The sequence below is a fragment of the Rhizobium sp. 32-5/1 genome, from assembly GCF_029537235.1.
GTDB lineage: Bacteria > Pseudomonadota > Alphaproteobacteria > Rhizobiales > Rhizobiaceae > Pararhizobium.
In genome coordinates, this window is record NZ_CP120638.1 from 3,477,662 (window position 1) to 3,708,347 (window position 230,686).

The following is a 230,686-nucleotide window of genomic DNA, read 5'->3' on the forward strand; positions in this document are numbered from 1 at the left end:
GCGCAGCCCTTGCGGCTGTCGCGGGCACCATGTACCTGATGTATTACGGTGTTATCGTCTTTACCGATGGCTTCACGCCAGGCGTCAAGGCGTTCACGGCGGCCGTTCTCGGCGGTATCGGTTCGCTTCCGGGTGCTGTTCTCGGCGGATTGATGATCGGTCTGATCGAGAGCTTGTATTCGGCCTATTTCACGATCGACTACAAGGATGTCGCGACATTCTCGATCCTCGCCATCGTGCTGATCTTCAAGCCGTCCGGTATCCTTGGACGTCCGGAAGTCGAGAAGGTATAAACCCATGGCAAACACGACTTCCACACCCGCAGGCGCCGATGACAATCTGATGGCGCGGGCCCTGCGCGAGGCTTTTTATGCCGCGCTTGTCGCGCTCGGCCTGTTCGTCCTGTTCGTCGGCCTGAAGACCGACCAGAATATCCTGAACGAACTCATTCTCGTTCAGCGCTGGGGACTGCTCGCGATTTTCGTCGCCATCGCCGCCGTCGGCCGCTTCCTGGCGGTTGCCTATATCAGGCCGTTTTTCGCTCGCCAGAAGGTGACGAATGCCATAACCGGCCTTCTTCCCGACAGTGTTGCCACGCGGTTCTTTCGGACGCCGATGGTCATCGCGGCGGCTGTCGTGGCCATTGTGCTGATGTTTGCCGGCGAAACAATCGCGGCGGCTGTGCCGGTGTCGCTTGCTCCCTGGGTCACGATGATCCGGGCGATGTCGATCATTTATGTTCTGGCGTTTGGTTTCTTCTATTTCCGTGCCTACATCGCCGCGCATTTCAACATGCTCGCGATCATTGCCCTGATCATCTATCCGCCTGTCATGGTGTATTTCTTCGGCTTCCAGGGGTCGCTGAAATGGGTCGATAACTTTGGGATCCAGATCCTCATCTATGTCATGCTCGCCTGGGGCCTGAATATCGTCGTCGGTCTCGCCGGTCTTCTCGATCTCGGCTACGTCGCCTTCTATGCCGTTGGGGCCTATTCCTACGCGCTTCTGTCGTCCTATCTGGGTCTATCGTTCTGGGTTCTTCTGCCGCTGGCGGGCATTCTGGCCGCCCTATGGGGCATCGTTCTCGGTTTCCCGGTCCTTCGCCTGAAGGGTGATTATCTGGCGATCGTGACGCTCGCTTTCGGCGAAATCATCCGTCTCGTTCTGATCAACTGGACGGAAGTGACCAAGGGTACCTTCGGGATCTCGGGCATTGCCAAGGCCTCGGTTTTCGGCATCTGGTCATTCGATGTCAGCGCACCGAACAACTTCGCCAAGGTCTTCGAATTGCCGATGTCGTCGGCTTATTACAAGATCTTCCTCTTCTATCTGGCGCTCGCGCTCTGCATGCTGACGGCTTATGTCACTGTGCGTCTGCGTCGCATGCCGATCGGCCGTGCTTGGGAAGCGCTGCGCGAGGATGAAATCGCCTGCCGGTCGCTTGGGATCAATACGGTCACAACCAAGCTGACGGCCTTTGCAACGGGCGCTATGTTCGGCGGTTTCGCCGGCTCGTTCTTCGCGGTCCGCCAGGGCTTCGTATCGCCGGAAAGCTTCGTCTTCCTTGAATCCGCAATCATCCTTGCCATTGTTGTTCTCGGCGGCATGGGTTCGCTGGTCGGTATCGCCATTGCGGCGACTGTCATGATCGGCGGCACCGAACTGCTGCGCGAAATGACGATCCTGAAGCAGGTCTTCGGGCCTGACTTCACGCCGGAACTTTACCGCATGCTGATTTTCGGTCTGGCAATGATCGTGGTCATGGTCTGGAAGCCCCGCGGCTTTGTCGGATCACGCGAACCCACGGCATTCCTGCGCGAAAGCAAGAGTGTATCCGGTAGTTTCACCAAGGAAGGTCACGGTTGATGACGACCGGAGTGAATATGATGACAAAAGATCCCATTCTCAAAGTCGAACACCTGTCGATGCGCTTCGGCGGCCTGATGGCCATCAACGATCTCTCGTTCGAAGCCTATCGTGGTGACATCACGGCGCTCATCGGCCCGAACGGTGCCGGCAAGACGACCGTTTTCAACTGCATCACCGGCTTCTACAAGCCGACGATGGGCTTGATCACCATGCGCCAGAAGGCCGGCAAGGAATTCCTTCTGGAGCGCATGTCGGATTTCGAAGTAACGCGCGACGCCAAGGTCGCCCGCACCTTTCAGAATATCCGGTTGTTCTCGGGCCTCACGGTTCTGGAGAACCTGCTGGTTGCGCAACACAACAAGCTGATGCTGGCCTCGGGTTACACGATCCTCGGTTTGCTTGGCTTCCCCGCCTACAAGCGGGCATCGCTGGAATCGATCGAACAGGCCAAATATTGGCTGGATAAGGCGAACCTTACCGATCGCGCCGACGATCCGGCCGGTGATCTGCCCTACGGTGCGCAACGACGCCTGGAAATCGCCCGTGCGATGTGCACGGGTCCGGAATTCCTCTGCCTCGATGAGCCGGCGGCCGGTCTCAACCCGCGCGAATCGCTGACACTCAACGAGTTGCTGCGCAGCATCCGCAACGACACCGCGACCTCCATCCTGCTGATCGAGCATGATATGTCCGTGGTCATGGAAATTTCCGACCACGTCGTCGTGCTGGAATACGGACAGAAGATTTCGGATGGCAATCCGGAGCATGTAAAGAACGATCCGAAGGTTATCGCCGCCTATCTCGGGGTCGAAGACGATGAGGTAGAGGAAGTGATCGAAGAGATCGAAGTCATCGCGGAAACCGCGCCGGGGGCACGCACTGATGAGCGAGACCCTTCTTCATGTCCAGAACGTCGAGACGTATTACGGCAATATTCGTGCGCTGGCCGGCGTCGAAGTCGATGTCAAGAGTGGCGAGATCGTCTGCATGATCGGCGCCAACGGCGCCGGCAAATCGACGCTGATGATGACGATTTGCGGCAGCCCGCAGGCGCGTACCGGTTCGGTCATCTTCGATGGTCAAGACATCACGCGGATGCCGACGCACGAGATCGCCCGATTGCGCATTGCCCAGTCCCCGGAAGGTCGCCGCATTTTTCCGCGGATGACCGTCTACGAAAACCTTCAGATGGGCGCTAGCCTCGACAATCTGAAGTATTTCAACGAGGACGTCGAAAAGATCTTCACCCTTTTCCCCCGCCTGAAGGAACGTCAGGCGCAGCGCGGCGGAACGCTTTCGGGCGGGGAGCAGCAGATGCTGTCCATCGGCCGTGCATTGATGGCACGTCCGAAGCTCCTGCTGCTCGACGAGCCGTCGCTCGGTCTTGCGCCGCTGATCGTCAAGCAGATCTTCGAGGCGATCAAGGTCCTGAACAAGGAACAGGGCTTGACGGTCTTCCTTGTCGAGCAGAACGCCTTTGCGGCCCTCAAGCTGTCCGATCGTGGCTATGTCATGGTCAATGGCAAGGTGACGATGAGCGGAACCGGCAAGGAACTTCTGGCCAACCCGGAAGTGCGGGCGGCCTATCTCGAAGGCGGCCATCATTGATCGCGAGATTGTTCGCTGCGGCCTTGGGGGCGCTGCGGGCAACGGAACGAAATCGATATTCGGCGTGCCTGACGTTCTGCGGGCCGCTTTGAGGGAGAGACGGGATGCAAGGCATTCTTTTTGAAGAACCGACGATCTTGGAGTTCGCCTTCGTCACCGTGGTGATGGGTGGCTGGACCGCATGGCGCACGGGAAAGAGCGCTGCGGAAGGCTGGAGCGGCTACGGCACGCTGGTGATTTACACGCTGCTGCTCGGTGTCGCCATTCGCTTCATCCACCATGCGCTTTTCAACGGCAGCATGCTGACTTTGCAGTTCTATACCGTGGACACGGTGATCCTTTTGCTGTTTGCTACGGCCGGTTATCGCTATTACCGTACGAAGCAGATGACCAATAATTACTACTGGCTTTACGAGAAGGCCTCGCCCTTCTCCTGGAAGGCCAAACAATAGAGGAATCCCGCATCGGCGTTGCAAAACGTCGCTGACGGATAAAAACACCGGCGCGATTATGGTGGGTATCGCGACCGGTTTTAAAACGACACCCGCCCAATTTTTGGGAGTAACAAGATGAAAAAGTCACTTTTGTCAGCTGTTGCGCTGACTGCAATGGTCGCTTTCAGCGGCACTGCATGGGCTGATCTGCTGGTTGGTGTTGCTGGTCCGTTGACAGGTCCGAACGCAGCTTTCGGCGCGCAGCTCCAGAAGGGTGCTGAGCAGGCCGCGGCTGACATCAATGCTGCCGGTGGCATCAATGGCGAGCAGATCAAGATTGTGCTCGGCGACGACGTGTCCGACCCGAAGCAGGGTGTTTCCGTTGCCAACAAGTTCGTTGCTGACGGCGTGAAGTTCGTTATCGGTCACTTCAACTCGGGCGTTTCGATCCCGGCTTCGGAAGTTTACGCTGAAAACGGAATCATGCAGATCACCCCTGCATCGACCAACCCGACCTTCACTGAGCGGGGCCTCTGGAACACGTTCCGTACCTGCGGCCGTGACGACCAGCAGGGCGCCGTTGCAGGTGCCTACATTGCTGCAAACTTCAAGGACGCCAAGGTTGCCGTCGTTCACGACAAGACACCTTACGGCCAGGGCCTCGCTGACCTGACCAAGGCTGCCATGAACGAAGCCGGTGTTACCGAGGCTGTTTACGAAGGCATCACCGCAGGTGACAAGGACTTCTCGGCCCTGATCGCCAAGATGAAGGAAGCCGGCGTTTCCGTCGTTTATTACGGCGGTCTGCACACCGAATTCGGTCTGATCGAGCGCCAGGCTGCCGACCAGGGCCTGAAGGCAACCTTCATGTCCGGCGACGGCATCGTTTCGAACGAACTCGCTTCGATCGCAGGCGACGCAGTTGACGGCACGCTGATGACGTTCGCTCCGGATCCACGCAAAAACCCGTCTGCTACGGAACTCGTTGAAAAGTTCCGCGCTGCCGGCTTCGAGCCTGAAGCTTACACGCTCTACTCCTATGCTGCCCTGCAGATCATCGCAGAAGCTGCAAAGACAGCTGGCGGTAACGACCCGCAGGCTGTTGCCGAGAACGTCAAGGGCAAGGGTCCGTTCAAGACCGTCATCGGCGAACTCAGCTATGACGACAAGGGCGACATCACCCGTCCGGACTACGTCATGTACACCTGGAAGAAGGGTGACGACGGCAAGTACACCTACTTCCAGAACGAGTAGTCTTGAAGGTTTCGGTTTGATCCGAAAACTTATGATCTCAGGATCGCGAAAGCCCGGGCATGTCCCGGGCTTTTTGCGTGGGGGCGACCGGTGCCTCGTGGCGTTCGCCGCGCGTCCAGGCTTTGTCCATAAGATCAGCGCAGCATTGCATCCCGCACTTTCGCGAGATCGCGCTTCAGCGTTTGCAACGCTTCCTCCGTCAGGCCGGTTGCCTCCAGGATTGCCGACGGCACGGATTTGGCTTTTGCTTCGAGACTGCGGCCGCTCTGCGTGAGTTGAATCCGCACCTGCCGTTCGTCTTTGACGTCTCTCACGCGGCGCAGATGCCGCATGGTTTCCAGGCGTTTCAGAAGGGGGTCAGCGTGCTGGACTCCAGAAAAGCTTCTCGCCAAGGCTGCCGACGGTCTGGTCATCCTTTTGCCAGAGGGCCACCATCGCCAGGTATTGCGGATAGGTGAGTTCAAGAGCATCCAGCAGCGGCTTGTAGATGCGGTTAAAGGCATGGTTTGCGGAATAGATCGTAAAGCACAGGAAATCATCAAGTCGCATCGGATTGTTAGCGTCTGCTTCAGTTTTGCTCATAACGATAGTCCTCCATCATTTCCTCTAAAATAATCGTGCACGATTTAATCGCAAGGGCTTGACGTCGAAAATCTTCGCATATATGTATATTGCACGATCTAATCGTAAGCGATTAAAAGCCGAGCTGGTTTTTTGGGTATTTAAGTCGCTTGCGATCTAATCGCTAAATATATAAAACCGACTGCGCCATTCGAAGAGGGGTTGCAGGTTTTGGAAAAGGAGACTGAAATGGCTCACCGCGCGTCGACATCCAACATCACCCTGTCTCGCCGCAATATGCTGCTCACCGGTATCGGCGTTGCGGCTGCAGTCGGACTGCCCACCACTGCTGCAGCGACTTCAGCACAGGCATCTTCAACCTCGACATCTGTAACAGAAGGAAAAAGGTTATGGCAAGCAAGATCGTTACCAAGGACGGCGTTGAAATCTATTACAAGGACTGGGGTACCGGCCAGCCGGTCGTCCTTAGCCATGGCTGGCCGCTGAGCTCCGACAGCTGGGAAGCGCAGGCTTTCCATTTGGCATCGAACGGCTTCCGCGTCGTCACCCATGACCGGCGCGGCCATGGCCGCTCCAGCCAGCCCTGGGACGGCAATGACATGGATCATTATGCCGACGATCTCGCCGCCGTCATCGAGGCGCTCGATCTGAAGAATGTCATCCTGATGGGCTTTTCCACGGGTGGCGGCGAAGTCGCCCGCTACATCGGTCGCCACGGCACGTCGCGCATCGCCAAGGCCGGCCTGATCTCTGCCGTTCCGCCGCTGATGCTGAAGACTGAAGCCAATCCGGGTGGCCTGCCGATCGAAGTCTTCGATGGTATCCGCGCCGGCAGCCTTGCTGATCGCTCCAAGCTCTATCGCGATATCGCCAGCGGTCCGTTCTTCGGCTTCAACCGTCCCGGCGCCAAGGTATCCCAGGGTATGATCGATAGCTTCTGGCTGCAGGGCATGATGTCGGGCCACAAGAATGCCTACGACTCGATCAAGGCCTTCTCCGAGACCGACTTCACCGAAGATCTGAAGAAGTTCGACGTCCCGACCCTGATCGTGCATGGCGACGACGACCAGATCGTGCCGATTGCTGCTGCCGCACACGCCTCCAAGAAGCTGGTGCCGCATGCCGAACTGAAGGTCTATCCGGGCGCACCGCACGGTCTGGCCGATACGCACAAGGATCAGCTGAACGCCGATATCCTTGCTTTCGCAAAGGCTTGATAGAACGAAACCGGGCTGCGCTTTATCACGCAGCCCGGTTTTCTATTCCTGGTGCAGGACATTCGCCGCCTTGACGGCGGCGGAAGCGCGGTTTTCCACGCCGAGCTTCACGTATATCTGCTCCAGATGCTTGTTCACCGTGCGGGCACTTAGGCCCAAAATCTCCCCGATATCGCGGTTCGATTTGCCCTTCCCGATCCACAGCAGCACCTGGGCTTCGCGCACCGTCAGCGAAAAACTCTGCCGCAGGATCTCGTCGTCGCTCGTCTGGCTGACGCCGGTGAGCCTGAACAGGAACTCATCGCCGCCGATGGCTCCCAGAAAAGCAAGCTGCAGCACCGGCTGGCCGTTCTGTTGGATCATCAGGGCGGCATTTTTCGAGGCACCTGGCCTGTCGCGTTCCGCCATCCATTGCTGGATATGCCCGGCCAGCGTGTCGAGGCCATCGTCGCGACCGGTTGCGGCGTTGACGAGCCGCGTCGCCTGCGGCGTCGACCATTGGATCGTGCCGTTGCCACGCACTGCCAGCAGATGCCGGCCGGCAGCGTCGAGCGCCACCCGTGCACTCTGCGCCGAGCGCGCATTGGCAAGATGCACCCGGATCCGGGCCCGCAGTTCGTCAATGTTGATCGGTTTCGACAGATAATCGACACCGCCCGATTCCAGCGCGTGAATGATGTGTTCGGTCTCGGTCAGGCCGGTCATGAAGATTACCGGGACCTGCGCCACGCCGGGATTGGTCTTCAGCGTCCGGCAGGTGTCGAAACCATCCATGCCGGGCATGACCGCATCCATGAGGATGACGTCGGGCGTGATCCGATCGACGACATTGATTGCTGCCTTGCCGGAGGTTGCGATCAGCACGGAAAATCCGGACTGCTCCAGTGCATCCGTGAGGAAGCCCAGCGTTTCCGGACTGTCATCGACGATCAGCACGATATCGCGCGGGTGGGCAGTCTCATTCACCGGCTGGCCTCCCTTGTTTGTTGATGTTCTGCAGGAAGTCCGCATAGCCGGCCAGGTCGAAAGCCTGCACATAGGTCTTCACCGCTTCGGTAAAGGGCTGGTTTTCTTCCGATTTGGCAAGATCTGCAAGCTTTGCCTCGATGCCGCGCACATAGCCGATTTCGCCGAGCCGGATCAACTCCTCGACATGCGCGACGCCGGGTGTGCGGATCTCGCCGGACGGCTTTTCCGGCGGCGTGGGTAGGGCGTCGCTGTAAATCCATTCCAGCTCCAGATGCACGGCGAGCTTGTCCTGCAACTGTCTGATGTCGAAGGGTTTCGTCAGCGTGTCGTTGTGGCCCGTGCGCGTGTCTGTCGTCGTCCCATCCCCGATATTGGCTGAGAGCATGATGATCGGCGCGACCTGCTCCTGTTCGCGCAGGCGCGTCACCAGCTGCCAGCCATTCATGCCTGGCATGGAAATATCGATGAGGAAGAGATCCGGCCGCACACCTTCGATTAGCGTCAGGCATTCCGTGCCGCCGGCCGCCGTCAACACGACGAAATCGAGCGGCATCAGCACTTCGCGCATCAGCTCGCGGTGATCCTCGTTGTCATCGACGACGACGATCGTGCGCCGCGGGCCACTATGGCCGGCGATCTTACGCACCGAGGGCAGGGGAATGCTCGGCCTGTCGATGGCCGACAGCATCAGCCGCACCCTGAAGGTCGAGCCCTGGTCACGGATGCTGGTCACCGAGATTTCGCCGCCGAGCGTTTCGGTCAAAAGCCGCGTGATCGTCAGTCCGAGCCCCAGCCCCGGCATCGGCCGGATATGCTCGGCCTCCCCCGCTGGAAGGGTTCGAAAATCCGCGGCAGGTCCGTTTCCGATATGCCGCGGCCGGTGTCCGATATGGTGAAGGTAGCAACCTGGCTGCGATAGGCAACATCGAAGCGGATGGTGCCCGTATCGGTGAACTTGATGGCGTTGGAGAGAAGGTTGACGAGGATCTGCCGCAGCCGCTTTTCGTCGGTTCGCACATATTGCGGCAGGCTTGGTGCGCGGACATGGTCAAAGATCAGCCCTTTGGCTTGCGCCTGCGGTCTGAACATATCGGCTATCTGGTCGAGGAAATCCTGGATGTTGATCTCGTTCGAATAGACCTGCAGCCGGCCGGCCTCGATCTTGGAAATATCGAGCAGGCCGTCGATCAGCCCGGATAGATGGTCGGCGCTGCGTTTGATCACCTTGATCGCCGACTGGCGCGGGGCCGGAATGGTCTCATCGCGCTCCAAAATCTGGGCATAGCCGAGCACGGCATTGAGCGGGGTGCGCAGTTCGTGGCTCAAGCCCACGACATAGCGGCTTTTCGCCCGGTTGGCGGCTTCCGCCGTTTCCTTGGCGTATTGCAAGGCGGCGTCGGTCTTCTTGTGAGCCGCGATTTCCTTGAGCAGCAGGGTGTTCTGCCGCGAGGATTCTTCCTCCGCCACCAGCCGGCTGTCATGGGCGAGAACATAGAACCAGCAGACGACGCCGGTGACCACCGAAAACACGAAGAACACGACGACAGCGGTGCGGTTGATCACCTCCGCGGTTTCAGGGGATGCGGTGCCGGTCTGGTGCGCGATCATGGCAAGGATGACGCCGATGCCGGTGACTGCCAGCACCACGGCGATGCCGTAGCGGCCGAGCCGGGTCGCGAGTTTTTCCGTGACGATCTGCGGAAGCACGGTCTTTGCGACCACGGCCGCCTGAGCATTGAAGCGCGCATGCGGCTTGCACATGTCGTGGCAGCGGCTGTCGAGCGAACAGCACAGCGAGCAGATCGGCGCGGAATAGGCCGGGCACCAGGCCATGTCCTCCGGCTCGAAGGGATGTTCGCAGATCGAGCAGGTGACGGTCGAGAGTTTTCGCCAGCTCTGCCGCGGCTTGCGGGCGAGGTAGTATTTGCCCTTGGTGCCCCAGGCGATGGTCGGCGAGGCGATAAAGGCCGTTACCAGTGCGATATAGGGTGCGAGCGAAGCCGCCATGGCGCCGAAAGCGCCGAAATGCGCGAAGAGGGCGACGGCGGCTGAAATCGTCATGGCCCCGATGCCGACCGGATTGATATCGTAAAGATGCGCCCGCTTGAACTCGATGCCGGGTGGGGCAAGCCCCAGCGGCTTGTTGATGAATAGGTCGGCCGAGATCGTGCACAGCCAGGACATTGCGATGATCGAGAAAATGCCGAGCGTCTCTTCGAGTAGCTTGTAGATACCGAGTTCCATTAACAAGAGCGCGATCGCCACGTTGAACATCAGCCAGACGACGCGGCCGGGGTGGCTGTGTGTCAGGCGGGAGAAGAAGTTCGACCAGGCGAGCGAGCCCGCATAGGCGTTCATGACGTTGATCTTGAGCTGCGAAACGACGACGAAGGCGACCATCAGAAGCAGCGTCGCCTCCGGCCAGGGGATCATGTAGCCGAAGGCCGTGAGGTACATATGGGCCGGATCGGCGGCGTCCTCGACCGGAACCCCGGCGCTCAGGCACAGCACCACCAGGAAGGATCCGGCGAGCAGCTTCGGCGCACCGACGATCACCCAGCCGGCACCGGCGAGAAACACCGCAAACCGGTGCCTGAGCTTGCTCTGGCCCTCGGGTGGCAGGAAGCGCAGAAAGTCCACCTGTTCGCCGATCTGCGCCATCAGCGCAAGAATGACGGCCGAGGCGGCGCCGAACTCGGCAAGCGAGAAGGAAGCGAGCTGGCCAGGTGCCGCTGCCTTGTTGGCGCCTTCGAAGGCGAGCCAGAGGTCGAACTTGCTCCAGTCGGCCAGCGCGATGAAGATGAAGGGCAGGATGTTCAGGATGATCCAGAAGGGCTGGGTCATGATCTGGAACCGGCTGATCAGCCGCACGCCATGCGTCACCAGCGGGATCACCATCACGGCGCTGATAATGTAGCCGATCCACAGCGGTATGCCGAGCGCCAGCTCGAGTGCTGCCGACATGATCGAGGCTTCGATGGCAAACAGCATGAAGGTGAACGAGGCATAGATCAGCGAGGTGATGGTCGAACCGATATAGCCGAAACTTGCACCGCGGGTCAGGAGGTCGATGTCGACGCCGTGGCGAATGGCATAGCGGCTGATCGGAATGCCGACGCCGAGCATGACGGCGCTGGCAACGAGGATGGCGATAATGGCATTGGTCGTGCCGTAGGAGAGCGTGATCGCCCCGCCGATCGCCTCCAGCGCCAGGAAGGAAATCGCCCCGATTGCGGTCTGCGAGATGCGCTGCGAGGAGAATTGCCGGGCACTCTTGGCCGTAAACCGCAGCGCATAGTCTTCCAGCGTCTGGTTGGCGACCCAGCGATTATACTCGCGCCGGACCGGAATGATGCGCTGGCGTGCTGTCATCGGCTGCGTGCGTTTCCCGTTTGAACGACTGTCGGATGGCCCTTTGAAGGCTGCTGCTCGGTCCTAGCATAGAAACGCATGGGCATTAAGTATACCGCATTGCACACTTGCCCACCCTCCCTACGTCAATTGACGTATACAGCTTTCAGGAGCCCCGACGGATAGTTCCTTTACGAACGGTAAATGTCTCCCAGGAGCCGTCGTCAAAGAACGAGAGGGGTTCACAATGAAATTCAAATCCCATGTCATGGGCGCGTTTCTGGCCGGTGCGATGGCCACGACCGCATTTTCGAGCGTCTATGCTGCCGACGACACGATCAAGGTCGGCATCCTGCATTCGCTTTCCGGCACGATGGCCATCTCCGAGACCACGCTCAAGGATGCCATGCTGATGCTCATCGAGGATCAGAACAAGAAGGGCGGTCTGCTCGGCAAGAAGCTCGAAGCCGTCGTCGTCGATCCGGCCTCCGACTGGCCGCTGTTTGCTGAAAAGGCCCGCGAGCTGATTTCCGTCAACAAGGTTTCCGCCGTGTTCGGTTGCTGGACCTCGTCGTCGCGCAAATCCGTCTTGCCTGTTTTCGAAGAGCTCAACTCGCTGCTCTTCTACCCGGTACAGTACGAGGGTGAAGAATCCTCGCGCAACATCTTCTACACCGGTGCTGCGCCGAACCAGCAGGCCATTCCGGCCGTCGACTACCTGATGGAAACGGAAGGCGTCGAGCGCTTCGTTCTCGAAGGCACCGACTATGTCTATCCGCGCACGACCAACAAGATCCTTGAGGCCTACCTGATCGCAAAGGGCATCCCGAAAGAGGATATCCTGATCAACTACACGCCGTTCGGTTTCTCCGACTGGCAGACGGAAGTTGCCAAGATCAAGGAATTCGGCTCCGCCGGCAAGAAGACGGCCGTCGTCTCGACGATCAACGGCGATGCCAACGTGCCGTTCTACAAAGAACTCGGTAACAAGGGCATCAAGGCGACCGACATTCCGGTCATCGCCTTCTCGGTCGGCGAAGAAGAGCTTGCCGGTCTCGATACCAAGCCGCTCGTCGGTCACCTCGCTGCCTGGAACTATTTCCAGTCGGTCGATGCGCCTGCCAATGCCGAGTTCATCGAGCAGTGGCATGCCTACACGAAGAACGACAAGCGCGTGACCAACGACCCGATGGAAGCCGCCTATATCGGCTTCAAGGCCTGGGTATCGGCTGTCGAAGCTGCCGGCACGACCGACACGGATGCCGTGCTCGACACGATCATCGGCACCACCGTTCCGAACCTTTCGGGCGGCTACGCCACCGTCATGCCGAACCACCACATCACCAAGCCGGTGCTGATCGGTGAAATCCAGGAAGACGGCCAGTTCGAAATCGTCCAGCAGACGCCTGCCGTCGTCGGTGACGAATGGTCCGACTATCTGCCCGACTCCAAGGATCTGATCTCCGACTGGCGCAAGCCAATGTCTTGCGGCAACTTCAACGTTGCCACCGGCAAGTGCGGCGGCAAGGGTTCCTGAAATAGGGGTTCCTGATTTCATCAAGGTCAGCATATTCGGGTGACGGTTTCGACCGTCACTCCCAAATGATCCAGTTACCTTATGATTTTACGCAAATATCCTCCGTCCCGGTCTCCCACCTGGGCGGAGGGACTTATCGCCCTCCACCTTTCGCTCATGAAGGCGCCCATAGGTGGCACGTTTCCTGCATTGCGAACGGCGGGACCTGTTCCGGGCAATCGGTCGCTTCGTTCTTGTTCGACCTGATCCTCAGCCGGCACGGATATGCGGAAATGTTAGGCAACAGCTTTGATGCAGCGGATCCGCAAGGGGCGCCGCGTTAAGGCCAACGGAACAAGAAGAGCCATGTATCGCGCCATCCAGACTTTCCTTGTCGCCCTTTGTCTGCTCGTGAGTTGCCTGGCAACCGGGCTGCGTGCCCAGGAAGACATCCGGCCGCTCGTTGACGCACTCGGCGTCGGCAACTTCCCGCAAAAGGTCGAGGCCGTCAACGCGCTCGCAGCATCGGGTAACCCCAAGGTTGCCGAAATCCTCCAGAACCTCAGTGACGGCAAGCTTTTTGCGCCCAAGTCCGGCGGACCTGTCTTCCTTGAGGGAGAGGCCAGCGGCAGCTATCTTGATGTCCTGACCGGTGCCGCCATCGGCGATGCGCCCGGCAATCTTGCAAAAATTCGACTGAACAACAGTCTTCGCGGCGCAATCAGCGCGGCCATGAGCCAGTTGACGTTGCTCAGCCCCGATCGCTCCGCCCGTCTCGCGGCTGCCAACGACCTGTTGAAAGATGCCAACCCCGAAAACCTCGACCTGCTCAACTCGGCGCTGGCCGAGGAGAAGGACGCCGAGGTCAAGAGCACGATGGAAGCGGTGCGCGCTGTCATCTTGCTCAAGACCGATGCCAGCTTTGAGGACAAGAAGGCCGCGATCGACACGATCGCTGCCCGCGGCAATCGCGATGCGCTGACCATCCTGACGGCTGCCGCGGCAACCGCGCCCGATGAACTGAGGCCCGGCATCGAGGAGAGCATCCGGTCAATCAACCGCAGCCTTGCGCTGTGGGACGTGGCGCAGAACATCTGGTACGGCCTGTCGCTCGGCTCGGTTCTGCTTTTGGCCGCCATCGGCCTGGCCATCACCTTCGGCGTCATGGGCGTCATCAACATGGCCCATGGCGAAATGGTCATGCTCGGGGCCTACACGACCTATGTCGTGCAGCAGACGGTGCAAGCCGTGGCACCGGGCCTGGTCGATTATTCGCTGGCCTTCGCCGTCCCGATGGCTTTCCTGTTTACCGGCCTTGTCGGCGTTGGCATTGAGCGCGGCATCATCCGCTGGCTCTATGGCCGGCCGCTCGAAACCCTTCTGGCAACCTGGGGGCTCTCGCTCATCCTGCAGCAGACGATCCGCACGATCTTCGGGCCGACCAACCGGCAGGTGGATAATCCCTCCTGGATGTCCGGCACTTTCGAAGTCGGCGGTCTGGCCAGCACCTGGAACCGCCTGTGGATCATCGTCTTTGCTATCAGCGTCTTCATAGCGCTTCTCCTCTTGCTCAAGCGCTCCAAGTTCGGCCTGCAGATGCGCGCCGTCACGCAGAACCGTCGCATGGCATCCTCCATGGGTATCCGTACGCCCTGGGTCGATGCGCTGACCTTTGGTCTCGGCTCGGGCATTGCCGGCATGGCCGGCGTGGCGCTCAGCCAAATCGACAACGTCTCGCCGAACCTTGGCCAGAACTACATCATCGACAGCTTCATGGTCGTGGTCTTCGGCGGTGTTGGCAATCTCTGGGGAACACTGGTCGGCGCGCTCACGCTCGGCATCGCCAACAAGTTTCTCGAGCCCTATGCCGGCGCTGTACTCGGCAAGATCGTGATCCTCATCTGCATCATCCTGTTCATTCAGCGGCGGCCGCGCGGCCTGTTCGCGCTCAAGGGAAGGGCGATCGAATAATGATTTCGCAAATGCTCCTGCGTCGCCACGAAAAGAAGACCCTGATCGTCGCCCTGATCATCGTGCTTGCCGCGGTTCTGGTGCCGCTGTCCAACCTGTTGCTGGCCGAAACCAATCCGCTGCACATCCCCGGCTATCTCGTGCCGCTTCTCGGCAAGTATCTCTGCTATGCGCTGCTGGCGCTGGCGCTCGATCTCGTCTGGGGCTATTGCGGCATTCTCTCGCTCGGCCACGGCGCCTTCTTCGCGCTCGGCGGTTATGCCATGGGCATGTATCTGATGCGTCAGATCGGCAACCGCGGCGTTTATGCCAATCCGGAATTGCCTGACTTCATGGTCTTCCTCAACTGGCAGGAGCTGCCCTGGTACTGGTACGGTTTCAATCATTTCGCTTTCGCGGCCCTGATGGTGCTGGTCGTGCCGGGCCTGCTGGCTTTCGTCTTCGGCTGGTTTGCCTTTCGCTCGCGCGTCACCGGCGTCTATCTCTCGATCATCACCCAGGCTATGACCTACGCCCTGCTGCTCGCTTTCTTCCGCAACGAAATGGGTTTTGGCGGCAATAACGGCCTCACCGACTTCAAGGACATTCTCGGGCAGAACATCCAGGCATCAGGAACGCGCGCCGCGCTCTTTGCCGCAACGGCGATTGCGCTCGCGCTCGCACTGCTCTTGAGTTCGGCCATCGTCCGGTCGAAATATGGCAAAGTTCTCGTCGGGGTGCGAGATGCGGAAAGTCGGACGCGCTTTCTCGGCTACCGCGTCGAGAACATGAAGCTCTTCATTTTCACGATCTCGGCCATGATGGCAGGCGTAGCCGGCGCGCTCTATGTGCCGCAGGTCGGCATCATCAACCCCGGTGAATTTGCGCCCGGCAACTCGATCGAAGTGGTCATCTGGACGGCTGTCGGCGGACGGGGCACGCTGATCGGCCCGATCATCGGCGCGTTCCTTGTCAACTTCGGAAAGAGCATCTTTACCGCCGCCTTCCCGGAATTCTGGCTGTTTGCGCTCGGCGCCCTGTTCGTCGCCACAACGCTGTTCCTGCCGAAGGGCATCGTCGGCACCGTCCAGCAGTATTTTGCGCGGCGCAAGGAATACAAGACGGCCGGCGAAACCGAAAAGACCTATCAGGAAGACAAGGCGGCGGCCCTGACCGCTGCAACAGCAAGCCCACAGGCGGCGGAGTAGAGCCATGGCCGAAAAAATGTCGACAAGCATGCTCTATCTCGATGGCGTGTCCGTTTCCTTCGACGGCTTCAAGGCGCTGAATTCACTCTCTTTCGTGGTGGAGCCCGGTGAACTCAGGGCGATCATCGGCCCGAACGGTGCCGGCAAGACGACAATGATGGATATCATCACCGGCAAGACCCGGCCGGATAGTGGCCAGGTCTTCTTCAACGGCGAGATCGACTTGACCAAGAAGGACGAAGCCGACATCGCGCAGCTCGGCATCGGCCGCAAATTCCAGAAGCCGACCGTGTTCGAGAGCCATACCGTCTGGGACAATATCGAGCTGGCGCTGAATCGCAAACGCGGCGTGTTTTCCACGCTGTTCTACCGGATGACCCCCGGCGACAAGGCTCGCATTGAGGAAATCCTCGAAACCGTGCGCATGACGGCCCGCAAGGACGATCTCGCTGCCAATCTATCCCATGGCCAGAAGCAGTGGTTGGAGATTGGCATGCTGCTCGCGCAGGAGCCGAAGCTGCTGCTGGTTGACGAACCTGTTGCTGGAATGACGGACGCGGAGACCAGCGAAACCGCGGTGCTGCTGAAAGAGATCGCCAAAACCCGCTCCGTCGTCGTCGTCGAGCACGACATGGGTTTCATCCGCGATCTCGGCGTCAAGGTCACGTGTCTTGCCGAAGGTTCGGTGCTCGCCGAAGGCTCGATCGATTTCGTCAGCAATGATCCGAAGGTGATCGAGAATTATCTGGGGCGTTGAATAAACGTAAAGGTTGAATCTCTGTCGGAAAGCGTCTTTAACACCGGCAGTCGCTTTCATCTTTTAGGGTTCAGTCGAATGCATATTGTTGGTTTTGTGGTGTTTGTTTTGGCTGGGGCAGCCGTTTGGTATTGGCGCTTGAAGATGGTTCGGGAAGCAGGAAGCGAAATTATCGACTCTGTCGAGCGGATGCGTGGCGCCTACAAGCGCCGCCAGTTTCGCAAGAAGGCCGAAGTTGCGCCACTTGCCTCGATAGCAGACCCGGCGATTGCAGCCGTCGCATTCTTCCTCAGTCTCGCGAATGAGAAGCCGGTTTGGAAAGACGCTGCACGCGATGTCGTCCGCAAGCGGATGAACGGCATTATCAAGCCAAGCGACATGGACGAGGTGCTGGTGTTTGCGGACTGGGCGGTAAAGAGTGTGGTTAATCCGGAAGACCCGATCCGCCGTTTCCGCGACCTGTGGAGCAAGGTGCTGACCGGGGAAGAGCGCCAGGAGTTGATTGCCGTTGCCGAGGAAGTCTCAATGGTCGGTGGCGAGGCAACGCAGGAACAGAAACATGTTTTGCAGGTACTGAAGCGGACGCTTTTAAACTGATGCTGAAAAGGGTGATGGAATGCTGACTGTCGACAACATCAATCTCCATTACGGCGCTGCGCAAGCGCTTCGCGGCGTCTCCATCACGGCTCCGATGGGCAAGATCACCTGCGTGCTTGGCCGCAACGGCGTCGGCAAGACCAGCCTGATGCGGGCGGTAACTGGCCAACATGCTGTGAGCGGCGGAACAGTGACCTTCAACGGCAAGCTGTTGAACGGCATGGCACCCTATAATCGGGCCAAGCAGGGCATCGGCTTCGTGCCGCAGGGTCGCGAGGTCTTTCCGCTTCTCACCGTGAAGGAAAATCTGGAGTCCGGATATGCGCCGGTTGCGCGCAAGGACCGGTTCATTCCTGATGATATTTTCAGCCTGTTTCCGGTGCTCAACACAATGTTGAAGCGCCGCGGCGGCGACCTTTCGGGCGGGCAGCAGCAGCAACTGGCCATCGGCCGGGCACTGGTCACACGTCCAAAAATCCTCGTGCTGGACGAGCCCACCGAGGGCATCCAGCCGTCGATCATCAAGGATATCGGGCGCGCGATCCAGTATCTGCGCGACTCGACCGGTATGGCAATTCTGCTTGTGGAACAATATCTTGACTTCTGCCGCGAGCTTGCAGACCATGTCTACATTATGGATCGTGGCGAGATCGTGCATGAAGGCCCGGCCGAAACGCTGGATACGCCGGAAGCGCGCCGCCACCTCACAGTCTGACGGCGGTTTTGATGGACAATGCGGCATTGATTGCCCCGCAAAGGGCCTGGGGCAGGGGGCGGCTGGTCGCAAAGCCCTTTGCCGGCCGCACGCGCATCGCCGAACTCTATCAGGAAGGCTGCGCCAAGATCCGTCTGCCCGAAAGCTTCGACGGGGCGATGGAGGCTGTGCTGATCAACAGTTCCGGCGGTCTCACCGGCGGCGACCGGATGGACTGGAGGTTTGCTGCGGGCGAGGGCACACGCCTGACGCTGACCACGCAGGCTTGCGAGAAAATCTACAAGGCGAGCGCCGATACAGCTAGGGTGGAGACCCGGATCGCGGTCGGGCCTGATGCCAGTGTGCACTGGTTGCCGCAGGAGACGATCCTGTTCGAGCGGGCATCGCTCACCCGCCGGCTGGAGGTCGATATTGCCGAAGGCGGACAGTTTCTGGCAGTCGAAGCTGTGTTGCTCGGTCGCAAGGCGATGGGGGAGGCGATGGAGAACGGCCTGTTCCAGGATTGCTGGCGCATTCGCAAGTCGGGCGTGCTTATCCATGCGGAAAACATGCGGCTTTCGGGTCATATCGGCGCGTTGACACAGGGCGCTGCGGTGCTTGGCGGCAAGGTCGCTTTTGCAACGATTTTCTATACCGGCCCGGATTGCGAAGCGCTGGTGTCCGGACTGCGCGGACTTCTCGGTGACGGCTCCGGCGGCGTCAGCCATTATCAGGTTGCGGGTGAAGACAAACTCGTCGCGCGGCTTGCGGCGGCGGACGGTTTCGCCTTGAGAAAAATCCTCATCCCAATCATTTCGCACTTGCGTAAAGGCGCGCCAGTGCCGAAAGTCTGGACACTGTAATCTGACACGCAATATCGGTGGCGACGCATGAACCTCACTCCCCGCGAAAAAGACAAACTGCTGATTTCGATGGCCGCCATCGTGGCTCGCCGGCGTCTAGAACGCGGCGTCAAGCTCAATCACCCGGAGGCGATTGCGCTGATCACCGATTTTGTGGTTGAGGGCGCTCGTGACGGCCGTTCCGTCGCAGACCTGATGGAGGCCGGTGCCCATGTCATCACGCGGGACCAGGTGATGGAGGGCATCCCCCAGATGATCCACGACATCCAGATCGAGGCGACCTTTCCGGACGGTACCAAGCTGGTGACCGTTCACGAACCCATTCGCTGAGGATCTTGCATGCTGGCGCTCAGACCCAATTGCGAGTGCTGCGACAAGGATCTTCCGCCCGAGAGCCGGGACGCGATGATCTGCAGCTTCGAATGCACGTTCTGTGCGGATTGCGCGACCGACACGTTGGCCGGCATCTGCCCGAATTGCAGCGGCGAGCTGGTCCGCCGTCCCGTTCGTCCGGCGGGCAAGCTGTTGAACAATCCGCCCTCGGCGGTGCGCGTGCTGAAAGCCGCGGGCTGCGCGCCGCTGTAATAATTTAAAAGGAGACCAATGACATATGTCCTCAAACTCTCAGAAAATTAACAACGACGATCTCTCTCTCGCGGTAATTGGCCTCCTCACTGCAGCCATCGTATCTATATTTATGGCTGAGGGGAACTTTACACTTTTTGTGGCGCCGCTGGGCTTGGTGTTGTTTCTGATTGCACAATCATTCGCACCCCGCCTGTCTTTTGACCGTTATGGCTTCGTGGCCTTCATTCTAATACAGGGTGCATCAATTTTATGTGTGCTGGGGTACTTTGTCAGACTGTTAAATTTCTATTTATTTGGCATTGGCTACGAAGTTTTTCTGGGCGTTAATTCTCTCGAACTAATGAACCTAAGTGTTTGGTTGGTTAGTTCCATTGTGTACGGCCTATATCGCTTTAGCAGACTGGGAGATTTTAGATGATCCCCGGCGAAATCATTGCAGCAGACGGCGAGATCGAGCTGAACGCCGGTCTGGAAAGCATCAGCCTCGATGTTTCCAATACGGGCGACCGGCCGGTGCAGGTGGGGAGCCACTATCATTTTGCCGAAACCAATCCCGCTCTGTCGTTCGAGCGTGCGGCTGCCCGCGGCCGGCGGCTGGATATTCCGGCGGGCACGGCGGTTCGTTTCGAGCCCGGCCAGACGCGAACGGTGCATCTCATTCCCTTTGCCGGCAAGCGGGAAGTCTACGGTTTTCGCCAAGAGGTTATGGGCGCGCTATGAGGACGACATCTCTCCTTGCGCCTTTCGGTCTTGCCTGCGCGACCCTTCTTGTGGGGGCCACCGCTTCCTTTGCGCAGGACGATCCGAAGGTCGATTGCGACAATCAGGTAACGCAGTTCGATATGAATCACTGCGCGAATGTCGACTACGAGGTCGCCGACGCGGCGCTGAATGCGACGTATAAAACGGTGCTGGCGCACATGGCCGAAATCGACAAGGATTTGGCGGAGTCGATGCCCAATCTTGTCGGTGCGGTGGAGGCGCTGAAGGCGGCACAGCGGGCCTGGATCGGTTATCGCGATGGCCAATGCGAGCTTGCCGGTTTCTCGGCCCGCGGCGGCTCGATGGAGCCGATGCTTGTCTCCTCCTGCCTGGCGGATCTGACGACGAAGCGGACGGTGGAGCTGAAAGAATTGCTGGAAGCCTATTGATGGCCGAGGGTTTGGATTGAGCGCGGGACGGAGCATCATGATCGTCGGCAACGGCGATGTTACGGAGGGGCTTGCAGCGACGATCGACGCCGCTGATCTCGTCGTGCGCTTCAACGATTGCCGCTCCTATGGTGCAGGTGGCACGAAGACCGATGTCATCGCCGTCTGCAATACAGGCCGGCCGGCGCTGTCCATGCTTGGCGGCGGCAAGTGGAAGACAAGTGCTGCCGTGCGGGAAGTGCGTGAAATCTGGTGCGCGCGCTCTCCGCAAAAATTCGAGTGCCTGCGCACCGATTTGGCGGCGACGCATCCGGAGTTCGATGATCTTTGTGATGACTACAGCGCCGGTTTCCGGGCTTTTGCGGAGGCAACGGCACGGGAATTTGTCCAGTTCGACGGCGCTGTGCATTCGATGCTGGATGATCGATTGAAGCAATTGGATGCGGAACCATACATCGTGCCGAGCAGCGGCCTTCTGGTGATTGCGACCGTTTTGGAGAAATGGGCTCACGCTGCGGGCTCCATAACTATTGTTGGTTTTGGTCACCAGGGATGGTTTTGGCACCCCTTTGCGTCTGAACGATTGATTGTCGATCGTTGGGTCGCGGAGGGTCGATTGACGCGCCTGACTTGATTTGACTTAGATCTACTATGTCCCCATTGTAGGGGTAGACTAAAAAAGTAGGGAATATTCTATGGGTAGGTTTGATGCAAAAGCTTCCCTGAAAGGGCAGGTCACCATCCCTGCAGAAGTTCGACAGGTCATCGGTCTGGAGGCTGGCGGCTTCATTCAATTTGTCGTGTCCGACAAGGGCAGTGTTTCGGTGGTCGCCAAAAAGTCAGGGCTCAATCACCTGAAGGGACTTTTCAGAAAGCCGGAGGCTCCAATCGATATCGATGCGGCTATCGATGAAACCGTAGCGCGACGGGTCGATCCGGCGCGTCTGGAGTTGGATCCGTGATCGGTCTCGATACAAACGTGCTGGTTCGTTATTTCCTGGAGGACGATCCCTTGTGGTCTCCGATCGTAACGCGTTTTGTCGATGAGGAACTGACGGTTGCCCGGCCCGGCTATATCAACCCGATCACGCTTGTCGAGCTTGTCTGGACGCTGCGTCGCCTGCCCGATTTCGATCGTGCGAAGCTCGCATACCTCATCGAAAATCTGCTTTTGTCCGATACCGTTGTCGTTGGCGAAGCCAAGGCTGTGGCAACCGCGCTAGAAGCCTTCAAAACCGGTGGCGCCGGTTTTGCCGACTATTTGATTGCGGCGCTCAACGAGGCTGCTGGTGCATCGCCGACGATGACGATCGACCGGAAAGCCGGAAAAACGCACCCTTTCATGCCACTCTCCCAAGGAGCCTGAACCCATGTCCTACAAGATGTCCCGCGCGGCTTATGCCTCCATGTTCGGTCCGACCACCGGCGACAAGGTTCGGCTGGCCGATACCGAATTGTTCATCGAGGTGGAAAAGGATTTCACCACCTATGGCGACGAGGTAAAATTCGGCGGCGGCAAGGTCATCCGCGACGGTATGGGCCAGAGCCAGGCGACACGCGCCGAGGGCGCGGTCGATACGGTTATCACCAATGCGCTGATCGTCGATCACTGGGGCATCGTCAAGGCCGACGTCGGCCTGAAGAATGGCCGAATTGCAGGGATCGGCAAGGCGGGCAATCCGGATACACAGCCGGGTGTCACGATCATCGTCGGCCCTTCGACGGAGGTGATCGCCGGCGAAGGAAAGATCCTGACGGCCGGCGGCATGGATGCGCATATTCATTTCATCTGCCCGCAGCAGATCGATGAAGCGCTGATGTCGGGCATCACGACCATGCTGGGCGGCGGCAGTGGCCCGGCGCACGGAACGCTCGCCACGACCTGCACCGGTGCCTGGCATATCGAGCGGATGATCGAGAGTTTCGACGGATTTCCGATGAACCTTGCGCTGGCCGGCAAGGGCAATGCCTCGCTGCCCGCGCCGCTGGTGGAAATGGTTCTCGCCGGTGCGTCCAGCCTGAAACTGCATGAGGACTGGGGTACGACGCCGGCGGCCATCGATTGCTGCCTGTCGGTTGCCGACGAATACGACGTGCAGGTGATGATCCACACCGATACGCTGAACGAGAGCGGCTTTGTCGAGGATACGATCAGCGCCATCAAGGGCCGCACCATCCACGCCTTCCATACGGAAGGGGCAGGCGGCGGTCACGCGCCTGATATCATCAAGATCTGCGGCAATCCAAACGTCATCCCTTCTTCGACCAACCCGACGCGGCCCTACACGGTCAATACGCTGGCCGAACATCTCGACATGCTGATGGTCTGCCATCACCTGTCGCCGTCTATTCCGGAAGACATTGCCTTTGCCGAAAGCCGAATCCGCAAGGAAACCATCGCAGCCGAAGACATCCTGCACGATATCGGTGCCTTCTCGATCATCTCGTCCGACAGCCAGGCCATGGGCCGCGTCGGCGAAGTCGCAATCCGCACCTGGCAGACGGCCGACAAGATGAAGCGCCAGCGGGGACGCCTTTCATCAGAGACCGGCGAAAACGACAATTTCCGCGTTCGCCGCTATATCGCCAAATATACGATCAATCCTGCCATCGCCCAGGGGCTCTCCCATGAGATCGGCTCCATCGAGGTCGGCAAGCGCGCCGATCTGGTCATCTGGAACCCAGCTTTCTTTGGCGTGAAGCCCGATATGGTTATTCTTGGCGGCATGATCGCTGCCGCGCCGATGGGCGACCCGAATGCGTCGATCCCGACGCCGCAGCCTGTTCATTATCGGCCGATGTTCGGTGCCTTCGGCAAGGCACGCACCAATTCTTCGGTCACTTTCGTCAGCCAAGCCTCGCTCGATGCCGGCATCAAGGCACGCCTCGGTGTGGGCAAGGAATTGCTCGCCGTGAAGAACACCCGCGGCGGCATCGGCAAACATTCGATGATCCACAACAGCCTGACGCCGCATATCGAGGTCGATCCGGAGACCTACGAAGTGCGCGCCGACGGCGAGCTTCTCACCTGCCAGCCGGCGACGGTCCTGCCGATGGCGCAGCGATATTTTATGTTCTAGTCTGTGTTTTCCAGGAAAGGCGTTCCATGGTTTATGTCGTCGCCTATGTTAAAGCCCAGCGGGGTCGCGCAGCCGATGTGATGGCTGTTGCGCAGCCTCTGATCGAAGCTGCGCGTCGCACGAAGGACTGCGTCTCCTTCGACCTCTACCAAAAGCCTGATGTGGCCGACACGCTGGTCTTTGTCGAAACCTGGAAAACCCAAGCGTCGTTCGATGCGCATTTGTGCGACCGGCATACCAAAGCCTTCCAGCGTGCGACAGTCGATCTGGTGATCGATAGGCGCACCGAGGTCGTTCATCTGGATAAAGTCGAGGTACTCTGAATGCCCTATCGTTCCACGGAAATCCTGTCGCCGGGCCCGGCAGACCCCGGACTGGTGGGCAAGGTGCCGTTGCACACTATTGCGCTTGCTCACGATCAGCGGCACCTTCGGCGCAAGCTTCTGCATCTGCCTGACGACGATGTGGTGATGCTCGACCTCAAGGAAGCTGTGATGCTGTCGCATGGCGATCTTTTGGTTCTCGACACCGGACAGCATGTGCGGATCGCGGCAATCGACGAGGCGCTCTATGATATCCGCCCGCGCGACCGGCAACACCTCATCGAACTGGCCTGGCATCTGGGCAATCGACATCTGCCCGCGGAACTGCGCCAAGACCGGATTCTGATCGCACGCGACCCGGTCATCAAGGCGATGCTTGAGGGCCTGGGCGCGACGGTAAACGAGGTCACGGAGCCTTTCCATCCGATGCGCGGCGCCTATCACGGCACGGGCGGGCATAGCCACGGGCACGGCCACCATCACGCGCATGGTTGAGCACGATCAGACGCAGGCGCTTGTCCGGCTGATGACATGGTTGTCGCCAGCCTTTCCGATCGGTGCATTTTCCTATTCCGGCGGGCTGGAGCAGGCGATACACGACCGGTTGATCATCGATGCCGAGGCGCTCAGAGCATGGTTGGAGACGGCAATGACCAATGGTACGGGCTGGAACGATGCCGTGCTGCTGGCCGAAAGCTATCATGCCGTCGGCGACACTTTCCGCCTGCTGTCGGTGCGGGATCTTGGCATTGCGCTGGCCGGATCGCGGGAGCGGCATATGGAAACGACGCTGCAGGGTGAGGCGTTTCTATCGGCAGCAGGCCATTGGCCGCATTCGAGCCTGGACGCCCTGTCCGGCATGGCACCCTATCCCGTCGCGGTCGGGGCGGTGGGCGGGGTTCACGGGACTGGTCTTCAGCCTGTTATCGCTGCCTATCTGCATGCGCAGGCCTCGAATGCCGTTTCAGTGGCCATTCGCTGTGGCCTGACGGGCCAGCGCGACGGTGTCGGTATTCTGGCAGCGCTGGAGCCGGTCATCGGGGTGGTTTCTGCGAGAGCGGCATCCAGCACGCTCGACGATCTCGGCTCTGCGACCCTGATGGCGGATATTTCCGCGCTAAAGCACGAAACACTGCATTCGAGGCTGTTTCGGTCGTGAACGCGACAGCCGGATCTGAGAAGGACGAAACAATGAAATCTGCAAACGGCCCCTTGCGCGTCGGCATCGGCGGTCCGGTCGGTTCGGGCAAGACGGCACTCACCGACAAGCTCTGCAAGGCGATGCGTGACCGCTATTCGGTCGCGGTGGTGACGAACGATATCTACACGAAGGAAGACGCCGAGGCGCTGGTGCGGATGCAGGCGCTGCCATCCGACCGTATCGTCGGGGTCGAGACCGGCGGTTGCCCGCACACGGCCATCCGCGAGGATGCCTCGATCAATCTGCAGGCGATTGCCGATCTCAACCGGCGCATTCCCGATCTCGACGTCGTCTTCATCGAATCCGGCGGCGACAATCTGGCGGCGACCTTTTCGCCTGACCTCGCCGATATCACCATCTACGTGATCTCTGTTTGCCAGGGTGAGGAAATTCCGCGCAAGGGCGGTCCGGGCATCACCCGCTCCGACATTCTCGTCATCAACAAGATGGACCTGGCGCCCTATGTCGGCGCCGATCTCGACGTGATGGAGCGGGATGCAACCCGCATGCGCGCTGGCGGCGCCTTTGTGTTTTCCGACATGAAGCGGGGCGAGGGCGTCGACCAGATCGTGGAGTTTCTGACGGTCCACGGCGGTCTCTGAAACAGACGCTTTTCAGAATAGAAAAAGCCGCGTGCAGAGTTTGCACGCGGCTTCTTTCTTTGTGGTGATTGTCGTTATTCCGCAGCCAGCGCCGGATGGTTGATGACGTTGGATCCGCCACCCTTGCCGGAGCGTCCCTCCAGGCGATCGAGGCGGGCCTGGAGTTCGTGGATCGTTTGCGTCTGGTCGTTGACGACTTCCGTCAGTTCCTCGTTTTCGAGAACACGCATCTCCTCATCCTTGCGGCCGACCAAACGGCCGAAGATCCAGCCGAGCAGGTGCGACAGGTCGTCCATGATCAGGAAGAAGGCCGGCACGACGACAAGCGAGATCACCGTCGAGACGATGATGCCGCCGATCACGGCAATCGCCATCGGCGCGCGGAAGGAGCCGCCTTCGCCGACGCCGAGTGCCGACGGCAGCATGCCGGCCGACATGGCGATCGAGGTCATGATGATCGGGCGTGCCCGCTTGCGGCCGGCCTCGACCATGGCCTGCGTGCGTTCCATGCCCTGATTGATCATCTCGATGGCGAAATCGACCAGCAGGATGGCGTTCTTCGTCACGATGCCCATCAGCATCAGAATGCCGATGAGAACAGGCATGGACATGGCGTTCTGTGTCACGATCAGGCCGATCGCCACGCCGCCGATGGCGAGCGGCAGCGAGAACAGGATGGTGAAGGGCTGGATCACGTCCTTGAAGAGCAGGATCAGCACGACCAGAACCAGCATCAGGCCGAGCAGCATGGCATTGACGAAGCCCTGCTCCATTTCCGCCTGCACTTCCGCGTCGCCACTTTCGATGAACTGCACGCTCGGTGGCAGCGTCGTTTCCTTGGCGATTTCCTTGAAGCGGTCGGAGGCCGAGTTGAGCGCTACGCCGATCGGCAGATCGGCACCCATGGTCACGACCCGGTTGCGGTCGTACCGCTTGATCGAACTTGGGCCTTCCGAATAGTTGATATCCGCGACCGTCGCGAGCGGCACCAGAGCGCCGGCAGCGGTCTGGACCTTCAGGTTACGAATGGCGGCGAGATCGGTGCGGAAGTCCGTGTCGATCTGGACGCGGATCGGGATCTGCCGGTTGTCGAGCGACATCTTCGTCAGGGCCGCGTCAATATCGCCGATCGTGGCAACGCGAACGACATCGGCGATCTGTGACGTGGTGATGCCGAGACGGGACATCTGGTCCGCACGCGGCCGGATCTGCAGTTCCGGACGGGGCAGGGCGCCGTCCGGGCTGACATTGGCGAGCAGCGGTTCGCTACGCAGCTTGCCTTCAAGCAGGGCAACGGCGGAATTCAGGTCTTCGTCATTGTTGGAAAGCAGGTTGAAGGAGAGGTCGCGCTCGCCGCGGTCGTTGAGCTTAAGGATGCGGACATCAGGGATGGAACGAACGGCGGCATAGACCTGCTTTTCGATCTGCGCCTGCGGGATGATGCGGCCGGCTGGCGGCAGCTTCGGCATATATTGGCCGATCAGCGGCGCGCGCCCGAGCACGTCATTCACCAGCTTGTTCAAGAGCGAGTGATCGAGCTTGTGCAGCATGACGGTAATGGTCGCGCGGCGCAGTTCGAGGTCGCCCTTGGGCGATGCGCCGCCGAGCACGAAGATGCCTTCGATGCCATCTAGGCCCTTGATCTTGTCGTAGATCTCAGCCGTCGTGCGGTCTGTGTCCTCCAGCATCGCATCCGGTGGCAGTTCGACGGAGAGCACGATGCGCGAGGCGTCTTCCGGCGGCAGGAAACTGCCGGGAACTGTCATCAGCAGCATGACCGAACCAAACACGAAGGCGATGGCCGCAAGCAGCGTCGCATAGCGCATATACCAGCGGCGCGTCGTCACCGTGACGAGCCAGGTATAGCCGCGCATGATCGTGCCGTCCTTGTCGTCATGATGGCCATCGCCATCATTGGAGCGCATCAGATAGGCTGCCATGACCGGTGTAATCAGTCGTGCGACTGCCAGTGAGAAGAACACCGAGACGGCAACCGTCAGGCCGAACTGGATGAAATACTGGCCGGGAATGCCGGGCATGAACGAGACCGGCACGAAGACGGCGATGATCGTGAACGTCGTGGCGATAACGGCGAGACCAATCTCGTCGGCGGCCTCGATGGCGGCGCGATACGGCGTCTTGCCCATCTTGATATGCCGGGCGATGTTCTCGATCTCGACAATCGCATCGTCCACCAGAATACCGGTGGCGAGCGTCAGCGCAAGGAAGCTGACGAGATTGAGCGAGAAGCCGAGCATGTCCATGACCCAGAAGGTCGGGACGGCCGAAAGCGGCAAGGCAAGCGCCGAGATCAGCGTTGCACGCCAGTTGCGCAGGAAGAGCAGCACGACCGCAACAGCCAGAAGTGCGCCTTCCAGCAGCGTATGGATGGCCGCTTCATAATTGCCATAGGTGAAATAGACGCTGTCGTTGATCAGCTTGATCGAGACGCCAGCGTTCTTCGCCCGGACCTCGTCAAGAGCGGCGGCAACGGTTTCCGCGACGGAAACCTCGCTTGCGCCCTTGGCGCGGAAGACGGCGAAGGTGACGACAGGGTCGCCATCGAAGCGCGAGAAGGATTTGGGCTCCTCATAGGTGTCGGTCACGGTGCCGAGTTCGGACAGGCGCACGAAGCGGCCGTTCGGCATGGCGATCATCGTGCCGGCCAGTCTTTCGACCGAGCGGGCATCGCCGAGCGTGCGGATGGCCTGTTCGCTGCCGCCCACTTGGCCTCGGCCCGAGCCAAGGTCGGTGTTCATCCGGCGAAGCTGATTGTTCACGTCGGATGCGGTGATCCCGTAGGAGTTCAGCCGGTCTTCGTTAAGTTCGACGCGCACTTCGCGGTCGGCGCCGCCGTAGCGGTCAATGCGTCCGATGCCGCTCTTGCCCTGCAGTGCCCGCTTGATCGTGTCGTCCACAAACCAGGAAATTTCTTCCAGCGTCATGCCCGGAGAAGACACGGCAAAGGTCTGGATTGCCTGACCCTCGACATCCACCTTGGCGACGATCGGTTCTTCGATGGAGGCCGGCAGATCGCCCCGGATGCGGTCGATCGCGTCCTTGGTGTCCTGGACCGCCTGGTTGGTCGGAACGTCCATCATGAACTGCACGGCCGTCGTCGACATGCCGTCGCTGATAGTCGAGGTGATGTGATCGACGCCGGAAATCCCGGCGACCGCGTCCTCGATCTCCTTGGTAACCTGCGTCTCGAGTTCGGCCGGAGCCGCGCCGCTTTGCCCGACGCTGATCGAGACGATCGGAACGTCGATGTTCGGAAAGCGGGTAATCGGCAGCGTATTGAAAGCCTGATATCCAAGGAACATCAGGACGACGAAGGCGAGGATCGGCGCGATCGGATTGCGAATGGCCCAGGCTGAAAAGTTCATCGAGCGCGTTCCCGTTAATTCGTTGCGGCTTGGTTGGCGTCTGGGGTCGGCTTGACCGGATTGATCTTGTCGCCGTCGCGCACATAGGCGCCCGCCTTGGCGACAACCTCGTCTCCGGGTGTCAGCCCGGCGGTGATTTCGATGAACTTGCCGTCCTGAATGCCGGTTTCGACCTTCACGATGCGGACGACGCCGTTTTCCACCTTGCGTACCGTGATTTCATCGCGCGAGGTCATGACAGCTGTCAGCGGCAGAACGATGGCCTGCTTCTCCTCGACGATCAGATCGGCATTGGCATACATGCCGACGCGGGCTTTTTCAGGCTCGGCGAGGCTGACGTAGACCGTTCCGAGACGGGTCTGGTCGTCCACCTTGGGCGAAATCAGGCGGATCGTGCCGTCGAGCACGTTCTTGCCATCGGCCAGCATCACGCGAGCCTTCTGGCCGACCGCGATCTTCAGGAGGTCGGATTCGGAGACGTCGGCCTTCATCTCGACCGCGCCGTCGCGGATGATGGTGAACAGCGGTTCGCCGGCGCCACTGGCAATGGCCCCGACCTTGGCGGTCTTGGCCGCAATCACACCGCTGACCGGCGCCTTCACTTCTGTCCGGGCAAGCCGCAGATCGACGTCGGAGATCTGCGATTCAACCACCTTGATCTCCGCCCTTGCGACCGCGATGAACTGCTCTGCCGAATTGACCCGTGCGCGCGCGGCCGTGGCCGTGGCTTCGTTCTGGTCAGCCTGCGCAGTCGAGACCGTGCCGGAATCGGCGAGCTTGCGTGACCGCGTGGCTGTGCGGACGGCCTCGTCCGCGGTCGCCTGGGCTTCGGCGAGTTGTGCTTCGTATTGCGCCAGCGAGGCATTTGCCTTTGCAAGGTTTGCAGCACTTTCGCTCTTGGTCAGCAGGAGGTTGTCGTTGTTGAGTACGACGAGCGTGCTGCCTTCCTCCACACGGTCGCCGATATCGGCATTGAGCGTGCGGATCGAAAGGCCATCAACGAGCGGGGATACGTATGTTTCTTCGACCGCCTGGATGGTTCCTGTGGCGACAACGCGGTCAACGATCGGCTGGTTCTTCGCTTGCGTCACGACAATCGCGGGCAAAGCCACTTCCTGGGTTGCGGCGGCAGGCTCCTGTGCCCGCACGGGCGCCGCCATTGCGATCACCATGACAGATGCGGACATGCCGGCGGCGAATACTGCTTTGAAAGCCATCACACTTGTTCCCTGAAATTCGTATTCTGCCGTCCGTGTGTCACAGCCTAGCGACAGCGAGTGTGGCTCTTGAAGCCATTTTCCCGCGCATGCCGGCTGTTACAGGGACCAATTCTTCTCCGGCGCACCATCCTCTGCGCCGAAGCTGATGTAGCCGCGCGGCCATCCGGTTACAAGGCGCCGCGCGAAAGAATGGTGCCTCACTATTTCTATCAGTTGGTCTTCGCAATGCAACGTACTTTTTGTGCCGTTACGTTGCGCCCGATCATCAGGATTTGCGGGTGTGGCGCAAATGCAAGAAACGCGCGGCCAGGACCGCGCGTTTCTCAAAAACGCCAAGGATGGAAACAGATGTTATTTCAGCGCTTCTGCGGTGATGTCGAGCGTGAAGGCACCTTCCGGCTCCTTGGTGATAACAGGGTCGGAACCGCCCTTCATCAGCGAGGCGACCGTGCGCTTGTAGTCGGCTTCGTCAAGCGCGCCGTTGGAGCCGGCGGTGAGCTTGGCCACTTCGCCCATCATGCGCTTCTGGTGCTCTTCGGTCTGGGCGCCGGTGGAATCGTTTTCAAGAACGATGCCGGCGGCTTCATCCGGATTGGCTTCGGCATATTTCCAGCCCTTCATCGAGGCACGCACGAACTTGACCATCTTTTCCTTGAAGGCAGGGTCCTTGAGCTTGTCTTCGAGCACGTAGAGGCCGTCTTCCAGCGTGGCGACGCCCTGATCCTCGTATTTGAAGGTCACGAGGTCTTCCGCCTTGATGCCGGCATCGATGACCTGCCAGTATTCGTTGTATGTCATGGTCGAGATGCAGGCGGCCTGCTTCTGGATCAGCGGATCGACGTTGAAGCCCTGCTTGAGAACGGTGACTCCTCCGGACCGCCATCGGTCTTGAGACCGAGCTGGCTCATCCAGGAGAGGAACGGATATTCATTGCCGAAGAACCAGACGCCGAGTGTCTTACCCTTGAAGTCGGCCGGTGTGGCAACGCCGGATTCCTTCAGGCAGGTCAGCATCATGCCCGAAGACTTGAAGGGCTGGGCGATATTGACGAGCGGCACACCCTTTTCGCGGGTGGCAAGGGCTGACGGCATCCAGTCGACGACCACATCGGCGCCACCGCCTGCAATCACCTGCGGCGGTGCGATGTCCGGGCCGCCCGGCTTGATCTCGACATCGAGGCCTTCGGCTTCATAGAAGCCCTTGTCTTTGGCGACATAATAGCCTGCGAACTGCGCCTGGGTGACCCACTTCAGCTGTAGGACCACCTTGTCGGCGGCTTCCGCCTGAAAGGCGGACAGCGAAAAGGCGCTGGCCAGAAGCATGGAGGCAAGTTTCGTTTTCATCTCAGTTCCCTCTTTTTGTTATGCCCTTCCTTTGCGGTCGGGCGGCCTTCTTCATCGTGCCCGTCCTTGAGCGGACGAGCCCTTCTCCTCATACCGTGCGCGAATTCCTCACGGACGGGTGCCAGAACGTGACGGCCCGCTCGATGAGCGCGACCACCCCGTAAAAGACAGAGCCAGCCACCGCCGCAACGGCGATTTCGGCCCAAACCATGTCGACGTTCATGCGCCCCACTTCCGTGGAGATGCGGAAGCCCATGCCGACGATGGGCGTCCCGAAGAATTCAGCGACAATCGCCCCGATCAGCGCCAATGTCGAATTGATTTTCAGCGCATTGAAGATGAACGGCCAGGCGGCCGGCAGGCGCAGCTTGACGAGCGTCTGGAACCAGGTGGCCGCATAGGTGTGCATCAGGTCGCGTTCCATGTGGCTGGCGGCCGCAAGGCCGGAAACGGTGTTCACCAGCATCGGGAAAAAGGTCATGATGACGACGACCGCGACCTTCGACTGCCAGTCGAAGCCGAACCACATGACCATGATCGGGGCGACGCCGATGACGGGTAGGGCGGAGACGAAATTGCCAAGCGGCAGCAACCCTTTCTGCAGGAAGGGCGAGCGGTCGATGGCAAGTGCCACGAGGAAACCGAGGCCGCAGCCGAGCGTGTAGCCGATGATGACCGCCTTGAGAAAAGTCTGCTGGAAATCCGCCCAGAGAATCGGCACGGAATTGATCAGCCGCACCCAGATCATCGATGGCGGCGGCAGAAGCACTGAAGGGATAGCGAAGCCGCGGACAATGCCTTCCCAGAGCACGAGGATCGACACGCCGAACAGGAGCGGCACGATGATCCGCGCTGTACGGTTGAGCGCGTCGCTTCTAAACGTCTGGCGTACCAGCCATTCGTTGAAGGCCCAGGCTGCCAGCCAGAAGACGATGGCCGCCGCCAAGGCGCCCATATTTGTTGTCTGGTTCATGGCTTGACCCCCATGCGCTTGAGAACGGCGGTATGGGCAAAGCCGACGATGAGCACCAAAGTCGCGGCAAGTGCGGCGGCCATGAACAATGCCGACCAGATCTGCACCGTCTGGCCGTAATAGGAGCCGGCAAGCAGCCGGGCACCGAGACCGGCAACGGCCCCTGTCGGCAGTTCGCCAACGATGGCGCCGACCAGCGAAATCGCCACCGCAACCTTCAGCGAGGTGAACAGGTAGGGCATCGAGGCCGGCCAGCGCAGTTTCCAGAAGGTCTGGGATTTACTGGCATGGTAGGTGTGCATCAGATCAAGCTGGATCTGCTCGGGGCTGCGCAGGCCCTTGACCATGCCGACAACCACAGGGAAGAACGAGAGATAGGTGGAGATCAGCGCCTTGGGCAGAAGCCCCGCAATGCCGATCGCGTTCAGGACCACGATGATCATCGGCGCGATGGCCAGAATCGGGATCGTCTGGCTGGCGATGACCCAGGGCATGAAGGAACGGTCCATCGCCTTGTTGTGGACGATGCCGATTGCCAGAACGATGCCGAGAGCGCCACCCATGACGAAACCCAGCAGCGTCGCCGACAGCGTGATCCAGGCATGGTAGACGAGGCTGCGCTTGGAGGTGATCGCCTTGTTGACGGTCGTATCCCAGATTTCCGCAACCACCTGATGCGGCGCCGGCAGTACCGGCCGCGCCTGAAACATGGTCTTCGGCACGATTTCGGAAAAGGTGATCGTCGTTCCGGCCCGGCCCGCGGTATCGCGCTCGAAGGGGGCGTTTAGGAAGACGACGGCGATATACCAGATGACAAGGAGGGCGATGAGGATGCTGCCCACCGGCAGCACGCGATCGTGAATGAAACTCGGTTTTTCCATCGTCACGCCTTTCCACTGATCGGCAGCATCATCAGCCCCATCGACACGATGCCGAGACCGACGCCGGCCATCTGCACGAGGCTGAGCCTTTCGCCGAAGAAACCGAAGGCGATGAGGTTGACCAGCACCAATTGCACGACCGCCGAAAGCGATATGGCAAGCCCGAGCCCCCGGTGCGCATCAGCTTCAGCATGACCAGGTTGCCGACCATGTAAAGCCCAAGCGACAGCATGAGCACCAGCACATTGTTATTGCCGACATAGGCCCGCGAAGCGGTGGCGCCGCCAAGGAAGATCATGGTCGCGAGGAACAGCCAGAAGGCGTATGGGGCGGTCATGGGTCGATCCCCGTTGTGTGGTAGCACCCCCTCTGTCACTCCGCGACATCTCCCCCACAAGGGGAGATTAGCCGCGAGCGCCGTGCGTCCCTTACATGTGGCACGGGAGGCTGGTTGTGATCTCCCCCTTGTGGGGGAGATGTCCCGGCGGGACAGAGGGGGTGCGGCCCCAAGCTCAAGCCTTTCCTTCATGACCCTACTCATCATAACTATGTCCCGCTCTCAAACCCTCGCGCACCCGATGCGCGATCTCAAGGAATTCCGGGGTTTCGCGAATGCCTAGCGGGCGGTCGCGGGGCAGGGTGGATTCGATGACGTCGGTGACGCGGCCGGGGCGGGGGCTCATGACGACGATGCGGGTGGAGAGATAGACGGCTTCGGGGATGGAGTGGGTGACGAAGCAGATCGTCTTGTTGGTCCGGTCCCAGAGTTTCAAAAGCTGCTCGTTGAGATGGTCGCGGACGATCTCGTCAAGCGCGCCAAAGGGTTCGTCCATCAACAGCAGGTCGGCATCGAAGGCGAGCGCGCGGGCGATCGAGGCGCGCTGCTGCATGCCGCCCGACAGCTGCCAGGGAATTTCTTGCCGAAGCCGGAGAGATTGACCAGATCGAGCGTGCGCTCAACACGCTCTTTCTGCTCGGCGGCGCTGTAGCCCATGATTTCCAGGGGAAGGGCGATGTTCTTTTCGATCGTTCGCCAGGGGTAGAGCGCTGCCGCCTGGAAGACATAACCATAGGCGCGTTTCCTGCGCGCTTCCTCGGGCGTCATGCCATTGACGGTGATCGTGCCGGAGGTTGGTTTTTCGAGGTCGGCGATGACACGCAGGAAGGTCGTCTTGCCGCAGCCGGAGGGGCCGATGAAGGAGACGAAGTCGCCTTTGTTCACCGAGAGATCGACGCCGGTCAGCGCATGCACCGGGCCGTCATTGGTGTTGAAGGTCAGGCCCAGTCGTCTGGCGGAGACAACGGATGCGGAAGTATTGCTCATTTCGTGCTGCCTGCTCCGTGATGATCGACCGTTGGTCGCATGGGATATTCTGTACTGGTCTCGCATATGCGATTTTTTGAAGATACGCTAACCTCGTCCAAAGTGCGGGAATCGACGGAGGGAATATATGTCGCAATCATCACAACCGACCTGCCGGATCGTTCGCCCCGGCGGCACCTATGACGGCAAGCAGGGGTTCAGCTATTTCGAAGGCATCGCTGCCGAAACAGTCGGATCGTCTGGCATCTGCATGCACCTTCTGACGATCCCGCCGGGCGGACGGGCCAAGGCGCACAAGCATGCGAGCCACGAAACCGCGATCTACATGCTCTCCGGCGAGGCCCATACCTGGTACGGCGAGCGGCTGGAAAACCACGTCATCGTTCGCGCCGGCGAAATGTTCTACATCCCGGCCGGCGTGCCGCATCTGCCGGCCAACCTTTCCGACCAGCCGGCCTCCGCCGTGATCGCCCGCACCGATCCGAACGAACAGGAAAGCGTCATTCTGCTGCCGGAACTGGAGGCGCTGGTGCCGGCCTGAGCCGGCGGCGGGACAGTGCAAGGCGGTGGTCATTTGCATCTCTTCAAGGGTCCCCAGCGCATTCCGTCCTCGAACACAATCATATAGTCGTTTCCGGTCCGCTCAATCTGGAGGCTCGTCTCCATCTCGCCGCCTTCCCTTCTTCCGCACAGGTGACCTGAGCGGCAAAGGAATCGCCCTTCTTTGTCACCGGCGCATTGAAGCTGCAATAGGATGCAGCCGACGTGACGGCTTCGTCCGTCAGTAGGAAGAAATCCTCGGACCCCATCGCTTCATTGCTGTTGGCAAAGGCGCAGCCATCCTTGTTGCCATAGGCGCCATCGAGGAATTTTTCCTGCGCGTGAACAAGCCCAGCGCTTGTCAGGCTCGCTGCGAGAAACAGAGGGAGACGCGCAACGAGCCGCATGCTCAGACCCCGCTCGCCGGAATGCCGCTGCGCTGGACCTTGCGCGGTGCGGTGATTTCTTTCCAGGTCGAGAGCGCCTTGTTGACGGCGGTAAAGGGTTCGCGCTTGACGAACTCACCGTGGCCTTCGCGGGTCTTGACGGTTCCTTCCTCGATGGCGACGACGCCGCGCGTCAGCGTGTAGCGGGGCAGGCCGGTGACGGTCTTGCCCTCGAAGACGTTGTAGTCGATCGCCGACTGCTGAGCGGAGGCCGAGATCGTTTTCGAGCGCTTCGGATCCCAGACCACGATGTCCGCATCGGCGCCGACGAGGATCGCACCCTTTTTCGGATACATGTTGAGGATCTTGGCGATATTGGTCGAGGTCACGGCCACGAACTCGTTCATGGTGATGCGGCCGGTGGCGACGCCGTGCGTCCAAAGCATCGGCATGCGGTCTTCAAGCCCGCCTGTGCCATTCGGGATCTTGGTGAAGTCATTGACGCCGAAACGCTTCTGGGCGGTCGTGAAGGCGCAATGGTCGGTGGCGACCACCTGCAGCGAGCCTGCTGCAAGGCCGGCCCAGAGACTGTCCTGATGCTGCTTGTTGCGGAAGGGCGGCGACATGACGCGGCGGGCGGCGTGGTCCCAGTCGGGGTTGGCATATTCACTTTCGTCCAGCGTCAGGTGCTGGATCAGCGGCTCCCCATAAACGCGCATACCGTTCTGGCGCGCGCGGCGGATGGCTTCGTGGGCCTGCTCGCAGGAGGTATGCACGACGTAGAGCGGTGCGCCTGCCATATCGGCGATGATGATGGCGCGGTTTGTCGCTTCGCCCTCGACGGCGGCGGGACGGGAATAGGCGTGGGCTTCCGGGCCGTTGTTGCCTTCCGCCAAGAGCTTGGCCTGCATCTGCGCGACGATATCGCCGTTTTCGGCATGCACCATGGGCAGCGCGCCAAGCTCGGCGCAGCGCTGGAAGGAATGGAACATCTCGTCGTCATCCACCATCAGGGCGCCCTTGTAGGCCATGAAGTGTTTGAACGAGTTGATTCCTTCTGCTCGACGATGGTCTGCATCTCGTTGAAGATCTGCTCGCCCCACCAGGTGATCGCCATATGGAAGGAGAAATCGCAGGTCGCGCGCGACGTCTTGTTGTCCCACATGGTCAGCGCTTCGAGCAGCGACTGGCCGGGGGCGGGCAGGGCAAAATCCACCACCATGGTCGTGCCGCCGGAGAGCGCCGCCCGCGTGCCGCTCTCGAAATCGTCGGAGGAATAGGTGCCCATGAACGGCATTTCGAGATGGGTGTGCGGATCGATCCCGCCCGGCATGACATAACAGCCGGTCGCATCCAGCACCTCGTCGCCCGACAGGTCCGGCCCGATCTCGACAATCCTGCCACCATTGATCTTGACGTCGGCCTTGTAGGTGAGATCGGCTGTGACGATGGTTCCGTTTTTGATGATGGTGGTCATGAGCGTATTTCCTTTTGGTATTCGCAAAGGAGCCGGCGGGCGAAAAGCGGGTCGCATCGCAACGAGCTGAAATCTCGCCGGACAGGACTGCGAGTATTGTGTCGAGAACTGTGCGCCGCTCGCGCAGGATTTCATCGTTCCAGACCCGCAGGACTGAATAACCCTTTTCGTTCAGCCAATGTGTTCGAACAATATCGGAAAGCGAGCCGGAATGCTGTGCGCCGTCGAGTTCGATTACAAGGCTTCTTTCGCGACAGACGAAGTCGGCAACATAAGGTCCAAGCGGCACTTGTCTTGTGAATTTGTATCCATTCAGCAGGCGATTGCGCAGTTCATTCCAGAGCTTGTATTCGGCCTCTGTCTCGTCCTGCCGAAGATTACGCGCTTTCGCTGTTGCGCCATTTCGGCGCTTGGTAATATCGTTGTTTTTCTGCGCGTTCACCGGAGGCCCCCTCATCCGACCCTTCGGGCCACCTTCTCCCCGTGGGGGAGAAGAGGGTGTGTGTGCTGCCCCCGTGCGTAACGGATAGCGTTGGAAGTGCAGGGATAAAGACGGGTTTAGAAAGAACGGCAAACTCCCTCTTCTCCCCAACGGGAGAAGGTGGCCCGAAGGGCCGGATGAGGGGGCGAAGCCACCAAAGCTTGCTCTTCCTGACTTGCCTCCATGGCCCTACTCCACAATCTCCGCCGTCTCCACCACCGCATGCAGCAGCACGTCGCAGCCGGCGGCGGCCCATTCCTTGGAAATGTCCTCGGCCTCATTATGCGAGAGGCCGCCGACGCAGGGGCACATGACCATGGTCGAGGGCGCGACTTTCGCCGTCCAGCAGGCATCGTGACCGGCGCCGGAAATCAGGTTCAAGTGGCTGTAGCCGAGGCGTTCGGCGGCGTTGCGCACGGCGGTGACGAGCGTCGGGTCGAAGGTGACAGGCTCGAAATGGCCGATCGGCTCGATCGAACAGCCGACGCCGAGCGCGTTCGTGATTTTTGGCGCCTCCGCCTCGATCGTCGCGCGCATGCGGTCGAGCTTGGCCTTGTCCGGCGAGCGGATGTCGACGGTGAAGACAACTTTGCCGGGCAGCACGTTGCGTGAGTTCGGGGAAAAGAACACCTGACCGACGCCGCCGACGGCGCCGGGCTGGTTTTCCATGGCAACGCCCTGGACCATTTCCACGATGCGGGCCATGGCAAGCCCGGCATTGACGCGCAGGTTCATCGGTGTCGAGCCGGTATGGGCTTCGCGGCCGGTCAGGGTGAATTCCAGCCACCACAGGCCCTGACAGTGGGTGACAACGCCGATCTGCTTTTCCTCGGCCTCAAGGATCGGGCCCTGCTCGATGTGATATTCGAAATAGGCGTGCATCTTGCGGGTACCGACTTCCTCGTCGCCGCGCCAGCCGATGCGCTGCAACTCGTCGCCGAAACGCTTGCCGTCCGGATCCTTGCGGTCATAGGCGAAGTCCTGGGTATGCACGCCGGCAAAGACGCCCGACGCGAGCATGGCAGGCGCAAAGCGCGCGCCTTCCTCGTTGGTCCAGTTGGTGACGACAACAGGATGTTTCGTCCGGATGCCGAGATCGTTCATTGAGCGAACGAGTTCGAGGCCGGCGAGCACGCCGAGAACGCCGTCATATTTACCGCCGGTCGGCTGCGTATCGAGATGCGAGCCGACATAGACGGGCAGGGCATCCGGGTCGGTGCCGGGGCGCGTGAAGAACATGTTGCCCATGGTATCGACGCCCATGGTCATGCCGGCGCGCTCGCACCAGGATTGGAAAAGCCGGCGGCCCTCACCATCCTCGTCCGTCAGCGTCTGGCGATTGTTGCCGCCGGCAATGCCGGGGCCGATCTTGGCCATGTCCATCAGCGTCGCCCAGAGACGGTCCGCATTGATGCGCATGTTCTCGCCCGGTGCAGCCATGGCGTTCTCCCTCATCCAGTGTCGTATCGGCGCCGCTTGTCGCGCCTCATGTTCCCGTCGGTCAAATCGGGGCATCTGGTTTTTTCGATTGCCCTGCGATCAGCCGTTGCGTTTGTGATGTAACTGACTGATAATTTGACCGGTTGGTAAAACATTACAACTTCCGTTGCCGCACTCAAGACGAAAAAACAAAAAATCGGAGGCGGTGCCCAAAATTTTAGCGCTGGCTGATTTTGAGCAGGATGGAGGTTGCGGCAGCGCAAAGCCAGAAGAGTGCAGGGGAGAAAATGGTCCTACCGAGAGCAGCCAAGACCCAGAGGCGAACCCGTATCCAGGAGGAGAAGGAAGAGCAGATTCTGGAGGCTGCGCTTGAGGTTTTTGCCACGCATGGTTTCCGTGGCAGCACGATTGACCAGATCGCCGAAGTCGCCGGCATGTCGAAGCCCAATCTGCTCTATTATTTCCGCACCAAGGAAGCCATGCACCGGGCGCTGATCGACCGCGTGCTTGATAGTTGGCTGGATCCGCTGCGCGAATTCGATGCGGAGGGCAATCCGGTGGCCGAGATCCGCAGCTATATCCGCCGCAAGCTGGAAATGGCCCGCGACTTCCCGCGCGAAAGCCGGCTGTTTGCCAACGAGGTCCTGCAGAGCGCGCCGCATATTCTGGATGAACTCAGGGGGCCTCTGAAAACATTGGTCGATGAAAAGGTCGAGGTCATCCGCGCCTGGGCAAAGGCCGGCAAGATCGCCAAATGCGATCCCTACCACCTGATCTTCGCCATCTGGTCCACGACCCAGCACTATGCCGATTTCGATGCGCAGGTCCGTGCCGTTCTCGGGGAAGAGCATTCGGGCGAAGGGCGATTCGAGGATGCGGCGCGCTTCCTCGAGCAGCTCTTCATCAACGGCCTTGCGGTTCATGGGCCGGCATCGTCCTGAGCGCTTCGCTTCTTTAAACGGCCTGGGAGTCCACCTGTGGAAGCGATGCCGCAATATCCGCCGTTTTCTGGATGATCAGGGTTTCCAACGTCCCGGTTCGTCCGCGAATGGAGATGTGGTGGCGATCATGGGTGGCGAGCGTCAGGCCGGCATAACGCACCACATCGGCTGAGACGGCGAGTTCCGCATCATATTCCTTGGCAAAACCTTCCAGCCGGCTCGCCGCATTGATCGTGTCGCCGACGGCCGTCAGCGCCGATGCCTTGCCGTAGCCGATATGGCCGATGATCGCGGGGCCGGCGTGCATGCCCATGGCAATGCGCAACGGCTTTTCGAGCTCGCTGGTAAAGCTGCGGTTCAGGACCTCGACACCCTTGCCGATGCGAACGGTCGCAGCCAGTGCCTGCGCGCTTGCCTCTTCCACCGTGGTATTGAGGCCGAAAAGGGCGAGCACGCCGTCGCCGATGAATTTGTCGATGACCCCGCCGGAGCTTTCGACGGCTTCGCCGATCGTTTCGAAATAGCGGTTCAGCAGAAAGACCGTGTCGAAAGGCAGTTGTTTCTGGGCCAACTGGGTGAAGTCGCGCAAATCGCAAAACAGGACCGTGATCCGCCGCTCGCGGCCGGCAGCCTCGTCGCGGGACGGGCCGGATTTCAAGCCCATACTGTCGGCGCCCAGAACCGGTGCAATGGTCAGGTCCTTCACCGGCCGCAGCTGGCAGGCGAGGCGCACATTGGCGGGCGCGCGAATTCGCTTGAGGGTAATAGCCTCTGCTTCCGTGGCCTCGGGCTGACCGCTGAGACCTTCGGTGATCCGGACCCGGCAGGTGGAACAACGGCCGCGGCCGCCGCAAATCGAGAGATGCGGAATGCCGGCGGAGCGGCTGGCTTCCAGCACGCTGAAGCCCGCATTGACCGGCACGGTGCGACCGTCCGGATAGGTGATACGGACGCGGCCGCGCGACGGCAATACGCGAATGGCCAGGACAGCGCCGATGGCCAGCAGCAGCCCGATGTAAATTGCCTGCCTTAACTGGGCGAGGATTTGCGGATCGGTGCGGCCTTCCTCGAACCAGCGCAGGCTTTGAACGGCCGGATCGAGGGCGCGGGCGGAGACGGCAAAGCCGATCAGTGCAATCACGGGCACGAGAATTGCCGCGGAATAGAGCGCCAGCGCGTAACGCTCGAACCAGACCTTGCCCCGCAGCCAGAACCAGATGCCGAGGCAGCCATGGGACCACGCAGCAATGAGCGCAAATGACTGCTTGTAGGTGTCAAAGTTGTTGGACCAGAGAATCCGCAGAATCCGCGGATAGTCCATCGAGAAGCCGGACAACGTGTATTCGAGCCGCGTGCCCACGACATGCGCGACCAGAAGAAAAGGCAGGCTGAGGCCAAACGTGATCTTCAGGCCTTCGCGCAGCGGCATGCGCAATGTCTGCCGACGATAAAGACTGTCCAGCGCCATGGCAAAATGGGTGAAAAGCGCGCCATAGAGCAGGATGGTGCCGGGCCAGCTGCGCCAAACCAGGTGAAGCGGATGGCGCACAGCTTCCATGGCCTCGATCGAGACAAGTCCGGCAAAAAGATTGCCGAAATGGCCAAGGATGAATGTCGCCAGCACGAGGCCTGAGACTAGGTGCAGCTTCTTGCGCAATGTTGCGAGATCGCGTTTCAAATATGGGTGCCCGGTCCCTGTGCGGTTGCTGTCTGCCGCCGCCGTTTTTGGTTTTTCTTATATTGGCTGTTTCGGCAGCCGGGAGCAACGCCGGATTTGAGAACGCAGCGTTTCCTTGGCTGTGAAAAATGTCGGCTTGGAACGATTTGGCCGGCTCCACGCGGAAGCCGGCCAAAAGATATTTCCGTATCGAAGGCCCGCTTATTCCGCAGCCTGGCGCGCCATCGGATTGTTCGGATGGGTCGTCCAGTTGGCGTAGTTAGCATCGACCGGCTTGCCGGTGCGCTCATCCAGTGTGCCGGCGGCAAGCGGCACCATGGTGATGCAGTCCTGCACGGGACAGACATTAACGCAGAGATTGCAGCCGACGCATTCGTCTTCCATCACCTCGAAGTGCCTGATGCCGTCGACGAACTGGGTGATCGCCTGGTGCGAGGTGTCCTCGCAGGCGATGTGGCAGCGGCCACATTTGATGCAGGCATCCTGGTCGATATGGGCTTTGGCAACGTAGTTGAGGTTGAGATACTGCCAGTCGGAGATGTTGGGCACGGCGCGGCCGGTGATGTCGTTGAGATTGCGGTGGCCCTTGGCGTCCATCCAGTCGGAAAGACCCGTTATCATCTCCTGCACGATCTTGAAGCCGTAGGTCATCGCCGCGGTGCAGACCTGAACGTTACCGGCACCGAGCACGAGGAATTCAGCCGCATCGCGCCAGGTGGTGACGCCGCCGATGCCTGATATCGGCAGGCCGTAGGTTTCCGGATCGCGGGCGATCTCGGCCACCATGTTGAGCGCGATCGGCTTGACCGCCGGGCCGCAATAGCCGCCATGGCTGCCCTTGCCGTCGATCGACGGTTCCGGCGAGAAAGTGTCGAGGTTGACCGAGGTGATCGAGTTGATCGTATTGATCAGCGAGACCGCATCGGTTCCGCCTTCTTGGCTGCGCGTGCCGGGTTGCGGATATCGGTGATATTCGGCGTCAGCTTGGTGATAACAGGCATGCGGGTGTACTGCTTGCACCAGCGCACCACCATTTCGATATATTCCGGCACCTGGCCGACCGCAGCGCCCATGCCGCGCTCCGACATGCCGTGCGGACAGCCGAAGTTGAGCTCGATACCGTCGGCACCGGTTTCCTCGACCAGAGGCAGGATGGATTTCCAGGCCTGCTCCTCGCAGGGCACCATGATCGAGGCAATCAGGGCGCGGTCCGGCCAGTTCATCTTCACCTGCTTCATTTCGCGCAGGTTGGTGTAGAGATCCCGGTCGGTGATCAGTTCGATGTTGTTGAGACCCAGAAGCCTGCGGTCGGCACCCCAGATCGCGCCGTAGCGCGGGCCGTTGACGTTGACGACCGGCGGTCCTTCCTCGCCGAGCGTCTTCCAGACAACGCCGCCCCAGCCGGCCTTGAAGGCGCGCTCTACATTGTAGGCCTTGTCTGTCGGCGGTGCAGAGGCGAGCCAGAACGGGTTCGGGGACTTGATGCCGACGAAATTGTTGCGGAGATCAGCCATTGTTCATTCTCCTCTTCAAGCGACCGCAGCGGCGGGCTGCACGTCGGCGGCAAGCGCCCGGTTGATCGACATGGCCGCATCGCGACCCATGGCAACGGCGGAGACCGTCAGGTCCTCGCCGCCCTTGACGCAATCGCCCCCGGCCCAGACGCCATCCAGCGTCGTGCGGCCTTCGGCATCCGTGGAGATGCGGCTGCCGTCGAGCAGCAGCGAACCGAGACCATCGGCCTCAAAGGTCTGGCCGATCGCCTTGAAAATCTGGTCGGCGGCAATGATGCCGGTCTCCCCGGTGCCGACGAGGCGACCTTCACTGAGCGTCGTATATTCGAGCTCGATGCCCGCCACCTTGCCGTCACGGCTGACGATACGCTTGGGCTGCAGCCAGTGCTTGATCGAAACGCCCTTGGAGGCGGCCAGATCCTGTTCGAATTCCGAGGCGTTCATATGCTCCTTGCCGCGACGGTAGCAGATCGTCACTTCCTCGGCGCCGAGCAGCTTGGCCTGTACGGCGGCATCGATCGCTGTCATGCCGCCGCCGAGAACGACGACGCGGCGGCCGACGGCGATGTCGGCCTTGTCTTCGGCCTGCCGCAAGTCGGCGATGAAATCGACGGCATCGACGACGCCCTCTGCCGTTTCGCCCTCGGCGCGCAGGGCGTTGACGCCGGTGAGGCCCATGCCGAGAAAGACGGCATCATGGCGGGATTTTAAATCGGCCAGCGAGAAGTCCCGACCGAGCATCTGGCCGTTGCGGATGTCGATGCCGCCGATGGCCAGCACATAATCGACCTCCTTCTGGGCGAAATCATCGACCGCCTTGTAGGTGGCGATGCCGTATTCATTAAGACCACCGGCCTTTTCGCGAGCATCGTAGACGACGACGTCATGGCCGTTGACGGCAAGGCGGTGGGCGCAGGCGAGGCCAGCGGGACCGGCGCCAACGACGGCGATCGATTTACCGGTTGCCTCTGCGCGGGCATAAAACTGCTTGTTTTCTTCCATCGCGATGTCGGTCGCATAGCGCTGCAACTGGCCGATGGCGACAGGCTTGCCTTCGGCGGTGTTGCGCACGCAGGCCTGCTCGCAGAGCGTTTCGGTGGGACAGACGCGGGCGCACATGCCGCCCAGAATGTTCTGGTCGAAAATCGTGTTGGCAGAGCCGATCGGATTGCCTGTCGATATTTGCCGGATGAACAGCGGAATATCGATCGAGGTGGGACAGGCCGTCATGCACGGCGCGTCGTGGCAGAAATAGCAGCGGTCCGATGCGACGAGCGCTTCATGATCGTCCAGCGGTGCATGGAGGTCGGAAAAATTCGCCTCATACTGCGCAGGCGACAGGCGGCCCTTGTGGATCCCAGAGTTCATAGTTCCCATTTTTGTCTCCCAAATGTCGAGCTTTGGCTGACGAAACGGTAACTCAGCTTTATTTTTTATCAAATGGTAAAATTTCGAAATTCGATTCCGCTTAAACGACAGCGTTTTCAGTTTGTTACGGTTGTATTTCGAGCATTGAGCCTCGTCGGCGTTTGACAGGCAGGCTGTAAAAATGCCAGCAATTCAATTGGAATTGGTTTTGTGGGAAAAGGGGCGATGGCGAGACGGGCGGAGGCGAACAATCGGTTGGACGATGCGGCGCGCGCCGGATGGCTCTATTATGTCGCCGGCCGGACGCAGGACGAGATCGCATCGGCCATGGGCATTTCGCGCCAGTCTGCACAGCGCCTGGTTTCGCTCGCCGTTGCCGAAAAGCTGATCAAGGTGCGGCTGGACCATCCGATTGCCGCCTGCTTGGAACTCGCCGAGCGCCTGAAGGACAAGTTCGAGCTTCGCCATGTCGACGTGGTTCCCACTGATCCGGCCTCGACATCCACAACTGTGGGTATCGCCGAGGCCGGTGCGGTCGAGATCGAGCGCTGGCTGAAATCTGCCGATCCGATCGTGCTTGCCGTCGGAACCGGGCGAACGCTGAAGGCGGCGATCGACCAGTTGCCGCCGATGGAATGTCCGCAGCACAGAATCGTCTCGCTGACAGGTAATATCGGTCCGGACGGGTCGGCGGCCTACTACAACGTCATCTTCTCGATGGCCGATGCGGTCAAGGCGCGGCATTTCCCGATGCCTCTTCCGGTCCTGGTTTCGTCTGCGGCGCAGCGTGACCTGCTGCACCGGCAGGATCTCGTGCAGTTTGCGTTGCAACTCGGACGTGAAGCCAATGTCGCTTTCGTCGGCATCGGCGAGCTCGGTTCGGATGCACCCCTGTGCGTGGATGGATTTCTGGCACGTGAGGAAATGGACCGCCTGACTGCGACCGGTGCCTGCGGCGAGATCTGCGGCTGGATGTTCGATCAGGAAGGCCAGTTGCTGGCAGACCTGATCAACGACCGGGTGGCCAGCGTGCCCTTGCCGTCGCGCGAGACGGCGACCGTCGTCGGTCTTGCCAAGGGACGGAAAAAATATGCCGCGATCCGGGCGGCGCTGACGGGTGGCATGATCAACGGAATCATCACCGATGAAGGCACTGCAGAGTACCTGCTGAGCGCCTGAGACCTTTCAAGATATCGTCTGGATGCTGATGGAGCGCGTGCCGGCACGGCAGCCTGCGCTATCGCTCAAAAATTATTTCTCTCTTAAAACAATTGTTTAGTCCATCCTTTCTGCAATGCAGCAAGGAATGCCAATTGACTCCGTCGAGGCTTTAGTGGGTAATTGCCCACGAGCGAAGCAAATGCTCATTACTCTTCTGGGAGGAAGATTATGAAATTGAAAACATTCCTGCTGGGCACCTGCTCGGCACTTCTTCTGTGTGGCTTTGCCAATGCGGAAACCCTGACCATCGCCACCGTCAACAATGGCGACATGGTGCGCATGCAAGGCCTGACGGAAGACTTCACCACCAAAAACCCGGATATCCAGCTCGAGTGGGTAACCCTCGAGGAAAACGTCCTTCGTGAACGTGTCACGACTGATATCGCCACCAAGGGCGGCCAGTATGACGTCATGACGATCGGTACCTATGAAGTTCCGATCTGGGCAAAGCAGAACTGGCTTCTGCCTCTGGACAATCTCGGTGCCGATTATGACGCTGCCGATATCATTCCTGCGATTGCCGGCGGCCTGTCCGTCGACGGCAAGCTCTTCGCCGCACCGTTCTACGGCGAAAGCTCCTTCATCATGTACCGCAAGGACCTGATGGAAAAGGCAGGGCTGACCATGCCCGACGCGCCGACCTGGGAGTTCGTGGCAGACGCCGCGCGCAAGATGACCGACCGTACTGCTGAGATCAACGGTGTCTGCCTTCGCGGCAAGGCCGGCTGGGGTGAGAACATGGCGTTCCTGACGGCCATGTCCAACTCGTTCGGCGCACGCTGGTTCGACGAACAGTGGAAGCCGCAGTTCGACCAGGCTGAATGGAAGAACACGCTGCAGTTCTACGTTGACCTGATGAAGGACGCCGGCCCTGTCGGCGCCTCTTCCAACGGCTTCAACGAAAACCTGGCGCTCTTCCAGCAGGGCAAGTGCGGCATGTGGATCGATGCCACGGTTGCCGCGTCCTTCGTCTCCAATCCGACGGACTCGATGGTTGCCGACAAGGTTGGCTACGCTCTCGCCCCTGATACGGGCCTTGGCAAGCGTGGCAACTGGCTGTGGGCATGGTCGCTCGCGGTTCCGGCCGGTACGCAGAAGGCGGAAGCAGCCCAGAAGTTCGTATCCTGGGCAACAAGCAAGGCCTATCTCGAACTCGTCGCATCCAAGGAAGGCTGGGCAAACGTTCCTCCAGGCACACGTTCCTCGCTCTACGCCAATGCCGAATACCAGAAGGCGGCACCTTTCGCCAAGATGACGCTCGACTCGATCAACTCGGCCGACCCGACCAAGCCGACAGTCAAGCCGGTCCCCTATGTCGGTGTCCAGTTCGTTGCCATTCCTGAGTTCCAGGGTCTCGGCACGACGGTTGGACAGCTCTTCTCGGCGGCTCTTGCCGGCCAGATGACTGTCGACGAGGCGCTGAAGCAGGCACAGGACGTGACGACCGCGACCATGACCGAAGGCGGCTACATCAAGTAGTTTTGCCGCGGCACCAAAGGAACGAGGTCTGGCTCCCAAGGACCAGCCTCGCTCCGGGCCGTCCGTCCAAACGAACGGGCGGCCCTATTTCTCTTGGATATTCGATATGCGTATGCTGGCGGCCCGGATGCCGTCCTAGCGCCGTGCGCCAAGGATGATGCGCAACGGCAAGACGAGACCGAACGGTCCATCATCAACGACTGGGGGAACCATGGCTACGCGACAGACACAAACGCTTGCCCGGCTGATGCTGGCGCCATCCGTGCTGATGCTGTTCATCTGGATGATCGTGCCGCTCGCCTTCACCCTCTGGTTTTCATTCCAGCAATACAATCCGCTCAATCCGCTGCGCGATGGCTTTGTCGGTTTTGCGAACTACGCGCTGTTTTATTCCAATCCGGCCTTCCTGCAGTCCATCATCAACACATTGCTGATCGTTGGAAGCGTCCTCTTGATCACGGTGATCGGCGGCATCCTGCTCGCTCTCCTGCTTGATCAACCGATTTTCGGGCAGGGGTTCGTTCGCATTCTGGTGATATCGCCGTTCTTCGTCATGCCGCCGGTGGCCGCATTGGTCTGGAAGAACATGATCATGCACCCGAGCTACGGCGTCTTTGCCGATATCGCCCGGTTTCTGGGTGTGCAGCCGGTCGACTGGTTTGCACAATATCCGCTGTTTTCCGTCATCATCATCGTCGCTTGGCAATGGCTGCCGTTCGCGACGCTTATCCTGCTCACGGCACTTCAGTCGCTGGACGGAGAACAGAAGGAGGCTGCCGAGATGGACGGCGCCGGTTTCCTGTCGCGCTTCTGGTATCTGACGCTGCCGCACATGTCGCGGGCCATCACCGTCGTCATCCTGATCCAGACGATTTTCCTGCTCGCCGTCTACGCCGAAATCCTCGTTACGACCAATGGCGGCCCGGGCTATGCGTCCACCAACCTGCCGTTCCTGGTCTATCAGAAGGCGTCGCTCGAATTCAAAATCGGCCAGGCATCTGCGGGAGGCATTATCGCCGTCATTCTTGCCAATATCGTCGCCTTCTTCGCCATGCGCGCCGTCGGCAAGAACCTGGACCGCTGAGCGGCCGAACAAGAGGATACGTCAATGGCACGCGCTATCAGCACGAAACGCAAGGCAGTCTTCACGGTCGCAGCCTGGATCGTCGCACTCATCATCTTCTTCCCGATCCTGTATACGATCATCACGTCGTTCAAGTCGGAAACCGAGGCGATCGCCGGCTTCAACATGATCCCGTCAGGCACGATGGAAAGTTACGGTGCCGTCCAGGATCAGTACAATTACTTCAAGCCGTTCATGAACTCCGTTGTCTTGTCTGTCGGCTCGACGATCCTGGCCTTGCTCATCGCCATTCCGGCCGCCTGGTCCATGGCATTCTCTCCGACAAAGCGGACGAAGGACATCCTGATGTGGATGCTTTCGACCAAGATGATGCCGGCGGTGGCGGTGCTGTTTCCGATGTACCTGATCTTCCGCAATCTCGGCCTGCTCGACTCGCGGATCGGCCTCACGGTGATGCTGACGATGATCAACCTGCCCATCGTGGTCTGGATGCTCTACACCTATTTCCGCGAAATACCGTCGGAAATACTGGAAGCCGCCCGGATGGACGGTGCCTCGCTGTGGAACGAGATCATCTACGTTCTGACGCCGATGGCGGTTCCCGGCATCGCCTCCACCATGCTGCTCAACATCATTCTCGCCTGGAACGAAGCCTTCTGGACGATCCGCCTGACAGCCACGGATGCAGCGCCTTTGACGGCCTTCATCAGCTCGTTTTCCAGTCCGCAAGGCCTGTTTTGGGCAAAACTGTCGGCCGCATCGACCTTGGCGATCGCGCCAATCCTGATCATGGGCTGGTTCAGCCAGAAGCAACTCGTGCGCGGCCTGACCTTCGGCGCCGTCAAGTAAGCAAACAAGAAAAGATACCGGGAGGCACGCATGGGTAACATCACGCTCAAGAAGGTCAACAAATCGTTCGGCGAGACGCAGGTCATCCCGGGCATCGACCTCGACATCAAGGAAGGCGAGTTCGTCGTTTTCGTCGGGCCGTCCGGTTGCGGCAAGTCGACCCTGCTGCGCCTGATCGCCGGCCTGGAGGATACGACATCGGGCACGATCGAGATCGACGGACGTGACGTGACGGGAGAAGCGCCGGCAAAGCGTGGTCTCGCCATGGTGTTCCAGTCCTATGCGCTCTATCCACACATGACCGTGCGCAACAATATCGCCTTTCCGCTGAAGATGGCCAAGCTCGATCCGGCACTGATCGACAAGAAGGTCACGGAAGCGGCGCGCGTCCTCAATCTGACCAGTTACCTGGAACGCCGTCCGGGCCAGCTTTCCGGCGGTCAGCGTCAGCGTGTGGCCATTGGCCGTGCGATCGTACGCGAACCGTCGGCTTTTCTTTTCGACGAGCCATTGTCGAACCTCGATGCCTCGCTGCGCGGCACGATGCGGCTCGAAATCAGCGAGCTGCATCACCAGCTGAAGACAACGATGATCTATGTCACCCATGACCAGGTCGAAGCCATGACCATGGCCGACAAGATCGTCGTGCTCAATGCCGGTAATATCGAGCAGGTCGGATCGCCGCTGGAACTCTATAACAAGCCCGACAATCTCTTCGTTGCCGGCTTCATCGGGTCGCCACGCATGAACTTTGCCAGCGGCGAGATCGCAGCGCCGTTCAATGCCCCGACGATCGGCTTTCGCCCTGAGCACACAAAGCTGTCGAAGGAGAGCGGGAGCTGGGCCGGTGTCGTCGGCGTTGCCGAACACCTCGGTTCCGACACGTTCCTGCACGTCCATGTCGATGGCATCGGCATGGTGACGGTGCGCACCGGCGGCGATGTCCCCGTCAACCACGGCGACAAGGTGTTTTTGACGCCTGATGCTGAGCGCGTGCATCGCTTCGATGCCAAGGGGCTTGCTATCAGATGAACCGTCTCGAAGGAAAAAGTGCCCTGATTACCGGATCTGCCCGCGGCATTGGGCGGGCTTTCGCCGAAGCCTATGTGCGGGAGGGCGTGACAGTTGCCATTGCCGACATCAATCTGGAGCGGGCGGAGAAAACCGCATCGGAAATCGGCCCATCCGCCTATGCCGTGAAAATGGATGTGACAAGCCAGGACTCGATCGATGCCGCGATGGCCAGCGTCGTTGCAAAGGCCGGCGGATTGGATATCCTGATCAACAATGCAGCGTTGTTCGATCTGGCTCCGATCGTCGAGATCACCCGGAAGAGCTATGACACGCTGTTCTCGATCAACGTCTCGGGAACGCTGTTTACGATGCAGGCCGCGGCCAAGCAGATGATCGCCCAGGGCGCGGCGGCAAGATCATCAACATGGCGAGCCAGGCGGGTCGCCGCGGCGAGGCGCTTGTCGGCGTCTATTGCGCCACCAAGGCGGCTGTCATCAGCCTTACCCAGTCGGCGGGCCTCAACCTGATCCAGCATGGCATCAACGTCAACGCGATTGCGCCCGGTGTCGTCGATGGCGAGCATTGGGATGGCGTCGATGCGATGTTTGCCAAGTACGAAAACCGCCCGCTCGGCGAGAAGAAGCGGCTTGTCGGTTCGGAAGTTCCGTTCGGCCGTATGGGCACCGCGGAGGATCTGGTCGGCATGGCCATCTTCCTCGCTTCCAGCGAGAGCAATTATATCGTCTCCCAGACCTACAATGTCGACGGCGGCAACTGGATGAGCTGAGCCCGAGGCTCGCTTGAAAAGGACAATGCGATGACCACCAAACTTTCACTCGCAACGCTGGACCAGGTTCAGGCGACCGCTGCCGTCCCGTCTTACGAGCGCGCAAGCCTCACTGCCGGCATCGTGCATTTCGGTGTTGGAAATTTTCATCGCGCCCATCAGGCCGTTTACCTCGACGATCTCTTCAACAGCGGCCGCGACCATGACTGGGCCATCATCGGGGCAGGGGTTCTCCCCTCCGATGAGGCGATGCGTGCCAAGCTTGCCGAGCAGGATTTCCTGACAACCGTGGTCGAGCAGGACAACAACAGGAGTGCTGCCCGCGTCACCGGCCCGATGATCGATTATCTGCGTCCGGGCAATGCCGCCGCAACGATTGCGCAGCTCGCCGATCCGGCGATCCGCATCGTTTCACTGACGATTACCGAGGGCGGCTATTTCATCGACCCGGCGTCCGGGACGTTCAATCCCGCCCATCCGGCGATCGTTGCCGACAGCCAGAGCCCGGATGAGCCGAAAACCGTCTTCGGCCTGATCATTGCCGGGCTCAAGGCCCGCAAGGCAAAGGGCCTTGGCCCCTTCACCGTGATGTCCTGCGACAATATTCCGGGCAATGGCGAAGTCACGCATGCCGCCGTTCGGGGACTGGCGCGCCTGTCCGACCCTGAATTGGCAGACTGGATCGATGCCCATGTCGCCTTTCCGAACGGGATGGTCGATCGCATTACGCCGGCCACCGGGCCGCGAGAAATCGGGATCGTCGCCTCCGACTATGCCATCGAGGACAACTGGCCGGTGTTCTGCGAGGAATTCAAGCAGTGGGTTCTGGAAGACCATTTTCCGGCCGGACGCCCGACACTCGAAAGCGTCGGCGTGCAGTTCGTGCCTGATGTCGCGCCCTATGAGCATATGAAAATCCGCATCCTGAATGGCGGTCATGCGGCCATCGCCTATCCGGCCGCACTCATGGACATCCATTTCGTGCATGAGGCGATGGAGGAGCCGCTGATCCAGGCGTTCCTTCAAAAACTCGAATTTGACGAGATCATCCCGGTTATTCCGCCGGTGCCGAACACCAATCTCAATGACTACTACAAGCTTGTCGAAACCCGGCTCTTCAATCCCAAGATCGGTGACACGATCCCTCGTCTCGCCCAGGACGGCTCCAACCGCCAGCCAAAGTTCATTCTGCCCTCGACCGCCGATCGTCTGGCCCGTGGCGAAGATGTTGTCGGGCTTTCGCTGGTCTCGGCCCTCTGGTGCCGCTATTTCGCAGGAACCTCCGACAGCGGCAAGGCGATCGCCTTCAATGATGCCAGCGCCGATCGTCTTCAGGCCGCGGCCTTGAAGGCCAAGCATGATCCACAGGCCTTCCTTGCACTTTCGGATATCTTCGGCGAAGTTGCCAAATCGGAGTTGTTCCAGCGTCGCTTTGCCCATGCCTTGAAGACGCTTTGGGAAAAGGGCACGCGTGAAACCCTGCAGCTCTATCTTGACGGCAAACTTGGAGATTGATGCCATGCACCCCAGCCGCCCGCGGAATCCTGCCGTTCTCAGCAGCGGTTTCCGTTCGCCGGCACGGGCTTGACCGGCATGCAGGTACCTGCTCCCCAGTTGATGATCTTCGATTGCGATGGGGTTTTGGTCGATAGCGAACCCTTGTCCGTCGAGGTGCTGGTGCGGGTTTTGCACAATGCCGGCGTCGAAATGGACGCCGAAGAGGCCTATGCCCGGTTTCTTGGCAAGAGCCTCAAGACCATGTCCGACATTCTCCATGAGGATTATGGGCTGGCGGTCGATGACCGGTTCCTGGAAGAGATGCGGCTTGATCTCTACCGGCGGTTTCGCTCGGAACTCCAGGCGGTCGATGGGATCGCAGAGGCGCTTGACGGGCTCGATATCCCGCGCTGTGTCGCCTCGTCCAGCCAGATGGAGCGCATCCGGCTCTCGCTGACGATCACGGGCCTGATCGATCGGCTGGAGCCGCATCTGTTCAGCGCGTCGATGGTTTCCAGAGGCAAGCCGGCGCCGGATCTGTTCCTCCATGCTGCCGCGCAGATGGGGGTTCCGGCTGAAAACTGCATCGTCGTCGAGGACAGCCCGGCCGGTATTGAGGCGGCCAAGGCCGCCGGCATGCGCGTCTTTGCCTTTGCCGGCGCGTCGCATGCGCGCTCCGAGCGCCACAAGGCGGCTTTGTTGCAGCTTGAGCCGGATGTGCTGTTTGACGATATGCGGGAATTGATACACTTTATCAGGCAAGTACAAAAGGGCGGGGTCCGACAAGACCAAAGGGACGGGAACATTCTTTAATGCGCGATTTGGTCGTGGCGGTCGACATCGGGACAGGCAGCGCGCGGGCCGGTATTTTCAACGGGCAGGGCATGCTTCTGGCAAGGGCGGATTATCCGATCGCCATGAACCGGCCGGAAGAAAATCACGCTGAACATGATTCCGAAAATATCTGGTCGGCCGCCTGCATCGCCGTGAAGACGGCGCGCGCCAAGGCAGGCGTCGAGGCATCCTCCATTGCCGCCATCGGTTTCGATGCGACCTGCTCGCTCGTCCTTCGTGATGCGGACGGGGCGCCACTTTCAGTGAACCGCAACGGCGATCCGCGCTGGGACACGATCGTCTGGCTCGATCATCGTGCGCTCGACCAGGCCGATTTCTGCACGGCGACAAAACACCCGGTGCTCGATCACTCCGGCCGTGTCATGTCGCCGGAGATGGAAATGCCCAAGCTCATGTGGTTGAAGCAGAACATGCCAGAGCAGTGGGCCAAGGCTGGATACTTCTTCGATCTTGCCGACTTTATGTCGTGGCGGGCCACAGGCAATGCCGCGCGCTCGCGCTGCACCTTGACCGCGAAGTGGAACTACCTCTCGCACAAAACGCAGGCGTGGCAACGCGATTTTTGGAAGCAATCGGTCTTTCCGATCTTCTGGAGCGCGGCAATCTTCCGGATGAAACACTGGCCGTCGGTTCGTCGACGGGGCGGCTCACGCCGGAAGCGGCTCTTGAGCTCGGCCTTGACGATGGGTGCGAGGTGGCAACCGGCGTGATCGACGCCTATGCCGGTGCGATCGGGGCTTTGGGGGCCTTTGCCGGGCAGCCGGAGAAACTGGAGCGTCAACTGGCGCTGATTGCCGGGACGTCGAGCTGCATCGTGGCCTTCTCCAAGCAGATGAAGCCGGGCTTCGGCATGTGGGGTCCGTATTTCGAGGCGGTTCTGGGCGATAGCTGGTTGATCGAGGGCGGGCAGTCGGCAACCGGCGCTCTGCTCGATCATATCGTTCGCAATCATAGCGCCGGCAGCGAGCCGGACGCCGAGGTCCATGGCGCGATCGTCAAACGCATTCAGGAGTTGCGGTTGGTACAGGGTGCGGATTTCGCCCGGCGGCTGCATGTGTTGCCCGATTTTCACGGCAATCGTTCGCCGCTTGCCGATCCGCATGCGCTCGGTGTGGTCAGCGGATTGACGCTCGATGCGTCCTTCGACGATCTCTGCCGGCTATATTGGCGGACCTGCGTTTCGATCGCCCTCGGCATCCGGCATATTCTGGAAATGATGAAGAAGGCGGGTTACGACCTCGACACGCTTCACGTCACCGGGGGCCATGTCCGCAACCCGTTGCTGATGGAACTCTACAGTGATGCCACCGGCTGCCGGGTCGTGGTGCCGGAAACGAACGACGCGGTCCTGCTTGGCACCGCTATGATTTCCGCTGTTGCCGGAGGGCTCTATCCGAATCTCGGCGCCGCTGGCCAGGCGATGTATCCGGGTGGTCACGAGCGTCAGCCGAACCCGGAAAAGCGGGCGGGATACGACCGGGATTACCGGAAGTTCCTCATGCTTCACCGTCATCGTGCGGAGCTTGAAGCGGCGGTTTAGCGGATTGCAGCTGACAGGTTTTAGCCGGCGTAAAATTGTTTCAAAAAATATCGCACCTGCCGGAACTTATTTTCCGAGCGTCCGTTTATGTGATGTCCGGACAATGGTTTGCATCGCCCCCAATGCGAACCGGTAAAAATTCCGGTTTCCGACTCACACGCCCCCTCGGTGAGTTGTTGATATCAGCCAGTGCCTTCCCCCGGCACTGGCTGTTTTCATTTCGGCCTTCAGGAAAAGACAGCGCCGGTAGATTCACCCTTAAGGCGCGTCCACTCTATTCTTCGATGCGGGTGATAATCTCGTATTCGCGGACCGGTACGGTCAGATGGTATTCAATCCGATCGCCTGTTGTCGTGTACCTCGCCTTGCCGCCAATGGCGATCGGAACCACCCGTTCGAGTACTGTGCGCGCGAAAGTATGTTCATCTGCTTTCGACGTCGTGATGCTCGCTGGCAAATGCTCGATCCACGCCAGCTCAATGGCTTTCTGTTCGTTGAAGATCGTCTCGAAACAATTCACCGTTAGAGAATTGACGCCGGCCGATATGGCGCCATGGGATGCGGAATTGACAATCAGTTCGTGCAGGGCGAGGCCGATATGCAGTGTTGCATTTGGCGACAGGTGCGCATTAATCCCGGTAACGGCAATGGGGTTTGCTGTGTTTGGCCAATAGGAATTGAACTGGCGTTCGGCGAGTTCGAACAAGTATGCGCCGCGCCAGCTTGAATCCGTGACAAGATCCTGTGAGTAAGAAAGCGATTGGATGCGACCGCGGAAGGTCGTGAGGAAGCCATCAAGGGACAACGCCTGCCGGGCTGTTTGGGTTGCGATACCCTGAATAATAGCCAGCAGGTTCTTCGAGCGATGGCTGAGTTCGCGAAGGAGCGTCTTGAGAATGCGCTCGCGGTGCAGAGTATCCGAAATGTCGGTGATGACAGTCAGCAAACCGCCACCATCCGCAGGCAAAACAGGCTCGATCTCGATACGATAGGTGACGAGGCCGCTACTGGACTGGATCTCGACTTCCGTGGTGACCGATTGCTGATCCTGCAGTACCGCGCGTTTGAGTTCAGTCAAGCGCACGTCATTATCGCCGCCGAAAAGATCTCCGTTCTCTGGAAACAGGGTTCCGGCCTGGTGCAGACGAACCGGGAGATTGGCGAATAACATGACCTTCAGATCAGTGGATTGATGGATGAAGCCGACACCTGTCTTCTTCAGCGCCATTTCCATCAAAACCGCCGCTCGGTGGGAGCTGCTCTTGATCTGCTCCGGTTTTCCTGCCGTGGTCACGCGATACTTTCCCGTCAAAGGTTTGGATTGTTCTCGTGGGGCGCTGATGCCATGAGCAACAATCGGCTGCTCTCACTTCATGGTGAACGGGGCCAGACGTTGTCGGTTTCATATTGGTCGCTACCGGGGTGTCGCTGCGATCACAGCGACACCTGCATTTTCACCTGGAGGTCAGGCTGCAGCCTTGGTCGTTTCGTTAAAGAACAATGCCTGGCTTATCAAAGCCTTCACCATGTCGGGATTGAAGGGTTTAGTTACCAGAAATGTTGGCTCCGGACGCTCCCCGGTCAAGAGGCGTTCAGGGAAGGCGGTGATGAATATCACGGGTATCGCGGAGGTCTTGAGAATATCGTTGACGGCGTCGATACCCGAGCTTCCGTCGGCCAGCTGGATGTCGGCGAGAACCATTCTCGGGCGTGTGGATTTGAATAGCGCTACCGCTTCCGCACGGGTTCTGGCAATTCCCGTCACGCGATGGCCCAGGCTTTCGACCATCTGCTCTATATCGATCGCGATCAACGGCTCGTCTTCGATGATCATGATGTCGGTTGCGACCTGACGCGAAATTTCCTCGGATGCCCGTTCAAGTAACTGCAGCATTGCGGGTTCATCCAGATCCAGAACCTCTCCAGCCTCAGAAGGACGGAAACCTTCAACGGAAACCAGCAGGAAGGCTTGTCGCGCCAGCGGCGAAACCGACGCGAGATTGATCGAGGCGCGCTTTTCCCAAGCAAAAGGCGATACAGGTTCGGGGATAAGCACTGAGGACGAGCCAAACAACTTGGTATAGAGCTGAAACAGTGCAACCCTGTCATTGCTCGCTTCAGGAAAGATTGAAACGTCTGCGATCAATGCCTCGAGCACGGCGGCAACATAGGCATCACCAGACGTCTGAGAACCCGTCAAAGCACGGGAATACCGGCGCAGATAAGGCAGAAACGGCGCGATCCGGTTGGACAGTGACATAAATGAACTCCCTCAAGCAGGCCAATAGGTATGACCCTCACCCGGCGGAAACGCGCGAAAAAAAAGGTTCCTTGCTTGGAACAAATTTTTCACCTGTGCATTATCTGGAAATGAATGACCAAAGGTAGCGAATATCTATGAACCACAAAACAGGGGCAAAGCGTGGGCCGGTTAAGTCGGTGGGCGCTGACGATCCAAACGGACAGATTGCAACAAAATTGAGAGCACTTTACCTTTCTGTCCAAGAAGAGGCAATTCCTGATCGATTCTTGGATCTTCTCGAGCAGCTTGACGCGGTCGAGAAGCAGGCGTCGGCTGCGGGTGCGACCGAATGAGTAGTGCAGAGAAGTCTGAGGAACCGAGCTTCAAGCGTGAAATGCTGGCGGCTTTGCCAAGTCTAAGAGCTTTTGCCATGTCGTTGATCGGTCGGCATGATCGGGCAGACGACCTCGTCCAGGACACCATCATGAAGGCCTGGGCGAAGCAGGACCATTTCGAGATGGGCACCAATATGAAGGCTTGGTTGTTCACCATCCTGCGCAACGAACTTTATAGCCAGATGCGCAAGCGTGGCCGGGAGGTTCAGGACAGCGATGGTTATTTCACGGAGTCGCTGGCGCAGCATCCGGCGCAATACGGATCGCTCGACCTTCAAGATTTCAAGCGAGCACTCGACCAGTTGCCGCCTGATCAACGCGAAGCGATAATCTTAGTGGGGGCGTCCGGTTTCTCTTATGACGAAGCTGCGGAGATTTGCGGTTGTGCACTGGGCACGATAAAAAGCCGAGTCAATCGCGCACGCCAGCGTCTTCAGGATATCCTGCAGGTAACCGGAGAGAATGAATACGGGCCGGATGCGACATCTGCGCCACTGACATCCAGAGCCTTTGCCTCCTGACGCCGGGAGAGGAAGGCTTTGGCGTTGCGCGGGCCGTACTCATTCGTAGAGGCTCCGATGTGTCTGGCAGCGCGTTCAGTTGGTCCATTGAGCGCGCCGACATGCGAAATCTGGCGGAACGTCCGGATTTGGTACAATACAGACCGTTAGCCGTCGCGAACATGCGGGCTTACGGGGTTGGGGATTGATGAACGAGTCACTATTGGAATTGCCGGCAAGCGTGACGGAAAGTCTTGTTTCGCGCGAGCGTCTCGAGGTGCTACAGTCCGTGGCACCGGATATGCGCGTGCTCGATGCGGAATTCGATACCATCACACAGATCGCCGCCGATTTGTTCCGGGCTCCCGTCGCACTTGTCAGCCTGCTTGACCCACATACGCAGTGGTTCAAGGCCCGTGTCGGGACTGAGGAAACGCATGCATCGTCGCTGGAATCGTTTTGCGCGCATACAATTGCTGACTCCCACGGCGCTCTTGTTGTTTCCGATGCTTCGGCCGATCCGCGATTTGCAAATCAGCCACGCGTTTCTGGTGCGCCTTTCCTCCGCTTCTATGCCGGCGTGCCTGTCTTCATTGAGGATCAGCCGATCGGCACCGTATGTGTATTCGACATTGTCGCCCGACCGCAGACCGATCCGAAACTGGTCGAGCAGCTGCATCGGCTATCTGCGCTAGCCTCATCGCTTTTCAAGCTCAAGGATGAGGCGCGCAAACGTGCGCTGAAGGAGGTCGCCTTGTCCCGGGATAGCCGCCGTCACGCCATGGCCCTTGATGCGGCTAATGTAGGCAGCTGGTTGTGGGATATTCGCACCGGCAATGTTTCCGGAAATGGTGCTATGCTGCGCTTGTTCGATCTGCCGACGACCGGAGCCCAGTTGCGGGCCCGCGACATTTTTCTCTTATTCATCCTGAGGATCGCACCAAGACGCTTGAAAAACTCCGTACTGCCATGGCGGCGGATGAGGAGTATGACGGCCTCTTTCGCGTTAAGTCGACAGATCGATGGATATTGGGGCGTGGCCGCGTCCACGAGAGGATTCGAGCGGCAGGCCGACGGTGTTCCTCGGCATCAACCTTGACGTGACCGATGAACAATCGTCCATGCAGAGGACGCGCCTGCTCTTGCGGGAGCTGAACCATAGGGTCAAGAACACGCTTGCAATGTTGCAGTCCCTAGCCAGGCAGACATTACGTCAGACCAGTGATCCTCAACAATTCATGAAGGCATTTGCCGGACGGCTTCAGGCAATCTCTGAGGCCCACGGTCTGTTGTCGGATCACGAATGGGGCGAAATTCGCCTTTCGGCGCTGTTTTCCAAACAGATCTCCCTTATGTTCGCGACTACGCCGCACAGGTGGAAATCCATAAGGACGAGATTTCGCTTGGACCGGACCAGGCCGTCGGCCTTGGGCTTGTTCTCCATGAATTGGCAACGAACGCTGCCAAGTACGGTGCGCTCAGCACGCCGCGCGGAAAGATCATATTGACGGCGAGAAGCATGAGGGAAGAGACGGGACCGGTTCTGCACCTGACATGGACGGAAGTAAACGGTCCGCCCGTGCAGCCACCGGAGCGGCGGGGCTTCGGCTCCATCCTGATCGAGCGCAGTCTCGACAAGGTTCTCGGCAGTTCAGTCAAGGTGGAATATTTGCCGGCAGGCCTTACAGCAATCGTCCGTTTGCCGCTGTAGAGCAAGGATTGTTCAATCGTCGTGGCGGGATTTTCGTGTAAATCCGAGAAGCGCGCCGATACCGACTGCCAGGCCTGCCGCAAGCAGCGGCTGCTTGCGGAATAGCGTCATTGACGCTGCAACCGCTATATTGGCCTGCGCTATCGAGCGGCGCCGACGTTCTGCGGCAAGGCGTGCATCACGTGCACTTAGCGCAAGCATGACGCCCATGATGATCAGGCCGATAAAGAGCGAAACAACTGCAAGGATCATTGTCGCCTGGAGCGGCGTGTAAATCGTGCTGAGATAGAGCGCTCCGGCAACCAGCGCAAAAACATAGGCGGTCGCGAAAAATATGGCTGCGAAAGCCGAAAGGGCGGCATTGCGTTTATATCGCGAGACGGTGTGCCCGATATCGCTGACAAGCAGAGCAGAAACCAATGCACCCAACGAACCCATCCATTTTTCTCCTGAACGCTTGTGCCAAAGATATCCGCATTCTGACGGTCCCTCGACACTTGATCAAATGCGGACCAAAAACGAAGCGGCGGCACCCGCGTTGACGGCGCCGGCCTTCAAGCCATGTTAACGACGCAACAGCGAAGCAATAACAACACCGACAAGGGCTGCAGCGCCCAGCGTTGCCAGCGGATGTTCCTTGACAGTGTGGCGCACCTGCTTTTCGGTGCTTGCATAGCGTGCACGCAGGTCCGACAGCATCTGTTCGCCGTTGCTCAGAAGGTCGTGCAGGCCGGCTTCAGCCTGATCGCGCACATCGTGAGCACGGGAGCGAACATCGGACGAAGCTTCGGCGCTACGCTTCGACATAAGTTTGGTCAGCGCTGCAATATCGTGACGGATTTCGCTGATCTGATCTTCAACCGGGGCGTTGAGAAAACCGCTGTGCTTCTTGCGCGAGCTTGAAAAAGACCTGTTACCATGATGGACACTCCTACATTTCAGGGCCGGTGTTTTCCCAGCTCTTTCCGTTTCATGCCGGCATGCAATGTCGTTGCCATCCCAGCGGTTCACAGTCAAAACGCACGAGGCGGGATTTGGTTCCCTCAATTAGGTCTGCGTTATTAATGCACCGCAGTATGCGGCAGGACGAAAGGGATCGATCCGTGCGGGACGATATTGACCCGCATGCAGCATCCGAACACCGACTCCATGATGTCGTCGGTCATGACCTCTCGCGGCGTGCCTGACGCGCGGATCTGACCCGCCTTCAGCATGATCATTCGATCGGCGAACATCGCCGTCAGATTGAGATCGTGCATGATGGCGATGACCCCGCCGCCACGTTTGCAGAAGTCCCGTGCAAGTCGCATGATGGTCAGTTGATGGCGGATGTCGAGGCTGGAGACCGGCTCGTCGAGCAGCAGGAAAGAGGGTTCCCCGTTTTTGATGGGCTCCCAGATCTGGCAAAGCACGCGGGCCATTTGCACGCGCTGCTGCTCGCCACCCGACAGTTCCTGGTAGAAACGGCCTGCAAAGCCCGCGAGATCGACGGCGTCCAGCGCCTCCTGGGTGATGCGATCCGTCTGGGCGGTGCCCACGCCGCCGCTGATCGACAGGCCCATGCGGACGATTTCGCGCACGGTGAAGGGAAACGAAATGATGGTCGATTGCGGCAGGACGGCGCGCTTAAGGGCGAGCTCCCATGGTTTCAGCGCGGCGATGTCGTGACCGTTGATCCGAACTGTCCCGGAGTAGGTGGTCTCGCCGGCGAGCGCCTTTAGCGTCGTCGTCTTGCCGGAACCGTTCGGCCCGACGATGGCGGTCAGTTCGCCGGCCCGCGCTTCGAGCGAAACGCTATGCAGGACCGGTTTGTCCGACAGCCGGACCGAGAGATTGGATGCGCTGATCATGATGGTCGTCTCAAAGGCCCATCTGAGTGCGGCCGCGCAGAAGGATCCAGAGGAAGAAGGGGGCACCGGCAAAGGCAGTGATGATGCCGATCGGCAGTTCGGCCGGCGGCACGATTGTGCGGGCGATCATGTCGGCAAAGATCAGCAGCGTGCCACCCAGCAATGCCGAGGCCGGCAGGAGATAACGATGGTCCGGGCCGATGAGAAGGCGCAGGACGTGCGGCACGACGATGCCGACAAAGCCGATGCCGCCGCTGACGGCGACCGATGCGCCGGTTGCGGCTGCGACGCTGACGATGGCGATGTTCTTTAGCCTCTGGACGGGAATGCCCATATGGAAAGCGGCTGCTTCGCCCAGCGTCAGGGCATTCAGCCCGCGGGCGAGAAAGGGTACGACGGCGAGCGAGAAGAGAATGATCGGGCCGGCGGCCATGACCTTCGTCCAGTTGGCGCCGGCCAGCGAGCCGAGCCCCCAGAAGGTCAGGTCACGCAATTGCTTGTCGTCGGCGATGAAGATCAGCACGCCGGTGACGGCGCCGGCAAGCGCGCCGAGCGCGATGCCGGCAAGCAGCATGGTTGCGACCGACGTCTGTCCGCTACGCGTGGCGATCCGGTAAAGAAGCAATGTTGTTCCGAGCCCACCGAGAAAGGCTGCGACCGGCAGCGTGTAGAAACCAAACACGGCAAACAGCGGCCCGAAGACCGAAGAGCCGAGAACGATCATCAGGACAGCACCCAGGCTTGCGCCCGAGGAGACGCCGACCAGGCCGGGGTCCGCCAGCGGATTGCGGAACAGGCCCTGCATGACGACGCCCGAGACGGCCAGCGATGCGCCGACCAGAAGGCCAAGCACGGCGCGGGGCAGGCGGATATCGAGAATGATGATCCTGTCGCGAACGCTCAGCACCTGCTCCATATCGTCAAGGCCGAGGATGCCCCGCATGACATTCGACAGGGACGCATCGGCAGCGCCGGTCACGATCGAAGCGCAGAACATGGTGGCCGTGATCACGATCAACGCTGCGATCAACAGGCGGGCCAGCCGCGAGCGGTCGCCGGACAACCAGTCCGATCTCAGGCGATCGAAGAAGCTGGTGGTGCCACCCCGGCTATCATCATGTCACTGCGAGACATCGGGTTTTCCATAGACAGCGGAATTCAGTTCGCGAATGGCGCTTGCCGTGCGGGGTCGAAGCCGAGCAGGTGCAGGCCATCCATGCGGATGATCGTCTTGCTCTTGGCAGCCGGTGTCAGGCTGAGTGCCGGATGCGCAAACAGATCGGCGTCGCTTGCCGCGTGCTCTCCGCCCCGGGTCATCATCAGCACGACATCGGGTTTTGCCTCGATGATCGCTTCGTCGGTCAGGGCCTTGTAGCCCTTGAAATCGTCCGTGGCGTTGACCGCGCCCGAAAGCGCGATGACGGCATCCGCAGACGTGCCGGAACCGGACGCCATGATCTTTCCGCTCTGCGTGCTGAGAATGAACAGCACGCGCTTGCGCTCGCCAGCCGGGCGCTTGGTCGAATCCGCAACGGCAGCGTCGAGGTCGGCCTTGACCTTCGCAGCCAGGGCTTCGGCTTTGTCGTTCACACCGAGAAAAGCTCCGACCGTCTTGATCTTCGCAACAATTCCGGCTCCGTCATAGGTGTCGGGCACCGTTTCGAAAGGAATGCTGGCATTGTCGAGCAAGGTCAGGGCTTCGGGCGGGCCGCTGCCTGCAATGGCGATGATCGCGCTCGGATTGGTGGCCAGAACACCCTCGGCCGAAAGCTGGCGCATATAGCCGACATCCGGAACCTGCAGGGCAGCCTGTGGGTAGACGCTGGTCGAATCACGCCCGACCAGCCGTTTTTCCTCGCCAAGAGCATAGATGATTTCCGTGATGGCGCCCCCGACCGAGACCAGCCGCGACGTATCCGGCTGCTGCATTTCCTGGGCGACGGCGGCGCGCACGAAGGATGCCCCGCCCGGTGCCGCAACCGGCAGCACGAAGGGTGCAGACAGGGCGAGAATGGCGACCGTCAGCTCCCAGGGCCGCAGCCTGCGGAAATCATATCCGTTCTTCATATCCGATGCTCCTTAGGCGGCGACGGTGGTATCGAGGCGTTGTAGGCCTTCCATGATGGCGCGCCATTCCGGGCGCTCGGCGAAACCTTCCTTGCGCTTGCCGAAGAACTGGATGACCATGTCGCCCTTGGCATCCAGTGCTTCCAGCGAGGTGACGTGTCCATCGGCGGTCGGCTTGCGGACGGCCCAGATTTCCGCGAGATGATCGGTGCGCAGGTGGAGATGGAAGGTCGGATCCATCACATTCAGCCAGGGGCCCATCGTCTTGATGGTTGCGACCGGGCCGGAATGAATCTGAATGATGCCGTGGTTTCCGACAAAGCACATGATCGGCAGTTCGATTTCCGCCGACTGGCTCATCATCGTTTCGATGGCGGATGCGTCTAGCTTCCAGGCAAAATCCTCGCCGATGCTGTTCAGCGCCTGACGGCGGTCGAGCTTCAGCCGGCGCAGAATGCCGTGGAACTGATGCGTGTCGGTCATTTTCGACCACTGGTCGCGCAGTTCGGTGCTATCGACGGCATTTTCCGTCTCGCTTGCCGCCGCGGCCTTGGAAACGGGGACGAAGACCTGGCTTTGATCTTCGACCTTGAGGTCCGCGACGATCGCCTCATAGGCGTCGAGGTTCGATGCGGCGCGCATATGCACCTTGTGAACGGCCGTTCCCTGTGCGTCGAAGAACTGCAGGCTGCGGCGAACATCGTCGCCATCGGTCTTCGTCACGGCAAATCCGTGGGCCCAGGCGCCGGGGAAGATGCGCAGGTCGATCTCGCTGCCGAGCACGATGGAGGCCTGCTTTCCGGCCGTCGCCTTCTCGAAGATGCCGATCTTTTCATGCACGGCGCTTTCGTTGCGGGTCAGTGCCATAACTTCGCCAAGCTCCGGGGCGCGGGCAAGAAACCGATTGGCGTCGCCATCGATACGTACGACGGACAGGCCGCATTCGGCAGCAACCAGGGCCGCTTCGGAAATCCCGACTTGGGCGGCGATGTCGCGCTCGCGGAGCTTGGGGTTGGCTGCCCGGTAGGCGCGGATTTCGGATGGGGAAGGGAGCGTTGTCTCGGTCATGGATGGCCTATTTGTTTAGTATGAGTTTGCCCTGACGGGTGATTTTCATGCGGTAGATTGAACCGTCATGGGCGATCAGAATTTCGGTTGCTCCGCAGAAGAGGTCGCGACTTTCGACCACGCGCTGGGCCTGGCCCTGCATAGTCGATCGCGGAATTGTTGCTGCGGTGTCGGTGTCGGTTGGCATAACAGGCTTCGGGTCCTGATCATGGTGACAGGCGGACTGAAAATTCATCCGCCGGCCATCGTATCGCTGTGATTAGTATCTTGACTTCATTACTCACCTTTTATTAAGGACGCAATACCGGATTTTTTAGTCTAATGTTTAGCGGTGGATGTCCGCGTTGAGCGACCGAATGGATTCGTTCAGATGCCTATGAGAGGTAAAAGCATGAAGAGACTTCAGGGATTTGCAGCGGCTGTCGCGGTTGCGTCCGCCGGCCTGTCGAGCGCGGCGTTTGCGCAGGATGCCGCCGCGACCGCGGCTGGAACGCTGAGCATCGAGTTGAACGATGTCGTTGCCAGCGAAAAAGGCTGCAAGCTGACGTTCGTTGCCGACAACGGTCTGCCGCAATCGCTGACCAAGGTCTCGTTCGAATTCGTGCTGTTCGATCAAAAGGGGCTTGTCGAGCGCATGGCGGTACTCGATTTTCGCGATTTGCCGTCGGGCAAGACCAAAGTCCGGCAGTTTGATCTGCCAGGAACGAAGTGCGGCGCGGTCAAGAGCCTGCTGATCAACGATACGCCGGTCTGCAGCGGCGAGGGTCTCGCGGAAGACGCTTGCATGAAGGCCCTGAAGACAGGTTCGAAATCGCCCGTCGAACTCAAGGGCTAACGGTCTTCTGCAGCCTACAGGACTGATGCTGATGATGAGATCCACGCTGAAATGGACTGCCGCGATCGCCTTTTCGCTGCTCGCGCATGCCGGTGCTGCGACGCTTTTCGAGGCACCGCCGGAAACGGAACAGGCCGAGGTCGCCGGCGGCGAAGCGATGGAAGTAACGCTTCTCGGAAACGCCTTCGAGGACACGCTTCAGGCGGGTGATCCGAGCGAGCCGCTCGAGCCGATGGAGGAACAGCCGGAAGAGGTCGAGCCGATCCTGCCTGATGCGGCCGAGGCGGTGCCCGAGGAAATCACGCCGATTCAGTCCGAGATTGCGGCTGAGACACCGACCGATGTGCCCCCGGTCGAGGCTGATATCATTCTGCCGGCCGAGGAAATGCCTCCTGTCGCAGTGGCGGAAGCCGAAGTTACGGCAACCGTCCCGCCTGTCGAAACCGTAGTTCCCGAGGAAAAACCCGAACAGAAGCCCGAGCCGCAAAAGGTCGAAAAGCCAAAGAAAAAGCCCGAGCCGAAGAAAGAAAAGCCCGTCAAGAAGAAGGTCGTCCGCAAAAAGCGGGTGATGCTGGCGCCAACGTCGCTTCGCAAAACAAGGGCCAGGCCGATGGCGCAGAAAATGCGAAAGTCAGCACGTCTCAAGGCAAGAAGGGGCGCAGTCTCGGCAATCGGGAAATGCCGCCACGTCAAACTATCAGGGCAAGGTGCGGGCCAAGTTGCAGCGGGCGTTGAAATATCCGCGCGCGGCGGATCGCAACGACGTCCGCGACGTGCCCTGGGTCCGCTTCACTGTTTCGGCAACCGGCGCCGTCAGCGGCGTGAGCGTCGCCAAAAGCTCTGGCTCGTCCCTTCTCGATCAGGCTGTGATTGAGGCGGTACACCGTGCATCGCCGTTTCCGCCGATCCCGGACTCGGCGGGAAAGAGCAGTTTGAAATTCCTGATCCCTCTGCAGTTCTCGAAGTCGCGTTGACTACCAAAGGGAACATGACCCAAGCGGCACATTGGCTTGTTAGTCAGAGTGGAAATAAAATATGATAAAAAAACTCATGTTTATACTTTACTCGAATTATCAAGTTTTATAGGGTCGCCTCATCGAAGAATCGAAGTGGGTCAAGATGCGGTGAAAATCGCTGAGAAGGCACGCAAAGGGTGGAGACGACAGCATGCACGACAAGAAGCGTCAGCAGCGGACGAAGGCCCGCTACGACCAGCAAACTGCCGTCGTCGAAAAAACCGCGGATGTCGAAAAACCGACGCTTGAGGGGCGCAGCTTCCTCTATGTCGGCGGACGGGATTGTCAGGTCGCGCATCTGCGGCAGATCGCCAGCTCTTACGGGGCTGAACTCATCCATCACGATGGCGGTCTGCGCGAGGCGGTTTCGCGCATCGACAATGTCCTGCCATCGGTCGATTGCGTGTTCTGCCCCATCGACTGCATCAGCCATGATGCGTGTCTGCGGGTAAAGACCGGCTGCAAGAAGTGGGGCAAGGCCTTCGTGCCGCTGCGCAATGGCAGCAAGTCCAGCCTCGAACGCGCCTTTCAGGAACTGAGCAGCCGCGGCAATTAATACCAAGCATTTCAGATGTTCGGCCGCGCGGCATGTGCCAGCGCGCCGATGATGGAGAAAAGACATGAGCGACGAGCGTCCGGATCAATACATGATGATCGGGCTTCACAAGATGGCCTCCCAGTTTGGCGATGGCCTCGTTCCTGAGCTTTACGAGCTTCTGATGCGCCGAAGCCGTCTCACGGAGGAAAGCCTAAACGTCGTGGCGTTCCCGGCTTCGCAGGCGCGTCCGCCGGTCTACGGGACATTTGCGCTTGCGCCGCTCGTTCAGGACAATATCGTTTCCTTTCCGGACGCGCGTGAGAAACGCGCTGCCCTCACGCATAAAAGGTAAGCTCCGCAATGTTTTACGCCATGAACCGTTTCCGGATTGCGATCGGCCATGAAGAGGCGTTCGAAGCTGTCTGGAAGAATCGCGATTCCAGCCTTTCAGACATGCCCGGCTTCATCGAATTCAAGCTGCTGCGCGGTGAAACGGCTGCCGACGAAGGTTATACCCTGTTCGTCTCCAGTTCGATCTGGCGCGACCGCGACGCCTTTTCGGCATGGACGAAATCCGAAAATTTCCGCGCTGCCTACAAGAACGCCGGCGACAACAGGGCGATGTACCTTGGCCCGCCGAAATTCGAGGGGTTCTCGGTCGTTGAAGGCGCCTGAATCTGTTCAGGCCTCGCGTCTGGGCAGAAACGCGCCAAGTGCAATCGCCAGCCATCCGGCCATCATCAGAACGCCGCCGGTCGGGGCGGACATCGGGAACAGGCCGTGCCCGAGAAAGTGTCGCGTTGTCAGGTCGGCTGAAAACAGCGCCGTGCCGATGGCCAGCAGAATGGCAGCGAGCCCTGCGGTGCGAAACCGGGGCCAGGCGGCATAGAGCGCGATCAGGGCAGGGGCGTGGGCAAGGCACATGGCCGATGCGCCGCCCAGCAGGCGCGGATCTGCACCATGCGAGGCTGCAGCTGCGCTGACGACACCCGCAAGCCCCATCAGACCGGCCACAAACAGGATCGGCGATCGCAACGATGTGTTCGGCATGGTCTATTCTTCCCTGTTCTGCATGTGATGGGCGAGCCGGGTGATGGGTTCCAAAATGATCTCCCTCAATTTCGGGTGTGCCACCGTTTCCTCCAGAGCCTGGCGGAAGCAAAGCAGCCATTCGTCGCGCTCCACAGCGCCGATCGATGCACCAAAGTGGCGGCGGCGCAGCATGGGATGCCCGCGCTTGTCGGTATAAAGCGGCGGTCCACCCAGCCAGCCGGTCAGGTATTCGTAGAATTTCTCGCGACTGCCCGAGAGGTCGGCAGGGTGCAGCGCCCGGCAGCGGGCAGCTTCGGGCAACGTATCCATCAATTCGTAAAAGCGGGTCGTCAAGGCCGTGACTGTCGGGTCACCGCCAATGGCGTCGTAAAGCGTTGTCGATTCAGCGTCTGCCATTGGTTCCACCTTGCTCGGGTCGAGTTTTAAGGTGCCGGGAGCAGCTTCACAACGGCTTTCCGCACGTCCTTACGGCTTGCGACGTTTCATCGCGTTGAAGAGTATACATCAAAATTTTATTGACAAACCGTCCAGACGGTATCTTTATGCCATATGTCGATCGCACATCACAGAAAGAAACGACCGGAACAGGTCCGCCAGCAATTGCTGCATGTCGCGGCGCAACTGGCCTATGACCAAGGGCTTGGCAATGTAACCTTGGAGGCCGTGTCCCACGCGGCCGGCGTCAGCAAGGGCGGCCTGCTGCATCATTTCCCCAACAAGATGGCGCTGCTCGACGGTCTGTTCGATGACATGACGGCGAAATTCGATGCCGCGATTGCTGAGGCGATGCGCAATGATCCGGTGTCACAGGGGCGGTTCACCCGCGCCTACGTCTCGACCGTCTTTGCCTTCGATAGCGCCAATGCGTCTATCGCAGACATGAAGACCGAAGAAGCCGAGACCGGTGACGCCCAAGCCTGGCGTGTGTTGACGATCGCGCTTCTGGCCGAACCGGCCTTGCGGGAGCGCTGGCGCCGATGGGTGGCGGATCGTGCCGACGACTATATCGGCACGGATTCCTCGGCCGACTGCCATCTTGCCCGCTTTGCCGCCGATGGCATCTGGCTGGCTGATCTGCTGCACAGCCACGACCTTTCGGCGGATATACGCCGCGCCATGCTGACGCGCCTGAAAGCCCTTTCGCTGCAATAACCTTTCCCCGGAGCTTTTCCATGAACCCCACCATGATCTATGCCATGCTTGTCGTCGCCATCATCTTCGAAGTGCTTGGCACCTCGGCGATGCAGGCCGCCCAGCATTTTACCCGTCTCGTGCCGACGGTGGTCATGGTGGTCTGTTATGCCATCGCCTTCTATTTTCTGTCCTACACGCTGAAGGTCATTCCTGTCGGTATCGCCTATGCCATCTGGAGCGGTCTCGGCATCGTGCTGATTTCGCTGGTCGGCGCCTTCGTCTTCGGCCAGAAGCTCGATCTGCCAGCCATTCTCGGTCTCGGGCTGATTATTTCAGGCGTTCTGGTGCTCAATCTCTTCTCGAAATCGACCTTTCACTGATCCTCAGCTTCAGCCTCGCCCCCATGAGTTTTTCCTTGCAAAAGTCATATTCCGACTTTATCGCTTGAAATTGAAAGCGGTTTCAATTTTAGCGTCTGCTTGTATCCACCAAGGCTCGGTTTTGGTTGATAAGAACCCGGCGCGCGGCGAAAAAGGAAGTTGATCATGACCATACGGACCGTCGTCTGGGGCGAAAATATCCATGAGCAGACCAATGACGTCGTTCGGAGCATTTATCCTGATGGCATGCACACCACGATCGCTGCGAGCCTAAACACAGATGTCGGTATCGAGGCGACCACGGCGACGCTGCAGGAGCCGGAGCATGGCCTGAGCGTTGCGCGCCTTGCCGATACCGACGTGCTGCTCTGGTGGGGCCACAAGGATCACGGTGCGGTTTCAGACGAGATTGTCGAGCGCGTCGCCAAGCGTGTCTGGGAGGGCATGGGCCTGATCGTCCTGCATTCCGGCCATTTCTCCAAGCCTTTCAAGCGGCTGATGGGCACGCCCTGCGCGCTGAAATGGCGCGAGGCCGGCGAGCGCGAGCGGCTCTGGGTCATCAACCCGCGGCACCCGATCGCCGAAGGACTGGATGAGAATTTCGTGCTGGAAAACGAGGAAATGTATGGCGAGCAGTTTTCCGTGCCCGAACCGCTCGAAACGGTCTTCATCTCCTGGTTTGCCGGTGGCGAGGTGTTTCGCTCGGGGCTGACCTGGCGTCGTGGCGCGGGCAACATCTTCTATTTCCGTCCGGGGCACGAGACCTATCCGACCTATCACGACGGCAACGTCCAGAAGGTCCTGCGCAACGCCGTGAGGTGGGCCCACAACCCGCAGGGGACGTACAGTGCCATCCACGACGCGCCGAACGTGCCGGTGGAAAAGGCGCTGGAGCCAATCGTTGAGCGCGGTCCGAAGCTGCACCAGGCCGGCGAAGCCGGGTACAAATGAGGTCTAGCATGCGTCTTCTCATTCTCGGAACCGGCGGCATGGCCAATACCCATGCCATGAACTTTTCGACTATCAGCGGTGTCGAGCTGGTGGCGGCGGTCGATGTCGATATTGCGACGGTGCGGGCCTTTGCATTGCGTCACGATATCGCCAATACCTTTACCTCGCTTGCCGACGCAATTGCCTGGGGCGAGTTCGATGCCGTGGCCAATGTTACCCCTGATCGTGTTCACTATCCGACGACGCTCGCTTTGCTTGCCGCCGGCAAACATGTGCTCTGTGAAAAGCCGCTGGCGGAAAACTACGCCAAGGCCGCCGAAATGGCCGATGCCGCGGAAAAGTCCGGGCTTGTCGCCATGGTCAACCTCACCTACCGCAATGTCGCGGAGATCCAGAAGGCCCGGCAGATGGTGCTGGCCGGTGAGATCGGCGCGGTGCGCCATGTCGAGGCGTCCTATCTGCAGAGCTGGCTCGTCTCCAAGGCCTGGGGCGACTGGGCAACGGAATCGCAATGGCTCTGGCGTCTGTCGACCAAGCACGGATCGAACGGCGTGCTCGGCGATGTCGGCATCCATATCCTCGATTTTGCCGGTTATGGCGCGGCGACGGATGTCGATCATATCTTCGCCCGCCTGAAGACCTTCGACAAGGCCCCTGGGAACCGCATTGGCGACTATGATCTCGATGCCAATGACAGCTTCACCATGACGGCGGAATTTGCCAATGGCGCCATGGGCGTGATCCATGCCAGCCGTTGGGCGACGGGGCATCTCAACGAATTGCGCCTGCGCATGCACGGCGAGAAGGGCGCGATCGAGGTCATTCACACGCCTGAGGGATCGACGCTTCGCGCCTGCCTCGGCGAAAATGTCGAGACCGGCACCTGGATCGATGTTGACGCCGGAACGGTGACCACCAATTACGAGCGTTTCGCCGATGCCGTGCATGCAAAGAAAAGTGTCGAGCCCGGTTTCCGCCATGCCGCCAACCTTCAGAAGGTGCTCGACCTTGCCCTGTTCACGGAAAAGGAACGGCGCGAGCTAAAGGTCTGACGGACCGACCCCGTCGAATTGCGGATGACCAGTTCCACCGGCCAGACCTCGCGCAGGTCGACGGCCGGTGTCCCCTGCAAAGGTCCAGCACCATTTCACCGATGCGGGCGCCAGCAGCCCGGATCGAAGATCGGGTCGTCGAAAGCGTCGGCACGAGGTTTTCCGGGCTGATATAGGGAAAGACGTCGTCATGGGCGATCAGCGAGATATCCTCGCCCACCTTTATTCCGGCGACACGGATCGCGCGCATCGCACCAAGGGCCGACATCATCGAGCCCGCTAGAACGGCGGTCGGGCGCTTTTCCAGCTTGAGGAAGCCCTGCATCAGCCGAAACCCCATCTCGTCGGTAAAGTCGCCATTGCCGGAAAGTTCCGGATCAAGGGCTATGCCCCGTTCCTGAAGTGCCGCTCGGTAGCCGTCCTGCCGATGTTCGGCAAAGACCTGGCCGCGATGGCCGTTGAGAAAGGCGATGCGGCGGTGGCCGAGATCGAGCAGATGGCTGGTCGCCTGGCGGATCGCGTCGAAATTGTCGATATCGAGCCAGCCGAAATCGCCCTTGGCTTCCGTGCGGCCGTGTACGATGAAGGGCAGGCGTAGCGTCGTCAGCAAAGCAATGCGCGGATCATCGACAAACGGCGAATGCAGAATCACCGCGTCGACGCGTTTGCTGGCTGCCAGCCTGCGATAGGCATTCAGCTCGGCTTCCCGCGAGTCCACCGTCGAAACGAGAATGTCCACTTCGTCCTGCTGCAATCGACTGCCCAGCCCACCCATGAATTCGCTCGTATGGGGTCCGAACTGGCCGCCGCCACGAAAGACAATGCCGATCGCACCGACGCGGCCGGTTGCGAGACCAAGCGCGCTGGTGTTCGGCCGATAGCCATATTCGAGCGCTGCTTTCAGCACCCGCTCGCGCGTCGCCTGCTTGACCTCGGGATAGCCGCTTAAGGCACGGCTTACCGTTGTCTGCGACAAGGCGAGCTTGCTGGCGAATTCCTTGAGGTTCATGCGCGTCCGTCCTTCCGCATTCCTTTTAGGACGCTTTTGCTAGCGATCAAAGGGGAGGGGCGGAATGCCGTCTCGGATGCGGGCGGAAAAGCCCGGCGCGCTATCGGCAGCCTGCGCCCGTGCGCCGATCCTGCCGGCTGCACGCAGTTCTTCCAGGGTGAAGCCGGGCGTCAGTCCCTTCACCGTTTCGATGTATTCCGGCAGGTAGCCGGAAAAGATCAAGCGGTAATCGAGGGGCAGGTCTGCCACGATGCGGCTGACCATCTCGTAGACGATCGTCGTGCAATTGGCGGTGATCGTGTTGTAGAAGCGCGGCGTCTCGCTCAGGCTGTTGGCCTCATTGACATAGGCCATGAACAGCGATCGCATGGCTGGCTTGGGCATGGCGATCCGGTAGAGATAGACGTCTTCCTTGCGCACATTGGTGCGCAGGCGGACGATGTCGCGTTCGTCGGCGGCGATGACGCTCGTCTCGAACTCCTTGAAGAAGCCGCCGATTTCGGAAAAACGCTCATGTTTCTCCTTGCGGATTTCCACCGAAAACGTCACGAAACCGCCGTCCGCGAAACCGAACGAGACGAGCGTGTGGGCAATCGCCGGACCCGACCAATAGGACAGGAGAAGATCGACGGATGCCAGTTTGTCCAGGTCGTAGGTCCGGGTTTCCCAGTTCGCGGTATAGTCGTTCTCCGTGCGCCAATCGAAGTTGCGGACATTGGCGAGCGTGACCTCGTGGCCGTTGACGACGCCAACGGTGGTCTGCGCCACATCGTCAGTCCAGTCGCGATCGTTGCGGGCTGGAATGGAATCCCACCAAAAGAGAAGTCCCGCGATCGCTACCGGATAGATCAGCGCCGCCAGCCTCGACCTGCGCTTCAGATAGACGACGAGGCAGGCCAGTGAAAAAATCACCCAGACGACAGCTGTCGCAATGCGCAGGGCAGGCGATACCGGGGCCTGATAGGACAGCGCCAGCCCGCCCCAAGCGGCAAAGCCCATGATAACCAGCACCGTAATCACGCGCAGGATCGTGCCCAGAACATGCCGGCGTGCCGGAGGCGTTTCGCCCGCTGTATCGAGGCTCATTGCCCCACCGTCGCGCTGACCGTGCCACCGAGACTGCGGCCAAACCGATCGACCTGTCCGCGATAGTTTTCACGGGTTTTCGGATCGAAGATCAGGATGGGCGTGCTGACCGCGATGCTGGCAGCGCTGCCGACCGTCTGTGCGGTGCCAAGCGCTACGGCGCCGACGCGCTCACCAAGGCCGATGTCGGAATCCGTCACCGTCTGGCCTTCAATCAAGCGGTTGCCGATCAGTCGCACCACTTCGGGGCTTTCGGCGAATTTGCCATGGTTCAGCTTGTCGCCACCCTTCAATTCCGTGAGGTCAAAGATAGTGATGTCGCCGGCCTTTTCCAGCGCGCTGCGATAGGGTTCCTGGGAGGGATCGATCTGTCCAAGCCGCTCGACATTGCCGGAAATGCGCCGGGAAATGGTCAGCGCACGATCATCGCGCGAAACGAAGATGGTGAATTTCGGCTTATCCTTGCCCATCGCTGCCCACTGCATGCGGAAAACATCGACGTCGAGGTCGGGAGAGGCAAGAATCACATTCTTGATCTTCGGGGCAACGCGCCCGTCACGGATCGCCATTTGCCTGAGCGCTTCGACCGTCAGCCATGAGCCCATCGAATGGGCCATGACGGTGACTTCGCCAATCGCCGGATCCCTCGACGCCCGTCGCAGCAAGTCTTCCAGCGCGTCGCGCGAATAGTTCGTGCTTTCCTTGTCGTAATTATAGTCGAAGATCGAGGCACGCGAAGGCCAGGTGAACATGACCGGCGCCACATCCGTCTTGGAATCGTGGACGATCTGAGCAAACCGGTAGACGGCGTCTTCATATCGATTGTTGAAGCCATGCACGAAAATCAGGATTCGGCGGCTTTTTGGCAGATGCGCCTTCAGCCACGGTTCTGCCTCGGCCGGAGATGCCAGCGGCTTGACGCTGACCGTTGAAAATTCCTTGGAGGGGTCGGCTGGCAGTTTCTTCGGCCATTGGACCTGGCCGATCTCCCGGGTGTCATCCGGAGGGATCGAGACGGTGATCTCGGCGACTGACAATTGCTCGGCGCGCTCGCCTCCGTAGAGCACGCCCGGCTCATTGGAGGGCGCTCGTGTCGTGGCGACCAGAAGATCGACCTCGCTGGCGCCGGGGCTGGTCCCGGACGGGATCAGAACGCCCACCGGTTTACCTGCGCAGCCGGCCAGAACCGCCAGCACGAGGAGTGTGGCTAACTTTCCGGCACGAACCGCGCGTGGAAAGACCTCTGGCAGAGTACGGTCATCGTTCATTTGCGTCCTCGCGACTGGTCGCGTGGCGTCCCGTCACATTCGGGCGGCCGGCTTTTCTTGCTCGCACCCATGCCAGATTTTGACGCGATGCAACACAGGAATTGGCTCGCAAGGCATCGTTGTTGCGGAATTCGGCCGCACCTGTTGCATATTTTCGCGGAAAGACTGGCATGCAGTGGGCTTGATTTAACGTTTCTTGATATATCAGTTTATGTGGAAATCGCGATCTGCCTCATTGTCAGGCAGTGGTTAATTCAATAGCATTTGTCCCATGGTCTCCAGCGCAGCGTTCCTGCCTGCTGACTAGTTATCGGATTTTAAAGGGAAATTTTTCATGCAGGCGGTTTTCGATGGCCATAACGATGTCCTGCTGCGCCTCTGGAGCCATGCAAAGGCAGGCGCCGATCCGGTCAAGGAATTTGTCGAGGGCACGTCGGAGGGCCATATCGATGGACCGCGCTCGCTGAAAGGCGGGCTCGTCGGCGGTCTCTGTGCCATTTACATCCCGTCCGGTGATCTGGTGCTCAAGCAGCCCGATGAGAATGGCCATTATGCCACGCCGATGTCGGCGCCGCTGGAGCGCCAGCCTTCGCTCGACATCGCTCTCGAATTTGCGGCAATCGCCTTGCGGCTGGAGCGTGCCGGTGCCTGGAATCTTTGCCGCAGCACGGCTGAAATTCGCCAGTCGATTGCCGAAGGCGTGTTCGCGGCTGTTCTGCACATGGAAGGATGCGAGGCAATCGGTGCCGATCTCAGTGCGCTGGAGACCTTCTATGCCGCCGGGCTGCGCTCACTCGGGCCTGTCTGGAGCCGTCACAATATCTTTGGTCATGGCGTGCCGTTTGCCTATCCCATGGATCCCGATACCGGGCCGGGTCTGACCGGGGCGGGTTTCGATCTCGTCAAGGAATGCAATCGCCTCGGCATATTGATCGACCTTGCCCACATCACCGAAAAAGGTTTCTGGGATGTCGCAAAGACCTCCGACCAGCCGCTGATATCAAGCCATTCCAACGCCCATGCCCTGACGCCGGTCGCACGAAACCTGACGGATCGCCAGATGGATGCCATCCGCGACAGCAAGGGGCTGGCCGGTCTCAATTATGCAACGACAATGCTGCGTCCGGATGGTCAGGAAAATGCGCAGACGCCTCTCAGCGATATGGTCCGCCATGTCGACTACATGGTCGAGCGCATGGGAATCGATTGCGTCGCGCTCGGTTCCGACTTCGACGGCGCAACCATCCCGGAAGAGATCAGCGATGCGGCCGGCAACCAGAGCCTGATTGCAGCGCTTCGGGCCGCCGGATATGGTGATGCGGAATTGACAAAAATATGCCGGGAAAACTGGCTGCGGGTTTTGGCTCAAGCCTGGCATGAAGCCGACTGAGCCAGAAGACAGAAGCCCACAACGGGCGAAAAACAAGGGAACAGACCGATGATGCACGCCATGAACAAGCACTTCCGAATGTTGACCGCTACAGCCGCGATGTCGCTGGTCCTGATGGCGGGCACGCCCGCCTTCGCCGAAACGCCGGCCGACACGCTGGTCGAGGGTTTTGCCTTCGACGACATCATCACCATGGATCCGGGCGAGGCCTTCGAGCTTTCGACCGCCGAAATCACCGCCAACACCTACAGCTATCTCGTTCGCCTCGATCTCAACGACACCTCGAAAATCGTTGGTGACCTTGCAGAGAGCTGGACCGTTTCCGAGGATGGCCTGACCTATACGTTCAAGCTGAAGCCCGGCCTCAAATTCGCCTCCGGCAACCCGATCACGGCCGAAGACGTCGCCTATTCCTTCGAGCGCGTCGTCAAGCTCGACAAGAGCCCGGCCTTCATTCTTACCCAGTTCGGCCTGACCGGCGACAATATTGCCGAAAAAGCCAAGGCCGCTGACGAAAACACCTTCGTCTTCACCGTCGACAAGGCTTATTCGCCAAGCTTCGTCCTGAACTGCCTGACGGCCACGGTCGGTTCAGTCGTCGACAAGAAGCTGGTGCTCGAACATGTGGCGGCGGTTACACCATCGGACGAATACAAATATGACAACGACTTCGGCAATGCCTGGCTGAAGACCGGATATGCCGGATCGGGCGCCTTCAAGCTGCGCGAATGGCGCGCCAATGAAGCGATCGTGCTCGAACGTAACGACAATTATTTCGGCGAAAAGGCGCCGCTCGCCCGCGTCATCTATCGTCACATGAAGGAAAGCTCCGGGCAGCGTCTGGCTCTGGAAAATGGCGATATCGATGTTGCCCGCAATCTCGAGCCCGGCGATCTGGAGGCGGTCTCGAAGAATGCGGATCTCGCCAGCACCAGCGCGCCGAAGGGCACGGTCTATTATTTCAGCCTGAACCAGAAGAACCCGAACCTCGCCAAGCCTGAGGTCGCGGAGGCCTTCAAGTATCTCGTGGATTATGACGCGATCGGCTCCACGCTCATCAAGGGCATCGGCGAAATTCACCAGACCTTCCTACCGAAGGGGTTCTCGGCGAACTCGACGAAAACCCCTACAAGCTGGATGTGGCCAAGGCCAAGGAACTGCTGGCCAAGGCCGGCCTTGCCGATGGTTTCACCGTGACCATGGACGTGCGCAATACGCAGCCGGTGACCGGCATTGCCGAATCCGTGCAGCAGACGCTGGCGCAGGCCAACATCAAGATGGAAATCATCCCCGGTGACGGCAAGCAGACGATCACCAAGTATCGTGCCCGCACGCATGACATCTATATCGGCCAGTGGGGCCAGGATTATTTCGACCCGAACTCCAATGCCGAGACCTTCACCGTCAATCTGGATAATTCCGACGCGGGTACCAAGACGCTTGCCTGGCGCAATTCCTGGGAGGTGCCGAAGGAATGGACGGAACAGAGCAAGGCTGCCCTGCTCGAGAAGGACGCCACCAAGCGCGCGGACATGTACAAGGACCTGCAAAAGAAGGTGCTTGAGAAAAGCCCGTTCGTCATCATCTTCCAGCAGACGGAGGTTGCCGGCCTGAGTGCCAAGCTCAAGGGCTTCAAGCTTGGCCCGAGCTTCGACACCAACTACGTCTTCACGGTCTCCAAGTAGGCGGAGACCGCCGGTGACCATTCCGGAAACCACAATGCCACTGGCCGGGCGCTCGCGCGCCCGCGCCAAGGGGCGGGCGGTGAGCGTCCTCAAATTTCTCGTGGTGATCGTCACCACCTATCTCGGCCTTCTGGCCGTTACCTTCTTCATCGGGCGCGTCATCCCGATCGACCCGGTTCTGGCGATCCTCGGCGACCGCGCGCCATCGCATGTGGTCGAGCGGACGCGTGAAATGCTCGGTTTCAACGAGCCGCTCTATGTCCAGTTTTTCGTCTATCTGCGCGACGCGCTGACGGGCAATTTCGGCACGTCGGTGCTGACCACCAATCCCGTTATGGACGACATTCTCCGGGTCTTCCCGGCCACCATGGAACTGGCGACCGTGGGCACGCTGATCGGCAGCCTTATCGGCGTGCCGCTCGGTGTTCTGGCCGCCGTGCGCCGCGGCTCGATTGCCGACCAGATCGTCCGCGTCATTGGTCTGATTGGCTACTCGGTGCCGATCTTCTGGCTCGGCCTTCTGGCGCTGGTGCTGTTTTACGCAAAGCTGCGCTGGGTCGCCTATCCCGGCCGGCTCGACATCGTCTACGAATATACCTTCACGCCGGTCACCGGCTTTTTCCTGATCGATTCGCTTTGGCAGGGGCAGTGGGACGTGTTCAAGGACGCGTTCCGTCACATCATCCTGCCCGCCGGCCTGCTTGGCTATTTTTCGCTGGCCTATATCAGCCGCATGACCCGCAGCTTCATGCTCAACGAGTTGCAGCAGGAATATATCGTCGCGGCGCGTGCAAAGGGCCTGTCGGAAACCCGGATTATCTGGGGGCATGCGCTGCGTAATGCGGCGGTGCCACTGGTCACAGTGATTGCGCTTTCCTATGCCGGCCTGCTCGAAGGTTCCGTTCTGACAGAGACGGTCTTCTCGTGGCCGGGGCTCGGGCTCTACATCACCAATTCCCTGCAGAACGCCGATATGAATGCGGTGCTGGGCGGAACCATCGTCATCGGTTCTGTCTTCATCGCTATCAACCTGCTCTCCGATCTTCTCTATCGTACCCTCGATCCACGGACCCGCGCCCGATGAGCCAGATCACCCAGACACCGGCCCTGTCCCGACGCGAATGGCTGATGACGGATCGACCGCAATCGCGCATGCAGGCGCGGCTTGGGCGTGCCTATATGACCTGGCGTCGTTTCTCGTCCAATCGCCTCGCCGTGGTCGGGCTCGGCATCATCCTGCTGCTCATTCTGATCGCGATCTTTGCCGATCTCTTGGCGCCGCATTCGCCGGTGATCGGCAATCTGGCCGGGGCACGCCTGTTGCCACCCGGTAGCGAAGGCTATCTGCTCGGCACCGACGATCAGGGCCGCGATATTCTCTCGCGTCTGCTGCACGGCTCACGACTGACGCTGCTCGTCATCGTGCTGGTGGCGATCATCGCCGCACCGGTCGGTCTTCTCGTCGGCGCTGTCTCCGGTTATGCCGGCGGCTGGGTCGATGCCGTGCTGATGCGTGTCACCGATATTTTTCTCGCCTTTCCCAAGCTCGTGCTGGCGCTCGCCTTTGTCGCCGCCATGGGGCCGGGCATCGAAAACGCCATTCTCGCCATCGCCATCACCTCCTGGCCGCCCTATGCGCGCATCGCGCGCGCCGAAACGCTGGCGGTGCGCAATTCCGACTATATCGCCGCCGTGCGGTTGATGGGGGCCTCGCCATTCCGCATTGTGCTGCGCCATGTCATGCCGATGTGCGTTTCATCGCTGATCGTCCGCGTCACACTCGACATGGCCGGCATCATCCTGACGGCGGCCGGTCTCGGCTTCCTCGGCCTTGGCGCCCAGCCGCCACTGCCGGAATGGGGGCGATGATTGCTGCCGGCCGGCGCTTCATTCTTGACCAGTGGTGGGTGGCGACCATGCCGGGCCTTGCCATCCTCGTTGTCAGCCTCGGTTTCAACCTGCTCGGCGACGGCCTGCGCGATGCGCTCGATCCGCGGGAGAGCGGCCAATGACGGCGATGCTCACCGTGGACGATCTGCGGGTCAGCTTTCCGACACGCACCGGCGTCATTGAGGCCGTGCGCGGTGTATCCTTCACGCTCGGCCGCGAGCGCCTCGGCATTGTCGGAGAAAGCGGATCGGGCAAGTCGCAGACGGGCAGGGCGATCATGGGGCTGACGCCGGCGCATGCCCAGATCAGCGCCCGGTCGCTCAATTTCGATGGCATCGAGCTTCTGACCGCCACGCCGAAGCTTCGTCGCAGTCTGCGCGGCAGCCGCATTGCCATGGTGCTGCAGGACCCGAAATATTCGCTCAACCCGGTGATGAGCATCGGCCGCCAGATCGTCGAGACGCTGCGCACCCACGAAAAGGTCAGCAAGGGGCAAGCCCGCGACCGGGCGATCGCCATGCTGGAGGCGGTGCAGATTCGTGATGCGGGTCGTGTCTTCGATCTTTATCCGCACGAGGTTTCGGGCGGCATGGGCCAGCGGGCGATGATCGCCATGATGCTGATCGCCGGCCCGGAACTGCTCATCGCCGACGAGCCGACATCGGCGCTCGATGTGACGGTCCAGCTCGAAGTGCTCGGTATTCTCGACCGACTGGTTGCGGATCGCGGCATGGGCCTGATCTTCATCTCGCATGATCTGCGGCTGGTCTCGTCCTTCTGCGACCGGGTCATCGTCATGTATGCCGGGCGCATCGTCGAGGAAATCGCGGCCAGCGATCTCGCCAATGCCAAGCACCCCTATACGCAAGGCCTGCTGAACTGCATGCCCTCAATCGGCACCAGCCGGCATCCCCTGCCGGTTCTCGACCGCCAACCGGAGTGGGCGCTATGACGGCGTCTGTTTCGGTTGAAAATCTGGTGGTCGATTATGACGGGTTTCTCGCGCTCGACACAGTGTCGATCGAAATCGCGCCCGGTGAATCCTTCGGTCTCGTCGGCGAATCCGGTTCCGGCAAATCGACCTTGCTCCGGGCGATTGCCGGTCTGGCGCCGGTCAGTACCGGCACGATTATCGTTAATGGGCAGAGACTTTCCGCCCGCTATCGCGACAAGGCGTTCTTCCGTCAGGTACAGATGGTTTTCCAGGACCCCTACGGCTCGCTGCATCCGCGCCAGACGGTCGATCGGCTTCTGCTTGAGCCGCTGGCCATCCACGGCATCGACAATGCCGAACCTCGCATCCTGCGGGCGCTCGATGAGGTCGGCCTCGGCTCCAGCTTCCGTTTCCGCTATTCGCACCAGCTTTCAGGCGGCCAGCGCCAGCGCATCGCGATTGCACGTGCACTGATCATCGAGCCCTCCATCCTGCTGCTCGACGAGCCGACCTCGGCGCTTGACGCCTCGGTGCAGGCCGAAGTGCTGAACCTGCTCGAACAGGTGCGGCGCGACCGCAATCTCACCTTCCTTATGGTCAGCCACGATCTCGGCGTCGTCACCCATATGTGCGAGCGCCTGGCCGTCATGAAATCGGGCAGGGTGGTCGAGCGCCTGTCATCCGGTGACCTCGCCGGCGGCAAGGTCTCGGAGAATTACACCAAGGACCTGATGGTCGCCAGCAAAGGGTTCGTGCGGGCCGGTTGAGTCATCTCCACCGCCAACAATCTCAGTCGCATTTCTCGTATGTGCCCGGCATTTCCTGGCCGATAGGGCAGATGATGCCGCCCCATTGGTAGCCGATCTTGTCCTTGCCGAAGCGGATCTTGAACCAGGGGTAGCCGTTCATGTCGACGCCTGTCGATTCCTCGACCGTGATCGGATCGCCTTCCGCGAGGCTGGCGAGCTTCCTGTGCTCCATGCCGGGACCATCGCGCACGACGCCACCCCAGGATTTTGCCGGGAAATTTTTCGCGACGCTGGCGGTTTCCGCGATGGCGGGCGTCTCGTTGCGAACCGTGGTGTCGGGCTTTGCGCCCGGAGCGGATTGCGCCTGGATCGTTGCATTCGCACCGCCCGGTGTGACGACATCAGCGGGTACCGGGAAGACGCAGCCGATGGCTTCCCCTTCACCCTGTTGGATCAGGATGCTGCCGCCATCGGCTAAGACCTCGATCGTCGTGTTGCCGAACGCATAGCGGTTGGTGTTCGGAAGCTGCCCCAGTGTGATCGTCTTGCCCCCGATCAGCCCGGCGCTGATCGTCTCCGCGTCGATGGTGTCGACAGTGACGAAACTCTCCTCGCCACAATAATATCTCTTGGTCTCAGCCATCGCATCCTGCGATACGCCGATGGCGGCAAAGGCCGCTATGATCGGCGCAAAAACAAGCGTTCTCATAAGTCCCCCGAATTTCCGCCCTGCCGGATCCGGCTGCCGTCCGCCTTGCGGTATCCAGCCCTGTCAAAGAGGCGTTCCCGCTCCGAAGATGGCACGAAACAATGGTCTCCGCCAGCGGCGTGGAAGATGCAAATTTGGTGGAGAAAAAGATGATTTGGTGCACCCGACTGGATTCTGAACCAGTGACCTCTGCCTTCGGAGGGCAGCACTCTATCCAGCTGAGCTACGGGTGCATTCTTTGATGGCAGGGCCATCGAAGCAGGCTGTGACCGGTTCATAGCTCAGGACAGGCGCCGCTTCAATGGCGAATGCGTCTCCAATGCAAGGAATTTCCCGGAATGCCGAGGATGTTGCGCGGCTGCGATCCGAGGGGAGGCGACGCACGTAAATGCTCCAGGCGACGACATCTCGGAAACGCGTCGTTCCGGATAAAAGGAATTCGAATGTCAGCGAGTGAGACAGGCAGGACGGCGCTGGTCATCGGCGCCAGTGGTGGCATCGGCTCGGCAGTGGTGGCAGCGCTCAAGGCCGGTGGCCGCTATGCCTCGGTCGTGACGCTGTCGCGGTCACAGACCGGGCTTGATGTCACCGACGAAACGACCATCCGGCAGGCCTCAGAGGAGGTGCGGGACATCTACGGGCCTGTCGATCTCGTGTTCGATGCGACGGGCGGGCTGGAGATCGGCGGGCAGGGGCCGGAGAAAACCATCCGTGCGATTGATCCTGCTGCCATGGCCAGACAGTTCGCGCTCAACGCCATCGGCCCGGCATTGCTTCTGAAACATTTCTCGCCCCTGCTGGCCAAGGATCGACTAGCGGTCTTCGCCACACTGTCGGCCCGCGTCGGTTCGATCGGCGACAACAGGCTGGGCGGGTGGATTTCCTATCGTGCGGCGAAGGCTGCGCTCAACCAGATCGTCCGGACCTCGGCGATCGAGATCGGGCGCAGCCATCCGCAGGCGGTCGTGGTGGCGCTGCATCCGGGGACCGTCGATACGAAACTGAGCGCGAAATTCAGCCGCAACCACGAGGTTTTCTGGCCATCGCAGGCGGCGGAGCAGCTTTTGGCTGTCGTGGATGGCCTGGACGCCTCACAAACCGGCAGTTTCCTTGCCTATGATGGCAGCGTGATCGAATGGTAAAGGTGCGCAACCTGATTTTCATCCTTGGCGATCAGCTTTCGCCTGGAATAAGCAGCCTGAAAGACGCGTCTCCGGAACACGACGCCATCCTGATGTGCGAGGTGGCGGAAGAGACCCGCTATGTCCGGCATCACAAGAAGAAGATTGCCTTCATCCTCTCGGCCATGCGCCATTTTGCCGAAGAACTGCGAAAGGCGGGTTTTGAGGTGGATTATATCAGACTGGATGATCCGGAGAACACCGGATCCTTTACCCGTGAATTGCAGCGTGCCGTCGCGCGGCATACCCCCGAGCGCGTCATCGTCACGGAGGCGGGGGAGTGGCGTGTCGCGGCGATGATGAAGGACTGGGACCGCCTGCTCGGTATCCCGGTGAACATTCTGCCGGACGATCGCTTTTTGTGTTCGCATGAGGAATTTGCGGCCTGGGCTTCTGGTCGCCGGCAGATGCGGATGGAATATTTTTATCGCGACATGCGCCGCAAAACCGGCCTTTTGATGCGCGGTGATGCGCCGGAGGGCGGACGCTGGAATTTCGATGCGGAAAATCGCAAGCCGGCTGCTCCGGACCTGTTTGCCGAAAAGCCGGAAGGCTTCTTGCCGGATGAGACAACCGAAGCGGTGATCGGGCTTGTCGCCGAGCGCTTCGACGATCATTTCGGCTCGCTCAAAGGATTTCGCTTTGCCGTGATCCGCAAGGATGCGGAGGTGGCGCTCGATCGATTCATCGACAGCCACCTGCCACTGTTCGGCGACTATCAGGACGCGATGATCTCAACGGACCCGTTTCTCCATCACTCGCTTCTGTCCGCCTACATCAATGTCGGGCTTCTCGATCCGCTCGACGTCTGCCGCCGTGCCGAGCGTGCCTATCATGAAGGATCGGCGCCGCTAAACTGCGTCGAAGGGTTCATCCGCCAGATCATCGGCTGGCGCGAATATGTCCGCGGCGTCTACTGGCTGAAAATGCCTGACTATGCGGAGGCCAATTTCTTCGGGGCCGATAGACCTTTGCCGGATTTTTACTGGACGGCGCAAACGGACATGAATTGCCTTCAGACCGTGATTTCAGAGACACGGGACAATGCCTATGCGCACCATATCCAGCGGCTGATGATAACAGGCAATTTCGCGATGCTGGCCGGCGTGCGGCCGGCCGATATCCATCGCTGGTATCTTGAGGTCTATGTCGATGCCTTCGAATGGGTGGAATTGCCGAATGTCATCGGCATGAGCCAGTTCGCCGATGGCGGGTTTCTCGGGTCCAAGCCCTATGCGGCTGGGGAAACTACATCAACCGCATGTCCGATTATTGCGGCAGCTGTCGTTACGACGTCAAAAAGAAGACAGGCGAGGGGGCCTGTCCGTTCAATGCGCTTTATTGGGATTTTCTGGATCGCAACGCGGCGCTGCTGCGCGGCAACCAGCGTCTTGGACCGGTCTATTCGGCATGGGACCGGATGAGCGGCGAACAGCAGAAGGCCTACCGCACCAGTGCTGGCGAATTTCTTGCTGGTCTTGACGCTTTGCCGCGGACTTACACGACATAGTTTTACGAGAAGCTTTGCGAAAACCTCTCCCCGCGAACGGGGAGAGGTAATTGGAGAAGCCTGGAGATCAAGCCGTCTGCATGGCGCCGGGGCCGGCGATGGCGCCGGGCGGGACCTTGCCGAGGATGATCATGCCGAGAACTTCGTCCTTGGTCACGTCTTCGGTGCGGGCATGGCCGACGACCTGGCCGTTCTTCATGACAGAGACGCGGTCCGCGAGGTCGAAGACGTCGTGGATGTCGTGGCTGATCAGGAAGATGCCGATGCCTTCGCGCTTCAACTGCTTGATCAACTCGCCGACCTGCGCCGTTTCCTGTGGACCAAGCGCTGCCGTCGGCTCGTCCATGATCAGGATGCGCGCGTCAAACAGGATGGCACGGGCGATGGCGACCGACTGGCGCTGACCACCGGACAAGGCCTTCACTGGCTCCTTGAAACGGCGGAAGTTGGGGTTGAGACGGCCCATGACTTCGCGCGCCTTGGCCTCCATAGCGACATCGTCCAGCGTGCCCCAGGGGTGCGCAGTTCGCGGCCGAGATAGAGGTTGGCTGCCGCATCGACATTGTCGGCAACGGCGAGCGTCTGGTAGATCGTCTCAATGCCGTAGGCCTTGGCGTCGCGCGGGTTGCTGATCTGGACCGGTTCGCCGTTGATCAGGATCTCGCCGCTGTCGCGCTTGTAGGCGCCCGAGAGAACCTTGATCAGCGTCGATTTGCCGGCGCCGTTGTGGCCGAGAAGGGCCACAACCTCGCCGGGGTAAAGATCGACCGAGGCATTGTCGACGGCGTGGATACCGCCGAAGGAGATTGAGATGTTTCTCATCTCCACGAGCGGAGTGCGGTGTTGTGTCATTGTTCGTACTCCTCTACTTGGCCCGGCCGCGATAAACGGTGTCAAGCCATACGGCCGTGACGAGCACGATGCCGATAACGATGCTTTGCAGCGGCGTATCGACGCGCAACAAGACCATGCCAGATTGCAGGGATTGCATCACGATGGCGCCGAGGACCGCGCCAGCGATCGTGCCCATGCCCCCGGCCAGCGAGGTGCCGCCGATGACGGCCGCAGCGATCGTGTAGAGTTCGTCGAGCGTGCCCTGTGCATTGGTCGCTGCGTTCAGGCGTGCTGTCGAGATTGCCGCGGCAATGGCGCAGAGAACGCCCATCAAGGCAAAGATGCGGACCGTAACCCAACGGGTCTTGATACCAGCGAGCTCGGCAGCCTCCGGATTGCCACCGATGGCGAAGACGTAACGACCAAAGCGGGTGCGCGTCGTAAGAAAGCTCATGGCAATGGCGATGCCGACTGCCATCAGAACCGGAACGGCAATGCCGAGTGGGATCTGCAGGCCGCCCTCGGGCCACGGAATGTTGTTCAGTTCTGCGTATTTCTTCGCGAGATTGATCGGCATGTAATAGCTGTTCAGCACCCAGACCGTGCCGAGAACGCTGATGCAGCCGATGACGGAGAGGAAATACTCGGCCCACTTCGGACGCAACGGGAAGCCGAAACGTTTGCGCTGCTTGCGCGAATTGACGATCGATAGCACGATGAAGACGCAGGCGATGACACCGACGATCCAACTGGCCATGGCACCGATCGAACCGTCAGCGCCGCCGCCCATGATACGGAATTTCGTGTCCATCGGCGCAACCGTGGCACCGCTGATAACCAGGAAGGCCGCAGCGCGCCAGATCAGCAATCCGCCGAGCGTGACGATGAAGGATGGAACGCTGAGAAAGGCGATGATCATGCCCTGGAAGGCACCGATCGCGGCACCAAGCAGAATGCCGATTGTCAGCGCGATGATCCAGGTCGTCGGATTGTCAAAGCCGATCAGCGGCGGCAGGATCCTTGCCTGCGTGATCGCCATGATCATGCCGACAAAACCGAGAATGGATCCGACGGACAGGTCGATATTGCGGGTGACGATGACCAGGACCATGCCTGTGGCCATGACTGAAACCGAGGACGCCTGAACGGTCAGGTTCCAGAGGTTGCGCGGCGTGAGAAACAGGCCGCCGGTGGAAATTTCGAAACCGATCCAGATCAGCAGCAGCGCGCCGACCATGCCGAGAAGCCGGGTGTCTATCTCGGTTGCCTGCAAAAGCGCTGCAGGGCAGTGCCCTGGGTTTTGAGCGTGCTGCTGGCAGGTGCGGCAATGGTGTTGTTTGCCATATCCTGGGTACTCCCCTTTTATTCTTGTCTCAAGGTTCCGCGCATCCAAGAAGCGCCGCAACGGTGTCGGTGCGGCGCTTCTTTTGGACGTTACAGGCCCATGGTCAGGTACGGATCAATCGCAGACTGCGACGGTTCCAGCCTTGACGCCCTGGCAGGCTTCTTCCTTGGAGATCCAGCCGGCATCGAGAACAACCTTCAGGTTGTCCTTGGTGATCGGCTGCGGTGCGATGAAGAAGGAGTTCATCTCGACGGCCTTCGGGCCGCCGGCAAATTTGACGTTGCCTTCGATCGCATCCATTGCAGCGCCGCCGGCGAGAGCGACGGCGATTTCGCCGGCCTTCTTGCCGAGTTCGCGTGAATCCTTCCAGACCGAAACGGTCTGCGTGCCGAGAGCGACGCGGTTCAGAGCGGCCTTGTCGCCGTCCTGGCCGGAGACCGGCACGCCGCCTGCAAGGCCCTGGGCTTCGAGGGCTGCAACCACACCGCCGGCCATGCCGTCGTTGGAAGACACGACAGCGTCAACCTTGTTGTCGTTGGCGGTCAGGAACTGTTCCATGTTCTTCTGCGCAACTTCAGGCTTCCAGCCGTCCGTATAGGCTTCGCCGACGTTCTTGATCTTGCCGGCGTCCATGGCTTCCTTCAGCACTTCCATCTGTCCGGAGAACAGGAAGTCGGCATTCGGATCGGTCGAAGCGCCCTTGATGAAGACGTAGTTGCCTTCCGGCTTTACCTTCATGACTTCGGCAGCCTGCATGCGGCCGACTTCCTTGTTGTCGAAGGTGATGTAGTAGGCGGCCGGATTTTCGATCAGGCGGTCGTAGCCAACGATCGGGATACCTTCAGCAGCAGCCTTTTCGATTGCCGGGCCGATAGCTTCCGAATCCTGTGCCAGAACGATGATCGCGTTTGCACCCTGGGCGATCAGCGATTCGATGTCTGTCAGCTGCTTTGCAGCTGAAGCCTGTGCGTCAGCCGAAACATATTTGTCGCCGGAGGCTTCGAGCGCAGCCTTGATGGCGGCTTCGTCTGTCTTCCAGCGCTCTTCCTGGAAGTTCGACCAGGAAACGCCGATTGTGAGATCCTTTGCCATCGCGACGGAGTGCAAGGAAACGATGATGGCAGCGCCTGCCATCAGCTTGAAAACTGATTTCATGTAGTCCTCCCAAAAGACTGCTGACCGCCCGCGCGAACCTCCCGCACGACCCATCGGTCAGCCGAAAAACACTATCGAGACGACCGCCATTTTCAATGGCGAGTTTTTTCTCGACAGTCGAGAAAATAGATGTCAGAGTTTTAGAAGGCTGTCAACAAGGCTCGTTGCCTGTTGTTTCGCCGATAAACAGATGCTTTGGGAGGGGCATGTGTTTGACACAAAAGGGTTCAACGGAAATGCGCAATGCTGACGAAGTCCAGCACTGAACTGGTGCGTCAGCAGAACATTGCACTGGTGCTTTCGGCGCTCCGGCGCTCCGGCCCGCTCTCCCACACCGAGATTTCTTCCCAGACCGGTCTTGCCTCGGCGACCGTCTCGGCGATCACGGCGGAACTCGAGCGTGCGCAGGTCATCGAAAAATCCGAGCAGCCGGCGCATAGCGGCCGCGGGCGGCCACGCGTGTTCTTCTCGCAGCGGCGCAATTGCGGCTATCTGATCGTGGTGCGCATTTCGTCCGATGTCGTGCAATATTCGATGATCGATTATGGTGGCACGCTGATCGACCGATTGGAGGAACCGCGCAACCACGGGCTTGCCGGAACAGCGCATTTCGTGCGCAGCCTGCTCGATACGCTGGACCGCCTTGTCTCTCGATCCCGGTTGGAGAAAACCCAGGTTCTTGCCATCTCTATCAGCAGCAAGGGGCTTGTCGACAACGAAAGTCCGCGCCTGCTCTGGTCTCCCGTCTTCGGCAGCGAGCAGATCGATTTTGCCGGTCTGTTGCAGCCCGAATGGTCTGCCAAGGTGACGCTGAACAACGAGACCCTTCTGGTTGCCCAGGCTTTGGGGTTGAAAGCGGACAAGGCCAGTGCCGGAACGTTCCGCGCTTTGGCGGCCCTTTCGCTGGGCCACAGCATCGGCGTGGGCGTCGCGCGCAAGGATCGTTTTGGCGAACTCGAAGTGACTGCGCCGAACTTTGGCCATATGCTGCATTCGCCCACGGCCGGCCTTTGCCGATGTGGCGCCTATGGCTGCATAGAGGCGTCGGCGGGCTTTTACGGCATCCTGCGCACGGCTTTCGAAGTGCCGCCGGATACGATCCCCGCGAAGTTCGTGCCGCTTGCCGAAATGGACAAGATCGCGGTGAGCGCGCGGCAGGGCAATCGCATGGCGGCTTATGCTTTCCGCCAGGCGGGCATCGCGCTTGGCAACGGCCTGTCGCGTATGCTGAGCCTCTATGACCGTATGCCGATTCATATTACCGGGCCGGGCACGCGTTATTTCGAACTGCTGCAGAAGGGTATCGAGGAGGGGCTCGCGCAATCGCATCAGGTGCGTCAGCAGGGTCAACCGGACATCTCGATCATCTTCGACGAGCAGCGCCTGGTTTTTGATGGCCACCTCGATCGCGCGTTGACGGATATCGACCATGACATCGCCGCATCACGGGTTGTCGCCGGCGGCAATGTCGCATTGCGGCAGGAAGCCTGAAATAGAGAATGCCGGATCGTTGACCCGGCATTCTGGCTGTCGCGTTCTTCGAAGGGTTTTTTAGCCGACGGCAACCAGCTTCTTTTCCTTGACCGACTGCAGCGCTGCATCGGCGAGCGCCAGTGCGGCAAGGCCATCTGCCCCGGAAGGTGTGATCGCCGTGCCTTTTTCGATGGCCGAGATGAAGCCTGCGATCTCGTTGGCATAGGCCTTGGTGTAGCGGGTCATGAAGAAATCGTGCAGCGGCGGGCGGGTGTAGCCATCGCCATTAGCAATCTCGATCGAGACTGGGCGCTGGTTTTCGGCCGAGACGACACCCTTCGAACCATGCACCTCGATGCGCTGGTCGTAGCCATAGGTGGCGCGGCGGGAGTTCGAGATGATCGCCTGCTTGCCGGACTTCGTCTGGAGGATCACCGAGACGCTGTCATAATCGCCGGCCTTGCCGATCTCCGGATCGACCAGAACTGCGGCGGTGGCCAAGACGGAGACGACTTCTTCACCGAGCAGGAAGCGGGCCATGTCGAAATCGTGAATAGTCATGTCGCGGAAGATGCCGCCTGAGCGCTTGATGTAATCGACCGGCGGGGCGCCGGGGTCGCGCGATGTGATGGTCACCATTTCGACGTCGCCGATCTTGCCATCGTCGATCGCCTTGCGCACGGCCATGAAATGCGGGTCGAAACGGCGGTTGAAGCCCACCATCAGCTTGCCCTTGGTGTCGGCAACGACCTTCATGCAGGCGCGGACGCGATCGACGTCGAGGTCGATAGGCTTTTCGCAGAAGATTGCTTTGCCGGCACGGGCAAAACGTTCGATCAGGTCGGCATGGGTATCGGTCGGCGTGCAGATGACGACGGCATCGATATCCTTGGATGTCTCGATCTGTTCAATGGTGCGGACCTCGCAGCCATAAGCCTTGGCGATGGCGCTTGCAGCTTCAGGGAAGGCATCGGCGACCGCGACGAGCACGGCGTCCGCACTGCCGCTCACGGCCTTGGCATGGACCTTGCCGATACGGCCGGCGCCGAGAAGACCAAATCTGACTGTCATCTTTCATCTCTTTCAATGGGCAGCCTTGAGCTGCATAGGACGGGATGATGCCGCTCACCCCGCAAAGGCGCCGCGGACACTGGCCGCGCTGACAAAAATCTGATGTGAGTACGTGGTCCGTGGCCGAAGCCAGTTCTCTCCCATGCTCTTTCCGTGCCGACACAGCGGTGCGTCGCCTCATCGGAATGAAAGAGAAATATTTGTTATTTTCGGAATATTTATTCCATCTGTCGATTGTTCGTCAAGCGCCGAAAGTCTTATGCGCTTGCGGCCATCGCCTTTTTGACCATAAAGATGTGCAGAACACGGCGAGAGCCAAAGCGGTGTGTCATCGCTGACTTTCATACCAGGGATACTATCATGATCAAGCTTATCGATCCGGACCACCCATTCTACCGGCCCCTCTGGATTCGGCTCCTGATCATTGCGCTTTGTGCTTTCTGGACCGCGGTGGAGTTTCGCAACAGCGAGAACACCTGGGGCATGATCTTTCTCGCGGTCACCACCTATACCGCCTGCACGCTTTTGATCTTCTTCAAGCCGAAGCTACCCATCACCGAGGAGGCTAACGTCGAAGCGGCCTCGACAATTCCGACGGAAGAGATTGAAACAAAGGCGGACAGTCGGGGCTAACCTGGTCTCTGCATGATGCTGATGCGTCGCAGCGCTTCGTCGATCAGCATGTTGGCGATCTTCATCCGGGTCGTGGCCGGCAGCCGGAACTCTGAATGATGGCGGTCTGGATGATTCTGTCCCGCAAAGGCACGGCGCTTGAGGGTAAGGGTCGCGGCCGTTTCGTGATCTGTCAGCCCGAGATCTTCGGCAATTTCCTGCGGCCGCGTGCGGTGCAGATGATCTGGCATGACCGGCGCAGCCACGGGCTGGGCCGATGCCATCATCTCGTCGCCAGCCGTGTCGAAATAGGCTTGGTGCACCAGTGCATGGCCGGTTGCGGCCGCTTGTTCCCGGCCTGCGACGAAGCCCGGGCCAAGTCCCCGGACGCCATAGGGGGACGGCTGTTCAACCTCGGTCTCCGCCTCGGCATCTTCCTCCGCTTTCAATCGCTCCAGCACGGACTGGAAAACCGACATTCCGAACATGTTTTGCTCCGATGAGACCAGAATGGTCTAAGCATGGCAGCATTATGCGGGGCTGATCAGGCGGTGCTCTGCTTCAGGATCAAGTCGTAGAGCAGCTTGGCGCTCGGCGGTAGCGCCCGGCCCTTGGCGGTGATCAGGCTGTAAGGGCGTATGCGGATGTCGAATGTGGTCGGGAGCACCCTGATCTGCCCCGCCGAACTGTCATCGCCGGCAATCAGGGTGGCGACATCCCGGGCGACGGGGGCAACCGCGTTGGTGTTGCGGACGATCGAGATTGTCAGAATGATCGACGAGGTGTTGATGATCGTCGAGGGCAGGGGGACGCCGGCCGACAGGAAACTGTCCTCCACGGCGCGGCGCAGCAATGTTCCCTGCGGTTGGAAGACCCAGTCATAACCCGGCAGGTCTGCCGGCACGATGGCATCCTTTTCCAGAAGCGGATGTCCGGCGCGCACGATCAGGCAGACATCCTCGGCGCCGATTTCCACAAGATTGAACAGACGCGGATTGATGTCGTCGGGGATGCGCCCGATCACGAAGTCATGCCGTGCCGCCTGCAATTCGCGCACGAGCACATTGCTGTTTTCGATCTGGATGTTGATTTCGATGCCGGGATAGGCGGTCGATACCTGCCGGATGGCCGGGACCGCCAGATTGAGCGCCGGTCCGGTGACCGAGCCGAGCGACACCGAGCCGCCGCTTCCGGTCTTCAATTCGTTGATTTCGCGGGCTGTTTCGCGAAGTTCAAGGAAAATCGTGCGCGCGCGCCGTGCCAGCGCCTTGCCGAACTGCGTCAGTTCGACGCCGCGGGCGATCCTGGAACAGAGCGGCGCTTTCAAAATGTTTTCGATCTCGCCGAGCATGCGCGAAGCCGCAGGCTGCGATATGCTCAGCGCATCGGCCGCGGCACTGATCTGCCCATGCTCCTCTATGGCGAGAATCAGCCTGAGGTGGCTGATCTTCAGGCCAAGGCGGAAAATCCCGACTTCTGAAAAATCCATGGGGGTAACAATCGGCGCAATACCGCCGTCATCGCCAATTTCAGCCACCATCCGACCTTCACTCTTGCTCTCACTTGCGAAAAATCACACTGTTTTGAGTTACTATAACGAAAATGATATGGAGATACACTGATATTGTATTTGACAGTTATGATGATTGATTCCAGTTTGCCGCTATGTGCGCCAGCGTGCTTTGGAGCGTGTAAGGCCTGGGAGGGCTTTCTTTCACCCCTTAAACCTCCGCCGGAGACCTTGGTCTCTCGGCCACGCGAAGCGCTGCACATATCAAGGCCTGTTTTGAAATCTGGCCTCGATCAACACAATGGGAGAGATCGCATGAAATTAATTACTTCGCTACTTGCCGCCGCTGCAATCAGCGTGGCTGCATTCGTTGCGCCGGTCCTGGCACAGGACAAGGGCGTTGTCGGCATCTCGATGCCGACCAAGACCTCGACCCGTTGGATTTCCGACGGCGAGACCATGGAAAAGCTGTTCACGGAAGCCGGCTACACCCCGGACCTGCAGTTTGCTGACGACGATATCCCGAACCAGCTGGCCCAGATCGAGAACATGGTCACCAAGGGTGCCAAGGTTCTGGTCATCGGCGCCATCGACGGCACGACGCTGTCCGACATCCTGCAGAAGGCTGCCGATGCGGGCGTCAAGGTTATCGCCTATGACCGCCTCATCCGCGATTCGGGCAACGTCAACTACTACGCCACGTTCGACAACTTCCAGGTTGGCGTTCTCCAGGCAACCTCGCTCGTCGAAGGCCTGAAGCTCGACACCGGCGTCAAGAACGTTGAACTCTTCGGCGGTTCGCCTGACGATAACAACGCCTTCTTCTTCTATGATGGCGCAATGTCGGTTCTCCAGCCGCTGATCGACAGTGGCAAGATTGTCGTCAAGTCCGGCCAGATGGGCATGGAACAGGTCGGCACGCTGCGTTGGGACGGTGCCGTTGCACAGGCCCGTATGGAAAACCTTCTCTCCTCGACCTACACCGATGCCAAGGTTGACGGCGTTCTGTCGCCTTACGATGGTCTGTCCATCGGCATCATCTCGGCCCTCAAGGGCGTTGGCTACGGCTCGGGCGACCTGCCGATGCCAATCGTCACCGGCCAGGACGCCGAACTTCCTTCCGTCAAGTCGATCCTCGCTGGCGAACAGTATTCGTCGGTGTTCAAGGACACCCGCGAACTGGCGAAGGTCACCGTCTCGATGGTTGACGCCATCATGGGCGGCAAGGAGCCGGAAATCAACGACACCAAGACCTACGACAACGGTGTCAAGGTTATCCCGTCCTACCTCCTGAAGCCGGTTTCGGTTGACAAGACCAACGTCAAGGACGTTCTCGTCGGCGCCGGTTACTACACCGAAGACCAGATCAACAACTGATCATCGTCTTTATCGGGAGGCTCGCGATCCGTTGCGGGCCTCTTTTACAGCGCTACGCATGCGAAAATCTGCGCAAAAGTCGCTGTCGAACCTTGAGATGTTGCATAATTCCTTGAAACGAAGCCGTTTTGAGGAATTATGCAACGACTTGATGAGGGACTTGTACTGTCGGTCGGTCTGACCTCATCTTTCACAGACTGGCGCTGGAATGCTTGAACATGGATAATATCATTCTTGAAATGCGCGGGATCACCAAGACGTTTCCTGGCGTCAAGGCGCTCGACAACGTCAACCTGAAGGTCCGCGAAGGTGAAATTCACGCGCTGGTCGGTGAAAACGGGGCGGGCAAATCGACCCTGATGAAGGTGCTGAGCGGCGTCTATCCCGCCGGCAGCTATGACGGCGAGATCCACTACGACAACAAGCTGCGCAGTTTCTCGACAATTTCCGACAGTGAACATATTGGCATTATCATCATTCACCAGGAACTGGCGCTTGTTCCGCTGCTCTCGATTGCCGAAAATATCTTCCTGGGAAACGAGATCGCCACCAAGGGCGTCATCGACTGGAAGCAGACATTCAACCGCACCAAGGAACTTCTGAAGAAGGTCGGGCTTAACGAGCCGCCGAGCGCGCGCATCACCGATATCGGCATCGGCAAGCAGCAGCTGGTGGAAATCGCCAAGGCGCTTTCGAAGAAGGTGCGCTTGCTCATTCTCGACGAGCCGACCGCCTCTCTTAACGAGACGGATTCCGATGCGCTTTTGAAGCTCTTGATGGAGTTCCGCAAGCAGGGCATGACCTCGATCATCATTTCGCACAAGCTGAATGAGATCAAGAAGGTCGCCGACAAGATCACGATCATCCGCGACGGCGGCACGGTCGAGACGCTTGACTGTCACAACGAAGACATCAGCGAAGACCGGATCATCAAGGGCATGGTCGGCCGCGACATGGAAGACCGCTACCCGGCGCGTGAGCCGAAGATCGGCGAGACGCTGCTGGAAGTGAAGAACTGGAACGTTTTCCACCAGCATCACCGCGACCGGAAGTTCCTGCATGATGTCAATTTCACGGTTCGGGCCGGCGAAGTCGTCGGGATTGCCGGGCTGATGGGCGCCGGCCGCACCGAAACTGCGATGAGCGTGTTCGGTAGGTCCTGGGGCCACAAGATCACCGGTGATGTGCTGATGCATGGCAAGCCTGTCGATGTCAGCACCATTCCGCGTGCCATTGAAGCCGGTCTCGCTTACGTTACCGAAGACCGTAAGCACCTCGGGCTCGTGCTCAACAACAACATCATGCACAACACGACACTGTCCAATCTCGACGGTGTCGCCAACAGCGGCGTCATCGACGAACGTAAGGAGCGCGAAGTCGCCACCGGCTACCGGACGAAGCTGCGTATCCGCTCGCATTCGATCTATCAGGAGGCTGTCAATCTTTCCGGCGGCAACCAGCAAAAGGTTGTTCTGTCGAAATGGCTGTTCACCAATCCTGAAGTGCTGATCCTCGACGAGCCGACCCGCGGTATCGACGTCGGCGCGAAGTACGAAATCTACACCATCATCAACCAGCTTGCAGCAGAAGGCAAAGGCATCCTGATGATCTCATCGGAGATGCCGGAGCTTCTCGGAACCTGTGATCGCATCTACGTCATGAACGAAGGTCGCATCGTCGCGGAGCTTCCGAAGGGCGAAGCAAGCCAGGAATCCATCATGCGCGCCATCATGCGCTCCGGGGAGAAACACTAATGGCCGCCGAAAAAAGCGCTCAGAATACACCATCCATCGGCACCTATCTGCGGAACAACATTCGCGAATACGGCCTTCTCGTCGCGCTCGTCGTCATCATGCTGTTCTTCCAAGTCGTGACAGGCGGCGTTCTGTTCAAGCCGGTCAACATCACCAACCTGATCCTGCAGAACTCGTTCATCGTCATCATGGCGCTGGGCATGCTGCTGATCATCGTTGCCGGCCATATCGATCTGTCCGTCGGCTCGATCGTCGCCTTCACCGGTGGCCTTTCGGCAATCATGCTCGTAAAATGGGGCATTCATTATTCGATCGTCGTTCCCGTCTGTCTGATCCTCGGCGGTCTGGTGGGTGCTGCTCAAGGGTATTGGGTTGCCTATCAGAAAATCCCGTCCTTCATCGTCACGCTGGCCGGCATGCTGGTTTTCCGCGGGCTGACCTATCTGATCCTGCAGAACCGCCCGATCGGGCCGTTTCCGAAGGATTTCCAGTCGCTTTCGACCGGTTTCGTCCCTGATTTCCTGTATTTTCTCAACCCGGTGCCCGGCGTCGTTGCGAATTTCTTTGCGCTTGTCGTCGTTGTCGCGCTTGTCGGACTGGCGATCTATTACGGATTGCGCGATCGTCGTGAAAACGAGAAGCACGGCACCGAGAACGAACCCTTTGCGTTCTTTGCCGGCCAGATGGTTATCATTGCCTGCGTGTCGATCTTCCTCGGCTTCATGCTCTCGACGTATAAGGGCTTTCCAAACGTCCTGATCGTCATGGGCCTGCTGATCGCGCTTTATACCTTCATCACGACGCGCTCGACTGTCGGTCGTCGCATCTATGCGATGGGCGGCAATGAGAAGGCCGCAAAGCTTTCCGGCATCAATACCGAGCGGCTGACTTTCTACACCTTCATCAACATGGGCGTTCTGGCGGCGCTTGCCGGTATGATCATTGCGGCGCGCCTCAACTCGGCAACCCCGAAGGCCGGTGTCGGCTTCGAGCTGGACGTGATCGCGGCCTGCTTCATCGGCGGCGCCTCGGCATCCGGCGGTGTCGGCAAGATCACCGGTGCCGTCATCGGCGCATTGATCATGGGCGTGATGAACAACGGCATGTCGATCATGGGCCTCGGCATCGATTACCAGCAGCTCGTCAAGGGTCTGGTGCTTCTCGCTGCCGTGTTCTTCGACGTCTACAACAAGAACAAGGGCTGATCGCCAAGATCGGCCGCGCTGTAGAAAACATGGAAACGGACGGCCCCGTCGTCGAAAGGGAGGGTGCAGCCCTCCCAACGGAAGCGCTTTGCCTGAATCAAACATTTTGGTGCGGCAGCGGGCATCCGGCTCAAGGAAAAGGACAAGATTGTGCTGATATCGCAGATCCGGAATGAAGATGGTTCGATCACGGTTGCCGTTCGCGAAACCGGTGGCACTGCGCATGCCGTCAAGGGAGCAGCCAGCGTTCACGCACTAGCGCTCGAGGCCGCGAACTCCGGCCGCAGCCTGAAAGCCGTGGTCGAAGCGCATGGCTTGGGCGATGCCGTCGATCTTGAGAAGATTTATGCCGAGGGCCGTTTTCTACCGCCGATTACCCATGCCGATCCGGCCCATCTGCAACTGACAGGCACTGGCCTGACGCATCTCGGCTCCGCTTCGACCCGCGACGCCATGCACGCCGCCGTATCAAAGGTGGAAGAAGGTGCCACCGACACGATGAAGATGTTCAAGATGGGCCTTGAAGGCGGTAAGCCGAAGCCTGGCGAAACCGGTGTGCAGCCGGAATGGTTCTACAAGGGCAACGGCACGCAATCGGCCGCACCCGGCGGCGAACTGGTTTCGCCGTCCTTTGCGCTCGACGGTGGGGAAGAGCCGGAAATGGCTGGCATCTACGTGATTGCCGACAGCGGCCAGCCTTTCCGCATCGGTTTCGCCGTCTCCAACGAGTTTTCCGATCACGTCACCGAACGGATCAACTATCTCTATCTCGCCCATTCCAAGCTGCGGCCGGCAAGCTTCGGTCCGGAAATCCGCGTCGGTGAGCCGCCGGCCGATATTCGCGGCACTTCACGGATCATCCGCAAGGGCGAAGTCCTTTGGGAAAAGCCGTTCCTGTCCGGCGAAGCCAATATGTCCCATACATTCGCCAATCTGGAACATCACCACTTTAAATATGGAATTTTCCGTGCACCGGGCGATGTGCATGTCCATATGTTCGGAACGGCGACGCTGTCGTTTGGCGACGGCATCAAGACCGAACCCGGCGATGTCTTCGAGATCGAAGCTGCAGAATTCGGCCTTCCGTTGCGCAATACGCTGGCTGTGGCCGGACAAGACGAGATCACGATCGCACAGCTCTAAGCTGTCGCTTTAAACCTGAAGGCGTGCGCCAGTCCCAAGACGGCGTGCGCGAACACCAAGGAGGCTTTGAAGCCTATGACACTCCATCAGAACCTGATCGCCGGCGAATGGGTCGGCACGGACGGCGTTGAAAACATCAATCCGTCGAACACCAACGAAGTGGTCGGCGTCTACGCCCGCGCCAGCGCCGACGATGCCAAGAACGCAATCGCTGCCGCCAAGGCGGCTTTTCCGGCCTGGTCGCGCTCGGGCATCCTTGAGCGCCATGCCATCCTGAAGAAGACGGCCGACGAAATTCTCGCCCGCAAGGAGGAGCTTGGAAAACTGCTCGCCCGCGAAGAGGGCAAGACGCTGCCGGAAGCCATCGGCGAAACCATTCGTGCCGCCCAGATTTTCGACTTTTTCGCCGGAGAAGTCCTGCGTCTGGCGGGTGAAGTCCTGCCGTCCGTTCGTCCGAATATCGGTGTTGAGATCACCCGCGAGCCGATCGGCGTCGTCGGCATCATCACGCCGTGGAATTTCCCGATCGCCATCCCGGCCTGGAAGATCGCGCCGGCGCTTGCCTATGGCAACACTGTTGTCTTCAAGCCGGCGGAGCTGGTTCCGGGCTGCTCCTGGGCGATTGCCGACATTCTCCACCGCGCCGGTCTGCCGAAGGGTGTGCTCAACCTTGTGATGGGCAAAGGCTCGGTCGTTGGCCAGGCCATGCTCGACAGCCCCGATCTCGCCGCCATCACCTTTACCGGCTCGACCGGAACCGGCAAGCGCGTCGCTGCCTCGTCCATCGAGCATAACCGCAAGTTCCAGCTGGAAATGGGCGGCAAGAACCCGATGGTCGTGCTCGATGATGCCGACCTCACGGTTGCTGTCGAGGCAGCTGCCAATTCCGGCTTCTTCTCGACGGGACAGCGCTGCACGGCCTCCTCGCGCCTGATCGTCACCGAAGGTATCCACGACAAGTTCGTGGCTGCGCTGACCGAAAAGCTGAAGGGTTTCGTCGTCGACGACGCGCTGAAGGCAGGCACGCATATCGGACCGGTCGTCGATGCCGGCCAGTTGAAGCAGGATACGGACTATATCGCCATCGGCCAGTCGGAAGGCGCAAGGCTCGCCTTCGGTGGCGAGACGATTTCGCGTGACAACCCCGGCTTCTACCTGCAGCCAACGCTGTTTACCGAAGCAACCAACCAGATGCGCATTTCTCGCGAGGAAATCTTCGGTCCCGTCGCCTCGGTTATCCGGGTGAAGGACTATGAGGAAGCGCTCTCGGTTGCCAACGACACGCCGTTCGGCCTGTCGGCGGGCATCGCCACGACGAGCCTCAAGTATGCGACGCATTTCAAGCGCAATTCCGAAGCCGGCATGGTCATGGTCAACCTGCCGACCGCGGGCGTCGATTTCCACGTGCCGTTTGGCGGCCGCAAGGCATCGTCCTTCGGCCCGCGCGAACAGGGCAAATATGCGAGCGAATTCTTCACCGTCGTCAAGACGGCCTACACGCTGGCATGACGACTCTTCCGGCGGATCGGAGCATAGCGCCGATCCGTCCGGAACCTTTAGAGGACGATGATGATGTTTAAGAAAGCGGAATGGCCGCGCAAGCTCAGGTCGCAGGAATGGTACGGCGGCACCAGCCGTGACGTCATTTATCACCGCGGCTGGATGAAGAACCAGGGATATCCGCACGACCTGTTCGACGGACGCCCGGTTATCGGCATTCTCAACACCTGGTCGGATATGACGCCGTGCAACGGCCATCTGCGCGAACTCGCCGAAAAGGTGAAGGCCGGCATCTGGGAGGCTGGCGGCTTCCCGATGGAAGTGCCAGTCTTCTCGGCATCCGAGAACACTTTCCGCCCGACCGCGATGATGTACCGCAACCTTGCGGCACTCGCGGTCGAGGAAGCTATCCGCGGCCAACCGATGGACGGCTGCGTGCTTCTGGTCGGCTGCGATAAGACCACGCCGTCGCTGATCATGGGGGCGGCCTCAGTCGATCTGCCGTCGATCGTCGTTACCGGCGGACCGATGCTCAACGGCTATTTCCGGGGTGAACGCGTCGGTTCCGGCACGCATCTGTGGAAGTTCTCCGAAATGGTGAAGGCCGGCGAGATGACGCAAGCCGAGTTCCTTGAAGCAGAAGCTTCGATGAGCCGTTCTTCGGGCACCTGCAACACCATGGGCACAGCCTCCACCATGGCCTCCATGGCAGAAGCGCTCGGCATGGCGCTGTCGGGCAATGCGGCCATCCCCGGCGTCGACAGCCGCCGCAAGGTGATGGCGCAGCTTACGGGTCGTCGGATCGTCCAGATGGTCAAGGACGACCTGAAGCCTTCGGACATCATGACCAAGCAGGCTTTCGAAAACGCCATCCGCACCAATGCGGCGATCGGCGGATCGACCAATGCGGTCATCCACCTGCTCGCCATGGCCGGCCGTGTCGGCATCGACCTTACGCTGGATGACTGGGATCGTTGCGGCCGCGACGTACCGACCATCGTCAACCTCATGCCATCCGGCAAGTATCTGATGGAAGAATTTTTCTATGCCGGCGGCCTGCCAGTGGTGCTGAAGCGCCTCGGCGAGGCAGGAATTCTGCATAAGGATGCGCTGACCGTTTCCGGCGAGACCATGTGGGATGAGGTCAAGGACGTCGTCAACTGGAACGAAGACGTCATCCTGCCGGCAGAAAAGGCACTGACGCAGTCCGGCGGCATCGTCGTGCTGCGCGGCAATCTCGCACCCAAGGGTGCGGTGTTGAAGCCATCGGCCGCCTCGCCGCATCTCCTGACGCACCGGGGCAGGGCCGTGGTGTTCGAGGATATCGACGACTACAAGGCCAAGATCAACGACGACAATCTCGACATCGACGAGACCTGCGTCATGGTGATGAAAAACTGCGGTCCGAAGGGTTATCCCGGCATGGCCGAGGTCGGCAACATGGGGCTGCCGCCCAAGGTGCTCAAGAAAGGCATCACCGACATGGTGCGTATCTCCGACGCCCGCATGTCAGGAACGGCCTATGGTACCGTGGTGCTGCACACCTCGCCGGAAGCCGCCGTCGGTGGTCCGCTTGCCGTCATCAGGAATGGCGACATGATCGAGCTCGACGTCCCGAACCGTCGCCTTCATGTCGATATTTCGGATGAGGAAATGGCTGAGCGTCTCGCCGCATGGCAGCCGCACCATGACCTGCCGACATCCGGTTACGCCTGGCTGCACCAGCAGCATGTCCAGGGTGCCGACACCGGCGCCGATCTCGACTTCCTGAAGGGATGTCGCGGGAGCGCAGTTGGCAAGGACAGCCACTGATTTGATCAATCACAGAAAAAATGGCCGGTTTTCCGGCCATTTTTTATTGCGGCATAATCAGGGTTACGCCCAATTGGTTCGCCGCTGTCGCCAGCGCTTTGTCTTTTGTCGCGAGTTTCGCACCCTTGCGTGCCGCAAGCTCCAGATATGCTGCATCATAGCTCGTCAACTGGTGTGCCCTCGCAAGCGAGAGAGTATCGTTCCACGCTCTACCTGCAGTTTGGGGGTCGGTCTCGATTGGCATCTGTGCAATCAGGTCTAACCTTTGGGCAATTTCAGAGGCTGAAATGCGCCCGCGTCGTTCCGACGGCAGGAGGACGTTGGCAAGTTCCAGATGGAATAACGACGGAACCACGCCACCTTCGGCGATAACCCGATGTGCCACTGCATCCGTTTCATCCGACGCTTCATCCTCGAAACACCAGGCAAGGGCGATCGACGCATCGATCACGATTGTCATTTGCGCCCTTCGTCCCGCAAATCTTTCCACGACAAGCCGTCAAGCGTATTCGAGCGCCGCAGCTCTTTCAGCTTCCGGAACGCGCTTACTGGTGCCAACGTTTGGGTGGCTTCAGCGCTTACCAGACGGGCGACGGCCTTCCCATGTTTGGTAATGGTGATTTCCTCACCATTGGCCACACGGTCCAGAAGCGACGAAAAATGCGTTTTCGCTTCAAATGCGCCAATACTCGACATAAAAACCTCCAATTCTGGTTTAAATTTTAAACCAGAATTGGAGGTTGGTAAAGATCGACAGAATGTTTCGTTGCTTACTGACTTTGGCTCTGGCTCTGTTCCTGCTGCTCCACGGTTACCGCCACCTTGAGTGTTTCGCTAGAGGCGCCGTGGATGAGGCCTGAAATCGGCGCTGCATCGCGATAGTCGAGGCCGCAGGCGATGCGGACGTAGCGATCATCCGGGCAGACCTTGTTGGCTGCGTCGAAACCCACCCAGCCCAACCCAGTGAGGTGCACTTCCGCCCAGGCGTGGCTTGCCGTCTGCTCAACCTGGTCTTCCATCATCAGGTAACCGGATACGTAGCGGGCGGGAAGGCCGAGCGTCCGAGCGGCGGCGATCATGATATGGGCATGGTCCTGGCAGACGCCACTCTTCTGCAGGAGCGCCTGCTCCGCCGTCGTCTCCGTGCCGGTCTCGCCCTGCCTGTACGCTACATTTTCGGCGATGGTATCCATCAGGGCGTGCATCTTCGCAAGGTCGGTCTCGCCGGTCATCGATTTCGCGAGGTTGCGGATGGGCTTTGCCATCTTCGTCAGGGGCGTCTCGCGCAGATAAAGCCAGAGCGGCGCGTAGGCCTGATGCACGCCGAAGACGCCGGCCTTGTCCTCGGTTTCGACTTCACCATTGGCAACAATGCGGATCGAGGTCTGGTCGCCGTTGACGCTGACCAGATTGGTCCGGTTGCCGAAATGATCGTCATAGCCGACCTCCATGCGCGCACCCTCGACGGAGGTTTCCCAGCTCAGGACAGTCTGCCCAGGCTGCGTCAGCGGTGTCAGGCGCAAGCGCTGCAGCGAATATTGCACCGGGTCTGCATAGGTGTATTCGGTCAGTGTGGTTGATCTTCAGGCGCATTTTTCTCTCCTCCAGCTCACTCTAGTAGAACCGGTAGCCGTCGGAGATTTCCTGTCCCAGACGATTATTGTGGCTGATGAAGTTCTCGATATATTCGTGCAGCCCCTGATCCATGACGTCCTTGATCGAATGACTGCGCAGCGACGCGAGCGTCGCTTCCGCCGTCGCATGGGCGCCATGGCTTTCGCCGTATTCCCGCGCCAGATAGCCGAGATTGCTCGCGATCTTTTCGTAGCAATAGGCAAGCGATCTTGGCATGCGGCCGTTGAGGATCAGAAAGTCGGCAATGTTCGACGCCTTGTATTCCGCCTCGTAGACCCAGCCATAGGAGCGATGCGCCGAAACCGAGCGCAGGATCGATTCCCACTGGACGTTGTCGATCGAAGAGCCGACCTGGCTGACGGCTGGCAAAAGCACGTAGTATTTCACGTCTAGAATGCGGGCGGTGTTGTCGGCGCGTTCGATGAAGGTGCCGATGCGGGAGAAATTGAAGATCTCGTTGCGCAGCATGGTGCCATGAAACGCGCCACGGATGAGGCCCGTCTTGCGCTTGATCGCGTCGATCACCTCCGGCAGGTCAGCCGGCTTGACGCGGCGGGCCAGAAGCGCCTTTAGATCGAGGTAACATTCGTTCGTCGCTTCCCACGTCTCGCGGGTCAATGCGGTTCGCACCATGCGGGCATTGCTGCGACCGGCATCGATGCACGACATGACGCTCGACGGATTGCTCCGTTCGCGCAACAGGAAATCGATGGCATCGGCACTGGTCAGCTTGTCATGCGTATCGTCGTAGATATCGCGGACGCCCGAGCTTTGCAGCACGCCGTCCCAATCGTCTTCCGTGGCTTCCGAGCGGGTCAGCGACATGCGCAGGCCGGCGTCGATCAGCCGGGCGCTGTTTTCCGCGCGCTCAATATAGCGGAACATCCAGTACAAACCGTTTGCGGTTCTTCCAAGCATAATGCGTCAGTCCTCCAGAACCCAGGTATCCTTGGTGCCGCCGCCCTGGCTGGAATTCACCACCAGCGATCCGGCTTTCAATGCCACGCGGGTAAGCCCGCCCGGTATGATCTGCACCTTGTCGGAAACGAGAACATAGGGGCGAAGATCCACATGGCGTGGCGCAATGCCCTTGTTGACGAGGATCGGCACCGTCGAAAGCGATAGTGTCGGCTGCGCAATATAGTTGTTGGGGCGTGACTTCAGTTTCTCGGCAAAAAGCGTGCGTTCTTTCTTCGAGGCGGTCGGCCCGACAAGCATGCCGTAGCCGCCGGAGCCGTGGACCTCCTTGACGACAAGGTCTGCGAGGTTTTCCAGCACGTATTTCAGGCTGTCCGGCTCGGCACAGCGCCAGGTCGGCACGTTTTCGAGCAGCGGCTTGCGGCCGGTATAGAATTCGACAATCTCCGGCATGTAGGAATAGATCGCCTTGTCGTCGCAGATGCCGGTGCCGGGCGCATTGGCGATGGTAATGTTTCCGGCGCGATAGACATCCATGATGCCGGGAACGCCGAGCGCCGATTCAGGCTTGAACGTCAAAGGATCAAGATAGTCGTCGTCGACGCGGCGGTAGAGCACGTCGATCGCCTCATAGCCGCGGGTCGTGCGCATCTTCACCTTGCCGTCAATGACGCGCAGGTCGGAGCCTTCGACCAGTTCCACGCCCATCATGTCGGCGAGGAACGAATGTTCATAATAGGCGGAATTATAAATGCCGGGGGTGAGCACCGCAACGCGCGGCTTGCCCTCGCAGCCGGGAGGGGCAAGCGAGGCGAGGCTCTGGCGCAAAAGGTAAGGGTAGTTTTCGACCGGCCGAACACGGTTTTGATGGAAGAGCTCCGGGAACATCTGCATCATCGTTTCGCGGTTTTCCAGCATGTAGCTGACACCGGACGGCGTGCGTGCATTGTCTTCCAGCACATAGAACTGATCCTCGCCGGTGCGCACGATGTCCGTGCCGACGATGTGGGTATAGACGCCGCCCGGCGGCCGGAAGCCGATCATCTGCGGCAGGAAGGCCTCGTTGCGCTCGATCAGTTCGCGCGGGATTCGTCCCGCCTTGATGATTTCCTGCTTGTGGTAGATGTCGTCGAGAAAGGCGTTGAGCGCGATGACGCGCTGCTCGATGCCCTGTGCGAGTTTGCGCCATTCACGGCCGGAAATAATACGCGGGATCAGGTCGAAGGGGATAAGCTTTTCGGCGCTGTCGGCATGTCCATAGACCGCGAAGGTGATGCCGGTCTTGCGGAAGATATTCTCGGCGTCTTTCGATTTGACAATCAGGCGGGCCTTGTCCTGGGCTGCATACCAATCATTGTAAGTCGCATAAGGCTGGCGCGGGCTGTTGTCCGCATTCATCATTTCGTCAAATGCCAACGGTGTGATCCCCTTTTTTGTCATTTGAGTACAACAGCAAGTGCAATGCAAGAAGCATGCTCATTTCAGGGCAAAAGAAATTTTCAGGTGGAAAATGCCGAATTTTTGAACGCGGTGACATCGGGTAGGGATTGTTGCAAGCGCTTTGGCTCATCGACCATGTTTTCTCTTTCAACAGCGGGTGTTCGAGAAAAAGCTGGATGCCGTCCGTTTGTTCATCTGCCTGCTATTTCATCGCAAGGGCTCTGGTGTGCCAAGGTCGCATTTTGGTGAACCTCAGTATCAGGAATTTTGTTTTGACCATCAGCACGCGTGTCTCTATCGCAGGCGCTTTGTGCGGCAGGGATAGAATATGAGCCTCGATCGTCTGGCCCCGGCCATTTTTGTCCTGCTGTGGTCCACGGGCTGGGTCGTCGCCAAATATGCGGGCCTATTTGCCGAGCCGCTGACATTTCTCGTGCTGCGCTATCTCTGCGCCATCTCCCTGTTCATCGTCTTCTGCCTCGCAACGGGTGTGGAATGGCCGAAAACCAGGCGGGAATCTGCACATGCGGTCATCTCCGGCATGTTCCTGCACGGGTTCTATCTGGCTTCCGTCTGGTGGGGAATCGGGCAGGGAGTGCCGGCGGCGCTGTCCGGTATCATTGCCGGGCTGCAGCCGCTGATGACGGCGGCGGTTGCGCCTGCGCTGATCGGCGAGCGACTGACGGGCCAGCAGCGGCTTGGTCTTTCGCTCGGCTTCGTCGGCATCGCCATCGCCGTTCTGCCCAAGGTCTTGATAATCGATACCGGTTCGACGCCGATTCCGTGGCTGCCGGTGGCGCTCAATGTCCTCGGCATGGCCGCCGTGACCTATGGAACCATTCATCAGAAGCGGTACCTTCAAAATGTCGACATCCGCTCGATTGCGACGCTGCAATATGTCGGAGCACTGATCGTCACCATCCCGTTGGCGCTCATGCTTGAGGATCTGCATGTGACCTGGAGCCTCGAACTGTTTGCGGCGCTCGCCTGGTCGGTGCTCGGACTGTCGATGGGTGCCATCGCCTTGCTGCTCTATTTGATCTCGTCGCGGTCAGGTGTCGCGGGCGGCATCTCTGATCTATCTCGTGCCGCCCCTCGCCGCCGTCCAGGCGGCGCTCCTGTTCGGGGAGGCGCTGACGCTGCCGATGATTATTGGGACAGTTATCGTTGTCATCGGCGTCTATCTGACGAATCGCAAGACAGCGCCGGTTGCGATGTAATCCCTCTTTAGGGTGAGGGAGCGATCGGGGCACGGGTGACCCCGATCGCTGTCTGGAAATGGTTCAGCCAGTCGCGCCGACCGCTTTTTCCGGACCGCCATGGGCGGGGCCTTCTTCCTCGACGGCTCGCGGTGTCGGCGCAGTGATGACGCCATGATCGGGATCGTGAACGTCCTGTCCCTTGGATCCGTCGGCTGCTGTTGGCAGTTCGCGTTCACGGCTTTGGCGCTGCGTCTGCCGTAGGCTCGTCGCCTCGTTGATCAGGCTCGTCAGTTCGTCTCCGGAGAAATCGGAAAGGTCAAATGTCTGGGCCATGATTGTCTCCCTGGCTGGCTGCATCATGGGCTAAACGCGCAACTTCGAGATTCGCCTCATAGGCGCCGGCAAATTTTCATCCAGGCCGCGTGGATGAATATCACACGACCACACCCGCGTTTTCCGAAAGAGGCAGACGAACAAAAAAGCGGCGGGAATTGATCCCGCCGCCGTTCGATTTTCAAATTATCGCTTACGCGAAAGGCTTACGCCTCGTCGCGACGCTGACCGCCGGCGGCGCGCTTGCGCAGGCCGTTGGCGCCGGCCGGGTTGGCTTCGCGGGGCTGGCTGTTGCTGTTGCCGCCACCGTGATTGCGGTTGCGCCATTCGCCCTGCTTCTGGCCGGGGCGTCCGTTGCGGTTGCCGCCGGGGCGCTTGGCAAGAGCCTTTTCGTGGGCTGCCTGTGCCGCCGGGCCCTGGCCCTTGCGATGCTGCTTGGCCTGCATATCTGCATCGCTCAGCAGTTCGTCGCCGGCAAAGCCGCCGGCTGCTGCCGGACGGGCACGCGGCGCATGATCGGCGCGCGGTTCGTTGCGCTGACCGCCATTATTGCTACCACCGGGACGCTGGCCGCCACGCGAGCCCTTCGGGCGGGCGCGGTCGGCCGGCACTTCGCCGCTGGCCGTGGTGATCTCGATCTTCATCAGACGCTCGATATCACGCAGCAGGCGGATTTCGTCCGGCGAGCAGAAGGCGATGGCGATGCCGTCACGACCGGCGCGCGCGGTGCGGCCGATGCGGTGGATATAGGCTTCGGCGACTTCCGGCAGGTCGTAATTGTAGACGTGGGTGACGCCCGGGATGTCGATGCCGCGGGCAGCAACGTCTGTCGCGACCAGTACGCGGGTTTCGCCGTCACGGAAGGCTTTCAAGGCGCGCTCGCGCTGGCCCTGGCTCTTGTTGCCATGGATCGAGGCGACCGAGAAACCAACATGCTCGAGGTGCTTCATCAGTTTTTCGGCACCATGCTTGGTGCGCGAGAAACCATGGCGCGGCCATCGGGATTTTCGGTGAGCGTCTTCTTGAGGATTTCGGTCTTCTGGCTGGCACCCTGAACGAAGTGCACATACTGCTCGACCTTGTCGGCAGCCTTGCCCGGAGGCGTAACCTGCACGGTGACCGGGTTGCTCAGATATTCGCTGGCAAGCTCGGCGATCGCCTTTGGCATGGTGGCCGAAAACAGCAGCGTCTGGCGGTTCTTGGGAACCATCTTGGAAATCTTGCGCAGGTCGTGGATGAAGCCGAGGTCGAGCATCTGGTCGGCTTCGTCAAGCACGAGGAAGCGGGCCTGCGTCAGGGTCACGGCCTTGCGGGCAATGAGATCGAGCAGGCGGCCGGGCGTTGCGACGAGGATATCGACGCCGCGGGACAACTGTTCGGACTGCTTGTTAATCGATGCGCCGCCGACGACGAGGCCGATCTTCAGCGGGGTCTTCTTGACGAAGTCCTTCAGGTTGGATGCGATCTGATTCACCAGTTCGCGGGTCGGTGCCAGCACCAGCGCGTTGATGTTGCGCGGGTCGGGACGCTTGCCGCTGGCCAGCATCTTTTCGATCATCGGCAGGCCGAAAGCGGCGGTCTTGCCGGTGCCGGTCTGGGCGAGACCGATGAGGTCATTGCCGGCCATCACGAGCGGGATTGCCTGCGCCTGGATTGGCGTCGGCACTTCGAAGCCCTGCGCTGCAAGGGTCGAAAGAATGTGCTCGGAGAGGCCAAGGTCTTTGAAAGTGGTCAATTGTATTGCCTTTTCGGGGCGCCAAACGCATTCGCCGGAACAGCACCATGCGGTTCCAGTGTCGATTGGCGTCAAGAACCCCGCGTGATTTGGGAACTTGTGGGTTGACAAAGCGGTCTGCGCTGATTTTGCCGGGTTCGGCAAAACATTTTCTGGTGCGCTTATCCTTCGTTAGGGATCTATGAGATCCCGCAGGCCGCTCACGCGGCGGCCGGAAGGTGACGCTGCGCCTCAGATCGTTGTTTTTGCCGCAAAAGTCAAGTGATAGTTTTTGCAGATGCGAAGGGCTGCCCTGCGCTCAGGACATGACAAGCTCGAAATCGCCGCCGGCCAGCACGGCGCCATTCACGAGGATTTCGATGCGGTGGGCGCCCGGATAATATTGCCGGGTGGTAATGGCGCGCATCGCGTGGCGGCGGGCCATCGTGACGGACTCCCCAGCGCCCAGCTCCAGGCTCGTCCACTTGAAGACCTTTGGCGCAAGCGATCCGTTCGCCTTGCGATGATGCACGGCATAGTCGATCATCAGCCGCTGTGGACTTGCGCCCTCATTGGACAGCGTAAGCGTGAAGCCAAGGTGTTCTCCGAAGATCACAGACGGCGTCTCGATCAAGATGCTGGCGCTGATTCCCGCTGCAGGCGCGAAGCCGAAATTCGCAAGCGCATCTCCATGGCCCTTCTTCAGGAGCGTGCGTGAGGCATGCCGCAGCAATTGCCGCCTTTGCGGGGAGGCATCTATCATCGCGTCGCGCACGAAGGTGGCGACGAGATCGGGGTGATCCTTGGCAATATCGTTCAGGCTGTTGGCAACGGAGCGGCGCACATAGTCTTCCGGGTCGTCGATCAGCGCCGTCAGGATTGGCAGTATGGGTTGCGGATCGCGCACCAGCGCTGGCAGGCGCATGGCCCAGGGCAGGCGGGGGCGGGTGCCTTCCGAGGCAAGCCGGCGGACGTGATGATTGGCGTCGTTGACCCAGTCGAGGATGGTTGCAAGCGACCGGCCCTGATCCTTGTGGATGAAAGCCCGGATGCCGAATTCGGCGGTGAAATGCGGCGTCAGCGCCTTTAGCAAACCCAGTGACAGGTCGAGGTGATCAAGACCCTTTTCCGCGATGAACTGGTTGACCGGCAGCAGCTCCCATCCCGTGAGGCCGGGCCTTTCTGCGCTGGGCAGGCTGGCTTTCAGGATGGCCGCGGCCTGCGCAAAACCCCTCGGCAAGGTCTCGACCAATGCGGCGCGGATCTGCTGCGCCCGCTGCATGAGTTCGAGGCTGGCCATGTCCTGCACAGCGATAACGACAAACCGAGCCCTGTCAAAGCCCGAATAAGCCGCGGCAATAATGTCCCCCATGCGCTCGACGAGGCCCGGGTGAAGCAGGTTTTTCAGCGGTTCGGCCATGATGTCCTCGCTAGTCGTTCGCCGGATCATAGGGCAATGAACGCGCGGGTGCAGGCGTCTGCCCGGTCTTTCCCCGATGAAGTTTTGCCTTTCCCCGATGAAGTTTTGCACGCGCCGCGAATTTTCGAGGAACCAACCGACTCGCGCTGACGTTGGGATGAGTTGCCCAAGCGGCGGGCTATAGGGGCTTGCCGCGAATGTGCATCACACAGCATGATCCAGGAGTAGACAATGACCACCACATGGATTCTCGCCGCCGACGGTAATCAGGCCCGCCTTTTGAAGGGCGTCAATTTCCTGAAGGACGACAACCAGAACCTTGAACAGGAGGTTTTCCAACTGGATACCAAACGTGCCCAGGACATCATGGCCGACAAACCTGGCCGCAGCCATTCATCGACGGGACATGGCCGTTCCGCCATGGAATACAGCAGCGACCCGGTGCGCGAGGAGCAGCAGAAGTTCACCTCCGATGTGGCCGACAAGATCGACGACTATGCACAGCAGGGGGCCTTCGACCGGCTGGTGCTTTGCGCTGCACCCCAGACGCTGGGTGACTTGCGCTCCATGCTGTCGGCGAGAGTGCGGGAAAAGACCACCGTCGAGATAAACAAGGATTACAGCAACTTGCCGACCGACAAGCTGATCGCCTCGGTCAAGTCGGCTATGTCCAACTGATCTGGCTCGTCTGGTCAGAAGTCCGTCGCAACGCCGCCTTCGCGCTTGCGGCGGGCAACGAAGTCGTCCAGTTCCTCCTCGATCGCCCGATCAAGCGGAGGCTTTTCGTATTCGTTGAGCTTTTCCTTGAAGACGCGGTTGGCGTGGTCGTAGGTTGTCGGCCGTCCGGCTTCTGTCCAGGTCTCGAAATTGCGCCAGTCGGAGAGGATCGGCGAATAGAAGGCTGTCTCATAGCGCGCCAGCGTATGGGCTGTGCCGAAGTAATGGCCGCCGGGCCCGACATCGCGAACCGCATCAAGGCCAAGCGCGTCCTCGCTGACATCAAGCGGCGTCAGAAATTCGGCAACCATCTGCAGCATATCGACGTCGAGGATGAATTTTTCGAAGGAGGCCGTCAGCCCGCCCTCGCTCCATCCGGCCGAGTGCATGATGAAATTACCGCCGCCCTGCGTCAGCGCCCAGAGCGAGAAGCCGGATTCGTATGCTGCCTGCGCATCAAGTGTGTTCGACGCGTTGGTGTTCGAGGTACGGTAGGGGATGTTATAGCGGCGGGCGAGCTGGCCGCCGGCGATCACCGCCTTCATGTATTCCGGTGTCCCAAAAGCTGGTGCACCGGTCTTCATGTCGACATTGGAGGTAAAGCCGCCATACATGACCGGTGCACCCTTGCGCACCATCTGCGTGAAGGCGATGCCGGCCAAAGCTTCCGCATTCTGCTGCACGACGGCGCCGGCGATGGTCACCGGCGCCATGGCACCGGCCAGTGTGAACGGCGTGACGACCACGACCTGATTGCGCGAGGACATTTCGATTATGCCCTGAAGCATCGGCCCGTCGAGCCGCAGCGGCGAGGACGTGTTGATAATGGTGAACAGGAAGGTTCCCGCTCCATCTGCTCGGCAGAAATTCCGCGGCCGATACGGGCAATTTCGAGCGCGTCGATATTGCGCTGCTGGCCAAGCGAATAGCAGTGAAAGGCCTTGTCGGTCAGCTTCACCATGTCGGACAGGCAATCGAGATGGCGCACCGAGGCGTGGATGTCGATCGGTTCGACCGGATAGCCGCCTGTCGTGTGGATGATGTCATAGGACTGCGCCAGCTTGACTAGCTTGCGAAAATCGTCCTGATTGCCGGCGCGGCGTCCGCCCTCACGATCCGAGACGAAGGGGGCCGAGGCGATCTGCGCGAAGACGAGATTGTTGCCGCCGATCTCAACGTTGCGGATCGGGTTGCGGGCATGCAGGGTAAAGGCCGGAGGAACCGATGCCATCATCTCCATGATCAGGCCGCGGTCGAAGCGGACGCGGTCGGTCCCGGCCGTCACGTCGGCGCCGGCCGCCTTCATGCGTTGCCGGGCCTCCGGCAGGATCACGTCCATGCCGATTTCCTCAAGGATCGTCAGCGACGCATCATGGATCGCTTCGAGCGCATCTTCGCTGAGCACCGTCGATTTTGCCATGGTGTTGACGAGGTTGAGATATTTCGAATTTCCGGTGGACCGGCGCGCGGTCCGGTCACCGCCACGACCACCAGTGCGCCGGCGGCGCTCGACGGGGGCATCTGTCTGATCGGCCATCTGATCGGCTTGAGGAAGGGCGGAAAATTCGTTGTCGCTCATGATATTTCCATCGCGTTTGGACACGATGGTGATGTTGCAGATTTGGGTGTCGCCATGCGCCACCATTTGCGACAGCAAACTTCCCTGAAAGGAAACCGGATCGAAATCGTGCCCGTTTGCAGGCGCCGGCAATCATTCCAGATGCTCTAGATCGGCTGTTTTATGCCGCAGAGCATTTCGCGTTTTGCGCCAAACCCCTTGCGCCGTTCGACGGCAAAACCGGCTGCCTGAAGATTTCTGCGCACGAATCCGGCCGCCGCATAGGTGGCGAAGGAACCGCCGGGATTGGTTCTGTCGAAGACGCTGCGCATCAGGTCCAGCGACCACATGTCGGGATTGCGCAATGGCGCGAAGCCGTCGAGATACCAGGCATCGAAAATGGGCGCGAAGGATGTGAGTTGCGTTTCGGCCGTTCCAATCACCACCGTCAGCCGCACATCGCTGCTGAATTCAATGGTGACGTTGCCGGCTGGCTCCATCGACCACGCCGCACACAGCGCGTTACGTTCGTCGTTGATTTCGGGCCAGCGCGATAGCGCGCGGTCAATCTCGTTTGCCTTCATGGGAAAACGCTCGAAGGAGATGAAATGGAGGTGCTGGCCATCTCGGGGCACCTGCTTCCATTGCCGCCATGTCTCGCAGAAATTCAGCCCGGTGCCGAAGCCGAGTTCGCCGATGTTAAAATCCGTCGCGTTTTGCCAGCGGGCGATTACATCATTACCGCCCAGGAACACATGGTCGCATTCCAGCCGGCCATCCTCGCGGCAATAAAAATGATCGCCAAATTCGGCCGAATAGGGCATATCGCCCTCATGCCATTCCAGCGTGTGACGCTCTGGTTTCTGGCACTCTGGCGAAGCTGAGTTTTCGGTGTCGATCATGACCCGTCGGATAATCCTCATAGCGGAGAAGGTCAATCGATGACGGATCTGTTGATCGTCGGCGGCGGCATCATGGGCCTCTGGGCGGCCGTTATGGCGGAGCGCGCAGGCATCGAGACCACCCTTGTCGAGCGCAGCACGATCGGTGCCGGGGCAAGCGGCGGCATTCTCGGTGCGCTGATGCCGCATATGCCGGATCGCTGGAATGAGAAAAAGCAGTTCCAGTTCGATGCCCTCGTGTCGCTGGAGGCGGAGATCGCAGCATTGGAGGCAGAAACCGGTCTGTCGGCGGGCTATCGCCGCTTGGGCCGTATCATTCCTTTGGCCAAGCCGCATCTGCGCACCATTGCACTGCGGCATGAGCAGGAGGCGCTTGAAAACTGGGTGTCCGCTGATCGCGGTTTTCATTGGCATGTTCGTGATACATCCGCCCAGTCGGGCTGGCCGGACAGCAAAGTTACGGAAAGCGGCATTGTCTTCGATACGCTGGCGGCCCGCGTGTCGCCACGATTGCTGTTGACGATGCTGGCAACTGTTCTACGCCGATCCCGGCACGTGCAGGGGAAAGAGGGAATGGAAGTCGTCCGTCTTGACCCGCTCTCTGGCCAAGCCGAGCTCTCCGGTGGGGAAACGATTGCCTTCGAACACTGCATTCTCGCTGCCGGCGTGCAATCCTTTCCGCTGATCGACGCGCTGCGTCCATCGGCCCCTCATTCGAGCGGCGTCGCCATCAAGGGGCAGGCCGCGCTGCTCAAAGCCGATATCGATCCGTCATGGCCGGTGATCTTTTCCGATGGCCTCTATATCGTTCCGCATGAGAACGGCTGCGTTGCCGTCGGCAGCACCAGCGAATACAGTTTTAATGATCCCCTTGCCTGTGACGCGCAACTCGACGACCTCGTCGCGCGCGCCATCGGTTTTGTGCCGGCACTTGCGGAAGCCGAAATTGTCGAGCGCTGGGCAGGCCTGCGCCCGAAAGCGGTTGGGCGCGAGCCGATGGTTGGCCGCCACCCGGATTTTCCGCGTCTGCTGACGCTCACCGGCGGTTTCAAGGTCAGCTTTGGCTTGGCGCATCGCCTTGCTGCTGCGGTCATCGGAGAGATTTCAGGAAACAGTCAGATTGCCCTGCCGGACTCGTTTCGCTGCGCCAGCCATATTGCTTTGATGCAAGGCAAGCAGGGCACATGAAAAGGCCCTGCGACCGGATGGTGCAGGGCCCTCTTTACGCCACTGTCTATTACATCCAGTAAGGCGGAACGCCGTAGTAGTCATAGACGCGGCGACCGTTTTCCTTGTTCCAGTCATAGTCGCCATTGCCATTGTATTTCGGCGCGTTCTCGACCTGTTCGCGGGTGATGTCCGTCTGATAGCCACCGAGGTTTTCGTCATAGCTGAGCTTTGCCCAGGGAAGCGGATAGTGATCCTCGCCGATGCCGAGGAAACCGCCGAAGCCCAGCACGGCATAGGCGACACGGCCGCTACGCTTTTCCAGGATGACGCGCTCGATCGACCCGATGTGCTTGCCATCGACACCATAGACCTTTGTGCCTTCGACCTTGTCGCTGGCGATCAGATCATGGGTTTCCTTGATGCTAGCGTCCTGCAGATTCGGATTGTGATAGGTCATCGTTTTCTCCCTTATATTCAATGGATACGAGAATTAAACGGGACATTGGCCTGATGGTTCCATGCTTTTTGACCCGCATTTGCCTGCACGCGCCGGCAGTTACCCGTTTGGATTCGTCAATCTGTCACGCAAATCACCTAGGGACTTGGCGGTCAGAGCGACCGGAGCAGGCCCATGCGTTACGCCATCTATTTCACGCCCCCATCCACGATCCGCTGTCGATCGCGGCGGCGAGTTGGTTTGGCCGCAATGTCTATTCCGGCGAGACCGTGGAGCGTCCTTCCGACATCGGCTTGAGTTCGCAGGAGCTGGCGTTCTGCACCGCCGTACCCCGTCGCTACGGGTTTCACGCGACCCTCAAGGCGCCGTTCCATCTGCATCCCGACATGACGGAAGCTGCCTTGCTCAAGGCTCTGATGCAGTTTGCGGGAAGTGTTACGCCGTTTGATATGCCGCGCATGGAAATTGCACGGCTTGGTGATTTTTACGGCCTGGCGCCGGTTTGTCCGAGTGATGCGATGCAGTTGCTGGCGGCAAGCGTGGTTCAGGCCTTCGATGAATTCCGTGCGCCGCTGAGCGAAGCCGAAATCGAGCGTCGGAACCCGGATGGTCTCACGGCTCCACAATTCGCCAATCTTTACCGCTGGGGTTATCCCTATGTCATGGACGAGTTTCGCTTCCATATGATGCTGACCGGCCCGCGTTCGGAACGGAATGCGACCGGGCTCGAAGGCGCATTGCGTCATGTCTTCGAGCCGGTGCTTGGCACACCGATGAAAATCGCGAGCCTTGCGCTTTTCGTGGAACCCGAGCCGGGAGCGCCGTTGCGCGTGCATTCGCAACACCCGCTTGGCAAGATCTCCGCCCATCGGGCGCCCTTGTCCAAGGCACGCACCGGATTGTCCGTCGCGGAGACCGGCCTTGTGTTCCGCGAATCTGCGGAGGTCCGTGCAGCGCGGAGCCTGGAGCGCGGCTGGTAGCTCGACCTCCAAAGCCCTTGCCGTCCAACGCAACGTCTGGAGAAGACTTGTAAATCCTCTCGGGAAACTGCTCGCGCGGGGGTGCGGATAAAAAGTTGGACAGCTTTATAAGTTAAGGCCGAGGCTCTTGCGATATTCGACCGGGCTGAGTGATCCCAGCGATATCTTGATCCGCTTCTCATTGTACCAGCGGATATAGGCGTCTACCTCGGCAACGAACTGTTTGATTGTGATGGCCTTCCAATCTCGTGGATAAAATAGTTCCGTTTTCAATCGGCCGAAGAAGCCTTCGCATGCGGCGTTATCTTGTGAGCATCCCTTTCGGGACATTGAGCGAACCAGTTTCGCTTCGCTGATCCGCGTTAGCCAGCCTGGCCAGCGATAATGGGCTCCGCGATCGGAATGGACGATTGGCCGTTCCTCGCCGTCGGTCACGGTCTCAATAGCTGCATCCAGCATAGTATTGACCAGCCGCGCGTCTGGTTGCGTTCCAATCGACCAACTGATGACCATTCCGTCGAAGCAATCGATGATGGGCGAGAGATACACCTTCCCGGCTGGGATCTGGAACTCGGTGATGTCTGTCAGCCATTTCTCGTTCGGCGCTTTCGCATGGAAGTCGCGATTGATCAGGTTCTCGGGTGCCGGACTTATTTCTCCCAAGTACGATCCGAAACGCCGTCGGCGCGGTCTGGCCACGACCAAGTGCTCCTGCTTCATCAAGCGCTGGACAACCTTTTCCGAGATGATCACGCTCTTCCTGGCCAGTGACGCCTGTAGTCTGCGGTAGCCGTAACAACGACGGTTCGCTTCAAAGATTTCTGCAAGGCTGTGCCGGACGGCGGCATACTTGTCTGCCAGACACATGCGCGTGCGATGATAAAAGTAGGAGCTTCGCGCAATTTGCAGCTGGGCGAGCAGTTCTGGCAAGCGATAGGTATCTTTAAGGGCGTCAACCAGCTGTGTTTTTTCCCGATTACTCAGGATCTGCAGATCGACGCCCAGTTCTTTTTTAGGAGTTCATTGGCCTTCTTCAGGAGGTCATGCTCGAGTTGCAACTGGCGAACATCACGTTGGAGGGCTTCAAGCTGGCGCTCGAGTTCCTCGCGTTCCGGCGCCTGCGGGGTGGTTTTGCGGCGTTTCATGGAGGAAGGAGCCTCATGACCGAGTAGCTGGTCTTTCCAGTTGTACAACGTCGGCCTGCAGACGCCCAGCCGGTCAGCCACCTGTTGGGCGCTTTCATCTCCACTACATAGTCCGATGACACCAGCTTGCTTCACCGCTGCGGGATAGGCAGGGCGCCACGATCGACCCACCATCGATGTTCGCGTCTCCGGAAAGGCCTCACGTACCCATGCGGTCAGAGTTCCTCGACCAGGATAGCCGAGCGCCCTCATCGTCGCAGAGATGCAACGATCATGGGTGCGGTAATGCTCAAGTGCCGCCTGCTTCTGACTCTTGGAATACTTTGGCGCTCGAGCTACCGGCTGAATACGCAGGTCGAGATGCTGTACGTACTCGCGGTACCAACCCCTCAGCGCATTCTTTGTGGGATAACCCAACTGCCGAATGGTCCCGTTAAGTCGCTTGCCAAGCCTGATATAAAGCTCAACGGCTCGAAGTCTGTCTGCGTAGGAATACATGAACTACCTCCTGGTGGTCCAAGTTTTCGTCCGCACCCCCGCGCTCCACTTTTCATCTCGACTTTCCGCCCTCGGATGTTACCGTTCCGGCATAATTCGAAGGATGATTTGATGGCAGAGAGTTCCTATCCGCGTGATCTCGTCGGTTATGGACGCAATATTCCGCAGGTGCGCTGGCCGGGTGATGCGCGGATCGCTGTTCAATTTGTGCTGAATTACGAAGAGGGCGGCGAAAGCTCGATCCTTGATGGCGACAAGGCATCCGAATCGCTTTTGTCGGAAATCGTCGGCGCCCAGCCCTGGCCCGGACAGCGCAATCTCAACATGGAATCGATCTATGAATACGGTTCCCGCGCCGGTTTCTGGCGCCTGTGGCGTTTGCTCACCAGCCGCAAGATCGATGTCACCGTCTATGGCGTGACACTTGCCATGGCGCGCAATCCAGAAGCGGTCGCCGCCATGAAGGAAGCCGGCTGGGAGATCGCCAGTCACGGCTATCGTTGGCTGGAATACAAGGATTTTACCGAGGACGAGGAGCGCAAGCATATCCTCGAAGCGGTGCGCCTGCACAAGGAACTGACCGGCGCCCATCCGCTCGGAATGTACCAGGGCAAGCCATCAGGCAATACGCTGAAGCTCGTTATGGAGGAGGGCGGCTTTGTCTATTCCTCGGACAGCTATGCCGACGATCTGCCCTATTGGGTGCCGGGCCTCACGCCGGACAAGCCGCATCTGATCATTCCCTATACGCTCGATGCCAATGACATGCGCTTTGCCACCCCGCAGGGCTTCAATTCCGGCGATCAGTTCTTCACCTATCTGAAGGACACGTTCGACGTGCTCTATGCCGAGGGAAAAGAAGGTTTTCCGAAGATGATGAATGTCGGGCTGCATTGCCGCCTGGTCGGCCGACCCGGCCGTGCGGCAGCGCTTGCCCGTTTCATCGATTATGTTCTGGAGCACGAAAAGGTCTGGGTGCCCAAACGCATCGACATCGCGCGTCACTGGCATGAGCATCACAAGCCGGAGGGCGGCCTTTGACGATCGATCGCGATGATTTCGTCGCCCGCTTCGGCGGTGTCTTCGAGCATTCGCCCTTCGTGGCGGAGCGGGCCTTTGATGCGGTGCCGTATATGCCACTGACGGCGAAGGACGTACATTCCGTGATGTGCGCGGCCTTTCGCACCGCAAGTGGCGACGAGCGCCTCAGCGTGTTGCGCGCCCATCCGGATCTGGCCGGAAAGCTCGCCATTGCCGGCGGGTTGACGGAAGATTCTGAAAGCAGAGCAGGCCTCCGCCGGTCTCGATCGCCTGAGCCCGGACGAGCATGCGCGCTTTACGGCGCTGAACACCGCCTATGTCGAAAAATTCGGCTTTCCCTTCATCATCGCCGTCAAGGGGCTGACGAAGGACGATATCCTTGCTGCCTTCGAAGAAAGGATCGACAACAGCGTCGATCAGGAGTTCGAAACAGCCTGCGCGCAGGTCGAAAAAATTGCCCGCCTGCGCCTGCAATCCATGCTCCCAGGAGAAGACAATGTCTGACACACCGTCCGCCGACCTGCCCGATTTCACCATCGGTGCGGTCAATCTCGCCTCTGCACGCCTCGGCGCCAAAGGCCTTTATGCGACGGATGATTTCTTCGCGCCGCTCGACCGCATGCTGCAGGACGAAGCCGCGAAATTTCTGGCCGACGTCTATGACGATAACGGCAAGTGGATGGATGGCTGGGAAAGCCGCCGCAAGCGCGTGCCCGGCCATGATTACGGCGTCGTCAGGCTTGCGATGCCCGGCGTCATCCATGGTTTCGATGTCGATACCAGCCATTTCACAGGCAATTATCCGCCCCATTGCAGCATCGAGGCAGCCTTTGTGGATAGTGGCGATCCCGACGAGACGACGGTCTGGACAGAAATCGTGTCGAAGTCCCCGCTCGGTCCGGGTATTGGCGCTGCCGCACATCATTTCTTCAAGACATCGGGTACGGCGGCGGAAAAAGTCTGGACGCATCTCAAGCTGCACATTTATCCGGACGGCGGAATCGCACGGTTGCGTGTCTATGGCACGGCGCATTTCGACTGGAACAAGGTCGGTGCCTCGCAGGAGGTTGATCTCGCCTATATCTACAATGGCGCGAAATCGCTCGCCTGGTCCAATGCGCATTACGGCGTGCCGGACCAGATGCTTGGGCCCGGCCGCGGCATCAACATGGGCGATGGCTGGGAAACGGCGCGGCGCCGTGGTCCGGGGCATGACTGGGCAATCATTCGGCTCGGCCATCCGGGCGTGATCAATCGCGTCGTCGTCGATACGGCGCATTTCAAGGGTAATTTTCCCGATACATGCGAACTGCTGGGCGCCAATCTGCCGGGACACGCCGATACGTTCAGCGATGCCGAGATCGCTGACTCAGAGACGTGGAAGCCGATCCTGCCGCGCCAGAAGCTGCAGATGGACCATATCCAGGAGTACGCTGGCGATGTCCTGCAGGCGGTGGGGCCGGTAACGCATGTGCGCTATGCCATGTATCCCGATGGCGGCACCAGCCGTCTGCGGCTGTTCGGCACCAAGGCTTAAACGATGCGCGTGCTGCCGATCCGCTCGCTGACTGCAGACGCATTCCGCCCGTTCGGAGACGTGATCGAAGCGGATCCGGCCCGCATGCGGCTGATCAATGGCGGCACGACGGAGCGTTTTCATGCGCTGGCAAAGGTCGATGTCGCGGGCGAGGGGCGGCGGCAATCCTTAACATTTTCCGCGGCCAGCCACGGTCCTTCCCCTATACCATCGACATGATGGAGCGCCATCCGCTCGGCAGCCAGAGTTTTACGCCGCTGTCGGCGCGGCCCTGGCTTGTCGTGGTGGCGCCGGATGCGGGCGGCCGGCCCGGCCGGCCGATGGCGTTTCTGGCCCGATCCCGGCAGGGCGTCAACTATCACCGCAATGTCTGGCATCATCCGCTGATGGCGCTCGATGGCGTCAGTGATTTCCTGATTGCGGACCGGGAAGGGCCGGGCAACAATCTGGAAGAATTCTTCTACGACGAGGCCTTCCTCATCGAGGAGCCGATAAGGGACACGGATCTATGAGCGGACGCCTGACCACGCATGTTCTCGACACGGCACTCGGCAAGCCGGCGCAGGGGCTGGCGATCAACTTGTTTCGGATCGAGGGGAAGCCCGAACGCTGATCCGCTCCGTCGTCACCAATGCCGACGGCCGCGTCGATGGTCCGATGCTTGATGGAGAGGCCTTCGCCGTGGGAACCTACGAGCTTCTGTTCCATGCCGGCGACTATCTGCGCGCAACGGGTTCCGACCTGCCGGAACCCGCCTTTCTGGACCTTATCCCGCTGCGTTTCGGCATCGCCGATGCGGGCAGCCACTATCATGTGCCGCTGCTGCTCTCGCCGTTCAGTTATTCGACCTATCGCGGGAGTTGAGGTCATCCTTGACAGGAGAGTATAGTTGTACGATATTTCGTACAAGTCGAATGCTGGAGACAGTCAGATGCGAACGGTAATGTTTTCAAAGGCACGTGAAGAACTTGCGAGCATTCTCGATGAAGTCTCGAATGACTGTGTCACCGTGGAAATCGTGAGGCGCAACAAGCCATCGGTAATCCTAATCGATAAAAGCGATTATGAGGGAATGATGGAAACGATGTATCTCATGTCAACCCCGGCCAATGCCAAGCGGCTGCTGAATGCCATCGAGAATGTCGATGCAGGAATTTATGAACAACATGATCTGATCGAGCCTGAGCTTTTGCCGAAAACGAAAAGGATTGGTTGATGTCTCCGGACAGCCGCATTTCCTTGATGTGGGAGCCGGCGAGTTGGAAAGAATACATCTACTGGCAGGAAACCGATCCGAAGATGGTGGTGCGGATCAACGATCTGATAAAAGACGCGCTCCGCCACCCTTTCGAGGGTATCGGAAAACCAGAGCCTCTTCGTAATCAGCTAAGACGCCACTGGTCCCGTCGAATTACAAAAGAGCATCGCCTCGTTTACCGGGTTGAGGGTGAGGGGAAAAGCAGATGCTCATTATCATTCAGTGCAGATCGCATTATTGACCATCAATCCGCGAGCACATCCCGGTTGATGTCGCGGATATCGCGCTTGCCGCAAAGCGCCATGGTGATATCGAGTTCCTTCCGGATGATTTCCAGCGCCAGCGTCACACCTGCTTCGCCCATGGCGCCGAGGCCGTAGAGGAACGGGCGGCCGATATAGGTGCCTTTGGCGCCGAGGGCGACAGCCTTGAGGACGTCCTGGCCGGAGCGGATGCCGCCATCCACGTGGATTTCGATTTTATCGCCAACGGCATCGACGATCCGCGGCAGCATGCTGATCGATGAACGCGCGCCGTCCAACTGGCGACCGCCATGATTGGAAACGATGATGGCATCGGCGCCGGTGCGGGCTGCCATCTGCGCATCCTCGACGTCGAGAATGCCCTTAAGGATCAATGGCCCGCCCCACATCTCCTTGATCTCGGCGACATTTTCCCAGGACAGCTGGGGGTCGAACTGCTCGGCCGTCCAGGAGGAGAGCGAGGAAAGATCGGAAACGTTCTTTGCGTGGCCCACGATATTGCCAAAGCTGCGGCGCTGCGTCTTCAGCATCTGCATGCACCAAAGCGGTCGTGTGGCCATCTGCCAGATGTGTTTTGGCGTGAATTTCGGTGGGGCAGAGAGGCCGTTGCGCAGGTCCTTGTGGCGCTGGCCTAGAACCTGCAGATCGAGCGTCAGGACGAGCGCCGAGCACTTGGCCGCCTTGGCGCGGTCGATAAGGTTCTTGACGAATTCCCGGTCGCGCATGACGTAGAGCTGAAACCAGAATGGTTTCGAGGTGACAGAGGCGACGTCCTCGATCGAGCATATGCTCATCGTCGACAGCGTGAACGGAACGCCGAATTTTTCCGCTGCCTTTGCCGCCAGCATCTCGCCATCGGCATGCTGCATGCCGGTGAAGCCGGTCGGTGCCAATGCAACAGGCATGGAGACCGGCTGGCCGATCATCGTGGTCGCCAGCGAGCGGTTGGTCATATCCACCATCACGCGCTGACGCAGCTTGATATCGTGAAAATCGGCCTCGTTGGCCCGGTAGGTGCTCTCCGTCCAGGCGCCGCTATCGGCGTAATCGAAGAACATCTTTGGCACGCGGCGTTTTGCGAGGGCTTTGAGTTCGTGGATATCGAGAGGCTTGGACATGGCGCAGCTTTCGTAGGGGTCTGCTACGCCAATATCATGGTTTCCGCGCGCTTGTTAAGATCGCAAAGACCCAAGAGGTAAAATAAATTTACCTCTTGGGTTGGGTTGTCACTTCAACCGTCTAAGTCCTCCAGCCGACGCCGGAGGGTAACGACATCAGTTGATCGGATTGAGGGTGACGGATGTCCCGGTCGCTGCAACGTTCAAGCCGAGCTGGCCCGTAACGCTCACGGTCTGCAACTGGATCGAGCCGGATGTGCCGCCCACCAGGATATTGGTTCCGATGCCGGCGCCGACAGTTGCTTCTGCGGTCGCGCCCTGATAGACGCCGCCGAGCGAGCCGCGGTGATAGCCGGCAGTTGGCGCAAACACGGCCCAGACAAGCCGGCCGCGTGTTGTGAAGCCGAGGTCGACGCCCATCTTGCGGATAGCGCCGGTGTATTGATCGGTTCGCTCCTGTCCGACGGTGGATTTGAAGACGCAATCGATCTCCTTGGCCGAGCCGAGGACATAGCCGACGCCGCCGCCAATGTTGCAGTCGAGATAGCCGATTTTCACGCCGTTGCTGACATCGGCTTCTTCATAGGGCACCGGGTCCTGGTTGGCGGAGAGGTCTGCTGCATGCGCTGCGGTAACGCCAGCGAACATCGGCAGGGCGGCGACAAGCGCCAGAGCGGGAATGGGGTTCATTTTGAATTCTCCATGTCTTCGATTTATTTTTCTTCGAATCGTTACGGCGCAGAGCCGTTGCTGACCCGGTTTTGATTCCGGCATGCGTTTAACGCGCCTGAACCTAGAAAGGTTCATTCGGACATTTCGGAGGCGGCATTGTGGAGGCCTAAGGATGGTTGCTGCCTTGACTGCATTTCGACAGTTAAAGTGCACCGAGCGTGGACTTCGCCGCAACGCCGGCAACATAGGTCTCGGCGATCGACCGGTCGTCGCCCATGGTCTGCAGCAGGAAAAGTTCATCGGCAAGGGAGGTGACAACCTCGGCCTTCAGCGCCATCGCCGGCGTCGCTGCCATGTCGAGCACGACGAAATCGGCGTCCGTGCCGGGCTCCAATGTGCCGATTTTCTGCGACAACGAGAGCGCCTGCGCATTGCCGAGCGTCATCATGTGGTAGCTCTCGAACGGGTTCAGCCGCTCGCCCTGCAACTGGAGTATCTTGTAGGCCTCGTCGAGCGTGCGCAGCATGGAATAGCTGGATCCGCCGCCGATATCGGTGGCGATAGACACGCGTACCGGTTTCTCTCTCACGGTCAGTTTACGTAGTGGGAAGAGCCCTGAGCCGAGGAACAGGTTGGAGGTCGGGCAGAAGACTGCAACGGAGCCGGTTTCACTCATCGCGTCCGCCTCTCGGTCTGACAGGTGAATGCAATGGCCGAACAGGCTCCTGGGGCCGAGAATGCCATAACGGGCATAGACGTCGGTGTAATCCTTCGCTTCCGGATAGAGCGAGCAGGTAAAATCGATCTCGTCGCGGTTTTCCGAGAGGTGCGTCTGGACGTGCAGATCGGGGAACTCGCGGATCAGTGCCTGCGCGACGCTCATCTGTTCCGGCGTCGAGGTGATCGCAAATCTCGGCGTGATCGCAACATGGTTGCGGCCTCTGCCATGCCATTGTTCGATCACTGCGCGGGTCTCGTCATAGCCCATCTCAGGCGTGTCGAGCAGCCCCTGCGGCGCGTTGCGGTCCATCATCACCTTGCCGGCGACCATGCGCATGTTGCGCGCAATTGCTTCGGAGAAGAAGGCGTCGGCAGAGGTCTTGTGCACGGAGCAATAAGCAACTGCCGTCGTTGTGCCGTGGCGGATCATCTCGTCAAAGAAATGTGTCGCGATACGCTTGGCATGCGCAGTCTCGACGAAACGGCACTCCTCCGGAAACGTGTAGGTGTTCAACCACTCCAGCAGATTGGCGGCATAGGAGCCGATGACCTGCATCTGCGGGAAATGCAGGTGCGTGTCGATAAAGCCCGGTAGAATCAAATGCGGTCGGTGGTCGATCTCGGTGACACCTTCCGGCGCCTGCGCCTTGACGGCCTCATAGGAACCGCTGGCGATGATCAGCCCGTCGGCGACGAGCAGGGCGCCATCGTCCTCGTAGACATAAGCCGAGTGATCATCCAGGCTCTCGGGCTTGCGGGTAAAGCTCAGCGTCCTTCCGCGGATCAGGGTTGCCGTCATCGGGTCGCGCTTTCCTGTGCGGCACTTTCGAACCAGGCGGCGAGAAGCTGGCGCTCCTCCACCGTCATTTCGGTGATGTTGCCCGGCGGCATGGCATGGCTGCGGCCGGCCTGGATGTAGATTTCGCGGGCATGGGCGGCTATCTCGGCGTCGTTTTCCAGCACCACGCCCTTCGGCGCGCGCACGATGCCTTCATAGACCGGTTCCGCCGCATGGCACATGGAACAGCGTGTCGAGATCGTATCGCGCACGGCGGGAAATGCGCGTTGGCGGCAAAGCGCTCGAAGGCCGGCGCGACCTGCGCCGTTTCACCACCGGTCAGCACCTTGGGCACCGTGGAGAGCCACATGATGATGATAAAGAGGATCAGCGTGACGATCCAAGTCCAGGTCGGCCGGCCCTTCCGCGCATGCGTGGTGTTGAACCAGTGGCGGATGGTGACGCCCATCAGGAAGACCAGCGCTGCGATCACCCAGTTGAACGCCGTGGCAAACGCCAGCGGGTAGTGGTTCGACAGCATGAAGAAGATGACGGGCAGGGTCAGATAGTTGTTGTGCAGCGAGCGCTGCTTGGCGATCGCGCCATATTTCGGATCAGGCGTGCGGCCGGCGATCAGGTCCGCGACCACGATCCGCTGGTTCGGCATGATGATGAAAAAGACATTGGCCGACATGATTGTCGCGGTGAAAGCGCCGAGATGCAGGAAGGCGGCACGGCCGGAAAACACCTGCGTATAGCCCCAGGCCATGGCCACCAGCGCGACATAGAGAATGCCCATCAGCGTCCAGGTGTTCTTGCCGAGCGGAGACTTGCACAGGAGATCGTAGAATATCCAGCCGATGGCGAGCGAGGCCAGCGAAATAAGAATTGCCGTGGTCGAGGAGATATCCAGCACATGCCGGTCGATCAGGAAGAGATCGGCGCCGCCATAATAGACGATGCAGAGCATGGCAAAGCCCGACAGCCAGGTGGCGTAGCTTTCCCATTTGAACCATGTGAGGTGCTCCGGCATCGTCGCCGGCGCGACCAGATATTTCTGGATGTGGTAGAAGCCGCCGCCATGCACCTGCCATTCCTCGCCATAGGCGCCAACCGGAAGATGATCGCGCTTCACAAGGCCAAGGTCGAGCGCGATGAAATAGAACGACGAACCGATCCATGCGATTGCGGTGATCACATGCAGCCAGCGGACGGCAAAAGACAGCCACTCCCAGGCTATGGCGTATTCATACATTCAAGTCCCCTTTTCTTCCCCCGCAGCGCCACCTTGCGAAAATTTCGAGCGAGAGGGAAGGGCGAAAAACAACTGTCCATCGGATGATTGTGTCGGCACGCCCTTCGGACCGAGGGCTCGGGAGACGCGCGCCGTCACTCGTAGAACGGTGCGAGTTCTTCCAGCAGCCAGTTGCGAAAATCGCGGATTTTCGGAATGTTGCGCCGGCCTTCAGGGTAAACCAGCCAATAGTCGCGGCCATCATTGCAGGTCAGCGAAAATGGTTGAAAGAGCCTGCCGCTTTCGATCTCGTCCGGGAAGTGCTTCGGGTTGACGATGGCGACCCCCTGGCCGGCGATCGCCATGCCTGCATCGAAGGATTGTGTTCCAAGCTCGTTGGCTGGGAAACGGCCAAGACCGGGGTCTTCGATGCCGGCCTCTGTGAACCATTGTTTCCACCATGTATCCGCGGCGCTGATGATCGGCAGTTTCAGAAGGTCGGCCGGCTCATGGATGCCGCCGATCGAGGCGGCGAGTTTCGGGCTCAGCATCGGCGTGAAATCCATCCGCATGATGCGATGCGCTTTCAAACCCGGCCAGTCGCCTTGGCCCCACCGGATGGCGACGTCTGCCCGGGTGCTGACGAAATCGATGATCACGGGCGATGTCGAAAGGCGCACCGCGATATTGGGATGCTTGAGCTGGAAACGCCCGAGGGTGCGGGTCAGCCATTGCTGGGCAAACGTAGCGGTCGAATCGATATGCAGCAATTGGCCGGCGTCTGAGCGCAGCGCGGCAAGCGCCTCTTCGAGAATGGAGAACCCCTGCGCGATCTTGGGCGCCAGCCTTTCACCAGCCTCGGTGAGGGCGATTTGACGGGGCCTCCGGAAAAACAGCGGCTCACCGACATGATCCTCGAGCAGCTTGATCTGGTAGCTGACGGCGGTCTGCGTCATGCCGAGTTCGTCGCCGGCCTTGGTGAAACTCAACAGCCGGGCCGCCGCCTCGAAGACACGCAGGGCATTCAACGGCATCTGTTTCGACATCTTCATGGATAAGGTCTCTTGATGCATCGCGATCATCGTTCGATTGGAATTCCAGCACTTTTCCCGGCATCCTGCAATCCTGATCATCAAGCCGACAAGGTGCAATCATGGACTGCCACACCGTTGACCGTCGTCGTTCCCCGACCATTTTCCGTTTTGGGCAACACCTGCGCGACCTGTTTCAAACCTTGTTGCCGCGGACCGCGCGGGGTTCGGCAAAACTCGATCTCGACGTAATGTCAGACTTCATGAAGAGGGACCTGGGCTTTCTCGATGGCCGCGATCCGCGTCAGGATTCTGACTTTACCCGGTAGGCAGCGATCGCCATCAGGATTTCGGCGGCGGTCATGGCGGCAATCACCGCAGGGCGTTTGTCCTCGACAGCCTTGCCGCCGATCGGCAGGACAAGGCGGTCGATGAGGGCGTCGCCAAATCCCTCGCGCCGCGCCCAACTGGCAAAGGTGGCGCGCTTGGTCTTCGAGCCGATCATGCCGACATAGGCGAGATCGTCGCGCTGGAGCGCCTGGCGGGCAATCAGGAAATCGAGCGCATGGTCATGCGTCAGAATGACGACGGCCGAGCCCGGAGAGATATCCTTGATGATCGATTCCGGCATGGCAACCAGCCGGTGGCTGGCCCCGGCCGACATCTGGTCGAGTTCGCTCTTTCGCGTTTCGACCGCATAGGTCTTCACCGGCAGCAGCAAAAGCGCGTCGCCAAGCGCCCGCCCCACATGGCCGGCGCCGAACAGCCAGACTTCGGGCATAGCGGCCACTCGCGTCCGCAATTGTTCTTGCAGGCGGTCACGCTCGCCGTCATCGCCAATCCGGAAACCGATCACAACCCGGCCGCCACAACACTGGCCGATGTCAGGCCCGAGCGGAATGTCCATTTCGAAACGGTCGGTGACCCCGGCCAGAAGCGCGCGGGCATTGTCGATCGCCAGATGTTCCATCTGGCCGCCGCCGATCGTGCCGTGGGTGTCGGTCGGCGAGACCAGCATGAAGGCGCCGGCCTCGCGGGGCGTCGAGCCCATCGCCTCGACGATTTCGACGATCACCAGCCGGTATTCGCGTTCCAGAAAGGCTTCGAGACTGTCGATGGCAAAATTCATGCGGTTATGCTTTTCCTGCCCGCAGGCGCTCGACGGCCATCAGCACGCGCTCCGGCGTTGCCGGCGCATCGAGCCGCGGGCATTCGCGATAATCCGCGACGCTGGCGACGGCCATGGACAAGGCCTCCAGAACCGAGATCGGCAGCATGAAGGGCGGCTCGCCGACAGCCTTGGAACGGCCCACCGTCTGTTCCGCATTCTCCGCCCATTCGGCCAGCTTGACGTTGAAGATCTTTGGCCGGTCGGAGGCGAGCGGGATCTTGTAGGTGGAGGGCGCATGGGTGCGCAGCCGGCCCTTGGCGTCCCACCACAATTCCTCCGTCGTCAGCCAGCCCATGCCCTGGACGAAGCCGCCCTCGATCTGGCCGATATCGATGGCCGGGTTGAGCGACTTGCCGACATCATGCAGCACGTCCACCCGATCAACCATATATTCGCCGGTCAGCGTGTCGATTGACACCTCCGAAACCGACGCACCATAGGCGTAGTAATAAAACGGCGTGCCACGGCCGGTGTTGCGATCCCAGTGGATTTTCGGCGTCTTGTAGAAGCCTGCGGCCGAGAGTTGCACGCGGGCGAAATAGGCCAGCTTGACGAACTCCGCGAACGGCACCAGTTCCTCGCCGATCTTCACATGGTTGGCGACGAAGGTGACGTTTTCGGGTGTCGTCTGCCAGCGCTCGACGGCAAAGGCGACGAGGCGCTCCTTGATCTGGCGGGCCGCATCATAGGTGGCCATGCCGTTAAGGTCGGTGCCGGAGGAGGCGGCCGTGGCAGACGTGTTCGGCACCTTGCCGGTGGTCGTCGCTGTGATCTTCACCCTGTTGATATCGACCTGGAAACTGTCGGCCAGAACCTGGGCAACCTTGGTGTAAAGCCCCTGGCCCATCTCGGTGCCGCCATGGTTCAGGTGGATCGAGCCGTCCTGATAGATGTGAACAAGGGCGCCCGCCTGGTTGAAGGCGGTCATGGTGAAGGAGATGCCGAACTTGACCGGGGTCAGCGCGATGCCCTTGCGGATCACACGACTGTTTTTGTTGAACGCGATGATCGCCGCGCGGCGGGCCTGATAGTCGGAACTCGTCTCGAGGTCTGCAACTATACGGTGGATGATGTTGTCTTCGACTGTCTGGTGATAGGGCGTCACGTCACGGCCGGAGCCGGTTTCGCCGTAGAAGTTCAGCTTGCGGATTTCGAGCGGATCCTTGCCCAGCGTATAGGCGATCTCCTCGATGATGCGCTCGCCGCCCAGCATGCCCTGCGGCCCGCCAAAGCCGCGATAGGCTGTGTTGGAGACGGTGTTGGTCTTGAGCGGCTGCGAGGTCAGCTTCACATGCGGGTAGAAATAGGAGCTGTCGGCATGGAACAGCGCGCGGTCGGTGACTGGGCCGGAGAGGTCCGAGGAATAGCCGCAGCGCGCCGCGTAATTGGCTTTCACCGCATTTATGCGGCCATCATCATCGAAGCCGACATCGTAATCGACCAGAAAATCATGACGCTTGCCGGTAGCGGTCATGTCCTCGTCGCGGTCGGGGCGGAACTTGACGGCGCGGTTGAGCTTCTTGGCGGCAACGGCTGCCAAAACGGCAAACTGGTTGCCCTGCGTCTCCTTGCCGCCAAAGCCGCCGCCCATGCGGCGCACGTTGACGGTCACCGCATTGGACGGCACCCCGAGCACATGGCCGACCATGTGCTGGATTTCGCTCGGATGCTGCGTCGACGACCAGACGGTGATCTCGTCGTCTTCGCCCGGAATGGCAAAGGCAATATGGCTTTCGAGATAGAAATGCTCCTGCCCGCCAATCCGCATCTTTCCCTGCAGCCGGCGCGGGGCAAGTTCAAGCTCGGTATCCGCATCGCCGCGCTGCAGCGCGAGCGGCTTGGTGACGAGCGTGCCGCCATGGTCAAGTGCGTCGGTGATGTCGGTCAGATGCGGCAGGTCGCGATAGGTAATCTTTGCCAGCCGTGCCGCACGGCGCGCAATGTCGCGCGTCTCGGCAATCACGGCAAAGGCCGGCTGCCCGTGAAACTGCACGAGGCCATCAGCCAGCACCGGCTCGTCATCGAGATGGCTGGGGCTGATATCGTTGGAATGCGGCATGTCCTTTGCCGTCAAAACGCAAACGACGCCCGGTGCCGCCGCGACGGCCGAGAGGTCCATGGTCACGATTTCCGCATGCGCCCGATCCGTCATGCCGAGCGCGCCGTGTAAGGTGCCCGCCGGCTCCGGCATATCGTCGATATAATCTGCCGAGCCCGCGACATGCTTGTGAGCGCTGTCGTGGCGCAGTGTGGCGTGCATGGGGCCGGCAATGGTTTTGCGTTCCTCGAAAGTGGTGTTGTCCATCACGCTGTCACCTCGAACCGCCGCAATTGTACAGCCGCGCCGCTGGTTTCCATGAAGAAGCGCGTCAGCAGGTTCTTGGCCGCAAGCTGGCGGTAGGCGGCGGTGGCGCGCCAGTCGGTCAGCGGCTGGTAGTCTGCATCGAACGCGGCTTTTGCCAAGGCGATCGTCGCCTCGCTCAATCCTTGCCCACCAGCGCGGATTCGACATTTGCGGCGCGTTTCGGCGTACCGGCCATGCCGCCAAAGGCGATGCGGGCAGACGTCACGCGGTTGTCTCCATCCAGCGCGATCCTGAAGGCGCCGCACAGCGCGGAAATATCCTCGTCGCGGCGTTTCGAGATCTTGTAGACGGCAAACCGTTCCGTCTGCGGCATGCGGGGAATGAAGAGGCTTTCGACGAATTCGCCCGGCTTGCGGTCCTGTTTCCCGTATTCGATGTAGAAATCCTCAAGCAGCAATGTGCGGACACTGCCCTTAGATCGCAGCGTCACGGTGGCGCCGAGTGCGATCAGCGGAGGCGGCGTGTCGCCGATTGGCGAGCCATTGGCGATATTGCCGCCGATCGTTCCCATGTTGCGGACCTGTTCGCCGCCGATCCGATCGATCAGAGCGCCGAAGGCGGGATAGGTGGCGGCAATTTTTGAAAAAGCCATGGAGTAGCTGACACCGGCGCCAATCGTCAGGCCGTCCGGTGTCTCGGCTATCGCCTGCAGTTCATCGAGGCCATTGATGAAGACGACCGGGTTGATGCGGCGGAACTGCTTTGTGACCCAGAGCCCAACATCCGTCGAGCCGGCAACGATGGTGGCAGCCGGATGTTCGGCAAGAATATCCCCCAGATCAGACACGGTTCCGGGCACGATCAACTGATCGTCGCCGGACGTGATGCGGATGGTTTGCGTTGTCTTCAGGCTCGCCAAGCGTGCGGTGATGGAGGCGCGCATTTTGACGATCGGGTCGAAGACGGCGCTCGGCCGCGCCTTCGCCACCGCTTCGGCCGCCCTCACAATCGGCTCGTAGCCCGTGCACCGACAGAGATTGCCCTGCAGCGCCTTTTCGATATCGGCGCGCGATGGTGCATCTTTGGCAAGCCACAGCCCATAGAGCGACATGACGAAGCCCGGTGTGCAGAAGCCGCATTGCGAGCCGTGAAAATCCACCATCGCCTGCTGGACGGGATGCAATATTCCGTCTTTTGCGGCCAGATGCTCGACAGTCACGACATGCGTGGCATGCAGTGACCCGGTGAACCGGATGCAGGCATTGACGCTCTCATAGACCAGTTCACGGCCGACAAGCCGCCCGACGAGTACGGTGCAGGCGCCGCAGTCGCCCTCGGCGCAGCCTTCCTTGGTTCCGGTCAGCCGGCGTTCGAGGCGCAGATAGTCCAAGAGGGTTGCGGTCGACGCGAGATCGGACAGCGCGGTTTCCGTTTCGTTCAGAATGAAGCGAATGCTGCCGGCGTCTTGTGTCATGCAATCTCTTCTTAATTGGGCTCGTCTTATGATGCGGTGCATTCAAACTACGCGCAAAAGCGCTCGGCTGACAATTGTGTTTTTGTTTGCGGCGTCGCAGAGTTCGCGTAGCCGGCGCCCAGTGGTGCTTGCGTTTTGTTTTCGTTTGACATTCGTTTTGTCGTCGTATTGAAGTTTTCGAAATGACTGCGTCGTCTTTGGGAGAAGCGGCTGCGGAATTCAAAAAGCCGTATTAAAGGGGAGGGTGCATGGCGCAGTATGTTCTCGCGATCGATCAGGGCACGACATCGAGCCGGGCGATCATCTTCGACGAAACCCAGAGGGTCGTCGGCTCCGGGCAGAAGGAGTTCAAACAGCATTTCCCGAAATCCGGCTGGGTCGAGCATGATCCCGAGGAAATCTGGGATACGGTTGTCTGGACGATCCGCGAGGCAATCCGCAAGGCCGGCATCGCAGCATCCGACATCGCCGCGATCGGCATCACCAACCAGCGCGAGACGGTCGTGGTCTGGGAGCGCGAGAGCGGCAAGCCGATCCACAATGCCATCGTCTGGCAGGATCGTCGCACGGCCTCCTACTGCGAAAAGCTGAAGCGCCAGGGGCTGGAAAAAGCTTCACCAAGAAGACCGGCTTGCTGCTCGACCCGTATTTTTCGGGCACGAAACTGTCCTGGATGCTGGCCAATGTGAAGGGTGCGCGCGCCCGCGGCGCCAAGGGCGAACTCTGCTTCGGCACGATCGACACGTTTCTGATCTGGCGGCTCACCGGCGGCAAAAGCTTCGTCACCGACGCCACCAACGCCTCGCGCACGCTCATGTACAACATCGTCGTCAACGACTGGGACCGCGAACTTCTCGACATTTTGCGCGTGCCAGAGGCGATGCTGCCGGAAGTCAAGGATTGCGCCGCCGATTTCGGCGTCACCGACAAGGACCTGTTTGGCGCGGAAATCCCGATCCTCGGTGTTGCCGGCGACCAGCAGGCGGCGACCATTGGCCAGGCCTGCTTTTCGCCGGGCATGCTGAAATCCACCTATGGCACCGGCTGCTTTGCGCTGCTTAACACCGGCAAGGACATCGTCCGCTCAAAAACCGGCTTTTGACGACCATCGCCTATCGGCTGGACGGCGAGACGACCTATGCGCTGGAAGGCTCGATTTTCATCGCAGGGGCCGCCGTGCAATGGCTGCGTGACGGGCTGAAGGTGATCAAGTCCGCCGCCGATACGGGTGCGCTTGCCGAAAGCGCCGATCCTGCGCAGGAGGTTTATCTGGTTCCCGCCTTCACCGGCCTCGGCGCGCCGCATTGGGATCCCGATGCGCGCGGCGCGATCTATGGCATGACCCGCAACACCGGGCCCGCCGAATTCGCGCGCGCTGCGCTGGAAGCCGTCTGCTACCAGACCCGCGACCTGCTGGATGCCATGCACAAGGACTGGAAGAGCGACGACCGCGAAACGGTTCTGCGCGTCGATGGCGGTATGGTGGCGTCCGACTGGACGATGCAGCGGCTGTCCGACCTGCTCGACGCGCCCGTCGACCGCCCGACCATTCTGGAGACCACGGCGCTTGGCGTCGCCTGGCTTGCCGGCAGCCGCGCGGGTGTGTGGCCCGATCAAAGGGTTTTGCCGCTTCCTGGGCCCGCGACCGCCGCTTCGAGCCGTCGATGGACGAGAAGACGCGGGCGGGAAAGCTGAAGGGTTGGCGCAATGCGGTGAGGCGGACGCTGAGCGAGGGGTGAAGGTTTGCTTGTGCGTGGTATGAAGCTGTCATACTATCAAGCAGAATTTGGAGATCGCCATGTCTGCCGCCGAGAAGCGCACGATCAGCCTGCCAGTCGAACAATCGCGCTATATTGATCACCTTGTGGAAACAGGCGGTTATGGCTCGGCGAGCGAGGTTGTCCGGGCGGGGTTGCGCGCTTTACAGGAAAGAGATGAAGCGGTCGAACGCTGGTTGCGAGAGGATGTTCTTCCGGCGGCATTGGCTATCGCTGCCGATCCGCAGCGGGCCATCCCGATTGACGAGGTATTTAGCGGCATCCGGGCACTTCATGCCGAATGGCTGAAAGCAAACCAGCGTGGCTCATAGGGTTGTCTTCACGCCGGAAGCGCGTGATGATCTGAAAAGGCTGTATTTGTATATCGCCGAGCAATCGGGTGACGACAGGGCTCTCACCTACATCACGCGCATTGAAATATTCTGCCGCGGCTTTGCCGATTTCCCGGAACGGGGAACGCGGCGTGATGATCTTTTCCCTGGGCTTCGTGGGGTTGGGTTTGAACGGCGCGTTGCTGTCGCGTTTCATGTTCTGACGGATACGGTTATCTTCGACCGCATTCTCTATGGTGGCCAAAACCTTGATGTATTCGAATAGGCGATCCGAGCGGCTGAAACTCAGGTCAAACACCGGCTCGTTGAAACAGACTGTTTCCCGCAAGGTTATGGTCAAACCCATGCCAAATTCATAGATATGGTGCGACTTACAAAACGGATGGGCACTCCATGGAACTCGGTCTTTATACATTCGGCGACGTGCATCCGCAGGCACCCCGCGGGCGCGGGACTGAAGGCGCTGAGCGGGTTCGGCATTTGATCGAGGAGATCGAACTCGCCGATCAGGTCGGTCTCGATGTCTTCGGGTTGGGCGAACATCATAGGCCGGACTATGTCGCTTCGGCACCGTCGGTCATCCTTGCCGCTGCCGCCGCGCGGACCAAGAACATCAGGCTCTCCAGCGCCGTCACAGTGCTCAGTTCCGAGGACCCGGTGCGGGTGTTCCAGCAGTTTGCGACGCTTGACCTGATTTCGGGCGGGCGCGCAGAGATCATGGCCGGCCGCGGATCGTTCATCGAATCCTTTCCTCTTTTTGGCTACGACCTCGAGGACTACGACCAGCTTTTTACCGAAAAACTCGACCTGTTGCTTGCGATCCGTGACAGTGAAATCGTCACCTGGGCAGGCGAGAAACGGCGGCCAATCAGCGGTCGTGGGGTCTATCCGCGGCCTTTGCAGGACGAATTGCCGATCTGGATCGCCGTCGGCGGCACGCCGCAATCCGTCGCCCGTGCCGGTGCCATGGGGCTGCCCTTCGCGCTGGCGATCATAGGCGGCGAGCCTGCGCGGTTCGCGCCGCTGTTCGATCTATACCGCGAGGCGGCCCGGCGGGCGGGGCAGGATGCAAAAAGCTCAAGACAAGCATCAACGTCCATGGTTTTATCGCCGATACGGCACAGGCTGCGGCCGACCAGTTTTACGGACCGCAGGCGGAGGTGATGAACCGCATCGGCCGCGAGCGCGGCTGGGGTCCGACCAGCCGAGCCCATTTCGACCAGGCCTGCAGCGCCAATGGCAACCTCTTCCTGGGCGATCCGGATACCGTGGCTGAAAAAATCATTCGGCATCAACGGCTGTTCAAGAACGATCGCTTCCTGTTGCAGATGGCGATCGGCCTGATGTCGCACGACCAGATCATGCGCGGCATCGAGCTTTATGGCACCAAGGTTGCGCCCCTGGTGCGCAAGGCGTTGGCGGAAGATGCGGCAAAACAGGTCGAATCTGCCTGATTTCCCAAAAATCCGTCTGGATTGCCGGTGCCCGACGCCTTAAATAGGCGTCGAAAGCGAGAGATCATGACCCTGGACAACGACAACGATCTGGAGCGGCTGAAGGATATCGGCCGCATCTGCGCCAATGCGCTGAAAGTGATGGGCGAGGCGCTCGAACCGGGCATGACGACCGCGGAACTCGATGCGATCGGCCGCAAGGTTCTGGAAGATGCCGGCGCCCGCTCCGCGCCGGAGTTGGCTTACAAGTTTCCTGGTGCCACCTGCATCAGCGTCAATGAAGAGATCGCCCACGGCATTCCGGGCAGCCGCGTCATCCTTGCCGGCGACCTCGTCAATATCGATGTCTCCGCTGAAAAGAACGGTCTGTTCGCCGATACCGGCGCATCCTTCGCCGTGCCGCCGGTCAAGCCCGTCATCGACCGCCTTTGTCGCGATGGAAAGCGGGCGATGTGGGTTGGGCTGAAGCAGGTACGCGCCGACCAGCCTTTGTCGGCGATCGGCAATGCCATCGGCACGTTTGCCCGCAAGAACCGCTATACGCTGGTGACCAACCTTGCCAGCCACGGCGTTGGTCTGTCGCTGCATGAGGAACCGACCGAGATCGCCACCTGGCCGGACAGGCACGAAAAGCGCCGGATGACGGACGGTCTGGTGTTCACCGTCGAGCCATTTTTGTCGCTCGGCGCAGAGTTCGCGCAGGATGGCGACGACGATCCCTGGACGCTCTACAGCCAGCCGCGGGCACCCACGGTTCAGTATGAGCATACGGTGGTGGCCACCCGTTCCGGGCCGCTGGTGGTGACCCTGCCGGATTGACGATCGTCTATTCCTTCCGCTGATTGAAACGATCAATTTTTGTCATTTGAAGCCCGGATGCTGCGCTGCGATAAGCGGCGATGATGAACGCCAAGGGCAGACCTGATGCAGACCTCTTGCCGACGGCGCTGGCCGGCGGCATCGGCATGGCGGTCGCCATGGGCTTCGGCCGTTTCTCCTATACCCCGATCCTGCCCGGAATGATGGCGGACCTCGGTCTATCCCCGTCTGATGCGGGGATTATCGCCTCGGCCAATTTCATCGGTTATCTCGCCGGTGCCGTGCTTGCCGGCTATGGCTGGGCGGCGGGCAGGGAGCGAAGGTTGGGTCTTTCGGCGCTGGCGGCAACAGCGCTTTTGCTGCTTGCCATGGGGCTTTTTCCTCGGTTGCGCTGTTTTCGCTCATCCGATTTTTCGCTGGCCTTGCCAGTGCCTTCGCGATGATCTTCCTCTCGGGCATCGTGCTCGGGCGTGGCCTTCGCGCCGGCAATCCGCATGTCCAGTCGGCCCATTTCGGCGGTGTCGGCATCGGCATTGCGGTGTCTTCGCTGATGGTCTGGCTTCTCGCCCACATGCACCTCGATTTTGCTTCACCCTGGCGGATCGACTGGTTCGGTGGGGCGCTCATCGCATTTGCCGGCCTTTGCGCTGTTGCCATGCTTCTGCCGAAAGCGGATGCGTCGGTCTCCCGGAGTGCACCCGAAAAACCGCTCGTTTGGACGCGGCCGCTGATCGCCATGACGCTCACCTATGGCATGTTCGGTTTCGGCTATGTGATCACCGCCACCTTCCTGGTGGCCATGGCAAGGCAGGGGGCGGCCGATCAGACGATCGAGTTCCTGGCCTGGCTTCTGACCGGCCTCAGCGCAGCTGTTTCGGTGGTTCTGTGGCGGCTCGCGGTCCCGCGATTTGGCGCCGTCGGTGTCTATCTCATCGGTCTTCTCGTGGAAGCGGCGGGCCTGATCGCCACTGTCTGTCTCCCTTGCCCTATGCGCCGCTGGTCGGCGGCGTTCTTCTCGGACTGACCTTCATCATGATCACCGCCTATGGCCTGCAAATCGGTCGGGCGCTCGCGCCGGAAAGTCCGCGCAAGGCACTTGCCTTCATGACGGCCGCCTTTGGTGTCGGGCAGATTGTCGGACCTGTGGTCGCCGGCTGGATTGCCGAGCGCAGCGGCAGCTTTACCGTGCCAACGCTTCTGGCTGCCGTTGTGCTGCTGGTTTGTGCGCTGATAACGGGTATCGAGATGAAACGCATTCTGGCAGCGCTCGACGGGCCCGGTCGCGGCTGAATTAAATCACGGTAACTTTAGCAGTCCGCGATTGTTGCAGCGCATGTTTTGCCCTAGTTTCGGCGCATCCGGCGGGTCGTATGCCCGCCACGCCAACCAGCGAGAGTGCCCGTCTTGTTTCAATCCTTTTTCCGACGCCTCGGCTCTTTTTCCCATCAATCATCATCTGGGCCGCCATCGTCATCGCCTCCTGGTATATGGGGGCAGCGACCTCGGCGCTCTGATCGGATTACCGCCGCTCCCGGCGGGGCAGGAGCCGGTCATCGGCGTTTCGGTTTTCGTGTCGACGCCGTTCCTGTGGTTCTACATCTACTACGCCGTCGCTATGGCGATCTTTTCTGCATTCTGGTTCCGGTTCAGCCCGCATCCTTGGCAGAACTGGTCGGTTCTGGGTTCCGGCCTGATCATCTTCAATACGTATTTCTCGGTTCAGGTCAGCGTTGCGATCAATGCATGGTATGGCCCTTTCTACGATATGATCCAGCGCGCTCTGGCAAGGACGGAGCCAATCCCGACGGCGCCCGACCTTTACTGGGGCATGACCGGTTTCGCTGGAATTGCCTTCCTCGCCATCACAATCGGCGTGCTCAACCTGTTCTTCGTTAGCCACTACATCTTCCGTTGGCGCACCGCGATGAACGCCTACTACATGGCCAACTGGCCAAAACTGCGAAAGATCGAAGGCGCCTCTCAGCGTGTGCAGGAAGACACAATGCGGTTTTCGACAACGGTCGAAAGCCTCGGCGTCAGTCTCGTCAGCTCGATCATGACGCTGATTGCGTTCCTGCCCGTCCTGTTCAAGTTTTCAACGCAGGTAACCGAGTTGCCGTTTATCGGGGAAGTGCCGCACGCGTTGGTCTGGGCGGCCATCCTGTGGTCGCTGTTCGGGACGTTTTTTCTGGCGCTTGTCGGGATTAAGCTTCCGGGCCTCGAGTTCCGCAATCAGCGCGTCGAAGCAGCGTATCGCAAGGAACTCGTTTATGGAGAAGACAATGCGGACCGCGCCGATCCGATAACCGTGGCCCAACTCTTCGCCAACGTCCGGCGCAATTATTTCCGCCTCTATTTTCACTACATGTATTTCAACGTTGCCCGGATATTTTATCTTCAAGCGGACAACCTCTACGGGACTTTTGTGCTGGTGCCGTCGATTGTTGCGGGCAAGCTGACACTGGGCGTGATGGGTCAGATTCAGAACGTTTTTGGACAGGTGCGGGATTCGTTCCAGTATCTCGTTAATTCCTGGACGACGATCGTCGAGCTGATTTCGATCTACAAGCGCCTGCGCGCTTTCGAGGCGGCGATCGACGACGAGCCTTTGCCTGACATCGACCAGCGCTATCTGGAACGCGAGGATATGGGAGGCGAGATCGAGGCTGCAAAGCCGTGATCTCCGGATGCCGTCAAAACCCTCAGAAGGCGGAGCCATCCGCCTTCTTCTGCGCCTCGATCATCGGTAGCGCCTGCGCATAGCTGATGCAGGCAACGTCCGGTTTCGAGCAGGTTTCGCTCAGGAACCGGTCGAGCGCCCGCCAATAGGCGCCGCCGTTCATCTCGACGAAATGAAAGCCGAGCTGCAGCGGAATGCGGGCGCCCTCATATTCGGCTTGGAACGCATTGCGATAGGCTGACAGTGCGCGCTCCTCGAAGGCGGTGCTGTTCTTGCGGTTTTCGACGCCCATCGAATGGCGGATGAAGAGATTGTAGTCCATGCCGATGACGCGGCGCTGCTGGGGTCCCTCAGGGATCAGCGGCAGGCCGAAGCGGGGCAGGCCATCCGTCGAGGTTGGCCAGGCCGGACCTTTGGTCACGAGGCTTGCGTCATAGACAAACCCTGCCTTCTCCAGGGCAGGCACCAGGCCGTCGTTGGTGGAGAGATAGGGCGCGCGAAATCCCTTGATGTCCGACGTGACGAAATCGGTCCAGCCCTCCGGCTGTTCGTTTTCGATGCCGCCGGCTTTCCAGGCCTCCCGCAGGGCTGCGTTGAACGCAGCAAATTCGCTGGACCATTCCTTGATGCTCCAGCCCTTGCCGTCGAAATGGCCGCAGGCATGGCTGCCGATGTCGTGGCCTGAGAGATGCGCCTGCCAGATGTGGTGGACGCGCTGTGCAATCTCCTCGCGGCTCTGAGCAAAGCCGACATTGGAGCGGCCGGCCTTGTGTCCCGCTGCCTGATAGGATTTTCCGCCCTCTGCCTTGGTCATCAGGAAGGTGCAGGAGAGGAAATAGGTGAAATGTGCGCCTGTGCGTTTTCCCATGTCGAGGCTCTTCTGCCACAACCGGTTATCATGCGCGCCATCGAAAGAAACGATGACAAGCTGTTTGCGCGTTGGCGGTTCCTTGCCTTCGTTGGCCTCAGCAGCGGAAGACATGAGAACGGCCAGCGTGACGGCGGGGGCGGCTATAAATCGGAACATGACGGCGACCTGGGAAACGACTGCGGCAATTTGCGGGCCGCAAGACCTGACCCACGAATGCGGCAATCCTTTGATCGCACTGGAAATGCCCCTCGCTAACCGCTATGCGATGGAGAACAACAACAAAGGCGGCGGTGCAAACCATGGCAATTCTCATTCTCGGTATCGTGATCTTTCTCGGTATCCACCTCGTCAAGAGTTTTGCGCCGGATGTGCGTGCCGCGGTGATAGCGCGCGGCGGCAAGGGACTGTGGATGGCGATCCATGGCGGCTCGGCCCTGATCGGTCTCTGTCTGATCGCCTATGGCTTCGATGCGTCCCGCGCCACAAGCGGCCTTCTCTACAATCCTCCGAAGTTCCTCACTCACACTGCGCTCACGCTTTTGCTGATCGCCACCATCTGTCTGGTCGCGGCCTATCTGCCGGCGGGCAAGATCCGTACAGCAACGAAACATCCGGCCGTTCTCGCCATCAAGATCTGGGCGCTGTCGCATCTGCTGTGCAATGGCGAGACCAATTCGGTTCTTTTGTTCGGGACCTTCCTTGCCTGGGGTGTCATCCTGCGCATCTCGATGAAGCGGCGCTTCCGTGCGGGCGAAATCACCTATCCGCCTTTCGTTTCCTATCGCTACGACCTGATTGCGATCGTGCTCGGGTTGGTCATTTACGGCCTGATCGTCTGGAAGCTTCATGAACTCGTGATCGGTGTTGCGCCTGTCGTCATGGGGTAATTTGCGCGCCCCCTTACAACTGCGTCAAAATACGGTAGAAGGCGCGTTCTTTCACATTCATATCTGCAAGGAAGGCCGGGCATCCGGAACTGAGGAATGGCAAACCAGGACGACAGCTTTATCCGCGAAGTCAACGAAGAGCTCCGCTCGGAACAGGTCAAGGCCGTCTGGACCCGGTTCGGCAGTGTCATCATTGCCATTGCCATTCTCATCGTCGTCGGCACGATCGGCAAGGTCGGCTACGAATACTGGCACGAGACCTCCGCGTCCGAATCCGGCGATGAGTTTCTGGCCGCGCTGAACCTTGCGAAAGAGAACAAGACCGACGAGGCGCTGGCTGCGCTGACCAACCTGGAAAAGGATGGCTACGGCGCCTATCCGGTTCTGGCACGGATGCGCGCCGCCACCCTGCAGGTGCAGAAGGGTGATACCGCTGCCGCAATCCAGGCCTTCTCCGACATTGGCAAGGATACCAAGATCGAAAAGCCGATGCGCGATGCCGCACGCATGCGCGCTGCCTATCTCCTCGTCGATACCGGCACCTACGAGCAGGTTTCGGCCGAAGTCGAGCAGATGGCCGTGCCAGCCGATGCGATGCGCCATTCGGCGCGCGAGGTACTCGGGCTTGCAGCCTACAAGGCCGGCGACATGCCGAAAGCCAAGACCTGGTTCCAGCAGATCGCCGACGATGCCGAGAGCCCGCGCAATCTGGCAAACCGCGCCCAGATGCTGCTGGACCTGATTGCTGCAAGCGGAAAGGCGCCTGAACAGGCGTCCTAAAGCATCTCGCACTGGGAGCAGGTGGGATCACCGGAACCGGACAAGATGCTATAACAAGAAAATTGGAACGACGCGTGTTCAGCCGAATGCGCGTCGTTCTCGAATGAAGACAGGATATCGAAATGAACTTCACCGTCGCCATCGTTGGGCGTCCCAATGTCGGCAAGTCCACGCTTTTCAACCGTCTGGTTGGCAAAAAGCTGGCGCTTGTCGACGATACGCCGGGCGTTACCCGTGACCGACGGCCGGGCGATGCCAAGCTCGTCGATCTGCGCTTCACCATCATCGATACCGCCGGTCTCGAGCAATCCGGGCCAGAAACCCTTCAGGGCCGGATGTGGCTACAGACGGAAGCGGCCATCGACGAGGCCGACCTGACGCTCTTCGTGGTCGATGCCAAATACGGGCTGACGCCGGCCGACGAGACGCTTGGCGAAATGCTGCGCCGTCGGGGCAAACCTGTGGTGCTGGTCGCCAACAAGTCCGAAGCCAAGGGCTCCGATGGCGGCTATTACGACGCCTTCACGCTGGGGCTCGGCGAGCCGGTGGCGATTTCGGCCGAACATGGCCAGGGCATGATCGACCTTCGCGATGCGATCGTCGAGGCGATCGGCGAGGATCGCGCCTTTCCGCCGGAAATTGATGAACCCGCCACCAATGTCGATATTCGCAACGGCGACGGCGAGGGCGATGACGTCGATGACGATTACGAGCCGGAATATGACGACACCAAGCCGTTGCGCGTGGCGATCATCGGCCGTCCGAACGCCGGCAAGTCGACGCTGATCAACCGTTTTCTCGGTGAAGATCGGCTGTTGACCGGCCCGGAGGCAGGCATTACCCGCGACAGTATCTCGGTCCAATGGGACTGGCGCGGCCGCACCATCAAGATGTTCGACACGGCCGGCATGCGCAAGAAGGCGCGCGTGCAGGAAAAGCTGGAAAAGCTCTCCGTTGCCGACAGCCTGCGCTCGATCCGCTTTGCCGAAACCGTTGTCATCGTCTTCGACGCGACCATTCCGTTCGAGAAGCAGGACCTGCAACTGGTCGATCTGATCATGCGCGAAGGCCGCGCTGCGGTGCTTGCCTTCAACAAATGGGATCTGGTCGAGAATACGCAGGCGTTTCTGGCTGATCTGCGCGAAAAGACCGAACGGCTTCTGCCACAGGCGCGCGGCATCCGTGCCGTGCCGATCTCCGGTCAGACCGGTTACGGGCTCGACCGCCTGATGCAGGCGATCATCGATACCGACAAGGTCTGGAACCGCCGTATCTCGACCGCCAAGCTGAACAAGTGGCTGGAGACCCAGCAGATCCAGCATCCGCCACCGGCGGTATCGGGGCGTCGCCTGAAGCTGAAATACATGACGCAGGTCAAGGCCCGCCCGCCGGGCTTCATGATTTCCTGCACGCGGCCGGAATCGGTGCCGGAGTCCTACATGCGCTACCTGACAAACGGGTTGCGCAACGATTTCGACCTGCCGGGTGTGCCGATCCGCATCCATATGAAGGCCTCGGACAATCCGTTCGAAAACCGCAAGAAGCGCAAGATTTATTGAGATTGACGGGAGCGGTAATGCGCTCCCGCTTTCATTTGCGCTGACGGTCTTCACTTCACTACGGCTTCCAGGCGCGTAACATCCGTCTGCGCCTCCGCATCGCCAAGGGTTACGGCGCGCTTATAGAGCGCAAGCGCTGCCTCGGTATCCGCCGGTACGCCTTCGCCGTTCTCATACATATAGCCAAGATTGACCATGGCATCGAGATTGCCGCGATCGACGGCGAGACGATAGTACTTCAGGGCTTCCACAGTGTTCTCCGGAACGAGCTTTCCCTCGTCATGGATGACGGCGATTTCGTAGGCGGCGGCGGCGTCGCCCTGGTCGGAGGATTTCTGGAACCACTCCAGCGCCTTCGTCACATCCACCGGCGTGCCGATAGCGTTCCGATAAGCAATGCCGAGGTTGTATTCACCGATCACGTGGCCCATTCGGGCTGCCTTTTCGTACCAGGCGAAGGCCTCGTCCGGCTTCTTGTCTTCCAGCACCACGCCCAGATTGACCATCGCCGCAGTGTAACCCGTCTTTGCCGCCTGCTCGAACAGGACAGCAGCTTCCGCCTCCTTGCCATCCTGCATGAGCACCCGGCCGAGCTGGAATGCCAGGCGTACATCGCCGGGGGCCTTGGCCTGGGCATCACGGCAGGCGGGCAGCGCCTTGGCGACATCTATTTGTCCCAGCGGGACACCGGCAAGGCCCGCCGGACGGTTCAGGTCGTAGTTGCTTGCGGCGAGCGTGTCGCAAAGACCACTGTTGTCTTCGGCCTTCGCTGCGGATGAAAGGGCGAGGGCGCCCGTTGCAATGCTTGCAAAAAGGACTGTCTTTACGGCAGAATTCAAGAAAGTCATGACGGGCTCCGATGGTCGCGTGCGAGCGGATTTGCTTCTGGCTTCCGTTGTGCCAGAGACAGTATGCCGAAGGAGTTCCGGAAGGAACAGGACTGAGTGGAGAGAGCTCGCGCGACGTCCGGATGTTATGTGGGCAGCAGCTTTTCGCGCTCAACGAGCGCGCCGTGATGGCCGATGACGCCGGCGGCAATGCCGGCTGCAAAGGCCGCGGCCTCTGCAGGATTTTTATGCTCGACATAGTGTGCGAGGAAGGCGCCATTGAAGCTGTCACCGGCGCTGGTGGTATCGACGACCTTTTCGACCACAGTTGCAGGAATGAAGCTCGGGGGCATGCCTTTGAAAGCGAGCGTGATCCCGTTCGGCCCATCCTTGACAACGATGTTGTCGACGCCGAGTGCGCCATAGCGGGCAATCGTCGTCTCGATACCGGCATCACCGAAATGCGTGGACTCGTCATCGAAGCTTGGCATCACCATGCTAGAGGCGCGGGCGCCCGAGGTGATGGTTTCCAGCATGCGCGAATTGTCGTCCCAGAGCCGCGGGCGGATGTTCGGATCGAAGACCACCGTCTTGCCCGAAGCCTTGGCGCGGCGCAGTTCCGACAGCAGGGTCTCGACAGCGTCCGGGGCAAGGATCGCCAGCGTGATGCCCGAGAAGACGATGACGTCAGAGGCTTCGATGGCGGCGCGCAGGCGATCCGGATCATCGGCCAGCGTCTTTGCGGCAGAGACCGAGCGCCAATAGGAAAAGCTGCGTTCGCCATCCTTCAGGTGGATCATGTAGAGACCGGGGCACGGCCCTCGATACGGCGGATATGGCTTGTTCCGACACCGGTGCTTTCAATGAAGGCGAGCATCTCGTCGGACACGGTATCGGTCCCGACGGCGGTGAAATAATTGACGGACCAGTCAGAAGGCAGGAACAGGCGCGCATAATAGGCGGTGTTGAAGCTGTCGCCGGCATAGCCCTTGCGCAACAGGTCACCCTCGGCCTGCATGAGTTCCACCATGCACTCGCCGATCGAAAGCATCCTGCCTGCCATGCGTTTTCCCCCTGCTAACGTCCCGTGAATGCCGAGATACGGTGGAGCAGGGCGTAAGGCAAGTGGATGACTGGGGTTTCGCGAACGGCGTGGGCGTCCGCCTTGCGTTTTCCCGGAATGTGTAGGCGGTACTGGTTTTCCAGCCGGTCCAGCTGCGCGCCAAGTCGCTCCTCGAAGGAAGGATCGAGCAGGGCCGGCGCGATGGCGATGACCAGCAGGGTCGCATGACTTTGCGGACATAGGGCAGCTTCAACCAAGCGCGGAGCGCCGTCAATTGCCGCAAACGACACGCCACGGCGTTTACTCAATGCTTCTCCACGGTTACATCTGTTCGCACTGTCCCTTCACGTCCGGAGCCTCCCATGAAAAATTCCTCGACGACGAACCCCGACTGGTGGCGTGGTGCGGTCATCTATCAGGTCTATCCGCGGTCGTTTCAGGATACCAAGGGCGATGGTCTGGGAGACCTTAAAGGGGTAACGCAGCGGCTGCCTTATATCGCTGCGCTCGGCGTCGATGCGATCTGGCTTTCGCCCTTTTTCACCTCGCCCATGGCTGACATGGGCTATGACGTTTCGGACTATTGCGACGTCGATCCGATGTTCGGAACGCTCGCCGATTTTGACGAGATGCTGAAGAAGGCGCATAAGCTCGGCCTCAAGATCATCATCGACCAGGTGATTTCCCACACCTCCGACCAGCATCCGTGGTTTAGAGAAAGCCGCGCGGACCGCACCAATCCCAAGGCCGACTGGTATGTCTGGGCGGATCCCAAGCCTGATGGTACGGCGCCCAACAACTGGATGTCGATTTTCGGTGGTCCGGCCTGGGAATGGGACGGCGTGCGCAAGCAATATTACATGCACAATTTCCTCGGCTCGCAGCCGGACCTCAACTTCCACAATCCGGATGTGCAGGATGCGCTGCTCGAGACCGTGCGCTTCTGGCTGGAGCGCGGCGTCGATGGTTTCCGGCTCGACACGGTAAACTTCTATTTCCACGACAAGGAACTGCGGGACAATCCGCCGCTGGTCTACGATCCAGATGCGATCGGCCTCGATGCGCCCGACGTCAACCCATATGGCATGCAGAACCACCTCTACGACAAGACCCAGCCGGAAAATATCGGTTTCCTCCAGCGCTTCCGCGCGCTGCTCGACGAATATGGCGACCGTGCCACCGTGGGCGAGGTGGGTGATGGCGCGCGTTCACTGAAGACGGTGGCGGCCTACACCAGCGGCGGCGACAAGCTGCACATGTGCTACACGTTCGACCTTCTCGGCCCGGACTTTACCGCCACCCATATCCGCCGCTGCGTCACAGCGTTCCACAATGCCGTGACGGATGGTTGGGTGTGCTGGGCGTTCTCCAACCACGATGTCATAAGGCATATCACGCGCTTCACCCAGATCGAAGACGAGCGCGAACGCGTTGCAAAGCTGGCGATATCCGTGCTTGCGACGTTGCGCGGATCGATCTGCCTGTATCAGGGCGAGGAACTGGCGCTACCGGAGGCGGACCTCGCTTTTGAAGATTTGCGCGACCCCTACGGCATCCGTTTCTGGCCCGCCTTCAAGGGCCGCGACGGGTGCCGCACACCGATGGTCTGGGAAAAGAAGGCGCCCAATGCGGGCTTCTCGACCGTAAAACCCTGGCTGCCGGTGCCGGATGTGCACAGGGGCTGGCGGCCGACATGCAGGAAAAGCTGCCGGATTCGGTGCTGGCCCACTATCGCGAGACACTCTCCTTTCGCAAGGCGCACGGGCCCTTGTTCGACGGAGCCATGACCTTCCTCGACACAAACGAGGACATTCTGGCCTTCACCCGCGAAAAGGCCGGCGAAAAGCTGCTCTTCGTCTTCAACCTGCATCGCGGCCCCCAGACCGTGCGCCTGCCCAAGGCCATGAAGATCGCGGAGACCGTCCCCATGCCGGGTTTTGCACCTGAGATGGAAGGCGGCGAGATCATGCTCGACGCGCTGGATGTGTTCTGCGGGCGGGTGGCTTGAAATCTCGCCAAGGCGATTATATCATTTTATGATATAATCCACATGAGGAGATTGGCGTGGCCTCCAGCTATACATTGGGTGCCCACTACGAGGGCTTTGTCCGTGAGCTACTGGCAAGCGGCAGGTATTCCAGCGCAAGCGAAATAATGCGTGATGGTCTGCGCGCCTTGGAGGAGCGCGAACAGGTCCGTGCGCTGAAACTAAAGGAATTGAAAGCCGCGATCGATGACGGTTTCGCGAGTGGTGAGGCCGAAGTCCTCGATATGGAAGCGATTAAATCGGAAGCACGCTCGTCGCTGACAAAACCTGCACATGGCGCTTGATATTCGTCATCGACCACGAGCAAAAGTCGATCTGGTCGATATCTGGCGGTATATCGCCGGAGATGATGACGCCGCAGCCGACCGCCTGCTGGATCGCGTTTATGCCACTCTGCGAATGCTTGCGGATCATCCAGAAGCCGGCCGTGCGAGGCCGGAACTTCATGAAAGCCTCCGAAGTTTTCCGGTCGGAAACTACATCATCTATTATGAGTGCACCCCAAACGCGCTGACCGTCATCCGCGTTTTGAGCGCGTTTCGGGACATATCCGACGAGATGGTGCGATAGGATATCGGCGGCCTGGAATTCACCCGATCAGCGCGAACTTATCAACGTCCACCAGTCCCATGTCTGATATCTTCAGGTGCGGGATGACCGGCAGCGGCAGGAAGGCGAGTTGCAGGAAGGGTTCCTGCAGCGTTGCGCCAAGGGCGAAGGCAGCTTGGCGCAGGTGGTGCAGCGTGTCGCGTACGCTCTCGTAAGGCTCAAGGCTCATGAGGCCGGCGACGGGGAGCGAGATTTCGCCGGTGACCTTGCCGTCCTCGACGACGACGAAACCGCCCTTGATCTGACCGAGGCGGTTGGCCGCGAGCGCCATGTCGTCCTCGTTGACGCCGACGACGCAGATATTGTGGCTGTCATGGCCGACGGTCGAGGCGATGGCGCCCTTCTTCAGACCAAAGCCCTGCACAAAGCCGTTGGCATGATTGCCGTTGATGCCGTGGCGCTCGATGACGGCGACCTTGATGATATCTCGTCCGAGATCGACGCCGGTCTGGTTGCCCTTGGCGGGAAGATGGAAGCGGCGGTGTTCGGTGATGATCTTGCCCGGCAGCACGCCGATGACGGAGGTTTCGTTTTCGGCATAGGGAACACCGAAATCGGCGGCATTGACATGGCCCGCCTTGACGCTGTCGAGGCCAACGGGGGCCACCGGTTTGCGGGTTGCAAACAGCGCGTCATCCACCCTTCGTCCGCCGGAAAACACCATCTGCGCCTTACAGCTTTCGAGGCTGTCGACAACGACGAGATCGGCGCGCCAGCCGGGGGCAACGAGGCCGCGGTCGCGCAGGCCGAAGGCGCGGGCAGCCGAGATCGAGGCCGCGCGGTAGACCGCCAGCGGCTCCACGCCGTTGGCGATCGCTTCGCGGATCATGTAATCGAGATGACCCTCTTCGGCGATATCGAGCGGATTGCGGTCGTCGGTGCAGAGCGCAAGGAACGGCGAGAGACGCTCGGTGAGAATCGGCATCAGCGCGTGTAGGTCCTTGGAGACCGAGCCTTCGCGCACGAGGATGTGCATGCCCTTGCGGATCTTTTCCAGCGCCTCGTCTGCCGTCGTGCATTCATGGTCGGTGCGGATGCCGGTTGAAAGATAGCCGTTGAGATCGAGCCCGCGCAGGAGCGGCGCGTGGCCATCTATATGGCCGTCCTGAAAGGCTTCCAGTTTGGCAAGGCAAATCGGATCCTTGTGGATCACGCCGGGAAAATTCATGAACTCCGCAAGGCCGATGACCTTTTCATGGTTGCGGAACGGCAGCAGCTTTTCGATCGGCAGCGAGGCGCCGGACGTCTCCAGATGCGTCGCCGGCACGCAGGACGACAATTGAACCCGGATGTCCATGATCGTTTCGCGGGCGCTGTCGAGGAAGAACTGGATGCCCTCGGTGCCGAGCACATTGGCGATTTCGTGCGGATCGCAGATTACGGTGGTGACGCCATAGGGCAGAACGCAGCGATCGAATTCATGCGGGGTGACAAGCGAGGATTCGATGTGCAGATGCGTATCGATGAAGCCCGGCACGACGATTTGGCCGGAAATATCGATCTCAGTGCGGCCCTCATAGGCGGCGCACGTTCCGACGATACGGTCGCCGCAGATGGCGATGTCGCTTTCCACGAGGTCGCCCGTCACGAGGTCAAAGAAGCGTCCCCCTTGAGAACGATGTCGGCCGGTTCGCGGCCGGTGCCCTGGTCGATGAGGTCGGGGAGAGTTGGACGCATGTCGGCTCCTATTCCAATTCGGAGCACCATAGCGGTGAGTGGGGTCTGAATGGAAGGCGCAAGTCCTTCAAACAGCCGGTCAATCTTGTGGATCAGATATACAGCGCCGCCATTTTGCGCCAGGCGGAGCCGCGGTGGGCGCGACCGTTCCAGCGGTGCAACTGATGGCGGACTCCGCGTTCTGCCAATAGACGGGTGAGGTAGATATTGTTGTCGAGGAACGGATCCGCGTCGCCGATCGTGAGCACGATATCGATTTCGCGCAACCGGTCCAGCCGCCAGTCGCTGTTCAGATTGGGCAGGAAATGGAGCGGCGTGTGGAAATAGATTTCCTCGTCGTAATAGCCCTGGAACAAGTCGCCGAAGCATTCCACCTGCATCGTCAGGTCGTAGCGGCCGGAAAAGGCAACGAGCTTGCGAAACAGGTGGGGATGGCGGAAGACGAGGCTGGCTGCCTGAAAGGCGCCGAGGCTGCAGCCCTGGACGATGGTGCAGCCATGCGGGTTTTTCTGCGCCATCAGCGGCAGAACCTCGTGCAGGATATAGTCTTCAAGCGCTGCGTGGCGACGGATGCGGGCGGCGGGATGGCGGTGGCCATCGTAAAAGCTTTCGTTGGCCAGACCCTCAATGCAGTAGAGTTGAAGGTGGCCGGCTTCGATCTTGTCGGTCAGGCTCGCGACCACGCCGAGTTGTTCATATTCCCAGAAGCGACCATCCCGAGTCGGAAACATCAGCACCTTCGAGCCGGCGTGGCCGAACACGAGAAGCTCCATGTCGCGATGGAGACGCGGACTGTACCAGCGGTGGTATTCCCGGTTCATGGTGCCCTGAAGAATTGCCCGACTTTCGCCATGTGCGCCTGATGCTGCGCTTCCTCACCAGCATACTCGACATGCCCGGCATCAAGGATGAAGATTTCATTAAATTTTGACTGCGGCAAAGCGTTGGCAATAGAAAACTGGCAGGGAGGTGCGACAGCCGGGTCGAACAGGGCAACAGCCGTTAGCATGGGCGTCCGGATTCGCGATGCCGCCGTCGCAGCATCAAAGAATTGCAGCGTCTCCAGCACGTCCGGATGCCGCTTCTGATAGGCCTGCACGGCTGCCGCGCTGCCGATGGTCGGAAGCGTCAGCCAGAGCGGTCTGTTGCCGAATGTCGGCACAACCAGATGGCCGCGGTCGATGCGGGCGTCGAAAGGCAGGGCGAGTGCACCGATACCGCCGCCAAAGCTGATGCCGCTATAGCCGATCTGGCCTTTAACCTGCGGAAAGCAGGTTTCCAGAGCGGAGACTGCCACCCAAAGGTCCTCGACACAGCCGCCGATGACATAGTCCTGTGGCTTGTCGATCTTGTTGAGCACATGCCAGCCCGCATCCGGCGATATCGAAGGGTGAGCACTACGCGACAGGCCGCGAAAACAGGGAAACAGTACGGCCGTTTCTTCGACGGGAATGTCAAAATCCGGCGCATCGCGTCCGCCATAGCCGTGACCGACGACGAGCCCGCGCCGAATGGTCCCCTCCCGCGGCAAAAGCAGCCAGCCGCCGATCGTGAAGCCACCGGTCGAGGTATAGGTGATATCGTGCACCCGCCATTTCGGGTGACCGAGCGCGCTTTCGCTGATCGCGGGTTTTGGATCGATTGTCTGCGCATGGGCATAACGGGCGGTCCAGAAGTCATCGAAACCGCATGGTGCCTCCGGTGGGGTGATCGCCAAAAGAGCGTCGAGGCCCATGCCATAGGTCGGATCGAAGTCGAAGGGATGATCGGTCGGTATGCTCACGGAATGCTCGTTTCATCACGAAAAAAGCCGTGAAACTGTCGAGTCTCACGGCCGGTTTTTGTCGTTTCAGATCGGCCAGATCAGGCGTTTGCCATCAGCACCTTCCGTATCCCGTCCACCAACTCATCGATCTGCGCCTCCGTGATGATCAGTGGTGGCGAAAGCGCGATGATGTCGCCGGTGGTGCGGATCAGGAAGCCGCTTTCATAGGCCTTGAGGAAGGCGGAGAAGGCCCGTTTAGTCGGTTCTCCGGCGATCGGTGCAAGCTCGATGGCGCCGATCAGGCCGATGTTTCTGATGTCGATGACATGCGGGCAATCGGCGAGCGAATGCAGCGCCTTTTCCCAATAGGGCGCCAGCGTGGCGGCGCGGGTGAGCAGGCCTTCGTCGCGATAGGTGTCGAGCGTGGCGATGGCTGCGGCCGAGGCGATCGGATTGCCGGAATAGGTGTAGCCGTGGAAGAATTCGATCATGTGTTCCGGACCGCTCATGAAGGCATCGTGGATCGCCGAGGTGACGAAGACGGCGCCCATCGGGATGACGCCGTTGGTCAGGCCCTTGGCGGTGACGATGATGTCAGGCATGACGTCGAAATATTGCGCGGCGAACGGCGTGCCGAGGCGGCCGTAGCCGGTGATGACTTCATCGAAAATCAACAGGATGCCGTGCTTCGTGCAGATGTCGCGCAGTTTCTGGAGGTAACCCTTTGGCGGGATCAGCACGCCGGTGGAGCCGGCGACCGGCTCGACGATGACGGCAGCAATGGTCGATGCGTCATGCAGGGTGACGATGCGCTCCAGCTCGGTGGCGATGTCACCGCCATGCTCCGGCTCGCCCTTGGTGAAGGCATTCTTGTCGGGCTGGTGGGTGTGCGGCATATGATCGACGCCCGTCAAAAGCGTGCCGAACATCTTGCGGTTGGAAACGATACCGCCGACCGAGATGCCGCCGAAATTGACGCCGTGATAGCCACGCTCGCGGCCGATCAGCCGGGTGCGCGAGCCGTCGCCCTTCACGCGGTGATAGGCAAGCGCCACCTTCAGCGCCGTATCGACCGATTCAGAACCGGAATTCGTATAGAGAACGTGGTTCATGCCCTCGGGCGCGATATCGACCAGCCTGTTGGCAAGCTCGAAGGCCTTGGGATGGCCGAGCTGGAAGGCAGGCGCATAGTCGAGTTCGCCCGCCTGCTCGGCAATAGCCTCGGTGATCAGCGGGCGGCAGTGGCCGGCATTCACGCACCAGAGGCCCGCCGTGCCGTCGAGCACGGTGCGCCCGTCATGGGTGGTGTAGTGCATGTCCTTCGCCTTGACGAACAGGCGCGGCTCTTTTTGAACTGGCGGTTGGCCGTAAACGGCATCCAGAAGGCGCGAAGGTCGTTTGGGGTGGCATTCAGGCGGTTCGACATCGAAACTGTTCTCCATGGCTCTTTTGTGATGCCCGGCGGCCAAGTCCAGGGGAATGGGGAATCTTTACCTGATGGTCAAACTAACAGGGGACCATGCAGCGTCAAGTGTTTGCGTGACCGTGGAAAAACCAGTCCCATCGGCGAGAGCGTCGGTTGATTTGCGGCAATTGATTTGTCGTCTTTCCCTAAGTTTAACCTGTTTGCCGCAGAGTGCCGGGAGATTTTCCCGCAACCGGGCAAGGACATGATGACCTCGCGCAAATTTCTGGCGGCTCTTGCGCTGCCTGCCTTGTTTTCCCCGCTCGCTTCGGCTCAGGCGGCCGAGATGATTGCCGACGGTGCCTTCGACAAGGGAAGCGATACCGTCTGGGCCAGCGGTGGCGTCAACCTGTCCCGCGAAGACGGCCAGCTGTGCGCCTCGATCCCCGCCGGCGGCCAAGCATGGGACCGCCTGATCGGCGTCAACGATCTGAGTTTCATTGCAGATACGCCCTATTTGTTTTCTGTCCGGCTTGAGAGCAGCGAACCCCGGAAAATCCCGGTGCTTGTGCAGCGCAACGAAGAGCCGTGGACGGCGCAAGCTAGTTTCAATGTTGCGTCCGATGCGACCCTGCAGGCGTTCTCGTCAGTATTCCGGGCCAAGGAAGGCAACTCCGCACAAGTCATCTTCCAGCTAGGCGGTGCACAGGCACCATGGCGCATGTGCCTCGATGTCTTGTCGGTGCGGGAGGCTTCAGCAGAAGAGATGGCGCAAGCCGAATCAAAACCGCAGATGCTTGTGCCTGACGATGCAAGTCCGCGGGTGAATCAGGCGGGCTATTTTGCTGATGGCCCGAAGCGTGCGACGGTTTTGAGCGAAGGGCAGGAGCCTCTGCCGTTCCAACTGGTTGATGCGGCCGAAACGGTCGTCGGCGAGGGCATGACCGAACCCATGGGCTTTGACGCTACCGTCGAAGCCGGCACGCAGGTTGCCGATTTTTCGAAGTTTCAGACGCCGGGTGAAGCCTACAAGTTGGTTGTCGGGGACAAGGCAAGCCAACCCTTTTCGATCGGCCATGACATCTATTCCAGGCTGCGCATTGATGCGCTTTCCTGGTTTTATCCGCAGCGCAGCGGCACCGAGATCAAAGGCGAGATCGCGGGGAGGCCTATGCGCGCCCGGCCGGCCATATAGGGCTTCGTCCCAATGATGGTGACACCAGCGTGCCCTGTCTCTCGGGCGAGGCTGCAACCACACTGTTTGGGGATTGGTCCTGCAGCTACCAGCTGGATGTTTCCGGCGGCTGGTACGATGCCGGCGACCAGGGGAAATATGTGGTGAATGGCGGTATTGCCGTTGCGCAATTGCTCGGCACTTTCGAGCGTGGTCTGGCCTTTGGCGGCGGTGCGTCTCCTGTCTTGAGCGATAGCCTGTCGCGTATTCCGGAAACCGGCAACGGGGTACCCGACCTTCTCGACGAGGCGCGCTGGGAGCTCGAATTTCTGATGAAGATGATGGTGCCGGACGGCCAGCCGCTGGCGGGCATGGTGCACCATAAGATGCATGACGCCGAGTGGACAGGCGTGCCGATGCTGCCGCATCTCGATCCGAAATTGCGCGTTCTGCATCGCCCATCGACGGCAGCGACCCTCAATCTGGCGGCAGCCGCTGCGCAAGGGGCCCGGTTGTTTTCAAGCTATGACGCCGCGTTTGCGGACCACCTTCTTGCCGCTTCCAAAAAGGCATGGCTTGCGGCGGCAGCCAACCAGGTCCTTTACGCGCCACAATCGGACGGCCTGCAGGGCGGTGGCGACTATTTCGACGACGACATCACCGACGAGACCTACTGGGCAGCCGCGGAGCTTTACCTCACCACCGGCGAGGCGCCGTATCTCACAGCGCTCAAGGCCTCGCCGCACTGGGCAGGCCCCGTTTTCTCGGCCATCGGCGCCTTCGACTGGCGCAGCACGGCCGGCCTCGCCCGTCTCGATCTCGCGCTTTACGGCGAGACGTTGCCTGAGGAGGAAAGGGCCATGATCCGCGACAGCGTCATTTCGGCGGCGCGGGAATTTCAGGCGCTGCAGGGCAGAGAGCCCTTCGGGCAAATCTATCGCCCCAACAACAACCGCTATGACTGGGGGTCCAACCAGCTCATCCTGCAAAACATGATCGTCTTGTCTGCGGCCTTCGATCTGACCGGCGAACGGTCGTTCCTGGGTGCGGTGCGCGAAAGCATGGATTATATTCTCGGGCGCAATGTCATGAACCTTTCCTATATCACCGGCTATGGCGCTGTCTGGTCGAAGAACCAGCACAGCCGCTGGTACGCCAACCAGGTGGACGACAGCCTGCCCAATCCGCCGGTGGGGTCGCTTGCCGGCGGGCCGAACTCGACGCTGGTCGATGATGTCGCCAAAGCGAAGCTGCAGGGCTGTGCGCCGCAGGCCTGTTATATCGACGACATCATGGCCTGGGGCACCAACGAGATCACCATCAACTGGAACGCACCGCTCGTCTATATCGCCTCTTTCCTGGCGGATGCGCGATGAGCGATAAGGCGAAGACAGGCATCGCCTTCATCGGCACGGGCTTCGTTGCCGACTACTACATGACGACGCTTGCCAACCACCCGGGCCTTGGGCTCGCGGGCGTATGGGATCGCGATGGCGCGCGGCTCAAACAGTTCTGCAGCTATTGGAACATCAGGGACTACGGATCTGAGGATGCCCTTCTTGCTGATGCCGGCGTGGATATCGTCGTCAACCTCACCGTTCCGGAAAGCCATTATGCGGTGAATAGGGCGGCCCTGATCGCCGGCAAGCATGTCTATTGCGAAAAGCCATTGGCGATGCAGGTGGAGCAGGCGCGCGAACTGGTCGATCTGGCAAGGGAGCGCGGATTGGTGCTTGCCGCAGCCCCCGCCAATGCGCTCAGCGATGCGCAGGCCCATTGTGCCGCAATCCTCTCCTCCGGCGCCATTGGCACGCCGCGGCTTGCCTATGCGGAAATGGAGGATGGTCCAGTCTTTCTCGATAACTGGCAGCAATGGCGCAGCCGGTCCGGCGCAAAATGGCCGGGTGTGCATGAATTCGAGATCGGCTGCACGCTTGAACATGCGGGCTATGGCATGAGCTGGCTGGTCTCGCTGTTCGGCCCGGTCAAGCATCTCGATGCGTTCTCGGCCCTGACGTTTCCGAACAAGGGGCCTGGAACCGAAGGGCTAACGCTCGCGCCGGATCTGTCCGTTGGTTGCCTGACCTTCGCATCCGGCCTGACGGCGCGCATCACCTGCGGCCTCGCCGCGCCACGCGACCGCTCGCTGACCATTATCGGCGACAAGGGAACAATTGTCGTGCGCGATCTCTGGGACAACCGGTCGCCGGTGCATCTTGAGCTTGCCGGCCAGAAGCGTCCCTTGTTGCATCGCGTGGTCGATCGCCTGGAACGGCAGATGCGGCGCAAGTTTCCGTTCCGACTAATGGCCGGGAAGGCCATCGCGTATCCAATGGCGCCTCGCAAAATCCAGTTGCCGGCCTATCCGTCGCAAATTGATTTTGTTCGCGGCATTGCAGCGCAGGCCGATGCAATCCGCGCCGGCCAGACGCCAATCTTTTCCGGCGAAACGGCCCTTCATCTCACCGACATCGTTCTGGCGTTGAACAGCGGCAAACGGAACTACAGTCTATGAAGCCGGTTGCGCGCGGATGGCTTCGATAATTTCCAGGGCTTCGATGCTGGCGCTCAGCGGCATGCGCGATTCTTCACGGGCGCCGGACCGGATCGCTCTGGTCGCTGCCGCGATCTCGAACTGCAGGCCGTTTCCGTCGAAAGCATGATCGAAGGTTTTCAAACCCGGCACAGGCAGGCGCCGGACGATCTTGCTCATGATGCTTGACAGCCGACCCGGTAGGGTTGGTGCTACAAGCCTTTGGGCAATGCGGTTTCTGGTCAAAAACACGCGGCTTGCCTTCAGGAACGGGGCCTCAAGGATCAGGGAACCGGTTTCTCCTGAAATGACCAAACGATTGCCGCCATTGCGATCGAATCCGCAGTCGAAAGCCGCATCGAAGCCGGCATAGTGCATTTTACCATGCGCGGACATATCGACGCCGGTGGAGGCTGCGGTCCATTGCCCGCTGACCATTTTGGGAGAGCCGAACAGCGTCAGCATCAGCGCAATGGGGTAGATGCCGAGATCGTAGAGTGCGCCACCGCCAAGCGCCTGCGAAAAGAACCGGCTGCCGGGATCGAAAGGCTTCTTGAAAGCCAGTTCGGCGGAAACACCGGTAATTCTGCCGATTACGCCGTTTTTCAGCAGGGTTCGGACATGGTCGATGGCCGGGAGATAGGCGGTCCACATGGCCTCCATGGCGAAGGTCTGCGTCGCGTAGGCGAGTGCCGCAAGTGCGCGCGCCTCATGCGAGGACGTCACCAGCGGCTTTTCGACGAGAACCGGTTTTCCCGCAGTCAGAAGGCTACGGGCCTGTTCATAATGGGCGACGTTGGTGGAGGCGATATAGACGGCATCGACGTCACGAGCCATCAGGGACGCATCGTCATAGGCGCGGATATCGGCAAAACGCGCGGAAAAATCGCGGGCTGTGGAAATGTGGCGCGAGCACACGGCAATGAGTTTAGCGCCCGCTACAAGCTGTATATCCTGCGCGAACACCGTCGCGATCGCGCCGGTCCCGATCAAGCCCCAGCGCAAGGGAAGATTTCTTGATGTTGCATCGTTGTGGATCATGGGGCCGATCCTGCACGGCAACTCTCAAAAGCGCGTAAACGGCAGCGCCAATTCGTTCAAACCTCCCCCGGATCAATGTCCGAGAGGTGATAGGACAACGGATACGGCGCTGCGGCACCGACCCTTCAGGGAAAGTCACGCTCGCAAACGTTGTGTCGTCGTGTCTGCCGTCTCTTCCGGATAGATGTCCTTAAGGGTCTCGAGAATCTTCAGAACGGCATCCGACGAGCTCGAATAATAGATCGTCTGCGCGTCGCGACGTGTCGTGACGAGGTTTTGGGCGCGCAGTTTCGAAAGATGCTGCGATAGTGCCGACTGGCTAAGACCGACCTGGTTCGCAAGCGCGCCCACAGCCATTTCCTCACGGACGAGCGATGTGAGAATCAGCAGTCGTTTGGGATTGGCCATGGCGGACAAGAATCCAGCGGCCACCTCTGCCTTGACGTGCGTCTGGGGAGAAATTGTTTGCATTCAAAGCTCCATGCGAAATTACATCACGCTTGGTTATGAGTGTGAAGTTGAGATAATTAGACGTGATGAATAAAAGGACAACCACCTACTGCAAAAAATCGGGGTAGGTGACGGCATTTAACCGTAAAGTTTTTTAAGAGCGGCCGCAATCCTGAAGTGTTTTGCAGGAGCACATCGAATTCCAGCCGTTTCAACTGATCGCCGCTTGCCAAATCGAGTCCGGCAGCGTCGATTCCGCAGATCAGCCACCTCTCTCCCTTGGCGCCACAATAGATCTCGCGCGTAGTGACTCGCCGCATCAGCATGATCGCTGTTCATGTGCGCGATCGCGCCTGCTTCGATCTCGGCTAGCTCTGCAACCGCTGGTGATTCGATCAGGAGGTCCGCGGCATCCATCAGGAAGGCCCGGCCGAAGCCGCCATTCATGCTGGCCTTGACAGGTACAAGCCGGAAAAAGCTGAAGTCTGGAAAATCGACGTAAAGCTGCGCCTTTGGATGACGCCGGATGAACCGTTGGCGAATGGAAGAATGCTCGGGGCCTTCCCGCTGAACCTTTTTCGCCAGGCATTGCACCGTCAACCGGGCATGGGCGAGGGGATCGCCCTTGCCAATGTCTCCTGTCAGCAGCGAGCATCGGGGATCGGCGACGAGCGCCTGCGTATGGGTAGACAGGGCCGAGACGAGGATGACCGGTGTTCCGTCGATATCCATTCCCAGCAGCACGCGGCTGACGAAGGGAAAGCCGTCGCTGTTCGGCTCGATCACCGCAAGGGCAGCACTTCGGGCTGAACGCAGCAGGATACGCGCCTGCTTGCGGGCCTGATCGTCGGTCTCCCTGATGACGGAAGGTTTGTCTGCCATGCTCTCACCTCCAACGCAGACGCCCGGAACGTTGAGATCCGGGCGCTCGATACTTCGTTTCAACAGATCTAGTCAGGGTCTGTTGCGGTGTCGCGTCAGACCTTCGACAATATTCTGGGCATTGATCGTGCCGACGATGGCACCGTTGTCAACCACCCCGATGCTGCCCGGTTGGCGCGACATGGCGTCGAGAATGTCGATCAGCGGTGTCGTCGGTTTGGCGGTCGCGGTGACGCCGGCAGCACTGTCGGTGCGGTTGATGCCCTGGCTCATGACGTCGAGCGCCGTCAGCATGGTGATCGGGTTCATATGCTGGACGAAATCCGCGACATACTGGTTGGCCGGGTTCTTGACGATATCCTGCGGCGTGCCGCACTGGATGATGCGGCCGCCTTCCATGATGGCGATGCGGTTGCCGATGCGGAAGGCTTCGTCGAGATCGTGGCTGACGAACAGGATGGTCTTCTTCAGGCGGCGCTGGAACTCCAGCAGTTCGTCCTGAAGCCGGGTGCGGATCAGCGGGTCGAGGGCCGAGAAGGGTTCGTCCATCAGGAGGATCGGTGCGCCGGTGGCAAAGGCCCGCGCCAAACCCACGCGCTGCTGCATGCCGCCCGAGAGTTCCTTGACCTGCCGGCCGGCCCACTTCGTCAGGTTGACGAGTTCGAGTTGCTCGGCAACCCGGTCCTTGCGCTCCTTGTCCGGTATCCCGGCCAGCTCCAGACCAAAGCCGACATTGTCCTCGACGGTGCGCCACGGCAGCAATGCGAACTGCTGGAACACCATCGAGACATCGTGCATGCGGAAATCGCGCAGTGATTTCGCGCTGGTTTTGTAAGGATTGATGTTTCCGTTGCGGGTCTTGACCTGAACTTCGCCGCGCACGACGGGAGCAAGCCCGTTGACGGCGCGCAGCAGCGTCGATTTGCCGGATCCGGACAGGCCCATAAGGACAAGGATTTCGCCTTCCTGGATTGCGAGCGATGCGTCGGCGACACCGAGAACTAAGCCCGTGGCCGCACCGATTTCGTCGCGGGTCTTGCCCTGATCGACCATGGCAATGGCCGCTTCCGGCCTGTTGCCGAAGATGATGTCGACATTCTTGAAAACGACGGCATCGGTCATGCGCCTTCTCCTTCGTCGGATGCGCGGAACAGGCGGTCGAGAATGATCGCCAGGATGACGATGCAGAGACCGGATTCGAAGCCCATGGCGATATTCACGGTATTGAGCGCGCGAACCACTGGGACGCCCAAGCCGGCCGCACCGACCAGCGCCGAGATAACCACCATCGACAGCGACAGCATGATTGTCTGCGTCAGGCCGGCCATGATCTGCGGCATGGCAAACGGCAGCTCGATCTTGCGCAGCACCTGCATCGGCGTGGCGCCGAAGGACTGGGCCGCTTCGACCAGCGATGGCGGTGTCGAGATGATCCCGAGGCGGGTGAGCCGGATCGGTGCAGGAATGGCGAAGATCACGGTCGCTATCAGGCCGGGGACCATGCCGAGACCGAAGAGTACGAGGGCCGGGATCAGATAGACGAAGGTCGGGATGGTCTGCATCAGGTCGAGGATCGGTCGCATGACGGCGTAGATCCAGGCCCGGCGGGCCGCCGCGATGCCAAGCGGGATGCCGACCGCCATGGAGACGAAGCTGGCGGCCAGCACAAGTGCCAGCGTCTCGGTCGTCGCCTTCCAATATCCAAGGTTGATGATCATGAGCAGGCCGAGAAGCGTAAACAGCGTCACGCCGATCGAGCGGCGGAACCAGTAGGACGCGGCGGTCACGATCGCCACGACGACCAGCGGATGGGGCGTTTGCAGAATCCAGAGGATGACATTCACCACGCCAGACAAAAGGGCGGAGAGGTTGTCGAAGAAGCCTTCGAAATTGGTCGTCAGCCAGGTGAAGAAATCCTTCGCCCAGCGGCCTATGGGGATGCGTCGTGAGGGGTCAGTGAGCCATTCCACGGATTGTTCGCCTGGTTCTCGAGATCAAGGATGGGAGCGGATGCGCGTGAAAAAGGCAGGGACTTTGCCCTGCCTCTTGTCGTTCGATCAGAGACCGAGAGCGGTCTTAACCGCCGGCAGGCCTTCGCCGCCATCCTTCGCGGTGACACCGGCGAGCCAGGGCTCGATGGCCGCCGGGTTGGCCTTGAGCCATTCCGTAGCTGCCGCTTCCGGATCGGCACCATCGTTCAGGATCTTGCCCATAATCTCGTTTTCCATGGGCAGCGAGAACTTGAGATTGGTGATGAACTTGCCGACGTTCGGGCATTCGGCGACGTAGCCTGCCCGTGTATTGGTGTAGACCGTCGCGCCACCATAGTTCGGACCGAATGTGGAATCGCCGCCGGTCAGATAGGTCAGCTTGAAGGACGAGTTCATCGGGTGCGGTTCCCAGCCGAGGAAGACGACCGGCTTTCCGTCCTTATCGGCACGCGCGACCTGCGCCAGCATGCCCTGTTCGGAGGATTCAACGACTTCGAGGCCGCCCATGCCCATCTCGTTCTTCTCGATCAACGTCATGACGAGCCGGTTGCCGTCATTGCCCGGCTCGATGCCGTAGATTTTGCCTTCCAGCGCGTCCTTGTGCTTGCCGATGTCGGAGAAGTCCTTGATGCCAAGGGCTGCGCCGGCGGCATTGGTCGCGAGCGTGTACTTGGCGCCTTCGAGGTTGACACCCGTCGCATCAACGCTCTTGTCGTCGAGATAGGGCTTCACATCTTTTTCCTGGGCGGGCATCCAGTTGCCGAGGAATACGTCGATGTCCTTGTTCTTCAGCGACTGGTAGGTAACCGGAACGGACAAGACCTTGACGTCCGTCTCATAGCCGAGGCCCTTGAGAAGCACGGATGCCGTCGCCGTCGTTGCCGTGATGTCGGTCCAGCCGACGTCGGAAAAACGAACGGTGCCACAGGCTTCCGGCTCGGCAGCGAAGGCCGGTACGGCCGAGATTGCGCTGACAGATACAGCAGCTGCAAGTGCGAATTTCAGTGAAAGAATGTTGGTCATGCTGATTATTCCCCTGTCTTTATCATTAGCCAATCATCAAATGTCCGCCAGTTCAAGCGTCTTTGATGTTGCCCGGAGTGTATTTGGACATTTGCCGGAGGCGGCTTCGTAAAGCGACGCGAAATGTCGCATTGCTTGCGTTTCACCTGCGTCCCTCAATTTTCTGTGTTTTTCGTCGTTGCGCTCTGGCCTTCCGCTCCCGCTCTCGTCAAGAACATTTGCAACATACAGGAGAGGACGCCATGGCAAAACTGTATTTCAGCTACGCCACGATGAACGCCGGAAAATCGACCATGCTCCTGCAGGCGTCGTACAATTATCGCGAGCGCGGCATGCGCACCGTCATCCTGATCGCGGCCTTCGACGATCGCGCCGGGACTGGGCGGGTGTCCTCGCGCATCGGCCTGGTCGAAGATGGCATCGCCTTCCACCACGGGGATGATCTCTACGCGTTGGTAGAGCGGCTCCATGCGGAAGAACCGATTGCCTGCGTTTTCGTCGATGAGGCCCAGTTTCTGGAGGCCGATCAGGTCTGGCAACTTGCGCGCGTTGCCGACCGGATCGGAATTCCGGTCATGGCCTATGGTTTGCGCACCGATTTTCAGGGTAAGCTCTTTCCCGGCTCCATGGCACTTTTGGCGATTGCCGACGAGATGCGCGAAGTCCGCACCGTCTGCCATTGCGGCCGCAAGGCAACCATGGTGGTGCGCCTTGACGGTGAAGGTGCCATCGTTCGCGAGGGCGCGCAGGTGGATGTTGGCGGCAATGACAAGTACGTGGTTTACTGCCGCCGTCACTGGGAAGACAAGATGAACGAGGCTTGAGGATAGCTATCGCTTTTCGCCCGATGCGTTCATGATAGCCGTCTGTCCCATCTGTCGTGAAAGCCCGCTGATGTTCATTCGCGCCATTCTGACCACGCTCTGTCTCTGGCTGGCCGCAGGCTACGCCCACGCCGATGGCGACGCAGTTGCCGGAGCGCTGATTTTCAAGAAATGCGGCGCCTGCCATACTGCGACCGAAGCGCTGAACCGCGTCGGGCCGAGCCTGATGGGGATCGTTGGCCGGCCGGTGGCGACAGTACCGGACTATAATTATTCGTCGGCGATGATGTCCTTTGGAGAAGACGGCAAGCTCTGGGACGAAGCGCGGCTGTCGGAATATTTGTTGAGCCCGAAGTCAATGGTGCCGGGAACGAAGATGACCTTTGCCGGCCTGCGTAAGCCCGCCGATATCGCCGACCTGATCGCCTATCTCAAGACTGCGACGGCTGCACAATAGGTCGGGGTGAAAATCGCTTGCCGCACACTTGTGCTTCAAATCCCCGGTCCCATTATATAGGTTGATGTCATGACTGAATAATCGGGTCCGGCGATGCGTCTGGCCATAACAACAGCATCAAGGGGATGAGGGATGGCGACGTTACAGAATTTTGAGAGCGAAATCGAGAAAACGCGCGGCATCGTGGCCCAGATGCGCGGCAAGATGGACCAGTCCAGCGCCGTGCTCGATCAGTTCGCCAAGGCCGATACCAAGCTCGGCGACGTCAATTTCGATATCGAGAATGCAAGGATCAACGACGTCATCAACCAGCAGCGGGTGATGGAAGGCAATATTGCTGACCTGATCATCGGGCTTGAGGATGCGACGAACACGTTCGGCGCCGAATTCGAAACTATGAAGAGCTATACCGGCTACGAGAAATTCATCGGCATCTTTTCCAAGCAGAGCATGCAGCGCATGCGCACCGACCGCGTGCGCAACATGTCGCTCGCCGGAAACCTGCAGCAGCTTCTGTCGAAGTCGGATACCATCGTCGGCATCCTCAAGGAGCAGAAGGCCGTTCTCGACCAGCGCTACAAGCAGTCGGAAGCAAGCCTCATCCAGGTGATCGAGCGCCGCAAGGGCACGATGACGGCGCTGCAGGAAACCCAGAAGCGCATCGAGGAACTCAACCCGATGCTGATGGACATAGAAAACCGGATCGCCGCCTCGACCGACCAGATGTCGCGGGCGCAGCTCGAGGGCGAACGGTCGGCGATGGCTACCGAATACAATCAGAAGCAGGCCAAGGAGCAGGAGTTGCTCGCCGAAAGCCAGACGCTCGAGCGTTATACCTCGATGTTCCAGACCTTTGTGGATTCGCTCAACAACCAGATCGCCGCGCAGAACACGCTGATCAACAAGCTGACGATCGATACCGAACAGCGCATCGTGCTTTACAAGGCGCTCGAAGACTCCTTGAAGACGGCGGCCCAGCAGGATGTCGCCCACAAGATCAACACGCTCGGCAGCCAGGTGGATACGGCAGCCGAAGAAACAATGGCCGGCATCGGCTCGGCATCACAGCGCCACATTGGTGATCTCCTTGAGATGCACGAGAAGAACATGCTGTCGACGCAGGATATCCAGCGCCGCAAGAAGCTTGCCGACGACGCCTTTGCCCGCCGCTTCCAGGCGGTCATGGACAAGCACAATTCCGCGAACTACGTGAAACCGTGATGGGCTTTTCGGCGCCGACCATGCCGTGTTTGAATGTTGAGAACATTGCCATTTGCTGCCACTTCTCCCCAGCGGGGAGAAGTGCAGAGCGCATGCGAGGCGATGAGGGGTGGTGCAGCATACTCTGCATACGCCGCGCCACCCCTCATCCGGCGCTACGCGCCACCTTCTCCCCGCTGGGGAGAAGAGGGGCGCCAATCATGAACGCAGCAACCCAAGGCCCCGTCGGCCAGTATTTCGCGTCGATCCGGGCAGCACTCGGCGGGCTCGAAATCTTTCTGGGTGACCGCAACTCGCCGCTTTATCGCAATTCCGTGGTCGGCGAGGTCGTGGTCCCCTATCTCGACCGGTTGAAGGCATCGTTTTCCTGCTGGGAAAATCGGATCGGCTTTATCGAGCAGTTCCGGATTTCACGCGCCGAAAGTGGTTTCCCGGTTTTCCAGAACGTGTTGGAGCTCGAAAACGATCGCCAGACCTCGGAAAAGCGGCTGGCCAACATTCCCGCCGCAGATGTGCTGCGCGAAGAAATGGTCGATTTCATTCTCCGCCAGAAGGCTTTTCCGGAAGCGCTTCAGGGTCGCATGGCCGAGCGGCTCTACCTCGAACAGATCGGCAAGGGCGATATCTTTTCGCCATTCATCCTGCCGGAAACCATCCGCGTCGCCGTCAATCCGAAGACGATGCGACCCTACTATGTCGTCGCCTGGGGCGCCTTTGACGGCACCAGCACGCTGCCGATGGTCTACATGGCGACGATCGAGGATTCGTCCGAAAATATCGTCAAGGCGCTGGTGACCAAGGACGGCAAGCTCAACCCCGAAACGGAAATCGTGCTGCCGGTCGGCGGCCTGCTCAATCCGGAGCTTGCCACCCGCTTCGACGATTTTGCGCTGAAGAACAGCGCCTACTCGCTGACGCCGGCAACGATCGCCACCAATATGGATGCGGATTTTCCGGAACTGCATCCCAAGCAGTTGCGCCGCATCGTGCTCGGTCCCTTCTATTCGGCCGGCATCACCGAGAACAATGCCAAGATCAACGAGATCCTGTCCAAGGTGCGCAAGACGGAAAATGCCTGGCTCCTGACATGGACGGTGCAGGAGGTGTTTTCCAAGGCCGAGCGCCCGGCAAAAAGGGCTTCTGGTCGACGACGCCGGCTATGGAAGAATTTCACATCGAGACCGAAGATCTCGAAGCCGCCCGCATGGGTGTCAGTGCCTACGAGAAGCATGCGCTCGTGCCGCACGATGCCTATCAAGCGCTCTATGCCAGCGGCGAGGTCGCCTCGATCTTCGGCGATTACAAGGTACACGTGATTTCCGGAAACCAGGTCATCAGCGAGGTTTGAGGCCATGTCCCTGAATGCAGGTCTGACGACAATTCACGAAGACGACATCGCCAAGCACCAGGCGCTGGCGCAGGGCATGGTGACACGGCTGATCATCCTGGAGGCTGATGATCCGGCGACAGTGACGGCGCTTGCCGGCACGGGACGGCGCTTCGTTTCGACGGTGGCGACGACCGGCAGCCGGCGGACCCGGGAAGTCGAGCTTTCGAAGACGATCCAGTCTGTCCGTCTTGCCGATCCGCTGATGTCTCCGGCCCAGCATGCGCTGCTCTTTCGCGCCCGGCGCGGGCTGCAGGTGGCGCTGGCCGTTGCCGACGTATTTGCCCGGCAGACCAATCTGGAGGGCCTGCAATCGCGCAATGCCACAGCGCCGCTGTCCGGCGATGATGCCGCGCAGTTCAAGGCGTTGTTGTCAGCCTGCGCCTACGTCTCCGCCTTCACGCTTGCCGCCTATCTTTCCTCGACGCTTTCGGGGGAAGGGAGCCGGTCGAGGATGCGAAGGAGCCGGACTTTCTTTTGATACGCCACAGGATGCGCTGAAATCGATGATCGCGGCGCTCGACCGCTCCGTCTCCGGTGCGCCTGACGACGCGGCATTGACCGCTCGCGCCCGTGCCTTCGCCCGCATCGCGATCGAAGGACTGATCGGCCGTAAGGCCCGGTTCACGGGGCTGTCCAGCTTCGAAAACGTGCATATCCGCATTGAGCAGGATGATTTCACTCTCAATGGCTTCGACGTTGCGCCGGGACAGAAGCGCAAAGCCCTGTCGATGACCTTCAAGAAGCCGCAGGAAATCATCGGCAACCACATCGCCAAATACCAGGCGCTGAAATTGTCGAAGATGCTGATGGCCTATGATTTCGACCGGCAGATGAACCCGTTCGTCGAACTCGGCGGCTTTCTCTTCACCTTCATCGGCGACGGCATGCCGGGCACCGGCAAGACCATCCTGATCCAGATGCTGGCGGGCCTGCTCAACGATTACTGCCAGATCGCCGGTTATGCCTTCCACTACGAGAATTTCGGCGTCGACCAGATTTCGTCCTATCAGGGCAAGTCCGGCCAGAACTGCAAGGAATTCGTCAACAACATCATCAATCCGAAGGCGATCGGCTTCGGTACGATCGACGATGTCGATCAGGTGGCTGCCAAGCGTTCCGACGATCGCGCGTCGGCCGGCCAGCACGAGGTCACCGCCGTGCTGATGGAAAGCTTTGCCGGCGCCTCGACCGTCATTCGCGGCAACTGCACCTTTGGCATGTTTTCCAACTACCCTGAGAACGTCGATGATGCCCTGCGTCAGCGCGCCGGAGCCCGGTGGCTTGTCGACGGGCCGCAGACGGAAGGCGACTATATCGACATCTTCGCAATGCTCGTCGGAAAGAACCACAAGATCCCGCTCGGCGAGCACGCGCTTTTCGAGGGGCAGGAGATCAAGAAGGCGGTTTCGCAATCCTACGAGGCCCATGGAAAGCCGAAGGAAGACGGCTTGCTCGCCGTCTGGGAGCGCTTCGAGAAGGAAGAGGGCCGGATCGAGACGATCGCCGATGTCGGCGCCTATCTGCACATGATCAAGGTCGCAGAGCCGCGCTTTACCGGCCGGGCGATCAAGAACATCACCGACGCGATCAAGATGCGGGCCATGGATGTCGAATTGCCCGACGACTGGTTCAAGGATGCCGGATCCTTCATGCACAAGCCCTACGACGAGAAGAAGGCTATGATCGAGGAGTTGCGCGGGCCGATCACGATCGACATGGTGCTGCAGGAGATCAACCGCTACGCCGACAGCGAATTCCGTTACACCGACAAATCCGACGATGCTGCCGTGACCGACATCATCCGCCGCGAACGCCAGCGCGAAAAGGCAATCCGCGAAATCGAGGCGATGAAGGGCGATGGCCGTTGGTAGGAGTCACTTCTGCACCCCTGTGGCATGGCACTCTCCCTGTTCCTATGATATGCCTTGGGATACATATATCCCAAGGGGGCATCCCATGACACGACAGACTGCGATACGTCTCCCCGATGAGACATATGAACGGCTACAAGTGCTGGCGACGCGGACCGGCAGGACCGCGACCTATTATATCCGGGAAGCGATCGAACAGCATCTTGAAGACCTCGAGGATATCTATCTGGCGGAGCAGGTTCTGGAGAAGCTGGCCCGCGGTGAAATCACCACACGCCCTCTAGCGGAAGTGATGGCCGAGCTTGGTCTGGACGATTGACATAACCAACAATGCTGAAAAGGCATTGCGGAAGATGGGCTCTTCCGATGTGCGTCGCCTCCGCGACTTTCTTTTTGGCCGGGTTGCGCTTCTCGACGATCCTCGCCAGATCGGCCAAGCCTTGCAGGGCAATGAACTCGGTCATCTCTGGCGTTACCGTGTCGGGGACTTTCGCGTTCTCTGTGAAATCCGCGATAACCGCCTTGTTATTCTTGTGGTCGAAATCGGTCATCGTCGCGAAGTCTACAGATGATCCACACATGATCGGTCCCGCATGAAACGCCTCCTTGAAGCCGAACTGATCTACGGTCGCCTGCTCGAAATTTCCGAGCCGCATCTGATTGCGCGTTACAACAAGGCGCTGCAGGGTTTTGGTCTGCGCCCGACGGCACTTTCCACATTTTGCATCGATATGACCGGCTTTTCGCCGGAGATTGCCGATGAACTCGGGGATCGCGATTATCTTGATCCCAACCGGGTGAACCGCCGTTTCATCATCATGACGCCGGACCAGGTCGAACTTCCGGTCGTGCATACGAGTTTTTCCAATACCGCTGCGTTGATGCACGAGTTCTTCAATGCCAACAGCCGCGCCATCAATGCCGTGACGATCAAGGATGCGCTCTATGGCGAGATCGAGGACAGCGTCTCCGATGTCAAGGACATAGACGATCTGCTTTCCATCAACGAGGTGCGCTTCCGGGTTCTCTCTGCCGAGGATATGCTCGGCAAGGCGGCCGAACTGCGGTCTCTCGCTGACCGGCTGAAATCGGTTCCGACCGCCTGGGCCGACGACGTTCTGCTCAATCGGATGGTTGAGCTGGCCAAGGTGACCGGCGACATCCGCCAGAACGCTCTGGTCCCGGATCAGCTGGTGTTCCGGCATGAAGCCTTCTGGGCCAATCATTTCGGCGGCGTCTACGTCTTCCTCGACGACAAGACGACGACGGTGATCTGCGATCCCTCGGTTCCGGGCTTTCGCCGGTCGCGGCCGTGGCAGGTGGGCTATATCGGGCTCAACGACCACCAGCGGATCTATGATTTCCTGGTGACGACCAAACGGCTGCAATTGCCGCAGGCTTCCTGGGTCGAAAGCTCCGGCCTCTATCAGCATCGCGCCGACATGATCCTGCGTGGACTGATCAACGAAGCGGAACCTACGACCGACCAGACCGCCATCGACCGAATCTGGCTGCAGACCTGGATGCACCGCAATGCCGACCGCGTGGGCAAGAATGGGCTTTACCCCTTTTTGCAGGAAACGATCCGCACGGTTGCTGCAACCGGCAGCGTCAAGATGCAGGATGTCGCGCCCGACAGGCGGTTCCTGCTCGTGCGGGCAGCCCCCGAGCATCCCGACCAGTGGTTGACGAACCGGCTGATTTCGCAGCTCGTTCCGCAGGATTTCGTCTCGCGTTTCGTTTTTGACAAACAGGGTTTCTATGCGGCCTATGATCACTACAGTGAAAAATTTCGCGATTATGTTGTGGCGACGCTGACCGGGACTTATCTGATGGACAAGGTCGCCTTTCGCCGGCGCCTATACGGTTTGAAGGAGGACACTGATGCTTGATCCGATCGTCGCGTTTTTTCAGCGCATTTTTTCCGCTATCGGTCGCGGCATCGGCCTCGTGATCGCCTGGATCTGCTGGCCCTTCATCGCCGCTGGCCAGTGGTATAATGGCCGCAGCTGGGTCATCAAGGGGCCGATCGGAATCGGCCTCATAGGGCTGGTTGGTCTCTACGGCTATTTCATCTGGCAGGCGACCTTCTGGACCAATTTCAATCCGGATTATGTCAACGCCTATAATCTCGCGGCCCGCAAGAACGACGCCGGCCTGCCGGTCAAGGCGGCCAGTGGCCAGACTACACCCGCCAATACCTGCGAGCGTTCGGCCATTGTCGATGTGACCGCTGACCTGATCGACTACAACGTCAACCAGAATGCCTGGATTTCGTCGATGATCCTCTACAAGGCGGGTCTGTTCGGCATGGATTGGGATAATACGCCCTGGCTCGACAACAAGGCGTCGTTCCAGCGCGGGGTCAACGAGGCGGTGCGGCGCACCACGGTAGAGCTGGTCGATTCGCTCGTTCGCATGCGCGGTACGTCGGGTATCAACCCGCTTCTCCAGAGCGTGCGCAGCAAGATGCAGTATGAGGAGACGAACTGGTATTTCGGCCTGTCGCCCTTCGGTCCGCTGACGCCGACGCCGTCGCAGTATCGCGCGGCCATGGTTGATCTCAGGGCATTCAACGGCGAGCTTGCCAAATGCGCGGCGACCTTCGATGCCCGTGCCGACAATTTCCTGGAATTCATGGACCGCATTGCGAGCTCCATCGGCAGCACGTCTGCGATGCTGCGCGAGCGCTCCGAGAACTACAATGGCGGCTTTTTCGACACCCGCGCCGATGACCGGTTCTGGTTCGCCTATGGCCAACTCTATGGCTATTACGGCGTTCTTTCGGCCGCGGGTGCCGATTTCGATGGCGTCATCACCCAGCGCGGTCTGACGCCGATCTGGACGGAAAGCATCAAGCAGTTGCGGGCGTCGCTGCGCATCCAGCCATGGATCATCTCCAATGCGCGCGAGGACGGCCTGTTCGCCACGCACCTCGCCACGATGGGCTTTTATATCCTGCGCGTGCGCTCCAATCTCGTGGAAATGCGCGACATTCTCGCTCGATAGCTGCGTCGGTTCCGGCCTGTGCCGGAACGACTCATTCCGATCTTGCAACAAACGGCGGGCCGGGGGCGATATTGTCGCTCCGGCCCGGTCGATCTGTCGTTTTTAGCGCATCAGACGGCAAACTAGGGCGTGGAAACGGGCTCTCCTTCACGATCTTATGGCGATAAGAACAAAAGGTGGAAGGGAGAGACACCGCATGGCTGAGGTAAAGTCCGACATCGAGATTGCACGGGCCGCGAGGAAGAAGCCGATCATGGAGATCGGCGAAAAGCTTGGTATTCCATCCGAACATCTTTTGCCTTACGGCCACGACAAGGCCAAGATCAGCGCCGCCTTCATTGCGGGACAGAAGGGCAAGAAGGACGGTCGGCTAATCCTAGTCACGGCGATCAATCCGACGCCGGCGGGTGAAGGCAAGACGACAACGACGGTCGGGCTCGGCGATGGGCTGAACCGCATCGGCAAGAAGGCTGTCGTCTGCATCCGCGAGGCTTCGCTTGGCCCCTGCTTCGGTGTCAAGGGCGGTGCGGCGGGCGGCGGTTATGCCCAGGTCGTGCCGATGGAAGACATGAACCTGCATTTCACCGGCGATTTCCATGCGATCACCTCGGCACACAACCTGCTTGCGGCGCTGATCGACAACCACATCTACTGGGGCAACGAGCAGAACATCGACATCCGCCGTATTGCCTGGCGTCGCGTGATGGACATGAACGACCGGGCGCTGCGTCAGATCGTCGGCTCGCTCGGCGGTGTCGCCAATGGCTATCCGCGCGAAACCGGCTTCGACATCACCGTCGCCTCTGAAGTCATGGCGATCCTCTGTCTCTCGACGGATCTGAAAGATCTCGAAAAGCGGCTGGGCAATATCATCATTGCCTATCGCCGCGACAAGACGCCGGTCTTTGCCCGTGACATCAAGGCCGATGGCGCCATGACCGTCCTGCTCAAGGACGCGATGCAGCCCAATCTGGTGCAGACGCTGGAGAACAATCCGGCCTTCGTGCATGGCGGACCGTTTGCCAACATCGCCCATGGCTGCAATTCCGTCGTCGCGACGACGACGGCCCTGAAGCTTGCCGATTATGTCGTCACCGAAGCCGGATTTGGCGCCGATCTGGGAGCGGAGAAGTTTTTCGACATCAAGTGCCGCAAGGCCGGTCTGAAGCCGGATGCGGCCGTGATCGTCGCCACGGCGCGTGCGATGAAGATGAATGGCGGCGTCAAGAAGGAAGAACTCGGCAAGGAGAATGTCGAGGCGGTCCGCAAGGGCTGCGCAAACCTTGGACGCCATGTTCAGAACGTCAAGAAATTCGGCGTTCCCGTGGTGGTGGCGATCAACCATTTCATCGCGGACACGGAAGCCGAAATCCAGGCGGTGAAGGACTATGTCGCGACGCTGGGTGCAGAAGCCATCCTCTGCCGTCATTGGGCGCAGGGCTCGGCCGGTATCGAGGATTTGGCACGCAAGGTCGTCGAACTGGCGGAATCCGGCAAATCGCAGTTTTCGCCACTCTATCCCGACGACATGCCGTTGTTCGAGAAGATCGAGACCATCGCCAAGAGCATCTACCATGCCGGCGAGGTGATCGCCGACAAGTCGGTGCGCGACCAGCTTCGCAGCTGGGAGGAGCAGGGATACGGTACGCTGCCGATCTGCATGGCGAAGACGCAGTATTCCTTCTCGACCGATCCCAATCTGCGCGGTGCGCCGACGGGTCATACGGTGCCCGTGCGCGAGGTGCGGCTGTCGGCCGGTGCGGGCTTCATCGTCGTCATCACCGGCGAGATTATGACCATGCCCGGCCTGCCCCGGGTTCCATCATCGGAAAAGATATTCCTCAACGACGAGGGTTTCATCGAGGGGCTTTTCTGACCTCGGTTTTATCAGTTGAGACAGCCCCGGAACCGGCGGTTCCGGGGCTGTCTCGTCAGATATAGGCGCCGATATAGTCAGCCTTGCCGACCGGAACACCCTGCGCGCGCAGGATGTCGTAGGCTGTCGTCAGGTGGAAGAAGAAGTTCGGGAGCGCAAATTTCAGGACATAGTCGTCGCCGGTGAAGTTGAATTCCAGCTTGCCAAACTTCATATTGACGGTCCGTGTTTCGCTGCCCTCAAGATCGGTCTCCTTGACGGTTTCAAGGAAGGCGATGGTCTTGGCGACCCGCTCCTTGAGTTGCGCAAACGTGGTTTCGTCATCCGGAAAGCTCGGTGCGGCTACAGTGGTCAGCCGCACAACCGAATTTTTCGACGTATCGCTCACTCGCTGGACTTGGCCGGCAAGCGTCAGCATGTCGGGGGCGAGCCGGGCCGCGAACAGCGCCTCGACCGCGGGGCCGCCAGCCGCGGCATGGGCTTCGGCTTTTTCGAGCAGGCGGGAGAGGATGGTAAGCCCGCGGATGAAGACCGGGATGGACAGCTTGTACATGGCGACGGACATTGGAGTTCCTATCTGTGACGAGGCACAGCAGAGATAGGGATGCCAACATCTGGACGCAAGCCGACTGCCGTTCCCGGCGGCGTTTAGCGGCAGTAACGATAGCCGTTCTTTCGCTCCAGCACGTCGAAATGCAGGTGATCTTCGTGGGCTTCGTCGCTGCCGGGATCGAGCACGGTTGCGAAATAAAGGCAGCCGGAAGCGGTCACCGCACGCTGGAAGGCACCGCTCAAGGTGCCATCCTCGTCGCGGGGCTCGATGGGGATCGTCTTGCCGTTCTTGAAAGTGAAGGAGGCGATGTCGATGGCATTGCCGCGGGCATGTTCCGAAATCTTGCCCGTTGAAGCGTTGTTGCGCAGGCGGCAGACATAGCTCGAAGCCTGGTTGATCACGGTCAGCGCGCCTTCCGCCTCAAAGGCTATTTTTGCCGCCGGGAGCACGGATTCTTTTGTCCAGCGCGCCAGTTCAATCGCTGTTTCGCACCGCATCGTGCCCTCAGGGGCGAGCTTGATGCCGGGCAGTACGGCATCGACGATTACCGGTTTCTCGATGCCGCAGCCTTTGCCATCATCGATACGCTGCGATCTCGCGAAACGTCGCACCGATCGCCTTTAGCTCGGCAAGGCACACAGCATAGGTTGTCGCATTCTCAGGCTCAATCGTCAGGACAGGCGCGGGTTTTTCCTCAACCACCGTCTTGTCGCCGGTCTTTTCAGCATCCTTGTTTTCGGGCTTGCTCTTGTCTTCCTCTTTTTTGCATCGGCGGCAGGCACGGTTTTTTCTACCGGCGCTTCAGCTTGCGTCTCCACCGGCTTTTTGTCTTCTGCCGGTGCCTGCTCGCTTTTCTTCGTTTCCGGTTTTTCAATAGGCACGGGGCCGCGATCCGGCAAATCAGCGGCTGAAATTAGCATCGTGGCAAACAGGAGCATCAGGGGAACGCGAGGGGGCATGGACGGTCTCCGAGGCGGCTACGGCGGCCGGTTGCGGAGGGATAACGCATGAGAAGCGGATGCGTTGCATGAAAGGTCTCAACGTGGCGCTTCGGCAACGTTGCCTTGCAGCTGGAAGCATCCCGTTGTGGAGCGCATCTTTATATATTGACAAACATAATCATGTTTTTTATTTGACATGAACAAGGCAGCATTACTGCCGCTTTTCACAGACACGCCTAGCCAGCCCCTCGAGTTGATTTCTCCAGCAGCCAGCCCGGTCACTCACCGCAAAGGGTTGATTTAATGGTTGTTCGGCATTGGCGCACCATTCTTATGGTTTCAGCTTCCGTTCTGGTTTTTCCCGTCTCCCACGCGCTTGCGCAAAGCGCCGAGGACGCACAAGTTGCCGGCGACGAGACGGTGCTGAAGAAGATCATCATCAAGGGTGATCGGCTGAAGCCAGGCAGCGTCGCCGACACGCCGCTGGCGACGGAGATCAGCCAGGAAGCGTTAACCGAAAAGCAAGTGACGGGCTTTGACGACATCGGCCGCAGCGTCGATGCGGGCGTGAATTATTCGCGAGCCGATGCCGGCTTCAATATACGCGGTCTGTCCGGCCCGCGCATCGTTACGCTGGTGGACGGAATTCCAATCCCTTATCTTTCAAACAGTGCACGCCAAGGTGCATTCGCGACGAGCAATGCCAATGGTGGAGCCGATACCTTCGACTTCGATTCGTTGTCGTCTCTCGATGTTGTTCGAGGTGCGGATTCCAGTCGGGGCGGTTCCGGAATGCTCGGGGGAGCCATAGTCGTCAATACGCTGGAGCCGGAAGACCTGATCTCGGAAGGGCGCGATTGGGGCGCTATCGCGAAATCGACCTATGATCTCGGAAGATCGCAGCATTTCTGGCTCTGCAGCTGCAGCAAAAACATTTGGCGATACGTCTGTTCTGTTCCAGGGCGGGTATCGAAAGGGCAATGAGCGGACCAAAAGCGGTGATAATGACAGCTATGGTGCCACGCGTACGAAGGCCGATCCCGCCGATTTCGATCAGTACAACCTGCTTTTCAAGGTTCGTCAGGAGCTTGAAGGTGGCCATAAGATCGGCCTGACCGCCGAGCGTTTTCGTCGCGATCTCGATACCGATCTGCGCGAACTCCAGGGGCCTGGCCGCACCTATCAAATCGGCAACTACGACGGCAACGAGCAGCGGCAGCGCGATCGGGTTTCGCTCGATTACAGCTATGAAGCCATGTCATCCGATGCGTTCTTCACGACGGCCCGCTCGACGCTTTATTGGCAAAGCCTGAAAAAGGAATCGGGTACGGATGGGAGCACTGGGCTGGGCGTGCCTTACGGAAGAAGCAACGAGATCGAAAACGACACCTTCGGCTTTATCGGATCGGTGACAAGGGACTTCGATGCCGGCGGTCTCTCACACTCCGCTCGCGCGAGCCTCGAAGCGACCAAATCCGACTGGAGTCAATATAGCTTTGCGCTTTGCCCCACGCCGGTGACGTGCCCCATGCTGAATAACCAGTCAGAAATTCCAGATGTCGACAGCACGACGTTCGGCTTCAGCATCGAAGATGAAATCGACTTCGGCAACAACTTCAAGCTCACGCCAGGCGTGCGCTTCGACTGGTTCGATTACAGCCCTTCGACCGGTGGCGGATTTGCAGGCAATCCGGGACTGCCGATCTTTGGCCCACTGCGCGACCGCCAGGAATCCCAGTTTTCTCCGAAATTGCTGGCCAGCTACGATATCACGCCTGAAGTTCAGGTCTATGCACAATGGGCCATGGCCTTCCGGGCGCCGACAATCGACGAACTCTACAGCCGGTTCTACAATCCAATGGGCAATTATGCGCAGCTCGGCAACCCGGATCTGGAGCCGGAAACGGGTCATGGCTTCGAGGTCGGATCGACTTTCGATGTCGGCGGCGTCGAGGGCCGTGTCTCAGCCTTTCACAATCGCTACAAGAACTTCATCGAAACCGTCACGACCATCAATCCCGCGACTGGCATCATGGAGTTCAACTACACCAATGTCAGCGAGGCGACGATTTCCGGGGTGGAGTTTGCCGCCACGAAGGCTTTCGACAATGGCGTAAACCTGCATGGTTCGATCGCCTATGCCTATGGCAAGAACGGCGACACCAATCAGCGGCTTCGCTCCGTCGCTCCATTGAAAGCGATCGTCGGCGCCGGCTGGGGCAATGAAGTCTTCGGCTTCGACGTCTCGTCCACGCTGTCCTCCCATATGCCGAACGATGGTGTTGCCACGACCTTTGACGCACCCGGCTACGGCATCGTCGATTTCACGACCTGGTGGACGCCTGCGCAGGCTGAGGGCCTTCGCATCCAGGCTGGAGTCTACAACGTCTTCGATAAGGAATATTACAATGCGCTTGCAGTGCGTGACGTGAACCTTATCGCTGCGAGTTCGCAGCCGCGGCCATGGTATTCCGAACCGGGCCGGACCTTCAAGGTGTCGCTCACAAAGACATTCTAAAGTCGATCTCCAGGCATAACGACAGGGCGCGGTTCGAAAGAGCTGCGCCTTTTTGTATGTCTCAAAAAAGTGATTGACAGAGTGCATATGCACATCTAAATTGGAATCCATGAACAAGACATCTTCCATCTCCAGCTGCAATTGTTTCGCCATACGGCAGGCGGCTCGTTTCGTATCGCAGCTTTATGAGCGGCATTATGCCGGAACGGGGCTGACGGCGAACCAGTTTTCGCTGCTGGTTTTCGTGCATGAAGCCGGCAAGGCAGGCATTCTGGAGATGGCGGATGCCATGGTCATGGACCGCACGACGCTGGTGCGGGCGATCAAGCCGCTCGAAAGGGATGGCCATCTGATCAGCGAGCCGGAAGGCAAGGGGTCACGCAAGCTCCTGTATCTCCTGACAGACAGCGGCCGGGCAAAACTCTCCGCGGCCGCCAAGGGCTGGCATGCGGCGCAGGCCGAGTATGTGGAACTCGTGGGGCAGGAAAATGCGGATGCTCTTCGTGCCTTGCTGCTGGCGATCCCGACCGGGATTCTGCGCCTGAAGACGATTTGACGACCAAAGGCCGGAAGTGACCGGTATTTTTTAGTATAAAAGTGCATATGCACAGAAAGAAACTCACCATGTCTCTTAAAATCGAAAATTCCGTCGCGCTCGTGACCGGCGCCAATCGCGGCATCGGGAAGGCATTTGTCACCGAGCTTCTGCGCCGGGGCGCAGCCAAGGTTTATCTTGGCGCGCGCGACCCGGCCTCGCTAACCGATCTTATTGCTCTCGATCCCAACCGTTTGGTGCCACTCAAGCTCGACGTGACCAATGCTTCGGATGTCGAGCAAGCGGCTAACGTGGCGACCGACGTTACGCTGCTGATCAACAATGCCGGTTTTGCCGGCGGGCAGGGGTTATTTCCGCGCCCGATATCGCGGTTGCCCGGCAGGAGATGGAGGTAAATTACTTCGGCGTGCTGGCCCTTTCCAGGGCTTTTGCCCCGGTTCTCGCCAAGGTGTCGGAAAGCGCTGTTGTCAACATCCTGTCTTTCCTCTCGCTGGTCACTATACCGTCGGCGGGCACCTATTCGGCCTCCAAGGCCGCCGGCCTTGCCGCCACCCGCTCCATCCGCGCCGAACTGAAGGCGCAGGGAACTGAGGTGGTGGCCGCTATGCCGGTGCAGGTGGAAACTGACATGGGCCGCGAACTGCCGGAGCCGCGCCTGCAGCCCATAGAGGTCGTCAGCGAAACGCTCGATGCCGTCGAGGCGGGCCAGCAGGAGGTTTTCCCGGGCGAACTGACGCGCAACACCGCGGCTGCCTTTGCGGCCGATCCGAAGGGCGTGCAGGCGCATATGTCCACCATGCTGCCGGCATAAGTCCAGGAATGCTGCGTTCAACGGGGAGGAGCCGTGCTTTTTCGGCGGCTCCCCGCTTGCGCAATCCGATTTCGCAGGCTAACAATTCCGCCATGACACAGGCACGCAACATTGCAATCTGGTGGTGGGCTCGCTAAGGCGGCCTTGACCAGTCATGCGTGATTGAGACGATGAGCCGCCCGAAGTTTCGAGGCGGCTTTTTTGTATTCTGGCCGCGCGTGACAAGGGCCTGAACGGAGCGAGAGAATGGCGACGAGAATTCTGGAAGACGGCGCGGAATCCTACACCACCAAGGGCGGGATCGCGGTCACGCGGCGGCGGCGGGAGGCTCCCTATGCGGAAGCGATCTCCGGCTATGTCGATCGTCTCGACGAGCGCCGCGGTGCGGTGTTTTCCTCCAACTACGAATATCCGGGCCGCTACACGCGCTGGGATACGGCAGTCATCGATCCGCCGCTCGGCATTTCCTCCTTCGGCCGCGCGCTGTGGATCGAAGCCTATAACGAGCGCGGCGAAGCGCTCTTGGAAATGATCTCGGCGCATCTGGCGACCGTCGCCGACATCACGCTCGGGGCCTCGACCACGCGCCGGCTCGATCTTTCGATCAACCTTCCGGACCGGGTGTTCACCGAAGAAGAACGGTCGAAGATGCCGACAGTCTTTACGGTGCTGCGCGCGGTCACCGGCCTGTTCTATTCGCAGGAAGATGCCAATCTCGGCCTCTACGGCGCTTTCGGCTACGATCTGGCCTTCCAGTTCGACGCCATCGAGCTGAAGCTCAAGCGCCCGGACGACCAGCGCGACATGGTGCTGTTCCTGCCCGACGAAATTCTTGTTGTCGATCACTACTCGGCCAAGGCCTGGATCGATCGGTATGATTTCGAGAAGAATGGCCTGACGACCGATGGCAAGGCGGGCGATACTCCGTCTGAACCTTTCCGCACCATCGACAGCATCCCGCCGCATGGCGACCATCGTCCCGGTGAATATGCCGAGCTGGTGACCAAGGCGAAGGAGAGCTTCCGCCGCGGCGACCTGTTCGAGGTGGTTCCCGGCCAGAAATTCTTCGAGCGCTGCGAGAGCAAGCCGTCCGAAATCTCCAACCGGCTGAAGGCGATCAACCCGTCGCCCTATTCCTTCTTCATCAATCTCGGAAACCAGGAATATCTGGTCGGCGCCTCGCCGGAAATGTTTGTGCGTGTCTCCGGTCGCCGGATCGAGACCTGCCCGATATCAGGCACGATCAAGCGCGGCGATGACCCGATTGCCGATAGCGAGCAGATCCTCAAGCTGCTGAATTCCAAGAAGGACGAATCGGAACTCACCATGTGCTCCGACGTCGATCGCAACGACAAGAGCCGTGTCTGCGAACCCGGTTCCGTCAAGGTCATCGGCCGTCGCCAGATCGAGATGTATTCGCGGCTTATCCACACGGTGGACCATATCGAGGGCCGCCTGCGCGACGACATGGACGCCTTTGACGGTTTCCTGTCGCATGCCTGGGCCGTGACGGTGACCGGTGCGCCGAAACTCTGGGCCATGCGCTTCATCGAAAGCCATGAGAAGAGCCCGCGCGCATGGTATGGTGGGGCGATCGGTATGGTCGGCTTCAACGGCGACATGAACACGGGGCTGACGCTGCGCACCATCCGCATCAAGGACGGCATTGCCGAGGTGCGCGCTGGTGCCACATTGCTCAACGACAGCAATCCGGACGAAGAAGAAGCCGAAACCGAACTGAAGGCATCCGCCATGATTTCCGCCATCCGCGATGCAAAATCCGCAAACAACCGCAAGACCGGTCGTGATGTCGCGGCGGTCGGTGCCGGTGTCAGCATCCTGCTCGTCGATCACGAGGACAGCTTCGTCCATACGCTGGCCAATTATTTCCGCCAGACGGGTGCGACGGTCAGCACCGTGCGCTCTCCTGTCTCGGAAGATATCTTCGACAGCGTCAAGCCCGATCTCGTCGTGCTTTCGCCCGGCCCTGGTTCGCCAAAGGATTTCGACTGCAAGGCGACGATCAAGAAAGCGCGGGCCCGCAACCTGCCGATCTTCGGCGTCTGCCTTGGCCTGCAGGCGCTGGCCGAAGCCTATGGCGGCGAGTTGCGGCATCTGGCCGTTCCGATGCACGGCAAGCCCTCCCGCATCCGCGTGCTGGAGCCCGGCATCGTCTTTTCCGGTCTCGGCAAGGAAGTCACGGTCGGCCGTTATCACTCGATCTTCGCCGATCCTTCGACGCTCCCGCGTGATTTCATGATCACCGCCGAAAGCGATGACGGCACCATCATGGGCATCGAGCACACGAAGGAACCGATCGCGGCCGTGCAGTTCCACCCGGAATCGATCATGACGCTGGGCGGCGATGCCGGCATGCGAATGATCGAGAACGTGGTGTCGCATCTGGCCAAGCGGGCGAAGATCAAGGCCGCCTGATCGTCGGAATGTGAGGTTTGAGGGCCGCCGCACCCGACACGGTGCGGCGGTCATTTTTATTTGAATTGAGTCTATTTGAATTGGGGGCCAGCAATGGTGACTGAGACGCAAAGGAACAGGGCCCAGCGCCTGGCGTTCTGGGGCATTCCGCTCGCCGTTCTCGTGCTTGGGCTGAAGATGCTCGCCTGGTGGATGACAGGCTCTGTCGCGCTTCTGTCTGACGGGCTTGAATCGATCGTCAACGTCATTGCGGCCATCGTTGCCTATGTCGTCATCGGCTATGCGGCCAAACCTGCGGATGCGGGGCATCCATTCGGTCATTACAAGGCCGAGTATCTGTCGGCGGTGCTTGAGGGCGTCCTGATCGTCGTGGCCGCACTTCTGATCGTCTGGGAAGCGGTGCCCGCCATGCTGGAACCTCGGCCGATGGAGGCCCCGGTGGTCGGCCTGGCGATCAACGTACTGGCCGGCATCGTCAATGCGATCTGGGCCTATACACTGATCCGCGCCGGGCGGGCGCTCCGCTCGCCGGCTTTATCTGCCGATGGCCATCATATCCTCTCCGATGTCGTAACCTCGATCGGCGTCCTGATCGGCCTGGTGCTGGCCATCGTCACCGGCTACGCGATCCTCGATCCGCTGCTGGCGGTGCTCGTGGCCTGCAATATTCTTTACCAAGGCTGGAAGGTCATCAGCCGGTCGGTCGATGGTTTGATGGACCGGGCTGTACCCGCCGAGGAAGAGGATGCCATAAAGCAGGCGATTGCCGCCCATGCGGCCGGCTCGCTCGGTGTCCACGACCTGAAGACCCGCGAGGCGGGATCGGCCATCTTCGTCGATTTCCATTTGGTGGTTCCGGCGGCCATGACGGTCGGTGATGCCCATGATATCTGCGATCGGCTGGAAGATGCGATCCGCGCGGTCCATCCGGGCGCCAAGATTGCTATCCACGTCGAACCCGAAAGTGAAAAGGCCCATGGCATCAGGGTCAAGGTTATCGAAGGAATGAAAAAATGAGCAAAACCGATGTGTCCGGACTGACCCAGCTGGGCGACGCCGTCTCAGCGCCACAGTCGCCCGAGGAGGCTGTGCTGGAGCGGGTGCCGAGCAATCATGCCGGCACTGTTTTCGTGGTGCGCTTTACCGCGCCGGAATTCACCTCGCTTTGCCCGATGACCGGTCAACCCGATTTCGCCCATATCGTCATCGACTATATTCCCAACGAATGGCTGGTCGAATCGAAGTCGCTGAAGCTCTTCCTGCATTCCTTCCGCAACCACGGCGCGTTTCATGAGGATTGCTCGATCGATATCGCCAAGCGTCTGGTGGATTTGCTGGCCCCGAAATGGCTGCGGATTGGCGCCTACTGGTATCCGCGCGGCGGCATTCCGATCGATGTCTTCTGGCAGACGGGTGCACCGCCGGAAGGCGTCTGGCTGCCGGATCAGGGTGTCCAGCCCTATCGCGGGCGCGGCTGAAATAGAAACGGCGGGCTTGTGGCCCGCCGTCATCGTTTCCAAGACAGCACGATCAGTTGAAGATCAGGGCGACGCCGGCAAGCGCTGTCAGGCCACCGACGATCCGTGACAGGGCACGGCCGGATGTCAGGCGGTTGATGCCGAGCCCAAGGCCTATGCCCGCGACGTGCAGCAGGGCGGTGGCGATCACGAAACCGAGGCCGAAGGGCAGGGCGCCGGCCGCGCCGAGTTCGCCACCATGGGCATAGCCGTGAAAGAGAGCAAAAACGCCGACAACAGCCGCGCAGGCGGACGTCGGCATGCGGATGGCCATGGCGACAAGCAGGCCGAGAGCGACAACGGAAGCCAGAATGGCGGGCTCGACGAAGGGCAGCGAGATATCAGCCATGGCAAGGCCAAAGCCAAGTGCCATGGTGCCGACGAAAGCGGCGGGAACGGTGAACAGGCGCCGCCCGCCGATCTGTGCAGCCCACAGGCCGACGGCAATCATGGCGAGGATATGATCGAGGCCAAACAAGGGATGGCTGATGCCTGCCATCAGCGAGCCGTGCTCGGCCGGGTCGAGGTGGGCAAAGGCCGGAGCGCTCGAGACAAGGAGCGCTGTAGCGGTCAGAAGAATGCGTGTTTTCATGATGTCCCCACTTCTTGGGCGGATGCGTGGGAGCCGCGGCCGCCGGATGCGAATGTTGCGAAACCACATCTTATTGTCAGTCGCCCGCCTGTCCATACGGCAATTGCCTTAGGAGACGATCTTTACCATAGCGCAACAGGCTTCTTGTTTGCCCCTATCGCGGCGATGGGCTTTTGTTGCATTGTTTTCGCAGTCGAGTCGCCTTATCTGATGGCGGCAGGACAACACACATTTATCGCGGAGAATGCGAATGAACGAAGACGAGGACGACAAGAAAACGGAACTGCCCTTGGGCAAGGAAACTGAGGCGAACCTTTTCAAATCGCGCTCGATCTTTATCTATGGCCCGATCAACCAGGAACTGGCGCAGAAGGTCTGCTCGCAGCTCGTGGCGCTTTCCGCCGCCAGCGACGAAGACATCCGCATCTTCGTCAATTCGCCGGGCGGCCACGTCGAGTCCGGTGACAGCGTCCATGACATGATCAAGTTCATCAAGCCGAAGGTCTGGATGATCGGTACGGGCTGGGTCGCCTCCGCCGGTGCGCTGATCTATGTCTCGGCTCCGAAGGAACGGCGCATCTGCCTGCCCAACACTCGCTTCCTGTTGCACCAACCCTCCGGCGGCACCCGCGGCATGGCATCGGATATCGAAATCCAGGCCCGCGAGATCATCAAGATGAACGAGCGCCTGAACCGGATCTTTGCTGAAGCAACCGGCCAGACCTACGAAAAGATCGCCAAAGACACCGACCGCGACTATTGGCTTTCGGCCGAAGACGCCAAGACTTACGGGCTCGTTTCCCGGATCATCACCAACGCTTCGGAAATCTGAGCCGAATTTCGGTTAAGACGTTTTTGACCCCGCCGGGCAACTGGCGGGGTTTAGTTTTGAGATGAGGTCGCTGAAAGCGGGTGGTTGGCGAGTGCTGTATCGATGGTTACCAGTTTAAAGCCTTCGACAGCGCATTGGGCGAGCAACATCTGGTCAAACGGATCGCGGGTCGGCGGCTCGGGTTCGACAAGGTGAAGGGCGTGATGCTCGTTGACGCTTAGAAGCGTTATTCCGGCAATTTTAGCCGCCTCCGGAAGGTCCTGCGGCAAGCGTACGCAAGGGAAGCTTACCGATCCTCCATTTGATCGCGATCTCCCAGAGGCTTGCAACGCTAAGATTGAGCGTGTCATCACAAGCCTTGACCTCTTGTCGCACAGCGGCCGGAAGATCATCAAACCGACCTTCCAAAAGTGCGATGAAAATATGCGTGTCCAGAAGACGGGACATCATCTGTCCGCCGGAAGGGGAAGCGTGATAAGAAAGTCTTCGGGCAGGGGGCATCGAAGTCTGCGGGTATCTCTCCAAAGAAACTGGTGATACCTTTTCCGCGCTTGTAAGCCTCCAGCGCCTCCCAATTTATCCCGCCTTTCTTCTTCACCGGCACCAGCTGCATCAACGGCTTGCCGTCCTCCGTCACGGTTATGCTTTCGCCGGCCTGGACGCGGCGGGCGAGGTCTAACAGCTGGGTCGCGGCTCCACGGATCGGGATCTGGGTCATGGCGGGATTGCAGCGCCATGCACTGTTATTCGCAAATGCGCCCGTTTGCATCTGTCCGAGGCGTCTGCCTTTTCCTTAGACGCCTCTTGCCCTTTATTCCATCTCGAACTATACACCGCTTCATGTTGAAGACAGGCGCACAGATCATCGAACAGGTTTCCCGCGGGCGTAATGCCATGCGTGAGCGTTCGCGCGCCCTCACATCGCTTCTTCTTCTCGGCCTTACGCGCGGTTGCCGGGTTCTTTAAGGAGCGCCCGGTGGCCCAAAGCCCACCGGCCCCAGCTCCTTGCCTTCCCTTGAAATACCTGAAGACAAAAGAACCCTACAGGCGCCATTTGCCATCGCAATGCGATCGATGATCGGCTATTGCATGCGGGCTTAGCGCCTCACGACGAAGAGAAGCCGCAATGATTTTGAAGTCCCACACCATCAAGCAGGGCATGCCCGACGCAAGCGTCAAGTACCAGCCCTATCCCCAGATCAATATTCCGGACCGCACCTGGCCGGGCAAGACAATCGACAAGGCACCGATCTGGTGTTCGGTCGATCTGCGCGACGGCAACCAGTCGCTGGTTGATCCGATGGGCCATGACCGCAAGGCCCGGATGTTCCAGCTCTTGCTCGACATGGGTTTCAGGGAAATCGAGATCGGCTTTCCCTCTGCATCGCAGACGGATTTCGACTTTGCCCGCTGGTGCGTCGAGGAAGGCAATGTGCCGGCCGACGTCTCGCTGCAGGTTCTGGTCCAGTGCCGGCCCGAGCTGATCACACGGACTTTCGAGGCGCTGCAGGGGGCCACGAAGCCGATCGTGCATTTCTACAATTCCACCAGCGAATTGCAGCGCCGCGTCGTCTTTGCGAAGGACGTGCCCGGCATCAAGCAGATCGCCACCGACGCTGCCAAGATGATCGCCGACATGGCGGCCAAGGCCGGTGGCGGCTTCCGCTTCGAGTATTCACCGGAGAGCTTTACCGGCACCGAGCTGGAAGTGGCGCTGGAGATCTGCAATGCGGTCGCCGAAATCATCCAGCCGACGGCGGACAACAAGCTGATCCTCAACCTGCCATCGACCGTCGAAATGGCGACACCCAACATCTATGCCGACCAGATCGAGTGGATGTGCCGCAATCTCGACAATCGTGAGAACCTGATCATCTCGCTGCACCCGCACAATGACCGGGGCACGGGGATCGCCGCGACCGAACTCGGTCTGATGGCAGGGGCCGACCGCGTCGAGGGCACGCTGTTCGGTAATGGCGAGCGCACCGGCAATGTCGATGTCGTGACGCTGGCGCTGAACATGTTCACGCAAGGGGTCGATCCACAGCTGGATTGCTCCGATATCGAGCGGATCAAGGACGTCTACCAATATTCCAACCAGATGGTCATTCCCGAGCGCCATCCTTATGTCGGCGAGCTGGTCTATACGGCCTTTTCAGGCTCGCATCAGGATGCGATCAACAAGGGTATGAAGGCGATCAAGACCGCCAACAAGCCGCTCTGGGAGGTGCCTTACCTGCCGATCGACCCGCGTGACGTCGGCCGCTCCTACGAGGCGATCATCCGGATCAACTCGCAGTCCGGCAAGGGCGGCATCGCCTATATCCTGCAGGAGGATTACGGCATCAATCTGCCGCGCAACCTGCAGGTCGAGTTCCGCGAAGACATCCAGCGGATCACCGACGAGCATGGCAAGGAATTGCCCTCCAAGGCCATCCATGCGCGGTTCATCGAACGGTATGTCGAACAGCCGGGTGCCCGTATCCGCTATATCGATCACCACACGTATCCGGTTGGTGAACAGAAGGGCGCAAGAGTCGTGGCAGCCGAGATCACGGACAATGGCGAGACCAAGCGGATCGAGGGCAGGGGCACCGGGCCAATCGATGGCTTCATCAATGCCCTGTCGATCTATCTCGGTATCGACATGTCGGTGAATGACTATTCCGAGCACTCGCTCCAGCACGGCTCGAATGCCGCGGCTATCGCCTATGTCGAGGTCGAACATCCGGGCGGCAAGCTGTTCGGCGTCGGCATCAATACCAACATCGTCGCGGCCTCTCTCGAGGCCATCGTATCGGCTGCGAACCGGGTGCTGGAAGGCGCGAAGGCCTGAGTTGAAAAATGCCCGATGGGCTTGTTTGGGACAGCCGCATCTTAACCAAGATGCGGCTGTTCTTCGTCTCAAAGTAGCATTTTCCCTGTAAGTCGCCGGTTTTCGCGGAAATTTTCGAGCATTTTCTGTGCTTTCGGCGCTGGGAGCGACAGAATACAAAAAGTTGTAGTCTCGCGTTAAGGTTTAGCTTTTTCTAAATAAGAGTTTTTTAACCGCATTTGATTAAAATTTGTCCACTCGGAACGAAAGTCCATGCTTGGCGTCCGACCGCTGCCATGACGGCATGCGTGGGTATCGCCGGCGAGCCTGGACGCTCCTAGGCCCTCATTTGATCCGCAATTGACAGTTCGGCCGCCGGGATGGGGCTGACAAGACGAGGGACGACCATGAAATCCGCAATGCGCTTTGGAATTGGAATGCGTCTGAGCACAGGCTTCGGATTTCTGTTGCTCCTGATGCTGGGTCTGACCCATCAGTCAGTGACGCAGGTGAATGCCATCAACACCGACCTTGGGCAGATCAACGATGTCAACAGCGTCAAGCAGCGCTTCGCCATCAACTTTCGTGGTAGCGTCCACGACCGCGCCATCGCAATCCGTGACGTGACCTTGGTGGAAACGCCGCAAGAACGTCAGGAAGCGATCGATCTGATTGCCAAGCTGGCGGCAACCTATGCCGAAAACGAACAGAAGATGACCGACATGCTCGCAACCGGTGCCTCGGATGCGGAAAAGACCATCATTGCCGAAATCGCCGATATTCAATCCAAGACAAACCCGCTGGTGTCCGAAATCATCGGGCTTCAGGAAAAGGGCGATGCCGCAGGCGCCAGGAAAATCCTGCTCGAGCAGGCGCGCCCACTCTTTGTTTCGTGGCTTGGCGCCATCAACAAGTTCATCGATTACCAGGAAGCTCTGAACAAGCAGGTTGGCGGCGATGTCCGCACCTCTGCCAGCGGCTTCCAGACCCTTGCATTTGGCTCCTTGGCTGGTGCTGCGGTTCTAGCCGTCATTGCCGCCTTCCTTGCGAGCCGTTCGATCACCGCGCCGATGGCCAAGCTTCAGGAATCGCTGCGCAAGATGGCCGAAGGCCAGATGGAAGGGGACCAGACGCTCGACGCCCGCAACGACCAGATCGGCAGTCTTGCCCGCGCCGTCGGTGCCGTGCGCGATGCCGTCTCCGGTCAGGCGGCCCGCCAGGCGGAAAGCGACGCAAACCGTGCCGCAGCCGAGCGCAGCCAGCTTGAGAGCGCTGCTCGCCAGCGCGAGAGCGAAGCCGATGAGACCAACCATGCCGTTGATCAGCTTGGTCGCGCACTGGAAGAAATGGCCAATGGCAACCTCGACTACCGGCTGTCGCAGTCTTTCGGATCGTCGCTTGATGCGCTTCGCCTCAACTTCAACAATTCCGTCGACAAGCTGCAATCTGCAATGAAGTCGATAGGCGGCAATGCCTTCTCCATCGATGCCGGCGCGCGGGAGATCAGCACCGCGTCCAACGATCTGGCTCGCCGCACCGAACAGCAGGCAGCCTCCATCGAACAGACGGCAGCAGCGCTTGACGAGATTTCGACAACCGTCAACGACTCGACCCGCCGCGCAGAAGAGGCCGGTTCGCTGGTCGCAAAGACACGCCAGAACGCGGAGCGCTCCGGCGAGGTAGTCAAGCGGGCTGTTGCCGCGATGGGCCAGATCGAGGGCTCCTCGAACGAGATCAACAGCATCATCAGCGTCATCGACGATATTGCCTTCCAGACCAACCTGCTTGCCCTGAACGCGGGTGTCGAAGCCGCCCGCGCCGGCGATGCCGGCAAGGGCTTTGCCGTCGTTGCGCAGGAAGTCCGCGAACTGGCACAACGGTCCGCCAATGCCGCCAAGGAGATCAAGCAGTTGATCAACAATTCCGGCGAGCAGGTGCGCTCCGGCGTGACGCTGGTCGGCGAGACCGGTAAGGCGCTGGAAGCCATCGTCGCCGAAGTCCAGGAGATTAACCGTCACGTCAATTCGATCGTCGAATCGGCCAAGGAACAGTCCTTGGCGCTGAAGGAGATCAATTCTGCAGTCAACGAGATGGATCAGTCGACCCAGAAGAACGCGGCGATGGTCGAAGAGACCTCGGCGGCCAGCCAGAATCTGGCATCCGAAGCGGCGTCGCTATCCGCACAGCTTGCCAAGTTCCGCTTCGAAGGAGCCGAGACGCCGCGCCACGTGCAGCCAGCCGGCCACAACTCGCAGCCGCGTCCATCACCGGCCAGCGCCATGGTTCGAAAAGTCGCCTCCGCCTTCTCCGGTGGTCGCGGTCAGGCAGCTGCGGCTACAGCCCCGGTAGGGGGACTGGCAGGAATTCTGATCGTCTCGACGGGAACATCGCCGATCATGGCAACGGCCGCATCCTCCCTGATGCGGTCGTTGCCGTCTGAAGAAGCGTTTGAAAAAGCTGCCTGATGTCAGATTTCGGTCGCTACAGTTTCTGCCAGATCGCGCAGCTTGGCATCCGCGGATGGCCCGATCACCACATAGGAAGCACCGGACTTCTGCCAGGATACCATCGCCAGATCGTCGCGCATGCTTTCCGCGAGCTTGCCCTGTTCACCCTTCGATTCGCTTTTCAGGAAGCAGATGGCAAAGACGTCGCCCTCGGCATTCCGGTACATCAGCTGCGCCACCGGCTTGCCGGCCGCGACCAGAAGACGCCCGCCCTCAAAGGTCAGGCCTTGAGCAGCCAGATCCGGTCGGTTGAAATTCACGCCGACGCTCGATGCAAGCCAGTTTATGATTGCGGCATCGCCCTGCGAAGCCGGAACCTCTACAAGATGTGTCTCCTGACGCGAATAGACGCGGTGATACTCGGCGATATCGTCGAGCCAGGACCGGGCGGCAGCAACCTGTTGGTTCTGTTCGGATTGGCTGTTGACCATCCCCAAGATGTAGCCGGTGGAGCCGCCGACAAGCAAAAGAACAACGGAGGCGGCAAGTGTCCGCGGCCAGAGGCGTGTCCGGTGCCGTATCGGGTCGGCCGTTGTCACCCGTTCGGCCTTGGGATTGGTCGGCGTACCCTGCTTGATCCGGCGCACCAGTGAGAGCGGCACCGGGTCGTGCAGGAAATCCTCGAATGCCTTGTTGCCAAACGCATTGCCGGCCTGCAGTTGCTCAAAAAGCCTGCGCGCTTCCTCGTCGCGGGCCACAAGCTCTTCCAGTTCGCGGTGCTCGGCATCGGTCACTTCACCATCGAGATAGGCGGAGAGGCGGATTTCCAGCGAAAGGCCCTTTGTGTTTTGCAATGCTCAGGCCCTCCTTTCCGTTGTTTCTGAAATCATGGCGGCCAGCCGTATACGGGCGGTGGACAGGCGGCTCATCACGGTGCCGATCGGGATGTTCAGGATGGTCGCCGTCTCGCGATAGCTGTGTCCCTCGACATTGACCAGCACGAACACGCTGGCCAGGCCTTCGGGCATGGAGAGGATCATCTTCTGCAACTGACTGGCATAGACCGCCTTTTCGCCTGATGGTTCGATGGTCAATTCGTCCTGGTCGGCGACATCGACGGTTCCGCCGCCGGTCCGCACCTTGCGCTTCCTGATTTCATCGATCCAGAGATTGCGTGTCATTGCATAGATCCAGCTTTCCAGCCTTCCTTCGCCATTCCAAAGGTGGCTGCGTGTGATGGCCCGCTCGCAGGCTTCCTGCACCAGGTCATCGGCATCGGCGGCATTGCGCGTCAACGTCATTGCAAAACGGCGCAATTTGGGCAGCAAACTGACCAAATCCCGTCGGAACTCATTCGATTCTGTCGCTTGACGCATTGCTCTTCCAAAGAAACGTTCCGGATCAATCTTTTATTCGTCGGTGTCAGGAACACGCCGATTGATATGAAACATTTGACCGGCTGTCCGCAAGCCAAGAGCGGACGGAGGGCAAGATTTTGCCCTATCGTCCGTCGTTTTCAATTTGAAGGCGCAGGCGCCGGCCGGGGTTGCAGTTTCACGCTCCCCGCCGGCGGCGGCATTTCATCAATACTGGCGCACGCCACCGAGGGTTTCGAGAAGGGCGCGGTAGGCCCAGCTGTTTTCGCCACCACGGTCACGGATTTCGATCAGTTGCACCTTGGCTTCCTCGATCTGGCCCTGCTCGACGAGCGCCTGGCCCATGTAGGAGCGGGCGAGGATGTAGTTTTCATCGGCCTGAAGAGCACGCTTGTAGTAGCTCATGCCGAGTTCCATGCGGCCGGCCTTGCGGTTTGAATAGCCGCGATAGTTGAGAATGCGGGCGCTGTTCTGGTCCTTGACGGCATCCAGAACCTTGAGAGAATTTTCATACTGGCCGGCATAGGCCAGTTCACGGGCCGCCTTGAACAAGAGATCGTCGTTCATCCCGCTCTTCTGCGGTTCGACACATTCCTTCTTTTCCTCATCCCAGACCTTGCCGTCGGTGCACTCAGTCGAGGTCTTGGTCGTATCGGGCGGCGTGGTCGTATCCTCACCCGCCGCGCGGGCCGTGTGGGTCAGCGCGAATGCCGAGACGGCTGAAAACAAGGCAATCAGAGCGGTCTTGCGATTGATCATTGGTTATCTCCCTTGGCTGAAGCGAATATCGGTCAAAACAGGGTATCGCGCAGCATCCTGTCGCCGTCACCGAACCGTCATACGGTCAAACAGGGATAACGGATGAAACACGTCTCTTATTCGACAGCATACCGTCTTTTAGCAATTTGGCGAGATGCGATAGACTGCCTCAGAAGCGGGTGCTTTCCGCCAGCGCCACAGAGCGCCCATCCGGGGTCAGGGCAAAACGTTCGCGTGAGCAGTTCCAGTGGCCCGGACCACCGGAAATCGAAAACAGATTGAACGCTGCCGGCGGTTTCTTGCCGCCATTGCCCTGCGAAGCCGAAGCGATGCCAACCACGGGCACCGGTTTAACCTGGCCTTTCAGCCAGTAGACGGTGTTGAGGTGGGTATGGCCGTGCAGCACCAGTTCGGCACCCCCGGCGGTGATGGTGGCTCCGAAACGGCGGATGCCGAGCATGCGTTTGTGCATGGAGGCAGCGCCGCGGATCGGCGGATGATGGATCATCACAACGCGAAAAAGGCCAGCTTCGCCCGCGGCGCGCAGGAGGTTGACTGTCTCGCGTGCCTGCCGTCGACCGAAATAGCCACTGGCTGCAAAGGGGGCGTGGCGACGGCGGTCGAACAGCCGATCAGCGCGACGGGGCCGCGAACCCGCAGATAGGGAAAGCAGTGAAAGTCCTCGTCCCAGTTCTCCGGCCCGCTTTCGCCGCGCATGAAAGGATACCAAGCCCGTGTCGTCTTCTCATAGGCGCCAGGCACGTAGGCATCGTGATTGCCGGGTACGATGGAGATGTTGTCGGGTTCCCCGCCTCTTTCAGCCATGCCGTCACCGTCTCGATTTCACGCGAGGAGGCAAGATTGACGAGGTCGCCGGTGATTGCCAGATGATCCGGATCGCAGCGCTCTATCTCGTCCATCAAAAGGTTCAGCGTATCGCCGACAAGATGGCTGCGGCGGTTGCGGTGCCAGTTGACGAAACCGGTAATGCGCTTCGAGGCAAGCTCCCGGAAAGAAAGATCCGGTAGGGGGCCGAGATGAACATCGGACATATGGGCAAGTTTGAACATAAGGGTTACCTAGCGCATATTCCGGAAAAGGGGAATCGTTTGGGCGGCTTATCCCTGACAGCCTGTTTCGGAAGGATAAAACCATGACCAACCAACGTCCGCCCGAGATGCAAACCTGGCGCAAACGCCTGTTCACCCGCCTGGTGCACGGCTATTTCGCGCTCACCCGCGGCATGACGCTTGGCGTTCGCGCCGCCTGCTTCGACGAACAGGGCCGGATCTTTCTGGTCAAGCATTCCTATGTCGCCGGCTGGCACATGCCGGGCGGTGGTCTGGAGCGAGGTGAAACGGCCCTGCAGGGACTTGCCAAGGAACTGCAGGAGGAGGGCAATCTTGTGCTGACGGAAACGCCGCGGCTGTTCCACGTCTATTTCAACAATCAGACCAGCAAACGCGACCACGTACTTTTCTACCGTTGCGACAAGGTCCGCCAGACCAGCCCGAAAATACCAGACCGCGAAATCATCGAGACCGGTTTCTTCGCGCTTGATGCACTGCCGCCGGGAACCACCAGCGCGACGCATCGCCGGCTGAAAGAACTGTCGGCGGAGACACCGCCGGCCGACGTCTGGTGATCACTACACTGCTGCTTTGCGCTGACCTTACAGGTTCTCGCGACCGTGCGGGCCTTCGAGGTCGAGCACCGGTCCGACGGGCACCACGCCGGTTGGATTGATCATCGTGTGGCTGCGGTAGTAGTGCTCCTTGATGTGGCGCAGGTTGACCGTTTCCGCCACACCCGGCACCTGGTACAGGTCCTGAAGGTATCCCTGCAGGTTCCTGTAGTCGGCGATGCGGCGGATGTTGCATTTGAAGTGGCCGACATAGACCGGGTCGAAGCGCACGAGCGTCGTGAACAGCCGCCAGTCGGCTTCCGTGATCTGCGGGCCGGTCAGGTAGCGGCGCGACGAGAGCCGTTTTTCCAGTTCGTCGAGCGTCCCAAAGAGCGTTTCGACACTGTCTTCATAGGGACCCTGCGCCGTTGCAAAACCGGCTTTGTAAACCCCATTGTTCACCGTGTCGTAGATCTTTGTGTTCAGTTCATCGATTTCCCCGCGCAGCTTTTCAGGATAGAAATCGTCCGTCGAGCCCGTCAGTCCGTCAAAGGCTGTGTTGAACATGCGGATGATTTCGGCGGATTCGTTCGAAACCATGCTGTTCGTCTGCTTGTCCCAGAGCACGGGCACGGTGACGCGACCGGAATAATCGGGATCCGCCTTTACATAGACCTGCCAGAGTGCATCGGAGCCGAACAGGTGATCGACGGTTCCGCCATTCTCGCCCTTGAATTCCCAACCCTTGTCCAGCATCAGCGGATCAACGATTGAGACCGTGATCAGATCCTCGAGCTTCTTCAGCTTGCGGAAGATCAGCGTGCGATGTGCCCAGGGGCAGGCGAGCGAGACATGGAGGTGGTAACGCCCCGCTTCCGCCTTGAAGCCCCCGGTGCCGGAGGGGCCAGCCGCGCCGTCTGATGTCACCCAGTTGCGGAATTGCGATTCGGAGCGCTTGAAATGCCCCTTGGTTTCCTTGGTATCGTACCAGACATCGTGCCAGACGCCATTCACCAGCTTGCCCATCGGCCATCTCCCGCGACGCTGTCGCCGCTCCTGTGTCATCAGTTGTTTCTAGATAGCGGACAATTTGCCGGCAGATAGACCATAAAAGCTGAACAGTGCGTTTTTGGCTTTGACGTGCGGTTTTTTCTGCTATCGGCGCATCCAGACTTTTTACGATACGGATCGAAATTCATGTTTTTCCCGGGAAGCCCACGACGACGCTGATGCCGAAACGCCTTGAGGGCGAAGCCATCACCTTTTTCCGTCTCGTATGCCCGGTTTCCCGATGTTCATGAAAAAGCACGACCTCGTCTATCTTACCGAAGACGCTTCCCACGACGCAGCCATCGAAATCATCAATGAAGAAGCATTCGGCCCCGGCCGTTTTGCCCGGGCTGCCGCGCGCATCCGCGAGCAGGGGCCGCACGATCTCTCGCTGTCCTTCATCTGTGCCGACGATGGCGAGACCATCGCCTCCGTGCGGATGACGCCGGTTATGGCAGGTGGCGTCAAGGGCCATCTGCTTGGCCCTCTGGCTGTGCGGCCTTCCCACAAGAACCGGGGCATCGGCCGCGAGCTGGTGCGCATCGCTGTCGAGGCCGCCCGGCGGCAGGGCTCTGAAGGCGTGATCCTCGTCGGCGATCCACCCTATTATCAGCCCCTCGGTTTCGACAAGGTCGCCTATGGCGCGCTGGATTTTCCAGGCCCGGTCGATCCAAGCCGGGTGCTGATTGTTCCGATGGTCGAGGATGTCCATGCGCGGCTCAAGGGCGTCATCGGCTGGCGGCCATAGCGGACCACCCGTGCGTCCTGGAGGACGTCAAGGCTTGGTATAGGTGAGAACGGCTAGCCTGTGCTCACCGACATCGTTTTCCAGCAAATGCCAGCCAAGCTTCTGGTAGAAGCTGGCCTTTTCCGGCACGGCACAGAGATGGATTGCCTCAAATCCACGGGCGAAGGCAAGTGTGGCGGCGTGCTGTACAATTGCGCCACCGACCCCTTTGCCGCGATGCTGTGAATCAACCCAGACGGCCGCGACCCAGGGGTATAGTCCGGGCGTTCATCCATGTCGGACGCGATCACCGAAGCCGTTCCCATGAAGATGTCGCCGTCATGGGCAACCACCGCGAAGGGAAAACCGTCCGGATTGAGGTTTTCCCTTACCCGTTCATCGAGTGCCTCCAGCGTGACGCCCTTGCTCTCCCACCAGGCCCGCCAGACGCGGTCTGCAACAGTGGTACTGAAGTCCGGCCGGTCGTTGAGGTCGGAAATTTGGAATGACAAGTCGCTCACCGGCCCTCGCGGTACCAAGTCGCGGACAGTGCGAAGAGCAGGGCTGCAAGGCCGAGGAAGCCGGCAAAGAGCGACAGCGAGTTGATACCCTTCAAGACGGTTTCATCGGTCATGCGCAGCGACAGGCGCTGGTCGTCGGCCATGCGCACCGCGCCGCGCACCGGCAGGATCGGCGGCATATCGATCGCGCCGCCGGCATCGGCCACCCGGCGCACCAGCCCCTTGGTCTTTTCGGCCCAGGGTTTCAGGGTTTCCTCGGTCGAAATCGTCGCCTTGAATTCCGGCGCATCGACGCTGCCGACATGGACAAGCGTCTTGAGTTCACCGTTGACGATTTCGAATAGTCCGGTTTCCGTGGTGCGCAATTCGGCCTTGTAGAGGCCCGGTTCGTCTTGCGTGAGCGGCGCCTGTTCGGTCTTTCCGGATGGCGTCGTCACGGTGGCAGCGCCGGGGTCGCCCAAAATCGTCTGGCGGGTGATTTCCAGCGCGCGGTTGGCGGCCCGCGCGGTCAGCGCTTCCTCTTCCAGCGCGGGTTCCTGCATCAGCCAGTGGGCCGTGCGGCGGTAGAGCGAAACACTCGGGCCGCCGCCTTCGAAACCACGCGCCCAGAGCCAGCCCTGATCGGAAAGCAGCATGGCGACACGGCCCTTGCCGACGCGGTTCAGGACCAAAAGCGGTTTGCCGTCCGCTGCGTTCATGACGGTCTGGCCGAGCGGTTGCTGGACATCGACGGTGCGGAACCAGCGGCCCCATTGCGGCGGCTCGCTGCTGGCGCCTTCAAGCCCGCGTGTGACCGGGTGTTTCTTGCCGTCGTCGGAAAGTCGCGGATAGAAGGCTTGCTCGTTCATGGCGCCGGTGGGCATTGCCGGCAGGACGGCGGACAGCGGCGTCGTCGCGATCGAATCATCGCCTGCATGTTCCGGTCCGGCTGCAATCAGAAGCGCGCCGCCGTTTTCGACATATTGGGCGATGTTGTCATAGTAGAGGATCGGCAGGACGCCGCGATGCTGGTAACGATCGAAGATGATCAGGTCGAATTCCTTGATCTTCTCGACAAACAGTTCCCGCGTCGGGAAGGCGATCAGCGACAGCTCGTTGATCGGCGTTCCGTCTTGTTTTTCCGGCGGTCGCAGAATGGTGAAATGCACGAGGTCGACGGAGGCATCGGATTTCAACAGGTTGCGCCAGGCGCGCTCGCCGGCATGCGGCTCGCCTGAGACCAGAAGCACGCGCAGGTTCTCGCGGATGCCGTCGAGCACGTGGACGGCCCGGTTGTTGGCTTCCGTGACTTCGCCCGCGACAGGGCTGACCGCGAATTCGAGGATATTGTTGCCGCCGCGCGGAACGGTGAAGGAGAAAGGCACGTCGGTGCCCGGTTCGGTCATCTCGGTGGCGATCTCGTTGCCGTTGAGGCTGATCTTCACCTCCGCCGTACCGCCCGGCGCCTGGCCGTCATCGATCACGCGGAAGGTCAGCTTCTGCTCCTCGCCGACAATGCCGAAGCGCGGGCCGCTGACGACTTCGATCCGCCGGTCGAACTCGTCCGGCCGGCCGGTGATCAGGCCGTGGATCGGTGCGTCGAATCCCAGCGGCTGGTTGATGGCGGGCACATCGTGGATCTGGCCGTCGGTGATGAAGATCGCACCGCCGACCCGTGCCGGTGGGACATCCGCAAGTGCGGTGGAAAGCGCAGAAAAGAGCTTTGTCGACGGCGTCTCGGTATCTGGATCATCCGCGGCCTCGACGATCCGTGCCTCGATCTGCGGAAACTTCGCCAGGCGCTCCTTGAGCGTCGACAGGGCGTTGTCGGTCATTTGCCCGCGGCCGGCATTGTCCTGGCTCTGGCTGCGATCGACGACGACAGCGACGACGGTCGACAGAGGTTCGCGTTCTTCTTGAAAAAACACCGGGTTGGCGATGGCAAGGCAGAGCGCCGCAAGCGCGGCTGCCCGCAACCCTGTGCCGCGCACACCACGCCAGAATCCAAGCGCTGATAGCGCAATCGCAAACAGCGCGATAACGGCAATCGCTGCCCAGGGAAGCAGGGGTGAAAAATCAACGGTCATCGGCGCGCCCTCATTGTCCCAGCCGCTCGAGCAGCGCTGGAATATGAACCTGGTCGGCCTTGTAGTTGCCGGTAAGCATATACATCATGATGTTGACGCCGGCGCGAAACGCATGCTCGCGCTGCGTTTCATCCGGCGGCACGGTCGGCAGAAGGGCGACGCCATTGTCATCGATCGCCCAGGCACCGGCAAAGTCATTGCCGGTGATCATGATTGGCGACACGCCGTCGCCGGAGCGTGCCGGCCGCCCGCTCTGGTCGTCGTTGGTTTCCGGCTGCGCCTCAATCCACAGCGGGCTGCCATTGTAGCGGCCCGGGAAGTTCGACAGCAAATAGAAAGACTTGGTCAGCACGTTGTCGGTGGGAACGGGCTCCAGCGGCGGAATGTCGAGATTGGCCAGGATGGCCTGCAGGCGCTCGCCGTTCGGGCTATTGCCACCTGAACCGCCGAGCGACGAAAACTGGTCGCGGGTATCGAACAGCACGGTGCCGCCGGCGCGCATATAGGCATCGATACGGCTCACCGCCTGCGGCGTTGGCATGGGTGCCGTCGCGGAGACCGGCCAGTAGATAATGGGATAAAAGGCCAGTTCATCCGAGGTGATGTCCAGGCCGACCGGCGCGCCGGGTTCCAGCGTCGTGCGGTAGGTGAGGAAGTCGGTGAGACCGGCCAGCCCGCGTTCGGAAAGGCGATCGACATCCGCCTCGCCGGTCACGACATAGGCGAGATGGGTCTTGTCAAGCCGCTCGAGAATCCTGTCGTCACCGGGTTTTACGTCCTGCGCCAGCAAGGGCGACGGATGCAAGACCAGCGCCGCTACCGTGAGCGCCAGAACCGCGGTCGCAGCCCGTGCCATGCGCAATTGGGCGAAGGCACCGCCCATGAACAGCACGATGACGCTGTCGAGCAGGAGCAGGATCATGGCGAGCGTAAAGAGCGCTGGCTTCAGCGACATGGCCTCGGCGCCGATCAGTGGCTCGCTGGTATAGGCCGTCTGAAGACCGGTCTTGTCGATCGGCTTGAGCTCGGCATTGCGGGCCAGAAGATTAAGCGCCGTAAAGCCATCCTCCGACCCGTAGAGCCCCGGTGGGTTCTCGACCGTGGAGATGGGTATCGCGCCGGCCGTGATATCCAGCGGTCGGGCCCTGCCGGTTTCACTGATTAACACGCCATCGGCATTCAACAGCCGGTAGGGGGCAAGTGTCTGGGCCTGCCCATTGCCGTCGCTGGCGACACCGCCGCCGCGCGAAAGCTGGACGCTGCGGCGAAGCATTTCGACGAAGTCGCCTGAGATCGGCAGGTTCGACCAGGTGGCTTCGGCGCTGACATGGAACAGCACGATGCGGCCGGCGCCGTTGGTCTTTGTGGTCACCAGCGGCGTGCCATCGGCAAGGCTTGCCCAGGTGCGTTCGGCAAGGTCTGCCGTCGGCTCGGCCAGCACCTGTCGCTTGATGAGAATATCCTGCGGGCGAGCCATGCCGGCAAAGGGGCTGAGTGCCGGATAGTCGGCGAGCGGTTGCGGCTCCGACCAGGACAGCGCGCCGCCGAGCGCGCGTTCGCCCTGGCGCAGCGTAACCGGAACCAACGGGTCATCGGCGGGGGCTGCCGCAAGGCGCGGCCCGGCGAAACGGATCAGCGTGCCGCCGTTTTCGATCCATTGCGTAATCGGCGCATAGCTCTGCTCCGGCAGGCGGCCGATATCGGCCATGATCAGCACCGACGGTTTTTCTGCCAGCAGCTCGGGAATGGCAACGGCAAGATCCGCCTGATCCGGCTGGATCAGGTCGGCATAGGGGCAAGCGCCCGGTTGATGTAGTAGAGCGGCGAGAGCAGGGGCTGCGACAGGTCGCGGGCCTCGCCGGAGAGAAGCGCCACGCGACGGCGGCGGAAACCGTCATCAAGCAGGAAGGTGCCGCCAGCAGTCGCAGCACCGTCGATGCCGATCCGGGCAAAATCATTGCGCAGCTCGAAGGGAGCGGCGATTGTCCCCCTGGCCGTGCCTTCACCTGCGGCAAAAGCGATCGCGCCGTTCGCGATGGCGCGACCGCGCGTATCATAGGCGGTGATCGGAACCGTGCGCGCGGCGGCCGTATCAAGGCGGCTGGCGGTGATCGCCATGGCATCGGATTCATTGGCCGAATTGGTGATTGCCAGCGCCCGTTCGCTGTCGCCTTCGATCAGCCGAAGATTGGCTGGCGAAAGGGCGGCAAGCGCTGTCATCGTCTGATCCTCTCCGGCAGCGATGCCGTCGGACAGGAAGGCAAGCGTTCCGGCCTTCGTGCCATCAAGCGCCGTCGCGATCGCCTCGATGGCTGTCTTTCGGTTCGGCTGCAGGGGTTGCGGCAAAGCGGCGGCAAGCCGGGTGCGGGCGGTGACGGCAGAGGCCGGAACCGCATTGTGCTCGCGATCGGCTGTAAACGCGATCGACACCGGCAAATTCCTGCTTTCCGCATCGCCGATCAGCGCGTCGGCGGTTTCGACGCGGCGTTCCCAGTCGGTCGCCGTCACCCAGCTGTTGTCGATCAGAAGCACAAGTGGACCCTCCGCGGACAGCGTGTTGGTGCGCGGATTGAAGACCGGATCAGCAATCGCGAGGATGATTGCGGCGGCCATCAGCATGCGCAGCAGCGTCAGCCACCAAGGGCTTTTCGACGGCGTCTCCTCGCGCTTCAACACGGAGGCGAGAATGCGCAGAGGCGGGAACACTTCCATCACCGGCTTCGGCGGCGTCATGCGCAAAAGCCACCAGATCGCCGGCAGGGCGACGAGGGCGGCCAGCATCAGGGGGTTGGCAAAGAGGAAGGAAAGGCCGGTCATAGCTGCCCTCCATGGGTCGCGCGTCCAGGCATGCCGGAGAGATACATGTGCACGGCGACAAGCGCTTCCGAGGCGAGATGGTCGGTCCTGTGCGGCGTAAACGTCCAGCCGAGATGGCGCAGGTTTTCGCCGAGACTGTCGCGCCGGGCAATGTAGGCACGGCGATAGTCGTCGCGGACGATTTCGGCACGGCCGGCGGTCAGCTTCTCGCCGGTTTCCGGGTCGGTGAATTCCGTCCGCCCGGCATAGGGAAACTTTCTTCCGCAGGGTCGGCAATCTCCACGATATGGCCGCGCAGGCCACGCCGGGCGAGCGGACCGAGCCGCGCCATGATCGCATCCGCCGGATCGAGAAAGTCGCCGATCAGGATCAGGTCGCTCGATCCGCGGATCATCTGCGTCTCTGGAAGCCCGCCTGACAGCGGCGTGTGCATCAGCGCCGTCGCCAGCCGTTCCGCCGCATTGCGGGCCGAAACCGGCTCCATGACGCCGGGGCAGCCGATGCGTTCGCCGGAGCGTGCAAGGATTTCAGCCAGCGCCAGCATCAGAACCAGCGCGCGACTTTCCTTGGAGACCGTGCCGAAGCGCGATTTGTACATCATCGACGGGGAGAGGTCGGCCCAGAGCCAGATTGTGTGGGCGGCTTCCCATTCGCGGTCGCGCACATAGGTGTGGTCGTCGCGGGCCGAGCGGCGCCAGTCGATGCGCGATAGGCTCTCGCCATCGCTATAGGGGCGGAACTGCCAGAAGTTTTCGCCAATACCGCGCTTGCGCCGACCGTGCCAGCCGGAGATCACCGTGTTGGCGATGCGTTTTGCCTCGACCATGCAGTCGGGGATGAGCATGGCACGCTGCTGGGCGCGGTGCAGCACATCTCCGGATGGTGTCGGTTCAACGCTTTGCCCGATCGCAGCCATTCAGATTCCTTTGGCTTTCAGCCCTTTGCCTTGCTCACCAGCCCGGCGACCACGTCGCGGACGGTCATGCCTTCGGCGCGTGCGGCGAATGTCAGTGCCATGCGGTGTTGAAGCACCGGTTCGGCCAGCGCCATGATGTCATCGATCGATGGTGCGAGCCTGCCGTCATAGAGCGCGCGGGCGCGGGCGCAGAGCATCAGCGACTGGCCGGCGCGCGGGCCGGGGCCCCAGGCGACATTCTTGTCGGTCGCGGCATTGCCGTTTCCGGGACGGGCGGAGCGCACCAGCGAGAGGATGGCATCGACGACTTTCTCACTGACCGGCATCTGGCGGATCAGCTGCTGGATGGCCTGGAGCTGCTTGGCATCGAGCACGCTTTGCGCCTCGGATTCATGAATACCGGTGGTTTCGAGCAGGATCTGCCGTTCGGCCGCAAGTTCGGGATAGCCGACATCGACCTGCATCAGGAAGCGATCGAGCTGGGCTTCCGGCAGCGGATAGGTGCCTTCCTGTTCCAGCGGGTTTTGCGTTGCAAGAACATGGAAGGGCTGCGGCAGGTCGTTGCGCTGGCCAGCGACCGTGACGTGATATTCCTGCATGGCCTGCAGCAGTGCCGACTGGGTGCGCGGCGAGGCGCGATTGATTTCGTCGGCCATCAGTAGCTGCGTAAAGATCGGGCCGGGCACGAAGCGGAAGGAGCGGCGGCCGGTCTCGTCCTGGTCCATGACTTCGGAGCCGAGAATATCCGACGGCATCAGGTCGGGCGTGAACTGGATGCGGCTGGCGTTGAGGCCGAGCACAGTGCCGAGCGTTGAGACCAGCTTGGTCTTGGCCAGACCGGGAACGCCGACAAGCAAAGCATGGCCGCCGGATAGAACGGCCAGCAGCGTCTGCTCGACGACGTTTTCCTGGCCGAAGATCACCTTGCCGACTTCCTTGCGGATCAAGGCAATTTCGCTCAGCGCCTTTTCGGCTGCGGCGATGATCGCCTTCTCGTCCATTGCGCTTTCCGTGGTCTTCATCACACCCATCATCGTCTCCAGTGGTCGGGACCCGTCCAGCGCCGAATCGCGAAATCTGCTGTTTCGATCGTCTTTTTCAATCTAGGCTCTGCCATGCGGCTGACAAGCCGACGGCACTGCACTATCTCGTGAGCAGATGCAAATACCGGGCAAGGTTCGGGCACGATCACAACCAAACGGGACGGAACAATGGCAGAGGCCAAAATTCAGGAGACGGGAGATGCGGCAGGGCTCGCGGCGCTGATCTCGCGCGCCGCCGGCCAGACGGGTGACGGAGCCAAGGATTTGCCGCCGATAGACCGCTGGAATCCGCCCTTTTGCGGCGATATCGACATGGAAATCCGCGCCGACGGTACATGGTTTTACATTGGCACGCCGATCGGCCGGCAGCCGCTGGTCAGGCTGTTTTCCACGGTGCTGCGCAAGGAAGAGGACGGCAAGACCTATCTCGTCACGCCTGTGGAAAAGGTCGGCATCCGTGTTGCCGACGCTCCTTTTATTGCCGTCGAGATGAATGTCGGTGTGCGTGACGGTCTGCAGATGCTGACCTTTCGCACCAATGTCGGCGATGTCGTGGAGGCGGGTCCGGAGCATCCGCTTCGGTTCGTGATCCACGGTGACAATAACGAATTGAAGCCCTACCTGCACGTCCGCGGCCGCCTTGAAGCGCTGGTATCGCGGGCGGTGATGTACGACCTCGTCGAACTAGGCAAGGAAGCCGAGATCGACGGGGTTGCGATGTTTGCCGTGCGTTCGGGCGGTACGTTGTTTTCGATCATGCCGGCTGCCGAACTTGAAACATTATCGAAATGACCTTTGTAACGGACATCAGCATGTTTTCGGCCGAAGGCTTCCGCAACCGGGCGCTGGCACAATCGGGAAGCCCCGTCGATGACGCCTGGCGCGAGCATGGCGATTTCCTGCTCAATCCGGATGTCGTTCCCTATCTCGAAACCCTGAAGCTGAAAGACGCCGCCGTTCTGGTGCCTGTTGTCGATGACGGCGACGATGCCCGCGTGATCTTCACCCAGCGCACATCCAGCCTGCGCAAGCATTCGGGCCAGGTCGCCTTTCCCGGCGGCGCCATCGATGCCGATGACGATACGCCCGAAGTCGCTGCCCTCAGGGAGGCGGAAGAGGAGATTGGCCTTGATCGCCGTTTTGTCGAGCCGATCGGTCGTTTGCCGCACTACATGGCTCTGTCCGGTTTCCGAATCACACCCATCCTCGCGATCGTCCAGCCCGGCTTCGAGCTGGTGCCGAACCCGACGGAAGTCGAAGAGATCTTCGACGTGCCGCTGTCCTTCCTCATGAACCCGCGCAACCATGGACGGGGTCGCGGCCACTGGCAGGGGGCCGAGCGGCATTTTTACCGCATGCCCTATGGCGAGCGGAACATCTGGGGTATCACCGCCGGGATTGTCCGCGTGCTCTACGAAAGGCTTTACGCATGACCTCGATTGCCGCTGAAACCTGGTTTTCGGCACCGGCGCTGAGACGCATCTTCGATCTCCTGAATGCCGATGGCGGCGAGGTTCGCCTCGTCGGCGGCGCCGTGCGCAACAGCCTGATGGGCCTGCCCGTAGGCGATATCGACATGGCAACGACGCTGGTGCCGGAAGAGGTCGTGCGCCGTGCCGGAGATGCGGGCATCAAGGCGGTGCCGACCGGGATCGCGCATGGCACAATTACGCTGGTGATGGACGGCCAGCCGTTCGAAGTCACCACTTTGCGCCGAGATGTCGAGACCGACGGCCGCCATGCCGAGGTCGCCTTCGGGACCGACTGGAGGGTGGATGCCGAGCGCCGGGACCTGACGATCAATGCGCTCTATGCTGATTCTGAGGGCGAGGTCATCGATCTCGTCGGCGGCATGGCCGATATCGAGACGCGGACGGTGCGTTTCATCGGTGACGCGCAAGCTCGCGTGGCCGAGGATTATCTGCGGGTGCTGCGGTTCTTTCGGTTCTTTGCCTATTACGGCTCCGGCCGGCCCGATGCTGATGGCTTGCGCGCCTGCGCTCGCGCCAAGTCGAGCCTTTCGTCCCTTTCCGCCGAGCGGGTCTGGTCGGAAATGAAGAAACTGCTTGCCGCGCGCGATCCGGGCCGGGCGCTGCTGTGGATGCGGCAGTCCGGCGTGCTTACCGAAATCCTGCCCGAGACGGAAAAATGGGGCATCGACGCCATCCCTGGTCTCGTTGCGGCAGAAGGTGCGTTGCAGTGGAAGCCGGAGCCTTTGTTGCGGCTCGCATCCATGGTGCCGCCCGACGCGGAACGGTTGGAGGCCATGGCGGCGCGATTGCGCCTGTCGAAGGCTGAGGCTGCCTATTTCCAGCAATGGGCGAAATCGCCTGTTGTGGCCGACACGATTGCCGATACGGCGTTCGATCGGTTGCTGTACTGGAATGGTCCGGCGGGGGTCGTTCCGCGCCTGAAACTGATGCTGGCCAGCCTCAGGGTGAAGGCGGAAAATGACCTTGAACTCCTGCCGCAGATGGGCAAGCTGCAGCGTCTCCTGACGCGCGCACTCGACTGGAAGAAACCGGTGTTTCCGCTCACCGGCGCCGATGTGCTGCAAACGGGCGTTCCGGCTGGACCGCAGGTGGGGGAAATGCTTGCTGCCCTGGAAAAGCAATGGGTGGACGGAAATTTCCACGCGGACCGGGCAACGCTGGTTGCCCGGCTGGGATCGATGGTCTCCTGAAACTCAGGCCGCCTTGGTTTCGTTGACGACGCGGGCGCGGATGTTCTCGATCATGGTTTCGCGAATGGTCGTCTCGCCATGGGTCTGCTTCATATGTTCGACGGTGCGGCGGATGACTTCCGCGTCGCTGTCGGCGCGGGTGTGCCAGTCGCAACCGGGCACGAGAGAACCGCATTCAAAAAGTCTCATGATGTTCCTCCTTATTTGCTTGAGCGTTTGGGCTTCTTGAGCATGAGCGCGCACCGGTTCGGTGCGCTGACCAAGCATACCACCAACAGGACGACCGACCGAATTGTTCCGGCAGCCACGCCCGTTCTGCCACGAAATGGCCGTGCGCGTGCCGGGAGATCACCCGGACATCGCCCCATTCGGCCCATCCGAGGGCCATATTGTCGCCCGATCAATCCTCGACCCTGTGTGCCGGTCGACAGGATCGATGGGAAATCTTCCATTTGGTCCTGTCCTGCTGACACAGAACCGAAAAGGAACTGAACGACATGACCATTCGCCACATGCCCGTTGCCGCCCTTGGAGCCGCAGTCCTCAGCCTCGTCGTCATCGGCGCACCCGCCTTTGCGCAGCAGAATACGGCGCCGCAGACGAAGCCGGTGCCGGGGCAATCCATGGAGCGGCCGGCGCCCGTCGCCATCAGCGACGAAAAGCTCGAAGCCTTCGCCGTGGCCTATCTGCAGGTCGACAAGGTGCGGCAGGACTATTCCGCAAAGATCGGTGCCGCCAAGGATCCCAGCTCCAAGCAGAAGCTGCAGAACGAGGCCAATCAGGAAATGATCAAGGCCGTCGAGACGTCACCGAACATGTCGGTCGAGGACTACAAGACGGTTATCAGCGCGGCGCAGACCGACCCGGTCGTTGCCAAGAAATTGCAGGAAAAGCTGCAGACGCCGCCCACAGCCCAGTAGCCCCCGAAAACCATCGGCAGGTGTATCTCAACCGCTTGCCCGAACGGGCCGTCCCTACCGGGCGGCCCGTTTTCACATCAAGAAACCGCTATCGAAAAATCCCGGTTTGGTGTTATGCCTTGCGCCCATCGAGACATGTTCAAAGGCATATCAGACACCATGACGTCTTCCCTGCAAAAGGAACTGACCGCCGCCATCCGCAACATTCCGGACTATCCGAAGCCCGGCATCATGTTCCGCGATATCACCACGCTGCTCGGCAATCCGCGGGCCTTCCGCCGCGCGATCGACGAGTTGGTGCACCCCTATGCCGGCACCAAGATCGACAAGATCGCCGGGATCGAAGCGCGCGGTTTCATCATGGGCGGCGCCATGGCGCACCAGATGTCCTCCGGCTTCGTGCCGATCCGCAAAAAGGGCAAGCTGCCGCATGATATCGTGCGCATTGCCTACAGCCTGGAATACGGCGTCGACGAGATGGAAATGCACCGCGACGCAATCACGCCCGGCGAAAAGGTCATTCTGGTCGATGACCTGATTGCGACCGGCGGCACGGCCGAAGGCGCCGTCAAGCTCCTGACACAGATGGGGGCCGACATTGTCGCCGCCTGCTTCATCATCGACCTGCCTGAACTGGGTGGCCGCAAAAAACTCGAGGCGCTGGGCGTCAACGTTCATACGCTGATCGAATTCGCAGGCCATTGAGCGGAGAGCTGCGCATGACGACGGTAGCAGACGCGCTGAACGCGGCGGCCAATGAAGGCATCATCACATCTGCCCAGGCGGAACGGTTGACGCCGTTTCTGCTCGACAGGGGCGTCGGGACGTCCCCTCCGATGGCTTCGTCCCAACTCGATGACGCGCGTGCGGCCGAAGAGAGCGAGCAGCCCCGCTTCGTGCGTGGATTCCACGATATTCTCATTACCATCGGCGTGGTGGTCGCGCTTCTCGGGCTTTGGGGCATCGGCAGCATCTTTGCGGTTCTTCCGGCAATCATCGTTCTCGCCGAAATCCTGATCCGCCGCCAAAGGCTGGCGCTGCCGGCGGTGGCGCTGACCGTCGCCCTCATCCAGTGGGCGGCCGTGCTGACCGCGATGCTCGATGAGCAAATACCTGATGCCGCCGATTATTACCTGCGCGCGCTTTATCTCATTCCGGTCTTCTCCATCCTGCTTGCCGCATTCTACTGGCGGTATCGCGTTCCCCTTGCACTGGCGGCGCTGTTGTTCTCGCTGTTCCTGCTGGCGATGGACCTCGTCATTCTCCTCCTGTCGAAAGCCATGGGGACGAACGATCTCATCATCGAGCATAGCGGCCTGGCGGCAACCGTGTTCCTGATCGGCGCGCTCGGGCTTTTCACGGCCGCGATGATCTACGATGTGGCCGATCCCGCGCGCAGGACGCGCCAGTCCGATGTCGCCTTCTGGCTTCATCTGGCGGCAGCGCCTGCGCTGCTCTACGCGATGCTGTCCTTCATCTTCCTGCGCAATGGCCCGGGTGAATGGTGGGGCGACACGACGTCACCCGGTGATGCTATTGCCGTGCTGGCGATTGTCGTCGCCTTCATGGTGGTCGGCCTCGTCATCGATCGTCGCGCCTTCGTGACATCGGGCCTCTTGTCGCTCGGTCTGGCGATCTGGACGATCCTCCAGCGCGGCGGCATCGACTTTGGCGACTATTTCTCGGTGACCGTGCTTGCGGTCGGTGTGGTCGTCCTGATGGTCGGCATTTTCTGGCAGGCCCTGCGGAGAGCGGTGCTCTCGGTGCTGCCGGGCTCGATAACGCGCCATCTGCATCCTGTGTATCTGCCGGCGCCTGCGGTATAATCTGCCATAAACGGGCTCAGGGAAACTCGAGCACCTTGCTCTTGAAGCGGATGACTGGTTCTCCGTCCTGGTTTTCGCCCTCGCAGCGGATCGTGTTGATGCGCCAGCCCGGCCGGGATTCCAGATCCTTGGCGGCAAGAAACGTCACGAAATAGGTAATGCTGTCGCCGGCAAAGACCGGCCGCAGCCAGCGCAGATCCTTGAAGCCCGGAGAGGGGCCGAGCTTCGGCACGACGAGGCCTTGCTTGGCCAGCCGTTTCGATCTCGCCCATCCAGAACGGCACGAAACATTTCATCCAGCCGGCGCAGGTATGCCAGCCGGAGGCACACAGCCCGCCGAACAGCGACTGCCGGGCAGCGTCCGGATTTAGGTGAAACGGCTGCGGATCAAATTTTTCGGCAAAGCGAACGATGTCGTCCGCGGTGAAAACCACCGTGCCGATCTGCACTTTGGTTCCTTCCGGGTGAAGTTCCGACAGTTTCATGCTGCATCTCCCGCCAGCCGGCAGCGGATCATGTTGGCATAGTCGCAGATGGCGACGGTTTCGCCGCGCTGGTTGGTGACTTCCGCCCGGAACGTCACGATCCCGATCTCCGACCGCGATTTGGAAACCCGCGTCGCTATCACGCTGCTGTGCCCCGAAAGCGTATCGCCGGCCAGAACCGGCTTCTTCCATTCCATGCTGTCGATGCCCGGCGAGCCTTCGGATGCGCTGTCGCCGATGTAGCCATCGCAAAGCATGCGCATCATGATCGCGCTCGTATGCCAGCCGGAGGCCGCCAGCCCGCCGAGAATGCTCGCCTTGCCGCCCGCTTCCGACAGGTGCATCGGCTGCGCGTCGAATTCGGTGGCAAAGGCAATGATGGCCTCTGCGCTGACCGGCGCCGGTTTGAACTCGAAGCGTCTACCGACCGGGAAGTCCTCGAAATGAAGCATGTGCGTCCTCCAATGCTACAGGTGGTAACACTGCAAGCGGTGCGGGCAAAAGGTCGGATCGTGATAGATCAACGGGGAAAATTCATTTCCTGGCCGTTGATCTTCACCTTTCCGGCCTCATCGACCGCCACATTCCACATCTGGCGGCCATCGGGCGTTGCCTTGGCAAAGCCCTTGAGCATCAGCAGCCCGAAGGCGGCCTGACCGAACTGCGGCACTGTCTTGGCGTTTTCCTGCAGATAGGCGACGGTCTTGTCGAAATCCCGGGCGTAAAGCGTCACGTCGGTATTCTGGCGTTGCGGTTCGCCTGGAAAGATCTTCATCGTACCGGTCATGCTGATGTCGTAGATCTCCGATTTGACGGCCACATTGTCATAAGTGACGGTGAAAGTGCCATCCGGAAAGAAAATCTTCGAGGCAATCTCGCCCTTTGCGGGGTCGAGCGGCGGCTCCTTGTTGAAGTCGCTGTTTTCGATGACATAGGTGATGCCTTCGGCGAGGTTGATATCGGGCACAGACATGCGCATCTCGACGAAATCCGGAATGGCCGGCATGAACTCGGCCGGCAGCAATCCCATCGGCAATCGCGGTTCCGTGACATCGATCCCGAAACCGATGCGGGTGGCCTTGCTGATGCCGTTCATGTCGATGGTGTAATTCACCGCCTTCGCCCCGAATGTTCCCTGGGCAGTGATAACGTTGAGGTTGTTGAGCGTGATCGATTCCAGCAGCGTGTCGAACAGGGGGATATTGGCCAGCGCCAGCGTTTTCAGCCGCTGAGTTCCGGAAGCATCAAGCTTGTCCTTGTCCATATTGTCGAGCACGAAGAAGACCAGGTCGATCAGCGGCCTAAAAGCGAGGCCGTTCATCGCGACATTCACGTCCAGATCGTCGGCGGAGATGTCGACGCGGACCTTGTTCGGATCGGTCATGCTCTGGAAATAACCGTTCATCGAGGCATCCGAACGGACGTCGATGGTGCCGTCCGCGGTTTTCGTCGAACTGATCGTCGATGTCATGTCCTTGAAGCGGGCGTCCAGCATGGACTGCTCGCTCTTCGAGGAAATTGTGATGTCGCGGGCACTCATGTCCGCAGACTGGAAATAGCGGATGTCCGGGTCGAATACGCCGTCGAGGCGCATGTCGCCGATACGGTAGGAGAAGGTGTTCGTCTGGTTTTGCGCCGTGAACGTGCCGTTGATGTCGAGCTTTTCGGACTGCGTGACCTTCCACAGGCCCTGCTCGAGCGGCGTGACAAGCGACAGAAAGGGCTTGAGGCCGGAAATCGTCAGCTCCTTCGGATCGACGGAGCGCAGCAGCACAGCGGGATCGAAGCGGACCTCGTAGGATGTCGTTCCCGGGCGAACCGTTACGAGACCGTTCTTCACCAGATCCTCAGGCAGATAGGCGGTCAGGCTCTTCTGTAGCGCTTCGGCGCCCTTGAAATCGATGTCTGCTGCCATCGCACTCTGTGCAAGGAGCGTGGTGGTGGCAAAAAGGGTAGCAAGGCAAGGCGCACGCATAAAGTTTTCTCCCGTCGATATGGGCGGATACGAACGACATAGACGGGATAAGTCAACAGGCAAGGGTGCCCCATTGCCTGTCGTAGTTGTCAAAACGCCGAAGGACCGTGGCGGCCCGACAGCGTCAGGTGTTGAAGCGGAAGTGGATGACGTCGCCGTCCTGAACCACATATTCCTTGCCTTCGTCGCGGCCCTTGCCGGCTTCCTTGGCACCAACTTCGCCGTTGAATGCGATATAGTCATCATAGGCGATGGTGAAGGCGCGGATGAAGCCACGTTCGAAATCCGTGTGGATGACGCCGGCTGCTGCCGGGGCCTTGGTCCCGCGCGGAATGGTCCAGGCGCGGGTTTCCTTGGGGCCGACGGTGAAATAGGTAATCAGGTCGAGCAGCCTGTAGCCGGCCCGAATCAGCTGGTCGAGGCCGGCTTCATGCAGGCCGAGCGCTTCGAGGAATTCCTTGGATTCCTCTTCCGGCAGTTGTGCGACTTCGGATTCGATGGCTGCCGAAATGATCACAGTTTCTGCACCCTGTGCCTTGGCCATTTCGGCCACGGCCTTGGTGTGGGCATTGCCGGTTGCCGCATCGGCTTCCGCGACGTTGCAGACGTAGAGAACCGGATGGGAGGTGAGCAGGTTGAGGCTTTGCAGGATTTCCAGCTCTTCCGGCGAAAGCGTCGGCACGAGCGTGCGCACCGGCTTGCCGTCCTGCAGGAGCTTCAGCGACGCGTCCATGATCGGCAGCAGCGTCAAGGATTCCTTGTCCTTGGCGCTGGCGCGCTTGCGGGTCTGCTCGGTCCGGCGCTCCAGGCTTTCGAGATCGGCGAGCATCAGCTCGGTCTCGATCGTCTCGGCGTCGCCCACCGGGTTGATGCGGCCTTCGACATGGGTGATATCGTCATCCTCGAAGCAGCGCAGCACATGCACCGTCGCATCGACTTCGCGGATATTGGCCAGGAACTTGTTGCCCAGGCCTTCGCCCTTCGACGCACCGCGCACGAGACCGGCAATGTCGACGAAGGAAATGCGGGTCGGGATCAGCTCCTTCGACTTCGCAACATCCGCAAGCTTGCGCATGCGCGGGTCCGGTACGGCAACCTCGCCGGTGTTCGGCTCGATGGTGCAGAACGGATAGTTCGCGGCCTGCGCCTGCGCCGTCTTGGTCAAGGCGTTGAAGAGGGTGGACTTGCCGACATTCGGCAGTCCGACGATACCGCATTTAAAACCCATGGTCTTGAAACCTGTCCAATCGAATTCTGTTGCAGTGCCTTTTGCGGAAACTGGGCGTCCGGTCAAGCCTTGAGGCCAAGAATGCGTGATTCACCGCTCTCTTCAACTTGAATGTAAGGCTTAAATGCCTTACTTTTTTAGATGTTATTAGGAGATGGACATGGCGACGTTGAAAGTCACGGCGAAGGGGCAGGTCACGCTCAAGAAGGAAGTGTTGCAGCACCTCGGCGCCCGACCGGGCGATAGTCTCGATGTCGATCTTCTGCCAAACGGTCGAGTCTCGGTCCATATCGTCAAGCCGGAGAAACACGGCATAGAGGCCCTGTTCGGGATGTTTGAAAACAAGACCGGCAGAACAGTTTCGATCGACGAGATGAATGAAGCCATTGAAGCCGGCTGGGCAGGTAAGGTCAAATATTGAAAGTCATCGTCGATACCGACATTCTGGTCAGAATGTTCACGCGCGATCATCCGGTCGAAAGTCCACGAGCCGAAGAACTGCTCCGAACCCACGACGCAGTGATCTCAAACCAGACGCTCTGCGAGATGACATGGGTTTTGAAGAAGGCGTATAAATTCACGGCGGCGGAACTGAAGCAGGCGGTCGAAGCTCTGTCGGGTTCCGAGACCGTCATCGTTGACCGAGGTGCTGTTGAAAACGGATTGACCTTCATGAACGCCGGCGGCGATTTTGCAGATGGCGTCATTGCGTTTGAAGGCCGGCGGTTGGGTGGCGAGGTTTTTGCCACCTTCGATCGAAAAGCGGCAAACATCTTGAAACGAACCCATCAGTCCGTCCTGCTGCTGGCTGCGGATTGAACGCGAAAGTGATTGCGATGGCAGATCAGAACGATACGGTCATCGAGCGGAAGACCCGGTCGAAACCCAAGCTGGAGCGACCGAAGCTCTACAAGGTCATCCTGCTCAACGACGATTACACGCCGCGCGAATTCGTGACCCTGGTGCTGAAGGTGGTGTTCTGCATGAGCACTGAGGCCGGCTATCGGGTCATGATGACGGCGCACAAGCTCGGCTCCTGCGTCGTGGTGGTCTGCGCGAAAGACATCGCCGAAACCAAATCCAAGGAAGCGAACGACCTTGCCAAGGAAGCCGGCTTCCCGCTGATGTTCTCGACGGAGCCGGAAGAGTAGGGGCGACGCCGCTGTTGAAAGGCGAAATTACTCGCCCCTGTCGCCGCCGCCGAAGAGCTTCTTCAGCATATCCGCCATCGGCCCGGTGGTCGGCAGCTTTTGGGCTGGGCGCTGTTGTTGGCCTGACGGATATGGGATCTGCCTGCGCCCTTGGGTTTGGCGGGTGCTGCTTCCGGCTCCAGCTTGCCGCCGGTCGCGAGCGCAATCTTGTTCATGAACTGCGAGTCCTCGGCCTTGACCAGCATGTCGGCGTTGTCGGCCAAGGCATCGAGCAGGGGCTCCAGCCACGTCCGGTCGCTCTTGGCAAAATCACCGAGAACATGGCCTTGGACCCGTTCCTTCGAGCCGGGATGATCGATGCCAAGGCGAAGGCGGCGGTATTCCTTGCCGATATGCGCGTCGATCGACTTGATGCCATTGTGCCCGCCATGGCCACCGGCAGTCTTGATGCGGGCCTTGCCGGCGGGAAGGTCCAGTTCGTCGTAGATTGCAAGCACGGCGCCCGGTGTCAGCTTGTAGAAGCGCATGGCCTCGCCGACCGATCTCGCCTGAAAGGTTCATGAAGGTCTGTGGCTTGACGAGCAGGACTTTCTCGCCGCCGATATCACCTTCGGCAATGAGCGCCTTGAACTTCTTGCTCCAGGGCGAAAAAGTGTGACGGCGATGAATGGCGTCTACGGCCATGAAGCCGATATTGTGCCGGTTGCCGGCATATTGGCTGCCCGGGTTCCCAAGGCCTGCGAAAATCTGCATGACGGTCTCTTCCGGAGTGCATCGAAGGGCGCTCTATGCGCTGCCTTTAAACTGTCTTCCATCGCTTCGACAGCCGGAAGTCAACCGTGACAGGGCGTCCGCGGTTTTATTTTTCAGTCTTTTCGTAGCGCTTGTAGATTGCGGCCTGGCTCCCGTCGGCGATCATGACGTCAAGCCGGGACTGCATTTTGGCTATAAGCGCGTCCGGAACTTGAAGGTTGCAGGCGATGCCGGCCCGTGTGCCTTCCAGATCGAGGACGGCTTCGATAGGCTCCCCGTCTGCCGCAGGTTTTCGTACGTGGTCTTTGTCATGATTACCAGTTGCACGCGATCGCTCAGGAGCTTTTTCAGAGAAACCTCAAGGCTCGGAGCGCTGTCGAGTTGCGGAAAGCCCTGCTGCTTTGCGTAGGTTTCCGCAGAGTCATCGCGGTGCACGCCAATTATGAAGCCCTTTGCCTCATCAAGGGTTTTTGGCGCAAATGGCTGACCGGCCTTGCGCACCATGATCATGATGTCGAGCACGAGCGGTTGAACCCATTTGAACTTCGCCTTACGCTCGGGCAACAACCCCGTCGTGAAAACGCAGGTGTCCCGCGTGGTTTCGGCCAACGAGAACGCCCGCGCCCAGGGCTGCATTTCCAGGGTGAAACCGACACCGATATCATCCATGATCGCGCGCACCTGATCGACCGATATGCCTTTAAGCTCGCTGCCCTCGGTATAGGAGAACGGCGGATAGTCCTCTGTCAAAAAGTGCAGATCTTCGCCATATGCGGATGAAGACAAGAAAGCGAACAGAGCTGCGGTGATAATTTTCATAGGGGTTTCCTGTCGGGAGCGGCATTATGCTGGGAGATGCAGGCGTTATCGTTGTCCTCGAAAGGAACCGCTAGCGGAACTTATTTGTCGGATCGCAAACCATATTTTTCAAAAATGCGGTCCTGGGTGCCATTTTTGATCAGTTTGTCCAGTTCTGTTTGCATGGCTCAGAATCGTCGTATCCGCAACGGCAAGATTGCAGGCAAAGCCGTAGAGCTTGCCATCCAGCGTCAGGGCGGCTTCGACTTGCGTGCCTTCAGTGCGCATTGTCTCAAATGTCTTTTCCGAGGTCATCATCAGATCGATGCGATCACTCAGAAGCTTCTTCAGCGTCGCTTCCATATCTACGGCCAGATCGATTTTGGTAAAATTGTTGTTTCGGAGATAGGCGCTGGAAAAATCCTCGCGCTGTGTGCCGATGGTGAAACGCTTTGCATCTTCAACATCAAGAGGATTTACGGATGACCCCGCCTTTTTCAGCATAACCATTCTATCGACCAGCAGCGGCATCACCCATTTGAACCGCGCGGACCGTTCGTGGTCATGGCCAGTCGTGAACACACAGGTGGATGGCTGGCTTTCCGCCATGGAGAAAGCGCGGGCCCACGGAAGGATTTCGATCGAGTATTCGATGCCGAGGGCTGTCATGATAAGATCGGCCTGCTCAACGGATGCGCCGCTGGGTTTTCCATCGTCGCTGAAATTATAGGGCCGGTACTCCTCTGTCAGGAGCTTGAGCGGCTCGGCCTGTGCAATGCCAAAAAGCAAAGAACGAGTGCGAAAGCGAGGTATTTCATACCTGTTGCCTTTCGAGGTTTCCTTACGCCAGATTGCTGGCCTTCGCTTCGGAACTTGTCTCGAGCAATTGTAGCATGTTTTCGATCGGCATGGGTCTGGCGAATAGATAGCCCTGACCGTAGTCGAGGCCGAGTTTTCGCAACAGTTCCCACTGATCCTTCGTCTCGATCCCCTCCGCGACCACCGTGCAGCCCATCTGGTGCGAGATCGTGCGGATACCCTTGATGAGCATGCGGCTCTTGCGGCGGACATCCGCAGTGCCGGTGCTGAGCGAACGGGTGAAAGACTGATCTACCTTGACGATATCGACCGGAAATCTGTTGAGATAGCTCAGCGACGAATAGCCGGTGCCGAAGTCATCGAGCGCGATGCGACAGCCGAATTCGCTGAGCTGTTTGAGGACCGCGTGGATATGCGGATTATCGAGCATCAGGACCGCCTCGGTGATTTCGACGACGATCCGCTTGGGCGAGATATGGTGCTTGAGGAGGAGGGCGGCGAGCTTGTGCGGCAGCGTTTCCTCGAATTGCAGCGGCGAAAAATTGACGGCGAGATAGGTTTCCTGGGTGCCGTCGAGCAGCGAGATGCGCGCCAGATTATGGATCGCCTTTTCGAGGATACGCTCGCCGACAAGGGCGATCGTGCCGGTTTCCTCGGCAATGCCGATGATCTTGGCAGGTGGCAGAATGCCTTTTTCCGGATGATTGAGCCGCATCAACGCCTCGAAACCGGCGATCCGCCCGTCGCTCAGGCTGACGATCGGCTGCAGATAGGCCTCGAACCAGTCCTCCTTCAGGCCGCATTCGATATACTGCTCGATTTCGTGCCGCTCGCGGGCGGTGTCCAGCATGCTGGCGTCGAAGATCTGCATGCCGTTCTTGCCGTCGCGCTTGCGGGCATACATGGCCATGTCGGATTTCAACAAAAGTTCGGCCGCGTTGGCCGCATGGATCGGATAGAGCGCTATGCCGACGCTGGAACTGACCGAGAGTTCGGCACCCTCGATGACGATCGGTTCACGCAGGCTAGCGCAGATGCGCTCGCCGATCTCGCTTGCAAGCGCTTCTACTTCCTTGGCGGTGACGAGAATGGCGAATTCGTCACCCCCAGGCGTGACATCGTATCGTCGGGCCGCAGCGTCGTCTTGATACGGGAGACGACCTGGCGCAGAACTTCGTCGCCCGCTGCATGGCCGAAATTGTCGTTGATCCACTTGAAACGGTCGAGGTCGATGAAGATGCAGGCGAGTTCCGTCTCGCGTTCATCGGCCGTGCGGATGCTTTTGTCGAGCGCAGCCTCGAACCCCTGGCGGTTCAGGAGGCCGGTGAGGTGGTCGGTGATCGCCTGGGCGTGATTGCGGCTTTCGGCCTGCTTCAGTTCGGTAACGTCCGTCATCACCGACAACGAGATGCTGCCGCTGGCGTCTTCCGTCGCTGATTTCATCTCCAGGATGAGGACCACCATGGATGTCCCGTTTGCCTTGATGAAGGGGACGGTGACTTCGCAGATATTGGCATGGGTCGCGTTCACATTGGCGCTTCTGGCCCGGTAGGTCTCGTGCCAGTGTTCATCAACGAAATCGGTGAAAGCGCGACCGATGACATCGTTGCGCGCATAGCCGGTGGCAACCAGCCAGTAATCGCTCACAGCTGTGATCATGTTCTCAGCATTGAGCGAAAACAGCATTGCCGGCGTCAGGTTATAGATGTCGGTGGCGCGGCCATGCGCCAGCTTCAACTCGTTCTGCTCGTTTTCGAGCCTGTTCTGCATTTCGTTGAAGTTCTGGGCGAGATTACCCATCTCGTCGTCCGACGTCCAATCGACATGGTGGCGCGAGCCCAGCCGACGGGTGGCTTCGATGGCAGCGGTCAACCGCATGAGCGGCCGCATCACGGTGATGCGGTTTCCGATAATGGCAGAGGCGAAAACGATACCGACGGCGAAGATCAGAATTGCGAAAACGCTGAGTTCGTCCTTGCTGAAGCGCGAAAGCAGGCCGGGTGTTGCAACCCAAATATCGATGTTGCCGACTTGCCGCGGGCCGCTTGGAGCGTCGTAATAAATGGCCGTTGCAAGCGAGGAATGCGGTACCGTCGAGGGAGCCGGCCTGGTGGCAGCTGTACGGAGATCGTTGAAGAACTGTCCTTGATATAAACCGATATGACATTTGGATCGTCGGTGAGAGATCTGGCAATCTGCGCTACGCTGTCTGCATCAAAGTCCCAAAGAGGTTTCCCCAGCGCCTTGGCACTGGCCTCCATCAAGCCATGGGCAGTCTGAATGCGCTCGCGCGCCAGGCGCTCAGACGACAGGGATAAAAACAGGACGAGCAGAGGTGCGACGAAAACCAGCATCGAGGCACAGACGATCGCGATAAATCGATTTTCGACGGAATGCATCATCGTTTGCACTCCGGCGGTTTGCTACTCAAAATTGTCATTTAGGATTCTCGTACAGTAAATGCCGTTGCAATCCCCCACCATCAAGACACCACTAAATTCTTAAATGTTGCTGAAATTCATCCATCAAAAATTGTTGGGTGGGGCGAAATCAGGGCTCGATGCCAAAATAAAGGCAATACACGCAGCAACAAAAAACCCGCCCACGCAGATGCGGGGCGGGCTGTCTGGACGATGGATTGCTGCCTTCAGCTTTTCTGAAAACGCGGCCCCATATATAAAGCTTATCAGGCTTCGACTTCGGCTTCTTCGGTCGTGCCGCCAGCAGGCTGGGCGATCGTGGCGATCGTGAAGTCGCGGTCTGTGATGACAGGGGTCGCGTTCTTCGGCAGCTTGATGTTGGAGATGTGAATGCCGTCGCCGATCTTGAGGCCGGTCAGGTCGGCCGTCAGGAATTCCGGGATATCGTCGGCCGGAACAACCATTTCGACTTCGTGACGAACGATGTTCAGAACGCCGCCGATCTTGATGCCCGGGGACTTTTCTTCGTTGATGAAGTGAACCGGAATTTCAACGGTGACGACGCTGTCCTTCGAAACGCGAAGGAAGTCGACGTGCATGGTGAAATCGCGGACCGGATCGAGCTGGTAGTCCTTCGGCAGAACCCGGATCTTCTCGCCGCCGACGTCGATCGTCGCGATCGTGGTCATGAAACCACCGGCGTGAATCTTCAGGGTGACTTCCTTGGAAGACAGGGAGATCGAAATCGGAGTCTGCTTGTCGCCATAGATGACAGCAGGAATAAGACCGTTGCGGCGCAGTTCACGGGAGGACCCCTTACCAACCCGTTCGCGCGTTTCGGCCTTGAGCTCATAGGATGCGTGGCTCATGGTCGTACCTTTCTAGTGTTATTGGAGAGTTTGCCGATCCAAAGGTGGTCCGGGAAACCGAGACCGGTTAAAGCCTCATCCGCGTTTGCCTCCAAGGGTGTCCGCGCGGACGCGGGGTCCATAACCGTAAACGACCCGAAATGCAAGCCAGGCAGGGATTTGCGAGAACATAAGCCTTAGGTGAGCCAGCTTGACGGATTGGGATCGTCAAACGGCCCTGCCGCAGAGCCGCACATCATTCAGCGCTTCCACCGTCGCGTGAATTGGGCGAGCCCCAGCATCAACCCACCGGCCAAGAGCCCCCAGAAGGCGCCGGAGATCCCGGCGAAGCTGACGCCTGATGCCGTGACGAGAAAGGTGACGGCCGCCGCCTCCCGGCTGTCCGGCTCCTTGAAGGCCGCCATCGCCGACCCGGCGAAAGCCGCTATCAACGCAAGGCCGGCCACCGCCTGGATGAGGATGGGCGGAGCCAAGCCGACAAAGGCGGTGACTGATGCCGCGAGCAGCCCGAAGATCACATAGGTGACACCTGCGACGATCGCCGACCAGTAGCGGCGCGCAGGATCCGGATGGGCGTCGCTGCCGGCGCACATCGCAGCGGTAATCGCCGCCAGATTGACGGCATGGCCGCCAAAGGGTGCGCTGAGCAAAGAAAACACGCCGGTTACTGCAAAGAGCGGGCCGGGCTTCGGCTCGTAGCCGTTGACCTGCAGCACGGCGATGCCGGGAATGTTTTGCGAGGCCATGGTGACTATGAACAGCGGCAGGGCAATGCTGACCAGCGCTTCGAGATTGAACACGGGGCTGATGAATTCGGCCTGCGGCAAAAGCGTTCCGGAGAATTTTGCGAGCGCTTCTGGCGGGATATCGACACCGAAGATCAGCACCAGAACGAATGCGGCCAGCGCCGCCGGCACGGCAAAGAGCCGGTTGATGCTGCCGACGACCACGAAGGCCAGCACGATCGGCAGGCCGAACAGCGGATTGAAGGCGATGGCCTTGACCGGCGCAAAGCACAGGCCGATCAGGACGCCGGCCAGCATCGCATTGGCAAGGGCTGCGGGGATAGCAGCCACCATGCGGCCGAGCGGCTTCCAGAGGCCGGCAATGACGATCAGCACGGCACAGACCAGAAAGCCACCGACCGCCGCGTTGAAACCACCGGCGACAACACCGGAACTTGCCAGAAGTGCGGCACCCGGCGTCGACCACGCGATGCTGACCGGCAGACGGGTCGCAACGGAGAGCACGATGGCGCAAAGCCCCATGGAAATCGACAGCGCCATCAGGCCGGACGCGGCCTGTGCTTCCGTTGCGCCCACCCCTGTCAGGCCGTGCAGCACGACGGCGAAGGAACTGGCAAAACCGACAAAGGCAGTGAGCAGGCCCATAAACAGGCTTTGCAGGGAAAATTCGCGGAGCATGGGAGTGGTGACCGGATGCAGTTGGCAGGATGAGATGCTGCCTATCACACTCCCGTGTCGGCGCGAAAGCGCCACCAGCGAGATCGTCCCGAAACTGAGAACGAACCTTGGACCTTCGTCAGGATAGACGTGGAACAATAAACCCCTATATTGGGGTTTTGTCGGCTTTCAGGGAGGGAGGCAGATGAACCATTCCGATCACGTCCAAACCATCGCACAGCAGGCATCGGCGGCGGCAAGCTCGCCGATCGCCGCCTCGTGGCGGCGCTGCATGACGCAGCATGGCCTTTCTCCCGAAGAGATGCGCACGCCGATCCGGCTGTCCGATGCAGAATTCAGCGTGGCGAAGGAGCGCTCCGGTGCCTTGCTGGAGGAGGCGTCGAGCGAACTTGACCGGTTGTTTTCGACAGTCGGCAAGGCCGGCTGTTGCCTTTTGCTCACCGACGGGCAGGGCGTGGCGCTCGATCGCCGGGGTGCAGCCGGCGACGACAAGGATTTCCGCGGCATCGGGTTGTGGTCGGGCACGCTGTGGAGCGAGGCGAGCGTCGGCACGAACGGCATCGGTACGGCGATTGCCGATGAACGGGCGGTGATCATCCATCGCGACCAGCATTTTCTCACCCGCAATACCGGCCTTTCCTGCGCCACCGCGCCGATTCGCGACCATAAAGGCCGGATAACCGCGGCCATCGACATTTCCACCTGCCGCGACGATGCCGGCGATATGGCCATGATGATCCTTTCGCAGGCGGTGCGCGATGCCGCCGCGCGGATCGAGGCGAACCTTTTCCACCGCGCCTATTCCGGTGCCCGCATCCTGCTGGTGCCGGCCGAAGGAAAATCGGCGCCGGCCCTTCTGGCTATCGACCGCGACGATCTGGTGCTCGGTGCGACACGGGCAGCACGGTTGCGGCTCAACATCGATGACCGCCGCATTGAAGCCGGCATTGCAGCGGCCGATCTTCTGGGTGAGGAGGCCGGTGGTGGCTGCAGCGACCTGCCGGATGCGGAGCGCGCAGCCTTGCGCCGCGTCCTGTCCCGCGCCGGCGGCAACGTCTCGCAAGCGGCCGAAATGCTCGGCATCAGCCGCGCGACGCTCTATCGCAAGATGCGCCGGCTCTCGCTCAACTGACGCCTTGGCAACTGATCAAAAGTCGACCTTCTTGCGCTGCAGCATGGAATGCAGTCTACACCTGTCGCATATCTGAAACACATCGCGCCATGCCGGCATCCTGCGGCACTACCGCTTTTGGCCGATCCGGCGCACCGTCCTTCCAGCAGATGTGGAGTCTGTTTTTTGGGAGGAAATTTCATGTTGCATCAGAAGATCGTCGAGAATCCGTTCAAGCAGAAATACGGCAACTTCATCGGCGGCGCGTGGCGCGAGCCGGTCGACGGACGCTATTTCGACAACACAACGCCGGTCACCGGCGGCGTTCTTTGCCAGATCGCCCGCAGCCAGGCCGCCGATATCGAGCTGGCGCTTGATGCCGCCTATGCCGTCAAGGACAAATGGGCCCGCACCTCGTCCACGGAGCGCGCCAATATCCTGATGAAGATCGCCCAGCGCATGGAAGACAATATCGAGCTTCTGGCCAAGGCCGAGACCTGGGACAACGGCAAGCCATTGCGCGAAACCATGGCCGCCGACATGCCGCTTGCCATCGATCATTTCCGCTATTTCGCATCCTGCGTCCGAGCCCAGGAAGGCTCGATCGGCGAGATCGACCATGACACGGTCGCCTATCATTTCCACGAGCCGCTCGGCGTCGTTGCCCAGATCATTCCGTGGAACTTCCCAATCCTGATGGCCGCGTGGAAGCTCGCCCCGGCACTGGCCGCCGGCAATTGCGTCATCCTGAAGCCCGCCGAACAGACACCGGCCTCGATCCTTGTCTGGATCGAACTCGTCGGCGACCTTCTGCCGCCGGGCGTTCTCAACATCGTCAACGGTTTCGGGCTTGAGGCCGGCAAGCCGCTCGCCACCAATCCGCGCATCAACAAGGTGGCGTTCACCGGCGAAACCTCGACCGGTCGGCTGATCATGCAATATGCCAGCCAGAACCTCATTCCGGTCACGTTGGAGCTCGGCGGCAAATCGCCGAACATCTTCTTTGAAGACGTGATGCGTGAGGACGACGATTATCTCGACAAGGCGCTGGAAGGCTTTGCGATGTTCGCGCTCAACCAGGGCGAGGTCTGCACATGCCCGAGCCGCGCTCTGGTGCATGAGAAGATCTACGATCGCTTCATGGAAAAGGCCATCAAGCGCGTCGCCGCCATCAAGCAGGGCAACCCGCTCGACATGTCGACGATGATCGGCGCCCAGGCCTCCAGCGAACAGCTGGAAAAGATCCTGTCCTACATGGACATCGGCAAACAGGAAGGTGCTGAAGTCCTGATCGGCGGCGAGCGCAACAACCTCGAAGGCGAACTGGCCGGCGGCTTCTACGTCAAGCCGACCGTGTTCAAGGGCCACAACAAGATGCGCGTTTTCCAGGAGGAAATCTTCGGGCCGGTTGTATCCGTGACAACCTTCAAGACGGATGAAGAAGCGCTCGAGATCGCCAACGATACGCTCTATGGCCTGGGCTCCGGCGTCTGGAGCCGCGATGCCAATCGCTGCTACAATTTCGGCCGTGGCATCCAGGCCGGCCGTGTCTGGACCAATTGCTACCATGCCTATCCGGCAGGCGCTGCCTTCGGCGGCTACAAGCAGTCCGGCATCGGCCGCGAGACCCACAAGATGATGCTCGACCACTACCAGCAGACCAAGAACATGCTGGTGAGCTACAGCCCGAAGGCGCTGGGTTTCTTTTGATCTTGCTTTACCTCCCCCTTGAGGGGGAGGTCGCAGCGTAGCTGCGGGTTGGGGGTGATCCGTTGGGTTTGCCCCCCTCAAGTTTTTCAATCGGAAAATAAGGGCGGGTGGTGTCGGTGCATGTCTCTGTTGCCGGATTGTGCGGTGGGTCACCCCACCCCGTCGCTGCGCGCCGACCCTCCCCCTTAAGGGGAGGGTAGACAATGAACAGCACTATCCACGGCGAACCGCGCGTGCTCGCAACCGACGCGGCGCTCTCGTTCATCCGGGAGATCCAGCAGGACCACCCGGATATCCTGTTTCATCAGTCCGGCGGCTGCTGCGACGGCTCTTCGCCCATGTGTTATCCGGCGGACGATTACATCGTCGGCGATCATGACGTGAAGCTGGGCGAAATCGGCGGCGTGCCGGTCTATATCTCGGCCAGCCAGTTCGAGGTGTGGAAACATACGCAGCTGATCATCGACGTCGTGCCGGGCAGGGGCGGCATGTTCTCGCTCGACAATGGCCGCGAGCGGCGATTCCTGACGCGTTCGAAACTTTTCAATGGCGGCGAGGCCTGTGCCATTCCCGTTGTTAAGCGGTTTTAGCCCCTGAAAAGTCATGAGGATCCGACATCACCAGGCTTGATGCCCGGTGTCCGGTGCGGCTATTGATTGCGCCTCAATCCTTGCCGCTCCCATGCAGCGACATTTCTGAAAAAGGCGATCCCATGCTTGAAGACGGCTATCACGACGTTCCATCCGACAAGATCGTTGCCGTCGTCACTTCCTTGCAGATGCTGCAGCGTCCGCCAGCACGGGCGGAGGCGTCCGGTCCCTGGACGCTTCGGCTGCACGAGAAGATCGATCTCGGCAGCTACCGCACGCTCTATGAGAAACTCGGCGCCCAGTGGCTTTGGTCGTCCCGGCTCGTCATGTCCGACGAAGAGCTGTCGTCGCATGTGCATTCGCCGCAGGTCGAGCTGCACCTGATGAAGGTCGATGGCGTTCCGGAAGGGATTGCGGAGTTGGATTTCCGCAAGGCCGGCGAATGCGAAATGGCCTTTTTTGGCGTGTCGGCGACACAGATCGGCACCGGTGCCGGTCGCTGGCTGATGAACCGGGCGATCGATCTTGCCTGGCGCCATCCGATCGAGCGCTTCTGGCTCCATACCTGCACGCTCGACAGCCCACAGGCCTTGCCGTTCTACATGCGCTCGGGCTTCAAGCCGTTCAAACGTCAGATCGAGATTGCCGATGACCCGCGCCTGTCTGGCCGCAGCCCCAGGGATGCAGCCCCGCATCTGCCGATTCTAACGCTATAGGCTCGTTCCAATGTGATGGGAGACGGCTGTCTCATCGTATTTCGTGTTTCCTGTCAAAGTCTTGCCACCAAGGTCACGGACAAGCAAAGCGCACGGAGGGCTGCGCATGGGTTTTCGATCTTTCCTGGACTCTCGATCTTTAATGACTGCGCTCGCGCTTTCCGCCTTCTGCGCCATACCCGCGCAAGCCAGGACGCTCTGCACCGTCATTGCCGATGCAAAGACGGGCGACATCCTTGTGCGGGATGGGGAATGCGATGCCCGCGTCACGCCCGCTTCGACTTTCAAGATACCGCTGGCTGTCATGGGCTACGATTCCGGCTTCCTTCAGGACGCCTACAGGCCCACCTTGCCCTTTCGCCAGGGCGATCCCGATTGGGGCGGCGACAACTGGAAACAACCGACCGATGCCACCCGGTGGCTCAAATATTCGGTTGTCTGGTTCTCGCAGCGGATCACCGTCCATCTCGGCGCAAAAAAACTGACCGACTATGCGAGGAGCTTCGACTACGGCAACGCCGATTTCTCCGGCGATGCCGGCAAGGACAACGGCTTAGAGCGGGCGTGGATCGCGTCCTCCCTGAAAGTGTCTCCGATCGAGCAGATCACATTCCTGCGTCGTCTGATCAATCATCAGCTTCCCGTCAGTGACGCGGCGGTCGATAAAACGATTGTTGTTGTAGAGGGACGGACCCTGCCGTCGGGCTGGGCGATCAAGGGTAAGACAGGTATGGCCTATCCCCGCAATTCCGATGGCAGCTTTGACAGGAGCCACCCCTGGGGCTGGTATGTCGGCTGGGGAAAGAAGGGCGATCGGACCATCGTCTTTGCCCGCCTCGTCCAGGATGACCGGAAAACCGCAGGCAGCGCCAGTTTTCGCGCCCGCGACGGTCTCTTGCAGCAGCTTCCGTCCCTGCTGGTGGCGAAATGATGCCACGCGCGTCAGGCGTGCATGACGATCGGCATGTCGTAAGCATCATCGCCGGACAACAACCGGCGACGATCCGCAAATGCCCTAGATCAATCGAACAGGCTGGAGACTGATTCTTCCTGGCTGGTGCGGTTGATTGCTTCGCCGATCAGGCTGGCAGTCGAGATGACGCGGATGTTGTGCGCCGACTGCACCGACGTCGTCGGCTGGATGCTGTCGGTGATCACAAGCTCCTTGAGCTTGGACGAGGTCACGCGGGCGACGGCGCCGCCGGACAGCACGCCGTGGGTGATATAGGCGGTGACGCTGGTCGCACCGTTCTTCAATAGCGCTTCGGCGGCGTTGCAGAGTGTGCCGCCTGAATCGACGATATCGTCGATCAAGAGACAGTCCTTGCCGGTGACGTCACCGATGACGTTCATGACTTCGGATTCGCCGGCGCGCTCGCGGCGCTTATCGACGATGGCAAGCTGGCAGTCGAGGCGCTTGGCAAGCGCACGGGCGCGCACCACGCCGCCGACATCGGGGGAGACCACCATGACATTCTTCAGGTCGTAGTTTTCCTTGACGTCGCGCGACAGGATCGGAACGGCGTAGAGGTTGTCAGTCGGGATGTCGAAGAAGCCCTGAATCTGGCCGGCATGCAGGTCGAGCGTCAAAACGCGGTCGGCACCGGCTTCGGTGATCAGGTTGGCGACGAGCTTGGCCGAGATCGGCGTGCGCGGACCGGGTTTGCGGTCCTGACGGGCATAGCCGAAATAGGGGATGACGGCGGTGATGCGGCGGGCAGATGAGCGACGCATGGCGTCGATCATGATCAGCAGTTCCATCAGGTGGTCATTGGTCGGAAACGACGTGGACTGGACGAGGAAGACGTCCTCGCCGCGCACGTTCTCCTGGATTTCCACGAAAATCTCCTGGTCCGCAAAGCGTCTGACTGTTGCTTTGCCCAGGGGCAGGTTGAGATAATTGCAGATCGCTTCGGCCAAAAGCCGGTTCGAATTGCCTGCGAATACCTTCATTGATGGTCCGCCTGTGCTGGCGCGGTTGTCTCTCAGATGGAAGTACCTGAAAGGGTCCGTCTCCGCGCAAATTCCGTAAGCCTATTCCAGCGATCGCATGCATCCTGAATGCGAGTGGTTCAGAACTGATGCGCCGCTTTTTAGCGGCCCTGAACCCGAATGCAAGGGGATAGCGGCCTGTCGATCGCGTTTATCCTAAAAAGTTTATGGCTGTTGTTGCGGGATCAGCCCGGATTGCCCTGGCGCCATGACAGATAGGCGTCGATCGACTTGGTGGCGATGCCCTGCATGGTCTCGGCCGGAACCGCCGACCACAGGTCGGGGCCGCCCCCTGGAACCGTATCCTGTCCCTGAATGCGATGCAGCCGGTTGCCGGAATTGTCGAGCACGTCCCAGACATAGACGACGGTCGTCTGGTCGCCGTCCTTGAGCGCCGAGAAGTAGCCTTTCAGGATATGCTGGCTGGTGGGATCGGATGCGCCCTTGATCGTCAGGCCATGTGCACGGGCCTCGGCACCAAGCTGTTTGGAGAGCGGCGTGACGGCCTGCACGGGTGCGCCGATGATCGGCAGGAAGCGGATCGTGCCGGTCGCGGCGGACGGCGCGGCTTCGGCGACAGCGGTCTGCTGCTGCTTCTCGGGCATCTCCTGTTCTGCCTCGGGCGCGGCTTCGGAAAGCTGCCTTTCCTGCGCCGGCATATTGCCGGCTTGCAGCTGTCCGGCCTGGGCATCGAGCGTGCCAGCGGGGTTGGTATAGGTGGCGTCCGATCGCGCCAGCGCGGTCTCGGCCGGCGTTGTCAGTGACTCCTGCGCGGTGAAGGCGGTTGTCTGGTTGACGGGCGCAAGCTGCTGCTCGGTGACGACAGGCTGTTGCTGCGCCATCTGGTCGAGATCGGACTGGGTTACGGGAGACGACTCGACACTGCCGCCGCCAACATCGACCTGCGGCGTCAACGCATCCGTGCTGTTGCAGCCCGCAAGGGCTGCAACTAGACCAAGGCCTGCGATGAGCATGACCAGCTTCTGCATCGTTCCCACCGTCCCGTGATGTCTCGGCGACAGATTTATGACGGGAGCAGTCTTTCCCTGTCAATCGCGGGATATAGTAACCGCATTTCCTTACGCAGAGATGAAGTCCAGCCCATAGCGGGACAGGGGCTTGGGGCCGTCCGCTGTCGTCAGATAGGTCTGGCCGAGCGTCATTGCCGTTCCGCTGTCGGAATCCATGATGATCATGTGGACGAACAGCGACATATCAGGCTCGATCTCCTGCGGATTGCCGAGGTGGAACATCTGGTGTTCCATCCAGGACGGCGAGAAGCGGGCGCCGAGCGAATATCCGCAGGCGTTCAGGCGGTGCTTAGCAAGGCCGCGCTCGTCCATGATCATGGAATGGATATCGAACACCGTGCCGAACGTATTTCCGGGGCGAAGCACCATTTCGATGCCCTGCAGCGTTTCGCGGCAGGCGCTGTAAAGTTCGCGGTGGCGATTGGTCGGCTCGCCGACCACAACGGTGCGCATCATGGCGGCATGGTAATGCGCGCTGACACCTGCCCATTCCAGTGTCAGTTGGTCCTGCGGATCGAGATTGCGCCGGCCTGCCTTGTAGCGGCACAGAAGCGCGTCCGCCCCGGAGCCGATGATGAATTCGTTGGCCGGATAATCGCCGCCGCCGGCAAACACGGCGCCCTGCATGGCGGCAAGGATCGCTGCCTCGCTGCCGCCGGGCACGATCAGGGGATCGCCGCATCCAGCGCGTCGTCCGCAAGGCTTGCCGCCTTTTCCACATGCAGGATTTCAGCCGGGCTCTTGATCAGCCGCAAACGGCTGACCAGCAGCGACGCGTCTGTCAGTTCGCCGAAGCTCGTCAACTGGTGGTCGAGCAGGCGGGCGACCCGTCCGGTCATGCCATGCGTGTCATATTCGATACCGATGCGCGCGCCGAGCAGGTCCATGTCGCTGAGCAGGTTCTTCAGGTCCATGGTCGGATCCGCATTCACGCGGTCGATCCAGATCTCGATGCGCTCGATATTGGAAGTGTGACGCGCCTGGCGCAGATCGGCCGAGCGGGTCAGGAGCACCATCGAGCCGTCGGATTTCACGACCAGCGTCTGGAAGAAGCAGTAGCCGAATGTGTCGTAGCCAGTCAGCCAATACATGCTTTCCTGCGCGAACAGGAGCAGGGCATCGAGCTTGTCTTCGCGCATCTTAGCCGTCAGCCGCTCCAGGCGTGCCGCGTATTCTTCCGGTGCAAAGTGCAGGGCCATGTTATCTCTCCCGTAGGGATATTGCAGAAATCTGTCGGCCGTAATCCGGCTCTTGACGATGGGTGGTGCGGCGATAGGAAAAGAACCTCTCTTCATCCGCATAGGTGCAGAGATCGAGGTTCTCGGCGGTGATACCGGCGTCCCCGAGCCGTTTGATGGTCAACGCCGGCAGGTCGAACATTGCATGCCTCTCGTTTACCGACGGCGTAAAGAAAGCCGCATAGTCTGCGTCCTTTTCCAGGAAGCGAGCGACAAACTCCGCGCCGACCTCATAGTTGCGCCGGCTGATCGATGGACCGAGGCAGGCGACGATGCGTGCGCGGTCGGCGCCGAGCGAGACCATGGCATCAATAGTGTTTTCCAGAACGCCCGTCAGCGCCCCTTCCATCCGGCATGCGCCGCGCCGATGATGCCGGCCTTAGGGTCGGCAAACAGCACCGGTCCGCAATCGGCCGAGAGAACGCCAAGGACCAGCCCCGGCGTTGCGGTCACCATGGCATCGGCCTGCGGCCGGCTTCCGTCATAGCCGGCATCGACAATGACCACGTCCGGAGAATGGACCTGGTGCAGGGTCGCCAACCTGTCAGGTGAGGCGCCGAACCAGCGGCCGACCCGGGCGCGGTTTTCCTCGACATGCGCCCGCACGTCATTCGAGCCAAGCCCGACATTCAGGCCGCGGTAAATACCTTCGGACACGCCGCCTTCGCGGGTGAAATAGCCGTGGGCAATGGTGTCGCCGAGCTTTTCCGAAAGCAGCGGGCTCAGGACAGGCGAGGGCAGGGCGTCATCCTTCATTGGTTGTCTAGCCCTTTCAGCACTGGTGATAGCGGAGGTTTTTGATGGGCGGAAACGGGTTTTGCCCAGGGTGATTTGGCGCGGATGTTGGCCCCGAGCATCGCCCCTGTCAATCGCAGGATTTTGCATCGGACCATTTTGGCATGGCGGGCCGAGCATTATCGACGCATCTATTTCTGAAACGGCGCAAGCGCCACCTTTGGGCTGCTGACGACCAGAACCTTGAAGAGTTCGCCCATTTTTCCTCGCCGGCGCCGGCCAGCCGGTCGACATCGAGACGGATGCCTTCCTGCGTTATCGGGTCCTTGGTGTTGGCGAGGACGGAGGCCCGTTCGATCAGGCCAAGGCCGGTCAGGAAGTCGCCCTGATAGGTCAGGCCATTGACCTGAAGACCTTCGGCCAGCGCCCGGCGGCCGAGCTGCTCGAAATCAACATGGCTGGTGATGTCGGCTTCCCCGGCTGCTTCAGGGGCGGATCGTAGAGATGATCGCGCACGGCCTGCAGCGTGTCGCCAAAGCCTGTCGAGATGTGGCCGTAGTCGATGATCAATGCCGTGCCGCCGCCAGTGCGGATGCGGGCGCTCAGCGTCGCCATCACTGCGTCGCGGGCAGGCGATACCTCAAAGACAGTGCCAACAGGCACGTCTTTCGCAGGCACAGGCAGGAGGTCGGGATCGATGGTCGCCGTACCTGCGGCAAAGACCAGTTCGTCATCCGCATCCAGGCCGACGAGACGCTCCCGGAACCCTTGCGTCGTCTTGACGAACTGGCGGATCGGAATGGCGTCGAATAGCTCGTTGGTTGCCAGAAGCAGAAAACCCTCCGGCAGCGTATCGAAGCTGTCGTGCCAGGAGATTTTCCACTTGTGCCGGATCAGCGTCTGGCTTTGCACCTTGCGCAGCCGCTCGCTGGTTTCGATCAGGTGGACCTCTGCGGTCTCGTAGAGGGCGGGCGACAGTTTCTCGACGACACGCAGGATGTCGGCCATCATTGTGCCGCGGCCGGGGCCGATTTCGCAGAGGATCGCTTTTTCGGGAGAACCGTGCTGCTGCCAGGCCTGGACGAGAAAGATGCCGATCATTTCCCCGAAAAGCTGGCTGATCTCAGGGGCCGTGGTGAAATCACCGGCCCGGCCGAATGGCTCGCGCACCTGATAGTAGCCATGCTCCGGATCGGCCAGGCACAGCGAGAAATAGTCGGTGATGCTGATCGGGCCGTTGGTCCTGATGATGGCCTTGATCTTTTCCCCGAGTGGCGTCGTCATCTCGCAGCTCCACTCAAGCCGCAGAAAGGGCGGCGCGGCGGGCGCGCGCGATTGCCCACAGGCCGATGAACACCATCGGCAGGGAGAGCAACATGCCCATGGTCAACCAGCCGCCGGCGAGGTAGCCGATCTGGGCATCGGGCTCGCGGAAGAATTCGACGAAGATGCGCGAGAGGGCATAACCGCAAACAAAGACGCCGCTGACCAGGCCCGGCGATTTCAGCGCATGGCGGCGATAGATCAAGAAGGCCAGCATCGCGAGCAGCACGATACCTTCGAGGGCTGCCTCGTACAGCTGGCTCGGATGGCGCGCAAAGGGTCCGCCAGTGGGAAAGACGACGGCCCAGGGCATGGACGACAGGCGGCCCCAGAGCTCGGCATTGATAAAATTGGCGATGCGGCCGAAAAGCAGGCCGATCGGCACCACGGCGCAGACGATATCGAACAGGCTCCAGATGGCGATACCGTTTTTGCGCGCAAAGATCAGCATGGCGATCAGCGTGCCGATCAGGCCGCCATGGAAGGACATGCCGCCGTTCCAGATTTCCAGCGCTCGTATTGGGTTTTCGACGACGCTCGCAAAGTCGTAAAACAGGATGTAGCCGATGCGCCCGCCGCCGACGATGCCGGCTGCGGCCCAGAGCAGAAAGTCGTCAAGCTGCGTTTCCGTCGCGGCCGGTTGGCCATTGCGCCACAGCGCTGTGTTGCGCACCAGCCGTCGGGCATATTGCCAGCCGAGCAGGATGCCCGCGACATAGGCGAGGCCATACCAATGCACCTGCAACGGCCCGATGGAAAACAGCACCGGATCGATATCAGGGAAGGGCATGATCGAGAGGAGTGTCGCGAGTGTTTCCAAGGTGTTGGTTCAATTCCGAATTGTTCGTTTCCGCGAAACATGGCGATGCAATCCGGTATGGTCAAGGCGTGCGGGGCAAA

General features: G+C 60.0%; 189 protein-coding genes, 1 tRNA gene and 50 pseudogenes (1 of these 240 only partly in view). 133 read left to right on the plus strand and 107 right to left on the minus strand.

Annotation, left to right across the window (positions count from 1 at the left end; all coding sequences use genetic code 11):
• From P6U16_RS17455 to P6U16_RS17480, 6 genes and pseudogenes are all read left to right on the plus strand, one after another.
• Window positions 1-293: the 3' portion of a branched-chain amino acid ABC transporter permease gene (locus tag P6U16_RS17455; protein ID WP_277701570.1), read on the plus strand. The gene continues 610 nt to the left of window position 1, outside the view; the window shows 293 of its 903 coding nt (coding positions 611-903); its start codon lies beyond the left edge, outside the window; the stop codon is at window positions 291-293.
• 4 nt (window positions 294-297) lie between these two features.
• Complete coding sequence (gene livM, locus P6U16_RS17460; protein ID WP_277701571.1) at window positions 298-1,866, plus strand: high-affinity branched-chain amino acid ABC transporter permease LivM; 1,569 nt, start codon at window positions 298-300, stop codon at window positions 1,864-1,866.
• Window positions 1,866-2,717: pseudogene (locus P6U16_RS17465) on the plus strand (ABC transporter ATP-binding protein); the annotation flags it as partial. The gene livM and the pseudogene P6U16_RS17465, both read left to right, overlap by 1 nt.
• A 34-nt stretch (window positions 2,718-2,751) precedes the next feature.
• Window positions 2,752-3,477, plus strand: coding sequence for an ABC transporter ATP-binding protein (locus tag P6U16_RS17470; protein WP_277701572.1), 726 nt, complete (start codon window positions 2,752-2,754; stop codon window positions 3,475-3,477).
• A gap of 104 nt (window positions 3,478-3,581) precedes the next feature.
• A complete protein-coding gene (locus P6U16_RS17475) occupies window positions 3,582-3,929 on the plus strand; it encodes a DUF6867 family protein (RefSeq protein WP_277701573.1) in 348 nt (115 codons plus the stop codon).
• Between the two features lie 117 nt (window positions 3,930-4,046).
• Entirely contained in the window at window positions 4,047-5,165 is a 1,119-nt protein-coding gene (locus P6U16_RS17480) for a branched-chain amino acid ABC transporter substrate-binding protein (protein ID WP_277701574.1), read from the plus strand.
• Between the two features lie 134 nt (window positions 5,166-5,299).
• Here the strand turns inward: P6U16_RS17480 and P6U16_RS17485 are convergent.
• Window positions 5,300-5,714: pseudogene (locus tag P6U16_RS17485) on the minus strand (MarR family transcriptional regulator).
• 309 nt (window positions 5,715-6,023) lie between these two features.
• Between P6U16_RS17485 and P6U16_RS17490 the strand changes: the two are divergent.
• A pseudogene (locus tag P6U16_RS17490) lies at window positions 6,024-6,964 on the plus strand (alpha/beta hydrolase).
• Between the two features lie 42 nt (window positions 6,965-7,006).
• On the opposite strand, the gene P6U16_RS17495 reads toward P6U16_RS17490, so the two are convergent.
• Entirely contained in the window at window positions 7,007-7,930 is a 924-nt protein-coding gene (locus tag P6U16_RS17495; protein WP_277701575.1) for a DNA-binding response regulator, read from the minus strand.
• Window positions 7,923-11,305: pseudogene (locus P6U16_RS17500) on the minus strand (ATP-binding protein). Before P6U16_RS17500 ends, P6U16_RS17495 begins: the two are co-directional and overlap by 8 nt.
• A 247-nt stretch (window positions 11,306-11,552) precedes the next feature.
• Between P6U16_RS17500 and urtA the strand changes: the two are divergent.
• The 20 genes from urtA to ureG all read left to right on the plus strand — a co-directional run bounded on the left by urtA (window position 11,553) and on the right by ureG (window position 25,814).
• On the plus strand, window positions 11,553-12,821 hold the full coding sequence (gene urtA, locus P6U16_RS17505) for an urea ABC transporter substrate-binding protein (protein ID WP_277703891.1): 1,269 nt from the start codon (window positions 11,553-11,555) through the stop codon (window positions 12,819-12,821).
• A gap of 345 nt (window positions 12,822-13,166) precedes the next feature.
• Window positions 13,167-14,771, plus strand: a complete 1,605-nt coding sequence (urtB, locus tag P6U16_RS17510; protein ID WP_277703892.1) for an urea ABC transporter permease subunit UrtB — start codon at window positions 13,167-13,169, stop codon at window positions 14,769-14,771.
• Window positions 14,771-15,958, plus strand: a complete 1,188-nt coding sequence (gene urtC, locus P6U16_RS17515; protein WP_277701576.1) for an urea ABC transporter permease subunit UrtC — start codon at window positions 14,771-14,773, stop codon at window positions 15,956-15,958. The genes urtB and urtC overlap by 1 nt, the downstream gene beginning before the upstream one ends.
• Before the next feature lie 4 nt (window positions 15,959-15,962).
• Window positions 15,963-16,715, plus strand: a complete 753-nt coding sequence (urtD, locus tag P6U16_RS17520; RefSeq protein ID WP_277701577.1) for an urea ABC transporter ATP-binding protein UrtD — start codon at window positions 15,963-15,965, stop codon at window positions 16,713-16,715.
• 78 nt (window positions 16,716-16,793) lie between these two features.
• Window positions 16,794-17,312 carry a hypothetical protein gene (locus P6U16_RS17525; protein WP_277701578.1) on the plus strand — a complete coding sequence of 173 codons (519 nt, stop codon included), beginning with the start codon at window positions 16,794-16,796 and terminating at the stop codon, window positions 17,310-17,312.
• A 19-nt stretch (window positions 17,313-17,331) separates the two neighbouring features.
• On the plus strand, window positions 17,332-18,027 hold the full coding sequence (gene urtE / locus P6U16_RS17530) for an urea ABC transporter ATP-binding subunit UrtE (protein WP_071832636.1): 696 nt from the start codon (window positions 17,332-17,334) through the stop codon (window positions 18,025-18,027).
• Between the two features lie 11 nt (window positions 18,028-18,038).
• Complete coding sequence (locus tag P6U16_RS17535; protein WP_277701579.1) at window positions 18,039-18,869, plus strand: urease accessory protein UreD; 831 nt, start codon at window positions 18,039-18,041, stop codon at window positions 18,867-18,869.
• Window positions 18,870-18,896: 27 nt separating this feature from the next.
• The gene (locus P6U16_RS17540; protein WP_277701580.1) at window positions 18,897-19,199 is read left to right on the plus strand and encodes an urease subunit gamma; all 303 of its coding nucleotides are present in this window, start codon (window positions 18,897-18,899) and stop codon (window positions 19,197-19,199) included.
• 9 nt (window positions 19,200-19,208) lie between these two features.
• Entirely contained in the window at window positions 19,209-19,454 is a 246-nt protein-coding gene (locus tag P6U16_RS17545) for a DUF1272 domain-containing protein (RefSeq protein WP_277701581.1), read from the plus strand.
• Between the two features lie 25 nt (window positions 19,455-19,479).
• On the plus strand, window positions 19,480-19,875 hold the full coding sequence (locus P6U16_RS17550; protein ID WP_277701582.1) for a hypothetical protein: 396 nt from the start codon (window positions 19,480-19,482) through the stop codon (window positions 19,873-19,875).
• Complete coding sequence (locus tag P6U16_RS17555; protein WP_277701583.1) at window positions 19,872-20,177, plus strand: urease subunit beta; 306 nt, start codon at window positions 19,872-19,874, stop codon at window positions 20,175-20,177. The genes P6U16_RS17550 and P6U16_RS17555 overlap by 4 nt, the downstream gene beginning before the upstream one ends.
• On the plus strand, window positions 20,174-20,608 hold the full coding sequence (locus P6U16_RS17560; RefSeq protein WP_277701584.1) for a lysozyme inhibitor LprI family protein: 435 nt from the start codon (window positions 20,174-20,176) through the stop codon (window positions 20,606-20,608). Before P6U16_RS17555 ends, P6U16_RS17560 begins: the two co-directional genes overlap by 4 nt.
• A gap of 37 nt (window positions 20,609-20,645) precedes the next feature.
• Window positions 20,646-21,242 (plus strand): Urease operon accessory protein, encoded by a 597-nt coding sequence (locus P6U16_RS17565; RefSeq protein ID WP_277701585.1) that lies wholly within the window; start codon window positions 20,646-20,648, stop codon window positions 21,240-21,242.
• A 61-nt stretch (window positions 21,243-21,303) separates the two neighbouring features.
• Complete coding sequence (locus P6U16_RS17570) at window positions 21,304-21,570, plus strand: AbrB/MazE/SpoVT family DNA-binding domain-containing protein (RefSeq protein ID WP_277701586.1); 267 nt, start codon at window positions 21,304-21,306, stop codon at window positions 21,568-21,570.
• The gene (locus P6U16_RS17575; RefSeq protein WP_277701587.1) at window positions 21,567-21,974 is read left to right on the plus strand and encodes a type II toxin-antitoxin system VapC family toxin; all 408 of its coding nucleotides are present in this window, start codon (window positions 21,567-21,569) and stop codon (window positions 21,972-21,974) included. Before P6U16_RS17570 ends, P6U16_RS17575 begins: the two co-directional genes overlap by 4 nt.
• Window positions 21,975-21,978: 4 nt before the next feature.
• Window positions 21,979-23,688, plus strand: a complete 1,710-nt coding sequence (ureC, locus tag P6U16_RS17580; RefSeq protein WP_277701588.1) for an urease subunit alpha — start codon at window positions 21,979-21,981, stop codon at window positions 23,686-23,688.
• A 26-nt stretch (window positions 23,689-23,714) separates the two neighbouring features.
• A complete protein-coding gene (locus tag P6U16_RS17585) occupies window positions 23,715-24,011 on the plus strand; it encodes a putative quinol monooxygenase (protein WP_277701589.1) in 297 nt (98 codons plus the stop codon).
• Window positions 24,012-24,506, plus strand: a complete 495-nt coding sequence (gene ureE, locus P6U16_RS17590) for an urease accessory protein UreE (protein ID WP_277701590.1) — start codon at window positions 24,012-24,014, stop codon at window positions 24,504-24,506.
• Entirely contained in the window at window positions 24,499-25,170 is a 672-nt protein-coding gene (locus P6U16_RS17595) for an urease accessory protein UreF (RefSeq protein ID WP_277701591.1), read from the plus strand. The genes ureE and P6U16_RS17595 overlap by 8 nt, the downstream gene beginning before the upstream one ends.
• A 32-nt stretch (window positions 25,171-25,202) precedes the next feature.
• The gene (ureG, locus tag P6U16_RS17600; RefSeq protein WP_277701592.1) at window positions 25,203-25,814 is read left to right on the plus strand and encodes an urease accessory protein UreG; all 612 of its coding nucleotides are present in this window, start codon (window positions 25,203-25,205) and stop codon (window positions 25,812-25,814) included.
• A gap of 74 nt (window positions 25,815-25,888) precedes the next feature.
• Here ureG and P6U16_RS17605 read toward each other — a convergent pair whose 3' ends face one another.
• The 8 genes and pseudogenes from P6U16_RS17605 to P6U16_RS28410 form a co-directional block, all read right to left on the minus strand.
• The gene (locus tag P6U16_RS17605; RefSeq protein WP_277701593.1) at window positions 25,889-29,200 is read right to left on the minus strand and encodes an efflux RND transporter permease subunit; all 3,312 of its coding nucleotides are present in this window, start codon (window positions 29,198-29,200) and stop codon (window positions 25,889-25,891) included.
• 14 nt (window positions 29,201-29,214) lie between these two features.
• A complete protein-coding gene (locus tag P6U16_RS17610; RefSeq protein ID WP_277701594.1) occupies window positions 29,215-30,417 on the minus strand; it encodes an efflux RND transporter periplasmic adaptor subunit in 1,203 nt (400 codons plus the stop codon).
• Window positions 30,418-30,771: 354 nt separating this feature from the next.
• A pseudogene (locus P6U16_RS17615) lies at window positions 30,772-31,763 on the minus strand (ABC transporter substrate-binding protein).
• A gap of 88 nt (window positions 31,764-31,851) precedes the next feature.
• Entirely contained in the window at window positions 31,852-32,736 is an 885-nt protein-coding gene (locus P6U16_RS17620) for an ABC transporter permease (protein ID WP_277701595.1), read from the minus strand.
• Entirely contained in the window at window positions 32,733-33,617 is an 885-nt protein-coding gene (locus P6U16_RS17625; protein WP_277701596.1) for an ABC transporter permease, read from the minus strand. Before P6U16_RS17625 ends, P6U16_RS17620 begins: the two co-directional genes overlap by 4 nt.
• 2 nt (window positions 33,618-33,619) lie before the next feature.
• Window positions 33,620-33,748, minus strand: a complete 129-nt coding sequence (locus P6U16_RS17630; protein WP_277701597.1) for a hypothetical protein — start codon at window positions 33,746-33,748, stop codon at window positions 33,620-33,622.
• 402 nt (window positions 33,749-34,150) lie between these two features.
• The gene (locus P6U16_RS28405; protein WP_349017658.1) at window positions 34,151-34,507 is read right to left on the minus strand and encodes a hypothetical protein; all 357 of its coding nucleotides are present in this window, start codon (window positions 34,505-34,507) and stop codon (window positions 34,151-34,153) included.
• Window positions 34,450-34,941, minus strand: a complete 492-nt coding sequence (locus P6U16_RS28410) for an ATP-binding cassette domain-containing protein (RefSeq protein WP_349017659.1) — start codon at window positions 34,939-34,941, stop codon at window positions 34,450-34,452. Before P6U16_RS28410 ends, P6U16_RS28405 begins: the two co-directional genes overlap by 58 nt.
• Window positions 34,942-35,068: 127 nt before the next feature.
• Between P6U16_RS28410 and P6U16_RS17640 the strand changes: the two genes are divergently transcribed.
• Window positions 35,069-35,482, plus strand: a complete 414-nt coding sequence (locus tag P6U16_RS17640) for a cupin domain-containing protein (protein WP_277701598.1) — start codon at window positions 35,069-35,071, stop codon at window positions 35,480-35,482.
• Window positions 35,483-35,561: 79 nt separating this feature from the next.
• On the opposite strand, the gene P6U16_RS17645 is transcribed toward P6U16_RS17640, so the two are convergent.
• The 3 genes and pseudogenes from P6U16_RS17645 to P6U16_RS17655 all read right to left on the minus strand — a co-directional run bounded on the left by P6U16_RS17645 (window position 35,562) and on the right by P6U16_RS17655 (window position 39,265).
• On the minus strand, window positions 35,562-35,888 hold the full coding sequence (locus P6U16_RS17645; RefSeq protein WP_277701599.1) for a hypothetical protein: 327 nt from the start codon (window positions 35,886-35,888) through the stop codon (window positions 35,562-35,564).
• 2 nt (window positions 35,889-35,890) lie between these two features.
• Window positions 35,891-37,344 (minus strand): annotated as a pseudogene (gene hydA / locus P6U16_RS17650) (dihydropyrimidinase).
• A 670-nt stretch (window positions 37,345-38,014) separates the two neighbouring features.
• Window positions 38,015-39,265: a Zn-dependent hydrolase gene (locus P6U16_RS17655; protein WP_277701600.1), complete on the minus strand. Its 1,251-nt coding sequence runs from the start codon at window positions 39,263-39,265 to the stop codon at window positions 38,015-38,017.
• Window positions 39,266-39,552: 287 nt separating this feature from the next.
• Here P6U16_RS17655 and P6U16_RS17660 point away from each other — a divergent pair, with 287 nt between their 5' ends.
• A complete protein-coding gene (locus P6U16_RS17660; protein ID WP_277701601.1) occupies window positions 39,553-40,206 on the plus strand; it encodes a TetR family transcriptional regulator C-terminal domain-containing protein in 654 nt (217 codons plus the stop codon).
• 13 nt (window positions 40,207-40,219) lie between these two features.
• Here the strand turns inward: P6U16_RS17660 and P6U16_RS17665 are convergent, their stop codons facing one another.
• The 3 genes and pseudogenes from P6U16_RS17665 to P6U16_RS17675 all read right to left on the minus strand — a co-directional run bounded on the left by P6U16_RS17665 (window position 40,220) and on the right by P6U16_RS17675 (window position 44,775).
• A complete protein-coding gene (locus P6U16_RS17665) occupies window positions 40,220-41,884 on the minus strand; it encodes an adenylate/guanylate cyclase domain-containing protein (RefSeq protein ID WP_277701602.1) in 1,665 nt (554 codons plus the stop codon).
• A 201-nt stretch (window positions 41,885-42,085) separates the two neighbouring features.
• Window positions 42,086-43,398, minus strand: a pseudogene (gene preA, locus P6U16_RS17670) (NAD-dependent dihydropyrimidine dehydrogenase subunit PreA).
• Window positions 43,399-43,413: 15 nt separating this feature from the next.
• Complete coding sequence (locus P6U16_RS17675; RefSeq protein ID WP_277701603.1) at window positions 43,414-44,775, minus strand: NAD(P)-dependent oxidoreductase; 1,362 nt, start codon at window positions 44,773-44,775, stop codon at window positions 43,414-43,416.
• A 216-nt stretch (window positions 44,776-44,991) separates the two neighbouring features.
• On the opposite strand from P6U16_RS17675, the gene P6U16_RS17680 reads away from it, so the two are divergent.
• The 9 genes and pseudogenes from P6U16_RS17680 to P6U16_RS17720 all read left to right on the plus strand — a co-directional run bounded on the left by P6U16_RS17680 (window position 44,992) and on the right by P6U16_RS17720 (window position 55,092).
• On the plus strand, window positions 44,992-45,945 hold the full coding sequence (locus P6U16_RS17680; RefSeq protein ID WP_277701604.1) for a sugar-binding transcriptional regulator: 954 nt from the start codon (window positions 44,992-44,994) through the stop codon (window positions 45,943-45,945).
• A 210-nt stretch (window positions 45,946-46,155) separates the two neighbouring features.
• Complete coding sequence (locus P6U16_RS17685) at window positions 46,156-47,466, plus strand: sugar ABC transporter substrate-binding protein (protein ID WP_277701605.1); 1,311 nt, start codon at window positions 46,156-46,158, stop codon at window positions 47,464-47,466.
• A gap of 211 nt (window positions 47,467-47,677) precedes the next feature.
• Window positions 47,678-48,550, plus strand: a complete 873-nt coding sequence (locus P6U16_RS17690; protein WP_277701606.1) for a sugar ABC transporter permease — start codon at window positions 47,678-47,680, stop codon at window positions 48,548-48,550.
• A 24-nt stretch (window positions 48,551-48,574) separates the two neighbouring features.
• Window positions 48,575-49,399 (plus strand): carbohydrate ABC transporter permease, encoded by an 825-nt coding sequence (locus P6U16_RS17695; RefSeq protein ID WP_277701607.1) that lies wholly within the window; start codon window positions 48,575-48,577, stop codon window positions 49,397-49,399.
• A gap of 30 nt (window positions 49,400-49,429) precedes the next feature.
• Window positions 49,430-50,431 (plus strand): ABC transporter ATP-binding protein, encoded by a 1,002-nt coding sequence (locus tag P6U16_RS17700; RefSeq protein WP_277701608.1) that lies wholly within the window; start codon window positions 49,430-49,432, stop codon window positions 50,429-50,431.
• Window positions 50,428-51,200: pseudogene (locus tag P6U16_RS17705) on the plus strand (L-iditol 2-dehydrogenase). The gene P6U16_RS17700 and the pseudogene P6U16_RS17705 overlap by 4 nt, the downstream one beginning before the upstream one ends.
• 30 nt (window positions 51,201-51,230) lie before the next feature.
• Window positions 51,231-52,715 carry a mannitol dehydrogenase family protein gene (locus P6U16_RS17710; protein ID WP_277701609.1) on the plus strand — a complete coding sequence of 495 codons (1,485 nt, stop codon included), beginning with the start codon at window positions 51,231-51,233 and terminating at the stop codon, window positions 52,713-52,715.
• Between the two features lie 78 nt (window positions 52,716-52,793).
• On the plus strand, window positions 52,794-53,510 hold the full coding sequence (locus P6U16_RS17715) for an HAD family hydrolase (protein ID WP_277701610.1): 717 nt from the start codon (window positions 52,794-52,796) through the stop codon (window positions 53,508-53,510).
• Window positions 53,510-55,092 (plus strand): annotated as a pseudogene (locus tag P6U16_RS17720) (FGGY-family carbohydrate kinase). The gene P6U16_RS17715 and the pseudogene P6U16_RS17720 overlap by 1 nt, the downstream one beginning before the upstream one ends.
• Window positions 55,093-55,366: 274 nt before the next feature.
• Here P6U16_RS17720 and P6U16_RS17725 read toward each other — a convergent pair.
• Window positions 55,367-56,386, minus strand: coding sequence for a sensor histidine kinase (locus P6U16_RS17725; protein WP_277701611.1), 1,020 nt, complete (start codon window positions 56,384-56,386; stop codon window positions 55,367-55,369).
• A 171-nt stretch (window positions 56,387-56,557) separates the two neighbouring features.
• Window positions 56,558-57,352: a response regulator gene (locus P6U16_RS17730; RefSeq protein WP_277701612.1), complete on the minus strand. Its 795-nt coding sequence runs from the start codon at window positions 57,350-57,352 to the stop codon at window positions 56,558-56,560.
• A 137-nt stretch (window positions 57,353-57,489) separates the two neighbouring features.
• Here P6U16_RS17730 and P6U16_RS17735 point away from each other — a divergent pair, with 137 nt between their 5' ends.
• The 5 genes and pseudogenes from P6U16_RS17735 (at window position 57,490) to P6U16_RS17755 (ending at window position 59,940) form a co-directional block, all read left to right on the plus strand.
• Complete coding sequence (locus P6U16_RS17735; RefSeq protein ID WP_277701613.1) at window positions 57,490-57,687, plus strand: NepR family anti-sigma factor; 198 nt, start codon at window positions 57,490-57,492, stop codon at window positions 57,685-57,687.
• Window positions 57,684-58,250 carry an RNA polymerase sigma factor gene (locus P6U16_RS17740; protein ID WP_277701614.1) on the plus strand — a complete coding sequence of 189 codons (567 nt, stop codon included), beginning with the start codon at window positions 57,684-57,686 and terminating at the stop codon, window positions 58,248-58,250. The genes P6U16_RS17735 and P6U16_RS17740 overlap by 4 nt, the downstream gene beginning before the upstream one ends.
• Window positions 58,251-58,452: 202 nt before the next feature.
• A complete protein-coding gene (locus P6U16_RS17745) occupies window positions 58,453-59,328 on the plus strand; it encodes a GAF domain-containing protein (protein ID WP_277701615.1) in 876 nt (291 codons plus the stop codon).
• A gap of 82 nt (window positions 59,329-59,410) precedes the next feature.
• Window positions 59,411-59,533: pseudogene (locus tag P6U16_RS17750) on the plus strand (HWE histidine kinase domain-containing protein); the annotation flags it as partial.
• Window positions 59,533-59,940, plus strand: coding sequence for a sensor histidine kinase (locus P6U16_RS17755; RefSeq protein WP_277704027.1), 408 nt, complete (start codon window positions 59,533-59,535; stop codon window positions 59,938-59,940). The pseudogene P6U16_RS17750 and the gene P6U16_RS17755, both read left to right, overlap by 1 nt.
• 12 nt (window positions 59,941-59,952) lie before the next feature.
• On the opposite strand, the gene P6U16_RS17760 is transcribed toward P6U16_RS17755, so the two are convergent.
• The 7 genes and pseudogenes from P6U16_RS17760 to hemP form a co-directional block, all read right to left on the minus strand.
• Entirely contained in the window at window positions 59,953-60,378 is a 426-nt protein-coding gene (locus P6U16_RS17760; protein ID WP_277701616.1) for a hypothetical protein, read from the minus strand.
• 126 nt (window positions 60,379-60,504) lie between these two features.
• Complete coding sequence (locus P6U16_RS17765; protein WP_277701617.1) at window positions 60,505-60,747, minus strand: hypothetical protein; 243 nt, start codon at window positions 60,745-60,747, stop codon at window positions 60,505-60,507.
• A 254-nt stretch (window positions 60,748-61,001) separates the two neighbouring features.
• On the minus strand, window positions 61,002-61,790 hold the full coding sequence (locus P6U16_RS17770) for a heme ABC transporter ATP-binding protein (protein ID WP_277701618.1): 789 nt from the start codon (window positions 61,788-61,790) through the stop codon (window positions 61,002-61,004).
• 10 nt (window positions 61,791-61,800) lie between these two features.
• Window positions 61,801-62,853, minus strand: coding sequence for an iron ABC transporter permease (locus P6U16_RS17775; protein ID WP_277701619.1), 1,053 nt, complete (start codon window positions 62,851-62,853; stop codon window positions 61,801-61,803).
• Between the two features lie 57 nt (window positions 62,854-62,910).
• Window positions 62,911-63,857 (minus strand): annotated as a pseudogene (locus tag P6U16_RS17780) (hemin ABC transporter substrate-binding protein).
• A 12-nt stretch (window positions 63,858-63,869) separates the two neighbouring features.
• On the minus strand, window positions 63,870-64,925 hold the full coding sequence (locus P6U16_RS17785) for a ChuX/HutX family heme-like substrate-binding protein (RefSeq protein WP_277701620.1): 1,056 nt from the start codon (window positions 64,923-64,925) through the stop codon (window positions 63,870-63,872).
• Between the two features lie 7 nt (window positions 64,926-64,932).
• Window positions 64,933-65,067: a hemin uptake protein HemP gene (hemP, locus tag P6U16_RS17790; RefSeq protein ID WP_277703893.1), complete on the minus strand. Its 135-nt coding sequence runs from the start codon at window positions 65,065-65,067 to the stop codon at window positions 64,933-64,935.
• 249 nt (window positions 65,068-65,316) lie between these two features.
• Here hemP and P6U16_RS17795 point away from each other — a divergent pair, with 249 nt between their 5' ends.
• Entirely contained in the window at window positions 65,317-65,760 is a 444-nt protein-coding gene (locus P6U16_RS17795) for a hypothetical protein (RefSeq protein WP_277701621.1), read from the plus strand.
• On the opposite strand, the gene P6U16_RS28415 is transcribed toward P6U16_RS17795, so the two are convergent.
• The gene (locus P6U16_RS28415; RefSeq protein WP_349017660.1) at window positions 65,750-66,247 is read right to left on the minus strand and encodes a hypothetical protein; all 498 of its coding nucleotides are present in this window, start codon (window positions 66,245-66,247) and stop codon (window positions 65,750-65,752) included. The genes P6U16_RS17795 and P6U16_RS28415 overlap by 11 nt on opposite strands.
• 220 nt (window positions 66,248-66,467) lie before the next feature.
• Between P6U16_RS28415 and P6U16_RS28420 the strand changes: the two genes are divergently transcribed.
• The 4 genes from P6U16_RS28420 (at window position 66,468) to P6U16_RS17815 (ending at window position 67,989) form a co-directional block, all read left to right on the plus strand.
• Window positions 66,468-66,734 carry a TonB family protein gene (locus tag P6U16_RS28420; RefSeq protein WP_349017661.1) on the plus strand — a complete coding sequence of 89 codons (267 nt, stop codon included), beginning with the start codon at window positions 66,468-66,470 and terminating at the stop codon, window positions 66,732-66,734.
• 193 nt (window positions 66,735-66,927) lie between these two features.
• Window positions 66,928-67,332 (plus strand): DUF2325 domain-containing protein, encoded by a 405-nt coding sequence (locus P6U16_RS17805; protein WP_277701622.1) that lies wholly within the window; start codon window positions 66,928-66,930, stop codon window positions 67,330-67,332.
• 64 nt (window positions 67,333-67,396) lie between these two features.
• Window positions 67,397-67,666, plus strand: coding sequence for a hypothetical protein (locus tag P6U16_RS17810; RefSeq protein ID WP_277701623.1), 270 nt, complete (start codon window positions 67,397-67,399; stop codon window positions 67,664-67,666).
• A gap of 8 nt (window positions 67,667-67,674) precedes the next feature.
• Window positions 67,675-67,989 (plus strand): antibiotic biosynthesis monooxygenase, encoded by a 315-nt coding sequence (locus P6U16_RS17815; protein ID WP_277701624.1) that lies wholly within the window; start codon window positions 67,675-67,677, stop codon window positions 67,987-67,989.
• Window positions 67,990-67,995: 6 nt separating this feature from the next.
• On the opposite strand, the gene P6U16_RS17820 is transcribed toward P6U16_RS17815, so the two are convergent.
• Together P6U16_RS17820 and P6U16_RS17825 are read right to left on the minus strand one after the other, a co-directional pair.
• On the minus strand, window positions 67,996-68,364 hold the full coding sequence (locus P6U16_RS17820) for a DUF423 domain-containing protein (RefSeq protein ID WP_277701625.1): 369 nt from the start codon (window positions 68,362-68,364) through the stop codon (window positions 67,996-67,998).
• 3 nt (window positions 68,365-68,367) lie between these two features.
• A complete protein-coding gene (locus tag P6U16_RS17825) occupies window positions 68,368-68,763 on the minus strand; it encodes a globin (RefSeq protein ID WP_277701626.1) in 396 nt (131 codons plus the stop codon).
• 153 nt (window positions 68,764-68,916) lie between these two features.
• On the opposite strand from P6U16_RS17825, the gene P6U16_RS17830 reads away from it, so the two are divergent.
• The 4 genes from P6U16_RS17830 to P6U16_RS17845 all read left to right on the plus strand — a co-directional run bounded on the left by P6U16_RS17830 (window position 68,917) and on the right by P6U16_RS17845 (window position 71,884).
• On the plus strand, window positions 68,917-69,519 hold the full coding sequence (locus P6U16_RS17830) for a TetR/AcrR family transcriptional regulator (protein WP_277701627.1): 603 nt from the start codon (window positions 68,917-68,919) through the stop codon (window positions 69,517-69,519).
• Between the two features lie 20 nt (window positions 69,520-69,539).
• Complete coding sequence (locus P6U16_RS17835) at window positions 69,540-69,881, plus strand: SMR family transporter (protein WP_277701628.1); 342 nt, start codon at window positions 69,540-69,542, stop codon at window positions 69,879-69,881.
• Window positions 69,882-70,046: 165 nt separating this feature from the next.
• Window positions 70,047-70,832 (plus strand): ThuA domain-containing protein, encoded by a 786-nt coding sequence (locus P6U16_RS17840; protein WP_277701629.1) that lies wholly within the window; start codon window positions 70,047-70,049, stop codon window positions 70,830-70,832.
• Between the two features lie 8 nt (window positions 70,833-70,840).
• Window positions 70,841-71,884 carry a Gfo/Idh/MocA family oxidoreductase gene (locus P6U16_RS17845; protein WP_277701630.1) on the plus strand — a complete coding sequence of 348 codons (1,044 nt, stop codon included), beginning with the start codon at window positions 70,841-70,843 and terminating at the stop codon, window positions 71,882-71,884.
• Here P6U16_RS17845 and P6U16_RS17850 read toward each other — a convergent pair.
• The 3 genes and pseudogenes from P6U16_RS17850 to P6U16_RS17860 form a co-directional block, all read right to left on the minus strand.
• Window positions 71,824-72,893 (minus strand): annotated as a pseudogene (locus P6U16_RS17850) (substrate-binding domain-containing protein). The gene P6U16_RS17845 and the pseudogene P6U16_RS17850 overlap by 61 nt on opposite strands.
• 39 nt (window positions 72,894-72,932) lie before the next feature.
• Complete coding sequence (locus P6U16_RS17855) at window positions 72,933-73,979, minus strand: DUF4105 domain-containing protein (protein ID WP_277701631.1); 1,047 nt, start codon at window positions 73,977-73,979, stop codon at window positions 72,933-72,935.
• Window positions 73,976-75,247 (minus strand): alpha/beta hydrolase, encoded by a 1,272-nt coding sequence (locus P6U16_RS17860; protein WP_277701632.1) that lies wholly within the window; start codon window positions 75,245-75,247, stop codon window positions 73,976-73,978. The genes P6U16_RS17855 and P6U16_RS17860 overlap by 4 nt, the downstream gene beginning before the upstream one ends.
• A 334-nt stretch (window positions 75,248-75,581) precedes the next feature.
• Between P6U16_RS17860 and P6U16_RS17865 the strand changes: the two genes are divergently transcribed.
• The 6 genes and pseudogenes from P6U16_RS17865 to P6U16_RS17890 all read left to right on the plus strand — a co-directional run bounded on the left by P6U16_RS17865 (window position 75,582) and on the right by P6U16_RS17890 (window position 81,913).
• Entirely contained in the window at window positions 75,582-76,637 is a 1,056-nt protein-coding gene (locus tag P6U16_RS17865) for a dipeptidase (protein ID WP_277701633.1), read from the plus strand.
• Between the two features lie 192 nt (window positions 76,638-76,829).
• Window positions 76,830-78,322, plus strand: a pseudogene (locus P6U16_RS17870) (ABC transporter substrate-binding protein).
• Window positions 78,323-78,362: 40 nt separating this feature from the next.
• On the plus strand, window positions 78,363-79,406 hold the full coding sequence (locus P6U16_RS17875) for an ABC transporter permease (protein ID WP_277703894.1): 1,044 nt from the start codon (window positions 78,363-78,365) through the stop codon (window positions 79,404-79,406).
• Window positions 79,403-80,334, plus strand: a pseudogene (locus P6U16_RS17880) (ABC transporter permease). The gene P6U16_RS17875 and the pseudogene P6U16_RS17880 overlap by 4 nt, the downstream one beginning before the upstream one ends.
• Window positions 80,331-81,164 (plus strand): ABC transporter ATP-binding protein, encoded by an 834-nt coding sequence (locus P6U16_RS17885; protein ID WP_277701634.1) that lies wholly within the window; start codon window positions 80,331-80,333, stop codon window positions 81,162-81,164. Before P6U16_RS17880 ends, P6U16_RS17885 begins: the two are co-directional and overlap by 4 nt.
• Window positions 81,161-81,913: an ABC transporter ATP-binding protein gene (locus P6U16_RS17890; protein WP_277701635.1), complete on the plus strand. Its 753-nt coding sequence runs from the start codon at window positions 81,161-81,163 to the stop codon at window positions 81,911-81,913. Before P6U16_RS17885 ends, P6U16_RS17890 begins: the two co-directional genes overlap by 4 nt.
• Window positions 81,914-81,935: 22 nt before the next feature.
• Here P6U16_RS17890 and P6U16_RS17895 read toward each other — a convergent pair whose 3' ends face one another.
• Complete coding sequence (locus tag P6U16_RS17895; protein WP_277701636.1) at window positions 81,936-82,604, minus strand: SH3 domain-containing protein; 669 nt, start codon at window positions 82,602-82,604, stop codon at window positions 81,936-81,938.
• A 155-nt stretch (window positions 82,605-82,759) separates the two neighbouring features.
• Window positions 82,760-82,837, minus strand: a tRNA-Arg gene (locus tag P6U16_RS17900).
• Window positions 82,838-83,047: 210 nt separating this feature from the next.
• Between P6U16_RS17900 and P6U16_RS17905 the strand changes: the two genes are divergently transcribed.
• Both P6U16_RS17905 and P6U16_RS17910 read left to right on the plus strand, forming a co-directional pair.
• Window positions 83,048-83,746 carry an SDR family NAD(P)-dependent oxidoreductase gene (locus P6U16_RS17905; RefSeq protein ID WP_277701637.1) on the plus strand — a complete coding sequence of 233 codons (699 nt, stop codon included), beginning with the start codon at window positions 83,048-83,050 and terminating at the stop codon, window positions 83,744-83,746.
• Window positions 83,740-85,295: pseudogene (locus P6U16_RS17910) on the plus strand (cryptochrome/photolyase family protein). The gene P6U16_RS17905 and the pseudogene P6U16_RS17910 overlap by 7 nt, the downstream one beginning before the upstream one ends.
• Window positions 85,296-85,362: 67 nt before the next feature.
• Here P6U16_RS17910 and P6U16_RS17915 read toward each other — a convergent pair.
• The 3 genes and pseudogenes from P6U16_RS17915 to xylF all read right to left on the minus strand — a co-directional run bounded on the left by P6U16_RS17915 (window position 85,363) and on the right by xylF (window position 88,629).
• Window positions 85,363-86,147, minus strand: a pseudogene (locus P6U16_RS17915) (ATP-binding cassette domain-containing protein).
• 13 nt (window positions 86,148-86,160) lie between these two features.
• A pseudogene (locus P6U16_RS17920) lies at window positions 86,161-87,473 on the minus strand (sugar ABC transporter permease).
• Between the two features lie 115 nt (window positions 87,474-87,588).
• The gene (gene xylF / locus P6U16_RS17925) at window positions 87,589-88,629 is read right to left on the minus strand and encodes a D-xylose ABC transporter substrate-binding protein (RefSeq protein ID WP_277701638.1); all 1,041 of its coding nucleotides are present in this window, start codon (window positions 88,627-88,629) and stop codon (window positions 87,589-87,591) included.
• 243 nt (window positions 88,630-88,872) lie between these two features.
• Here xylF and P6U16_RS17930 point away from each other — a divergent pair, with 243 nt between their 5' ends.
• Window positions 88,873-90,120: an ROK family transcriptional regulator gene (locus P6U16_RS17930; protein ID WP_277701639.1), complete on the plus strand. Its 1,248-nt coding sequence runs from the start codon at window positions 88,873-88,875 to the stop codon at window positions 90,118-90,120.
• 60 nt (window positions 90,121-90,180) lie between these two features.
• Here the strand turns inward: P6U16_RS17930 and iolG are convergent, their stop codons facing one another.
• On the minus strand, window positions 90,181-91,173 hold the full coding sequence (iolG, locus tag P6U16_RS17935) for an inositol 2-dehydrogenase (protein ID WP_277701640.1): 993 nt from the start codon (window positions 91,171-91,173) through the stop codon (window positions 90,181-90,183).
• Between the two features lie 360 nt (window positions 91,174-91,533).
• On the opposite strand from iolG, the gene P6U16_RS17940 reads away from it, so the two are divergent.
• The gene (locus tag P6U16_RS17940) at window positions 91,534-91,806 is read left to right on the plus strand and encodes a hypothetical protein (RefSeq protein ID WP_277701641.1); all 273 of its coding nucleotides are present in this window, start codon (window positions 91,534-91,536) and stop codon (window positions 91,804-91,806) included.
• Here P6U16_RS17940 and P6U16_RS17945 read toward each other — a convergent pair.
• Both P6U16_RS17945 and P6U16_RS17950 read right to left on the minus strand, forming a co-directional pair.
• Window positions 91,803-92,273: a hypothetical protein gene (locus P6U16_RS17945; protein ID WP_277701642.1), complete on the minus strand. Its 471-nt coding sequence runs from the start codon at window positions 92,271-92,273 to the stop codon at window positions 91,803-91,805. The two genes, P6U16_RS17940 and P6U16_RS17945, sit on opposite strands and share 4 nt — an antisense overlap.
• A gap of 56 nt (window positions 92,274-92,329) precedes the next feature.
• The gene (locus P6U16_RS17950) at window positions 92,330-93,274 is read right to left on the minus strand and encodes a LysR family transcriptional regulator (protein ID WP_277703895.1); all 945 of its coding nucleotides are present in this window, start codon (window positions 93,272-93,274) and stop codon (window positions 92,330-92,332) included.
• Between the two features lie 336 nt (window positions 93,275-93,610).
• Between P6U16_RS17950 and chvE the strand changes: the two genes are divergently transcribed.
• The 6 genes from chvE (at window position 93,611) to araD (ending at window position 102,086) form a co-directional block, all read left to right on the plus strand.
• A complete protein-coding gene (chvE, locus tag P6U16_RS17955) occupies window positions 93,611-94,672 on the plus strand; it encodes a multiple monosaccharide ABC transporter substrate-binding protein (protein WP_277701643.1) in 1,062 nt (353 codons plus the stop codon).
• A 218-nt stretch (window positions 94,673-94,890) separates the two neighbouring features.
• Window positions 94,891-96,426, plus strand: a complete 1,536-nt coding sequence (mmsA, locus tag P6U16_RS17960; protein WP_277701644.1) for a multiple monosaccharide ABC transporter ATP-binding protein — start codon at window positions 94,891-94,893, stop codon at window positions 96,424-96,426.
• Entirely contained in the window at window positions 96,426-97,631 is a 1,206-nt protein-coding gene (gene mmsB / locus P6U16_RS17965) for a multiple monosaccharide ABC transporter permease (protein WP_277701645.1), read from the plus strand. The genes mmsA and mmsB overlap by 1 nt, the downstream gene beginning before the upstream one ends.
• A 150-nt stretch (window positions 97,632-97,781) precedes the next feature.
• On the plus strand, window positions 97,782-98,774 hold the full coding sequence (araD1, locus tag P6U16_RS17970) for an AraD1 family protein (RefSeq protein WP_277701646.1): 993 nt from the start codon (window positions 97,782-97,784) through the stop codon (window positions 98,772-98,774).
• 75 nt (window positions 98,775-98,849) lie between these two features.
• Entirely contained in the window at window positions 98,850-100,283 is a 1,434-nt protein-coding gene (locus P6U16_RS17975) for an aldehyde dehydrogenase family protein (RefSeq protein ID WP_277701647.1), read from the plus strand.
• Window positions 100,284-100,346: 63 nt separating this feature from the next.
• Entirely contained in the window at window positions 100,347-102,086 is a 1,740-nt protein-coding gene (gene araD, locus P6U16_RS17980; protein WP_277703896.1) for an L-arabinonate dehydratase, read from the plus strand.
• A 43-nt stretch (window positions 102,087-102,129) separates the two neighbouring features.
• On the opposite strand, the gene P6U16_RS17985 is transcribed toward araD, so the two are convergent.
• From P6U16_RS17985 to P6U16_RS18005, 5 genes and pseudogenes are all read right to left on the minus strand, one after another.
• Window positions 102,130-102,546, minus strand: a complete 417-nt coding sequence (locus tag P6U16_RS17985; RefSeq protein ID WP_277701648.1) for a type II toxin-antitoxin system VapC family toxin — start codon at window positions 102,544-102,546, stop codon at window positions 102,130-102,132.
• Window positions 102,543-102,782 carry a type II toxin-antitoxin system prevent-host-death family antitoxin gene (locus P6U16_RS17990; RefSeq protein ID WP_277701649.1) on the minus strand — a complete coding sequence of 80 codons (240 nt, stop codon included), beginning with the start codon at window positions 102,780-102,782 and terminating at the stop codon, window positions 102,543-102,545. Before P6U16_RS17990 ends, P6U16_RS17985 begins: the two co-directional genes overlap by 4 nt.
• 74 nt (window positions 102,783-102,856) lie before the next feature.
• Window positions 102,857-103,679, minus strand: a pseudogene (locus tag P6U16_RS17995) (transglutaminase family protein).
• Between the two features lie 21 nt (window positions 103,680-103,700).
• On the minus strand, window positions 103,701-104,639 hold the full coding sequence (locus P6U16_RS18000) for an alpha-E domain-containing protein (RefSeq protein WP_277701650.1): 939 nt from the start codon (window positions 104,637-104,639) through the stop codon (window positions 103,701-103,703).
• Window positions 104,640-104,645: 6 nt separating this feature from the next.
• Entirely contained in the window at window positions 104,646-106,040 is a 1,395-nt protein-coding gene (locus P6U16_RS18005; RefSeq protein WP_277703897.1) for a circularly permuted type 2 ATP-grasp protein, read from the minus strand.
• A 367-nt stretch (window positions 106,041-106,407) separates the two neighbouring features.
• Between P6U16_RS18005 and P6U16_RS18010 the strand changes: the two are divergent.
• A pseudogene (locus tag P6U16_RS18010) lies at window positions 106,408-107,299 on the plus strand (DMT family transporter).
• Window positions 107,300-107,362: 63 nt separating this feature from the next.
• Here P6U16_RS18010 and P6U16_RS18015 read toward each other — a convergent pair.
• The 3 genes and pseudogenes from P6U16_RS18015 to P6U16_RS18025 all read right to left on the minus strand — a co-directional run bounded on the left by P6U16_RS18015 (window position 107,363) and on the right by P6U16_RS18025 (window position 110,748).
• Window positions 107,363-107,614, minus strand: coding sequence for a hypothetical protein (locus P6U16_RS18015; RefSeq protein WP_277701651.1), 252 nt, complete (start codon window positions 107,612-107,614; stop codon window positions 107,363-107,365).
• Between the two features lie 206 nt (window positions 107,615-107,820).
• Window positions 107,821-109,349 (minus strand): annotated as a pseudogene (locus P6U16_RS18020) (DEAD/DEAH box helicase).
• A 298-nt stretch (window positions 109,350-109,647) separates the two neighbouring features.
• Window positions 109,648-110,748 (minus strand): DNA alkylation repair protein, encoded by a 1,101-nt coding sequence (locus P6U16_RS18025; protein ID WP_277701652.1) that lies wholly within the window; start codon window positions 110,746-110,748, stop codon window positions 109,648-109,650.
• A gap of 231 nt (window positions 110,749-110,979) precedes the next feature.
• Here P6U16_RS18025 and P6U16_RS18030 point away from each other — a divergent pair, with 231 nt between their 5' ends.
• Window positions 110,980-111,426 (plus strand): host attachment protein, encoded by a 447-nt coding sequence (locus P6U16_RS18030; protein WP_277701653.1) that lies wholly within the window; start codon window positions 110,980-110,982, stop codon window positions 111,424-111,426.
• A gap of 14 nt (window positions 111,427-111,440) precedes the next feature.
• On the opposite strand, the pseudogene P6U16_RS18035 reads toward P6U16_RS18030, so the two are convergent.
• Together P6U16_RS18035 and mnmD are read right to left on the minus strand one after the other, a co-directional pair.
• Window positions 111,441-113,044 (minus strand): annotated as a pseudogene (locus P6U16_RS18035) (trimethylamine methyltransferase family protein).
• 146 nt (window positions 113,045-113,190) lie between these two features.
• Window positions 113,191-113,925 carry a tRNA (5-methylaminomethyl-2-thiouridine)(34)-methyltransferase MnmD gene (gene mnmD / locus P6U16_RS18040; protein ID WP_277701654.1) on the minus strand — a complete coding sequence of 245 codons (735 nt, stop codon included), beginning with the start codon at window positions 113,923-113,925 and terminating at the stop codon, window positions 113,191-113,193.
• Between the two features lie 39 nt (window positions 113,926-113,964).
• Here mnmD and P6U16_RS18045 point away from each other — a divergent pair, with 39 nt between their 5' ends.
• The gene (locus P6U16_RS18045; RefSeq protein WP_277701655.1) at window positions 113,965-115,113 is read left to right on the plus strand and encodes an FAD-dependent oxidoreductase; all 1,149 of its coding nucleotides are present in this window, start codon (window positions 113,965-113,967) and stop codon (window positions 115,111-115,113) included.
• Between the two features lie 49 nt (window positions 115,114-115,162).
• Here P6U16_RS18045 and P6U16_RS18050 read toward each other — a convergent pair whose 3' ends face one another.
• Window positions 115,163-115,552 carry a PRC-barrel domain-containing protein gene (locus tag P6U16_RS18050; RefSeq protein WP_277701656.1) on the minus strand — a complete coding sequence of 130 codons (390 nt, stop codon included), beginning with the start codon at window positions 115,550-115,552 and terminating at the stop codon, window positions 115,163-115,165.
• Window positions 115,553-115,726: 174 nt separating this feature from the next.
• Here P6U16_RS18050 and P6U16_RS18055 point away from each other — a divergent pair.
• Window positions 115,727-116,532 (plus strand): annotated as a pseudogene (locus P6U16_RS18055) (DUF1045 domain-containing protein).
• 105 nt (window positions 116,533-116,637) lie between these two features.
• On the opposite strand, the gene P6U16_RS18060 reads toward P6U16_RS18055, so the two are convergent.
• Window positions 116,638-118,175, minus strand: a protein-coding gene (locus P6U16_RS18060) for an IS3 family transposase (RefSeq protein ID WP_277701657.1) whose coding sequence is annotated in 2 segments (ribosomal slippage) — window positions 116,638-117,539 and window positions 117,539-118,175 — 1,539 coding nt in all. Because the reading frame shifts where the segments join, the coding sequence is not laid out codon by codon here.
• 111 nt (window positions 118,176-118,286) lie between these two features.
• On the opposite strand from P6U16_RS18060, the gene puuE reads away from it, so the two are divergent.
• The 7 genes and pseudogenes from puuE (at window position 118,287) to P6U16_RS18095 (ending at window position 122,252) form a co-directional block, all read left to right on the plus strand.
• Window positions 118,287-119,216 carry an allantoinase PuuE gene (gene puuE / locus P6U16_RS18065; RefSeq protein WP_277701658.1) on the plus strand — a complete coding sequence of 310 codons (930 nt, stop codon included), beginning with the start codon at window positions 118,287-118,289 and terminating at the stop codon, window positions 119,214-119,216.
• A gap of 2 nt (window positions 119,217-119,218) precedes the next feature.
• Window positions 119,219-119,720: pseudogene (uraD, locus tag P6U16_RS18070) on the plus strand (2-oxo-4-hydroxy-4-carboxy-5-ureidoimidazoline decarboxylase).
• The gene (alc, locus tag P6U16_RS18075; RefSeq protein ID WP_277701659.1) at window positions 119,713-120,753 is read left to right on the plus strand and encodes an allantoicase; all 1,041 of its coding nucleotides are present in this window, start codon (window positions 119,713-119,715) and stop codon (window positions 120,751-120,753) included. Before uraD ends, alc begins: the two are co-directional and overlap by 8 nt.
• Before the next feature lie 3 nt (window positions 120,754-120,756).
• Window positions 120,757-121,265, plus strand: a pseudogene (locus P6U16_RS18080) (ureidoglycolate lyase).
• Window positions 121,262-121,617, plus strand: a pseudogene (gene uraH, locus P6U16_RS18085) (hydroxyisourate hydrolase). Before P6U16_RS18080 ends, uraH begins: the two co-directional pseudogenes overlap by 4 nt.
• A 25-nt stretch (window positions 121,618-121,642) precedes the next feature.
• Complete coding sequence (locus tag P6U16_RS18090; RefSeq protein ID WP_277701660.1) at window positions 121,643-121,969, plus strand: type II toxin-antitoxin system prevent-host-death family antitoxin; 327 nt, start codon at window positions 121,643-121,645, stop codon at window positions 121,967-121,969.
• A gap of 17 nt (window positions 121,970-121,986) precedes the next feature.
• Window positions 121,987-122,252: pseudogene (locus P6U16_RS18095) on the plus strand (Txe/YoeB family addiction module toxin).
• A 3-nt stretch (window positions 122,253-122,255) separates the two neighbouring features.
• On the opposite strand, the gene P6U16_RS18100 reads toward P6U16_RS18095, so the two are convergent.
• The 5 genes and pseudogenes from P6U16_RS18100 to P6U16_RS18120 all read right to left on the minus strand — a co-directional run bounded on the left by P6U16_RS18100 (window position 122,256) and on the right by P6U16_RS18120 (window position 127,869).
• On the minus strand, window positions 122,256-123,392 hold the full coding sequence (locus tag P6U16_RS18100) for an alpha-hydroxy acid oxidase (RefSeq protein WP_277701661.1): 1,137 nt from the start codon (window positions 123,390-123,392) through the stop codon (window positions 122,256-122,258).
• 156 nt (window positions 123,393-123,548) lie between these two features.
• Window positions 123,549-124,082, minus strand: a complete 534-nt coding sequence (locus tag P6U16_RS18105) for a DUF992 domain-containing protein (protein ID WP_277701662.1) — start codon at window positions 124,080-124,082, stop codon at window positions 123,549-123,551.
• Between the two features lie 184 nt (window positions 124,083-124,266).
• Window positions 124,267-125,583 (minus strand): guanine deaminase, encoded by a 1,317-nt coding sequence (guaD, locus tag P6U16_RS18110; RefSeq protein ID WP_277701663.1) that lies wholly within the window; start codon window positions 125,581-125,583, stop codon window positions 124,267-124,269.
• Window positions 125,580-126,817: pseudogene (gene puuD, locus P6U16_RS18115) on the minus strand (urate hydroxylase PuuD). Before puuD ends, guaD begins: the two are co-directional and overlap by 4 nt.
• A gap of 134 nt (window positions 126,818-126,951) precedes the next feature.
• Window positions 126,952-127,869 (minus strand): LysR substrate-binding domain-containing protein, encoded by a 918-nt coding sequence (locus tag P6U16_RS18120; RefSeq protein ID WP_277701664.1) that lies wholly within the window; start codon window positions 127,867-127,869, stop codon window positions 126,952-126,954.
• Window positions 127,870-127,949: 80 nt separating this feature from the next.
• Here P6U16_RS18120 and P6U16_RS18125 point away from each other — a divergent pair, with 80 nt between their 5' ends.
• Entirely contained in the window at window positions 127,950-128,156 is a 207-nt protein-coding gene (locus tag P6U16_RS18125) for a hypothetical protein (protein WP_277701665.1), read from the plus strand.
• On the opposite strand, the gene xdhC is transcribed toward P6U16_RS18125, so the two are convergent.
• From xdhC to xdhA, 3 genes and pseudogenes are all read right to left on the minus strand, one after another.
• Window positions 128,132-128,956 (minus strand): xanthine dehydrogenase accessory protein XdhC, encoded by an 825-nt coding sequence (gene xdhC, locus P6U16_RS18130; RefSeq protein WP_277701666.1) that lies wholly within the window; start codon window positions 128,954-128,956, stop codon window positions 128,132-128,134. The two genes, P6U16_RS18125 and xdhC, sit on opposite strands and share 25 nt — an antisense overlap.
• Before the next feature lie 4 nt (window positions 128,957-128,960).
• The gene (gene xdhB, locus P6U16_RS18135) at window positions 128,961-131,303 is read right to left on the minus strand and encodes a xanthine dehydrogenase molybdopterin binding subunit (RefSeq protein WP_277701667.1); all 2,343 of its coding nucleotides are present in this window, start codon (window positions 131,301-131,303) and stop codon (window positions 128,961-128,963) included.
• Window positions 131,303-132,777: pseudogene (gene xdhA, locus P6U16_RS18140) on the minus strand (xanthine dehydrogenase small subunit). The gene xdhB and the pseudogene xdhA overlap by 1 nt, the downstream one beginning before the upstream one ends.
• A 248-nt stretch (window positions 132,778-133,025) precedes the next feature.
• Here xdhA and P6U16_RS18145 point away from each other — a divergent pair.
• From P6U16_RS18145 to sbmA, 8 genes and pseudogenes are all read left to right on the plus strand, one after another.
• A pseudogene (locus tag P6U16_RS18145) lies at window positions 133,026-133,879 on the plus strand (FGGY family carbohydrate kinase).
• On the plus strand, window positions 133,876-134,472 hold the full coding sequence (locus tag P6U16_RS18150; protein WP_277701668.1) for an FGGY-family carbohydrate kinase: 597 nt from the start codon (window positions 133,876-133,878) through the stop codon (window positions 134,470-134,472). The pseudogene P6U16_RS18145 and the gene P6U16_RS18150 overlap by 4 nt, the downstream one beginning before the upstream one ends.
• A 103-nt stretch (window positions 134,473-134,575) precedes the next feature.
• Window positions 134,576-134,866, plus strand: coding sequence for a type II toxin-antitoxin system ParD family antitoxin (locus P6U16_RS18155; RefSeq protein WP_277701669.1), 291 nt, complete (start codon window positions 134,576-134,578; stop codon window positions 134,864-134,866).
• Window positions 134,856-135,152, plus strand: a complete 297-nt coding sequence (locus tag P6U16_RS18160; RefSeq protein WP_277701670.1) for a type II toxin-antitoxin system RelE/ParE family toxin — start codon at window positions 134,856-134,858, stop codon at window positions 135,150-135,152. Before P6U16_RS18155 ends, P6U16_RS18160 begins: the two co-directional genes overlap by 11 nt.
• A 128-nt stretch (window positions 135,153-135,280) precedes the next feature.
• Window positions 135,281-136,341, plus strand: a pseudogene (locus P6U16_RS18165) (LLM class flavin-dependent oxidoreductase).
• A gap of 66 nt (window positions 136,342-136,407) precedes the next feature.
• Entirely contained in the window at window positions 136,408-137,160 is a 753-nt protein-coding gene (gene map, locus P6U16_RS18170; RefSeq protein WP_277701671.1) for a type I methionyl aminopeptidase, read from the plus strand.
• 80 nt (window positions 137,161-137,240) lie between these two features.
• Window positions 137,241-138,450 (plus strand): annotated as a pseudogene (locus P6U16_RS18175) (MFS transporter).
• A gap of 80 nt (window positions 138,451-138,530) precedes the next feature.
• A pseudogene (gene sbmA, locus P6U16_RS18180) lies at window positions 138,531-139,840 on the plus strand (peptide antibiotic transporter SbmA).
• A 22-nt stretch (window positions 139,841-139,862) separates the two neighbouring features.
• Here the strand turns inward: sbmA and P6U16_RS18185 are convergent.
• Complete coding sequence (locus P6U16_RS18185; RefSeq protein WP_277703898.1) at window positions 139,863-140,822, minus strand: polysaccharide deacetylase; 960 nt, start codon at window positions 140,820-140,822, stop codon at window positions 139,863-139,865.
• Between the two features lie 188 nt (window positions 140,823-141,010).
• Between P6U16_RS18185 and P6U16_RS18190 the strand changes: the two genes are divergently transcribed.
• The 3 genes from P6U16_RS18190 to der all read left to right on the plus strand — a co-directional run bounded on the left by P6U16_RS18190 (window position 141,011) and on the right by der (window position 143,937).
• Window positions 141,011-141,598 (plus strand): NnrU family protein, encoded by a 588-nt coding sequence (locus tag P6U16_RS18190; RefSeq protein WP_277701672.1) that lies wholly within the window; start codon window positions 141,011-141,013, stop codon window positions 141,596-141,598.
• Between the two features lie 96 nt (window positions 141,599-141,694).
• Complete coding sequence (locus P6U16_RS18195; protein WP_277701673.1) at window positions 141,695-142,378, plus strand: tetratricopeptide repeat protein; 684 nt, start codon at window positions 141,695-141,697, stop codon at window positions 142,376-142,378.
• A gap of 122 nt (window positions 142,379-142,500) precedes the next feature.
• Entirely contained in the window at window positions 142,501-143,937 is a 1,437-nt protein-coding gene (gene der / locus P6U16_RS18200; protein WP_277701674.1) for a ribosome biogenesis GTPase Der, read from the plus strand.
• Window positions 143,938-143,987: 50 nt separating this feature from the next.
• Here der and P6U16_RS18205 read toward each other — a convergent pair whose 3' ends face one another.
• The 3 genes and pseudogenes from P6U16_RS18205 to P6U16_RS18215 form a co-directional block, all read right to left on the minus strand.
• A complete protein-coding gene (locus P6U16_RS18205) occupies window positions 143,988-144,785 on the minus strand; it encodes a tetratricopeptide repeat protein (RefSeq protein WP_277701675.1) in 798 nt (265 codons plus the stop codon).
• Window positions 144,786-144,910: 125 nt separating this feature from the next.
• A pseudogene (locus tag P6U16_RS18210) lies at window positions 144,911-145,827 on the minus strand (sugar kinase).
• Window positions 145,828-145,841: 14 nt separating this feature from the next.
• Entirely contained in the window at window positions 145,842-146,135 is a 294-nt protein-coding gene (locus P6U16_RS18215; protein WP_277701676.1) for a hypothetical protein, read from the minus strand.
• 54 nt (window positions 146,136-146,189) lie between these two features.
• On the opposite strand from P6U16_RS18215, the pseudogene P6U16_RS18220 reads away from it, so the two are divergent.
• The 3 genes and pseudogenes from P6U16_RS18220 (at window position 146,190) to P6U16_RS18230 (ending at window position 148,444) form a co-directional block, all read left to right on the plus strand.
• Window positions 146,190-147,835, plus strand: a pseudogene (locus P6U16_RS18220) (alpha-glucosidase).
• Window positions 147,836-147,891: 56 nt separating this feature from the next.
• Entirely contained in the window at window positions 147,892-148,158 is a 267-nt protein-coding gene (locus tag P6U16_RS18225) for a type II toxin-antitoxin system ParD family antitoxin (protein WP_277701677.1), read from the plus strand.
• On the plus strand, window positions 148,148-148,444 hold the full coding sequence (locus P6U16_RS18230) for a type II toxin-antitoxin system RelE/ParE family toxin (RefSeq protein ID WP_277701678.1): 297 nt from the start codon (window positions 148,148-148,150) through the stop codon (window positions 148,442-148,444). The genes P6U16_RS18225 and P6U16_RS18230 overlap by 11 nt, the downstream gene beginning before the upstream one ends.
• Before the next feature lie 19 nt (window positions 148,445-148,463).
• Here P6U16_RS18230 and ade read toward each other — a convergent pair.
• From ade to P6U16_RS18250, 4 genes and pseudogenes are all read right to left on the minus strand, one after another.
• Window positions 148,464-150,160, minus strand: a pseudogene (gene ade, locus P6U16_RS18235) (adenine deaminase).
• A 92-nt stretch (window positions 150,161-150,252) separates the two neighbouring features.
• Window positions 150,253-150,981, minus strand: coding sequence for an alpha/beta hydrolase-fold protein (locus P6U16_RS18240; RefSeq protein ID WP_277701679.1), 729 nt, complete (start codon window positions 150,979-150,981; stop codon window positions 150,253-150,255).
• Entirely contained in the window at window positions 150,978-151,943 is a 966-nt protein-coding gene (locus tag P6U16_RS18245; protein WP_277701680.1) for an acetylxylan esterase, read from the minus strand. Before P6U16_RS18245 ends, P6U16_RS18240 begins: the two co-directional genes overlap by 4 nt.
• Before the next feature lie 80 nt (window positions 151,944-152,023).
• Window positions 152,024-153,351 (minus strand): annotated as a pseudogene (locus tag P6U16_RS18250) (aspartate aminotransferase family protein).
• A 244-nt stretch (window positions 153,352-153,595) separates the two neighbouring features.
• On the opposite strand from P6U16_RS18250, the gene P6U16_RS18255 reads away from it, so the two are divergent.
• Genes P6U16_RS18255 through P6U16_RS18265 form a run of 3 tightly spaced genes read left to right on the plus strand, consistent with a single transcriptional unit; the run spans window position 153,596 to window position 157,019 of the window.
• Window positions 153,596-154,525, plus strand: coding sequence for a cellulase N-terminal Ig-like domain-containing protein (locus tag P6U16_RS18255; protein ID WP_277701681.1), 930 nt, complete (start codon window positions 153,596-153,598; stop codon window positions 154,523-154,525).
• A 29-nt stretch (window positions 154,526-154,554) separates the two neighbouring features.
• Complete coding sequence (locus P6U16_RS18260; protein ID WP_277701682.1) at window positions 154,555-155,880, plus strand: glycoside hydrolase family 9 protein; 1,326 nt, start codon at window positions 154,555-154,557, stop codon at window positions 155,878-155,880.
• A complete protein-coding gene (locus P6U16_RS18265; RefSeq protein WP_277701683.1) occupies window positions 155,877-157,019 on the plus strand; it encodes a Gfo/Idh/MocA family oxidoreductase in 1,143 nt (380 codons plus the stop codon). The genes P6U16_RS18260 and P6U16_RS18265 overlap by 4 nt, the downstream gene beginning before the upstream one ends.
• On the opposite strand, the gene P6U16_RS18270 is transcribed toward P6U16_RS18265, so the two are convergent.
• From P6U16_RS18270 to P6U16_RS18295, 6 genes and pseudogenes are all read right to left on the minus strand, one after another.
• Complete coding sequence (locus P6U16_RS18270) at window positions 157,014-158,078, minus strand: Gfo/Idh/MocA family oxidoreductase (RefSeq protein ID WP_277701684.1); 1,065 nt, start codon at window positions 158,076-158,078, stop codon at window positions 157,014-157,016. The two genes, P6U16_RS18265 and P6U16_RS18270, sit on opposite strands and share 6 nt — an antisense overlap.
• A 135-nt stretch (window positions 158,079-158,213) precedes the next feature.
• Entirely contained in the window at window positions 158,214-158,549 is a 336-nt protein-coding gene (locus tag P6U16_RS18275) for a metalloregulator ArsR/SmtB family transcription factor (protein WP_277701685.1), read from the minus strand.
• Window positions 158,550-158,605: 56 nt separating this feature from the next.
• Window positions 158,606-159,410, minus strand: a pseudogene (locus P6U16_RS18280) (HugZ family protein).
• Window positions 159,411-159,482: 72 nt separating this feature from the next.
• Window positions 159,483-160,532, minus strand: a complete 1,050-nt coding sequence (choV, locus tag P6U16_RS18285) for a choline ABC transporter ATP-binding protein (RefSeq protein WP_277701686.1) — start codon at window positions 160,530-160,532, stop codon at window positions 159,483-159,485.
• Entirely contained in the window at window positions 160,529-161,380 is an 852-nt protein-coding gene (choW, locus tag P6U16_RS18290) for a choline ABC transporter permease subunit (RefSeq protein ID WP_277701687.1), read from the minus strand. The genes choV and choW overlap by 4 nt, the downstream gene beginning before the upstream one ends.
• A gap of 87 nt (window positions 161,381-161,467) precedes the next feature.
• Window positions 161,468-162,424: a choline ABC transporter substrate-binding protein gene (locus P6U16_RS18295; protein WP_277701688.1), complete on the minus strand. Its 957-nt coding sequence runs from the start codon at window positions 162,422-162,424 to the stop codon at window positions 161,468-161,470.
• 242 nt (window positions 162,425-162,666) lie between these two features.
• On the opposite strand from P6U16_RS18295, the gene P6U16_RS18300 reads away from it, so the two are divergent.
• From P6U16_RS18300 to P6U16_RS18345, 10 genes and pseudogenes are all read left to right on the plus strand, one after another.
• Window positions 162,667-163,248: a thymidine kinase gene (locus tag P6U16_RS18300; protein ID WP_277701689.1), complete on the plus strand. Its 582-nt coding sequence runs from the start codon at window positions 162,667-162,669 to the stop codon at window positions 163,246-163,248.
• A gap of 70 nt (window positions 163,249-163,318) precedes the next feature.
• Window positions 163,319-163,705: a cytochrome c family protein gene (locus P6U16_RS18305; protein ID WP_277701690.1), complete on the plus strand. Its 387-nt coding sequence runs from the start codon at window positions 163,319-163,321 to the stop codon at window positions 163,703-163,705.
• Between the two features lie 132 nt (window positions 163,706-163,837).
• The gene (locus P6U16_RS18310) at window positions 163,838-164,926 is read left to right on the plus strand and encodes a hypothetical protein (RefSeq protein WP_277701691.1); all 1,089 of its coding nucleotides are present in this window, start codon (window positions 163,838-163,840) and stop codon (window positions 164,924-164,926) included.
• 200 nt (window positions 164,927-165,126) lie between these two features.
• Window positions 165,127-166,274: pseudogene (locus P6U16_RS18315) on the plus strand (hypothetical protein).
• 4 nt (window positions 166,275-166,278) lie between these two features.
• Window positions 166,279-168,187, plus strand: a pseudogene (locus P6U16_RS18320) (AAA family ATPase).
• An 85-nt stretch (window positions 168,188-168,272) separates the two neighbouring features.
• Window positions 168,273-168,506, plus strand: coding sequence for a DUF6290 family protein (locus P6U16_RS18325; protein ID WP_277701692.1), 234 nt, complete (start codon window positions 168,273-168,275; stop codon window positions 168,504-168,506).
• Window positions 168,490-168,759, plus strand: a complete 270-nt coding sequence (locus tag P6U16_RS18330; protein ID WP_277701693.1) for a type II toxin-antitoxin system RelE/ParE family toxin — start codon at window positions 168,490-168,492, stop codon at window positions 168,757-168,759. The genes P6U16_RS18325 and P6U16_RS18330 overlap by 17 nt, the downstream gene beginning before the upstream one ends.
• 21 nt (window positions 168,760-168,780) lie before the next feature.
• The gene (locus tag P6U16_RS18335; protein ID WP_277701694.1) at window positions 168,781-170,079 is read left to right on the plus strand and encodes a DUF6638 family protein; all 1,299 of its coding nucleotides are present in this window, start codon (window positions 168,781-168,783) and stop codon (window positions 170,077-170,079) included.
• Window positions 170,072-171,196 (plus strand): DUF2333 family protein, encoded by a 1,125-nt coding sequence (locus tag P6U16_RS18340; RefSeq protein ID WP_277701695.1) that lies wholly within the window; start codon window positions 170,072-170,074, stop codon window positions 171,194-171,196. The genes P6U16_RS18335 and P6U16_RS18340 overlap by 8 nt, the downstream gene beginning before the upstream one ends.
• Window positions 171,197-171,392: 196 nt before the next feature.
• A complete protein-coding gene (locus P6U16_RS18345; RefSeq protein WP_277701696.1) occupies window positions 171,393-173,072 on the plus strand; it encodes a formate--tetrahydrofolate ligase in 1,680 nt (559 codons plus the stop codon).
• Between the two features lie 55 nt (window positions 173,073-173,127).
• On the opposite strand, the gene P6U16_RS18350 is transcribed toward P6U16_RS18345, so the two are convergent.
• The 3 genes from P6U16_RS18350 to P6U16_RS28430 form a co-directional block, all read right to left on the minus strand.
• On the minus strand, window positions 173,128-173,637 hold the full coding sequence (locus P6U16_RS18350; protein WP_277701697.1) for a DUF1993 domain-containing protein: 510 nt from the start codon (window positions 173,635-173,637) through the stop codon (window positions 173,128-173,130).
• A gap of 83 nt (window positions 173,638-173,720) precedes the next feature.
• Window positions 173,721-174,236, minus strand: a complete 516-nt coding sequence (locus P6U16_RS28425) for an extensin family protein (protein ID WP_349017662.1) — start codon at window positions 174,234-174,236, stop codon at window positions 173,721-173,723.
• Between the two features lie 60 nt (window positions 174,237-174,296).
• Window positions 174,297-174,584 (minus strand): hypothetical protein, encoded by a 288-nt coding sequence (locus tag P6U16_RS28430; protein WP_349017663.1) that lies wholly within the window; start codon window positions 174,582-174,584, stop codon window positions 174,297-174,299.
• A 285-nt stretch (window positions 174,585-174,869) separates the two neighbouring features.
• On the opposite strand from P6U16_RS28430, the pseudogene P6U16_RS18360 reads away from it, so the two are divergent.
• The 7 genes and pseudogenes from P6U16_RS18360 (at window position 174,870) to queF (ending at window position 182,365) form a co-directional block, all read left to right on the plus strand.
• Window positions 174,870-177,084 (plus strand): annotated as a pseudogene (locus tag P6U16_RS18360) (TonB-dependent hemoglobin/transferrin/lactoferrin family receptor).
• Window positions 177,085-177,193: 109 nt separating this feature from the next.
• Window positions 177,194-177,640 (plus strand): MarR family winged helix-turn-helix transcriptional regulator, encoded by a 447-nt coding sequence (locus P6U16_RS18365; RefSeq protein ID WP_277701698.1) that lies wholly within the window; start codon window positions 177,194-177,196, stop codon window positions 177,638-177,640.
• Window positions 177,641-177,708: 68 nt separating this feature from the next.
• Window positions 177,709-178,035 carry an SDR family NAD(P)-dependent oxidoreductase gene (locus P6U16_RS18370; protein WP_277701699.1) on the plus strand — a complete coding sequence of 109 codons (327 nt, stop codon included), beginning with the start codon at window positions 177,709-177,711 and terminating at the stop codon, window positions 178,033-178,035.
• A gap of 11 nt (window positions 178,036-178,046) precedes the next feature.
• Complete coding sequence (locus P6U16_RS18375; protein ID WP_277701700.1) at window positions 178,047-178,451, plus strand: SDR family NAD(P)-dependent oxidoreductase; 405 nt, start codon at window positions 178,047-178,049, stop codon at window positions 178,449-178,451.
• 246 nt (window positions 178,452-178,697) lie between these two features.
• Window positions 178,698-180,887, plus strand: a complete 2,190-nt coding sequence (locus P6U16_RS18380; RefSeq protein WP_277701701.1) for an anthranilate synthase — start codon at window positions 178,698-178,700, stop codon at window positions 180,885-180,887.
• 93 nt (window positions 180,888-180,980) lie between these two features.
• The gene (locus P6U16_RS18385; protein WP_277701702.1) at window positions 180,981-181,904 is read left to right on the plus strand and encodes a cation diffusion facilitator family transporter; all 924 of its coding nucleotides are present in this window, start codon (window positions 180,981-180,983) and stop codon (window positions 181,902-181,904) included.
• Window positions 181,901-182,365, plus strand: a complete 465-nt coding sequence (queF, locus tag P6U16_RS18390; protein ID WP_277701703.1) for a preQ(1) synthase — start codon at window positions 181,901-181,903, stop codon at window positions 182,363-182,365. Before P6U16_RS18385 ends, queF begins: the two co-directional genes overlap by 4 nt.
• Before the next feature lie 52 nt (window positions 182,366-182,417).
• Here the strand turns inward: queF and P6U16_RS18395 are convergent, their stop codons facing one another.
• Window positions 182,418-182,996, minus strand: coding sequence for a HupE/UreJ family protein (locus P6U16_RS18395; RefSeq protein WP_277701704.1), 579 nt, complete (start codon window positions 182,994-182,996; stop codon window positions 182,418-182,420).
• Between the two features lie 250 nt (window positions 182,997-183,246).
• On the opposite strand from P6U16_RS18395, the gene P6U16_RS18400 reads away from it, so the two are divergent.
• Window positions 183,247-183,828, plus strand: a complete 582-nt coding sequence (locus P6U16_RS18400; protein ID WP_277701705.1) for an ATP-dependent Clp protease proteolytic subunit — start codon at window positions 183,247-183,249, stop codon at window positions 183,826-183,828.
• 50 nt (window positions 183,829-183,878) lie between these two features.
• Here P6U16_RS18400 and P6U16_RS18405 read toward each other — a convergent pair whose 3' ends face one another.
• Entirely contained in the window at window positions 183,879-184,097 is a 219-nt protein-coding gene (locus tag P6U16_RS18405) for a hypothetical protein (RefSeq protein ID WP_277701706.1), read from the minus strand.
• A 122-nt stretch (window positions 184,098-184,219) separates the two neighbouring features.
• Entirely contained in the window at window positions 184,220-184,546 is a 327-nt protein-coding gene (locus tag P6U16_RS18410; protein ID WP_277701707.1) for a prevent-host-death protein, read from the minus strand.
• Between the two features lie 408 nt (window positions 184,547-184,954).
• On the opposite strand from P6U16_RS18410, the gene leuA reads away from it, so the two are divergent.
• Both leuA and P6U16_RS18420 read left to right on the plus strand, forming a co-directional pair.
• Window positions 184,955-186,664 carry a 2-isopropylmalate synthase gene (gene leuA / locus P6U16_RS18415; RefSeq protein WP_277701708.1) on the plus strand — a complete coding sequence of 570 codons (1,710 nt, stop codon included), beginning with the start codon at window positions 184,955-184,957 and terminating at the stop codon, window positions 186,662-186,664.
• A gap of 386 nt (window positions 186,665-187,050) precedes the next feature.
• A pseudogene (locus tag P6U16_RS18420) lies at window positions 187,051-189,013 on the plus strand (methyl-accepting chemotaxis protein).
• 97 nt (window positions 189,014-189,110) lie between these two features.
• Here P6U16_RS18420 and P6U16_RS18425 read toward each other — a convergent pair.
• The 4 genes and pseudogenes from P6U16_RS18425 to P6U16_RS18440 all read right to left on the minus strand — a co-directional run bounded on the left by P6U16_RS18425 (window position 189,111) and on the right by P6U16_RS18440 (window position 192,295).
• Window positions 189,111-189,944 (minus strand): anti-sigma factor, encoded by an 834-nt coding sequence (locus P6U16_RS18425; RefSeq protein ID WP_277701709.1) that lies wholly within the window; start codon window positions 189,942-189,944, stop codon window positions 189,111-189,113.
• A gap of 3 nt (window positions 189,945-189,947) precedes the next feature.
• Window positions 189,948-190,466, minus strand: a complete 519-nt coding sequence (locus P6U16_RS18430) for an RNA polymerase sigma factor (protein WP_277701710.1) — start codon at window positions 190,464-190,466, stop codon at window positions 189,948-189,950.
• A gap of 207 nt (window positions 190,467-190,673) precedes the next feature.
• Complete coding sequence (locus P6U16_RS18435) at window positions 190,674-191,225, minus strand: tetratricopeptide repeat protein (protein ID WP_277701711.1); 552 nt, start codon at window positions 191,223-191,225, stop codon at window positions 190,674-190,676.
• 169 nt (window positions 191,226-191,394) lie between these two features.
• Window positions 191,395-192,295 (minus strand): annotated as a pseudogene (locus P6U16_RS18440) (metallophosphoesterase).
• An 83-nt stretch (window positions 192,296-192,378) separates the two neighbouring features.
• Here P6U16_RS18440 and P6U16_RS18445 point away from each other — a divergent pair.
• Window positions 192,379-192,870, plus strand: coding sequence for an NUDIX domain-containing protein (locus tag P6U16_RS18445; RefSeq protein ID WP_277701712.1), 492 nt, complete (start codon window positions 192,379-192,381; stop codon window positions 192,868-192,870).
• 27 nt (window positions 192,871-192,897) lie between these two features.
• Here P6U16_RS18445 and P6U16_RS18450 read toward each other — a convergent pair whose 3' ends face one another.
• Entirely contained in the window at window positions 192,898-193,875 is a 978-nt protein-coding gene (locus P6U16_RS18450) for a glutathione S-transferase family protein (protein ID WP_277701713.1), read from the minus strand.
• A gap of 271 nt (window positions 193,876-194,146) precedes the next feature.
• On the opposite strand from P6U16_RS18450, the gene P6U16_RS18455 reads away from it, so the two are divergent.
• Entirely contained in the window at window positions 194,147-194,647 is a 501-nt protein-coding gene (locus P6U16_RS18455; RefSeq protein ID WP_277701714.1) for an N-acetyltransferase, read from the plus strand.
• Between the two features lie 27 nt (window positions 194,648-194,674).
• On the opposite strand, the gene P6U16_RS18460 is transcribed toward P6U16_RS18455, so the two are convergent.
• The 5 genes and pseudogenes from P6U16_RS18460 to P6U16_RS18480 all read right to left on the minus strand — a co-directional run bounded on the left by P6U16_RS18460 (window position 194,675) and on the right by P6U16_RS18480 (window position 201,977).
• Window positions 194,675-194,839, minus strand: a complete 165-nt coding sequence (locus tag P6U16_RS18460; RefSeq protein ID WP_277703899.1) for a hypothetical protein — start codon at window positions 194,837-194,839, stop codon at window positions 194,675-194,677.
• Between the two features lie 304 nt (window positions 194,840-195,143).
• On the minus strand, window positions 195,144-197,213 hold the full coding sequence (locus P6U16_RS18465) for a hypothetical protein (RefSeq protein WP_277701715.1): 2,070 nt from the start codon (window positions 197,211-197,213) through the stop codon (window positions 195,144-195,146).
• Window positions 197,214-197,223: 10 nt separating this feature from the next.
• Window positions 197,224-200,030 (minus strand): annotated as a pseudogene (locus tag P6U16_RS18470) (DUF4159 domain-containing protein).
• Window positions 200,027-200,946, minus strand: a pseudogene (locus tag P6U16_RS18475) (DUF58 domain-containing protein). Before P6U16_RS18475 ends, P6U16_RS18470 begins: the two co-directional pseudogenes overlap by 4 nt.
• Before the next feature lie 17 nt (window positions 200,947-200,963).
• Window positions 200,964-201,977, minus strand: coding sequence for a MoxR family ATPase (locus P6U16_RS18480; RefSeq protein ID WP_277703900.1), 1,014 nt, complete (start codon window positions 201,975-201,977; stop codon window positions 200,964-200,966).
• A 180-nt stretch (window positions 201,978-202,157) separates the two neighbouring features.
• On the opposite strand from P6U16_RS18480, the gene P6U16_RS18485 reads away from it, so the two are divergent.
• Genes P6U16_RS18485 through P6U16_RS18495 form a run of 3 tightly spaced genes read left to right on the plus strand, consistent with a single transcriptional unit; the run spans window position 202,158 to window position 204,672 of the window.
• Window positions 202,158-202,781, plus strand: coding sequence for a DUF1285 domain-containing protein (locus tag P6U16_RS18485; protein ID WP_277701716.1), 624 nt, complete (start codon window positions 202,158-202,160; stop codon window positions 202,779-202,781).
• 20 nt (window positions 202,782-202,801) lie between these two features.
• Window positions 202,802-203,422, plus strand: coding sequence for a CoA pyrophosphatase (locus P6U16_RS18490; RefSeq protein WP_277701717.1), 621 nt, complete (start codon window positions 202,802-202,804; stop codon window positions 203,420-203,422).
• Window positions 203,419-204,672, plus strand: coding sequence for a CCA tRNA nucleotidyltransferase (locus P6U16_RS18495; RefSeq protein WP_277701718.1), 1,254 nt, complete (start codon window positions 203,419-203,421; stop codon window positions 204,670-204,672). The genes P6U16_RS18490 and P6U16_RS18495 overlap by 4 nt, the downstream gene beginning before the upstream one ends.
• A gap of 3 nt (window positions 204,673-204,675) precedes the next feature.
• Here the strand turns inward: P6U16_RS18495 and P6U16_RS18500 are convergent, their stop codons facing one another.
• Entirely contained in the window at window positions 204,676-204,861 is a 186-nt protein-coding gene (locus P6U16_RS18500) for a DUF1059 domain-containing protein (protein WP_277701719.1), read from the minus strand.
• 308 nt (window positions 204,862-205,169) lie between these two features.
• Here P6U16_RS18500 and P6U16_RS18505 point away from each other — a divergent pair, with 308 nt between their 5' ends.
• The 3 genes from P6U16_RS18505 to P6U16_RS18515 all read left to right on the plus strand — a co-directional run bounded on the left by P6U16_RS18505 (window position 205,170) and on the right by P6U16_RS18515 (window position 207,418).
• Window positions 205,170-205,592 (plus strand): DUF4168 domain-containing protein, encoded by a 423-nt coding sequence (locus tag P6U16_RS18505; protein WP_277701720.1) that lies wholly within the window; start codon window positions 205,170-205,172, stop codon window positions 205,590-205,592.
• A gap of 159 nt (window positions 205,593-205,751) precedes the next feature.
• On the plus strand, window positions 205,752-206,297 hold the full coding sequence (locus tag P6U16_RS18510; protein WP_277701722.1) for an adenine phosphoribosyltransferase: 546 nt from the start codon (window positions 205,752-205,754) through the stop codon (window positions 206,295-206,297).
• 14 nt (window positions 206,298-206,311) lie between these two features.
• Window positions 206,312-207,418, plus strand: a complete 1,107-nt coding sequence (locus P6U16_RS18515) for a hypothetical protein (protein ID WP_277701723.1) — start codon at window positions 206,312-206,314, stop codon at window positions 207,416-207,418.
• A gap of 16 nt (window positions 207,419-207,434) precedes the next feature.
• Here P6U16_RS18515 and P6U16_RS18520 read toward each other — a convergent pair.
• The 4 genes and pseudogenes from P6U16_RS18520 to ychF all read right to left on the minus strand — a co-directional run bounded on the left by P6U16_RS18520 (window position 207,435) and on the right by ychF (window position 211,106).
• A pseudogene (locus tag P6U16_RS18520) lies at window positions 207,435-207,903 on the minus strand (MaoC family dehydratase).
• Window positions 207,900-208,355 carry a MaoC family dehydratase gene (locus tag P6U16_RS18525; protein ID WP_277701725.1) on the minus strand — a complete coding sequence of 152 codons (456 nt, stop codon included), beginning with the start codon at window positions 208,353-208,355 and terminating at the stop codon, window positions 207,900-207,902. Before P6U16_RS18525 ends, P6U16_RS18520 begins: the two are co-directional and overlap by 4 nt.
• A 68-nt stretch (window positions 208,356-208,423) precedes the next feature.
• Complete coding sequence (locus P6U16_RS18530) at window positions 208,424-209,878, minus strand: hypothetical protein (protein WP_277701727.1); 1,455 nt, start codon at window positions 209,876-209,878, stop codon at window positions 208,424-208,426.
• A gap of 124 nt (window positions 209,879-210,002) precedes the next feature.
• Window positions 210,003-211,106 (minus strand): redox-regulated ATPase YchF, encoded by a 1,104-nt coding sequence (gene ychF / locus P6U16_RS18535; RefSeq protein ID WP_277701728.1) that lies wholly within the window; start codon window positions 211,104-211,106, stop codon window positions 210,003-210,005.
• Between the two features lie 160 nt (window positions 211,107-211,266).
• On the opposite strand from ychF, the gene P6U16_RS18540 reads away from it, so the two are divergent.
• The 3 genes from P6U16_RS18540 to clpS are packed head-to-tail and all read left to right on the plus strand — an operon-like array spanning window position 211,267 to window position 212,257.
• A complete protein-coding gene (locus P6U16_RS18540) occupies window positions 211,267-211,527 on the plus strand; it encodes an AbrB/MazE/SpoVT family DNA-binding domain-containing protein (RefSeq protein ID WP_277701729.1) in 261 nt (86 codons plus the stop codon).
• Window positions 211,524-211,925, plus strand: coding sequence for a type II toxin-antitoxin system VapC family toxin (locus P6U16_RS18545; protein ID WP_277701730.1), 402 nt, complete (start codon window positions 211,524-211,526; stop codon window positions 211,923-211,925). The genes P6U16_RS18540 and P6U16_RS18545 overlap by 4 nt, the downstream gene beginning before the upstream one ends.
• Before the next feature lie 17 nt (window positions 211,926-211,942).
• On the plus strand, window positions 211,943-212,257 hold the full coding sequence (gene clpS, locus P6U16_RS18550) for an ATP-dependent Clp protease adapter ClpS (protein WP_277701731.1): 315 nt from the start codon (window positions 211,943-211,945) through the stop codon (window positions 212,255-212,257).
• 27 nt (window positions 212,258-212,284) lie between these two features.
• Here clpS and pth read toward each other — a convergent pair.
• The 6 genes and pseudogenes from pth to P6U16_RS18580 all read right to left on the minus strand — a co-directional run bounded on the left by pth (window position 212,285) and on the right by P6U16_RS18580 (window position 219,340).
• Window positions 212,285-213,010: pseudogene (gene pth, locus P6U16_RS18555) on the minus strand (aminoacyl-tRNA hydrolase).
• Window positions 213,011-213,202: 192 nt separating this feature from the next.
• Window positions 213,203-213,829, minus strand: coding sequence for a transporter substrate-binding domain-containing protein (locus P6U16_RS18560; protein WP_277701732.1), 627 nt, complete (start codon window positions 213,827-213,829; stop codon window positions 213,203-213,205).
• Between the two features lie 108 nt (window positions 213,830-213,937).
• The gene (locus tag P6U16_RS18565) at window positions 213,938-214,597 is read right to left on the minus strand and encodes a transporter substrate-binding domain-containing protein (RefSeq protein WP_277701733.1); all 660 of its coding nucleotides are present in this window, start codon (window positions 214,595-214,597) and stop codon (window positions 213,938-213,940) included.
• Window positions 214,598-214,649: 52 nt separating this feature from the next.
• A pseudogene (locus P6U16_RS18570) lies at window positions 214,650-217,029 on the minus strand (EAL domain-containing protein).
• A 284-nt stretch (window positions 217,030-217,313) separates the two neighbouring features.
• A complete protein-coding gene (locus tag P6U16_RS18575) occupies window positions 217,314-217,916 on the minus strand; it encodes a 50S ribosomal protein L25/general stress protein Ctc (protein ID WP_277701734.1) in 603 nt (200 codons plus the stop codon).
• Window positions 217,917-218,155: 239 nt separating this feature from the next.
• Window positions 218,156-219,340 (minus strand): benzoate/H(+) symporter BenE family transporter, encoded by a 1,185-nt coding sequence (locus P6U16_RS18580; RefSeq protein WP_277701735.1) that lies wholly within the window; start codon window positions 219,338-219,340, stop codon window positions 218,156-218,158.
• Window positions 219,341-219,524: 184 nt separating this feature from the next.
• Between P6U16_RS18580 and P6U16_RS18585 the strand changes: the two genes are divergently transcribed.
• The 5 genes from P6U16_RS18585 (at window position 219,525) to blaOXA (ending at window position 224,398) form a co-directional block, all read left to right on the plus strand.
• A complete protein-coding gene (locus tag P6U16_RS18585; RefSeq protein ID WP_277701736.1) occupies window positions 219,525-220,472 on the plus strand; it encodes a helix-turn-helix domain-containing protein in 948 nt (315 codons plus the stop codon).
• 180 nt (window positions 220,473-220,652) lie between these two features.
• The gene (adh, locus tag P6U16_RS18590) at window positions 220,653-222,161 is read left to right on the plus strand and encodes an aldehyde dehydrogenase (protein WP_277701737.1); all 1,509 of its coding nucleotides are present in this window, start codon (window positions 220,653-220,655) and stop codon (window positions 222,159-222,161) included.
• Window positions 222,162-222,364: 203 nt separating this feature from the next.
• Complete coding sequence (locus tag P6U16_RS18595; RefSeq protein WP_277701738.1) at window positions 222,365-222,751, plus strand: DUF779 domain-containing protein; 387 nt, start codon at window positions 222,365-222,367, stop codon at window positions 222,749-222,751.
• Window positions 222,752-222,873: 122 nt separating this feature from the next.
• Window positions 222,874-223,467, plus strand: a complete 594-nt coding sequence (locus P6U16_RS18600) for a GNAT family N-acetyltransferase (RefSeq protein WP_277701739.1) — start codon at window positions 222,874-222,876, stop codon at window positions 223,465-223,467.
• Between the two features lie 142 nt (window positions 223,468-223,609).
• Window positions 223,610-224,398, plus strand: a complete 789-nt coding sequence (gene blaOXA / locus P6U16_RS18605) for a class D beta-lactamase (protein WP_277701740.1) — start codon at window positions 223,610-223,612, stop codon at window positions 224,396-224,398.
• Between the two features lie 89 nt (window positions 224,399-224,487).
• On the opposite strand, the gene P6U16_RS18610 is transcribed toward blaOXA, so the two are convergent.
• The 6 genes and pseudogenes from P6U16_RS18610 to lgt all read right to left on the minus strand — a co-directional run bounded on the left by P6U16_RS18610 (window position 224,488) and on the right by lgt (window position 230,606).
• Complete coding sequence (locus P6U16_RS18610; protein ID WP_277701741.1) at window positions 224,488-225,420, minus strand: ribose-phosphate pyrophosphokinase; 933 nt, start codon at window positions 225,418-225,420, stop codon at window positions 224,488-224,490.
• Window positions 225,421-225,644: 224 nt separating this feature from the next.
• Window positions 225,645-226,448 carry a hypothetical protein gene (locus P6U16_RS18615; RefSeq protein WP_277701742.1) on the minus strand — a complete coding sequence of 268 codons (804 nt, stop codon included), beginning with the start codon at window positions 226,446-226,448 and terminating at the stop codon, window positions 225,645-225,647.
• A gap of 90 nt (window positions 226,449-226,538) precedes the next feature.
• A pseudogene (locus tag P6U16_RS18620) lies at window positions 226,539-227,689 on the minus strand (Xaa-Pro peptidase family protein).
• Window position 227,690: 1 nt separating this feature from the next.
• Window positions 227,691-228,484, minus strand: a pseudogene (pgeF, locus tag P6U16_RS18625) (peptidoglycan editing factor PgeF).
• A 170-nt stretch (window positions 228,485-228,654) separates the two neighbouring features.
• Window positions 228,655-229,747: pseudogene (locus P6U16_RS18630) on the minus strand (class I SAM-dependent methyltransferase).
• A gap of 13 nt (window positions 229,748-229,760) precedes the next feature.
• Entirely contained in the window at window positions 229,761-230,606 is an 846-nt protein-coding gene (gene lgt, locus P6U16_RS18635; protein ID WP_277701743.1) for a prolipoprotein diacylglyceryl transferase, read from the minus strand.
• Window positions 230,607-230,686 lie beyond the last annotated feature (80 nt).

Coding starts and splice junctions, on each gene's coding strand:
- livM (WP_277701571.1), top strand. CDS start 298: ATGGCAAACACGACTTCCACACCCGCAGGCGCCGATGACAATCTGATG.
- P6U16_RS17470 (WP_277701572.1), top strand. CDS start 2,752: ATGAGCGAGACCCTTCTTCATGTCCAGAACGTCGAGACGTATTACGGC.
- P6U16_RS17475 (WP_277701573.1), top strand. CDS start 3,582: ATGCAAGGCATTCTTTTTGAAGAACCGACGATCTTGGAGTTCGCCTTC.
- P6U16_RS17480 (WP_277701574.1), top strand. CDS start 4,047: ATGAAAAAGTCACTTTTGTCAGCTGTTGCGCTGACTGCAATGGTCGCT.
- urtA (WP_277703891.1), top strand. CDS start 11,553: ATGGGCGCGTTTCTGGCCGGTGCGATGGCCACGACCGCATTTTCGAGC.
- urtB (WP_277703892.1), top strand. CDS start 13,167: ATGTATCGCGCCATCCAGACTTTCCTTGTCGCCCTTTGTCTGCTCGTG.
- urtC (WP_277701576.1), top strand. CDS start 14,771: ATGATTTCGCAAATGCTCCTGCGTCGCCACGAAAAGAAGACCCTGATC.
- urtD (WP_277701577.1), top strand. CDS start 15,963: ATGGCCGAAAAAATGTCGACAAGCATGCTCTATCTCGATGGCGTGTCC.
- P6U16_RS17525 (WP_277701578.1), top strand. CDS start 16,794: ATGCATATTGTTGGTTTTGTGGTGTTTGTTTTGGCTGGGGCAGCCGTT.
- urtE (WP_071832636.1), top strand. CDS start 17,332: ATGCTGACTGTCGACAACATCAATCTCCATTACGGCGCTGCGCAAGCG.
- P6U16_RS17535 (WP_277701579.1), top strand. CDS start 18,039: ATGGACAATGCGGCATTGATTGCCCCGCAAAGGGCCTGGGGCAGGGGG.
- P6U16_RS17540 (WP_277701580.1), top strand. CDS start 18,897: ATGAACCTCACTCCCCGCGAAAAAGACAAACTGCTGATTTCGATGGCC.
- P6U16_RS17545 (WP_277701581.1), top strand. CDS start 19,209: ATGCTGGCGCTCAGACCCAATTGCGAGTGCTGCGACAAGGATCTTCCG.
- P6U16_RS17550 (WP_277701582.1), top strand. CDS start 19,480: ATGTCCTCAAACTCTCAGAAAATTAACAACGACGATCTCTCTCTCGCG.
- P6U16_RS17555 (WP_277701583.1), top strand. CDS start 19,872: ATGATCCCCGGCGAAATCATTGCAGCAGACGGCGAGATCGAGCTGAAC.
- P6U16_RS17560 (WP_277701584.1), top strand. CDS start 20,174: ATGAGGACGACATCTCTCCTTGCGCCTTTCGGTCTTGCCTGCGCGACC.
- P6U16_RS17565 (WP_277701585.1), top strand. CDS start 20,646: ATGATCGTCGGCAACGGCGATGTTACGGAGGGGCTTGCAGCGACGATC.
- P6U16_RS17570 (WP_277701586.1), top strand. CDS start 21,304: ATGGGTAGGTTTGATGCAAAAGCTTCCCTGAAAGGGCAGGTCACCATC.
- ureC (WP_277701588.1), top strand. CDS start 21,979: ATGTCCTACAAGATGTCCCGCGCGGCTTATGCCTCCATGTTCGGTCCG.
- P6U16_RS17585 (WP_277701589.1), top strand. CDS start 23,715: ATGGTTTATGTCGTCGCCTATGTTAAAGCCCAGCGGGGTCGCGCAGCC.
- ureE (WP_277701590.1), top strand. CDS start 24,012: ATGCCCTATCGTTCCACGGAAATCCTGTCGCCGGGCCCGGCAGACCCC.
- P6U16_RS17595 (WP_277701591.1), top strand. CDS start 24,499: ATGGTTGAGCACGATCAGACGCAGGCGCTTGTCCGGCTGATGACATGG.
- ureG (WP_277701592.1), top strand. CDS start 25,203: ATGAAATCTGCAAACGGCCCCTTGCGCGTCGGCATCGGCGGTCCGGTC.
- P6U16_RS17605 (WP_277701593.1), bottom strand. CDS start 29,200: ATGAACTTTTCAGCCTGGGCCATTCGCAATCCGATCGCGCCGATCCTC.
- P6U16_RS17610 (WP_277701594.1), bottom strand. CDS start 30,417: ATGGCTTTCAAAGCAGTATTCGCCGCCGGCATGTCCGCATCTGTCATG.
- P6U16_RS17620 (WP_277701595.1), bottom strand. CDS start 32,736: ATGAACCAGACAACAAATATGGGCGCCTTGGCGGCGGCCATCGTCTTC.
- P6U16_RS17625 (WP_277701596.1), bottom strand. CDS start 33,617: ATGGAAAAACCGAGTTTCATTCACGATCGCGTGCTGCCGGTGGGCAGC.
- P6U16_RS28405 (WP_349017658.1), bottom strand. CDS start 34,507: ATGCAGCAGCGCGCCTCGATCGCCCGCGCGCTCGCCTTCGATGCCGAC.
- P6U16_RS28410 (WP_349017659.1), bottom strand. CDS start 34,941: ATGAGCAATACTTCCGCATCCGTTGTCTCCGCCAGACGACTGGGCCTG.
- P6U16_RS17640 (WP_277701598.1), top strand. CDS start 35,069: ATGTCGCAATCATCACAACCGACCTGCCGGATCGTTCGCCCCGGCGGC.
- P6U16_RS17645 (WP_277701599.1), bottom strand. CDS start 35,888: ATGCGGCTCGTTGCGCGTCTCCCTCTGTTTCTCGCAGCGAGCCTGACA.
- P6U16_RS17655 (WP_277701600.1), bottom strand. CDS start 39,265: ATGGCTGCACCGGGCGAGAACATGCGCATCAATGCGGACCGTCTCTGG.
- P6U16_RS17660 (WP_277701601.1), top strand. CDS start 39,553: ATGGTCCTACCGAGAGCAGCCAAGACCCAGAGGCGAACCCGTATCCAG.
- P6U16_RS17675 (WP_277701603.1), bottom strand. CDS start 44,775: ATGGGAACTATGAACTCTGGGATCCACAAGGGCCGCCTGTCGCCTGCG.
- P6U16_RS17680 (WP_277701604.1), top strand. CDS start 44,992: ATGGCGAGACGGGCGGAGGCGAACAATCGGTTGGACGATGCGGCGCGC.
- P6U16_RS17685 (WP_277701605.1), top strand. CDS start 46,156: ATGAAATTGAAAACATTCCTGCTGGGCACCTGCTCGGCACTTCTTCTG.
- P6U16_RS17690 (WP_277701606.1), top strand. CDS start 47,678: ATGGCTACGCGACAGACACAAACGCTTGCCCGGCTGATGCTGGCGCCA.
- P6U16_RS17695 (WP_277701607.1), top strand. CDS start 48,575: ATGGCACGCGCTATCAGCACGAAACGCAAGGCAGTCTTCACGGTCGCA.
- P6U16_RS17700 (WP_277701608.1), top strand. CDS start 49,430: ATGGGTAACATCACGCTCAAGAAGGTCAACAAATCGTTCGGCGAGACG.
- P6U16_RS17710 (WP_277701609.1), top strand. CDS start 51,231: ATGACCACCAAACTTTCACTCGCAACGCTGGACCAGGTTCAGGCGACC.
- P6U16_RS17715 (WP_277701610.1), top strand. CDS start 52,794: ATGCAGGTACCTGCTCCCCAGTTGATGATCTTCGATTGCGATGGGGTT.
- P6U16_RS17730 (WP_277701612.1), bottom strand. CDS start 57,352: ATGTCACTGTCCAACCGGATCGCGCCGTTTCTGCCTTATCTGCGCCGG.
- P6U16_RS17735 (WP_277701613.1), top strand. CDS start 57,490: ATGAACCACAAAACAGGGGCAAAGCGTGGGCCGGTTAAGTCGGTGGGC.
- P6U16_RS17740 (WP_277701614.1), top strand. CDS start 57,684: ATGAGTAGTGCAGAGAAGTCTGAGGAACCGAGCTTCAAGCGTGAAATG.
- P6U16_RS17755 (WP_277704027.1), top strand. CDS start 59,533: ATGGGGCGAAATTCGCCTTTCGGCGCTGTTTTCCAAACAGATCTCCCT.
- P6U16_RS17760 (WP_277701616.1), bottom strand. CDS start 60,378: ATGGGTTCGTTGGGTGCATTGGTTTCTGCTCTGCTTGTCAGCGATATC.
- P6U16_RS17765 (WP_277701617.1), bottom strand. CDS start 60,747: ATGTCGAAGCGTAGCGCCGAAGCTTCGTCCGATGTTCGCTCCCGTGCT.
- P6U16_RS17770 (WP_277701618.1), bottom strand. CDS start 61,790: ATGATCAGCGCATCCAATCTCTCGGTCCGGCTGTCGGACAAACCGGTC.
- P6U16_RS17785 (WP_277701620.1), bottom strand. CDS start 64,925: ATGACCGAGACAACGCTCCCTTCCCCATCCGAAATCCGCGCCTACCGG.
- hemP (WP_277703893.1), bottom strand. CDS start 65,067: ATGCAGGGCCAGGCCCAGCGCGTGGTCGAAAGTCGCGACCTCTTCTGC.
- P6U16_RS17795 (WP_277701621.1), top strand. CDS start 65,317: ATGAAGAGACTTCAGGGATTTGCAGCGGCTGTCGCGGTTGCGTCCGCC.
- P6U16_RS17805 (WP_277701622.1), top strand. CDS start 66,928: ATGCACGACAAGAAGCGTCAGCAGCGGACGAAGGCCCGCTACGACCAG.
- P6U16_RS17810 (WP_277701623.1), top strand. CDS start 67,397: ATGAGCGACGAGCGTCCGGATCAATACATGATGATCGGGCTTCACAAG.
- P6U16_RS17815 (WP_277701624.1), top strand. CDS start 67,675: ATGTTTTACGCCATGAACCGTTTCCGGATTGCGATCGGCCATGAAGAG.
- P6U16_RS17820 (WP_277701625.1), bottom strand. CDS start 68,364: ATGCCGAACACATCGTTGCGATCGCCGATCCTGTTTGTGGCCGGTCTG.
- P6U16_RS17825 (WP_277701626.1), bottom strand. CDS start 68,763: ATGGCAGACGCTGAATCGACAACGCTTTACGACGCCATTGGCGGTGAC.
- P6U16_RS17830 (WP_277701627.1), top strand. CDS start 68,917: ATGTCGATCGCACATCACAGAAAGAAACGACCGGAACAGGTCCGCCAG.
- P6U16_RS17835 (WP_277701628.1), top strand. CDS start 69,540: ATGAACCCCACCATGATCTATGCCATGCTTGTCGTCGCCATCATCTTC.
- P6U16_RS17840 (WP_277701629.1), top strand. CDS start 70,047: ATGACCATACGGACCGTCGTCTGGGGCGAAAATATCCATGAGCAGACC.
- P6U16_RS17845 (WP_277701630.1), top strand. CDS start 70,841: ATGCGTCTTCTCATTCTCGGAACCGGCGGCATGGCCAATACCCATGCC.
- P6U16_RS17855 (WP_277701631.1), bottom strand. CDS start 73,979: ATGAGCCTCGATACAGCGGGCGAAACGCCTCCGGCACGCCGGCATGTT.
- P6U16_RS17860 (WP_277701632.1), bottom strand. CDS start 75,247: ATGAACGATGACCGTACTCTGCCAGAGGTCTTTCCACGCGCGGTTCGT.
- P6U16_RS17865 (WP_277701633.1), top strand. CDS start 75,582: ATGCAGGCGGTTTTCGATGGCCATAACGATGTCCTGCTGCGCCTCTGG.
- P6U16_RS17885 (WP_277701634.1), top strand. CDS start 80,331: ATGACGGCGATGCTCACCGTGGACGATCTGCGGGTCAGCTTTCCGACA.
- P6U16_RS17890 (WP_277701635.1), top strand. CDS start 81,161: ATGACGGCGTCTGTTTCGGTTGAAAATCTGGTGGTCGATTATGACGGG.
- P6U16_RS17895 (WP_277701636.1), bottom strand. CDS start 82,604: ATGAGAACGCTTGTTTTTGCGCCGATCATAGCGGCCTTTGCCGCCATC.
- P6U16_RS17905 (WP_277701637.1), top strand. CDS start 83,048: ATGTCAGCGAGTGAGACAGGCAGGACGGCGCTGGTCATCGGCGCCAGT.
- xylF (WP_277701638.1), bottom strand. CDS start 88,629: ATGAAATCAGTTTTCAAGCTGATGGCAGGCGCTGCCATCATCGTTTCC.
- P6U16_RS17930 (WP_277701639.1), top strand. CDS start 88,873: ATGCTGACGAAGTCCAGCACTGAACTGGTGCGTCAGCAGAACATTGCA.
- iolG (WP_277701640.1), bottom strand. CDS start 91,173: ATGACAGTCAGATTTGGTCTTCTCGGCGCCGGCCGTATCGGCAAGGTC.
- P6U16_RS17940 (WP_277701641.1), top strand. CDS start 91,534: ATGATCAAGCTTATCGATCCGGACCACCCATTCTACCGGCCCCTCTGG.
- P6U16_RS17945 (WP_277701642.1), bottom strand. CDS start 92,273: ATGTTCGGAATGTCGGTTTTCCAGTCCGTGCTGGAGCGATTGAAAGCG.
- P6U16_RS17950 (WP_277703895.1), bottom strand. CDS start 93,274: ATGGATTTTTCAGAAGTCGGGATTTTCCGCCTTGGCCTGAAGATCAGC.
- chvE (WP_277701643.1), top strand. CDS start 93,611: ATGAAATTAATTACTTCGCTACTTGCCGCCGCTGCAATCAGCGTGGCT.
- mmsA (WP_277701644.1), top strand. CDS start 94,891: ATGGATAATATCATTCTTGAAATGCGCGGGATCACCAAGACGTTTCCT.
- mmsB (WP_277701645.1), top strand. CDS start 96,426: ATGGCCGCCGAAAAAAGCGCTCAGAATACACCATCCATCGGCACCTAT.
- P6U16_RS17975 (WP_277701647.1), top strand. CDS start 98,850: ATGACACTCCATCAGAACCTGATCGCCGGCGAATGGGTCGGCACGGAC.
- araD (WP_277703896.1), top strand. CDS start 100,347: ATGTTTAAGAAAGCGGAATGGCCGCGCAAGCTCAGGTCGCAGGAATGG.
- P6U16_RS17985 (WP_277701648.1), bottom strand. CDS start 102,546: ATGACAATCGTGATCGATGCGTCGATCGCCCTTGCCTGGTGTTTCGAG.
- P6U16_RS17990 (WP_277701649.1), bottom strand. CDS start 102,782: ATGTCGAGTATTGGCGCATTTGAAGCGAAAACGCATTTTTCGTCGCTT.
- P6U16_RS18000 (WP_277701650.1), bottom strand. CDS start 104,639: ATGCTTGGAAGAACCGCAAACGGTTTGTACTGGATGTTCCGCTATATT.
- P6U16_RS18005 (WP_277703897.1), bottom strand. CDS start 106,040: ATGATGAATGCGGACAACAGCCCGCGCCAGCCTTATGCGACTTACAAT.
- P6U16_RS18015 (WP_277701651.1), bottom strand. CDS start 107,614: ATGGCCCAGACATTTGACCTTTCCGATTTCTCCGGAGACGAACTGACG.
- P6U16_RS18025 (WP_277701652.1), bottom strand. CDS start 110,748: ATGGCCGAACCGCTGAAAAACCTGCTTCACCCGGGCCTCGTCGAGCGC.
- P6U16_RS18030 (WP_277701653.1), top strand. CDS start 110,980: ATGACCACCACATGGATTCTCGCCGCCGACGGTAATCAGGCCCGCCTT.
- mnmD (WP_277701654.1), bottom strand. CDS start 113,925: ATGATCGACACCGAAAACTCAGCTTCGCCAGAGTGCCAGAAACCAGAG.
- P6U16_RS18045 (WP_277701655.1), top strand. CDS start 113,965: ATGACGGATCTGTTGATCGTCGGCGGCGGCATCATGGGCCTCTGGGCG.
- P6U16_RS18050 (WP_277701656.1), bottom strand. CDS start 115,552: ATGACCTATCACAATCCGAATCTGCAGGACGCTAGCATCAAGGAAACC.
- puuE (WP_277701658.1), top strand. CDS start 118,287: ATGGCAGAGAGTTCCTATCCGCGTGATCTCGTCGGTTATGGACGCAAT.
- alc (WP_277701659.1), top strand. CDS start 119,713: ATGTCTGACACACCGTCCGCCGACCTGCCCGATTTCACCATCGGTGCG.
- P6U16_RS18100 (WP_277701661.1), bottom strand. CDS start 123,392: ATGTCCAAGCCTCTCGATATCCACGAACTCAAAGCCCTCGCAAAACGC.
- P6U16_RS18105 (WP_277701662.1), bottom strand. CDS start 124,082: ATGAACCCCATTCCCGCTCTGGCGCTTGTCGCCGCCCTGCCGATGTTC.
- guaD (WP_277701663.1), bottom strand. CDS start 125,583: ATGACGGCAACCCTGATCCGCGGAAGGACGCTGAGCTTTACCCGCAAG.
- P6U16_RS18120 (WP_277701664.1), bottom strand. CDS start 127,869: ATGCATCAAGAGACCTTATCCATGAAGATGTCGAAACAGATGCCGTTG.
- P6U16_RS18125 (WP_277701665.1), top strand. CDS start 127,950: ATGGACTGCCACACCGTTGACCGTCGTCGTTCCCCGACCATTTTCCGT.
- xdhC (WP_277701666.1), bottom strand. CDS start 128,956: ATGAATTTTGCCATCGACAGTCTCGAAGCCTTTCTGGAACGCGAATAC.
- xdhB (WP_277701667.1), bottom strand. CDS start 131,303: ATGGACAACACCACTTTCGAGGAACGCAAAACCATTGCCGGCCCCATG.
- P6U16_RS18155 (WP_277701669.1), top strand. CDS start 134,576: ATGTCTGCCGCCGAGAAGCGCACGATCAGCCTGCCAGTCGAACAATCG.
- map (WP_277701671.1), top strand. CDS start 136,408: ATGACCCTGGACAACGACAACGATCTGGAGCGGCTGAAGGATATCGGC.
- P6U16_RS18185 (WP_277703898.1), bottom strand. CDS start 140,822: ATGTCTTCCGCTGCTGAGGCCAACGAAGGCAAGGAACCGCCAACGCGC.
- P6U16_RS18190 (WP_277701672.1), top strand. CDS start 141,011: ATGGCAATTCTCATTCTCGGTATCGTGATCTTTCTCGGTATCCACCTC.
- P6U16_RS18195 (WP_277701673.1), top strand. CDS start 141,695: ATGGCAAACCAGGACGACAGCTTTATCCGCGAAGTCAACGAAGAGCTC.
- der (WP_277701674.1), top strand. CDS start 142,501: ATGAACTTCACCGTCGCCATCGTTGGGCGTCCCAATGTCGGCAAGTCC.
- P6U16_RS18205 (WP_277701675.1), bottom strand. CDS start 144,785: ATGACTTTCTTGAATTCTGCCGTAAAGACAGTCCTTTTTGCAAGCATT.
- P6U16_RS18230 (WP_277701678.1), top strand. CDS start 148,148: ATGGCGCTTGATATTCGTCATCGACCACGAGCAAAAGTCGATCTGGTC.
- P6U16_RS18240 (WP_277701679.1), bottom strand. CDS start 150,981: ATGAACCGGGAATACCACCGCTGGTACAGTCCGCGTCTCCATCGCGAC.
- P6U16_RS18255 (WP_277701681.1), top strand. CDS start 153,596: ATGATGACCTCGCGCAAATTTCTGGCGGCTCTTGCGCTGCCTGCCTTG.
- P6U16_RS18265 (WP_277701683.1), top strand. CDS start 155,877: ATGAGCGATAAGGCGAAGACAGGCATCGCCTTCATCGGCACGGGCTTC.
- P6U16_RS18270 (WP_277701684.1), bottom strand. CDS start 158,078: ATGATCCACAACGATGCAACATCAAGAAATCTTCCCTTGCGCTGGGGC.
- P6U16_RS18275 (WP_277701685.1), bottom strand. CDS start 158,549: ATGCAAACAATTTCTCCCCAGACGCACGTCAAGGCAGAGGTGGCCGCT.
- choV (WP_277701686.1), bottom strand. CDS start 160,532: ATGACCGATGCCGTCGTTTTCAAGAATGTCGACATCATCTTCGGCAAC.
- P6U16_RS18295 (WP_277701688.1), bottom strand. CDS start 162,424: ATGACCAACATTCTTTCACTGAAATTCGCACTTGCAGCTGCTGTATCT.
- P6U16_RS18300 (WP_277701689.1), top strand. CDS start 162,667: ATGGCAAAACTGTATTTCAGCTACGCCACGATGAACGCCGGAAAATCG.
- P6U16_RS18305 (WP_277701690.1), top strand. CDS start 163,319: ATGTTCATTCGCGCCATTCTGACCACGCTCTGTCTCTGGCTGGCCGCA.
- P6U16_RS18310 (WP_277701691.1), top strand. CDS start 163,838: ATGGCGACGTTACAGAATTTTGAGAGCGAAATCGAGAAAACGCGCGGC.
- P6U16_RS18325 (WP_277701692.1), top strand. CDS start 168,273: ATGACACGACAGACTGCGATACGTCTCCCCGATGAGACATATGAACGG.
- P6U16_RS18335 (WP_277701694.1), top strand. CDS start 168,781: ATGAAACGCCTCCTTGAAGCCGAACTGATCTACGGTCGCCTGCTCGAA.
- P6U16_RS18340 (WP_277701695.1), top strand. CDS start 170,072: ATGCTTGATCCGATCGTCGCGTTTTTTCAGCGCATTTTTTCCGCTATC.
- P6U16_RS18345 (WP_277701696.1), top strand. CDS start 171,393: ATGGCTGAGGTAAAGTCCGACATCGAGATTGCACGGGCCGCGAGGAAG.
- P6U16_RS18350 (WP_277701697.1), bottom strand. CDS start 173,637: ATGTCCGTCGCCATGTACAAGCTGTCCATCCCGGTCTTCATCCGCGGG.
- P6U16_RS28430 (WP_349017663.1), bottom strand. CDS start 174,584: ATGCCCCCTCGCGTTCCCCTGATGCTCCTGTTTGCCACGATGCTAATT.
- P6U16_RS18365 (WP_277701698.1), top strand. CDS start 177,194: ATGAACAAGACATCTTCCATCTCCAGCTGCAATTGTTTCGCCATACGG.
- P6U16_RS18370 (WP_277701699.1), top strand. CDS start 177,709: ATGTCTCTTAAAATCGAAAATTCCGTCGCGCTCGTGACCGGCGCCAAT.
- P6U16_RS18380 (WP_277701701.1), top strand. CDS start 178,698: ATGGCGACGAGAATTCTGGAAGACGGCGCGGAATCCTACACCACCAAG.
- P6U16_RS18385 (WP_277701702.1), top strand. CDS start 180,981: ATGGTGACTGAGACGCAAAGGAACAGGGCCCAGCGCCTGGCGTTCTGG.
- queF (WP_277701703.1), top strand. CDS start 181,901: ATGAGCAAAACCGATGTGTCCGGACTGACCCAGCTGGGCGACGCCGTC.
- P6U16_RS18395 (WP_277701704.1), bottom strand. CDS start 182,996: ATGAAAACACGCATTCTTCTGACCGCTACAGCGCTCCTTGTCTCGAGC.
- P6U16_RS18400 (WP_277701705.1), top strand. CDS start 183,247: ATGAACGAAGACGAGGACGACAAGAAAACGGAACTGCCCTTGGGCAAG.
- P6U16_RS18410 (WP_277701707.1), bottom strand. CDS start 184,546: ATGACCCAGATCCCGATCCGTGGAGCCGCGACCCAGCTGTTAGACCTC.
- leuA (WP_277701708.1), top strand. CDS start 184,955: ATGATTTTGAAGTCCCACACCATCAAGCAGGGCATGCCCGACGCAAGC.
- P6U16_RS18430 (WP_277701710.1), bottom strand. CDS start 190,466: ATGCGTCAAGCGACAGAATCGAATGAGTTCCGACGGGATTTGGTCAGT.
- P6U16_RS18435 (WP_277701711.1), bottom strand. CDS start 191,225: ATGATCAATCGCAAGACCGCTCTGATTGCCTTGTTTTCAGCCGTCTCG.
- P6U16_RS18445 (WP_277701712.1), top strand. CDS start 192,379: ATGACCAACCAACGTCCGCCCGAGATGCAAACCTGGCGCAAACGCCTG.
- P6U16_RS18450 (WP_277701713.1), bottom strand. CDS start 193,875: ATGGGCAAGCTGGTGAATGGCGTCTGGCACGATGTCTGGTACGATACC.
- P6U16_RS18455 (WP_277701714.1), top strand. CDS start 194,147: ATGAAAAAGCACGACCTCGTCTATCTTACCGAAGACGCTTCCCACGAC.
- P6U16_RS18465 (WP_277701715.1), bottom strand. CDS start 197,213: ATGACCGTTGATTTTTCACCCCTGCTTCCCTGGGCAGCGATTGCCGTT.
- P6U16_RS18480 (WP_277703900.1), bottom strand. CDS start 201,977: ATGGGTGTGATGAAGACCACGGAAAGCGCAATGGACGAGAAGGCGATC.
- P6U16_RS18485 (WP_277701716.1), top strand. CDS start 202,158: ATGGCAGAGGCCAAAATTCAGGAGACGGGAGATGCGGCAGGGCTCGCG.
- P6U16_RS18490 (WP_277701717.1), top strand. CDS start 202,802: ATGTTTTCGGCCGAAGGCTTCCGCAACCGGGCGCTGGCACAATCGGGA.
- P6U16_RS18495 (WP_277701718.1), top strand. CDS start 203,419: ATGACCTCGATTGCCGCTGAAACCTGGTTTTCGGCACCGGCGCTGAGA.
- P6U16_RS18500 (WP_277701719.1), bottom strand. CDS start 204,861: ATGAGACTTTTTGAATGCGGTTCTCTCGTGCCCGGTTGCGACTGGCAC.
- P6U16_RS18505 (WP_277701720.1), top strand. CDS start 205,170: ATGACCATTCGCCACATGCCCGTTGCCGCCCTTGGAGCCGCAGTCCTC.
- P6U16_RS18510 (WP_277701722.1), top strand. CDS start 205,752: ATGACGTCTTCCCTGCAAAAGGAACTGACCGCCGCCATCCGCAACATT.
- P6U16_RS18515 (WP_277701723.1), top strand. CDS start 206,312: ATGACGACGGTAGCAGACGCGCTGAACGCGGCGGCCAATGAAGGCATC.
- P6U16_RS18525 (WP_277701725.1), bottom strand. CDS start 208,355: ATGCTTCATTTCGAGGACTTCCCGGTCGGTAGACGCTTCGAGTTCAAA.
- P6U16_RS18530 (WP_277701727.1), bottom strand. CDS start 209,878: ATGCGTGCGCCTTGCCTTGCTACCCTTTTTGCCACCACCACGCTCCTT.
- ychF (WP_277701728.1), bottom strand. CDS start 211,106: ATGGGTTTTAAATGCGGTATCGTCGGACTGCCGAATGTCGGCAAGTCC.
- P6U16_RS18540 (WP_277701729.1), top strand. CDS start 211,267: ATGGCGACGTTGAAAGTCACGGCGAAGGGGCAGGTCACGCTCAAGAAG.
- clpS (WP_277701731.1), top strand. CDS start 211,943: ATGGCAGATCAGAACGATACGGTCATCGAGCGGAAGACCCGGTCGAAA.
- P6U16_RS18560 (WP_277701732.1), bottom strand. CDS start 213,829: ATGAAAATTATCACCGCAGCTCTGTTCGCTTTCTTGTCTTCATCCGCA.
- P6U16_RS18575 (WP_277701734.1), bottom strand. CDS start 217,916: ATGAGCCACGCATCCTATGAGCTCAAGGCCGAAACGCGCGAACGGGTT.
- P6U16_RS18580 (WP_277701735.1), bottom strand. CDS start 219,340: ATGCTCCGCGAATTTTCCCTGCAAAGCCTGTTTATGGGCCTGCTCACT.
- P6U16_RS18585 (WP_277701736.1), top strand. CDS start 219,525: ATGAACCATTCCGATCACGTCCAAACCATCGCACAGCAGGCATCGGCG.
- adh (WP_277701737.1), top strand. CDS start 220,653: ATGTTGCATCAGAAGATCGTCGAGAATCCGTTCAAGCAGAAATACGGC.
- P6U16_RS18595 (WP_277701738.1), top strand. CDS start 222,365: ATGAACAGCACTATCCACGGCGAACCGCGCGTGCTCGCAACCGACGCG.
- P6U16_RS18600 (WP_277701739.1), top strand. CDS start 222,874: ATGCTTGAAGACGGCTATCACGACGTTCCATCCGACAAGATCGTTGCC.
- blaOXA (WP_277701740.1), top strand. CDS start 223,610: ATGACTGCGCTCGCGCTTTCCGCCTTCTGCGCCATACCCGCGCAAGCC.
- P6U16_RS18610 (WP_277701741.1), bottom strand. CDS start 225,420: ATGAAGGTATTCGCAGGCAATTCGAACCGGCTTTTGGCCGAAGCGATC.
- P6U16_RS18615 (WP_277701742.1), bottom strand. CDS start 226,448: ATGCAGAAGCTGGTCATGCTCATCGCAGGCCTTGGTCTAGTTGCAGCC.